This is a genomic window from Arthrobacter sp. CAN_A214 (assembly GCF_015751955.1).
In the GTDB taxonomy this organism is placed as follows: Bacteria; Actinomycetota; Actinomycetes; order Actinomycetales; family Micrococcaceae; genus Arthrobacter_D.
On the sequence record NZ_JADOUU010000001.1, the window covers coordinates 1 to 230,686 of the forward strand.

At 66.1% G+C, this 230,686-nt stretch carries 201 protein-coding genes, 1 tRNA gene and 1 pseudogene (1 of these 203 cut by a window edge); 73 read left to right on the top strand and 130 right to left on the bottom strand.

Features of this window, described 5'->3' with window-relative positions; genetic code table 11:
• Positions 1–92: 92 nt before the first annotated feature.
• From IWX65_RS00005 to IWX65_RS00020, 4 genes are read right to left on the bottom strand one after another with little or no spacing between them, the layout of a single operon-like run.
• A complete protein-coding gene (locus IWX65_RS00005) occupies positions 93–1,559 on the bottom strand; it encodes a lipopolysaccharide biosynthesis protein (RefSeq protein WP_196880449.1) in 1,467 nt (488 codons plus the stop codon).
• Between the two features lie 3 nt (positions 1,560–1,562).
• Positions 1,563–2,459, bottom strand: a complete 897-nt coding sequence (locus IWX65_RS00010; protein WP_196880450.1) for a glycosyltransferase family 2 protein — start codon at positions 2,457–2,459, stop codon at positions 1,563–1,565.
• Position 2,460: 1 nt separating this feature from the next.
• A complete protein-coding gene (locus IWX65_RS00015; RefSeq protein ID WP_196880451.1) occupies positions 2,461–2,868 on the bottom strand; it encodes a DUF2304 domain-containing protein in 408 nt (135 codons plus the stop codon).
• A complete protein-coding gene (locus tag IWX65_RS00020; RefSeq protein WP_334683550.1) occupies positions 2,865–3,638 on the bottom strand; it encodes a glycosyltransferase family 2 protein in 774 nt (257 codons plus the stop codon). Before IWX65_RS00020 ends, IWX65_RS00015 begins: the two co-directional genes overlap by 4 nt.
• A gap of 169 nt (positions 3,639–3,807) precedes the next feature.
• Here IWX65_RS00020 and IWX65_RS00025 point away from each other — a divergent pair, with 169 nt between their 5' ends.
• On the top strand, positions 3,808–5,886 hold the full coding sequence (locus IWX65_RS00025) for a DUF6541 family protein (RefSeq protein WP_196880452.1): 2,079 nt from the start codon (positions 3,808–3,810) through the stop codon (positions 5,884–5,886).
• 48 nt (positions 5,887–5,934) lie between these two features.
• On the opposite strand, the gene IWX65_RS00030 is transcribed toward IWX65_RS00025, so the two are convergent.
• The 6 genes from IWX65_RS00030 to IWX65_RS00055 form a co-directional block, all read right to left on the bottom strand.
• Entirely contained in the window at positions 5,935–6,984 is a 1,050-nt protein-coding gene (locus IWX65_RS00030; RefSeq protein ID WP_196880453.1) for an ABC transporter substrate-binding protein, read from the bottom strand.
• A gap of 90 nt (positions 6,985–7,074) precedes the next feature.
• Complete coding sequence (locus tag IWX65_RS00035) at positions 7,075–7,824, bottom strand: ABC transporter ATP-binding protein (protein ID WP_196880750.1); 750 nt, start codon at positions 7,822–7,824, stop codon at positions 7,075–7,077.
• Positions 7,825–7,832: 8 nt separating this feature from the next.
• A complete protein-coding gene (locus IWX65_RS00040; RefSeq protein WP_334683582.1) occupies positions 7,833–8,714 on the bottom strand; it encodes an ABC transporter permease in 882 nt (293 codons plus the stop codon).
• 10 nt (positions 8,715–8,724) lie between these two features.
• Positions 8,725–10,737 carry a glycosyltransferase gene (locus IWX65_RS00045; RefSeq protein WP_196880455.1) on the bottom strand — a complete coding sequence of 671 codons (2,013 nt, stop codon included), beginning with the start codon at positions 10,735–10,737 and terminating at the stop codon, positions 8,725–8,727.
• Complete coding sequence (gene glf / locus IWX65_RS00050) at positions 10,734–12,005, bottom strand: UDP-galactopyranose mutase (protein ID WP_334683551.1); 1,272 nt, start codon at positions 12,003–12,005, stop codon at positions 10,734–10,736. The genes IWX65_RS00045 and glf overlap by 4 nt, the downstream gene beginning before the upstream one ends.
• A 24-nt stretch (positions 12,006–12,029) precedes the next feature.
• Complete coding sequence (locus IWX65_RS00055) at positions 12,030–12,260, bottom strand: hypothetical protein (protein ID WP_196880457.1); 231 nt, start codon at positions 12,258–12,260, stop codon at positions 12,030–12,032.
• A gap of 179 nt (positions 12,261–12,439) precedes the next feature.
• On the opposite strand from IWX65_RS00055, the gene IWX65_RS00060 reads away from it, so the two are divergent.
• Positions 12,440–16,453: an FtsK/SpoIIIE domain-containing protein gene (locus IWX65_RS00060; protein ID WP_196880458.1), complete on the top strand. Its 4,014-nt coding sequence runs from the start codon at positions 12,440–12,442 to the stop codon at positions 16,451–16,453.
• Here IWX65_RS00060 and IWX65_RS00065 read toward each other — a convergent pair.
• Positions 16,450–16,869, bottom strand: coding sequence for a hypothetical protein (locus IWX65_RS00065; RefSeq protein WP_196880459.1), 420 nt, complete (start codon positions 16,867–16,869; stop codon positions 16,450–16,452). The two genes, IWX65_RS00060 and IWX65_RS00065, sit on opposite strands and share 4 nt — an antisense overlap.
• A 234-nt stretch (positions 16,870–17,103) precedes the next feature.
• On the opposite strand from IWX65_RS00065, the gene IWX65_RS00070 reads away from it, so the two are divergent.
• Positions 17,104–17,352 carry a WhiB family transcriptional regulator gene (locus tag IWX65_RS00070; RefSeq protein ID WP_026533500.1) on the top strand — a complete coding sequence of 83 codons (249 nt, stop codon included), beginning with the start codon at positions 17,104–17,106 and terminating at the stop codon, positions 17,350–17,352.
• Between the two features lie 164 nt (positions 17,353–17,516).
• On the opposite strand, the gene IWX65_RS00075 is transcribed toward IWX65_RS00070, so the two are convergent.
• From IWX65_RS00075 to IWX65_RS00090, 4 genes are read right to left on the bottom strand one after another with little or no spacing between them, the layout of a single operon-like run.
• The gene (locus IWX65_RS00075) at positions 17,517–18,995 is read right to left on the bottom strand and encodes a sensor histidine kinase (RefSeq protein ID WP_196880460.1); all 1,479 of its coding nucleotides are present in this window, start codon (positions 18,993–18,995) and stop codon (positions 17,517–17,519) included.
• A gap of 15 nt (positions 18,996–19,010) precedes the next feature.
• A complete protein-coding gene (locus tag IWX65_RS00080) occupies positions 19,011–23,846 on the bottom strand; it encodes an NAD-glutamate dehydrogenase (protein ID WP_196880461.1) in 4,836 nt (1,611 codons plus the stop codon).
• A gap of 47 nt (positions 23,847–23,893) precedes the next feature.
• Positions 23,894–25,219, bottom strand: a complete 1,326-nt coding sequence (locus tag IWX65_RS00085; protein ID WP_196880462.1) for an AAA family ATPase — start codon at positions 25,217–25,219, stop codon at positions 23,894–23,896.
• Positions 25,216–25,872 (bottom strand): hypothetical protein, encoded by a 657-nt coding sequence (locus IWX65_RS00090; protein ID WP_334683552.1) that lies wholly within the window; start codon positions 25,870–25,872, stop codon positions 25,216–25,218. Before IWX65_RS00090 ends, IWX65_RS00085 begins: the two co-directional genes overlap by 4 nt.
• A gap of 141 nt (positions 25,873–26,013) precedes the next feature.
• On the opposite strand from IWX65_RS00090, the gene IWX65_RS00095 reads away from it, so the two are divergent.
• The gene (locus IWX65_RS00095) at positions 26,014–26,238 is read left to right on the top strand and encodes a helix-turn-helix domain-containing protein (RefSeq protein ID WP_196821155.1); all 225 of its coding nucleotides are present in this window, start codon (positions 26,014–26,016) and stop codon (positions 26,236–26,238) included.
• A gap of 38 nt (positions 26,239–26,276) precedes the next feature.
• Here IWX65_RS00095 and IWX65_RS00100 read toward each other — a convergent pair whose 3' ends face one another.
• A complete protein-coding gene (locus IWX65_RS00100; RefSeq protein WP_196880464.1) occupies positions 26,277–26,828 on the bottom strand; it encodes a hypothetical protein in 552 nt (183 codons plus the stop codon).
• 126 nt (positions 26,829–26,954) lie between these two features.
• Here IWX65_RS00100 and IWX65_RS00105 point away from each other — a divergent pair, with 126 nt between their 5' ends.
• Positions 26,955–27,719, top strand: a complete 765-nt coding sequence (locus tag IWX65_RS00105) for a LysM peptidoglycan-binding domain-containing protein (protein ID WP_196880465.1) — start codon at positions 26,955–26,957, stop codon at positions 27,717–27,719.
• A 25-nt stretch (positions 27,720–27,744) separates the two neighbouring features.
• Positions 27,745–28,299: an Rv3235 family protein gene (locus IWX65_RS00110; protein WP_334683553.1), complete on the top strand. Its 555-nt coding sequence runs from the start codon at positions 27,745–27,747 to the stop codon at positions 28,297–28,299.
• A gap of 4 nt (positions 28,300–28,303) precedes the next feature.
• On the opposite strand, the gene secA is transcribed toward IWX65_RS00110, so the two are convergent.
• From secA to mtrA, 7 genes are all read right to left on the bottom strand, one after another.
• Positions 28,304–31,045: a preprotein translocase subunit SecA gene (gene secA, locus IWX65_RS00115; protein ID WP_196880466.1), complete on the bottom strand. Its 2,742-nt coding sequence runs from the start codon at positions 31,043–31,045 to the stop codon at positions 28,304–28,306.
• A gap of 92 nt (positions 31,046–31,137) precedes the next feature.
• Positions 31,138–32,349: a winged helix-turn-helix domain-containing protein gene (locus IWX65_RS00120; RefSeq protein ID WP_196880467.1), complete on the bottom strand. Its 1,212-nt coding sequence runs from the start codon at positions 32,347–32,349 to the stop codon at positions 31,138–31,140.
• A gap of 67 nt (positions 32,350–32,416) precedes the next feature.
• Complete coding sequence (gene hpf / locus IWX65_RS00125; protein ID WP_196880468.1) at positions 32,417–33,148, bottom strand: ribosome hibernation-promoting factor, HPF/YfiA family; 732 nt, start codon at positions 33,146–33,148, stop codon at positions 32,417–32,419.
• A gap of 107 nt (positions 33,149–33,255) precedes the next feature.
• Positions 33,256–34,251, bottom strand: a complete 996-nt coding sequence (locus IWX65_RS00130) for a ComF family protein (protein ID WP_196880469.1) — start codon at positions 34,249–34,251, stop codon at positions 33,256–33,258.
• Between the two features lie 142 nt (positions 34,252–34,393).
• Positions 34,394–36,025, bottom strand: a complete 1,632-nt coding sequence (locus tag IWX65_RS00135; protein WP_196880470.1) for an LpqB family beta-propeller domain-containing protein — start codon at positions 36,023–36,025, stop codon at positions 34,394–34,396.
• An 88-nt stretch (positions 36,026–36,113) separates the two neighbouring features.
• Positions 36,114–37,847, bottom strand: a complete 1,734-nt coding sequence (mtrB, locus tag IWX65_RS00140) for an MtrAB system histidine kinase MtrB (RefSeq protein ID WP_196880471.1) — start codon at positions 37,845–37,847, stop codon at positions 36,114–36,116.
• 1 nt (position 37,848) lies between these two features.
• Positions 37,849–38,526 (bottom strand): MtrAB system response regulator MtrA, encoded by a 678-nt coding sequence (mtrA, locus tag IWX65_RS00145; RefSeq protein WP_196880472.1) that lies wholly within the window; start codon positions 38,524–38,526, stop codon positions 37,849–37,851.
• A gap of 195 nt (positions 38,527–38,721) precedes the next feature.
• On the opposite strand from mtrA, the gene IWX65_RS00150 reads away from it, so the two are divergent.
• The 6 genes from IWX65_RS00150 (at position 38,722) to IWX65_RS00175 (ending at position 44,961) form a co-directional block, all read left to right on the top strand.
• Positions 38,722–40,002, top strand: coding sequence for a glycerophosphoryl diester phosphodiesterase membrane domain-containing protein (locus IWX65_RS00150; RefSeq protein WP_196880473.1), 1,281 nt, complete (start codon positions 38,722–38,724; stop codon positions 40,000–40,002).
• Complete coding sequence (locus IWX65_RS00155) at positions 40,002–40,661, top strand: DUF4129 domain-containing protein (protein ID WP_334683583.1); 660 nt, start codon at positions 40,002–40,004, stop codon at positions 40,659–40,661. Before IWX65_RS00150 ends, IWX65_RS00155 begins: the two co-directional genes overlap by 1 nt.
• Complete coding sequence (locus tag IWX65_RS00160; RefSeq protein ID WP_196880475.1) at positions 40,658–41,929, top strand: DUF4350 domain-containing protein; 1,272 nt, start codon at positions 40,658–40,660, stop codon at positions 41,927–41,929. The genes IWX65_RS00155 and IWX65_RS00160 overlap by 4 nt, the downstream gene beginning before the upstream one ends.
• Positions 41,926–42,924, top strand: coding sequence for an AAA family ATPase (locus tag IWX65_RS00165; protein ID WP_196880476.1), 999 nt, complete (start codon positions 41,926–41,928; stop codon positions 42,922–42,924). The genes IWX65_RS00160 and IWX65_RS00165 overlap by 4 nt, the downstream gene beginning before the upstream one ends.
• A 10-nt stretch (positions 42,925–42,934) precedes the next feature.
• A complete protein-coding gene (locus IWX65_RS00170) occupies positions 42,935–44,227 on the top strand; it encodes a DUF58 domain-containing protein (RefSeq protein ID WP_196880477.1) in 1,293 nt (430 codons plus the stop codon).
• A gap of 62 nt (positions 44,228–44,289) precedes the next feature.
• Entirely contained in the window at positions 44,290–44,961 is a 672-nt protein-coding gene (locus tag IWX65_RS00175; RefSeq protein WP_196880753.1) for a DUF4166 domain-containing protein, read from the top strand.
• Here the strand turns inward: IWX65_RS00175 and IWX65_RS00180 are convergent.
• From IWX65_RS00180 to IWX65_RS00195, 4 genes are read right to left on the bottom strand one after another with little or no spacing between them, the layout of a single operon-like run.
• Positions 44,958–45,962 carry a hypothetical protein gene (locus IWX65_RS00180; RefSeq protein WP_196880478.1) on the bottom strand — a complete coding sequence of 335 codons (1,005 nt, stop codon included), beginning with the start codon at positions 45,960–45,962 and terminating at the stop codon, positions 44,958–44,960. The two genes, IWX65_RS00175 and IWX65_RS00180, sit on opposite strands and share 4 nt — an antisense overlap.
• 16 nt (positions 45,963–45,978) lie before the next feature.
• Positions 45,979–46,428: a chorismate mutase gene (locus IWX65_RS00185; protein WP_196880479.1), complete on the bottom strand. Its 450-nt coding sequence runs from the start codon at positions 46,426–46,428 to the stop codon at positions 45,979–45,981.
• Between the two features lie 56 nt (positions 46,429–46,484).
• Positions 46,485–47,627, bottom strand: coding sequence for a tRNA 2-thiouridine(34) synthase MnmA (gene mnmA / locus IWX65_RS00190; protein WP_196880480.1), 1,143 nt, complete (start codon positions 47,625–47,627; stop codon positions 46,485–46,487).
• Entirely contained in the window at positions 47,624–48,847 is a 1,224-nt protein-coding gene (locus IWX65_RS00195) for a cysteine desulfurase family protein (RefSeq protein ID WP_196880481.1), read from the bottom strand. Before IWX65_RS00195 ends, mnmA begins: the two co-directional genes overlap by 4 nt.
• 66 nt (positions 48,848–48,913) lie before the next feature.
• Between IWX65_RS00195 and folP the strand changes: the two genes are divergently transcribed.
• From folP to IWX65_RS00230, 7 genes are all read left to right on the top strand, one after another.
• Positions 48,914–49,855, top strand: coding sequence for a dihydropteroate synthase (gene folP / locus IWX65_RS00200; RefSeq protein WP_334683555.1), 942 nt, complete (start codon positions 48,914–48,916; stop codon positions 49,853–49,855).
• The gene (locus tag IWX65_RS00205; RefSeq protein WP_196880482.1) at positions 49,852–50,625 is read left to right on the top strand and encodes a pyrimidine reductase family protein; all 774 of its coding nucleotides are present in this window, start codon (positions 49,852–49,854) and stop codon (positions 50,623–50,625) included. Before folP ends, IWX65_RS00205 begins: the two co-directional genes overlap by 4 nt.
• A gap of 52 nt (positions 50,626–50,677) precedes the next feature.
• Positions 50,678–51,616, top strand: a complete 939-nt coding sequence (locus IWX65_RS00210) for a J domain-containing protein (protein ID WP_196880483.1) — start codon at positions 50,678–50,680, stop codon at positions 51,614–51,616.
• 25 nt (positions 51,617–51,641) lie between these two features.
• Positions 51,642–52,109: a tRNA (cytidine(34)-2'-O)-methyltransferase gene (locus IWX65_RS00215; RefSeq protein WP_196880484.1), complete on the top strand. Its 468-nt coding sequence runs from the start codon at positions 51,642–51,644 to the stop codon at positions 52,107–52,109.
• A gap of 19 nt (positions 52,110–52,128) precedes the next feature.
• Positions 52,129–52,941 (top strand): class I SAM-dependent methyltransferase, encoded by an 813-nt coding sequence (locus IWX65_RS00220; protein WP_196880485.1) that lies wholly within the window; start codon positions 52,129–52,131, stop codon positions 52,939–52,941.
• Positions 52,942–53,121: 180 nt separating this feature from the next.
• Positions 53,122–53,739 carry an ECF RNA polymerase sigma factor SigK gene (gene sigK / locus IWX65_RS00225; RefSeq protein ID WP_196880486.1) on the top strand — a complete coding sequence of 206 codons (618 nt, stop codon included), beginning with the start codon at positions 53,122–53,124 and terminating at the stop codon, positions 53,737–53,739.
• Between the two features lies 1 nt (position 53,740).
• On the top strand, positions 53,741–54,580 hold the full coding sequence (locus tag IWX65_RS00230; protein ID WP_196880487.1) for an anti-sigma factor: 840 nt from the start codon (positions 53,741–53,743) through the stop codon (positions 54,578–54,580).
• A 59-nt stretch (positions 54,581–54,639) separates the two neighbouring features.
• Here the strand turns inward: IWX65_RS00230 and IWX65_RS00235 are convergent, their stop codons facing one another.
• The 4 genes from IWX65_RS00235 to IWX65_RS00250 all read right to left on the bottom strand — a co-directional run bounded on the left by IWX65_RS00235 (position 54,640) and on the right by IWX65_RS00250 (position 58,723).
• On the bottom strand, positions 54,640–55,389 hold the full coding sequence (locus IWX65_RS00235) for a PIG-L deacetylase family protein (RefSeq protein WP_196880488.1): 750 nt from the start codon (positions 55,387–55,389) through the stop codon (positions 54,640–54,642).
• Between the two features lie 6 nt (positions 55,390–55,395).
• Positions 55,396–56,343 (bottom strand): electron transfer flavoprotein subunit alpha/FixB family protein, encoded by a 948-nt coding sequence (locus IWX65_RS00240; RefSeq protein ID WP_196880489.1) that lies wholly within the window; start codon positions 56,341–56,343, stop codon positions 55,396–55,398.
• Positions 56,344–56,381: 38 nt separating this feature from the next.
• On the bottom strand, positions 56,382–57,209 hold the full coding sequence (locus tag IWX65_RS00245; protein WP_196880490.1) for an electron transfer flavoprotein subunit beta/FixA family protein: 828 nt from the start codon (positions 57,207–57,209) through the stop codon (positions 56,382–56,384).
• 80 nt (positions 57,210–57,289) lie between these two features.
• Positions 57,290–58,723: a S1C family serine protease gene (locus IWX65_RS00250; RefSeq protein WP_196880491.1), complete on the bottom strand. Its 1,434-nt coding sequence runs from the start codon at positions 58,721–58,723 to the stop codon at positions 57,290–57,292.
• A 287-nt stretch (positions 58,724–59,010) separates the two neighbouring features.
• Between IWX65_RS00250 and IWX65_RS00255 the strand changes: the two genes are divergently transcribed.
• From IWX65_RS00255 to IWX65_RS00265, 3 genes are all read left to right on the top strand, one after another.
• Positions 59,011–61,095: a TPM domain-containing protein gene (locus tag IWX65_RS00255; RefSeq protein ID WP_196880492.1), complete on the top strand. Its 2,085-nt coding sequence runs from the start codon at positions 59,011–59,013 to the stop codon at positions 61,093–61,095.
• Positions 61,096–61,164: 69 nt separating this feature from the next.
• On the top strand, positions 61,165–61,929 hold the full coding sequence (locus IWX65_RS00260) for a PspA/IM30 family protein (RefSeq protein ID WP_196880493.1): 765 nt from the start codon (positions 61,165–61,167) through the stop codon (positions 61,927–61,929).
• Positions 61,930–62,030: 101 nt separating this feature from the next.
• Entirely contained in the window at positions 62,031–63,425 is a 1,395-nt protein-coding gene (locus tag IWX65_RS00265) for a cryptochrome/photolyase family protein (RefSeq protein WP_196880494.1), read from the top strand.
• Positions 63,426–63,496: 71 nt separating this feature from the next.
• On the opposite strand, the gene IWX65_RS00270 is transcribed toward IWX65_RS00265, so the two are convergent.
• The 3 genes from IWX65_RS00270 to IWX65_RS00280 form a co-directional block, all read right to left on the bottom strand.
• A tRNA-Met gene (locus IWX65_RS00270) sits at positions 63,497–63,570 on the bottom strand.
• A 54-nt stretch (positions 63,571–63,624) separates the two neighbouring features.
• On the bottom strand, positions 63,625–66,639 hold the full coding sequence (locus IWX65_RS00275) for a UPF0182 family membrane protein (RefSeq protein WP_442859146.1): 3,015 nt from the start codon (positions 66,637–66,639) through the stop codon (positions 63,625–63,627).
• 202 nt (positions 66,640–66,841) lie between these two features.
• On the bottom strand, positions 66,842–68,002 hold the full coding sequence (locus IWX65_RS00280; RefSeq protein WP_334683556.1) for a YlbL family protein: 1,161 nt from the start codon (positions 68,000–68,002) through the stop codon (positions 66,842–66,844).
• A 298-nt stretch (positions 68,003–68,300) separates the two neighbouring features.
• Between IWX65_RS00280 and IWX65_RS00285 the strand changes: the two genes are divergently transcribed.
• Positions 68,301–69,707, top strand: a complete 1,407-nt coding sequence (locus IWX65_RS00285; RefSeq protein WP_196880757.1) for a zinc-dependent metalloprotease — start codon at positions 68,301–68,303, stop codon at positions 69,705–69,707.
• A 56-nt stretch (positions 69,708–69,763) separates the two neighbouring features.
• On the opposite strand, the gene IWX65_RS00290 is transcribed toward IWX65_RS00285, so the two are convergent.
• Genes IWX65_RS00290 through nudC form a run of 3 tightly spaced genes read right to left on the bottom strand, consistent with a single transcriptional unit; the run spans position 69,764 to position 73,426 of the window.
• A complete protein-coding gene (locus IWX65_RS00290; RefSeq protein ID WP_334683557.1) occupies positions 69,764–70,363 on the bottom strand; it encodes a M48 family metallopeptidase in 600 nt (199 codons plus the stop codon).
• Between the two features lies 1 nt (position 70,364).
• Positions 70,365–72,470 carry an ATP-dependent DNA helicase UvrD2 gene (locus IWX65_RS00295; protein WP_196880495.1) on the bottom strand — a complete coding sequence of 702 codons (2,106 nt, stop codon included), beginning with the start codon at positions 72,468–72,470 and terminating at the stop codon, positions 70,365–70,367.
• The gene (gene nudC / locus IWX65_RS00300; protein ID WP_196880496.1) at positions 72,470–73,426 is read right to left on the bottom strand and encodes an NAD(+) diphosphatase; all 957 of its coding nucleotides are present in this window, start codon (positions 73,424–73,426) and stop codon (positions 72,470–72,472) included. Before nudC ends, IWX65_RS00295 begins: the two co-directional genes overlap by 1 nt.
• 148 nt (positions 73,427–73,574) lie before the next feature.
• Here nudC and IWX65_RS00305 point away from each other — a divergent pair, with 148 nt between their 5' ends.
• Complete coding sequence (locus IWX65_RS00305) at positions 73,575–75,065, top strand: phosphotransferase (protein WP_334683558.1); 1,491 nt, start codon at positions 73,575–73,577, stop codon at positions 75,063–75,065.
• Here IWX65_RS00305 and IWX65_RS00310 read toward each other — a convergent pair.
• Genes IWX65_RS00310 through IWX65_RS00320 form a run of 3 tightly spaced genes read right to left on the bottom strand, consistent with a single transcriptional unit; the run spans position 75,046 to position 82,361 of the window.
• Complete coding sequence (locus tag IWX65_RS00310; protein ID WP_196880498.1) at positions 75,046–78,522, bottom strand: UvrD-helicase domain-containing protein; 3,477 nt, start codon at positions 78,520–78,522, stop codon at positions 75,046–75,048. The genes IWX65_RS00305 and IWX65_RS00310 overlap by 20 nt on opposite strands.
• The gene (locus tag IWX65_RS00315) at positions 78,519–81,839 is read right to left on the bottom strand and encodes an ATP-dependent helicase (RefSeq protein ID WP_196880499.1); all 3,321 of its coding nucleotides are present in this window, start codon (positions 81,837–81,839) and stop codon (positions 78,519–78,521) included. The genes IWX65_RS00310 and IWX65_RS00315 overlap by 4 nt, the downstream gene beginning before the upstream one ends.
• A 12-nt stretch (positions 81,840–81,851) precedes the next feature.
• Positions 81,852–82,361, bottom strand: coding sequence for an MGMT family protein (locus IWX65_RS00320; RefSeq protein ID WP_196880500.1), 510 nt, complete (start codon positions 82,359–82,361; stop codon positions 81,852–81,854).
• Positions 82,362–82,424: 63 nt separating this feature from the next.
• On the opposite strand from IWX65_RS00320, the gene IWX65_RS00325 reads away from it, so the two are divergent.
• On the top strand, positions 82,425–83,174 hold the full coding sequence (locus tag IWX65_RS00325) for a 3'-5' exonuclease (RefSeq protein WP_196880501.1): 750 nt from the start codon (positions 82,425–82,427) through the stop codon (positions 83,172–83,174).
• Between the two features lie 79 nt (positions 83,175–83,253).
• Here IWX65_RS00325 and hemL read toward each other — a convergent pair whose 3' ends face one another.
• From hemL to hemE, 8 genes are read right to left on the bottom strand one after another with little or no spacing between them, the layout of a single operon-like run.
• Positions 83,254–84,576 (bottom strand): glutamate-1-semialdehyde 2,1-aminomutase, encoded by a 1,323-nt coding sequence (gene hemL, locus IWX65_RS00330; protein WP_196880502.1) that lies wholly within the window; start codon positions 84,574–84,576, stop codon positions 83,254–83,256.
• A gap of 7 nt (positions 84,577–84,583) precedes the next feature.
• Positions 84,584–85,570 (bottom strand): porphobilinogen synthase, encoded by a 987-nt coding sequence (gene hemB, locus IWX65_RS00335; RefSeq protein WP_196880503.1) that lies wholly within the window; start codon positions 85,568–85,570, stop codon positions 84,584–84,586.
• Positions 85,567–86,457 carry a uroporphyrinogen-III synthase gene (locus IWX65_RS00340; RefSeq protein WP_196880504.1) on the bottom strand — a complete coding sequence of 297 codons (891 nt, stop codon included), beginning with the start codon at positions 86,455–86,457 and terminating at the stop codon, positions 85,567–85,569. Before IWX65_RS00340 ends, hemB begins: the two co-directional genes overlap by 4 nt.
• Positions 86,458–86,471: 14 nt before the next feature.
• The gene (gene hemC / locus IWX65_RS00345; RefSeq protein WP_196880505.1) at positions 86,472–87,419 is read right to left on the bottom strand and encodes a hydroxymethylbilane synthase; all 948 of its coding nucleotides are present in this window, start codon (positions 87,417–87,419) and stop codon (positions 86,472–86,474) included.
• Positions 87,419–88,573 (bottom strand): ferrochelatase, encoded by a 1,155-nt coding sequence (locus IWX65_RS00350; RefSeq protein WP_196880759.1) that lies wholly within the window; start codon positions 88,571–88,573, stop codon positions 87,419–87,421. The genes hemC and IWX65_RS00350 overlap by 1 nt, the downstream gene beginning before the upstream one ends.
• Before the next feature lie 47 nt (positions 88,574–88,620).
• The gene (hemQ, locus tag IWX65_RS00355; RefSeq protein ID WP_196880506.1) at positions 88,621–89,367 is read right to left on the bottom strand and encodes a hydrogen peroxide-dependent heme synthase; all 747 of its coding nucleotides are present in this window, start codon (positions 89,365–89,367) and stop codon (positions 88,621–88,623) included.
• Positions 89,368–89,413: 46 nt separating this feature from the next.
• Positions 89,414–90,952, bottom strand: a complete 1,539-nt coding sequence (gene hemG / locus IWX65_RS00360) for a protoporphyrinogen oxidase (protein WP_196880507.1) — start codon at positions 90,950–90,952, stop codon at positions 89,414–89,416.
• Positions 90,949–92,016 carry a uroporphyrinogen decarboxylase gene (hemE, locus tag IWX65_RS00365; protein WP_196880508.1) on the bottom strand — a complete coding sequence of 356 codons (1,068 nt, stop codon included), beginning with the start codon at positions 92,014–92,016 and terminating at the stop codon, positions 90,949–90,951. Before hemE ends, hemG begins: the two co-directional genes overlap by 4 nt.
• A gap of 182 nt (positions 92,017–92,198) precedes the next feature.
• Between hemE and IWX65_RS00370 the strand changes: the two genes are divergently transcribed.
• Positions 92,199–93,578, top strand: coding sequence for a glutamyl-tRNA reductase (locus tag IWX65_RS00370; protein WP_196880509.1), 1,380 nt, complete (start codon positions 92,199–92,201; stop codon positions 93,576–93,578).
• 30 nt (positions 93,579–93,608) lie between these two features.
• Here the strand turns inward: IWX65_RS00370 and moeB are convergent, their stop codons facing one another.
• Positions 93,609–94,802, bottom strand: coding sequence for a molybdopterin-synthase adenylyltransferase MoeB (gene moeB / locus IWX65_RS00375; protein WP_196880510.1), 1,194 nt, complete (start codon positions 94,800–94,802; stop codon positions 93,609–93,611).
• A 106-nt stretch (positions 94,803–94,908) separates the two neighbouring features.
• Between moeB and IWX65_RS00380 the strand changes: the two genes are divergently transcribed.
• Both IWX65_RS00380 and IWX65_RS00385 read left to right on the top strand, forming a co-directional pair.
• Complete coding sequence (locus IWX65_RS00380) at positions 94,909–95,529, top strand: TetR/AcrR family transcriptional regulator (RefSeq protein WP_334683559.1); 621 nt, start codon at positions 94,909–94,911, stop codon at positions 95,527–95,529.
• 49 nt (positions 95,530–95,578) lie between these two features.
• Complete coding sequence (locus IWX65_RS00385) at positions 95,579–95,803, top strand: DUF3107 domain-containing protein (protein WP_196821105.1); 225 nt, start codon at positions 95,579–95,581, stop codon at positions 95,801–95,803.
• A gap of 36 nt (positions 95,804–95,839) precedes the next feature.
• Here the strand turns inward: IWX65_RS00385 and IWX65_RS00390 are convergent, their stop codons facing one another.
• On the bottom strand, positions 95,840–96,475 hold the full coding sequence (locus IWX65_RS00390) for a ferritin-like fold-containing protein (RefSeq protein ID WP_334683584.1): 636 nt from the start codon (positions 96,473–96,475) through the stop codon (positions 95,840–95,842).
• A gap of 242 nt (positions 96,476–96,717) precedes the next feature.
• Between IWX65_RS00390 and IWX65_RS00395 the strand changes: the two genes are divergently transcribed.
• From IWX65_RS00395 to IWX65_RS00410, 4 genes are all read left to right on the top strand, one after another.
• On the top strand, positions 96,718–96,894 hold the full coding sequence (locus IWX65_RS00395; protein ID WP_196880512.1) for a DUF1905 domain-containing protein: 177 nt from the start codon (positions 96,718–96,720) through the stop codon (positions 96,892–96,894).
• Positions 96,895–96,912: 18 nt separating this feature from the next.
• Positions 96,913–98,592: an RNB domain-containing ribonuclease gene (locus tag IWX65_RS00400; protein ID WP_196880513.1), complete on the top strand. Its 1,680-nt coding sequence runs from the start codon at positions 96,913–96,915 to the stop codon at positions 98,590–98,592.
• A 232-nt stretch (positions 98,593–98,824) separates the two neighbouring features.
• Entirely contained in the window at positions 98,825–100,537 is a 1,713-nt protein-coding gene (locus IWX65_RS00405; RefSeq protein WP_196880514.1) for a DEAD/DEAH box helicase, read from the top strand.
• A gap of 6 nt (positions 100,538–100,543) precedes the next feature.
• Entirely contained in the window at positions 100,544–101,404 is an 861-nt protein-coding gene (locus tag IWX65_RS00410) for a DNA-methyltransferase (protein WP_196880515.1), read from the top strand.
• A gap of 293 nt (positions 101,405–101,697) precedes the next feature.
• Here IWX65_RS00410 and IWX65_RS00415 read toward each other — a convergent pair whose 3' ends face one another.
• On the bottom strand, positions 101,698–102,552 hold the full coding sequence (locus IWX65_RS00415; RefSeq protein ID WP_196880516.1) for a PHP domain-containing protein: 855 nt from the start codon (positions 102,550–102,552) through the stop codon (positions 101,698–101,700).
• 135 nt (positions 102,553–102,687) lie between these two features.
• On the opposite strand from IWX65_RS00415, the gene IWX65_RS00420 reads away from it, so the two are divergent.
• Positions 102,688–104,235 carry an aminopeptidase P family protein gene (locus IWX65_RS00420; RefSeq protein ID WP_334683585.1) on the top strand — a complete coding sequence of 516 codons (1,548 nt, stop codon included), beginning with the start codon at positions 102,688–102,690 and terminating at the stop codon, positions 104,233–104,235.
• 99 nt (positions 104,236–104,334) lie between these two features.
• On the opposite strand, the gene IWX65_RS00425 is transcribed toward IWX65_RS00420, so the two are convergent.
• A complete protein-coding gene (locus tag IWX65_RS00425; protein ID WP_196880518.1) occupies positions 104,335–105,210 on the bottom strand; it encodes a general stress protein in 876 nt (291 codons plus the stop codon).
• A 134-nt stretch (positions 105,211–105,344) separates the two neighbouring features.
• On the opposite strand from IWX65_RS00425, the gene IWX65_RS00430 reads away from it, so the two are divergent.
• The 4 genes from IWX65_RS00430 (at position 105,345) to IWX65_RS00445 (ending at position 109,967) form a co-directional block, all read left to right on the top strand.
• Positions 105,345–106,628: a magnesium transporter gene (locus IWX65_RS00430; protein ID WP_196880519.1), complete on the top strand. Its 1,284-nt coding sequence runs from the start codon at positions 105,345–105,347 to the stop codon at positions 106,626–106,628.
• On the top strand, positions 106,621–107,220 hold the full coding sequence (locus IWX65_RS00435) for a DUF1003 domain-containing protein (protein ID WP_196880520.1): 600 nt from the start codon (positions 106,621–106,623) through the stop codon (positions 107,218–107,220). Before IWX65_RS00430 ends, IWX65_RS00435 begins: the two co-directional genes overlap by 8 nt.
• Positions 107,217–108,338 (top strand): Mrp/NBP35 family ATP-binding protein, encoded by a 1,122-nt coding sequence (locus IWX65_RS00440; protein WP_334683560.1) that lies wholly within the window; start codon positions 107,217–107,219, stop codon positions 108,336–108,338. The genes IWX65_RS00435 and IWX65_RS00440 overlap by 4 nt, the downstream gene beginning before the upstream one ends.
• 156 nt (positions 108,339–108,494) lie before the next feature.
• Positions 108,495–109,967, top strand: a complete 1,473-nt coding sequence (locus IWX65_RS00445) for a glutamyl-tRNA reductase (RefSeq protein WP_334683561.1) — start codon at positions 108,495–108,497, stop codon at positions 109,965–109,967.
• Positions 109,968–110,076: 109 nt separating this feature from the next.
• Here IWX65_RS00445 and IWX65_RS00450 read toward each other — a convergent pair whose 3' ends face one another.
• From IWX65_RS00450 to sigE, 3 genes are all read right to left on the bottom strand, one after another.
• A complete protein-coding gene (locus IWX65_RS00450) occupies positions 110,077–110,487 on the bottom strand; it encodes a Sec-independent protein translocase subunit TatB (RefSeq protein ID WP_196880521.1) in 411 nt (136 codons plus the stop codon).
• A gap of 70 nt (positions 110,488–110,557) precedes the next feature.
• On the bottom strand, positions 110,558–111,520 hold the full coding sequence (locus IWX65_RS00455) for an anti-sigma factor family protein (RefSeq protein WP_196880522.1): 963 nt from the start codon (positions 111,518–111,520) through the stop codon (positions 110,558–110,560).
• A gap of 6 nt (positions 111,521–111,526) precedes the next feature.
• Entirely contained in the window at positions 111,527–112,171 is a 645-nt protein-coding gene (gene sigE, locus IWX65_RS00460; RefSeq protein ID WP_442859147.1) for an RNA polymerase sigma factor SigE, read from the bottom strand.
• Positions 112,172–112,427: 256 nt separating this feature from the next.
• Between sigE and IWX65_RS00465 the strand changes: the two genes are divergently transcribed.
• On the top strand, positions 112,428–113,066 hold the full coding sequence (locus IWX65_RS00465) for an O-methyltransferase (protein WP_196880524.1): 639 nt from the start codon (positions 112,428–112,430) through the stop codon (positions 113,064–113,066).
• Positions 113,067–113,118: 52 nt separating this feature from the next.
• On the opposite strand, the gene IWX65_RS00470 is transcribed toward IWX65_RS00465, so the two are convergent.
• The 5 genes from IWX65_RS00470 to IWX65_RS00490 form a co-directional block, all read right to left on the bottom strand.
• Positions 113,119–113,286, bottom strand: coding sequence for a DUF3117 domain-containing protein (locus IWX65_RS00470; RefSeq protein WP_081737717.1), 168 nt, complete (start codon positions 113,284–113,286; stop codon positions 113,119–113,121).
• A gap of 314 nt (positions 113,287–113,600) precedes the next feature.
• A complete protein-coding gene (locus IWX65_RS00475) occupies positions 113,601–114,824 on the bottom strand; it encodes a hypothetical protein (RefSeq protein ID WP_334683562.1) in 1,224 nt (407 codons plus the stop codon).
• Entirely contained in the window at positions 114,812–115,417 is a 606-nt protein-coding gene (locus IWX65_RS00480; RefSeq protein WP_196880525.1) for a DNA-3-methyladenine glycosylase I, read from the bottom strand. Before IWX65_RS00480 ends, IWX65_RS00475 begins: the two co-directional genes overlap by 13 nt.
• Positions 115,414–115,776, bottom strand: a complete 363-nt coding sequence (locus IWX65_RS00485) for a DivIVA domain-containing protein (RefSeq protein ID WP_196880526.1) — start codon at positions 115,774–115,776, stop codon at positions 115,414–115,416. The genes IWX65_RS00480 and IWX65_RS00485 overlap by 4 nt, the downstream gene beginning before the upstream one ends.
• Positions 115,777–115,801: 25 nt before the next feature.
• Complete coding sequence (locus IWX65_RS00490) at positions 115,802–116,593, bottom strand: TIGR00730 family Rossman fold protein (protein ID WP_196821090.1); 792 nt, start codon at positions 116,591–116,593, stop codon at positions 115,802–115,804.
• A 116-nt stretch (positions 116,594–116,709) separates the two neighbouring features.
• Here IWX65_RS00490 and IWX65_RS00495 point away from each other — a divergent pair, with 116 nt between their 5' ends.
• The 4 genes from IWX65_RS00495 to IWX65_RS00510 all read left to right on the top strand — a co-directional run bounded on the left by IWX65_RS00495 (position 116,710) and on the right by IWX65_RS00510 (position 120,029).
• Complete coding sequence (locus tag IWX65_RS00495; protein ID WP_442859148.1) at positions 116,710–117,486, top strand: amino acid ABC transporter ATP-binding protein; 777 nt, start codon at positions 116,710–116,712, stop codon at positions 117,484–117,486.
• 72 nt (positions 117,487–117,558) lie between these two features.
• Positions 117,559–118,407: a glutamate ABC transporter substrate-binding protein gene (locus tag IWX65_RS00500; protein ID WP_196880527.1), complete on the top strand. Its 849-nt coding sequence runs from the start codon at positions 117,559–117,561 to the stop codon at positions 118,405–118,407.
• A gap of 78 nt (positions 118,408–118,485) precedes the next feature.
• Positions 118,486–119,163, top strand: coding sequence for an ABC transporter permease subunit (locus tag IWX65_RS00505; RefSeq protein WP_196880528.1), 678 nt, complete (start codon positions 118,486–118,488; stop codon positions 119,161–119,163).
• Entirely contained in the window at positions 119,160–120,029 is an 870-nt protein-coding gene (locus IWX65_RS00510) for an amino acid ABC transporter permease (protein WP_196880529.1), read from the top strand. Before IWX65_RS00505 ends, IWX65_RS00510 begins: the two co-directional genes overlap by 4 nt.
• A 29-nt stretch (positions 120,030–120,058) precedes the next feature.
• Here the strand turns inward: IWX65_RS00510 and dapE are convergent, their stop codons facing one another.
• Positions 120,059–121,153: a succinyl-diaminopimelate desuccinylase gene (gene dapE, locus IWX65_RS00515; protein WP_196880530.1), complete on the bottom strand. Its 1,095-nt coding sequence runs from the start codon at positions 121,151–121,153 to the stop codon at positions 120,059–120,061.
• Between the two features lie 33 nt (positions 121,154–121,186).
• On the opposite strand from dapE, the gene dapD reads away from it, so the two are divergent.
• The 3 genes from dapD to galE are packed head-to-tail and all read left to right on the top strand — an operon-like array spanning position 121,187 to position 124,094.
• The gene (gene dapD, locus IWX65_RS00520) at positions 121,187–122,164 is read left to right on the top strand and encodes a 2,3,4,5-tetrahydropyridine-2,6-dicarboxylate N-succinyltransferase (RefSeq protein WP_196880531.1); all 978 of its coding nucleotides are present in this window, start codon (positions 121,187–121,189) and stop codon (positions 122,162–122,164) included.
• 3 nt (positions 122,165–122,167) lie between these two features.
• A complete protein-coding gene (locus IWX65_RS00525; protein ID WP_196880532.1) occupies positions 122,168–123,064 on the top strand; it encodes a hypothetical protein in 897 nt (298 codons plus the stop codon).
• A 10-nt stretch (positions 123,065–123,074) separates the two neighbouring features.
• A complete protein-coding gene (galE, locus tag IWX65_RS00530; RefSeq protein ID WP_196880533.1) occupies positions 123,075–124,094 on the top strand; it encodes a UDP-glucose 4-epimerase GalE in 1,020 nt (339 codons plus the stop codon).
• 131 nt (positions 124,095–124,225) lie between these two features.
• Here galE and IWX65_RS00535 read toward each other — a convergent pair whose 3' ends face one another.
• The 4 genes from IWX65_RS00535 to fdxA all read right to left on the bottom strand — a co-directional run bounded on the left by IWX65_RS00535 (position 124,226) and on the right by fdxA (position 127,346).
• On the bottom strand, positions 124,226–124,405 hold the full coding sequence (locus IWX65_RS00535) for a PspC domain-containing protein (RefSeq protein ID WP_196880534.1): 180 nt from the start codon (positions 124,403–124,405) through the stop codon (positions 124,226–124,228).
• Positions 124,406–124,431: 26 nt separating this feature from the next.
• Positions 124,432–125,715 (bottom strand): citrate synthase, encoded by a 1,284-nt coding sequence (locus IWX65_RS00540; RefSeq protein WP_196880535.1) that lies wholly within the window; start codon positions 125,713–125,715, stop codon positions 124,432–124,434.
• A 159-nt stretch (positions 125,716–125,874) separates the two neighbouring features.
• Positions 125,875–127,023, bottom strand: a complete 1,149-nt coding sequence (dapC, locus tag IWX65_RS00545; RefSeq protein WP_334683563.1) for a succinyldiaminopimelate transaminase — start codon at positions 127,021–127,023, stop codon at positions 125,875–125,877.
• Entirely contained in the window at positions 127,020–127,346 is a 327-nt protein-coding gene (gene fdxA, locus IWX65_RS00550) for a ferredoxin (RefSeq protein ID WP_196821080.1), read from the bottom strand. The genes dapC and fdxA overlap by 4 nt, the downstream gene beginning before the upstream one ends.
• Before the next feature lie 144 nt (positions 127,347–127,490).
• Between fdxA and IWX65_RS00555 the strand changes: the two genes are divergently transcribed.
• A complete protein-coding gene (locus tag IWX65_RS00555) occupies positions 127,491–127,715 on the top strand; it encodes a putative acetyltransferase (protein ID WP_196880536.1) in 225 nt (74 codons plus the stop codon).
• 69 nt (positions 127,716–127,784) lie between these two features.
• Positions 127,785–128,279 (top strand): helix-turn-helix domain-containing protein, encoded by a 495-nt coding sequence (locus IWX65_RS00560; RefSeq protein ID WP_196880537.1) that lies wholly within the window; start codon positions 127,785–127,787, stop codon positions 128,277–128,279.
• On the opposite strand, the gene IWX65_RS00565 is transcribed toward IWX65_RS00560, so the two are convergent.
• The 4 genes from IWX65_RS00565 to IWX65_RS00580 form a co-directional block, all read right to left on the bottom strand.
• Entirely contained in the window at positions 128,242–128,664 is a 423-nt protein-coding gene (locus tag IWX65_RS00565) for a hypothetical protein (protein ID WP_196880538.1), read from the bottom strand. The two genes, IWX65_RS00560 and IWX65_RS00565, sit on opposite strands and share 38 nt — an antisense overlap.
• Before the next feature lie 166 nt (positions 128,665–128,830).
• Positions 128,831–130,747 (bottom strand): translational GTPase TypA, encoded by a 1,917-nt coding sequence (typA, locus tag IWX65_RS00570; RefSeq protein WP_196880539.1) that lies wholly within the window; start codon positions 130,745–130,747, stop codon positions 128,831–128,833.
• A 251-nt stretch (positions 130,748–130,998) separates the two neighbouring features.
• The gene (locus tag IWX65_RS00575; protein ID WP_196880540.1) at positions 130,999–132,642 is read right to left on the bottom strand and encodes a BCCT family transporter; all 1,644 of its coding nucleotides are present in this window, start codon (positions 132,640–132,642) and stop codon (positions 130,999–131,001) included.
• A gap of 162 nt (positions 132,643–132,804) precedes the next feature.
• Positions 132,805–134,637 carry an ABC transporter ATP-binding protein gene (locus IWX65_RS00580; protein ID WP_196880541.1) on the bottom strand — a complete coding sequence of 611 codons (1,833 nt, stop codon included), beginning with the start codon at positions 134,635–134,637 and terminating at the stop codon, positions 132,805–132,807.
• Between the two features lie 89 nt (positions 134,638–134,726).
• On the opposite strand from IWX65_RS00580, the gene IWX65_RS00585 reads away from it, so the two are divergent.
• Complete coding sequence (locus IWX65_RS00585; RefSeq protein ID WP_196880542.1) at positions 134,727–135,350, top strand: PH domain-containing protein; 624 nt, start codon at positions 134,727–134,729, stop codon at positions 135,348–135,350.
• 20 nt (positions 135,351–135,370) lie between these two features.
• On the opposite strand, the gene IWX65_RS00590 is transcribed toward IWX65_RS00585, so the two are convergent.
• The 3 genes from IWX65_RS00590 to IWX65_RS00600 all read right to left on the bottom strand — a co-directional run bounded on the left by IWX65_RS00590 (position 135,371) and on the right by IWX65_RS00600 (position 139,933).
• A complete protein-coding gene (locus IWX65_RS00590; protein WP_196880543.1) occupies positions 135,371–136,390 on the bottom strand; it encodes an ABC transporter permease in 1,020 nt (339 codons plus the stop codon).
• On the bottom strand, positions 136,387–137,928 hold the full coding sequence (locus IWX65_RS00595) for an ABC transporter permease (protein ID WP_196880544.1): 1,542 nt from the start codon (positions 137,926–137,928) through the stop codon (positions 136,387–136,389). Before IWX65_RS00595 ends, IWX65_RS00590 begins: the two co-directional genes overlap by 4 nt.
• A gap of 211 nt (positions 137,929–138,139) precedes the next feature.
• A complete protein-coding gene (locus IWX65_RS00600; protein ID WP_196880545.1) occupies positions 138,140–139,933 on the bottom strand; it encodes an ABC transporter family substrate-binding protein in 1,794 nt (597 codons plus the stop codon).
• A 356-nt stretch (positions 139,934–140,289) separates the two neighbouring features.
• On the opposite strand from IWX65_RS00600, the gene IWX65_RS00605 reads away from it, so the two are divergent.
• Positions 140,290–140,502, top strand: coding sequence for a helix-turn-helix domain-containing protein (locus IWX65_RS00605; protein ID WP_196880546.1), 213 nt, complete (start codon positions 140,290–140,292; stop codon positions 140,500–140,502).
• Positions 140,503–140,705: 203 nt separating this feature from the next.
• On the opposite strand, the gene IWX65_RS00610 is transcribed toward IWX65_RS00605, so the two are convergent.
• The 4 genes from IWX65_RS00610 to ychF all read right to left on the bottom strand — a co-directional run bounded on the left by IWX65_RS00610 (position 140,706) and on the right by ychF (position 145,919).
• Positions 140,706–142,310 (bottom strand): cryptochrome/photolyase family protein, encoded by a 1,605-nt coding sequence (locus IWX65_RS00610; protein ID WP_196880547.1) that lies wholly within the window; start codon positions 142,308–142,310, stop codon positions 140,706–140,708.
• Positions 142,311–142,748: 438 nt separating this feature from the next.
• The gene (locus tag IWX65_RS00615; protein ID WP_196880548.1) at positions 142,749–144,092 is read right to left on the bottom strand and encodes a hypothetical protein; all 1,344 of its coding nucleotides are present in this window, start codon (positions 144,090–144,092) and stop codon (positions 142,749–142,751) included.
• A gap of 69 nt (positions 144,093–144,161) precedes the next feature.
• Entirely contained in the window at positions 144,162–144,734 is a 573-nt protein-coding gene (locus tag IWX65_RS00620) for an RNA polymerase sigma factor (RefSeq protein WP_334683564.1), read from the bottom strand.
• Positions 144,735–144,833: 99 nt separating this feature from the next.
• On the bottom strand, positions 144,834–145,919 hold the full coding sequence (ychF, locus tag IWX65_RS00625) for a redox-regulated ATPase YchF (protein WP_196880549.1): 1,086 nt from the start codon (positions 145,917–145,919) through the stop codon (positions 144,834–144,836).
• Positions 145,920–146,025: 106 nt separating this feature from the next.
• Between ychF and IWX65_RS00630 the strand changes: the two genes are divergently transcribed.
• A complete protein-coding gene (locus IWX65_RS00630; RefSeq protein WP_196880550.1) occupies positions 146,026–147,315 on the top strand; it encodes a DNA recombination protein RmuC in 1,290 nt (429 codons plus the stop codon).
• A 10-nt stretch (positions 147,316–147,325) separates the two neighbouring features.
• Here IWX65_RS00630 and IWX65_RS00635 read toward each other — a convergent pair whose 3' ends face one another.
• Both IWX65_RS00635 and IWX65_RS00640 read right to left on the bottom strand, forming a co-directional pair.
• Positions 147,326–148,423, bottom strand: a complete 1,098-nt coding sequence (locus tag IWX65_RS00635) for a 4-hydroxy-3-methylbut-2-enyl diphosphate reductase (protein WP_196880551.1) — start codon at positions 148,421–148,423, stop codon at positions 147,326–147,328.
• A 61-nt stretch (positions 148,424–148,484) separates the two neighbouring features.
• Entirely contained in the window at positions 148,485–149,330 is an 846-nt protein-coding gene (locus IWX65_RS00640) for a hypothetical protein (protein ID WP_196880552.1), read from the bottom strand.
• A gap of 182 nt (positions 149,331–149,512) precedes the next feature.
• Here IWX65_RS00640 and xseA point away from each other — a divergent pair, with 182 nt between their 5' ends.
• Positions 149,513–150,850 (top strand): exodeoxyribonuclease VII large subunit, encoded by a 1,338-nt coding sequence (gene xseA / locus IWX65_RS00645; protein WP_196880553.1) that lies wholly within the window; start codon positions 149,513–149,515, stop codon positions 150,848–150,850.
• A gap of 51 nt (positions 150,851–150,901) precedes the next feature.
• The gene (locus IWX65_RS00650; protein WP_196880554.1) at positions 150,902–151,138 is read left to right on the top strand and encodes an exodeoxyribonuclease VII small subunit; all 237 of its coding nucleotides are present in this window, start codon (positions 150,902–150,904) and stop codon (positions 151,136–151,138) included.
• Positions 151,139–151,213: 75 nt separating this feature from the next.
• Here the strand turns inward: IWX65_RS00650 and IWX65_RS00655 are convergent, their stop codons facing one another.
• The 8 genes from IWX65_RS00655 to IWX65_RS00690 form a co-directional block, all read right to left on the bottom strand.
• Positions 151,214–152,068: a PPK2 family polyphosphate kinase gene (locus IWX65_RS00655; protein ID WP_196880555.1), complete on the bottom strand. Its 855-nt coding sequence runs from the start codon at positions 152,066–152,068 to the stop codon at positions 151,214–151,216.
• A gap of 61 nt (positions 152,069–152,129) precedes the next feature.
• A complete protein-coding gene (locus IWX65_RS00660; RefSeq protein ID WP_196880556.1) occupies positions 152,130–153,347 on the bottom strand; it encodes a pyridoxal phosphate-dependent aminotransferase in 1,218 nt (405 codons plus the stop codon).
• Positions 153,348–153,449: 102 nt separating this feature from the next.
• Positions 153,450–154,415: an ABC transporter substrate-binding protein gene (locus IWX65_RS00665; RefSeq protein ID WP_196880557.1), complete on the bottom strand. Its 966-nt coding sequence runs from the start codon at positions 154,413–154,415 to the stop codon at positions 153,450–153,452.
• Positions 154,412–155,161: an ABC transporter permease gene (locus IWX65_RS00670; RefSeq protein ID WP_196880558.1), complete on the bottom strand. Its 750-nt coding sequence runs from the start codon at positions 155,159–155,161 to the stop codon at positions 154,412–154,414. Before IWX65_RS00670 ends, IWX65_RS00665 begins: the two co-directional genes overlap by 4 nt.
• Entirely contained in the window at positions 155,161–155,865 is a 705-nt protein-coding gene (locus IWX65_RS00675; RefSeq protein WP_196880559.1) for an ABC transporter permease, read from the bottom strand. Before IWX65_RS00675 ends, IWX65_RS00670 begins: the two co-directional genes overlap by 1 nt.
• Before the next feature lie 2 nt (positions 155,866–155,867).
• Positions 155,868–156,986 carry an ABC transporter ATP-binding protein gene (locus IWX65_RS00680; RefSeq protein WP_196880766.1) on the bottom strand — a complete coding sequence of 373 codons (1,119 nt, stop codon included), beginning with the start codon at positions 156,984–156,986 and terminating at the stop codon, positions 155,868–155,870.
• A gap of 300 nt (positions 156,987–157,286) precedes the next feature.
• On the bottom strand, positions 157,287–158,183 hold the full coding sequence (locus IWX65_RS00685; RefSeq protein WP_196880560.1) for an N-acetylglucosamine kinase: 897 nt from the start codon (positions 158,181–158,183) through the stop codon (positions 157,287–157,289).
• A 9-nt stretch (positions 158,184–158,192) separates the two neighbouring features.
• Entirely contained in the window at positions 158,193–159,440 is a 1,248-nt protein-coding gene (locus tag IWX65_RS00690; protein ID WP_196880561.1) for an MFS transporter, read from the bottom strand.
• Positions 159,441–159,641: 201 nt separating this feature from the next.
• Here IWX65_RS00690 and IWX65_RS00695 point away from each other — a divergent pair, with 201 nt between their 5' ends.
• The 5 genes from IWX65_RS00695 to IWX65_RS00715 are packed head-to-tail and all read left to right on the top strand — an operon-like array spanning position 159,642 to position 163,905.
• On the top strand, positions 159,642–160,124 hold the full coding sequence (locus IWX65_RS00695; protein WP_196880562.1) for an Lrp/AsnC family transcriptional regulator: 483 nt from the start codon (positions 159,642–159,644) through the stop codon (positions 160,122–160,124).
• Positions 160,121–160,990: a metal-dependent hydrolase gene (locus tag IWX65_RS00700; protein WP_196880563.1), complete on the top strand. Its 870-nt coding sequence runs from the start codon at positions 160,121–160,123 to the stop codon at positions 160,988–160,990. The genes IWX65_RS00695 and IWX65_RS00700 overlap by 4 nt, the downstream gene beginning before the upstream one ends.
• A gap of 41 nt (positions 160,991–161,031) precedes the next feature.
• Positions 161,032–161,463: a hypothetical protein gene (locus tag IWX65_RS00705; RefSeq protein WP_196880564.1), complete on the top strand. Its 432-nt coding sequence runs from the start codon at positions 161,032–161,034 to the stop codon at positions 161,461–161,463.
• Positions 161,456–163,234 (top strand): ATP-binding protein, encoded by a 1,779-nt coding sequence (locus IWX65_RS00710; RefSeq protein WP_196880565.1) that lies wholly within the window; start codon positions 161,456–161,458, stop codon positions 163,232–163,234. Before IWX65_RS00705 ends, IWX65_RS00710 begins: the two co-directional genes overlap by 8 nt.
• Positions 163,231–163,905, top strand: coding sequence for a response regulator transcription factor (locus tag IWX65_RS00715; protein ID WP_196880566.1), 675 nt, complete (start codon positions 163,231–163,233; stop codon positions 163,903–163,905). Before IWX65_RS00710 ends, IWX65_RS00715 begins: the two co-directional genes overlap by 4 nt.
• 12 nt (positions 163,906–163,917) lie before the next feature.
• Here the strand turns inward: IWX65_RS00715 and IWX65_RS17610 are convergent, their stop codons facing one another.
• From IWX65_RS17610 to galU, 5 genes are all read right to left on the bottom strand, one after another.
• Positions 163,918–164,355, bottom strand: coding sequence for a phosphotransferase (locus IWX65_RS17610; protein ID WP_442859150.1), 438 nt, complete (start codon positions 164,353–164,355; stop codon positions 163,918–163,920).
• Positions 164,265–165,206: a hypothetical protein gene (locus IWX65_RS17615; protein ID WP_334683566.1), complete on the bottom strand. Its 942-nt coding sequence runs from the start codon at positions 165,204–165,206 to the stop codon at positions 164,265–164,267. The genes IWX65_RS17610 and IWX65_RS17615 overlap by 91 nt, the downstream gene beginning before the upstream one ends.
• Positions 165,207–165,219: 13 nt before the next feature.
• On the bottom strand, positions 165,220–166,125 hold the full coding sequence (locus tag IWX65_RS00725) for a hypothetical protein (RefSeq protein ID WP_196880567.1): 906 nt from the start codon (positions 166,123–166,125) through the stop codon (positions 165,220–165,222).
• Positions 166,126–166,417: 292 nt separating this feature from the next.
• Complete coding sequence (locus tag IWX65_RS00730; protein WP_196880568.1) at positions 166,418–167,041, bottom strand: GNAT family N-acetyltransferase; 624 nt, start codon at positions 167,039–167,041, stop codon at positions 166,418–166,420.
• Positions 167,042–167,047: 6 nt separating this feature from the next.
• On the bottom strand, positions 167,048–167,950 hold the full coding sequence (gene galU / locus IWX65_RS00735) for a UTP--glucose-1-phosphate uridylyltransferase GalU (RefSeq protein ID WP_196880569.1): 903 nt from the start codon (positions 167,948–167,950) through the stop codon (positions 167,048–167,050).
• 57 nt (positions 167,951–168,007) lie between these two features.
• Between galU and IWX65_RS00740 the strand changes: the two genes are divergently transcribed.
• The 3 genes from IWX65_RS00740 (at position 168,008) to IWX65_RS00750 (ending at position 169,866) form a co-directional block, all read left to right on the top strand.
• Complete coding sequence (locus IWX65_RS00740) at positions 168,008–168,655, top strand: 5-formyltetrahydrofolate cyclo-ligase (RefSeq protein WP_196880570.1); 648 nt, start codon at positions 168,008–168,010, stop codon at positions 168,653–168,655.
• A 95-nt stretch (positions 168,656–168,750) separates the two neighbouring features.
• The gene (locus IWX65_RS00745; RefSeq protein WP_196880571.1) at positions 168,751–169,110 is read left to right on the top strand and encodes an FmdB family zinc ribbon protein; all 360 of its coding nucleotides are present in this window, start codon (positions 168,751–168,753) and stop codon (positions 169,108–169,110) included.
• Positions 169,111–169,191: 81 nt separating this feature from the next.
• On the top strand, positions 169,192–169,866 hold the full coding sequence (locus IWX65_RS00750) for an RcpC/CpaB family pilus assembly protein (RefSeq protein WP_196880572.1): 675 nt from the start codon (positions 169,192–169,194) through the stop codon (positions 169,864–169,866).
• A gap of 9 nt (positions 169,867–169,875) precedes the next feature.
• Here the strand turns inward: IWX65_RS00750 and IWX65_RS00755 are convergent, their stop codons facing one another.
• The 4 genes from IWX65_RS00755 to IWX65_RS00770 form a co-directional block, all read right to left on the bottom strand.
• Positions 169,876–173,688 (bottom strand): DUF4011 domain-containing protein, encoded by a 3,813-nt coding sequence (locus tag IWX65_RS00755; RefSeq protein ID WP_442859151.1) that lies wholly within the window; start codon positions 173,686–173,688, stop codon positions 169,876–169,878.
• A gap of 196 nt (positions 173,689–173,884) precedes the next feature.
• Positions 173,885–175,471, bottom strand: coding sequence for a glutamine-hydrolyzing GMP synthase (gene guaA / locus IWX65_RS00760; protein WP_196880574.1), 1,587 nt, complete (start codon positions 175,469–175,471; stop codon positions 173,885–173,887).
• A 66-nt stretch (positions 175,472–175,537) separates the two neighbouring features.
• Positions 175,538–176,035, bottom strand: coding sequence for a DUF3817 domain-containing protein (locus tag IWX65_RS00765; RefSeq protein WP_196880575.1), 498 nt, complete (start codon positions 176,033–176,035; stop codon positions 175,538–175,540).
• Positions 176,028–176,867, bottom strand: a complete 840-nt coding sequence (locus IWX65_RS00770; protein WP_334683567.1) for an SURF1 family protein — start codon at positions 176,865–176,867, stop codon at positions 176,028–176,030. The genes IWX65_RS00765 and IWX65_RS00770 overlap by 8 nt, the downstream gene beginning before the upstream one ends.
• Before the next feature lie 154 nt (positions 176,868–177,021).
• On the opposite strand from IWX65_RS00770, the gene IWX65_RS00775 reads away from it, so the two are divergent.
• Positions 177,022–178,740 carry an ABC transporter ATP-binding protein gene (locus IWX65_RS00775; RefSeq protein WP_196880577.1) on the top strand — a complete coding sequence of 573 codons (1,719 nt, stop codon included), beginning with the start codon at positions 177,022–177,024 and terminating at the stop codon, positions 178,738–178,740.
• Positions 178,741–178,783: 43 nt separating this feature from the next.
• Positions 178,784–180,547, top strand: coding sequence for an ABC transporter ATP-binding protein (locus IWX65_RS00780; RefSeq protein WP_196880767.1), 1,764 nt, complete (start codon positions 178,784–178,786; stop codon positions 180,545–180,547).
• Between the two features lie 65 nt (positions 180,548–180,612).
• Here the strand turns inward: IWX65_RS00780 and IWX65_RS00785 are convergent, their stop codons facing one another.
• The 6 genes from IWX65_RS00785 to IWX65_RS00810 all read right to left on the bottom strand — a co-directional run bounded on the left by IWX65_RS00785 (position 180,613) and on the right by IWX65_RS00810 (position 189,753).
• Entirely contained in the window at positions 180,613–181,104 is a 492-nt protein-coding gene (locus tag IWX65_RS00785) for a PTS sugar transporter subunit IIA (protein ID WP_196880578.1), read from the bottom strand.
• A 47-nt stretch (positions 181,105–181,151) separates the two neighbouring features.
• Positions 181,152–182,876 carry a glycerol-3-phosphate dehydrogenase/oxidase gene (locus tag IWX65_RS00790; RefSeq protein WP_196880579.1) on the bottom strand — a complete coding sequence of 575 codons (1,725 nt, stop codon included), beginning with the start codon at positions 182,874–182,876 and terminating at the stop codon, positions 181,152–181,154.
• Positions 182,877–182,950: 74 nt separating this feature from the next.
• Positions 182,951–184,090: a GuaB3 family IMP dehydrogenase-related protein gene (locus IWX65_RS00795; protein WP_196880580.1), complete on the bottom strand. Its 1,140-nt coding sequence runs from the start codon at positions 184,088–184,090 to the stop codon at positions 182,951–182,953.
• The gene (locus IWX65_RS00800) at positions 184,087–185,946 is read right to left on the bottom strand and encodes an ABC transporter ATP-binding protein (protein ID WP_196880581.1); all 1,860 of its coding nucleotides are present in this window, start codon (positions 185,944–185,946) and stop codon (positions 184,087–184,089) included. Before IWX65_RS00800 ends, IWX65_RS00795 begins: the two co-directional genes overlap by 4 nt.
• An 87-nt stretch (positions 185,947–186,033) precedes the next feature.
• A complete protein-coding gene (guaB, locus tag IWX65_RS00805; protein ID WP_196880582.1) occupies positions 186,034–187,560 on the bottom strand; it encodes an IMP dehydrogenase in 1,527 nt (508 codons plus the stop codon).
• A gap of 141 nt (positions 187,561–187,701) precedes the next feature.
• Positions 187,702–189,753 (bottom strand): acyltransferase family protein, encoded by a 2,052-nt coding sequence (locus tag IWX65_RS00810; protein WP_334683568.1) that lies wholly within the window; start codon positions 189,751–189,753, stop codon positions 187,702–187,704.
• 273 nt (positions 189,754–190,026) lie between these two features.
• On the opposite strand from IWX65_RS00810, the gene IWX65_RS00815 reads away from it, so the two are divergent.
• Together IWX65_RS00815 and IWX65_RS00820 are read left to right on the top strand one after the other, a co-directional pair.
• Complete coding sequence (locus IWX65_RS00815) at positions 190,027–191,661, top strand: ribonuclease J (protein ID WP_196880768.1); 1,635 nt, start codon at positions 190,027–190,029, stop codon at positions 191,659–191,661.
• A gap of 426 nt (positions 191,662–192,087) precedes the next feature.
• Positions 192,088–193,296: an IS110 family transposase gene (locus tag IWX65_RS00820; protein WP_442859152.1), complete on the top strand. Its 1,209-nt coding sequence runs from the start codon at positions 192,088–192,090 to the stop codon at positions 193,294–193,296.
• Between the two features lie 92 nt (positions 193,297–193,388).
• On the opposite strand, the gene groL is transcribed toward IWX65_RS00820, so the two are convergent.
• Positions 193,389–195,002 (bottom strand): chaperonin GroEL, encoded by a 1,614-nt coding sequence (gene groL / locus IWX65_RS00825; protein WP_196880584.1) that lies wholly within the window; start codon positions 195,000–195,002, stop codon positions 193,389–193,391.
• A gap of 72 nt (positions 195,003–195,074) precedes the next feature.
• Positions 195,075–195,371, bottom strand: a complete 297-nt coding sequence (gene groES, locus IWX65_RS00830; protein WP_026531894.1) for a co-chaperone GroES — start codon at positions 195,369–195,371, stop codon at positions 195,075–195,077.
• A 252-nt stretch (positions 195,372–195,623) separates the two neighbouring features.
• Here groES and IWX65_RS17620 point away from each other — a divergent pair.
• Positions 195,624–195,845 (top strand): annotated as a pseudogene (locus IWX65_RS17620) (GAF domain-containing protein); the annotation flags it as partial.
• Positions 195,846–195,902: 57 nt separating this feature from the next.
• Positions 195,903–196,100, top strand: coding sequence for an ANTAR domain-containing protein (locus IWX65_RS17625; protein WP_334683586.1), 198 nt, complete (start codon positions 195,903–195,905; stop codon positions 196,098–196,100).
• Between the two features lie 42 nt (positions 196,101–196,142).
• On the opposite strand, the gene IWX65_RS17630 is transcribed toward IWX65_RS17625, so the two are convergent.
• Both IWX65_RS17630 and IWX65_RS00845 read right to left on the bottom strand, forming a co-directional pair.
• Positions 196,143–196,541 (bottom strand): hypothetical protein, encoded by a 399-nt coding sequence (locus IWX65_RS17630; protein WP_334683569.1) that lies wholly within the window; start codon positions 196,539–196,541, stop codon positions 196,143–196,145.
• Positions 196,542–196,553: 12 nt separating this feature from the next.
• The gene (locus IWX65_RS00845) at positions 196,554–197,270 is read right to left on the bottom strand and encodes a GAF and ANTAR domain-containing protein (RefSeq protein WP_196880586.1); all 717 of its coding nucleotides are present in this window, start codon (positions 197,268–197,270) and stop codon (positions 196,554–196,556) included.
• A gap of 201 nt (positions 197,271–197,471) precedes the next feature.
• On the opposite strand from IWX65_RS00845, the gene IWX65_RS00850 reads away from it, so the two are divergent.
• Positions 197,472–198,683 (top strand): class I SAM-dependent methyltransferase, encoded by a 1,212-nt coding sequence (locus IWX65_RS00850; RefSeq protein WP_196880587.1) that lies wholly within the window; start codon positions 197,472–197,474, stop codon positions 198,681–198,683.
• A gap of 80 nt (positions 198,684–198,763) precedes the next feature.
• Positions 198,764–199,456, top strand: a complete 693-nt coding sequence (locus IWX65_RS00855) for an HAD family hydrolase (protein WP_196880588.1) — start codon at positions 198,764–198,766, stop codon at positions 199,454–199,456.
• A 60-nt stretch (positions 199,457–199,516) separates the two neighbouring features.
• Here IWX65_RS00855 and IWX65_RS00860 read toward each other — a convergent pair whose 3' ends face one another.
• Both IWX65_RS00860 and IWX65_RS00865 read right to left on the bottom strand, forming a co-directional pair.
• Positions 199,517–200,533, bottom strand: a complete 1,017-nt coding sequence (locus IWX65_RS00860) for a LacI family DNA-binding transcriptional regulator (RefSeq protein WP_196880589.1) — start codon at positions 200,531–200,533, stop codon at positions 199,517–199,519.
• Between the two features lie 178 nt (positions 200,534–200,711).
• Positions 200,712–201,377 (bottom strand): GAF domain-containing protein, encoded by a 666-nt coding sequence (locus IWX65_RS00865; RefSeq protein ID WP_334683570.1) that lies wholly within the window; start codon positions 201,375–201,377, stop codon positions 200,712–200,714.
• A gap of 378 nt (positions 201,378–201,755) precedes the next feature.
• Here IWX65_RS00865 and ybaK point away from each other — a divergent pair, with 378 nt between their 5' ends.
• Entirely contained in the window at positions 201,756–202,244 is a 489-nt protein-coding gene (gene ybaK, locus IWX65_RS00870; RefSeq protein WP_196880590.1) for a Cys-tRNA(Pro) deacylase, read from the top strand.
• A 15-nt stretch (positions 202,245–202,259) separates the two neighbouring features.
• Here the strand turns inward: ybaK and IWX65_RS00875 are convergent, their stop codons facing one another.
• Positions 202,260–203,078, bottom strand: coding sequence for a shikimate 5-dehydrogenase (locus IWX65_RS00875; RefSeq protein WP_334683571.1), 819 nt, complete (start codon positions 203,076–203,078; stop codon positions 202,260–202,262).
• Between the two features lie 138 nt (positions 203,079–203,216).
• On the opposite strand from IWX65_RS00875, the gene IWX65_RS00880 reads away from it, so the two are divergent.
• Complete coding sequence (locus tag IWX65_RS00880; protein WP_196880591.1) at positions 203,217–204,356, top strand: glutamate--cysteine ligase; 1,140 nt, start codon at positions 203,217–203,219, stop codon at positions 204,354–204,356.
• A gap of 7 nt (positions 204,357–204,363) precedes the next feature.
• Here IWX65_RS00880 and IWX65_RS00885 read toward each other — a convergent pair whose 3' ends face one another.
• Both IWX65_RS00885 and IWX65_RS00890 read right to left on the bottom strand, forming a co-directional pair.
• Complete coding sequence (locus IWX65_RS00885) at positions 204,364–204,594, bottom strand: hypothetical protein (RefSeq protein ID WP_196880592.1); 231 nt, start codon at positions 204,592–204,594, stop codon at positions 204,364–204,366.
• 17 nt (positions 204,595–204,611) lie between these two features.
• Positions 204,612–206,135 carry a SulP family inorganic anion transporter gene (locus tag IWX65_RS00890; protein ID WP_196880593.1) on the bottom strand — a complete coding sequence of 508 codons (1,524 nt, stop codon included), beginning with the start codon at positions 206,133–206,135 and terminating at the stop codon, positions 204,612–204,614.
• A gap of 171 nt (positions 206,136–206,306) precedes the next feature.
• Between IWX65_RS00890 and IWX65_RS00895 the strand changes: the two genes are divergently transcribed.
• Positions 206,307–206,705 (top strand): MerR family transcriptional regulator, encoded by a 399-nt coding sequence (locus IWX65_RS00895; RefSeq protein WP_196880594.1) that lies wholly within the window; start codon positions 206,307–206,309, stop codon positions 206,703–206,705.
• 135 nt (positions 206,706–206,840) lie between these two features.
• Here IWX65_RS00895 and IWX65_RS00900 read toward each other — a convergent pair whose 3' ends face one another.
• The 3 genes from IWX65_RS00900 to IWX65_RS00910 all read right to left on the bottom strand — a co-directional run bounded on the left by IWX65_RS00900 (position 206,841) and on the right by IWX65_RS00910 (position 210,770).
• Positions 206,841–208,004, bottom strand: coding sequence for a mannitol-1-phosphate 5-dehydrogenase (locus IWX65_RS00900; RefSeq protein ID WP_196880595.1), 1,164 nt, complete (start codon positions 208,002–208,004; stop codon positions 206,841–206,843).
• Positions 208,004–209,974: a PTS mannitol transporter subunit IICBA gene (locus tag IWX65_RS00905; protein WP_196880596.1), complete on the bottom strand. Its 1,971-nt coding sequence runs from the start codon at positions 209,972–209,974 to the stop codon at positions 208,004–208,006. Before IWX65_RS00905 ends, IWX65_RS00900 begins: the two co-directional genes overlap by 1 nt.
• Positions 209,975–210,041: 67 nt before the next feature.
• Positions 210,042–210,770, bottom strand: coding sequence for a TetR/AcrR family transcriptional regulator (locus IWX65_RS00910; RefSeq protein WP_196880597.1), 729 nt, complete (start codon positions 210,768–210,770; stop codon positions 210,042–210,044).
• Positions 210,771–210,907: 137 nt separating this feature from the next.
• Here IWX65_RS00910 and ptsP point away from each other — a divergent pair, with 137 nt between their 5' ends.
• A complete protein-coding gene (gene ptsP, locus IWX65_RS00915) occupies positions 210,908–212,593 on the top strand; it encodes a phosphoenolpyruvate--protein phosphotransferase (RefSeq protein WP_196880598.1) in 1,686 nt (561 codons plus the stop codon).
• 5 nt (positions 212,594–212,598) lie between these two features.
• Here the strand turns inward: ptsP and tsaD are convergent, their stop codons facing one another.
• The 6 genes from tsaD to IWX65_RS00945 are packed head-to-tail and all read right to left on the bottom strand — an operon-like array spanning position 212,599 to position 217,691.
• A complete protein-coding gene (tsaD, locus tag IWX65_RS00920) occupies positions 212,599–213,687 on the bottom strand; it encodes a tRNA (adenosine(37)-N6)-threonylcarbamoyltransferase complex transferase subunit TsaD (protein ID WP_196880599.1) in 1,089 nt (362 codons plus the stop codon).
• A complete protein-coding gene (rimI, locus tag IWX65_RS00925; protein WP_196880600.1) occupies positions 213,684–214,184 on the bottom strand; it encodes a ribosomal protein S18-alanine N-acetyltransferase in 501 nt (166 codons plus the stop codon). The genes tsaD and rimI overlap by 4 nt, the downstream gene beginning before the upstream one ends.
• Positions 214,181–214,846, bottom strand: coding sequence for a tRNA (adenosine(37)-N6)-threonylcarbamoyltransferase complex dimerization subunit type 1 TsaB (tsaB, locus tag IWX65_RS00930; RefSeq protein ID WP_196880601.1), 666 nt, complete (start codon positions 214,844–214,846; stop codon positions 214,181–214,183). The genes rimI and tsaB overlap by 4 nt, the downstream gene beginning before the upstream one ends.
• A 9-nt stretch (positions 214,847–214,855) precedes the next feature.
• Positions 214,856–215,407 carry a tRNA (adenosine(37)-N6)-threonylcarbamoyltransferase complex ATPase subunit type 1 TsaE gene (gene tsaE, locus IWX65_RS00935; RefSeq protein ID WP_196880602.1) on the bottom strand — a complete coding sequence of 184 codons (552 nt, stop codon included), beginning with the start codon at positions 215,405–215,407 and terminating at the stop codon, positions 214,856–214,858.
• Complete coding sequence (gene alr / locus IWX65_RS00940) at positions 215,400–216,563, bottom strand: alanine racemase (protein WP_196880603.1); 1,164 nt, start codon at positions 216,561–216,563, stop codon at positions 215,400–215,402. Before alr ends, tsaE begins: the two co-directional genes overlap by 8 nt.
• A 42-nt stretch (positions 216,564–216,605) precedes the next feature.
• Positions 216,606–217,691, bottom strand: a complete 1,086-nt coding sequence (locus tag IWX65_RS00945) for a PfkB family carbohydrate kinase (protein WP_196880604.1) — start codon at positions 217,689–217,691, stop codon at positions 216,606–216,608.
• A gap of 65 nt (positions 217,692–217,756) precedes the next feature.
• Between IWX65_RS00945 and IWX65_RS00950 the strand changes: the two genes are divergently transcribed.
• Complete coding sequence (locus IWX65_RS00950) at positions 217,757–219,175, top strand: family 4 glycosyl hydrolase (protein WP_196880605.1); 1,419 nt, start codon at positions 217,757–217,759, stop codon at positions 219,173–219,175.
• Here the strand turns inward: IWX65_RS00950 and IWX65_RS00955 are convergent.
• From IWX65_RS00955 to glgX, 11 genes are all read right to left on the bottom strand, one after another.
• Positions 219,152–219,601: a DUF7793 family protein gene (locus tag IWX65_RS00955; RefSeq protein ID WP_196880606.1), complete on the bottom strand. Its 450-nt coding sequence runs from the start codon at positions 219,599–219,601 to the stop codon at positions 219,152–219,154. The two genes, IWX65_RS00950 and IWX65_RS00955, sit on opposite strands and share 24 nt — an antisense overlap.
• Complete coding sequence (locus IWX65_RS00960; protein WP_196880607.1) at positions 219,598–219,981, bottom strand: DUF7793 family protein; 384 nt, start codon at positions 219,979–219,981, stop codon at positions 219,598–219,600. Before IWX65_RS00960 ends, IWX65_RS00955 begins: the two co-directional genes overlap by 4 nt.
• 463 nt (positions 219,982–220,444) lie before the next feature.
• A complete protein-coding gene (locus IWX65_RS00965) occupies positions 220,445–220,906 on the bottom strand; it encodes an Hsp20/alpha crystallin family protein (RefSeq protein ID WP_196880608.1) in 462 nt (153 codons plus the stop codon).
• Positions 220,907–221,373: 467 nt separating this feature from the next.
• Positions 221,374–221,874 carry a GNAT family N-acetyltransferase gene (locus IWX65_RS00970; RefSeq protein WP_196880609.1) on the bottom strand — a complete coding sequence of 167 codons (501 nt, stop codon included), beginning with the start codon at positions 221,872–221,874 and terminating at the stop codon, positions 221,374–221,376.
• Positions 221,874–222,920, bottom strand: a complete 1,047-nt coding sequence (gene mgrA / locus IWX65_RS00975; RefSeq protein ID WP_196880610.1) for an L-glyceraldehyde 3-phosphate reductase — start codon at positions 222,918–222,920, stop codon at positions 221,874–221,876. Before mgrA ends, IWX65_RS00970 begins: the two co-directional genes overlap by 1 nt.
• 47 nt (positions 222,921–222,967) lie before the next feature.
• Entirely contained in the window at positions 222,968–224,062 is a 1,095-nt protein-coding gene (locus IWX65_RS00980) for an alanine racemase (RefSeq protein ID WP_196880611.1), read from the bottom strand.
• Complete coding sequence (locus IWX65_RS00985) at positions 224,052–224,771, bottom strand: HpcH/HpaI aldolase family protein (RefSeq protein WP_196880612.1); 720 nt, start codon at positions 224,769–224,771, stop codon at positions 224,052–224,054. The genes IWX65_RS00980 and IWX65_RS00985 overlap by 11 nt, the downstream gene beginning before the upstream one ends.
• A gap of 88 nt (positions 224,772–224,859) precedes the next feature.
• Positions 224,860–226,383, bottom strand: coding sequence for an FAD-dependent monooxygenase (locus tag IWX65_RS00990; RefSeq protein ID WP_196880613.1), 1,524 nt, complete (start codon positions 226,381–226,383; stop codon positions 224,860–224,862).
• Between the two features lie 10 nt (positions 226,384–226,393).
• On the bottom strand, positions 226,394–228,148 hold the full coding sequence (gene treZ, locus IWX65_RS00995; protein WP_196880614.1) for a malto-oligosyltrehalose trehalohydrolase: 1,755 nt from the start codon (positions 228,146–228,148) through the stop codon (positions 226,394–226,396).
• Positions 228,145–230,463: a malto-oligosyltrehalose synthase gene (gene treY / locus IWX65_RS01000; protein WP_196880615.1), complete on the bottom strand. Its 2,319-nt coding sequence runs from the start codon at positions 230,461–230,463 to the stop codon at positions 228,145–228,147. The genes treZ and treY overlap by 4 nt, the downstream gene beginning before the upstream one ends.
• A gap of 34 nt (positions 230,464–230,497) precedes the next feature.
• Positions 230,498–230,686, bottom strand: partial view of a glycogen debranching protein GlgX gene (gene glgX, locus IWX65_RS01005; RefSeq protein WP_196880616.1) — the 3' portion only. Its footprint extends 1,998 nt past the window's final position; the window shows 189 of its 2,187 coding nt (coding positions 1,999–2,187); its start codon lies off the right edge, out of view; the stop codon is at positions 230,498–230,500.

Below are 230,686 nucleotides of genomic sequence, written 5' to 3' on the forward strand. Positions count from 1 at the left end.
CCGCTACGACAAATACGCCACCACATTCCTTGGCGGAGTGCTACTCACCGCAGTAGTCACATTCCACCGAGTACACAATTAACAGACACGACCTAGTCCCCCGCGGTTTCCGTGGTTCGTTCGGCGTCGCTTGCAGCCACCTGCTCCGCGGCGGAGCCGGAACGCCTGCGCCGGAGCCAGAGGAGGCCGGCAACGCCGAGGGCGACGACACCCGAGGCCAACTCCACCACTCCCCACAGGGAGGTGACCGGGGCGAACCAGAGAACGGCCGCGTAGAGCACGTGGGCTGCTCCGCAGTAGAGGAAGACCGACGAAGGCCACGCATCCGCCGGCGTATACCTGCGGACAGCGATCAGGTAGCTTGCACCGAGTAGGGCGAAGCCCGCGGCGTGGACCGCGGCCAACAGAGCCAAAGCGGGCGTCGTCGCGGGAAGGAGCGCAAGGAGAGTAGTCAGTAACAAGACTGCGGGAGTGACGAAGGCCATCAGACGCGTCCGGTGCACGACGTACAGCACGTTACCGGCAACCAGGAACAGCGCGTAGCCCAGGGACACCACGGGCAGGATCTGCGCAACCTGGACCAGTGACCCGGGGTCCGTCGTCAGCACATGGGCGCCGACATTGGCGGCGGAGGTGGCCAGCAGACCGACCACGAGTGCGATGACGGCGGCTTCACCGGCCACTTCCCGTATCCTCGCCTGTAGCTCAGCAGGATCCGCGGACATGATGCGGGTGGACCAGGAATTGTTGAGCGCATTGAGGATCGTCAACGGACCGAGTGCAAAAATCAGTACGGCACCATACTGGCCGGCCATCGAGGCTCCCGACAGCTGCGCCAGCAGCAGGACTGCGCCCTGTGTCAGGAGCATGAGGGCGCCGGTGTGCGGCAGCAGGGGGCCCGCTATCCTCATGGACGCGCGGGTCATGCCTGGCACCTTCCACGGCAGACGCGGCCGCACGAGGACCAGGGCGACGACGACGGACACCACCACGGCGGCTCCGTAGGCAACGATGTATACCAGAGCCGTCCTGCCCGCGACGAGGATCGCCCCGAGTCCCGCGAGGTTCGCGAGGACCGACGAACAGACGCTGAGAACCACGAAGGCCACCGGGCGGTCCTGTGCCCTCAACACCGCCTGCGCGCCGAGTACGGTGCCGAGCAACCCGATGATGACCATTGCCAGCACGATCGTCCAGGGAGTCCCGGTGACGTCGCTCCTTCCGAGGAAGCCGGCACCGACAGCGAGGACGCAACCCACCGCGAGGCATGCGATTGTCAGGAACCCGTACATGGCGAGTGACCGGTTGCGGCCGTTGTCCTGGTCGAACCACAACTGGCTGATCGCGAGCGGCAACCCTGCCGACAGGAGGACGACGACGACCTGGATGAGGACGATGGAGGTGGCTACCAGTCCCCACTGGAGTTCGCTGAGCAGCCGGATGGCGAACGGCTGGATCAGGATCAGGCCAAGACCCTGGAGAAGGGACCCGAACAGGTAGAGGAGGGCAGACCTCCTGCCCGCGATCCCGCGCCGGGGAGTCTCCTGCCGGTCAGTCACGCTCTACGGTTTGACGGCGTGGGTGGCAAGCTTCTGCAACCCGTTCCACATGCGCTTGTCGATGACTTTGGGCGCAAGAGTGAGTGCGTGAAGGCGAGACGAGACGTGGAGCCGCGCGGCCCGCGTCGCTTTCTGCCACCCCAGCCGCTGGAAGTCACGAACACACTCGTCGAAGAACGCGCGTTCCTCGGCGAACCTCCGCCCGTCGAGGGCCTTCACCGAGGAATCGGATTCGCGGTGCCGCCGGTACTGGAAGCACATGGTGTCCATGACCATCAGCTTGCCGCCGTCCATGACGATATCCATCGCCAGCGCGAGGTCCTGGACGACGTCGTACTGCTCGCGGAAGCTGTGCTTCCGGATAGCGTCCGAGCGCCAGGCGACTGACGGGAAGTAGAGCCAGTCCCCGGTGATGAGGCTCTTGGCGACAGCCTCTCCGGCAAGGACGGCGTCGCTGCTGTCTCCGACGGCGCGCCGCCTGAGGTAGTCCTTGACCTTGTCGCCGAGTGGCCGGTAGACAGCGCCGTTCTCGTCGATGACCTCGACGCCGGGCTGGACGATGCTGACCGTCGGGTCCGTGAACCCGCGGCGTACCGTCTCGAGGTAGTTCGGCAGCATGATGTCATCGGCGCCCATGATGACCACATACTCGTGTTCGATCAACGAAAGGCACTTGCGGTAGTTGCCGTTGGCACCCAGGTTCTGCTCGTTACGCGAGTAACTGATGCGGCTGTCGCCGGCGGTGAGGCCCGCGAAGTAGGCGGGGAGCGATTCGTCCGGATAGCCGTCGTCGACGATCGTCAGTTTGAAATCCCGGTCGGCCTGGGAGAGGACCGAATCAACCGCGGCCTTCATCATCGCCACATCACCGTAGTAGGGCAGCATTACATCAATCGTCACGTCATTCTTCCTTCGATGGGTGGCTCAGGTCTTGTGGGTGCGCGCGGCCGGCGGGAGGGGCTGTCACGGGGTAGCGCTGCAGTTGTTCGATGGCTGTGCGGAGGATGGAGACCTCTTCTGCGAGGATGCGTGTTTCGTCCTCGAGGATGGTCAGTTCACGTGAGACATGGAGGCTGACGCCTACCAGCAGCAGGATCGAGAGGGCGAACAGGAGGTTCGAGGGGACGATCACTCCGACGAGCGATGCCGCCCAGTCGAGCAGCCGAGGAAAGAAGCCGAGGATGATGGTCAGGGTTCCGATGACCAGCCAGAGGATGGCGTACTTTTCCCGTAGCTTGCCGTTGCGCAGCATCAGCAGAACCACCACGACCATCAGGATCGACGAGATGAGGGAGAAGGCGACGCTCATGCCTGGACACTTCCTTCGCCGGCAATGTCCCCCGACGACGGCACGAGGTGTTCACGGGGCGACTTCCTCCTTGCAAGCGCGAAGCACAGCACCAGTCCGGACCTCGCAAGATACAGCGTCGCTTTCCACGGGCTCTGGCTCGGGGTTCCTGCCTGTCGGGCTTTCATCTCCACCGGCACCTGCGTGACAGTACAGCCGGATTTGATGGCCACTACTAGTGAATCGATCGTGTCTCCGAGGTATTCAGTAGGGAAATGCTCAATGTACTGGTGCAGGGCCCGCTCGTTGGCTGCTCGGAAGCCCGATGTGACATCGGTCAACCGGGTGCCGGCGACCTTGGAGATCACCTGCGCAAGGAAGGCCATGGCCCAGCGCCGTGGACCTTTGGCATCGTAGCTGCCCCGGCCCGCGAAGCGTGCGCCGATCGAAATGTCCGCGTGGCGCAACCCTGCCACCACCCGGTCGATGTCATGCGGATCGTGCTGGCCGTCGGAGTCGACCTGCACCACGGCGGAGTAACCGTTGCGGATCGCGTACTTGAAGCCGGTCCGCATTGCACCGCCGACGCCGAGGTTGAACGGCAGCTTGAGTACTGTCGCTCCGGCCTGCCGTGCGATCCATGCTGTCTGATCCTTCGATCCGTCATCGACCACCAGAATGTCGTGGTGGGACGCGATTTTTCGAACCTCACGGATGGTGTTTCCGATGGCCTCAGCTTCGTTCCACGCTGGCATGACGATGAGAACGCCCGAACGCGTTGAGTTGCCCATGATGTGCAATCATAGCAATACACCGTCGACGTTCTTACTCTGACGTGGGGTGACGTGACCGGAAGCGAGCTCAAGTTCGCAGGAAGCTCCCGGCCCTGACCGGCCTCCCGGCTTCGACCCGGACTGGGCGCAGGGCACGGCAAGCGTGCGACTAGAGGAGATTGAATATATGAGCTGGTGGGCAACCATCCCTACCCTCGCGGCGACCCTGGTGGTTTTCTTCGTTCCGGGTCTCCTCATCCTGGCGGCGGCAGGTGTCCGCCGGCTCAACCTGGTAGCGCTGGCTGCGCCGGTGTCGACGTCGGTCGCGGCCTGCCTGGCCATCGTCCTGCCGTATGCCGGGCTTCCTTTCAACCCGGTCTCCTACTTCGCCTTCAGCGTCCTCGCAGCGGCAGGCACGCTCCTCGCCCGATTCCTCCTGATGCGACGCAGCGCATCCGATAAGAGCCGGACCGCCAAGAGCCGGACGGCGTCGTGGGGCGCATTGGGGGGCAACGGACGCCTCCTTGACAGTGATTACCCCCGCTGGATTGCCATACTCGCCGTGCCGATCGCCGTGATCTTCCCGGCGATCATCATCGCCGGGCGCTACATCGCGGCCTTCGGCTCTCCGGACAATTTCTCCCAGACGTTCGACAACGTCTACCACCTCAATGCGATCCGCCATATCGCCGAGACACAGAACGGGTCGACGTTGACCCTGGGCAACCTCACCGACGCATCACAGGCCCTATATCCGGCGGCAATGCACGATTCCATGGCGCTCGTGCTGATGTTGGGCGCCCCGTCGGTGATGGCCGTGGTCAATGTGGGAACCATCGTCACAGGGGCCCTCGTGTGGCCCCTCGCCTGCATCTTCCTCATCAGCCGGATCATCGGCTACCGACCGATCCCCCTCCTCTGTGCGGGGGTCCTCTGCGCAGGTTTCAGCGGGTTCCCCTACCTGATGGTCGCTTTCGGCGTGCTGTATCCCAACCATGCAGCCATCGCCCTGCTGCCCGTGGTGCTCGGCCTGCTTATCGAGGCCGTCGGGATGTCGAGGGCACGGCCGCTTTCCGGCTGGCCGGCTGCGATCGCCCTCGTTGCCACGCTTCCCGGTCTCGGTCTCTCACATCCGAGCACGGCGGTTGCCCTGCTGGGATTCGGTGGACCGGTCGTCGTTGCGCGGCTCATCCGGTCATGGCTGGGCGCCCGGGCCGGCACGGAAAGCAGGCGGGCTGCCTATTTATGGCTTGCCTTCACCGCCGGTTATATCGTCGTCGTCGTGCTCGCCTGGATAGCGGTCAGGCCCAGCCTCGCCTTCGCCCCCTGGACGCCCTTCCAGTCCAATGCACGGGCCATCGGGGAAATCCTCGGAAGTGCTCCCATGGGAGCGACAACGGCCTGGATCCTCCTTCTCCTCACGGGAATCGGCCTGTACGTCATTGCGCGGCAGCTGCGCACCTACTGGTGGGTTGCGGCCATGTACGGCGTCGGCGGCCTTCTCTACATGGTGGTGTCGAGCTGGAGCCTCGGTGCCTTCCGTACGTTCCTCACCGGCGTCTGGTACAACGACAGTTTCCGTCTCGCCGCACTCCTTCCCGTGGTGACCCTACCCGTCATCGTGCTCGGAGCGGAGTGGCTCGCCTGGCGCACGCGGGCACTCTACGTCCTGCTGAGCTCGCAGCACTCCGCGACCGCCGCCCACCGCCAGCCGTCCGTCGTCGGGCGCGCAGCCCGCCTGCTGCCGCAGAGCCTGCAGAACGTGGTGCCGGTGGCCCTGATCCTGCTGTTGGGCTTCGGAACCCAGGGCGGGACGCTCGCCGGCGTGCAGGACCGGATGCGCGAGGTGTTCGAAACGACCGAGGGCTCACCGTTGCTGACGGAGGACGAGATCGCGCTGCTGGAGAGGGTGGACGACTATGTTCCCGAGACCGACGTCATCGTCGCCAACCCCCGGACCGGTGCTTCGCTGGTCTATGCGTTCTCCTCGAGCGAGACGATCGCGCCGCACATCTTCGGTGAACGTACGCCTGAGGAGCAGACGCTCCTCGACCACTGGGGCGAAGCAGCCTACAACACGTCGGTGTGCTCGGCCGTCAGTGAATTGAATGCCTACTGGGCGCTGGATTTCGGGAACCAGGAGATCGTTCCAGGCGAGGAGCCGTTCATCGGGCTGCGGGACCTGGTCGACGAATCCGCGCCGGGAGTTGAACTCGTGGCTGAAGAGGGAGACGCCCGGCTGTTCCGCATGACTGCCTGCAGCTGATCGCCGGGGTAGCGCGTGAATTCCGCTCCCGCCCCGGCAGTACGAGCACTAGCTTCCCGCGTAGTAGGCGGCCTTCGCGAGTTCCGGAATGAAGTTCCGCCCGAGCCAGCGGATCCCGAGGGGTGATCCGGTCTCGAGGGCAGCGGTGTACACATCCCTCGTGGCGTAGGCGACGGATTCCCTGCCCGCAGCCGGAGCCTCGGCGAGCAGGTCGAGCTCGTCGAGTTCCTCCCGCTGGGATCGTTCGATCGAGGCGATGACGATATCGGTGTCCAGCTCGGCGCCCCTGTCCCTGGGCCACTGGAGAGTGACCGGCCCCGTGCCGTCCTCGACCAGGAGTGCCTGAGCCTCGGACGTGGCGATCAGAGGGCCGGCTACGAGGCCGAAATCCTCGAGGATGCGGACCGGGTTGCTTGCCTCACCGTAGACCTCGAAATCCGCTCCAAGAGCTGTGGAGAGGCCCACGAACAGGAAGGTCGTGCCGGGAAGGTCGGGATAATCGGACACCGATTCAGCCATGTATTCGGTGGTTTCCTCTTCCAGTTCAGCACCCGCCCGGCTCTGCCCCAGCGCCTGGGCCACCATCATCACGGATGTCCGCCAGTCCGTATTCAGTGCCGCCCCGGTACTGGCCACCACAGGCGCGATCTCCGTCAGTTCGTCGTACTGCGCCTGGGTCAGGTCCGAGTTGACGGCCAGGATGAGGTCCGGCTCGAGATTCTCGATCTGCGGTATCGAGAGGTCCACCTCATCGGGATAGAGGACCGGCATCGGGGACGACAGTTCCGCCAGCTCGACGACGAACCACGGCGTTGCGTTGGAGCCCGGCATTCCTATCGGGACAACCTTGAGCGAGAGGCAGACGTCGGCGCTCGAGGCTCCGATCGTGGCGATCCGCTGCGGAGCGGACCTGATGACTGTTTCACCGAATCCGTGCCTGATCGTCACCGGGAACTCCGTAGACGGCGGTACTGCCTGCGCTGAACCTTCATCCGGCGAACTGCACGCGGTAAGTGCTACGGGTAGGGCTGCAAGCCCCAGCAGCACGCTCCGCCGGCTGGGTCCGCTCCCCGCAGTACTTCTGAAATGGTGCGTCATGATCCAACCTTCAACTCAAACATGGGCATGGTGTGCGTCTTCGTCCTTCTGTCGGATCACGGGCGTCTCTTCCGGGAGCCGGGTGGGCGGCTAGTCATCGGCACGCGAGCGACGGCGCAGTTCGGCGACCACATCCCCCACAGGCCCGTCTGCAATCAGCTTTCCATGTTCGAGCAGGATCCCCCGCTCGCAGACCGTTGACACGAGGTCGAGGTCGTGGCTGACCACCAGCAGCGTCTTGCCTGCCGCCGCCAGTTCCTTGATCTTGGCCAGGCACTTCCGCTGGAACGGCTCATCACCGACGGCGAGGATCTCATCGACGAGGAAGATTTCCGGATCTGTGTGCACAGCGATGGAGAAAGCCAACCGAAGGTACATACCCGATGAGTAGAACTTCACTTCGGTATCGATGAACTCGCCGATCTCGGCGAAATCGACGATGGAATCGAACATCTCATTGATCTTGTGCTCGGACATGCCGAGGATAGCGCCGTTCAGGTAGACGTTGTCCCGGCCGCTGAGGTCATGATGGAATCCGGCCCCGACCTCGATCAGCCCGGCGATCCGGCCCTTTGTCAGTAGCGACCCCCTGTCCGGCTGCAAGACGCCGGAGATGAGCTTGAGGAGTGTCGATTTCCCGGAGCCGTTCAGGCCGAGGAGCGCCACGGTTTCACCACGGCTGACGGTGAACGAGACCTCCTGAAGCGCATCGAACTTCTTCGAGAGATCGCCCTTGCGGCCCTTGACGATCCACACGAGCGCTTCCTTCAGGGAACGCGTATGGCGCAGCACGAACTGCTTCTGGACACCGACACAGACGATCGCCGGATCGTCCACCATTGCCTCCATCACAGCTCCTGCGCGAAGTTGGCCGAGAGGCGCCGGAAGGTGATCTGCCCGAGGAACATGATCAGGACCGTGACCGCCAGCGCGATCGGAGCCCAGACGGTCAGCAGGTCGGGCGGCAGCGGAGCAGCCGCCAGTTCGACGTCCGTGAGCGTGGGGTACCAGAATGCCCAATGGAACAGCTCGACCGCGACGGTCATCGGGTTCAGCTGGTAAAGAAAGAACCAGCGGCCGAGAACGTCTTCGACCATGCTCCAGACATAGAGCACGGGTGAGGCCCAGGTGACGATCATCAGGATCATGTCGACGATATTCTCGGAGTCCCGAAAATAGACATTGGCGGCGCCGAACAGCAGGCCGAGCCCCGTTGCGAGGATCGCCACCAGAAGGAAGGCAATCACCAGTGCCGCGATTTGGACGACTGAAGGAATCCAGCCCACGATCAGGCAGGCGCCCATGAGGACAACCACCTGGGGAAAGAAGTGGACGGCCGAAACCCACACGGCGGCAACGGGGAAGAGTTCCCTGGGCAGGTAGATTTTCCTGATCAGGTCCCGGTTCTCGACGATCGAGCGGGTGGCGTTTCCGAGCGCTTCGGTGAAGAAGTTGATGAGGACGATGCCCGAGAAGAGGTAGATGGCATAGTTCGGTGTGGATCCCTGGAGATTCAGGAAGATTCCCAGTGCCACATAGTAGACAGCGAACTGCAGGAGGGGCTTGAGGTAGGACCACATCAGGCCGAGCACCGACCCGCGGTAACGGACCCGGATCTCCTTGCGAACGAGCAGCTTCAGGAGGAAACGGTCGCGGAGCACGTCGCGCAGTCCGCGTCCTCTTCCCGGGGGGAGCAGCGAATCCGAGGGTCCTGCACTGCTGGAAGTCAGCACTCCCAACTCACAACACCTTCGGCTCTTCACCGGGGACAGCCGCTGCTGTGAACGTCTCGGCCCAGGCCTCACGCCCGGTGAATCGGGGAAGTGCCTCATGGTAGTCCGCGCTGAGCGTGTTCCAGCGAAGAAGCAGCGAGCGGTGCAGTGCCATCGTCCGCAGCAGCATGCTCACGAATTGCTTCCGGTCGCGCCTGTACCAGGACGATCCGGATCCGTCCGACGATGAAACCAGTGCCGAGTCCAGTCCGGTCAGGCGCCACCACCGTGCGTCCATCGCCGGTACCTCGGCCTGGGGATGGGCCCGAGCCTCCGGGTCGACCGCCCGGAACTGGCGAAGCGCCCCGAGTCCGGCACGAAGAAGGGACTCCGCCACGACCACGGGTTCCTCGACCTCCTTACGGATCGACGGCGGCCGGACTTCGGGAAAGGCGCTCCGGTCCGGCTTGATCTGGGCGTCGCTGAAGGTAGCCCGTGTAGCGCGGATCCACGGCAGCCGTTCGCCGATCGTCCGGTGGAGGTGGTCGGGCCCGGACAGGACGTCCTCGAGAGCCTTCAACCGCACCTCCACTGCCGAATACTGCATCGACAGGAGGTGCCGCACGTCGATGGCGAAACTCTCGAACGGCATCCTGCCGCCCTTCGGCCGGGAGGAATGCGAGAGCGTGGCAACCCACCGGTTCCGCTGGTGGTAGTAAGCCTGCCAGTCGATAGTGTCATCCTTCTCGGTCCACGGCATGTGCCACACGGCGGCACCGGGCAGGGTGACCGTTCGATACCCGTGCTGCTGGGCGCGGAGCCCGTATTCGGCGTCGTCCCATTTGATGAAGACCGGGAGCGACAACCCGACCTCGCGGACGATGCTCGTGGGGATCATGCACATCCACCAGCCGTTGTAGTCGACATCCACCCGGCGGTGCATCCAGGGGCTGGTCCTGAGGTTGCTCGCCGCGAAGTCGTGGCCTTCCCTCGTGTTGGCTGCCGGCCCCCAGAAGAACCGTCTCTGATCAACCTGCTCCCCGAAGGTGTGGAGGACCGACCTCTCGTAAAGGTTGAACATATGGCCACCCACGATGGTGGGCTTGGTAGTGAAATCGGCGAAGTTGACCGCCCGCAGGATTCCCTCGGTCTCGATGCTGACGTCGTCGTCGAGGAGGAGCACATAGGTGCTGTCGCCCGCCTCGAGCGTCTCGTGCATGCCCCGGGCGAAACCACCCGATCCGCCGATGTTCGCCTGTTCGACGAGGAGGAACTTCTCGCCCAGCTGCGCCGCGGCGTCGGCATATCCTTCCTGGAGCCTCACCTTGTCGGTGCCCTGGTCGACGATGATCAGGCGGTCCAGCACTTCCATCACGCCGGCGTCGTCGGCCAGGGTGGAGATGTGGCGGAGTGCGTAATCGGGCCGGTTGAAGGTGGTGACCGCGACCGACAGGGAGCCGCGCTGCAGCTGCTTCGACTCCTCGACCGCCCAGGACGCGCCGACCAGGGTGACGTTGTCGACGTGTGCCACCAGATCGAACCAGTACCATCCGCCGTCGACGAAAGCCGTGACGGGAAGATCGAACGAGGCCTGCCCCTTGAGGACGTGCGCGCTGTCGACGCGGTTTGCGACACCGCGCGGGCTCGATCGGTAGACGATCACGGTTGCCTCGGCGTCGACCTCCACCGACAGCCGGACTGACCGGACCTCCGTGTGCTTGCGCCAGTAGCTCGCCGGAAAGGCGTTGAAATACGTGCCGAGCGAGATCCTCCGGAACGCAGGGAGCCGGAGGCTCTCCCGGCCGACGATGAAGTCCGAGCGCTGGTGCGTGCTTTCAGGAAGATGCTCAGGCGCTTTCGGTGCACCTCGCCGTATGGCGCGCTTGGTGTGCTCGACGACGCGCCGTGCGGAGTTGAAGTCGACGTAGAGCGGCAGCACATCGGTATCGCCGTCCAGCGGAAGAACTACGCGCTGCACCACCCGATAGGCGGGGCCGGCCTTTTCCTTGCCAGCGAGGGTGTCGGTCGCCGCAGCACTCACGCGTCCACTCCCCCGCTCTCAAGTGTTGCTCCACCGGTGAAATGCGGCGTGATCTTGTTGTCGAACATTCCCAGCGCCGATCCGATGGCCATATGCATATCGAGGTACTTGTAGGTTCCCAGCCGCCCGCCGAACAGCACCGACTTCTCACCCTTCGCCAGATCGCGGTAGGCGAGCAGCTTGGCCCGGTCGTCCGCGGTGTTGATCGGGTAGTAGGGCTCGTCGTCCTTCTCCGCGAAACGGGAGAACTCGCGCATGATGACGGTGGCGTCCTTGGTGTACGCACGCTCGGGGTGGAAGTGGCGGAACTCGTGGATCCGGGTGAATGCGGCATCCTCGTCCGGATAGTTCATGACGGAGCAGCCCTGGAAATCCTCCACGGGAAGGACCTCCTCCTCGAGGTCGATCGTCCGCCAGGACAGGTCACCCTCCGCGTAGTCGAAGTAACGGTCCACGGGTCCGGTGTACACCACGGGGACCTGCCCCAGGGTCGTCGACCGGGAGTACTCGTGTCCCTCGTCGAAGAAGTCGGTATTGAGCTGGACGGAGATGTTCGGGTGGTCTGCCATCCGCTCGATCCAGGCCGTGTAGCCGTCGACGGGGAGCCCCTCGTACTTGTCGTTGAAGTACCGATTGTCATAGGTGTAGCGGACCGGGAGCCGGGAAATGATCTCGGCGGGAAGGTTCTTGGGATCCGTCTGCCACTGCTTGCCGGTGTAGTACTTGATGAACGCCTCGTAGAGCGGGCGCCCGATCAGCTGGATGCCTTTGTCGTTCAGGTTCTGAGGGTCGGTTCCCGCCAACTCGCCGGCCTGCTTTTGGATCAGCGCGCGTGCTTCCTCGGGCCCGTAGGCCGAGCGGAAGAACTGGTTGATCGTTCCGAGGTTGATGGGCATGGGGTACACCTCACCCTTGTGGCGGGTATAAACCTTGTGCACGTAGTTAGTGAACTTCGTGAAGTTCCCCACATAGTCCCACACGCGCTCGTTGGAGGTGTGGAAGAGGTGGGCGCCGTAGCGGTGTACCTCGATGCCTGTCTGCGCCTCGTTCTCGCTGTAGGCGTTGCCGCCGATATGGTGGCGGCGGTCGAGTACTGCGACTTTGAGCCCCAGCTGGGTTGCAGCTCGTTCCGCGATGGTCAGTCCGAAAAAGCCCGAACCTACGACGACGAGATCAACGTTCACAAAGTCTCCTGGGTTGTTTTGGGCGGCCTGAGTAGCAACTGCCTGCCGGTCAAGGCTACCCGATGCGGTCAGGGATCCCGGCAATGCGCGGCCCGGGCGTCGCCCCCTTCACCAACCGGCGGCCGCCAGGAATTGGGCTCGGAAGGCGGGCACCATGGTTTCGACATAGCGCTTCGTCAGGTGGTTATCGTCGAGATACACGCGGACGTTGCCGACAACGGCGGGCCACGAAGCGGGGCGGCAGATCAGGTCGGTCAGATCCGTCAGGGAGATCGTCGGCGCGGAGGTTAGAAGTTCGCCGAACGGCAGGGCGTCCGTCAGTGCTGAGGTGAATGGCACCGAAGGGGCTTCTGCGGAGAGGCTATTCCGCTTGGCACACGTGCACTTGTCAATCCGGTCGGAATTATCCTGCCGGAAGCTACGGTCGCCCGACCTGTTATTCACATCCCCTGTACCCTCGTCCTTCCGAACTCAGCAGGGCCATACCCTGCAGGAACGGCCACGTCGAGGGAAGGCAGGTGGTTGTAACGCTGCACCTATCGCTGGTCATCGCTGCGCCCCTGGAGCAGCCAATTCGTGAACTCGTGGTCGACACTGCGCTCCTGGACAGCGGGACCAAGATCAGCGACAGCCTGGGGAAGCTCGCCGGAACCCCGCTTCTCACCGTGGCCGGGCTGCCCCTCGAAACGCTCACTCCCGGCGACTTCCCGCTGGTCGACGGAGCCGTAGTCATTGCTGGAGCAACGGCTCCCACCGGCAGGGCACCGGCCCCCTCCCTCGTCTTCGTCGTGCATACCGGTCCCGATGCAGGACGGCTCACCCCCCTGGCGCGCGGCACGCATACGATCGGTCGCGACCATGGCGACATCCCGATCAGTGATCCCGAGATGTCCCGACATCACGCCACCCTGGTCGTCGGCAAAGAACGGATCACCCTCTCGGACGCGGACTCGTCGAACGGCACCTGGGTGGATGGCACCCTGATCACTGAAAGTACGATTACCACCAGTTCCCTGATCGTGTGCGGCTCAAGTACCTGCAGGATCGCGCTGCCCGGTTTTCCCGCAGGCGCCCCTTCCACCCAGGGCCCTTTTGCGGACGGTCCCGCAACGGCCGCTGATCCCTCGGGTGCCGATGTGGATATTCCCCTCGACGTCGAAGCCCCTCCCCCGCCCGAGTTGTCACGGATGCAACTCGTCACCGCCTTTCTTCCCCTGATTCTCGGCGTAGCCCTGGCCCTTTCCACCGGCATGTGGTTCTTCCTGGCCTTCAGCGCACTGTCAGCGGTCACCGGCGTCGTGCCGTTCCTCGCGCGCCGCCGGCGCTCCAAAGCCTTCGATACCGCCGTCGGAAAAGCAGCGGAAAGAGACGGGGAACGACGACGGCGCACAGTAGCGGACGCCGGAGAACTCGCCCTCGCCGCAGAGACCCTGAGGGGGAGGAGATTTCCGCCGCGCTCCCCAACCCCGCCCTCCCGGATCCACCTGCGGATCGGGCTTGCGGACCAGCGCGCCAATGTCACGGTCCGGGGCAGCCTACCGGGATGGGAACCACCCCTTCTGGCGCAGGTGCCCTGCCTGATCCGGGTCGAACTGGATCGTTCCGAGGGAGTGGAGCTGCACTTCCAGGGTGAGCCGTCGGCGCTTCTGGGGCTCGCCCGAGTGCTGCTGTTGCAGATCAGCTTCGGACACGCGGGCGCGGTCTCCATCCTCTGTTGGGGCTCGCTCCCCGACCTTCCGTCGGCCGCCCGGTTCCTCCCCGGCGTGGAGCTCGTCACCCACCCGGGAAGACTGGGACACCTGCTTCGGAACAGTTCCCGGTATCTCGTCTTCGTCTTCGGCGGCCGGCAGCTTCCCGATCCGATCACCCGACCGGCCGCGGTCCTTCGATTCCAGCCGGGCCCCGGGACGGCAGCCGTCGCGGGGACAGCAACAGCCATCGTGGCCCTTCGGGCGGGAAAGGCCATCCTGACAGGGAAATGCGGCGAGTTTTTCCTGACTCCGGATCTGGTGGGGACGCAGTCCTTCGACAGGACCGCGCGTGCGATGGGCGGGATGGGCCGGAAGTCGTTGCAGCCGGCTCCGGGTCACCTTCCCGCGACGGCGGTCCTGCCGGACCAGGGCGACGGATTTCCCGCACCATCCACAGTGCTCGCTCGTTGGCGGGAGACGCAGCAGTCCTCGAGTCTGGGCTGCCCGATCGGTGTCAGCACCGAGGGCCTCCTCCATTTCGACCTGGCCCATCAAGGTCCGCACCTGCTGGTGGCAGGAACCACCGGGTCCGGCAAGTCCGAGTTCCTCCGCACACTCCTCCTGAGCATCGCAGCCAACCATTCACCTGCCAGAGTGAACTTCCTGCTGATCGATTTCAAGGGCGGCTCAGGACTCGGCAAGCTCGCGGGGCTTCCCCACGCCGTCGGGTTCCTTTCCGATCTCTCGACCGAATCCGTTACCCGCTCCCTCGTTTCCCTCCGGGCTGAGTTGGGCCGCCGTGAAGCGATACTGGCGGACCATGGCGTGCAGGACATTTCGGAGCTCTCCCTGCACGCAGGTCACGTCAGCATGCCTCGCCTGATCGTGGTGATCGACGAGTTCCGCATACTGACTGATGATGTTCCCGGTTCGGTCCAGAAGCTTCAGAAGATCGCCACCCTCGGCAGATCCCTGGGACTCCACCTGGTGATGGCAACCCAGCGACCCCAGGGTGCAATCACCCCTGATATCCGGGCCAACGTGACTACTGCTGTAGCTTTTCGGGTCCAGAGCCCGATGGATTCGCAGGACATCATCGGGTCTCCCGCGGCCGCGGTCATCCCGGTCTCCGTGCCCGGGCGCGCCATCATCCGGGTAGGTTCCGACACTCCCGTCCCCTTCCAGACTGCATCGCTTCGCCTTCCGACAGGGCGTCCGGCCGCCTCCGGCCTCGAGGACCTCGAGACCCACCTCAGTGGCCCGGCGCGCGAGTCGATTCCCGGCGGCGAAAGAGCACCAACGGCAGGAACGGCCGGTGACCCGTTGGCGGCAGCGGTCAGTGCAGTAGCTGCTGCCGCTGCAGCCGGCGGTCACCCTTCGCCCCGCCGACCGGTGATGCCGCCGTTGCCCGGATGTTCCGGCGGTGTGCCGGCACAGGAAAGACAGCCCGGAGAGCTCTACCTCGGCGTGCTCGATCTACCCGAACAGCAGGCGCAACGCGGACTGTTCTGGGCACCGGGGCACCACTCACACCTCGGACTCGTGGGTGTTCCCTCTGCGGGAGGGACGGATCTCCTGGCGCATGTCCTCATGGAATGCCTCGATTTCCTTCCCGAGACCCACCTGTACGTACTCGACGGCGATTCCACCCTGGGTTTCGTTTCTGCGCAAAGCCAAACGGGCGCCCATGTCGGAGGTCACGAGGTCAAGCGAGCCGCCCGCGTGCTGGAACGGCTTGCACACCTTCTTTCCTCGAGGCTCACCGCGGGCACGGGCACCGACCGTACCCCGATCCTTCTGGCTGTCTCGGCATGGGGCCGCTGGACCAGCCTCTTCCGAAACAGCCGCTTCTCCTGGGCAGAGGACTGCCTACATGATCTGGTCAGGGACGGAGAAGCAGCACGCATCAGCATCGTCATCACCGGGAACCGGGAACTGGTGTCCAGCCGGTTGTTCAGCCTCCTGCCCAACCGAATCTACTTCCCCGCGGGCGCCGCCGCTGAATCCCTCCTGACCTGGCCGAAACTTCCCGATCTGGAGCCCGTCCAGGGAAGAGGGCTGGTCCAGGGCCGGGTGAACCCGGGCCGGGACGCGGTGGCCCAACTCGTCGTCGAAGGCCGGCCGCCGGCAGGATCCGGACAGTCGCCCACTGTGCTCCCCTTTCCGGTTGCCGCCCTTCCGGTACTTGTCGACCTACCTGCCTCGGTAAAGGGAACGAGCCATGTCCAAGGACTTACAGTTCCTCTCGGGGTGTCGGGCGACAGTCTTGACGTCCTCTCCCTGCAACTGCCCGCCGGTAGCGTGTTCCTTGCGCTGGGAGCCCGTGGATCCGGGCGGAGCAACTTGCTCGACGTCATCGAGCAGGGCGCAAGAACCGGCCCGGGCACAACTGTCCTGCGGGCGGCGGCCACTGTTGACCCGTCGTCCTATTGGAGGCTCCTGGAACGTGGAAGCGGCAATCCGGATCCGCGGAGGTGCGTGCTCCTCGTGGACGATGCCGACGCACTGCCGACGGATGTACAGCCGGTCCTTGCATCCTGGGTCGCTCTGGGAGCCGCTGCAGTACTGACGGTAGTCCCCGGTGCATCGCTGCCGATTCGCGTTCCGCTCGCACTGCAGGCCCGTGCCACGGGAAGGGGCCTTTGTCTCGCACCCCGGAGCCCCCTGGACGGCGACTTCCTCGGTGTGCGGTTCGACCTCGACGGGCGCCCGGGACCTGGGCGGGCATTTCTGGTGGAGCGGGGCACTGTAGTCGAGCTACAGATTTTCCGGAGGCCTCCTGGCCCTTCTCCGTTACTCCGGGCGCCCAGAGCCGCCCCCTCTGCAGCGGAAGGAGACTAGTGGATTCTCGACTCCCCGGTGTTCCGCACCGTGAACGCGACAACCGGCTGGGTGAACAGCAGCACAAGTGCAGTACCGGCGGGGACAAACACCACGATTCCGGCAGCCACGGCCCCCGCGGACAGGAAGGAGACAGAGAAGATGACCAGGAAAATTTGGAGCACCAGCGACGGCGTTCTCGGCCACCGGTAACCGCCCAGAAGCCCGCGCGCGGCCGCCAGAACGCCGGCGGCGAGCAGCAGGAGAAAGACGATCATGAACACCGCTCCCCCCACCGACAGGGGATCAGGCCCCAGGAGGGACAGAATGTAGCCCAGCGCCAGTGCGGCAAGGGCAAGGGCCTCTCCAAGGAGGACGAGCGCCAGGACCACCACTGAGGCGGGACGTCGGGGCAGCGGATCCTGGGGTGTCGACACACGAGCACCCTATCGGAGATACGCGACAGGGACGGCGTTCTCCGGGCAGCGTTATGGACGCTGTGACGCATCGCTCACCAATAGCAGCAATTGGCGGTGCGCAACCCCTTGTTTACCAGTAGGTAACGTGTCAGCCTTAATAGCAGATAAAAGCGGGGGCCAAATTCGGCCCCTTTACTATGTGGCCCTTCGTGAATTTTTTCACAAGCCGGGTCGAAGGAGAATGTGATTAGCATGGATTGGCGTAGCCGCGCTGCGTGTCTGGACAAGGACCCGGAGCTTTTTTTCCCGGTCGGTAACACCGGGCCGGCGCTTCTTCAGATCGAAGAGGCCAAAAGCGTTTGCCGTCGCTGCCAGGTGATGGACACATGCCTCCAGTGGGCGATTGAATCGGGCCAGGATGCCGGCGTCTGGGGCGGTCTCAGCGAGGACGAACGCCGTGCTTTGAAGCGCCGCGCCGCCCGGGCGCGCAGAGCGTCCTGACGGAACCCCTGGTCAACATCACCAGGGAACGGAACGGCCCGGCGGAAACTGCCGGGCAACGACATAACAAGGAAGGACCGCCTCAGGGCGGTCCTTCCTTGTTATCGGGCCGTTCGCTGGGCCAATCCGGAACAGCCGGTCCTGAACTGCCTGGAGAGTCCGGCTCAGGAGCCCTGGTTATGGCTCAGGCCCATCTCGATACTCACGGACGTTCCTCCGCCCTGCCTTGCGCTCCAGGCGATACTCCCCCCGAGTTCGCTGGTGACCAGGGTACGGACGATCTGCAGCCCGAGCCCTTCGGCGTGCCCGCCGGGGGGAAGCCCCGCGCCGTCATCAGCGATGGTGACCTCAAGGATCTCCTCACCGTCATCCGCGGTCCGCCGGTTGGCCAGGAGCCACACCGTGCCTGCCCTTTCGGACAGCCCGTGCTCGACGGCGTTGGTGACCAACTCGTTGATGACGAGCGCAAGCGGCGTAGCGAAGTCGCTGGGAAGTTCACCGAAATCGCCCTGACGCTCGGTGCGCACCGTCTGCGACGGCGACGCGACCTCGGCCGAAAGGCGGAACTGACGCGCGATCAGCTCATCGAAATCCACAACCTGCGACAGACCCTGGGAGAGCGTCTCGTGAACCAGGGCAATGGTCGACACCCGCCGCATCGCCTGCTCGAGACCGAGTTTTCCCTCGTCGCTGACCATGCGGCGGGACTGCATCCGAAGGAGCGCGGCAACGGTCTGCAGGTTGTTCTTTACGCGGTGGTGGATCTCGCGGATGGTGGCGTCCTTGGAAACGAGTTCCATCTCGCGCCGCCGGAGTTCGGAAACATCACGGCAGAGTACCAGGGCTCCGAAACGTTCCTTCTCGTCACGCAGCGGGATGGCACGCAGCGATAGGCTTACGCCTTTCGATCCGATTTCCGTACGCCACGGCATCCGGCCGGTCACCACCAGCGGCAGCGTCTCGTCAACCATCCGCCCGTCCTTGAGCAGCGCGGTGGTGATCTCAGCCAAGGGGCGGCCCTCGAGCGTTTCGACATCGCCGAGCCGACGGAACGCCGACACCCCGTTGGGGCTGGCGTACTGAACGATTCCGTCGACGTCCAGCCGAATCAATCCGTCTCCCACTCGGGGCGCACCTCGGCGCGAGCCTGTGGGCGTTGCGAAATCGGGCCACAGACCAAGCGTCCCCATGCGCAGGAGGTCATAGGCACACTGCCGGTAGGTCAACTCCAGCCTGGACGGCATGCGAGAGCTCGACAGGTCCAGATGGGTCGTGACCACCGCGAGCGTCCGCCCGTTCCTCACCATGGGGACGGCCTCCACCCGCATGGCCATTTCCGTGGTCCAGTTGGTCTCGCCGGAACGCTCGATCTTCTGCGATTCCCACGCCAGTTCGACCAGCGGCTGAAGGTCGGCACGAATCCGCTCCCCCACGAAGTCACTGTGGAAGACGGTGTGCGACGTCGAAGGCCGGGCATGGGCCAGTGCCACGAAACCCCCGCCCTCGAGCGGGAACCATAGCGCAAGGTCCGCGAACGCGAGGTCCGCAACCATCTGCCAGTCCCCGACCAGCAGGTGCAGCCACTCCGCATCGCCGGGACCGAACCCCGGGTACTCCCGTATCGGGTCAGCGAACATTGCCATGATGTCCTCCCCGGCTCAACGCACGATCGAACGCAGCAGGCGAAGTGCTACCGAAAGCGACGAGATGTCGTCACGTTCCAGGCGGTTCACCTCGGCGAACATATTGCTGGCTCGTTTGAGCTGGTCGGCATTCTGGGCCTCCCACTCCTTGAGCCGCAGGCTGGCATCGCCCCCGCACAACTCCCTGGACGCCCGGAGCACCGCTACGGAGATGTCGGCGACGGTCGAATACAGGTCATCACGCAGTGCTGCACGGGCAAGTGCTTGCCACCGGTCGCTACGGGGCAGCTTCGTGATCCGTTCGAGGAGGTTGTCCACCTCGAAACGGTCATAGACGGCGTAGTAGACCCTGGCGATTTCCTCCACCGGTTCATCGACACGCCGGGTGCTGATCGCAATGTCCAGGAGCGCGAACGATTCGAATTGCTCCGCCCAGTGCTGGCCGATTCCTTCGGGAAGCCCCCACTCCTCCGCACGGGCGCTCCACTGTTCCACACGGGCCAGGTCGCAGCCGCGGACGTAGCTTGCCAGCTTCGACCGAAGCGGAGCGATGAGGGGCTTGAACGCCGCAACGTCCTGCTCCACTGTGCTTCCCTGCTCCACGTGGTTCACGAACCAGCGCACCGCCCTGTCAAGAAGGCGTCGCAGGTCGAGGTGGACGGTGGACCAGTGGTCGGTCGGGAAGTCCGCCGGCAGTTCCGCCAGTGCGCGCACCGTCTCATCGAGGTCGTAGATTTCCCGAAGCGCCACGAAAGCCTTCGCAATTCCGACCTCCGGCACCGAGGTTTCCTCCATGACACGGAAGACGAAGGTGATGCCACCGAGGTTGATCATGTCGTTGGCGACCACTGTCGCGATGATTTCGCGCCGCAGCGGGTGCGTATCCAGCACGTCGTCGAACCGCTCCACCAGTTGCTGCGGGAAATACCGCCGCAGCGTTCCGGAGAACCACGGGTCATCGGCAAGATTGCTTCTGGTGAGCGCTTTCGTCAGCTCGATCTTGGCGTAGGCGGCAAGCACCGACAATTCCGGTGAGGTAAGGCCCTGACCCGTCTCGAGCCGGGCACGCAGCTCCGCAGTTGTGGGCAGTGCCTCCAGCGACCGATCGAGGTCGGCCTTTTGTTCGAGCCAGTCCATCAACCGCTCGAAGCTAGGGCTCCACTCCACCACCCGCTGCCGGTCGTTGAGCAACAGGACGTTCTGGTCCACGTTGTCCTGCAGGACGAGGCCGGCAACTTCGTCAGTCATCGAGGCGAGGAAACCCGGCCTCTCGGCTGCTGAGAGCCGGCCGACCTTCACCATACGGTCGACGAAGATCTTGATGTTCACTTCGTGGTCCGAGCAGTCCACGCCTGCGGAGTTGTCGATCGCATCGGTGTTGAGGACAACTCCGGCCAGCGCGGCCTCGATCCGGCCCCGCTGGGTCATTCCGAGGTTCCCGCCCTCGCCGATTACCTTCACCCGCAGCTCGCTGCCGTTCACCCGGATGGCATCATTCGCACGATCCCCGACCTCCGCATGGGTTTCCGACTCCGCCTTGACGTAGGTTCCGATTCCACCGTTGTACAGCAGGTCCACGGGCGCCCGAAGAATCGCCCGCAGCAACTCGGGAGGACTCATGGATGCGGCCGTTCCTTTGATCCCCAGGACCGCGCGTACCTCCTCGGATACCGGTACCGATTTCGCCTGACGTGAATAGATTCCGCCGCCGGTGCTGAGGAGCGTGGCACTGTAATCCTCCCAGCTGGACCGTGGCAGGGCGAAGAGGCGGCGCCGTTCAGCGAACGAAACCGCGGAGTTCGGGTTCGGGTCGAGGAAAATGTGGCGGTGGTCGAAGGCTGCAACGAGCCGGAGATGTTCGGACAACAGCATGCCGTTGCCGAACACGTCACCACTCATGTCGCCCACTCCCACGACAGTGAATGGTTGCGTCTGCGTATCGAGGTCGAACTCGCTGAAATGCCGCTTCACCGATTCCCATGCGCCTCGGGCCGTGATCCCCATGGCCTTATGGTCGTAGCCGACCGATCCACCCGATGCGAAAGCATCGCCGAGCCAGAAGCCGTACTCGCGGGAAAGGTCATTTGCGATGTCGGAGAAGGACGCCGTTCCCTTGTCGGCGGCGACGACGAGGTAGGTATCATCGCCGTCGTGCCTGACTACCCGCTCCGGGGGAACAACGGCTTCCGAACCGTCGGTCGTCGCAAGATTATCGGTGATGTCCAGTAGACCGCGGATGAACGTACGGTAGCTGGACTGTCCTTCCGCCAGCCACGCCGCCCGGTCGACCGACGGGTCCGGCAGCTGTTTCGCGAAAAAACCGCCCTTGGCTCCGGTAGGAACGATGACGGCGTTCTTGACGGTCTGCGCCTTGACGAGTCCCAGCACCTCGGTGCGGAAATCCTCCCGTCTGTCCGACCAGCGAAGGCCACCACGCGCAATCGCCCCGAAACGCAGGTGAACACCCTCCACCTGCGGTGAGTAAACCCAGATCTCGAATTTCGGCCGGGGGAATGGCGCCCCCTCGACCATCGGAGTATTGAGCTTGAAGCTGAGATGCCGTTTGCCCTGGAAGTAATTGGTGCGCGAGGTTGCCTCGATCAGGTTCGCGAAGGTGCGCAACACGCGGTCGGCGTCGAGCGTGGGTACCTGTTCGAGGCCTGCATCGAGCGCCTGACGCGCGCCGTCCGCCGACTCCTCACGGTCACCCTGCGCATCCGGGTCGAACCGTGCCTCGAACAGGGCGACGAGCGCGCGCCCGACGACGGCATTGCGCAGCAGAGTGTCAGCCACGAAGCCGTAGGAATTGGTATTGCCCATCTGGCGCATGTACTTGGCGTAACTGCGAAGGATGAGCACCCGGCGCCAGCTGAGCTTTTCCCGCAGGACGAGCCGATCGAATGTGTCCGACTCGCTGTTCCCCACGACGGCGGCAGCGAAGGCATCCTTCAGGAGGGAGGCGGTGCCCTCGGGATCGACTCCCTGCGGGTACTTCAGGCCCAGGTCATAGAGGAAATATGACTCTCCGTCGGCGCGCTCGATCTCGAAGGGACGCTCGTCGAGCACCTCGAGGCCGAGATTATGGAGGAAGGGCAGAATCTGGGTGAGGCTCTTGGACTCCGTCAGGTAGAGCTTGAGCCGTGCGTCCTCCTCACGCTGGTTCCCGGCGCGCGTCGGTACGTAGATATGCATTCCCGGAGCTCCGACGGCGGACCGGTCCAGGGACTCGAAACGCTCGATGTCCTCAAGAGCGTCCTCCACCTCGTAGTCGACACGGTAGCTCGGCGGGAAGGCTTCGGCCCACAACCCGGCCAACCGCTCGGCGGACTCCCGCGGAAACCGTCCGTGGGCCACCTCGGTGATCCCCTCGGACCAGGAACGCGCGGCCCGGACGAGCCGCTCCTCGAGAGCGGCGGCGTCGACGTCCGCCACTTCGTCGCCGCGGGTCAGCCGAATCCGGAAGAACAACCGCGCCAGGGCGGATTCGCTCATGCGCGCTTCGAAGTCGATCGAGTCAGCATGGAAAGTGCTGCGCAGCTCCTCCTCGAACCGCAGCCGGACGCTGGTGGTATACCGGTCACGGGGAAGGTAGACGAGCGCGGACATGAAGCGGCCGTAGACGTCGGGGCGCAGGAACAGGCGGGTGCGACGACGTTCCTGCAGCCGGAGTATACCCAGTGCCGTGGCTACGAGGTCCTGGACGTCGATCTGGAACAGTTCGTCGCGCGGGTAGGTTTCGAGAATGGACAGGAGGTCCTTCCCGGAGTGGGAATCCGACGGGAATCCGCACCGGTGGAGCACCTCCGTGACCTTGTCCCGGACGATCGGCACGTTCCGCACTGAGCCGGTGTAGGCGCTGGTGGCGAAAAGCCCGATGAACCTGCGCTCTCCGGTGACGTTCCCCTGATCATCGAAGTTCTTGATACCGATGTAGTCGAGGTACGCGGCACGGTGGACGGTGGAGCGTGAATTGGCCTTGGTGATCACCAGCATCCGCTTCTCCCGTGCCTTTGCCCGCCCTGCGCGGGTGAGCTGCTGCAGCTGGCCGCTGGCACCTCCGCCCCGCAGGAGGCCGAGTCCGCTCGAGTCCCGCATGCGGAGTGCATCGATCCCGTTCTCACTGACGAGGTCGTACTCCCGGTACCCGAGGAACGTGAAGTTCCCGTCGTCGAGCCACTGGAGCAATTCCCGGGCCTGATGCAGGTCCGGAATGCCGGCTGCACCCTCTGTCGACGCAAGGGAAGCCTTGATGCTCCGGACCTTGCTGCGCATCGCTGGCCAGTCCTCAACGGCGGCACGGACATCCGAGAGGACGCCGAGCAACCCCTGCACGACGGCGGACCGCTCGGTGTCGTCGGCGACCTTCCCGATTTCCACCGATATCCAGGACTCGATGGACGCGCTCTGGTCAGCAAGGGCCACATAGCCGGAAATATCGGGCAGGGCCGCGGTATCCCCGCTCGACACTCCCGCGACGGAGGGGACGCGTTGCAGGCTGCTGAGCGCATGCGTTCCCCTGCTGCGCGTGGCAACGAAGGTGGGGTGGACGACCAGCCGGATCGCGGCATTGAGCCGCACCAGTTCTGCCGTGACCGAGTCCACGAGGAACGGCATGTCGTCGGTGACAATCAGGACCACACTCGAACCGGACTGGTCGAAGACATCCACGACGGCCTGCCCTGGCGCACGCTTTCCCGCGAGTTCGCGGTGCCTCACCGCCCGATCCTGGAGCACCTGCCCGCTGTAGCTTCCGGCGTCCTCCGCCGCGAGGTGTTCATAGTAATGCCCGATGAAATCCTCGGGGGTTGTGGCTGAAGTGGACTGGTCCGTGGTGCTGGATCCAGACGACATGGAAAACGCCTCCAAAACGAAATTAAAGACCGCACCCTTGCGGCCTCTTACCTTGGAAGACTAACGGGCTTCCTCCAAAACTTCACTTCGTTGTCCCCTGCTCCAACCCGGCGGCGCCGCCGTTGTTCAACAGGCACATCAGCGAGTTCCGCGATGGCTGCACGCAGAGGCGACGACGGCGAGGTTTCCACCAGCGCTGAGCCTCCCAACAGCGCCTTGTCCGCAGCGGCGAAGTCAGCGGGAAGGAAAGCGGCTATCCGGTGTAGCGAACCGAAGCGGTCCCAAGCCTCTCGCAACTGGTGCTCAGGGGATCGCCCGATGGAGCTGGCACGGACCTTGTTGAAAACCACTCTGGGAACTGCCGAGGGTACTGCTTCACGCAGTTCTGCGAGCGCCCGGACCAGCCGCGGCACCCCGAGCGCGTCCGCCGCACCGACAGCAAGGATGGTGTCAGCGAGTTCGAGGCTGCGCAGGGCTGCCCCGTTCCTTCTCGGAGCAGCGGTATCGAAGCTCAGCTCTTCGTCGGACTCCAGGCAGAATCCACAGTCGATGATGGTGACCGCGGCTCTGGAGCGCGCATTGTCCAGCACCCTGGCCAGTGCCGCGGGCCGGAGTTCGGGCCAGCGGTCCGGCCTGGTGATACCGGTCAGCACGCCGAGCCGACCTCCCTGCACTGCCACGGTGGTGATGACACGGGCGAGTTCCGTCGCACCGAATGCGCCCTGGTCAGCAAGTCTGCAGGCCTGGGCGAGGCCCGCGGACTCGTCGAAGAGACCGAGCGAGGCAGCAACGCTTGCACCGTACGTATCCGCGTCGATGAGCAACACCTCCGTGCCGGCCGCAGCGAGCTCGGCCGTCATGTTCACGGCGACGGTGGTTCGGCCCGGAGATCCCGCCGGACCCCATACAGCGATGACCGTTCCTCCACCACGCGTGTCAGGTTGGGCACCTTCCTCGGTGCGCACTGGCTGCAGCGCGGCGGCCGGGTCCGAATACCCTGCGGCGGGACCCTGTCCCACCGGTTGGGCGGCGAGGTTTTCGACCGCTGAAGACACGACGGCGGCAAGCTCCTCCGGCGGAATAGAGGATGGAGCGGTACGTACTCCCAATTGGTCGAGGTGGGGCTGGGGCGAGCCGTCGGTGAGCACCACGACCGCCACACCCGCTCCGCGAAGCCTTTCGAGCATCGTCAGGGTCAACTCGCCTGCACCGGGAGCAAAGATAGCGGCACGGGCGAGGCCGCTTTGACACGCAGCCATCAGCTCCGACAGTTCCTCGCACCGGCGCACGACGGTCACCGGACCCCGTAGCTTTTCGAGACCCGCCACATGGTCACCGGCGGCGGCTCCGACGGTGACGACGGGTATGTTCATGAATTTCCGCCGGGGTTCAGTACCAGGGCGATCGCGGCCTCGTTCGACAGTGCGCCAAGGAGGGCCGGCATGGCCTGATCGTCGACGAGGACGTGCACCAGCGTCGAGGAGTTCGCGCCAAGTGCCGACTCGTTCACGGTGATCTCCGACACCTCGGCGGCTTCAAGGAGAAGGACCGGTTCTTCGAAAGCGGTCCCTTGTCCACGGAGCGAAACCCATACATCCACCCTCGCTCCGGCTGCAGTGCCGGTGGGCAGCGGATCAGTGACGCTCAAACCGACGGGTTTGCGGTCGAGCTCATCCGCTGTGCCGACCGTGCCTCTCGGTACGAGCTCACCCTGCTTGATAAGGCGGGTGGCTATGGGGCTCTCCGGAAGACCATCCGCTGCCAGGACGTAGGACGATTCAAGTTCGCCGAGACGCACGGGGACCACGTCGAAATCATCGGGCACCAGAATTGATCCCACTGCGATGTCGCTCTTCGCGGCGTAGACCCCGGTGGTCCGGTCCGCGCTGCCGATCAGGGCGATGACCCCGGCAGTCGAAGCAAGGACAAGGAGAAGGCCTACCAGAAGGCGTGGATCACGCCACGAGGGCTTCTTCAGCCTCTCCGCGTCGCCGGTCCTGCTGCCGCGTGCACTGTTCGTAGACACTGCGCCCCCTGTTCTCTCCGCCGCGTACAAAACTAGCCCATTGGGGTCGAATACACCCGAGTTGTGGATAAGTAGGTGCGATGACGGTTTGGAATGACATCATTGGGACGAAGTTTCATCCGGCAAAGGAAGGCGGCTGTCGTGGCTGAGAAACGGTTCCTCACCCTCGCAGACGTGGGAGAAGTCCTCAACATCAGTTCGTCCCAGACCTATGCGCTGGTGCGTTCCGGCGATCTGCCCGCCATTCAGGTAGGAGGGCGCGGCCAGTGGAGGGTGGAGACCACTGTGCTCGAGGATTACATCAAGCAGGCCTACGAAAAGACCGCGTCCTCCCTGCGGGACCCGGAGAGCATTACCAACAGCTAGTCCGAAGCGGCGGAAAGGCCCGGCAGCAGCCGGTCCTGTCAGACGAGCGTGACTACTGCTGAGACTGCGGAAAAGGGCATGGTCAGCACGCCCAGAACGTTGGTGGAACGACGCTCCTCACCCGTCGGAACCAGCGCCAGTTCGAGGAAGTCCCGACCGATCCTGTCCAGGACGCCGTCGTACCGGGAATCTGCGCTGCCTGCATACACGCTCACGGACTGCCGGTCCCGGCTCAGAGTGCGGAGTGCCGAGGCAAGTCCGAGCCTCGCGTGTACACGCGTGGGCGCCGCTCCGACGGCCCGGCTCAAGCCCTGGACAACCTGGACTGCGGCGAGCGGTATCAGAACGGAACGGGCGCCCGAGCGCATCACGAGCCATTCCGACCCTACGTGTGAGATGCGGCCCACGAAATCCTGTCCCCCGGCCACCCTCACCGTCACGTCGCTATTACCCTGCCCTGCGAGCCGGGCTGTCAAGGCAAGGCGTCCCTGCTCACTCCGGTAAAGGCTGGCTGTTTCCTCCTCGGACGCCGCCTGAAGGGCAGCCGAGAACTGTAACTCCATGTCATCGAACAGGGCGGCCCAGCGCATGCGGGAAGCCTATGCCGACCGGGGGACTCAGTCAACGCAATCGTTTCACAACAAACACGCTCAATGTAGACAAATGAAGTCAAACAGTATCAAACTGGTTAATAACAGGGGCAATGGAGGTCGGGCATGAAAGCAGTTTCAGTGGATACGGCATGCGGCGCTGCGGGGCTGATGGTAGGCACGCTCCTGTGGTGGTCCGGGACACGCCTCGCCGGCAGTGCGTCGCCTGATCCGGCAGCAGGGATTGAGGAGATACTTGGCATCGGCTGTTCAGTGGCCGGCCTCGGCATCATCACCTGGTGGATGTTCGCGGCGGCCGCGGCAGTGATGGCGCAACTCCTTGCCACCAGCGGGCACCGAGACGCAGCTTCGATTGCCGCCCGTTTCTCACCAGCCTTCATGAGGCGCCTGGCGGCAGCCGCACTGGGAGTGAACCTGCTGGCCGTTCCGGCGTTGGCAAATGCAGCACCGCTTTTCGAGTCAGCCAGCACCCTGCAGAGGTGGGAGACCGTTCATTCCGGAGGAAGCACCTCCGGGAGCCCGACCGGGAACGAAGCCGCGGAAGCGGACGCCTCCGCAGGGGACGAATCAGCGGGACCGGATGTCACCCCTTCCTGGAAGCCCCTACCGTTCCCGTCCGGCGGCGGACTGGTGCTCCGCACCGACACTGCACGAAGTCCGGACAGCATGGCTGGAGGGGCCGGCGAGGTCATCGTGAAACCGGGCGACTCCCTGTGGACCATCGCTGCGGCCCACCTCGGTGCGTTCGCCACCGACCTCGAGGTGGCAGGGGCCTGGCCTTCCTGGTACGTCGCGAACAGGGAGGTTATCGGGGGAAATCCCTCGTTGCTCTTCCCAGGTCAAATCCTTCGAATTCCCCCAACACCCTGAGTCGCCAGCGAAAGGAACGAAAATAATGTCGGTCATCACCCGCCTGCAACCCATCGAAGCCGTGGATTCGGCCGCCGTGAGCGGCGGGCCGAGGCCAGTACTTCTGGGCCAGGCCCGGCAACCCCGCCAGCACGCAGTGTCCGTCGTTGTTCCCCCTGCGGCGTCTTCGGTTCCGGTGGCTGGGAATGCAACTACAGATGATGAGGATCCCCTGGATGCACGCGTTTGCGGAATCGCGCGCTCGGTCGCCCAAGGATCTCTCGAGGTCCTCGGAGGAACGCGGCCCCTGCAGCAACTGGCGAAGTGGCTGGACCCGGACAGCTACGAACGCCTTCAACTCCGGGCCAACCTCATCCGCTGCATCGCCGCAGAACGAAGTGGGACGGGACTACCGGGACAGCACCCGGCATTCCGGGTGCACCGGAATGTCGTCGTCCGTTCTGTTCGGGTATGTTGCGTCAAACCCGCCGCCTACGAGGCTGCGGTAGTGGTTTTTGACCAGAAACGGGTCCGCGCCGTTGCCCTTCGCATTGAGCAACGACGCGGATCGTGGAGGGTCACTGCCCTCGAGATCGGTTGAGGAGTCAGCTCTTCCTCCGCTTGGCCGCGGAGCGCTGGTCGCCCCTGGCCTCACCCTTCGCCCCGGGACCCGGCTTTTCAGTCCCTGAACGCTCGACGTGGGTTTCAACCTCACCCTGCGCATTCGGGGCGGAGAAGTTCAGGCTTGCCGGCTTTTCAGGAGCATCGAGCCCGGCAGCCTTGATCGTGGGCGACTGGATAAGTCCCCGGGCATCCTTCACGCCCGGCAGGCCCGTGGTCGCGGGCGCCGTCACCTCGACGTCGAGATTGAACAGGTACCCGACGCTTTCTTCCCGAATGGCTTCCATCATCGCCTGGAAGAGCACGAAGCCCTCTCGTTGGTACTCGACGAGCGGATCCCTCTGGGCCATGGCGCGCAGCCCGATACCCTCCTTGAGGTAGTCCATCTCGTAGAGATGCTCCTGCCACTTCCGCCCGATCACGGAGAGCACCACCCTGCGCTCGAGTTCGCGCATGGTCTGTTCGCCGAGCGCCTGCTCCCTCGCCCCATAGGCCAGCTTCGCATCGGAGAGTATCTCGGCGTGCAGGAAGTCGCGGGTGATCTTCGACTTGCCGCCGGCTTCCTCGACAACCTCATCGATGGTCAGGGTGATCGGGTACAGGGTCTTGAGGTTGGTCCAGAGCAGCTCGTAGTCCCAGTCGTCCCCGTGACCCTGCGCCGTCGCTTCATCGACCATCGCTGTCACCACGTCCTCAAGGAAGTAGCCGACCTTTTCCTGGAGGTCGCCGCCCTCGAGGATCCTCCGGCGGTCACCGTAAATGGCCTCGCGCTGACGGTTGAGGACGTCGTCGTACTTCAGGACGTTCTTGCGCTGTTCCGCGTTCCTGCCTTCGACCTGCCCCTGGGCGTTCTCGATGGCCTTCGACACGAGCTTCGACTCGAGCGCGACGTCGTCGGGCATGGTCGAACTGTTCATGATGCGCTGGGCGCCGCCGGAGTTGAAAAGCCGCATCAGGTCATCCGTCAGCGACAGGTAGAACCGCGACCGCCCCGGGTCGCCCTGCCTGCCCGAACGCCCACGCAGCTGGTTGTCGATGCGGCGTGACTCATGCCGTTCGGTGCCCAGGACGTAGAGTCCGCCCAGCTCGCGGACCTCCTCCTGCTCGGCCTCCACTGCGTGCTTGGCAGCCTGGATCGCGACGGTCCACTGAGCCTCGTACTCCTCGGCGTTCTCGGCGGGGTCAAGGCCCCGCTTCTCGAGTTCCGCCACTGCATTGAATTCCGCGTTGCCGCCCAGCATGATGTCGGTTCCGCGGCCGGCCATGTTGGTGGCTACCGTGACGGCTCCCTTGCGCCCGGCCTGGGCCACGATAGCGGCTTCCCGTGCATGGTTCTTGGCGTTGAGCACCTCATGGCGCACACCGGCTTTGGCAAGCTGCTTCGACAGGTACTCGCTCTTTTCGACGCTGGTCGTACCCACCAGGACAGGCTGCCCGCTCTCGTGCCGCTCGACGATGTCCTTGACGACGGCGTCGAACTTCGCGACCTCGTTCTTGTAGATGAGGTCGGACAGATCCTTGCGCGCCATTTCGCGGTTGGTGGGGATGGGTACGACGCCGAGCTTGTAGGTGGACATGAACTCCGCGGCTTCGGTCTCCGCGGTGCCGGTCATTCCGGAAAGCTTGTCGTACAGGCGGAAGTAGTTCTGCAGCGTGACAGTGGCCAGGGTCTGGTTCTCGGCCTTGATCTCGACGCCTTCCTTGGCCTCGATCGCCTGGTGCATTCCCTCGTTGTAGCGCCGACCGGCGAGGATGCGCCCGGTGTGCTCGTCGACGATCATCACTTCGCCGTTGAGGACCACATAATCCTTGTCGCGCTTGAAGAGTTCCTTGGCCTTGATGGCGTTGTTCAGGAATCCGATGAGCGGCGTGTTGGCGGACTCGTAGAGGTTGTTGATGCCGAGATAGTCCTCGACCTTCTCGATGCCGTCCTCCAGCACACCGACGGTGCGCTTTTTCTCATCCACCTCGTAGTCATGGTCGATCGTGAGGCGTTTGACGACCTTGGCGAACTCGTTGTACCAGCGGTTCACGTCCCCGGAGGCCTGCCCGCTGATGATGAGGGGTGTCCGTGCCTCGTCGATCAGGATGGAATCGACCTCGTCGACGATCGCGAAACTATGACCGCGCTGCACCAGCTCGCTCGCGCTCCAGGCCATGTTGTCCCGGAGGTAGTCGAATCCGAACTCATTGTTCGTGCCGTAGGTGATGTCCGCGGCGTATTGCTCGCGGCGCGTCGCAGGGTCCTGTTTGGAAAGGATGCAGCCGCTCGTCAGGCCGAGGAAACGAAAGACGCGTCCCATGAGGTCCGACTGGTATTCGGCCAGATAGTCATTGACGGTGACGATGTGGACGCCCTTGCCCGCCAGCGCGTTGAGGTAGGCCGGGGCCGTCGCGACGAGCGTCTTGCCTTCACCGGTCTTCATTTCGGCGATATTGCCCAGGTGCAGCGCTGCCCCGCCCATCAGCTGGACGTCGAAGTGCCGCAACCCGAGGGTTCTGCTGGAGGCTTCGCGAACAGCGGCGAACGCTTCGGGAAGCAGTGCATCGAGCGACTCCCCCTCCTCATGGCGTTTCTTCAGCCGGTCTGTTTCTCCGCGCAGCTCCGCGTCGGAGAGTTCGCGGAACTCGTTCTCGAGGACATTGATCGCATCAGCGTAGTTCCGGAGTTTCTTCAGTGTCTTCTTATCGCCGGTACGGAGAACACGTTCAAGAAGTGATGGCACTGGTTTTCGCTCCCAATCTAAGGCTGCCCAAATATGGCGTGTTCAGTCTACGTGCTAGACGCTCACTCTCTCGTTTCAGTTCCGCGCAGTCCTCAGGCCGTGTCGATCGCAGCCCGCAAAGCGGCGGAAAGATTGCCGGATTCCCCGACCACCACACTGCCCAGGCCCATCCAGGCCGCCATCAGCAACAGCTCCGTGGCCAGTTCGACGGCGGTGTCGGCGGGTGCTTCGGGCTCGGCATGGCTTGCCCGCACCAGCAGCCTTCCGGAGCTGCGGTCGGCTTTGAGATCCACCCGAGCGGCCATGGTCTCGCGGAGGAGGAAGGGCAACACGTAGTAGCCATAGCGGCGCTTCGGGGCCGGTGTGTAAATCTCTATGCGGTAGTGGAAACCGAAGAGCGCCTGTAGCCGTGAACGCTCGAACACCATCGAATCGAAGGGACTGAGCAGTGCCCTGCCCGCCGCGCGCCGCGGCAGGACCGCCGATGATGAGACGAACACGGGCTTGTTCCACCCGTCCACCTCCACTGCCCGGACGATGCCCCGGGCCTCGAGGAAGCGGATCGCCTCGGTCGTCTCCCGGACGGGGGTCCGGAAGTAGTCGGCTATGCAACGCGCGGTCCCGATGCCGAGGGCACCGGAGGCTCGTTCGGCGAGGACCTGCAGTGCCTCCTGCGCGGGGATGCTGGAGTCGGCAAGAGCCGGATGAGGCAGCACCGATCGTACCGGCCCGTATTGCCGCTCGAACTGTGCACTTCGCCCCGCTGCACCGATTTCGCCCCGGCCGAAGAGGTCCTCCAGCACTCGTTTCACGGCGCTCCAGTTCCACCCCCAGCCGTCGGTCGAACGGACCTCCTCATGGCCCAGTTGGTGCTGGATCTGGGTTGCGGTGAGTGCAGGGCCGGATCCGAGAAGATCGAGGACTTTGGGCTCGAGGTGGTTGCGGAGTTCCTGGTCCATTTTCGACGCGCCCATCCAGGTGCGCCGCTGCCACGGGCGGAGGTAGGGAAACAGTTCCGGATCGATGAAACTTGCTTCGTGGGCCCAGTACTCCACCAGCCGGCGCGGGTGCCTGGTGGACAGCCGATCGAGCACTCCGGTGTCGTAACTGCCGGCACGGGAGAACACCGGCAGGTAGTGGGATCTCGAAAGGACATTCACCGAATCGATCTGGAGCAGTTGAAGCCGGCGTGTGATTCGGGAAACTGCTGCCGGCGAGACCGGCCCTTCCGGTCGAACCCTTGCGAGCCCCTGGGCATTCAGGGCGATCCGTCTCGCCTGCGAGAGACTCAGGCGCGCGGTCACCGGGTCGAACCTTTCTCCGCACACGTCGTGTGCGGAGAAAGGTTCGAAGCGGTTTCAGGCCGGTCCATCAGGCTGAGGCAACTGCTTCCGTTGCGCGGTAGGCGAGCACTTCCTCACGGGGCTCTTCTGTCCCTTCGGCGCATTTCGCGTCGAGCGTGATGACGCCGTACGTCCACGCCTGCCGGCGGTATACGACCGAAGGCGCGCCCGTGGCCGAATCGACGAAGAGGTAGAAGTCGTGGCCCACGAGTTCCATGTTGTCCACCGCATCATCGAGCGTCATCGACGCCCCGGAGAACACCTTCCGGCGGATCAGTACCGGCGAATCCCCGGCTGGGAGATCATTCGGCGACTCGTAGGCGTCAGCCGGGGCCGAAGCGGCAGCAGTCGGCTCGACTTCATCGGCCCGGGTCTCCAGGTAGAGCGGCTGTCCCGTGCTTGCGGGCTCCAGATCCGCAGTCGCCTCGCGAACGGCGACGGGAGTGTGGCGTCCGTGGTGGATCTTCCTGCGGTCGCGCGCCCTGCGCAAGCGCTCGAGGAGCTTGTTGTAGGCGAGGTCGAAAGCGGCGAACTTGTCAGCTGCGGATGCCTCGGCGCGGACTACCGGCCCCCTGCACAACACCGTGAGTTCGACGGTCAGGGAGGTATCCGCCATGCGGGCGCTCAACTCCTTGGTGATCTTCGCATCCACCCTCTGGACCTTGTCTCCGAGCTGCTCGATCTTGTCGAGCTTTTCCGTCGCGTACTCGCGGAACCGGTCGGATATTTCCAGGTTTCGACCATTGATCACAAATTCCATGGTGCCCTCCACTTCGCTAAGGTGATGCAACACCGGCCGGGAACGGAGTTGCTGGCCGGTGTCGATGAGTAACGCTCGTCATCGTGCTACCCATACTTCACGGTAGTTCACCCGGGTTCTTTATTCATCCCTGCGTGGCCCGATTTTTCTTGTGGTGCGGAAGGAGTTTGCTTCATAGCAGCGGGTGGACGCGCAGCCGCGATGACGACGGCGCCTGCCACATCCGCGCCCGCCGCGCGTAGCGCCCGTGTCACTTCCGCCACTGTCGCACCGGTGGTGAGGACATCATCGATCACAAGGCAGGCCCTACCCCCCAAGCGGCCACGAATTCCGGGCGAGACAACCATCGAACCTGCTACCTGACGCTGCCTGCCCCGCCGCCCGAGGCCTTTCTGGCCGCCGCCGGCAGCTCTGTTGCGCACGAAGGCAGCAAAAAGAAGCACTGTCCTGACCGGCAGCGGGCGGTCGCCCACGCGCTGCCAGGCGGACGCCGGTCTGACGGCGACGACGACGCGGGTGCCTGCCGGAAGCTCGCCGCGTTTCACCAGGCCCTGCAGCACGAGGCGGAGTGGGTCGTAGCCGCGCCGCCGAATGGAGGCTGACCTCCCGGGAACAGGCACGAGGAAGTAGTTGCAGGCGGCCGGCTCTCCTTGCACCGTTGCGCACGCGGCATGCAGCGCGCCCGCCAACGCAACGGCGAGGGGTCGTTCGAGGTCGGTGTGGCCGTGGTTCTTGAAAGCGAGCACCGTGCCGGCAACGGACCCCGCGTAGACCCCGGCCGCTGTGACCGGCAGGGGAACGAATTCCTGAAGTTCACCGGTCCGGGTGGAATCCGAGTGTCGACCCGCGCGCCGGGGCTCAAGATACCCCGGAAGGGACTCCGCGCCGGCTTCGGCTCGGAACGGCCGAACGGTAGCTCGCCGGAAATCGGCGAGGCAGGCACTGCACAGGGACTGGTCCCAGGCACCGCATCGAATACAAGCCGTGGGAAAGATCAGTGACCAGAAGCTCCCCGTAGCCTCAGCGCACACTTGCCAGGCAGGTGCCAGCACAAGCCGGTCCGCTGCTTTGAGGATCCATGCCTTGAGGACCACCGGAACCATGGCTCAAGGATCGCAGGCCGGTCGGTGAGTCAGGACGTCGATTCGCCCATGGGGACAAGCGCGCCACCCGACGAGGCCGCACTCGGGCCGCCCGTGACGAATCCGTCAGGCGGTCCGCGCGGCGAATCAGGCGTCCGCCGTGTCAACCGGGGAAGGCAGGGTCCTGGATATTCTGCGCGTCCTCGGTCCACGCACTTCCCAGCCGCCGCAGCAGCAAGTCACCGACCTGGGCGTAGAAGGCATCATCGACGTTGCTGCCCGCACTGATGTTGACGACGCCGGTGAGTGGGTTCATCAGTTCGCTCGACCCGCTGAGTTCGTGGATGACGGGGACGGATGTGGCTGCTGCGGAGGCGCCGGATGCAACGATCGTCGTGTCGCCGGCCCATTTGGCTGTGTCGATGTCTCCCTCGACCGTCAACGTGAGCGGGGCGTTGAAGGACTGCGGCACGAACTCGGCGGAACGGGTGATACCGGCCAGGAGCACTTCCGTAACACCTGCCCGCTCGGCAACGAGCAGGGCACGGGCGCCATCCCGCGAGATCCTCAGTTCCCGCACGATGCGATCGGCGAGCCACGGCGCAGAAACGATGACGGCGTTCGCGCCCGTTCCGCCCGGAGGGACGGCGACTACCTCGGTCCCCTGATCGGAGGCACCACCCGTGACGGACCGTGCCGTCCACACCCAGTTGCCCGGATCGAAACTCGGCGCAGTCAGGCCCGTACCTTCGGCGGCAAGACGCACCTCACTGCCAGGGGCAGTGGCGAGCAGCCTGGTCCCATCCCCTGACAGGAACGCATAGTTGCTGCCCGACACCGACGTGGCCGGGTCTTTCGGCCCATAGGAAGCGACGGAGGGGAGATTATCGATGGGCACCACTGCTCCGTTGCGGAGGGTCACGAGTTCGTTCGCGGAAACTGCCACCTGCTCATTGCCTACCGGAGGATTGAGCACCGGCACCACGAGGTCCTCCTCGGGCTCATCCAGCGGAATGGGCTGCCCCGCAGTCATTTCCACGCTCGTGACGTCGTTGAGTCCGACGAGATTGGTCTGTAGTTGCTGCTGCATCTGTTCCAGACGGAGCTCGGTGGCGTCCTCGAGTACCTCCTCCGAAAGTTCAACTGATGCCACCCCGGACCGGATCGGCACTGATTCGCGTGCGAGGGTCACTCCCTCGGGAAACGCGCTCGTGACGGAACCCTGGAGGTACGGCGCAGGGCCGGCGAGCATGGCCTGGACAATGCGCGCCGTCACTCCTGTCCGACGGACGAACCAGCGGACATCCGGTACCCAGTACAGGTAGTTGCTGCTGTAGAAATACAGTGTGTGGGAGATCGTCAGGGCGCGCGCGTTGCTCTCGGTGATCAGGATGCCGTCGGGGATCTCGCTGATCCTCCACTGCCCATCGACCTGGACCATCTCGGCAGTGATGGTTTCGCTCGAGGGCAGGAGCGAGTTCGTCCGGACGCCCTGTTCGTCGATGGTGCCGGTGGTTTCGAGCTGGATCAGGTAGGGACCCTCCTCCTCGTCGCCGCGCTGCACGATACGCGGATCCGCGCGGAAGATGACGATCCGGTTCTCCGGTTGCCAGGAAGCGGCAAGGGCGGGGGTCAAGTACTGTCGGGCGACGCTGTAACCATCCCCCGCGCCGGTACCCGCAGTGATGAAATCCTGCAGTATCCGCTCGGGGGCCGCACCTTCGGACGGACCCTCGGGCGAGAATTCCTGGGCGGAAATTCCTTCGTCCTCTGCGGCGGCGGTTATGGTGCTCACCGGGCCGCTCCTCGGAATGGCCGAGCAACCGGCGATGGAGAGTACGACAGCAAGTACCATGGCCGGCGCACCCTGCCGGGAGAACCTGTCAGGGGATCTCATTGGTCTCCTCCTCAGGGACACTGCGACCTGCAAGAACCTCCACCGGGGCGTCCGGAGGCACCCCACCTGACGGCACCCCGCCCGGCGTGGCGGCCCGGCGCGGCGGCAGCGACAAGGGTGATACGTTCACATCGCTGCCCTGACGCCTCGGAAGGGTCAGCCGAAAACAGGAGCCATCGCCCGGCGCGCCCCAGGCCTGCAGCCAGGCTCCGTGAAGCCGTGCATCCTCGGCGGCGATGGAGAGCCCGAGTCCGCTCCCACCGGTAGTCCGGGCCCGGGCGGGGTCGGCCCGCCAGAATCGATCGAACACCCGGGACGCCTCCGTCGGCGTCATCCCGATGCCGTGGTCCCGAACTGCCACGGCCACCGCATCGGGCCCTGACGCTATGTGGATGTCGATCGGTTTCCCTTCGCCGTGCTCCAGTGCGTTGACCAGGAGGTTTCGCAGGATGCGGTCGATCCTCCGCGAATCCACTTCCACCACGCAGCTGGTTTCCTCGGACACGATGGCAACCACGGACCCGGAGTTGTCGGCGAGCGGCTCCGCACCGGCGATCACATACCGGACGATCTGGAAGATATCAGCCGGCTCGGGCTCGAGGACTGCAGCGCCGGCGTCGAACCGGGATATCTCCAGCAGATCCGCGAGCAGGGACTGGAACCGCTCCACCTGGTCGAACAGGATCTCGGCGGACCGCTTGTTGACTGGATCGAAATCACGGCGCGCATCGAAGAGAACCTCGGCAGCCATCCGCACCGTCGTGAGGGGAGTCCGCAGCTCATGTGACACGTCCGAGACGAAACGCTGCTGCATCTGGGACAGCTGGGCCAGCTGGGTGATCTGGTCCTGCAGGTTGGCAGCCATTCGGTTGAAGGAAGCACCGAGCCGCGCTACCTCGTCCTCTCCGCGCACGTCCATCCGCTCCTGCAGTTGACCCGCTGCAAGCTTCTCCGACACGAAGGCCGCGTGGCTGACCGGACGCACCACACTGCGGGTCACGAACCAGGCCACCGCACCGACGATCGCCAGCAGGGCAGTGCCTGCCGCCCACAGCACCCGGTGGATGTCGTCGAGCGTTCCCTGCATGGAGGAGAGGTCGTAGTAGATGTACAGGGCATACACGGTGCGGTCGGGCGGCAGCGTGACCTTCGTTCCGAACGCCACTCCCGGCGCATTCCGCCGGCCCGACTGTTCTGACACCGGAATCTCGATCGGCGCCCAATACTGGTCGTTCCCCGCGATGATGGCGTCGGTCATCTCCTGAGGGATGAGCGCTGAGGCGGCAGCGCCTTCAACGCTCGCGCGCGGCGGCACGAAGTAGCCCTGCTGGCCGGGCAGCGGCGTCAGGATCCACTGCCGGGGAGCGTCTGCACCTGTGCCGGTGAGACCGGTCAACGTGTCGAGGGCGAGCCGGTCGGTGGTTTCCCGGTCGGTCGCCGGTGTCTCGCTGAAAACAGTCTTGACGTCCGCCAGCGCGTTCGTCGATTCCTCCTGGAACTGTCCGAACCGTTCCACGTAGAGGGCGCTGGCAACCCGGTTGGAGAGGAATCCCCCGACGACGGCGAACGCGACGGAGGTCAGCAGGATCGTCGCGACGACGGTACGGAATTGCAGCGACCTCCGCCAGCGGCGTGCGACGGAGGCGCCGCCGGTCCGGAGCGGCTCGTACCAACGCCGGGTCCGGGCAGGGCGTTGCGCTGGATCCGCCGACGTGCTCAAACTATCCTTGACCCGCCTTGTACCCGACTCCGCGTACGGTCAGCACAATCTCAGGCGCTTCCGGGTCCCGCTCGATCTTGGAGCGCAACCTCTGGACATGGACATTGACGAGCCGGGTATCCGCAGCGTGCCGGTAGCCCCACACCTGCTCGAGCAGCAGCTCTCGGGTGAAGACCTGCCAGGGCTTCCGTGCGAGCGCCACCAGGAGGTCGAATTCGAGCGGCGTCAGGGAAACGCGGACACCTGCCCGGGTCACGGAATGCCCGGCGACGTCGATGCTGACGTCTCCGATCTTCAGCGTCTCGGGTGCCCGCAGGTCCCCCGGGCGCAGCCGCGCACGAACGCGGGCCACGAGCTCGGCCGGTTTGAACGGCTTGGGAACGTAGTCGTCAGCACCCGATTCAAGGCCGCGCACGACGTCGGACGTGTCGGACTTCGCGGTCAGCATCACGATGGGCAGATCGGACTCGTTGCGGATCTGCCGGCAGACCTCGATGCCGTCCAGTCCCGGCAGCATCAGGTCGAGCAGGACCAGGTCGGGTTGGGTGGCCTGGAAGATACCGAGTGCCGCGGCCCCATCAGCGCAGAACACGGGATCAAAACCGTCGTTGCGCAGCACGATCCCTATCATCTCGGACAGGGCTTCGTCGTCATCAATCACCAGAATTCGAGCCTTCATAGCTCAATAGTCTCCCATCGGGGCCGCAATGTCCCATTGGCTCGACACCCAGCGCGCCGCGGACCCGGGAGGGGCGGGCGGAGGACAGTCACCGGCGGCCTGCAGTGATCCGCGGCCCATCCCCGCAGGATGCGGGGGCTGAAACTATAGTTCAAGATGACAGAGGTAGGCGGCGCTCGCTTCCAGGGGGACATCATGGGCAATTATCCGCAGGACGGCCCTCCCGAGGACGCCGCCTGGCAAGCTCCGAACGCCCTGCCGTCCCCTCCTGCAGGGCCGGATCCGAACCGGAACTCCTCCCCCGGCGGAAACGCCGGTCCCGCGAACCAGCCCTATGGCCATCCGTCTCCCCCTGCAGACCAGTGGGGGCAACCGCCGCAGTGGCCCGGCTACGGGCTCCCGCAGAGCGGGCAGAACTGGCAGAACGGGCAGAACGGGATGTACCTCGCTCCCCCGAAGCCGGGAGTGATTCCGCTGCGTCCCCTCGGTCTGGGGGAGATGCTCGACGGCGCTTTCCAGGCCTGCCGGCGAAACCCCCTGGCCACCTTCGGCAGCGCGATCCTCTTCCAGGCGATCGTGACCGTGGTGACGGTGCTCATGACCTCGGGATTGTTCGCGGCACTCGACCAGCTGGACCCCGAGACCGCCTCCACCGAGGAGCTCGGCGGGTTGTTCGCGACACTCGCATCCTTCACCTCGGTCATCACGGTGGTATCCGCGGCCGGGCTGCTGATCCTTCAGGGGGTCCTCGTGATCCCCGTGGCGCGAGCGGTCCTCAACCAGAGGACCGGCTTCAGCCGGATGTGGAAGCTGGCGGGCAGGAGAATACTGCCGCTGATCCTGCTCGGGCTGCTGCTCGCTGTCCTGACGGCCGTCGTACTCGGCGTTTTCGTCCTGATCTCCGTGGGTCTCGCCGTCGCTCTGGAAGCTATCTCGCTGTGGATCATCATTCCGCTGTTCTTCGGCGTCGTTGCCCTGGGAATCTGGCTCGGCATCAAACTGGTGGTGGCACCGGCGGTCCTCATGCTCGAAGGCACAGGCCCGTTCGCCTCCCTCAAACGCTCGTGGGTACTGACGCGCCGCAACTGGTGGAGGACGTTCGGCATCGTCGTCCTGACCAGCATCATCGTGACGATCATCGCCTCGGTCATCTCCGCTCCGCTCGCGTTCCTTCTTCCGCTCCTCTTCAGCTTCGGCGATTCCCCGCTGGCCATGGGTTCGGACTTCTCCAGTTCGCTGCCCCTCCTGCTGGTCACCCAGGGCATTACCGCGTTCTTCACCGCCATCGGGTACGCCTTCCAGGCCGGCGTGACCGCGCTGCTCTACATCGACCTGCGGATCCGTCGCGAAGGGTTCGACGTCGTCCTGATGAAGGAGCATGAGCAGGCCGGAAACGCACCCGGCGATGCCCTCCCGGGCGCATCGGCGCATTTCGGCCATGGATCCTCCGGCGGGCCCGGGAAGGAAGGATCGTGATGGTCGACCCGACCCATTCGGACCTCCTCCCCGACGCCGACGAAGCGCGTGGACTTCTTGACGAAGAACTCGCGAAGTCCGTCTATCAGGAAGCCCAGCCGACCCTGCTGGAGCGGCTGATCACCAGCGTGCTGGACTGGCTGGAGACAAGCTTCTCGTCCCTGCAGGGGCTCGACGCCGGCGCCGGCACGATCGTGCTGGCGGTAGGCGCGGCCGTGCTGATCCTCATCGCCGTTGTGCTGGTCCGGCCGCGACTCAACGCACGCGGCGCCCCCGCCGGGTCCGGCGTCTTTTCTGGAAGCCAGGTCCGGACCGCGGCAGGGCACCGAGCCCGCGCGGAGGCGGCCGCGGCCTCCGGGCACTGGGACGAGGCCCTGACGGAGAGGCTACGGGCCATCATCCGGTCGGCCGAGGAACGGGTCGTCCTCGACAGTCGGCCCGGGCGGACCGCCTCCGAAGCGGCGCTGCAACTCGGGGAGGCCTTCCCCCGCCCCTCCCCGGAGATCGAGTGGTTGGCCAACCGCTTCAACGAGGTGCACTACGGTCACCTCCGGGCGTCAGCCGACGACCAGCAGCGTGCAGCGACGCTGGATGGCCTGCTCGAAGATATGCGTCCTTCGCCGGCACTCTCTCCGACCGTTCCGGTAGCTCCTCGATGAGCAGCGCGGCACGACCTCCCGCTGCTGCGGCCCATGCGTCTCCCGCTCCGGTGGCCGCTCCCCGGCCGGATGCCGATGACCGTCCCGGCGGAGCGGCCTCCGCAGCGGAGGTGATGGGGAACGGCGCCACCGTCCTCGACACGGCCCGCAGGCGGTTCCGGTGCTCGCTGCCGTTCCTCCTGCTCACGCTGGTGGTCGCCGCCGTCGTAGTGCTGACCACACTGACACGATCCGAGGAGGACACCCGCCCACTGTCCCCGGGCAATGCGTCACCCGGCGGGTCGCGCGCCCTGGTCCAGGTACTCCAGGACCAGGGCGTCCGGGTGGTTCGCCCGGGATCGTACGCGGAAGCGCTCGAGAGCCTGTCGGAGGGCACCACGCTCTTCCTTTCCGACCCCGACCGTTGGCTCAACGACGAGCAGCTCGCCGGGTTCACCGGCGCCTCGGCCCGCATCGTGCTCGCCGCACCGACGGAGGACCAGCTGGACGTCCTCGCTCCCGCCATCAGCACCGTAGGTCCCCTGTCGGACGAACCGGACACGGTCCGGGCGCAGTGCGAGGACGACGACGCCCGCGCCGCCGGCAGCATCACCAGCGGCGGAAGCGGCTATTCAGGACCATCCGAATGCTTCCCGGCGGCGTCGATGACCGACGGAAGCGCCGGCAGCTCCTACGTCACCACGGCGAACCAGGACACTGCAGTGATCGGAAATGCGGACGTTCTCACCAATGAGGGAATCTCCGATGCGGGCAACGCCGCACTGGCGCTACGGGTGCTCGGCAGCGAACCGGTCCTGGTCTGGTACCTGCCCACCACCGCGGACCTGGCGACCACCGGAACCCCCGTCGATGCCCGGAACCTGCTTCCGGACTGGGTCAATCCGCTCATGGTGTGGCTCCTGATCTGCTCGGGAATAGCGATTCTCTGGCGTGGACGGCGCCTCGGTCCGCTCGCGACCGAGCCGCTCCCCGTCGTCGTCCGCGCCGCTGAAACGGCAGAGGGCCGTGCGAGGCTGTACCAGGATTCGAAGTCGGTGCAGCATGCGGCGGCGAACCTGCAGGCTGCAACCCTGAGTCGACTGGCAAGACGCCTGAGGTTGCCGCATTCGAGCACGCGCAGCGAGGTCATCGACGCCGCGGCGGTTCGCACCGGGCGTCCACGGCCCGACCTGGCACGGATCATCGACCGCATTCCAAACGGCAACCGGGAACTCGTGCAGTTCTCGCAGGAACTTCTCGATCTTGAAAAGGAGATCAACCAGCAATGAATCCGAACAACGGCCTCCAACAGGAACACGCCCCTCTTCTGGACATCGAGCCCGCGCGCCGTTCCCTGCTCGACGTCCGGACCGAGGTGGGAAAGGCCATCGTGGGCCAGGATGCCGCCGTCACGGGCCTCCTGATCGCACTCCTCTCGGATGGGCATGTCCTCCTCGAGGGGGTGCCCGGCGTCGCGAAGACCCTGCTGGTAAGGACGCTTTCCACGGCGCTGAGCCTTGAAACGAAACGCGTCCAGTTCACACCCGACCTCATGCCGGGGGACATCACGGGATCGCTGATCTACGAGGCGCGGACATCCGAATTCACTTTCCGGGAGGGGCCCGTCTTCACCAACATCCTGCTCGCGGACGAAATCAACCGGACGCCGCCCAAGACGCAGGCCGCGCTGCTCGAAGCCATGGAGGAGCGGCAGGTATCGGTGGACGGGGTGTCACGGGCGCTTCCTACGCCGTTCATCGTTGCCGCAACGCAGAACCCCGTGGAATACGAGGGCACCTATCCCCTGCCCGAAGCGCAACTGGACCGCTTCCTGCTCAAGCTGACGCTTCCCCTGCCCGGGCGGGACGACGAGATCGAGGTGATCCGCCGGCACAGTGAGGGCTTCGATCCCCGGAACCTGTCGGCCGCCGGTGTGCGGCCGGTGGCCGGCGCGGAAGACCTCGACGCCGCCCGCCGTGCCGTGAGCCGGGTGGCGATCGCTCCTGAGGTCGTGGCGTACATCGTGGACCTCGTGCGGGCGACCCGCGTGTCGCCGTCGTTCCAGCTCGGAGTGTCCCCGCGCGGCGCGACAGCCCTGCTGAGCACGTCGCGATCGTGGGCATGGCTGTCGGGCCGATCCTTCGTGACCCCGGACGATGTGAAGGCCCTGACGCTTCCCGCACTGCGGCACCGCGTCGCACTGAGGCCCGAGGCCGAGATGGACGGCGGAAGCGTGGATGACGTGCTGTCGGGGATCCTCGCCACCGTTCCGGTACCGCGCTGACGGTCAGGCCATGGTCATCACCGGGAGGCTCCTGCTGCTCGCGCTGCTCGGCGTCGTGCCCGTTATCGTGTACCCGGGAAGCACCGCGATCCTCCTCTGGCTCCTGCTGCTGGCTGCCGGGGTGGCAGTGGACCTTGCACTCGCCGCTTCTCCCCGGAAGGTGGGAATACGCCGTGACCTGCCGGGCAGCGTGCGCCTCGGTGAGCAATGTGCCAGCACCCTCCTCGTCCGTAATGACAGCTCCAGGATGTTGAGGTCAACGCTCCGCGAGGCGTGGCAGCCTTCGGCCGGCGCCGTCGATCCTGAGCAGCAGCTTTCCGTGCCGGCCGGTGAAACGCGGCGGATGGATATCACGTTGGTGCCCGAGCGCCGGGGCATCCTCGGCGTAACCGCAGTGACCATCCGCAGCAGCGGCCCGCTGGGCCTGGCCGCCCGGCAGGTCACCGTACCGGCGCCGGGAAGCCTCCGGGTCCTGCCACCGTTCCACTCCAAACGTCATCTTCCGTCGAAGCTCCGCCGGTTGCGCGAGCTGGACGGCCGCGCTGCCGTACAGATCCGGGGTGGCGGGACCGAGTTCGATTCGCTGCGCGACTACGTCCGCGGAGACGACGTACGCTCCATCGACTGGCGGGCGACCGCGCGGAAACGGGACACCGTGGTGCGCACCTGGCGTCCGGAGCGTGACCGGCGCGTGGTGATCGTGCTTGACACCTCCCGGACCTCAGCGGCCCGTATCGGCGATGAGCCGCGGCTGGACACCGGGATCGAAGCCGCACTGCTACTGGCAGTCCTCGCGCAGCGCGGCGGCGACAAAGTGGACTTCCTGGCGTTCGACCGGCGGCGGAGGGCCCGCGTCGATTCGGCGGCGAAAGGCAACCTGATCAACGCCCTGGTCACGACAATGGCCCCCCTCGAGGCCGAACTCATCGAGGCCGACTGGTCCCGCATCCCCTCCCAGATCCGTTCGATATCCGCGCACCGGTCACTGGTCGTGCTGTTGACCTCCCTCGACTCCGGCTCGGTGGAAGAAGGCCTTCTGCCGGTCCTTTCGAGCCTGACGGCGCAGCATGTGGTGGTGATCGCCTCCGTGCGGGATCCCCACCTCGAGGAGATGCGGTCCCAACGGGCCACGGCATCGGATGCCTTCCGCGCGGCCGCCGCCGAGCGCGCACTGCTGGACCGGGAGGCCGTCACCGCTCATCTCCGGCTCCTCGGCGCGGAGGTGGTGGATGAGAGTCCCGGCGATCTTCCGCCGAAACTCGCCGACGCGTACATCCGGCTCAAGGCTGCAGGGCGGCTCTGATCCCGTCCGGCCACTGGGGTCGACGGGCGTGGCAGACTGATTTTCGAGAAGAGGGAGCTGGAATCGTGCGATCTATTTATCAACATGTCCTGGGTAGGGAATTCGCGAAGCTGCAGCCGGAGCTCCAGGAGTACTTCGGGCTGCACGCCGGCAGCGGCGCGTTCGGGATCGGGGAAGGCACGTTCGACGTCGCCGGGTGCCCTGCCTGGTTCGCGCGGCCCGTTTTCCGACTGACCGCTCTGGAGAACGCCTTCTTCCCCGAATATTCCAGCCGCGTGCCGTTCACCATCCGGAACTACGCGCACCTCGACCCCTTCGGCCGGCCCGCACTGACGGCACGGCGGGAAATCGATTTCGGCACGGTCCGGCGGCTCTTCGAGGACACCACCTCCCTCAGCGGCAACCGGTTGACCGATTACGTGGGCCGCCACCGCCGTATTGCCACGGCGCTCACCTGCTCGGTCACCGAGGACGGCCGCATGCGCATGGTGTCCTCGGCCACGCGCCTCTATGCCGGGGTCCGCATCCCGGTACCCGACGCCGTCGGGGCCCTTGCCTACATGGAGCAGTGGTGGGACGCGGACAGCGGACGGTTCCGGATCAGCACCCGCGTGGTTCACCGGCAGCTGGGCACGCTCCTGGTCTACGCGGGTCCTTTCGACTACCGCCTCGAGCAATCCGACGGCACCCTGCCTCTTGGTGCCCAGCCACTCAGGTGGGAGGAGCGGACCTAGCCTTCCGCACGCACCTGGTTCAGGGCGTCGGCCGCCTGGGCGAGCCGGGTCAGGGCAAGCCGGGCCGTCGCGGGGCTCAGTGCGGCCAGACCGCCGACGGGTACGAGCGTCAGCGCGTCGAGCGCCGACAGCGGCAGGCCGATCCGCTGCCACGGATCCAGGATGGTCCGGACGACGGCGCTCACCTGCGACAGGGAACCCGCTACCGGAAGCACGCCGGTCCATAGTTCCCGGCCCGCCTCCACTGCCTCCGCCAGTCGCTCCCATTGCCGGTCGCTGATGCCCGGAACCCCAAGAGCGAGGGCTTCGGCCGGGCTGGACAGTGCGGCATCGAGGACGACGTCGTCCGCTGGTATGGCAAGGACCGTCCTGGGGGAACCTGCTGACCGGAGCGCCGCGTGGAGGAGGCCCCAGGCGTCGGTTGCCTCGCGCCGGTCGATGGCCCGGAGCGTCCGGTACCCGCTCGCGGTGGGAATCCGGCCGGCGAGGACGGCATCGACGTCGGGCTCGTCCAGTTGCACGACGGGTGCGGCACCGCGCGAGACCGCCGCGATACGCTGCACCAGCCGCGCGGCTCCCACGGCCAGCGACTCATAGATCTCACGCCGCGCACCGGCATCGAGCAGTGCGCGTTCACCGGAGTGCAGGTGCACGTCGGCTGCCAGCGAGAGGGGACCCCTCAGGTGGATCTTGATCCGCCCGGCCGGTGCCTCCTCGGCCCCCGCGATATCGCCGAGGGCGTTGATGTCGGAGGACAGCGCGGACTCTGCCCGTCGCTGGTCCCGGCCGGGGTGTGCAACGAGGCGCCAGCCGTGCGGCTGGAGGTCGAACGGCAGCTCGACCAGCATCGCCAGCGTCCGCCCCAGTGCGTCGCTGCCCGGGCCGCGGTCCGGCAGCGCCGCCAGGAAGGGTAGGTGCGGGTCGCCGAGCTCACCCCGGATGATCCGCTGAGCTTCGAAGGGATCGGATCCCGGCCATTCGCCGAGGGCGGTCGCTGTCACTCCATGCGTCGAGGAATCAGCTTTCAAGGTGCCCCCCGGAGTGGTCAGCGGAGTGGCCAGCGGCGGTTTCGTCGGTGTCGCTGTCCGACGAGCCAGGATCTGCCGGGGCATCCCGTGCGTTCCGGGTGTCGGAGATGGCCTGATGGTGCCGGATGACTTCGGAGATGATGAAGTTCAGGAACTTCTCAGCGAAGGCCGGGTCAAGGTGGGCTTCCTCGGCGAGCGCGCGAAGCCGGGCGATCTGGGCCGCCTCGCGGTCGGGGTCTCCCGGGGGCAGGCGGTGCTCGGCTTTGAGGTGGCCCACGCGCTGGGTGGCCTTGAATCGCTCGGCCAGCAGATAGACCAGCGTCGCGTCGATGTTGTCGATGCTGCTGCGCACGGAGAAGAGTTCAGCCAGGACCTCGGGGGCCACATCCCCCGCCAGGGAGCTCGCCGTCGGATCGAAGCCACTGTTGGTATCAGACATGCACCCAGTCAAGCAGATGGGGACCGGCGCCAACCAACTGCGACGCCGGCCGGGCCTCAGTTTCCGGCTGCCGCCAGTTCAGGCCGAAGAGCGGACCGTGCCGAGTCGATAGTGGCCTGGCCGAGGACCCGCGACCCCTGGTACAGGACCACGGTCTGTCCCGGCGCCACACCGCGCATCGGTTCGATCAACCGGACCACGAGCTCCTGCGCGCCGTCAGTCGCGGCTTCCACGAAGGCCCGTGCGTCAACCGGGTCACCATGGGCCCGGACCTGCGCCATGCAGGGGAATTCCGCGCCGGAGAAGACCTCAGGGATCGGCACTCCGGCCCATGACACCTTGATGCCCCGCATCTCGTCGATTGCCAGCAGATGTTCCGGACCCACCACCACCGTGTTGTCCTTCGGCCGGATCTCCAGCACGAAGCGCGGTTTGCCGTCCGCAGCGGGAGTGCCGAGTTTCAGGCCCCTGCGCTGCCCCACGGTGAAGGCGTTCGCTCCCGGATGGCTCCCGATCGTAGCTCCATCGACGTCGAGGATGCTGCCCTCGCTCATGTCGATGCGCTCCTCGAGCCAGCCGCGGGTGTCGCCGTCGGGGATGAAGCAGATGTCGTGGCTGTCCGGCTTGTTGGCGACCGACAATCCGCGGCGCTCGGCCTCGGCCCGCACCTCGGCCTTCGACGGCGTCTCGGCGAGCGGGAACATCGAGTGCTTCAGCTGCTCGGAGGTGAGGACGCCGAGGACGTAGGACTGGTCCTTCGCCCAGTCGGCTGCCCGGTGCAGCTCGGGGTTGCCGTCCGCGTCCTCGATGACCTTCGCATAGTGTCCGGTGCACACGGCGTCGAAGCCGAGTGCAAGCGCCTTCTCGAGCAACGCGGCGAACTTGATGCGCTCGTTGCACCGCATACACGGGTTCGGGGTGCGGCCCGCTGCGTATTCGGCGACGAAATCGTCCACCACATCGGCCTTGAAGCGTTCCGAGAAGTCCCAGACGTAGTAGGGAATCCCAAGGATGTCGCAGGCACGCCAGGCGTCACGGGAGTCCTCGATCGTGCAGCAGCCGCGGCTCCCGGTGCGCAGCGTCCCCGGCATGCGGGAAAGCGCGAGGTGGACTCCGACGACGTCGTGCCCTGCCTCCACGGCTCGCGCCGCAGCGACCGCTGAATCGACTCCGCCGCTCATGGCTGCCAATACCCTCATGAGAAACCAGTTCCTGCCGTTCGAATGGATGATGCGGTGCCGGCCATGCCAGCGGCGCGGGCGCGCCCGTACGCCCCCGGCAGCGCCGCCACCACTGCGTCAACGTCACCGGGGGTCGATGTATGCCCGAGGCTGAACCGCTGGGCGCCCCGTGCCTCCTCCTCGGAAAGCCCCATGGCCAGGAGGACATGGGATGGGCGGGGCACTCCCGCGGTGCAGGCGGACCCCGTGGAGGACTCGATGCCCGCCAGGTCCAGGAGGAACAGCAGTGAGTCACCCTCGCACCCCGGGAACGTGAAGTGGGCGTTCCCCGGGAGCCTCGCGCCTACCGGCGCGGGGTGGCTCACGCCCCTGAGTACCGCGTCGGGCACTGCCCGCAGGACGCCCTCGATGAGGCGGTCGCGCAACGCCGCGAGGCGTGCCGCCTCAACCGGCAGGTGGGCGACGACGTCGTCCGCGGCCGCCGCGAACGAGGCGATGCCCGCGCCGTCGAGCGTTCCCGACCGGACATCGCGCTCCTGACCGCCGCCGTGCTGCACGGGGGTGAGCGCGACCGACCGTCCGACGAACAGCGCTCCCACACCCACCGGACCACCGATCTTGTGGGCGCTGACGGCCATGGTCGCCAGCCCGGAGTCCGCGAAGGACAGCGGGAGGGAACCGAACGCCTGGACGGCGTCGGAGTGGACGGGAACATTGTGGGCCGCCGCCATACCGGTGATTTCCGGAATTCTCTGGACCGTGCCTACCTCGTTGTTGGCCCACATCACCGTCACCAGGGCCACCGACCCGGAATCCGCCTGCAGCTCGGCCCGCAGCGCCTCGAGCGACACCACGCCCTGGGCATCCACGGGAAGCCATGTCACCCGGGCGCCTTCGTGGCGCTCGAGCCATTCGACGGTGTCCTGGACGGCGGGGTGCTCGATCGTTGAGCACAGGATGCGCGTCCGCCGCGGGTCCTCGTCCCGCCGTGCCCAGAACAGGCCTTTCACCGCGAGATTGTCGGCCTCGGTACCTCCGGAGGTGAAGATGACCTCGGACGGATGGGCGCCTGCTGTCCGGGCGAGAATCTCCCGGGCATCCTCCACGGTGCGCCGGGCGCGGCGGCCGGAGCCGTGCAGCGACGACGGATTGCCGCTGCGGGAAAGTTCGAGCGTGAGGGCGGCGAGCGCTGGCGCCGAGATAGGCGTGGTCGCCGCGTGGTCAAGGTACACGGGCATCCTGCAATTCTACCGGTGCGGCCGGTGCACGCGGAGTCGTCCGGTCCCTCTGGTAGAAATACCCCTGTGGACAGCGAAGCAGGAACTCCCCCGACAGGCAGGTTCGTTCCGGTGCTGCGGCATCCGGTGCAGGCTTTCGGCGCGAAGGTCCTGGACTTCGACCGGCAGGTAGCGCTGATGGCGGTGATCAACCGCACTCCCGATTCGTTCTACGATTCCGGCGCCACCTTCGGGCTGGACGCCGCGATCGAGGCGTCCCGAACAGCGGTCCGGGACGGCGCGGACTGGATCGATATCGGCGGCGCCCCGTTCTCGCCCGGCTCCCCGGTGTCTGCGGCGGAGGAGTCAGCGCGAATTGTCCCGGTCATCGCCGCGGTGCGGGAGGTCTCCGATGTGATCATCTCCGCCGACACCTTCCTCCCCGAGGTCGCCGAAGCTGCACTCGCCGCCGGCGCGAACGTCATCAATGACACCACGGGGCTCCGGAACCCGGATCTGGCCGCGGTGGTGGCCGCAGCGGGTGCACACCTCGTCATCACCCACAGCCTCGCCGAGCCCCGGACTGTGTACCCCCGGCCGACGTACGACGACGTCGCCCGCGACGTCGCAGAGTTCCTGCTGCGGAAGGTGGATACCGCCGTGGACCTCGGCATCCGGGAAGACCGCATCCTCCTCGATCCGGGGCACGACCTGAACAAGAACACCCTGCATTCGCTGGAGATCACCCGGCGGTTCTCCGAGATCGCAGCGCTGGGCTTCCCGACGCTAGCGGCGGTCTCGAACAAGGACTTCATCGGGGAGACCCTGGACAAGCCGAAGCGCGAGCGGGCCGAAGGGTCGCTGGCCGCCGCCGTCATCTGCATCCTCGGCGGCGCACGGGTGGTGCGGATGCACGATGTCGCGGCATCCCGTGCTGCCATCGACCTCACCGAAGCAGTGTTCGGTTGGCGGCAGCCTGCCTATCTGCGCCATAACATGGGCAACTTCAATGAACCGGCAGCTCCATGATCACTTCCCTCCTAGCCGGTGGATCCGCCGGGCTGACCGACGCCGACCTGATGCGCCTCTACGCCTATCCCGACGCGCAACCGGACCCAGCGTTTCCCGGAACCGGTCACCCCTACGTTCGGTTCAACTTCGTGGCTGCGGCGGATGGCTCGGTCACGAGCAACGGACTCTCTGCCGGTCTCGGGAACGACGGCGACAAACGCATCTTCCGCCTGCTGCGCCGGCTTCCCGACATCATTCTGGTCGGTGCCGGCACCATCCGAGCCGAAGGCTATGAGGGTGCCCTGGTCGACGACGAGGGCCAGGCTTGGCGACGGAGGCAGGGGCTTCCGGCTCACCCCGCACTCGGCATCATCTCCGGTTCACTGAACCTCGACCCGTCCAGTGGGTTCTTCTCGAAGGCACCCGTCCGGCCCGTGATCTTCACAAGCGGCTCGGCGCCTGCCCCGCAGCGGAACGCACTGTCCCGCGTGGCCGACGTCGTGATCTGCGGTGCCGCATCCGTCGAGACGGCGGCGCTCCTTCATTCGCTTGCCGACCGGGCCGTCCCCAAGGTCCTGTGCGAGGGCGGGCCCTCCGTGCTGGGTGCCCTGACGGCATCCGGCGCCGTCGACGACCTGTGCCTTTCCATCAGCCCACTCCTCGCCGGTGGTGAGGGGCCCCGGATTTCCGTAGGAGAGGCACCGGCCAGCCCCGTGGCACTTTCCCTCGCGTCGCTCCTGACCGAGGATTCAGCCCTGTACATTCGATATGTGAAGGCGCGGACCTAGCGCTGGATTCGTTGGGAAGCGGACGCCGTCGCGACATTCGAAAGGGAGCACCATGCCGGACGCCTCGGGCGCGTCTCCGTACGACATCCTGGGCCTGGCTTCCGATGCAACGGACAAGCAGATCAAGGACGCATACCGCAGGGCGGCGCGGACCTCGCACCCGGACCTCGGCGGAAGCGAGGAACTGTTCCACGCCGTGGCCGTGGCCTACGAGACGCTGGGCAACCCCGCGCGCAGGCAGAAATACGACGCCGGCAACGGCACGCGCCGCACTGGGGCACCGGGGGCAGGTGCACGGTCATCCCAGCCCCGCGCTGCGGCAAGGAGCGAAAACACCGAGGCAGCGAAAGCGCCCCCGGACTACCTCCCGCCGTTCTCTCCGACAGAGCCTCCGGTGGTGCCGCTCATCCTTGCCGGGCGGCAATTGCACGGAGCGCCCCGGCAACCCGGGATCTTCGGCAGGATGGCAGGTGCTGCCCGCGCGAGGGTTGAGGGGGAACTGCGGACGGCGGCGATTCTCGAGCAGTCCCTGCTGCCGACGTATCCCGCAGCTCGGCTGATCAACGGACTGAAGTTTCCGAACAGTGCAGGGACAACCGCCGGCCATGCGGTCCTCGGCGGCTACCGGATCGCCGTGCTCGATTCCTTCGCTGCCACCCCGGGTAATTTCGACTGGGACGGCCGGACGCTCCGGCATCAGGGCAGAGCGGTCCAGGGACTCGGTATAACGAACACCGTCCGGGAAATGCAGGATCTGTTTCCCGAATGCAACGTCAGCGGCTGGCTGGTCGTCCACGGCGCGCGGGGCAACCCTTTCGACCCGGTGATCGACAGTCCGCCGTCGTTCGACAGGTCCGCGCCGTCAGCCATCCAGGTGGTGAACGCGGGAACCATGGTCCGGACGATCCGGACGTTCCTCGCCGCGGGCCCGCAACCGAATGTGGTCCAACTCCCGGTTCTTGCGAGGCTGCTGGGCGCCGCGGAAGATTAGTGCCGCCGGAAGCTAGGATGGAGCGGTGTTCCGCATCCTCTTCCATTCCCCCGAGATCCCCGGAAATACCGGCAATGCAATCCGCCTTGCCGCGGTGGCGGGTGCCGAACTGCACCTGGTCGAGCCGCTCGGGTTCAGCCTCGAGGATTCCAAGCTGCGCCGGGCGGGGCTCGACTACCACGACCTCGCCGTCCTCTCGGTGCATGGGAGCCTTGCTGCGGCGTGGGAAAGCCTTGCTCCGGAGCGCGTCTTCGCCTTCACGTCCGACGGCGAGGTGTCCTACACCGACATCCGATACCGTGCCTCGGACATTCTCCTGTTCGGACCGGAGTCCGTGGGGCTTTCCTCGGATGTCAAGAACGACCCACGCGTGAGTGCGAGGGTGAGGGTGCCCATGCTGGCATCCCGCCGGTCCCTCAACCTCGCGAACACGGCCTCGATCGTGCTCTATGAAGCCTGGCGCCAGCACGGGTTCGAAGGGGCAGTCCTCTGATGCACCAAGGAGACCACCGATGACTGCACGCCACGCCTCGATTGCGCCCGACGACGGCGCGGAGGACTTCGACCGGTTGGCACCGGCCCTGTGGAACACGGTAGGTAATGCGGTGGTTGCCGCAGCGGATGTCCTGGTCGGGGAACGGGTGCTGGACGTCTACGCCGGAACCGGGAGCGCCACCATTCCCGCAGCCCAGCTTGCCGGACCGGACGGCAGGGTGGACGCAGTGGACCCTGCCGTCCCCCTGCTGGACCTCACCCGCGACAAGGCCGGGGCCATGGGATTGGAGAACATCGGGTTCAATGCGCAGGATCCGCGGGAATGGCACACCGATGCACCCTATGACGCCGCCCTGAGCTGCTACGGCCTCTGCCTTTCACCCGATATGTCGGCGGTGACGCTGCGGGTGTTGTCGCTACTGCGGCCGGGTGGGAGATTCGCGCTGAGCGTCTGGGACGAGGGCGCGCTCGAGCCGTTCGAGACGAAGCTCCTGGGAGCGTGCGAAGCCGAATCCCCTGACCATGCGCCGGCAGCCCCAGGGTCCTTCCTGGCGAATCGTCGGGAGTTGACCGGTGAAGGGCGCCTGACCGCCTGGCTGGAACGCCATGGATTCGCTTCGGTCACGGTGGAGAAACTTGCCCTGGCCGTGCCGCTCGACGCTGACATGGCCTGGTCGCTGGTGCTCGGCAGCGGATTCCGCAGCGTCATCCCCGAGGATCCGGCAGTCCTCGACCGCGTTCGCACACGGTTCCTCCGGGAACTCGGCACCGGTTTCATCCTCAACGCCGACACCCTCATCGCTGTGGCCGGACACCCGGAGATCGGCTGACCCCCGTTCCCATCCGCTCCGCCTCCGGCTCCGAATAATAGCTGACATCAAAGATGTCAATGGTAGCTATACAGTCGAGGCAGGAGGGTGGATCAGTTGGTGATTGCCACTGCCCCCGCACGCCGCCCCGGCAGCCCCAGTGTTCGAAGACTGCGCCATAGAGCTTTATGCTTGGAACCTATGGACACGCCACGAGTTAGCCGGGTAACCCCCGTGGACGCCAGGGCACGCGAATCGGGTGGCGAGTCCGGCGCAGGTTCAACTTTGACGGACCTCCTGCTCCGGATCGCCCAACAGGACACCGACGCGTTCGCTGCCTTCTACGAGCAGACGTCCCGCCGTGTGTACGGCCTTGCCCGGCGGGTGCTCATCGATCCGGAACTCAGCGAGGATGCTACCCAGGAGGTCTACCTCCAGGTATGGAACAGTGCCGACCGCTTCAATCCGGCGGCCGGCAGCCCGATGGCGTGGCTGATGACACTGGCCCACCGGAGGGCAGTGGACCGGGTGAGGTCGGAGCAGAGCTCCACCGACCGGGAGGCCCGGTACGGAGCCGCCACCCTGGTGCCGGACCACGACGACGTCGTCGACACCGTGACGCAGCGTCTTGAAGCCGAGACGGTAGTGAAGTGCCTCGACACGCTCACGGCTACCCAGCAGGAATCGGTGAAGCTTGCGTACTACGGCGGGCTCACCTACCGCGAAGTCGCGGAAAAGCTCGGGGTAGCCGTACCGACCATCAAATCAAGAATCCGCGACGGATTACTTCGACTCAAAACATGCCTGGGGGTGAACTGAGATGCAGGACAGGGATAGGAATCGGCAGTTCGCCGAGGACCTCGAGACGGACCTGAGCCGTGGCCACGTTGTGGAGTGGGCCGAACTGTATGCCCTCGACGCGCTCAGTGACGACGAACGTACAACCATCGACGGGTTCCTCCTCACCGCGGAACCAGCGGTGAGCCTCACCTTCGACGAGCGGCTCCGCACGGCCCGCGAGACCATCACCAGCGCCTATGCGATCGACGAGGCAGAACCTCCCGCCGGCCTGTTCAACAAGATCCTGATCCAGCTCCCGGGGGTCTCCGAAGGGGACGAGCGTCCGTCGCCATCCTCGGAATCATCGGGACCGGTGCAGGAGCCCGGCTTGGATGACCTGACCCGGCGCCGTGAAGCACGGGCGGAGCGCCGTCGTCCCGGTTCGGTCACCCAGTGGTTGGTGGCCGGAGCCGCCGCGGTGGTTCTCGCGGTCGGTGCAGTGACGATTGCGCAGAACCTGCAGCCCTCTCTCGAGGAGGAAGTGCTCCAGGCCTCCGATCTCCGCACCAACGAGTTCGTCCTAGCGCCGGGCGGCACGGCCGACCTGGCGGTGTCCCGTGAGGAGAATGCCGCAGTGCTGACCCTGACCGGTGTGCCTGCCCCGCCTGAGGGATCGGTGTACCAGATGTGGCGTTTACCCACGGATGGCTCGGCCCCGGTTTCGGTAGGAACCATGACGGCCGAGGATGTGGCCGGGTCCAAGGTGACTGCGGTCCAGGGCATCGACCAGTTCACCGGACTCGCCCTGACCGTTGAACCCGCAGGCGGCTCTCCAGCGCCGACCCTCCCTCTGGTCGCCGAGATACCTTTCCAGGTGTAGGTAACGGTCTTTCGGGGTTCTCCGGCGTCAGATCGATCCGGGGCCGTCGCAGCGTTCTCCTAGAACCCCGCGATGGTGTCCTTGGTGTTGATCCCCACTGCGTGGAACGCTTCGGCGCTGGAACCCTCGGGAAGGCCGGCGCGGCGGGCATTGCCGGCGAGCATGCGGCGGACTGTGGCGTCCATCCCCTCGATGTCCGGGTGTTGGCTGGCATGGACCCGGATCGCTGCGAGTTTCCGGTCCTCGAACCCGGTGATATCGACGAAGTGGTTCTCAAGGTGACCTGGTCCCCCGAAGAACCAAACCCAGGGAACGCGGTATGCGGGGAGTCCTGCCGCCGCCAGTTCGGGGAAGGCGTAGGGATTTTCCGACGCCGGGTACACCGCCCGCGTCACCGCCTCGCCGCAGGCCAGGTGGTCGGGGTGGCTTTTCTGGATGCGGTCCCAGTTGCGTTCCGGGTGCATGGACATCACGACGTCGGGACGCACTTCGCGGATTCGCTTCACGATACCGCCAACCACCTCGGAAGAGGGCTCGAGGAAGCCGTCCGGGTGTCCAAGGAAGGAAACGTCCTCCACCCCCACGAAGCGCGCGGCGGCACGCTGCTCTTCGCGGCGGATCTCGATGATCCCGGAGCGGTGCTGCTCGGCGAAGCCGCCGGCGTCGCCATCGGTCAGCATGCAGTAGCTGACCTCTACTCCGGCATCGGTCCAGGAGGCGATCGTGCCGGCTGCTCCGAAGTCGATGTCATCCGGGTGGGCTGCGAAGCACAGGACGCGCCGAACGGGTGCGGAGTCGGGGAACGGCATGACCGGCTAGACCCTGCGCTTCCGGATTTCCTCAGTGGCCTGCGGAAGTACGGTGAACAGGTCGCCGATGATGCCGAAGTCGGCGATTTCGAAGACCGGTGAGTCGGCGTCCTTGTTCACAGCGACAATCACCTTCGACGTCTGCATCCCGGCTTTCTGCTGAACCGCCCCCGAGATACCCGCTGAGATGTACAGCTGCGGCGAGACCGTTTTGCCCGTCTGGCCGACCTGCGCCGAATGCTCGATCCAACCGGCATCCGTTGCCGCACGGGAGGCTCCGACGGCGCCGCCGAGTGCGTCCGCGAGCTCCTCAAGGGGCTTGAAATTTCCTTCGACTCCCCGGCCGCCTGCCACGATCACCCGTGCCTCGCTCAGCCCGGGCCGGCCGCTCGACGGCTTATCCACCCGGCCGGTGATGCGCGCAGCCGCAGCCGGAACGGCCGTTTCCACCGGGATGATGCGGGGGCCCTCGGGAGTACCCGCTTCGGCGGCCTCGTAGCTGTTCGGCTTGACCGTGAACACTGCTATCCCGGTCGTCGCCCTGCACGTGACCGTGTAGGACCCTGCGAAGTCGGACTTCGTCGCGGTGAGGTCAGGATCCAGGCCGACGACGTCGGTGATCACTCCCGCGTTGAGGCGGACGCCGACCCGGGCGGCGATCTCCTTCTCCTCGTAGGAGTTTCCGAGCAGCACCACCCGCGCCCCGGACAGGCGGACGGCCTCGGCAAGGAACGCCGCTTCTCCTGCAACGAGGTAGCTGCCGAGGTCTGCATCGGCCGGAACATGGCAGGCAGCCACGCCATAGGACCCGACGCCGTCAAGATAGGCCTGACCCGCGTCCGAGGCCAGGGCTGCGGTTGCCTCACCGAGGCTCGCCGCGAGCGAGAGCAGTTCCCGCTCGCTCTTGTTCAGGGTCGCCCCCGGATTATCCAGAAAGACCAGTACCGTGGCCATGCCGCGGCCTCCTTGCGTGGGGTGTGGAATGGATCGGGTCAGAGCAGCTTTTGGCCGGCGAGGAAATCCACGAGCCGGATGCCGGCATCACCCTCGTCGGTGATCACTGTCCCCTGGGCCCGCGGAGGCCTCGGCTCGGCGTCCTGGACGCGGGTCCAGGATCCTGTCAACCCCACCTGGTCGCCGATAACGCCGATGTCTCCGAGGGACAGCGTCTGAACCGGTTTCTTCTTCGCCGCCATGATCCCCTTGAAATTGGGGTACCGGGGCTCGTTGATCTGGTCCGTTACGGAAACGATTGCGGGCAGGGGCGACTCCAGCGTCTCCGAGTAGGTGTCACCGTCGCGCCGCGCCGTCACCAACCACCCGCCGGACTCTTCTGTCACATCGAGGGTTGCCGCGAACGTGACCTGCGGAAGCTGCAGCCGCTCGGCGATCTGCGCCGGAACGAGGGAAGTTTCGCCGTCAGTCGACGCCATGCCGGTGAGCACCAGGTCAAAACCGCCAAGGTGGCTCAGGAGCGCCGACAGCGCAAAGGAGGTGGCCGACGCATCGGATCCGAGGAGGGCGTCATCCGTCAGGTGCACGCCCTGATGGGCGCCGATCTGAAGGGCTTTCTTCACCGCGCTCACGGCCGCGGGGGGTCCCATGGTCACTGCCGTGATCCGGTGTCCTGCGGCGTCGCCTCCAAGCTTCTCAGTGAGCTGGAGCGCGGCTTCGAGCGCGTATTCATCGAGCTCCGAGAGGATACTCTCGCTGCGCTGGGTGGTCTTGTGCTCACCATTGATATGCCGGTCGAACTGCGCGTCGGGCACGTGCTTGACCAGCACCGCAATGTTCAGTCCCGTCGCTGGGGCTTCGTCCATTGGTGACCTTCCTTGAGTGGGGATCTTCCCGAAACCAAGCTAACCATACTGGCGCTTCGCGAAGCTCCCCACTTCGAGGGTCAGGGCGCTGGAACCGCGGCGAGGGCCACGTCGATGGTGATGGAGCGGCCGTCCCGGGTCAGCTCGACCGGAACCTCCCGGCCGACGGGCTGCATCCGTACCGCCGCGGTCAGCTCCGTCGGATCGTTGATCTCGTAGTCGCCGAGCTTCGTGATGACGTCGCCCTCCCGCAGCTCAGCCTCCGCCGCCGGTGATCCGGGCTCCACGGTGGCCACCCGGGCGCCGATGGAGAACGTCGAGCCCTGGCCGGAATCGCCGGGGGGCGTTTCCTGTACGCTCACGCCGAGGAAGCCGTGGGTCGCAGCCCCGTCCTCGATGATTTCCCTGGCAACCCGCTCCGCATAGTTGATGGGTATCGAGAACCCGACGCCGATGTTTCCCGAGCTCTCCCCCGAGCCGGCCGAGGCGATGGCGACATTGACGCCGATGATGCGTCCCTGTGCGTCGATCAACGCACCGCCGGAGTTGCCCTGGTTGATGGCCGCGTCCGTCTGGATCACGTTCAGGTAGATGGAACCCTGGGACTGCGGCTGCTGCTCGGGGGACCCCTCGGGCGGCAGGAAGTTGAAGCCGTCCCCGCTGTCCTCAGGTGAGTCGGCCTGATCTTCAGGCACAGCGGAGGAGGCGACGCTGATGGTTCGGTTGAGCGTGGAGACGATGCCGTCCGTCACGGTTCCGCTGAGGCCGAGCGGGGCGCCGATGGCGATTGCGGTGTCCCCCACGTTCAGTTCATCCGAGTTCCCGAGAGTGGCAGGAGTGAGATCCGGAGCGTCGACCTTGATCACCGCAAGGTCGGAGAGCGGATCGGTACCTACAACCTCGGCGGGGAAGACCCGCCCGTCATCCAACTGCACCTCCACCCGCGGATCGGCAACCTGGCCGCCGAGCGTGACGACATGGGTATTCGTCAGGATGTGCCCTTCGTCGTCGAGGATGATTCCCGAACCGGATCCGCCCGACCCGGGGCCGCTCACGGCGATCTCCACCACGCTGGGGGACGCGGTGACCGCTGCGCCGGTGATCTCGTTGACGCTGTCGGTGTTGTTGACCACGATCGACTCGCTGGCCCCGGCCGGCGCGTTCGAGGCCGGGGCGCCATCGTCGAGCAGTTCGCTTCCCACTGTCGCAACGCCGCCACCGATCAGGCCGGCGACCAGGACCCCGGCGGCGAACGTTCCCATGCCCACACGTCTCCGGCTCTTCCTATCGGCTGGAGATTCCTCGGAAGGCACCTGCTGCCCGAACGTCCCGGAGTGGGCCTGGAAGGCATTCTGCTGGGCGTCATACGGCTGATGGCCGTTGTACGCGGCGTGCTGGCCGTAGTCACCGCCGCCAGTCCCCGGTGTCTCCTGCGTCCCCCATGCCGGAGGGTTTCCGGGGCGCGGGGGCATCGGTCGTTCCGGCCCCGCGGGTCCGCCATACTGCTCAGTCATGCGACTTCCTCTCGTCTAAGTTCTCCTCCACTGTGCCAACATTCCCTGACGGCGCCGGGTAAGACAGCTGAGTGTCGGCTGGGAGTTCACTGGATGTCGAACTGCAGTTCTGCTCTGTTTCCAGTATGGCGTCCACCGGCCGGGCACCCGGTTTCGCTAGGGGCATATGGCCGTCAGTGGACGGCTACCGGTACCCGCCATAGAATCGGAAACCAGGGACCCCCGGCGTCGTCCGCTCTCATTCCTGGTTTCGGTTGTGATCGGGGGAACATGCTGAAGGGTTATGAATGCGATCACTTCCCAGGCGGATGGGTGCCGCCGCGGCCCTGTGCGCGCTGATGACACTGCCAGTCCTCGGGCTGACTCCGGCCTTCGCCGCCGGACCCGTCGATTTTCCCGCGGGTGATCCTGTGTTCGATGACGCGGGAGTGCTGACGGCAGCTGATGAAGCTGACATCGAGAGCGCGGTGGCCGATCTTGAGAGCGAGTACGGCTTCACCGTCAACGTGGTCTTCGTCGACAGCTTCACCAGCCCGTCGGATCCACTGGCGTGGGCCCAGCAGACAGCAGAGGTCAGCAATATCGCCGGGGACCAGGCCTTGCTGGCCGTTGCCGTCGATTCACAGCAGGCCCGGTTCATCGGCGGTGTCGATATCGAAGCCAGCACCCAGGACATCTTCGCGCAGCAGATCGAGCCGCAACTCGCGCAGCAGAACTGGGCCGAGGCCGGCATTGCCGCCGTCGAAGGCACCGAGACAGTCCTCGCCGATGCGGGCACAGGTGCTGGAAGCGGCGCGGCCGCCGATCCCGGCGGCCTGGGCGCGATAGCCCTCGTGGGCGGCGCCCTGGCTCTTGCGGGAGCCGGCGGGTACGCCTACCTCCGCTCGCGGAAGAAGCAGAAAAGGAGTGCTGACGGTGTCGACGAGTACGGGTACCCCACCGGTGACGGCCGGAACCAGCCTGCTGAACTCGTCGATCCCCTCGCTGCGCTCAGCGTCGAGGAGCTGAGGAAACGGGCGGGAAGCCTGCTGATCGCCGCCGACGACGCCATCAAGTCGAGCGAGCAGGAAGTCGGTTTCGCCGAGGCGCAATACGGTGCCGCGTCCGTGAGTACCTTCACCGCTGATATTGCCGCGGCGAAGGCCCACATGGGCGAATCGTTCAAGCTCCAGCAGCAGCTTGACGACCACATCCCGGACACTGAGCAGGAACAGCGCTCCTGGCTCGGGGACATCATCCGGCGCTGCGAGGCGGTCAACGAATCGCTCCAGCAGCACAAAGCCGATTTCGATTCGCTTCGGGAACTCGAGCGGAATGCTCCCCAGGCCCTGCAATCGGCGCGCGAGGCAGGGAACGCGGCGGGAACGCGCTTCGCCGAGGCGGAACGCAAGCTGTCGCACCTCCGCCAGCGGTACGCGGACTCGGCAACAAGCCAGGTGCAGGACAACGTGGAGCAGGCCCGGGAGCGCCTTGCCTTCGTCGAGAGCGCATCAGCCGAGGCCCGGCAGAAGCTCGACGCCGGGGACACCGGGCCCGCGGTCGTGGCGGTCCGGGCTACCGAGGAGGGAGTGCACCAGGCGAACCTCCTGCTCGACGCGATCGACAAGCGTGCATCCGAGCTCGAGGCAGCCCAGCTGGAACTGGAACGCGCAGCGTCCGATACCGCCGAGGATCTCGCACAGGCGAAGGCCATGGTCGGCACCGGGATGCACCAGGATCTTGCCGGACCGGTTGCAGCAGCGGAAGCCGCACTGCAGACAGTCCGGTCCAAGCGGCAAGCTGGACCGATCGATCCGGTGTCGCTGCTGGAGCGCGTTGAGGCAGCCCATCTGCAGCTCGACAACGCGCTGGGTGGGGTCCGGGACCAGGCGGAACAGTCCCGCCGTGCGAAGGACTCGCTGCATCACGCCCTGATGGCTGCCCAGTCACGCATCTCGGGTACCGAGGACTATATTCGGGCACGTCGTGGCGGAGTGGGCAGCGAAGCCCGCACGCGGCTGGCCGAGGCCGAGCGGAATCTCGAGTACGCCATCGAGATCCAGGGCTCGGACCCTGTGTCCGCACTCACCCACGCCCAGCAGGCCGCGCAGCTCGCCGACCAGGCCGCGCAGCTCGCCGAGCAGGACGTCAATGGTTTCGGCGGACGCGGGATGGCCGGGTACGGCGGGTATGGCGGCGGACGCGGCGACGGCATGGGAGGCGCACTCCTCGGCGGAATCCTCCTCGGCGGACTCCTCAACGGCGGGGGCGGAGGCTTCTTCGGCGGGGGTGGCGGTGGCGGTGGTGACGTCTTCGGCGGCGGCGGTTTCGGCGGCTTCGACGGGGGCGGCGGCGGCTTCGGCGGCTTCGACGGCGGCGGCGGCGGTTTCTAGGCACTTCCCGAGCGCTTCTGCGCTTCCGGCATGCAGTCCATATTCAGGCAGACGATGAAAGGAAAAAACATGGTAAAGCAGTCAATTTTCGGACGGATCGCGCAACTGGCCAAGGCCAACATCAACTCGGTGATCGATCAGGCGGAAGACCCGCAGAAGATGCTGGACCAGATGGTCCGGGACTACACGAACAGCATCGCCGAGGCGGAGAGCGCCGTCGCCCAGACCATCGGTAACCTCCGGATGATCCAGGACGACTACCAGGAGGACCTCGACAACGCACGCAGCTGGGGGAACAAGGCGCTCGCCGCGTCGAGAAAAGCCGACGATTACCGTGCCGCAGGTGATCCGGTGGACGCCGAGAAGTTCGACAACCTCGCAAAGGTGGCGATCCAGCGCCAGATCACCGCCGAGACCGAGGCGAAGGGCGCAGAGCCCACAATCGCGTCGCAAGAGGAGATCGTCGGCAAGCTCAAGAACGGCCTGACCCAGATGAAGGGCAAGCTCAACGAGCTCACGAGCAAGCGTGATCAGTTGATCGCGCGCTCGCGCACAGCCCAGGCGCAGCAGCAGGTCCACGACGCCGTCAAGAGCATCGACTTCCTCGACCCAACCAGTGAGGTGGGACGCTTCGAAGAGAAGATCCGCCGGGAAGAGGCAAAGGTCCGCGGCCAGCAGGAGTTGGCCAGCTCCAGCCTGGACGCCCAGTTCGAGAGCCTTGAGGATCTCGGCGAGCAGACGGAGATCGAGGCCCGCCTCGCAGCACTGAAGTCCGGCGGTGCGTCATCCTCGCCCTCGGCACTCGAGCAGGGAACGGAAACACCCAAGTACTAGCATCACTGTCCACCTCAGACACTACGCCGCAGCGGCAACGCTGCGGCGTAGTGCGTTCAATTGCCGCGTCAACGTGCCCCTCAGACGGGTAAGTTGGTCGCATGGCTGGAACTGTGGTGTGGCTTCGCGATGACCTTCGCCTTTCCGACAACCCCGCCCTCTCCGAGGCGGCACAGAGCGGGGACGACGTCGTCGTGTGTTACCTCCTGGACGAGGAGAGCCCCGGCATCCGACCGCTCGGCGGCGCGTCCCGCTGGTGGCTTCACCACTCGCTCGCCTCGCTGGGCAGGGACCTCGCCGAACTCGGCGTGCACCTGACACTGCGGCGCGGTGCTGCAGCGTCGGTGATACCCGCGCTGCTCGAAGAAACCGGGGCCGACACCCTGCTATGGAACCGCCGCTACGGGTTGGCCGAGCGCAACGTCGACGCCGGCATCAAGGTCTGGTGCGGTAAGCACGGGACCAGGGCCAACAGCTTCCAGGCGAACCTGCTTTTTGAGCCCTGGGCCGTGACCTCCGGATCCGGAGAGCCCTACCGGGTGTTCACCCCCTTCTGGCGGGCCTGCATGGATCGGCAGTCCCCGAGAGCCCCGCTGGAAGCTCCCCTTTCGCTTCGGGGCGGCCCTCCCCCGATTTCGGACGAGCTCGAGTACTGGGCGCTTCTGCCGACGACGCCCGACTGGGCACAGGGCCTGCGGGACACCTGGACCCCCGGAGAGGACGGCGCCCACCAGCGGCTCGGTGATTTCCTGGACACCCGGGTCGAGGGCTACCGGACTAACCGGGACCTCCCTGCCACGGAAGGCACGAGCAGGCTCTCCCCGCACCTGCGCTTCGGGGAGATCAGTCCCTTCCAGGTCTGGCATGCGGCCCGGGAGCGCCGGGATGCTGCCGTCAGCGAGGATATCCGGGTGTTCGGTTCGGAGCTCGGGTGGCGGGAGTTCTGCTGGCAGCTCCTGTATTTCAACCCCGAACTGGCGACGAAGAACTACCGCCCCGAGTTCGACGCCTTCGCCTGGGAAAGCTCAACCGGATCGGAGCTGCAGGCGTGGCAGAAGGGCCGGACCGGTTATCCGCTCGTGGATGCCGGCATGCGGCAGATGGAGGAGACGGGATGGATGCACAATCGCGTCCGCATGGTCACAGGCTCCTTCCTGATCAAGAACCTTCTGGTTGACTGGAGGGTAGGCGAGCAATGGTTCTGGGACCGCCTCGTTGATGCCGATACCGCCAGCAACGCAGCGAACTGGCAGTGGATTGCTGGATCAGGCGCCGATGCGAGCCCGTACTTCCGTGTCTTCAATCCAGTGACCCAAAGCAGGAAATTCGACCCTGAGGGGAAGTACCTGCTGCGCTACGTACCGGAGCTCGCCGACGCCGAGAACATCCACGAACCATGGAAAGGTCGCTCGGAGGGTTACCCGGCCCCGGTCGTCGACCTGAAAGAAAGCCGGGAGCGGGCACTCGCGGCGTACCAGGCACTGCGCGGGACCTGACCCCGTTCCCGCCCGAATCAGGCAACAAAAAAAGTCTGGCCGACATTTCTGTCGGCCAGACTTTATCTCCGTTGCGGGGACAGGATTTGAACCTGTGACCTCTGGGTTATGAGCCCAGCGAGCTACCGAACTGCTCCACCCCGCGGCGTATAACTAACGTTACCGGCCGCGGGGCAAACTAGCAAATCGGGGCGGTTCCTCAGCCGCCGGCGCCTGCTGAGACCCGCTCCTCAGCTGCAAGCGCCCGCTGGAGTGCCTCGTTCAACCTGTCCTGGGCGTCGCCGTAAGCGGCGAAGTCGCCCTCGGCCAGGGCTGCGTTGCCTTCCTGGATCGCGGCGCTCGCATCATTGAGTGCCGACCTCAGGTCAGCGGACGGATCGTCGGTGGTGCCTCCGGGAGCCACAGGCGGCACGCCGGCGTCGCCCTCGACCTCTGTGCCGCCGTCGCCCTCGGCGGGCGGCGCTGCCGGATCATCGGGAGTCTCGCCGACATTCTCGCTGTCGCCCGTGATCGCCCCGGAGTCTCCCCCGAACACCTGATCGAGGGCCTCATCGAGCGTCGGTGCGAAACCGACGTTATCCCCGAAGCTCACCAGCACCCTCCGCAGGACCGGGAAGGATGAGCTTCCCGAGGACTGCACGTAGACCGGCTGGACGTACGCGATTCCGCCACCGATCGGCAGGGTCAGCAGGTTGCCGTTGATGACCTCCGACGCGCCCTGTCGCAGGAGATTGAGGTCCTGCGACACCGTGGTATCGGAGTTGAACAGGTTCTGTGCCTGCCCGGGGCCCACGGTGGAATCCTGGCCCGAGGAATCGAGCAGGGTGAGCCTGCCGTAGTCCTCACTCTTGACGCCGTCCTCGCCTGTGCCGGCATCGCCATTGGCCGCAAGGAACCCGTAGAGGACGTTTCGTGGCTCCTGGCCGACCGGAACGAACGGGATGAAGGGCGTCGTCAGGGAGAACGCCGCGGCGTCCTGGTCAGGCATCTGCAGCGTCAGGTAGAACGGCGGCTGCCGGACGGTCGATTCGGAGCCCAGGGTCGGATCGCCGGGGACGCTCCAGGCCTCGTTGTTGCTGTAGAAGGGCTCGGTCTCGGTGACGTGGTACCGGGCCAGGAGTTCGCGCTGGACCTTGAACAGGTCCTCCGGGTAACGGATATGGGCCATGAGGTCCGCTGACATCTCGCTGTAGGGCGTGATGGAGGACGGGTAGACGTTCTGCCAGGCCTTCAGAATGGGATCCTGGTCATCCCACGCATACAGCTCGACAGAGCCGTCATAGGCGTCGACCGTGGCCTTGACCGCGTTGCGGATGTAGTTGACCCGCTCCGCCGGAAGCGCCGTGGAAAATCCCTCTGCCGTCTGTGAATCCTCCGTGGCCGATTCCAGCTCCTGCTGCGTCGAGTAGGGGAAGTCGGCGCTGGTCGTGTAGCCGTCGATGATCCACTTCACACGGCCGTCCACGATCGCCGGATAGCTGTTGCCGTCCAGGGTGAGGTAGGGAGCGACCTTCTCCACGCGCTCCACGGGATCGCGGTCGTAAAGGATCTGCGACTCGCTGTTGACCTGGTCGGAGAGCAGGAGATCGGTGGACTGGAACTTGAGGGCGTAGACCAACCGGTTGAAGGCATTGCCGACCATCGGTCCGCCGTTCCCCTCGAAGGTGCTGCGTGACTCGTTGTCGGATTCCTCGCTCTGGGGCCGGTCGATCTCACTGGGAGCTGTCCCTTCGGGGGCTCCCACCACCGAGTACAGCGGGGATTCCTCGCCGAAGTAGATGCGTGGCTCGTAGGTCGATTCGTCGCCCAGCACGCCCGTGGAGGGAATTCCCGACTGCAGGAATTCCGGCCGCCCGTCCGGCTGCACGGTGGACCCGGCCGCAGCGACGACGCCGTAGCCGTGCGTATAGAAGACGTGTTCATTGACCCAACCGGCCGGGACGCCGCTGGTGTTGAGTTCCCGGACCGCAATGACGGTGTCCTGGATCTCGCCGTCGATCTCGTACCGGTCGACGTTGAGGGTCTCGGGGAACTGGTAGTACTGCCGGAACTGCTGCAGCTGACTGAACGCATCCGACACGAGGTTCGGATCGAGAAGGCGGATATTCGCCGTCGTCTCCCCGTCGTCGCCCAGTGCTCCGGCCTGCGGCACATCCGTGGGGTTGTACGCCGACACCTCAACCTCGTCGAGGCCGTAGGCCTCGCGGGTCAGGGCGATATTGCGGTCGATATATTCGCTTTCGAGGGTCAGCTCCGAGGGAACCACCTGGAAGCGCTGGACAACCCACGGGTACACCCCGCCGGCGAGCAAAGCGGTGATGATGAGCATCGCGGTACCGATCACCGGCAGCCGCCACCTGCCCAGAATGACCGAGACGATGAACAGGACGGCAACGATGACGGCGGCCACGGCGAGGATCGCCTTGGTGGGAATGACCGCATTGACGTCGGTGTAGAGCGCGCCCGCCCACTTTCCCTGGTTTTGCAGGGTGGCATAGCGGTCAAGCCAGTAATTCACGCCCTGCAGAAGGAGGAACAGGGCGGCGACGACGGCGATCTGGACCCGGGCAGCCTTGGTGGTGAATACGCCCTTTTCCTCCAAACGGATGCCGCCGTAGAGGTAGTGGGTCAGGGTCGACGCGATGGCGCTGATGATGACGACGCTGAGCAGGAATCCCGTGACGAAACCGAAGAACGGCAGCGAGAACATGTAGAACGCGTAGTCGATCCCGAACTCCGGATCTTCCCTGCCGAACGGTTCCTGGTTGATGAAGAGCAGGACCTGCTGCCACTGGGAGGACGCCGCGGTGCCGGCAAACGCTCCGAGCACCAGCGGTATGCCGAGCATGAGGAGCCGTCGAATCGGCTCGAGCTGAGCCTGGTACCGGTTGAGGTTGTCCTGGATCGCGCTGTCAGGAGCGTAGATGGGCCGGCTGCGGTAGGCGATCCGGAGGCTGAAGTACACAGCGCTTGCCATGACCAGGAACGCCGCCAGGAAGAGCGCGATGCGCGAGAGGTTCTCCGTGATGAACACTTCGAGGAAGCCCAGCTGGTCATACCAGAGGACATCGGCGTACACCTGCGAAAGGTAGACGAAGGCGATTACGATGACAGCGACCACGATGATCGTGGGGATCAGCGGACTGCGTCGTCGGGTGGTGGAACTTGCTGGGCTCGGCCTGCTGCCGAATGGCCGGTCTGGTCCGGATGTCACATCTACCTCATCGTTGGCTGCTGCGGATCACGACGACCTTGACTGGACCACCATCAGTGAGCCCGGTAGGAGCGGACCTGAAACAGCGTGCAGCCACCGTCTTCGTGTTTTCATTCTGCCCTGTCCACGCATGGGCCGCCCAATCCAGTTCCCCGCGAATGGAAATCGCCGCCGACCTTAATCGAACCGTGTCCTTTGGTGTTCAGCTGCACGACGGCAGGGATGCCGCGTCTCCGCCGTTCCCCAGTACCTCGACCGCCTCGACGGCGTCGTCGAGCGTCTCGATACTCACCACCGCCAGTCCGTCCGGGATGTTCTCGATCACCTCGTTGCAGTTCTCCGCGGGAGCGAGGAAGACTTCTGCACCGTCCGAGCGCGCACCGACCAGCTTCTGGGCGATACCGCCGATGGGACCGACATTTCCAGCGGAGTCGATGGTCCCGGTACCGGCGAAGGAACGCCCCCCGGTGAGGCTGCCATCGGTCAGGGTGTCGACGATGCCGAGTGCGAACATCATCCCCGCGGACGGCCCCCCGACGTTATCGAGCTGGATGGTGACATTGAAGGGGAACTGGAACGTGGAGTTGAGGAGCACGCCCAGCTGGTAGTCACCTTCCTCGGACTGCTTCGGCGCCACCGTCTCCTGCGCTGGCGCTCCGTCCCGCTGCACCGTGAGCGTGACAGGATCCCCTGCGGCGTCGTTGAGCGCAGTGCGGACAGTGCCGATGTTGACCACGTCGGTGCCGTCGATGGTTTCGAGGATGTCTCCCTCCTGCAGGATGTCCGCCGAGGCCGAGTCCGGAGCCAGGCCTGCCACCGTCAGGGACTCGTCGAAACCGATGTCGAGCTGTGCGAGAGCCGCTGCGATAGCGGATTCCTGCGACGACGTCATCGCGACCGAATTCTGCTCGCGGAGCTCGGACTGCGTGGTGCCCGGCGGGTAGACGACTTCCTCCGGAAGGACATCGCGGTCCGGGTCGACCCAACCGCCCAACGCATCGAAAATGCTCACCTGCCCATTCGGTCCGCCCTGGACGAAGACCGTTGTCAGGCTCAACTCGCCCTCCGCCGGATAGCTCTGCGCGCCGGACACTTCAATCAGGGGCTGGTCATCGACCTCACCGATCGTGTTGAACGTGGGGCCCGGTGATTCGACGACGTAGGGCGCGGGAACCAGGAGGGCGATGCCACCGAGCACCACTGCCAGCGCTCCGGACACCACCATCGCCGAAAAACGGGGGTCCCTCGGCCGCCCCCCGGCGGCGTCGGGCATGTTGAACTGCGGTGGGTGTGTCAATGGTGGTTCTTCCTTCTCCTCGGACCGGCCCTGAACAGCAGTAACCGCCGACACGACATGCTTCAACTATGAGCCTTCCATTATCAGCCTAAGCGTTGCTTCCAGCGCATGCGCACTGCTGCCGCTGTCCCTGCCCGCGGTCGGCCGCCTTTCTCGGGCGGAGCTCTTTGCCGACAGCGAACGGGTACCCCCTTTCCGGGACAACGCCACGGAACGCCCGGTACCGTGGGGCGAACAACCGCGCCGGCTGATTCTTCGCCGGGTTGCGCGGGCAACACACGCTATCCCAGGACCGGTGGTATCAGTGACCAACCCTTCCAATCCCTCCAGCGACGACGACGCGCCAAAGGACCCGCTCTCCGAGATGATCGCGCGAATGATGGGTGGGGACGCACAGGGCTTCGACCCGCAGGAGATTGCGCGGGCCGCGGGCCTCCCCTCCGACCCGCAGGCGATGATGATGATGATGCAGCAGGTCCAGGCGATGTTCTCCACGCCCAGCGAGGGGCCGGTCAACTGGCAGCTCGCCCACGACCACGCCCGGCGCGTTGCTGCGACCGACGGCGACCCAACGGTCTCGACCGCGCAGCGCCGCGGCGTCGACGAGGCGCTGAGACTGGCCGAGATGTGGCTGGATCCGGTCACGGATTTTCCTAGTACCGGACAGCTCGGCCGCGCGTGGTCCCGCGCTGAATGGGTTGAGGCGACCATGGGCACTTGGCGCCGCCTCACGGAACCGGTGGCGACGAGCATCGCGAAAGCACTGTCGGAGACCATCAGCGAACAGCTTCCCGAGGAAATGAAGTCGATGATGGGCATGATGGGCGGACCCTCCTCCATGCTGCAGAACATCGGTGGCGCCATGTTCGGGATGCAACTGGGCCAGGCGGTGGGCGCCCTGTCCAAGGACGTCGTAGGATCCACCGACATCGGTGTCCCGCTGTCCGACGAACACATGGCGTTGCTGCCCTCGAACGTTGCGGCTTTCGGCAAGGGCCTCGATGTCCCCGAACAGGAGGTCCTGCTGTTCCTGGCCGTCCGCGAGGCAGCGCACGCGCGTCTTTTCACGCAGGTGCCCTGGCTGTCCGGACATCTCCTGGGGGCGATCGAGCGCTACGCGCGCGGCATCCACATCGATATGTCCAAGATCGAGGAGGCCGCCCGGGACATCGATCCGACGAACCCGGAGAGCATGCAGTCCGCTCTGTCCCAGGGCGTCTTCATGCCGGAACGCACGCCGGAGCAGGACGCGGCGCTCGAGCGCCTCGAAACCGTGCTGGCCCTCGTCGAGGGGTGGGTCGATGAGCTGACGGCTGCGGCCACGGCCAACCTGCCGTCGTCGTCCGCCCTGCGCGAGATGGTGAGGCGACGCCGGGCGACAGGCGGACCTGCTGAACACGCTTTCGCATCCCTTGTGGGACTCGAGCTCCGGCCGCGCCGGCTCCGTGACGCTGCCTCGCTATGGTCGCGCTTGTTCGAAGAACGGGGCATCCAGGGCCGTGACGCGATCTGGGAGCACCCTGATCTCCTGCCGACTGCCGAAGATCTCGATGACCCCGCGGGCTTTTCCCAGCGGCGCAGACTGGTCGAGTCATCGGAGGCTGACGTCGATGCCGCGCTCGAGAGGCTGCTTTCGGGCGGCTTCGATGCGCCGGCGGCAGGTGCACCCGGCACTCCGGCGTCCGGGTCAATCGGAGATGCTGACAGTGATGAAGGCGACGACGACGGCGCGGCAGGCAGCGGCGACGGCAAGCCGGAGAATCCCTCCTAGCGGATCCGGGGAAGCCGACGGCGGCTTCCCCGGCCAGGAGTTACTTGACCGAGGGGTCATTCTCCGTCGAGTCCGCGTCCTAGCGCGAATGACACCCCGGAGAGGAACGCCTTCGCGGTCTCAGTGCGTGGGTAGGCCGTGAGAAGGTTCCAGAACCGAGCGTTGTGGGACGGTTCAATCAGATGGGCCATCTCGTGGAGAATTACGTAATCCACCACCCAGACCGGCATGCCCTGCAGTTTCGTGGACAGCCGGATCGATTTCCGGGCAGGGGTTGCCGACGCCCATCGTGAATTCTGGTTTGTTACCCAGCCAATCGTGTCAGGTATCCCCCTGCCTCCGAGGAACTTCCCGGCGAGGTCCCGTGCCCGAGCGAGGAGCTCCTCGGGCGGAGCATCGGAGCCGGGTGAAGGCCGGGGCGGGTACTTCTCCCCCATGCGCCGCACCATCCGCGCGACCCACTCGTCCTCCTGGAGCCGCGAAAAATGGGCGGGGATCGACACGATGATGCTCCCGTCCCGAAGGTCGGCGCTGACGGTGCGCTTCCGCCGGGTTGAACGGCGGACGACGACGGCGCGCCCTGCCGCTGCAGAATGCATCCCCGGACCCGTTCCTTCGGTGACGGCAACCAGGTCCTGTGTTCCGTCGATCGTCATGTCAACTGTCCCCGATGATACTGAGGACCGACTCGCCGTACCTTTCGAGCTTGGCGGAGCCGACCCCGGCAAGGTCTCCCAGTTCGTCGAGAGTTTGGGGCCGGGCCTCAGCGATAGCGATGAGGGTTGCGTCAGTGAACACGACGAAGGCCGGGACGTCCTTCTCCCTTGCCTCTTCAAGGCGCCAGCTGCGCAGTGCCTCGAACGTGTGTTCCTCGTACGTTGCCGGACACTCTCCGCACCGGCCCATCTTCCGCTCCGAGCCGGTACTGAGTGGACGGCGGCACACCCGGCATAGCGCAGGCGCCGCGGCTTTCCTCGGTTGCCGTACCTTGGGCTGGCGGAAAGCCTGGGCACCGGATCCCGCAGGACGAAGGACGTCCAGGAAACGTGAGGGCTTCCTGCTGGCGCGTCCCCCAGGGGAACGGGAGGTCGACCACGACAGGAAGAGGTGGGCACGCGCTCTTGTGATCCCGACGTACAGCAGCCGGCGTTCTTCGTCGATGCCCTCCTGCGTATCGGCAAAGGAAATGGGCATGAGTCCTTCGCTGAGGCCCACAAGGAACACGGCGTCCCACTCAAGGCCCTTCGCGGAGTGGAGCGAGGCAAGGGTGACGCCCTGGACCGTGGGTGCATGCTGGGCCGCTGCCCGTTCTTCGAGCTCGGCGACGAAACTTTGGAGGGTGAAACCGTCGGCTCCCCGCGCAGCGCTGATCTCGTCAGCGAGGCCCACAAGGGCTGCGAGGGACTCCCACTTCTCGCGGACGGCTCCGGAGTTCTGCGGCGCGGTGGAGGTGTAGCCGAGGGACGCGAGGACGTCCCTCACCTGCTGGGGAACGTCGTCGTCGCCCTGGGCCCTGGCGGCGGCACGCAGCTGGAGCAGGGCGTCACGGACCTCACGTCGGGCGAAGAAGCGCTCACCTCCCCGCAGTTGGTACCCGATGCCGGCACTGGCCAGCGCCTGCTCATAAGCCTCGGACTGACCGTTGGTCCTGTACAGGATGGCAATCTCGCTGGCCGGCACCCCGGATTCCCGGAGCTGACCGATCCGGCGGGCCACCTCGGCGGCCTCCGCTTCGTCGTCGCTGCACTCGGTGAACACGGGCTCCGGCCCGGCAGCCCGCTGAGCGATCAGTTCCAGCGGCTTGGACCAGAACGTGTCGACGGCCCGCTTGTCCGCTTCCGAGTTACGGGCGGCGAGCAAAGCATTGGCGATCCGCACCACCTGCGGCGTGGAACGGTAATCGCGGACCAGCTTCACGACCTGGGCGCCCTCGTACCGTTTGGTGAACTCAAGGAGGTGGCGCGAGGTTGCCCCTGTGAAGGAATAGATGGTCTGGCTGGCGTCACCGACCACGCACAGTTCACGGCGCTCGCCCAGCCACAGGTCAAGCAGTCTCTGCTGCAACGGGGAAACGTCCTGGTACTCGTCCACGACGAAGTGCCTGTACTGGCTCCGCACGGTGGCGGCAACCTTCTCGTCCTCCTGGAGGATGCCCACGGTCGTGAGCAGCACGTCCTCGAAATCAATCAGGTTGCGGTCGATTTTCAGGTCCTCATAGGCAGTGAAGATCCGGGCCACAGTAGTCAGGTCCATCCCGGCGGGCCCGGCCCGGCCGGCTGCTGCCGCAGTGTAGTTTTCCGGCGTCAGCATCGACACCTTCGCCCACTCGATCTCTGCTGCGACATCACGGATCGCTGCCCGGTCCGTCGATAGCCTGAGGCGCCTCGCGGACTCCGCGATGAGTTGCGCCTTGTGGTCCACGAGCGCCGGCATCGGACCGCCGACGGCGGAGGGCCAGAAATACTGGAGTTGCCGCAGCGCGGCGGCGTGGAAGGTCCGGGCCTGCACTCCTCCGGCGCCGAGGTCGCGGAGGCGTGTCCGCATTTCCGCCGCAGCCCGCGCGGTGAAGGTTACAGCAAGCACCTGCTGGGGTTTGTACACACCGGTGTGCACGCCGTAGGCGATGCGGTGCGTGATGGCCCGCGTCTTTCCGGTTCCGGCCCCGGCCAGCACGCACAATGGTCCGGAGAGCGAGCTCGCGACGCTCCGCTGCTCGTTGTCCAGGCCGTCGAGAATTCGTTCTTCGAAAGGCTGTTCGGACACTACGGGCGTACCTCGGCGGGTTCCTCGTCGAGGGGCCCCCCGTACCAGCGTTCGATCAGCGCTCGCGCTATGGACACGCTCCCTGCAATGGTGATGTCACCGTCACGCACTGCCTCGAAAAGTTCGCGGCGGGTGAACCACCGAACAGTCTTGATTTCGACGCCATCGGGCACCAATTCGGTTCCCGACGCCACCGCCGTGAAACCGAGCATGATGGAGGCGGGGAAGGGCCAGGGCTGCGAACCGAGGTACTGGGGTGAGTGGACTTCGATACCCGACTCTTCGGCAATCTCCCGCACCACTGCAGCTTCGAGTGATTCTCCGGGCTCGACGAAACCGGCGAGGGTCGAGAATCGGTTTTCCGGCCAGGTGACTGCTGATCCGAGCAGCAGCCTGTCATCCTCATCCACCACGGAGACGATGATTGCCGGGTCGGTGCGCGGAAAGTGCTGGGAGCCGTCCCGCGGGCATCGCCGCACCCATCCGCCGTCGACCGGAATGGTGGGGCTTCCGCAGCGCGGGCAGTGGGTGTGGGTAGCGTGCCAGTTGGCAACTGCGGCACCAGCGACGAAAAGGCCTGCGTCGCGGGGGTCGAGCGAGGCCGCGACCTCGCGCAGGCCGACCCATTCTCCTTCTGCAGCAAGATCGAAGTCGGGTTCGTCAAGGACGACGAGGACTACCTGCTTTCCTGCATCGACGGCCCCCGGGAGTACCCGCCCGAGGTAGACGGGATGGGCCGGTTGCGGGATATCGCCCGCCGGGAAAAGCTTCAGCCTGGTGCCCGTGACGGGAGCTAGCCCCCCGGCCAGCATCAGGACCAACGTTTCCGGGGACGCCCACAGCGTGTCGAACAGGTCGGGAGCTAGCCGGAAGACTCCGTCCCGGTCGGTCTCGGACCGCGACAGCGGTAACGACCCCAGCGGTGGGAGAACCAGGGTTCGGAGGGGTTCAGTCATAACTCAAAGGTACTTTCTCGCACCCCCAAAAGACATTTCGAACGAGCCTCCGTGGAGGAAGAGTGCTACCCATCTCACGACTCGCCGCATACCGATTACTCCTGAACCTCCGCAAGCCCCTACCGTTGAACTTGTGAAACGGACCCCCATGGAACTCGCTGCAATCGCCAGCGCCGCTGTGCCGGGGCTTGCCCCGACAGGAGTAGCGGGCGCTCCGGACGACATCGCGGACTTCGACTCGGCGCTCCTGGTCGACGACTCCGGGAAGCAATGGCGCGTCCGTTCACCCAAACACGTGGAAGCAAGCATGAGGCTGGAAACCGAGCTGAAGGCACTTCGGGCGTTCACTCCTGCAGTCAAGGCGGAACTGCCGTTCCTGATACCGCACATCGCGGGCAGCGTGCGGCAGGGAAACATCAGCACTTTCGTCTACTCACATCTCGAAGGCAACACCAGGACCTTGGATGCCCTGACGTCCGCCGGGGCTGGAATGGCAGCAGAGCTCGGGAAGACCATCGCAGCGATCCATCAGCTCCCCCACCTGCTCGTCGAAGATGCCGACCTGCCGAGCTACGGAGCCAACGAATTTCGGCAGCGCAAGCTCAATGAACTGGATCAGGCGGCCACCACGGGCCGCATTCCTGCGGTTCTGCTGCGCCGTTGGGAGCATGCCCTCGAAGATGTGGCCCTGTGGCGGTTCAGCCCGTCTGTGGTCCACGGTGACCTGCACGAGGACCACCTCCTGATCTCGGCAGGCAGGGTAGCGGCGGTTACCGGTTGGACCGACCTTCGCATCGGCGACCCGGCGGACGACTTCGCATGGCTTGCCGCCGCGACGGACCACTCCTTTGTCGACGGTGTCTATGCGGCCTATGCCTCAGCTTCCGAAGTGCCGGTCGATCCGCACATCGAACGCAGGGCGTCGCTGGCCGCGGAGTTCGCACTGGCACAGTGGCTGGTGCGCGGAATCTCGCTCGAGGACCCCTCCATGGTGTTGGAGGCTGAAGAAATGCTGGCAACCCTGCAGGCCGATGTGGAAGCCACCGAGCTGGCAGCGCCCTTTTCCGGTCGCACTGCGTCGACGAGCCTTCATTCCATCGGCTTCGAGCAGTCCGAAGCGGACGCCGCGCATGCGGACGGATCGAACGTCTCCCACGACGACCTCGACACCGGGCACGGGCACGACGACGACGACGACGACATAAGCCAGCACGGGCACGACGACGACCTCGACACCCAGCACGGGCACGACGACGACCCGGCGGCACCGGTTACGGCCGAGGGACCCCAGGACTGCTCCGAACCCGAGGACCGGGCACCGGTCACGGCCGAGGGACCCGAAGACCGCTCCGAACCCGAAGATTCGGCGGCACCGGTCACGTCCGCTGTTGAGCCCGCAGGCAGGCCTCAATATTCTCCGGCTAACGGTAGTTCCGCGTACCCTGGGAACCGGCCGGGCCAGTTCCACAACGAGGCACATTCCGAGAGCGACCCGTACGGGCGTACTCGGCTGAATCATTACGCGGGCGCGGCGCCCGCCAAGGTGACGCGGCTTTGGCCGGACAATGGTTCCGCGGTTTCGATGGATAGGAACGACGTCGAGACCTCGGCTTTGCCCATCATTTCCTCCCGCCGCTAGGCTCCTCAACCGAGGCCACGATCCTTTCCAGGTCTTCCTCGTCGGCAAGGTCGTGCGGGCGCACCAGCTTGTTGTCCGCAATGTAGAAAAAGGCAGCACGAACCTGCTCCAGCGGCACCTCGTTCAACCGTGACCACGCCAGCCTGTACAGCGCGAGCTGCACCGCCTTCGTGCCGCGCTGTGTCCCGCTCGGTGGACGCCCGGTTTTCCAGTCGATCAGGTCCCAGCCTCCGTCGGCGTCCCGGAAGACCGCGTCGATGCGGCCGCGCACCACTACCCCGCCTACCCTTGTTTCGATGGGCACCTCGATTCCGGCCGGCGTCCTGGCTGACCATTCGGAGCGCTTGAAGATCTCCGCCATGTCGGAAAGACCCAGCGCCTGATCAATGTGCTCATCCGCGGCACCAGGGTATTCGCCGAGATCGAGCATGCCGCTGGTTCCGTAGAATTCCTCGATCCAGGCATGGAAGGCCGTCCCTTTTCGCGCTGCGGAACCTGGCTTGCGCGGTACGGGCCGACGAAGTTGCGTCATTACCGCCGCCGGATCCTCGACGAGTTCCACAAGAGTCGAGGCAGAGATGTGGGCGGGCAGCTTCACCGGAAGCGGACGAAGGTCCTCGGACTGGCGGGCGAGTGCGAGATCGACCTCCCGCACCCACCGTCCTTCGGTGAGTGGAGCGTGCCCCGCGCCGGAGCCGGAATCCTCGGCGATTTTCGTGACCGCCGCCGCTGCCGATTCAAGGGCCGGCCTTCGGAGCCCGAGCGGATCGAAGGGCCAGAGCGCCCTTTGCGGCACCGCATTGGCGGGGTTGCTGGTTCCCTCGTCCTCCTCGGCGAGCCACCGGATCAGCGAAAAGCCGGGCTGGGACTCTCCTGCAAGTTCCAACAGGTCAAGGATGTAGCCGGACGGAGGGGATGCGTTGGTCCTGCCCCCGCCCCAGGCGGACGAGGTACACACCAGAACATGTTTGGCGCGGGTGAAGGCAACATAGGCGAGACGCCTCTCCTCACGTTCCGTGTGTGCCTTGGCCTCACCCGCAAAATCCTTCTCGCTCTCCAGCCATCCCTTTTGGTCCGGCTGCTCCCAGTCCCAGTGCGGAAGCTCCGCCGCGTCACCACGAAGGCCCCAGGGTATAGCGGAGTCACCTGAACTCCACCGCGAATCCGTGCCGCTGGGGAAAGCGCCTCCGTTCAGCCCCGGAACCATCACGACGTCCCATTCAAGACCCTTGGACGCGTGAACTGTCAGAAGTTGGACGGCTTCCCTGCTGGCCTCCAGCTGTGTTACGGGAAGACCGTCCTCCTCGGCGTCGGCGGCTTCGAGCCATGCCAGGAAAGCGGGAAGGTCCACGCGCTCAGCCGAGGCAGTGAAAGCGGCGACCGCTTCCGAGAATGCGTCGAGGTTCCGGCGCGCGTCGTGGATCCCCATTTCCGGCTTCGCCGCCACTTCGATGTCCAGCAGGATGGTCCGCTCCACCTCTCCGACGATGGTTCCTAGGTCATCTCCGACGAAATGCCTCAGGTTGCGGAGCTCATTTTTCAACACCCCGAGCCGCGTGCGTCCTTCGACGCCGAGTTCGCGGCCCGAGGCCGATACCCAACCCGACGGCGGGAGGTGGTCGACCGCCTCGACGAGGCTTCCGGCCTCCGCAAGGTCATACTGGACGACCGTTTCCGACCCCGTTCCAGCGACAGGCGCTTCGGTTTCCGCGCCGGCCTTCGAGCGTCCTCCTGCCTCGCGGGACCGGGCCAGCTGTCGCGACCAGTCGGCCAGACCCATGAGATCCGCCGGACCGATACGCCATCGGGCACCGGAGAGCAGCCGAAGCATGGAATCGGAACGGTCAGGGTCACCGAGGACCCGGAGCACCGCCAACATCTCGACGATCTCCGGCATCCGGAGCAACCCGCCGAGACCTACGATCTGCACAGGGATTCCCTGGCGCTCCAGCTCGCTGCGGATGGGTTCGAACTGTTTCCGGCTCCGGCAAAGAACCGCGAGCGTCGGGCGGAGCCGCGTTCCCTGTTCGTCCCGTTCGAAGGTCCGCCGCGAGTGGTGGACGATCTGCGCCGCGAGAGCTTCGGCTTCACTCGGTTCGGGAGTCCTGTCGTCCGGGCCGCCGGCGAACAGGGGCTCCTTGACCCCGCCCCGAGTGACGCGCGCGTCCGAGAGGAAGCGCCCGAGGATGACTTCCCCTACCGGAGCCCCCGGCTTCGGCTCGAGGTCCGGTACCGAAAGGGATCGGGTGGTCCGCAACCAGGGGGCGGGTACCCCGAGCGGTGAGGAAATCGTGTTCGCCGCAGCAAGGATTGCCGTCGCGTTCCGCCATGCGACCGACAGGTTGGCCACAGGAGCGGGCGCCCAGCCACCGCTTGGAACAGCGGTCGGAAAAGCTGTCCGGAAGGTACCGAGCTGACCCGCCGAGGCACCGCGGAAGCCGTAGATCGACTGGTGGGGATCTCCGACTGCCGTTACTGCCCGGCCGTCGGCGAACAGCCTGGAAAACAGGACCATCTGTGCGTGCGACGTGTCCTGGAACTCATCCAACAGGACAACTTTGTACTTCTCCCGTTCGAGTGCGACAGCTTCGGGAATTTCCTCGGCGATACGCGCCGCCAGGGCAACGAGGTCACCGAAATCGAGTTGGCGGCGCGTCAACTTCGCCTGCGCGTACTGCTCGACCAGCTCGGTGACACTCACGCGGGTACGCAGCTTGTTGAGGAGTGCCTCGACGCCCTGCGCCGGTTTGCGGGGAGTCCCGGCGATACACTCCCATCGTTGTACAGCGTCGATCTGGTGGCGCAGCGCGGCGCGCACCTGGAACGGCGCCACCAGATGCTCCGCGCATTCGCCGGCCATGTCCAGAACGCCCTTGACGAGCGTGGATTTAGCAGCGGTGAAGTGGGACCACTCACCCTGGTACGCTTCCACGACGGAGTGGGCGAGTTGCCAGGCCTGGGCGGTTCCGAGCAGAACGGAATCGCGTTCGACGCCGATCCTCAGGCCGTAGTCCTGCACGATCGAGTTGGCGAACGAGTGGTAGGTGGACACGGCCGGATCCAGGTCGCCCAGTCCGCCAGTACCTGTGCCGCCTGTTTCCTGCCCCAGTGCCCGGTGAAGTGCCACCAAACGCTGGCGGATGCGGGTTCCGAGCTCCCCCGCGGCCTTGCGCGTGAACGTGACACCCAGGATCTGCTCGGGCTGCACCAGGGAATTGGCAACGAGCCACACTACGCGGTCGGCCATGGTCTTGGTCTTGCCCGAACCTGCGCCGGCAACAACCAGTTGCGGCTGCAGCGGCGCCTCGATGACCAGCACCTGGTCATCAGTGGGGTATTGCACAGGCGAGTTCGGGTCGGAATGAAGCAACTCCGCAAGGTCGCGTGCCGAATAGCGGCGGACAGCCTGCTTCGAGTCCCGCTCAGCGGTGGTTTCTGGTGGCGGCGGAATCGTCACTGGGTCACCTGGCGGCCTTCTGCGCAGAGGGGGCACACTTCGGGAAGGCGGCAACCGCTTCCTCCGAACCCCGAGCGCCGGGGGTCGTGCACCGTTTCGAAGGACGCGGCCGACATCAGGCGCGCGGCTTCCTGGATCATAGTGCGCGCCCAATCCTCGGACGGATTTAGAGGGTGCTGCTCCTGGACGGATGCCTCCTTGTTCCTCGTTCCCAGATGAACGAGGGCCGCGCCTCCCGATTCCCGGGCCATTGCCCGGTCCGAGAGTCCTCCCTCGTTGACGGCAACCTGGTAGGAGGCGAGCTGCGGATGACCCTCGATTTCCTTCTTTGCGGGCGCGGACTTGCCCGTCTTGAGGTCGACGATGACGGGCCGTCCTTTCGCATCCTCTTCGAGCCTGTCGACCTGTCCTCGCAGGCGCGCAGTCCGCTGACGGCCTTCTTCCTCGAACGGAAGATTCAGTTCGAAGTCGACCTCGGTTGCCAGCAGCCTGCGGCCCGATTGCCGCATTGATATGACGTACGCGGCGAGTTTCCTGACCATACCCTCCGCCCTGCGGAGGTCCGCTTTCCCTTCCCAGGTGTCCTTCATGCCGAGCGTTGGCCATCGCCGTTCGAGTTCGGCTACATACTCGTTGCCGGTCGCTTCGGGCATGTCCTGTGCTATCGAGTGGACGAGGGTTCCGAGTGAGCGGGCGAAGTCGGTGGTTCTCTCACCGCCGGCCGCCGAGACGAACCAGCTCAGCGGGGACGTCAGTACTGAGTCGACTTTCGAGGGGGACACCGGAACCGGTGCGTCGGCGGGCAGAATGGGCTGCGTGGTGCTGAGGTTCAGCAGGCCCCACCACTGCGCGGGGTCAGCCCCCGGTATTTCCGGCGACCTGGCCGCCATCCGCCCCAGATGCGCCACTGCTTCGGTCGCCAAAGCCGGGTCGCCCGGGTCCTGGGCGAATTTCCTCAGTTCGGCGACGAGCGCGCGAAGCGTGAGCGGCCGCAGCACTTCCGTTCTCGGCCGTTCGGTCGTGCCCGGGGGCAATGGGTCAACGAGGTCGAGGAACTGCGACGGCTGATCGTCCTGCGAGGACACGGCACAGCAGATGAGCTCTTCGGTTGCTCGGGATATAGCCGTCGAAAACGTTCTCAGCTCATCGAACCGTATGTCCTGGAGAAGGCTGAGCGGTTGGCGATGCTGCCGGAACGATGCTCCGTGGTCAAGGAGCGCCTGGAGCTCACCCGAGCCGAGGAGTTCACCGCGCAGGCGCAGGTTCGGCCAGATGCCCTCCTGGAGTCCGGCAACGATCACGAATGGCCAGTGGCGTCCCGCGGCACTGGCCGGGGTGAGTACCGAGACCGACGCGTGCCGTCGCGCCCGTGCCGCAAGTGTATCCATGGGGAGTTCCTGGCTCAGCAGATATTCGAGGAACAGTCCCGGTGCGGCACCGGGCATCTGGTCGACGAACCGTTCAGCGGTCTGGAAGAGGGCCAGCATGGCATCGAGGTCGCGGTCGGCCCGCACCGAGCCCTGGCCTTCGCTCAGGGCCGCAGTAGACCACTTGTCGGAAAGACCGCTGGCGGACCAAAGCTCCCACAGTACGGTTTCCGGATCGGCGGAAGGTGCGGTGAGGGCGTCCTTCCCGGCCCGGATCATCCTCTCGATGCGGCGCGCAGGACCGGCCTCACTGCCGAGTCCCTCGATTGCGAGGGGCGAGGTCAGCAGGTCCACCAGCAACTCATCACTCGTGCGCCCGCCGCCGTCCTGCAACTCCCGCCTGCGAAGGACCTGGCGGAGCCGGCGGAGCTCGAGAGTTCCTGCGCCCCCGATGCGGGAGGTCAGTAGCGATACACACAGCTCAGGGTCGATACCCCGTTCTCCCACCACTACGGAGAAGATGTCCAGCAGCGGTCGGACAGCCGGTTCGTCCCGGAGGGCAGTCTCGGAGGCGGGCACATTGACCGGAATTCCCTGGGCGGCAAGGAACCGCTGAACCGTGGCGACCTGCGCCCCGTTCCGGACGATCACGGCAATGTCGTCGAAGGTCCGGCCGGCGAACAGGTGTGCCTCGAGGATGCGCTGCACGATGTAGCGCTGCTCGTGGAAGACCGAGTCGACAAGGTGGGAGGCAACGGAAGGTGTGGTGCTAACGGGAGCCGAGGGCATTGACGGTTCGCCGGTACCGGACCGGTTCTCGTGAGGTTTCACTGCAGGCGCAGCCGTTGGAGGAGCTCCGAGTGGATCCTCAGCCCGCGGGGCCACCGCTCTGTAGCCGGAGGATACTCCGGCGGTGGAGATACGGGAGACGACGTTGCGCCATGCCTCGGCCAACGGTGGCGTCAGTGTACGGGATTCAGCAAGCACGACCGAGGTGAGACCGGTCTCCGATGACAGCAGTTGTTCGAGTTGCCCGGTGAGTTCAGGCCTGGCGCCGCGAAAACCCTGGACCGCGGTATCCGGGCAGGAAGCGACGACGGCGTCCCTGCCGCCGGCGAGGAGACCGAGGAGCGCATGGATTGCCGGGTTGGCTTCCTGGTAGTCGTCCACCAGGACCAGCTTCACACGCTCACGTTCCTGCGCCAGGAATTCCTCATCCAGTTCCAGCAGGGAACGGGCTGCAGTGAGTATTCCGGCAGGGTCGAAGGCCTCGGGCATCCGGAGGTCCAGGACGTCCCGGTACTCGCCGTAGAGCGCTGCAGCGGCAACCCAGTCAGGGCGGTCGAAGCGGTAGCCCCACTGGTGAAGCTGCCCGGACGAAGCCCCGTATTCGCTGACGCGGTCGAAGAGCTGACGGATCTCCTGTCGGAATCCCCGTGTGGGAAGGGCAAGTGCGAGGTTTTGCGGCCAGTCGATAACAGGTGCGCCGTCCTCGCCATGGCCTGCAAGCAACTCCTTGATGATCAGGTCCTGCTCGGCACCCGAAAGGAGCCGCGGCGCGCGGCGGAGTTCAGGCATCCGTCCCTCCGCCTTTGCACGCCGAATCAGATCGAAGGCATAGGCGGCCCAGGTCCTTGCCGGTGCGGTGCTGAGGCTGCGGTCGAGTTTTTCCGTCAGTTCATCCCGAAGGCGCGCCGCCGCCGCCCGGGTGGGCGCGAGCAGGAGGACTTCGGAGGCCTCGATCGTGCCGGCGCGGATCCGATGGACAGCGACGTCGACCAGGAGCGTCGACTTGCCGGTACCCGGACCGCCAAGGACAAGCACGGGGCCGGACAGCGCAGCGATTTCCTCAGCAGTGGCAGGAGCAACATCCGCTCCGGCTGGCCCCCGGGTCTCCTGACCGGCGGGCGGCGGGCCCAGCGTGTCAGCGCCGTCAAGGATCGTCGTCATGAATCAAGCCCATCACTTCGCACTGACATTTCCGGTCCGATCACCGGCGGGGTTCGGGATCGGACACCCCCTCAAACTTGCACGCACACCCTCCACCGACTCGTATTGGACCTTTCCCGGCACCCATCGGGCGATGGTCAGGTCCACGCTGAACGTCCGGCCCGGCCGTTCCGGATTCCGGGACGGAGACCCGACCGGAGACCGGAGCGGCGTCCCTTCACGCAGGTAGTGTTCCAGGGCACGCTCCGCGAATCCGCGCGGAGGCAGTCCACCTGCCCGCAGGACACGCCACCAGGGAATGTCGTCGCCGCCGCGGCTCATTGCTGCTCCTACCTGGCGCGGCCCGCCTGCTTCAAGGAGCTCCGCGACATCTCCGTAGGTCACGACACAGCCTGCCGGCACCAGCTGCGCGACCTCGAGGACGGCGTCGCTGTAATCGAGGCGGCGGCACCCACAGCCGTCGCTGACGTCGCGCTGCTCGGCATCATCGCAGGAGAAAGCGCCGGCGGTTTCCCTACTCATGCACTCCAGCGTAATCGCAGCGCCCTGCCCGGAAAGGTCGGTTGGTCGCGCTAGCCTTGGCGCATGACCAGCTGGCAAGAATTACCACGGGCCGCTTTCGATCTCGAGACCACGGGACGGGACCCCCGGGAAGCCCGCGTCGTCACAGCGTCGATCCTGCTGGTGGATAGCGAGGGCTCGCCGCTGGAGCACCACGAGTGGCTCGCGGACCCGGGTATGCCCATCCCCGACGAGGCTGCCGCCATCCACGGGATGTCCACCGAGCACGCTCGCACCCATGGACAGCCCGCGGCGAAGGTGGTGCTGGAAGTGGCTGCTGTCCTGGCACGCTTGTTCGATGACGGAGTTCCCGTCCTTGCCTTCAACGCCCGGTACGATTTCACCGTTCTGGAGCGCGAGGGCGAGCGCCACGGCGTTTCCACACCCAACCCGCGCCCGGTCCTCGACCCGTTCATCATGGACAAGCAAGTCGATCGGTACCGCAGGGGCAAGAGGACGCTCACCGCGATGTGCGCGCACTACGGGATCGAATTCGAGAACGCGCACACATCCGCGGCGGATGTGCTTGCCACACTCCGCGTGGCCGCGGTTCTCGCGCACCGCTTCACGATGCTGGCCCGCCCTGCCGAGGAGCTCCACGATGCCCAGCTCGTCTGGGCTGAACGACAGGCCGCAAACTTCCAGGAGTACCTGAGGCGCACCGATCCGACCGCCGTGATCGAATGCGCCTGGCCCGTTCTTCCGGCGGGATCACCGGAGAAGGCGCAACCGCCGACCGTGGCCGTCGCCGCGCCGGCACTTCTCAATGCCTGACTCCAGTGCCACGGATGGCGACGGGTGCAGGTGCGAATGCAGGGCGCACCAGGTTCATCGAACCCAAGGAGCGAGGGCGTCAGAGCGGCTGGGCCTCGGCAGCCGCCGTCGCCGCCGCAGGAAGGGCCGCGAAGATCTTTTCCATGGCGGCGTCGTCGTGGGCCGCCGAAAGGAACCAGGCCTCGAAGACCGACGGCGGGAGGTAGACGCCTGAATTCAGCATCGAATGGAAGAAGGGCCCGTAGCGATACGTTTCCTGCCCTTGGGCATCCGCGTAGTTGTGCACACCCTTGGCGGAGGTACCGAAGGCAACACTGAAGAGGCTGCCGGCTCGCTGGATGGAGTGGTCAACCCCCGCACGCCCGAGCTCGTCGGAGAGCGCAGTGGAAAGCTCGAGTGAGCGGGCATCGACGTGGCGATACACGTCGTCGGTGGCGGCGGTGAGCGTCGCAACGCCGGCCGCCATCGCGAGGGGGTTCCCGGAGAGGGTGCCGGCCTGGTAAACGGGCCCGATCGGGGCAAGATAGTTCATGACATCCGCGCGGCCGCCGAGAGCCGCGGCGGGAATACCGCCACCGATCACCTTCCCGAACGTGAGGAGGTCGGGAGTCCACGGATCCAAAGAATCCGGTGCCCCTCCGGTCAGGCCCCAGTAGCCTCCCGGAGCAGTCCGGAACCCCGTCATGACCTCGTCCACGATGAAGAGGGCACCATGCTCGGTGGTCACGCGGGAGAGGAAGGCGTTGAAGCCCTCCTGCGGCGTGACGACACCCATGTTGGCCGGTGCTGCCTCAGTGATGACTGCCGCGATGCGCGGGCCGTGCTCGGCGAAGGCCTGCTCAACCGCTGCGACATCGTTGTACGGCAGCACGAGGGTCTCCGCCGTCGTCGCCTCGGTCACTCCAGCGGAACCGGGAAGTGCCAGCGTCGCGACGCCGGAGCCGGCGGCTGCCAGAAGGCTGTCGACATGGCCGTGGTAGCAGCCTGCGAACTTGATGATCAGGTTGCGGTTGGTGAAGCCGCGGGCCAGCCGTACCGCGGTCATGGTGGCCTCGGTACCGGTTGACACCATCCTCAGGAGCTCGACTGCGGGGACCCTGTTCCTGACGATCTCGGCGAGGTCGGCTTCCGCCGGCGTCGACGCTCCGAAGGTCAGTCCATGGTCGACGGCGCGGTGCACCGCGGCGAGAACGTCGGGATGCGAGTGCCCGAGCAACGCCGGCCCCCACGATCCGACGAGGTCCACGTAGGTCGTTCCGTCGGCATCGGTCACATACGCGCCCCGGGCATCGACGAGGAATCTCGGGGTGCCCCCCACCGAGCCGAAGGCCCGGACGGGTGAATTCACCCCGCCTGGCATCAGGGAACGCGCGCGCTCGTACAGTTCTTCGGAAGTGGCCATGGTGTCCTCAGCTGTGGTTGTCGTCGAGCCAGAGCGCAAGCTCCGCGGCCCAGTAGGTCAAAATCATCTGCGCGCCGGCCCGTTTGATGCTGAGGACCGATTCCTCGATCGCCCCGCGGCGGTCTATCCAGCCGTTCGCCGCGGCGGCCTCGATCATCGCGTACTCCCCCGAGATCTGGTAGGCAGCCACCGGGACCGGGGACATCGCCGCGACGTCGGCCAGGACATCGAGGTAGCTCATGGCGGGCTTCACCATGACCAGGTCGGCGCCCTCCTCGATGTCGAGTTCCACCTCGAGCAGTGCCTCCCGCCGGTTCGCCGCATCCATCTGGTAGGTCCGGCGGTCCCCCTTCAGCTGCGAATCGACGGCCTCACGGAACGGTCCGTAGAAAGCTGAGGCATACTTCGCGGCATAGGCGAGCACTACGGTGTCCTGATGGCCGGCGTCGTCGAGCGCCTGCCGGATCACGGCGACCTGCCCGTCCATCATGCCCGACGGGCCCAGCACGTGGGCTCCCGCGTTCGCCTGTTCGACGGCCATCTGCGCGTAGAGCGCCAGCGTGGTGTCGTTGTCGACGCTGCCGTCCTCGGCGAGCACTCCGCAGTGGCCGTGGTCGGTGAACTCGTCGAGGCACACATCACTCATCACGACGAGCGCGTCCCCCACTTCGGAGCGCACATCGGCGATGGCCCGGTTCAGCACGCCGTCGGGATCGATGCCGGCGCTGCCGGTCGCATCCCTGGACAGGGGGATACCGAACAGCATGATTCCGCCGACGCCCCGCTCCACGGCTTCCGCGGCAGCTCTCCTGAGGGAGTCAGTACTGTGTTGCACCACTCCGGGCATCGAGCTGATGGGCGCGGGCTCGGTCAGTCCCTCCCGGATGAAGGCGGGCAGGATCAGCTCCGAGGGGCGGACGCGGTGCTCGGCCGTCAGCCGCCGGAGGGCGGGTGTGGACCTCAACCGGCGGGGCCGGTGCTGGGGGAAACTCATTGGAAAACTCCATTCCTCGGTGCTGTACTTCTGCCGGTGACGGCGCGGACGGCGGCCTCGGCGATCCCCTCCGGGGTAGGCCGGGAGGCGACGGCGTCGACGCGAACCCCTGCGCCTGCCGCGGCAGTTGCGGTGCTTGGTCCGATCGCGACGACCAACGGGGCGGAACCGGAGCCCATCGGTGCCTCCTTCTCCAGCATGGCATGGAACCGGAACACGTTGCTCGGGGAAGTAAGGACCGCCACCACCGGGGCCTTCCCTGCGGCGAGCCGGCGGAACTGCCGGGGATTGATCGATCCGGGAATCCTTCCGTCACCGGCGGGTACCGGGACCACGAGGCGGCGCGTGGCAGCTGCCGGATAGTCGACCGTGCGGTACGCCGTCACGCGGTCGACGGACCATTCCGCGGCGGTGAGGCCCTCGGCGAGGGCGGGGTCGGCGATGTCGGCCTGCGGCAGGAGGATCGACCCCGGCCCGGTCGGCATCTCAAGGAGGAGTCCCCGCGCGGACTGGCTGCCCTCCGGGACCAGGTGGGCCACCACGCCGCTGCTCGCCAGGTACTTCCCGGTGATGCTGCCCACCGCCGCGATGCGCGGTCCGGAGTGGAGCATCCCCGCTAGATCCCGGCCGGCGGTGCCTGCATGCAGCTGGAGTGAAGCTACGGCGGTGACGCTCGGAAACACGACCCACTGGTAACGGCCCTCGGCCAGGCGGACCAGCGCCCGCCGCAGGTCTTCGGACTCAGGGGCCTGCTCGAAATCGATGAGGGGCATCACAAGAGGCTCTCCTCCGAGCCGCTGCACCTCACGGGCCATGGCGGCAGACCGCTCGGGGCTGCGCAGGAGCACCACGGACACCCCTGCAAGCGGAAGGGGACCAGCCTCCATCAGAGCGGCTTCCGTCAGCTCGTCAGGGGAGCTATCCCGGCAGCTCCCGCGGCGAGGAGTTCCTCAGCGAGCGCCATGCCCAGCTCGGCAGCGCCGACATTGTCGACGGCACCGGCGGACTGCGTCCTGCGGATCATCGTTCGCCCGTCGAGGCTGCATACCACCGCCTCCAGGGTCAGACGGTCACCCGCCACCGAAGCGAACGCCCCGATGGGGGCGGCGCAGCCCGCCTCGAGCTGGAGCAGGACGGCGCGTTCCGCAGTCACGGCCAGGCGCGTCTCCGCGTCGTCGTATGACTCAAGGGCTTTCCGGAGGGAGGTATCGGCGTCGTCGATCCGGCATTCCACGGCGAGCGCGCCCTGCCCCGGCGCGGGCAGCATGACAGCGGGATCGATGTACTCGGTGATTGCGGCTTGGCGTCCGAGCCGGAGCAGCCCTGCCGCGGCGAGGACGACGGCGTCGAGGTCCCCCGGTGCCCCGTCCACGAGTCCGGTTACCCGGCCGAGCCGCGTATCCACGTTGCCGCGGATATCCACGACGTTCAAGCCGGGGCGGGCCGATCGCAGCTGCGCGGCGCGGCGCGGCGACCCGGTGCCCACGGTCGCACCGTCGGGAAGTGTCGCGAGGGTGAGACCGTCCCTGGCACACAGCGCATCACGGACATCGGCCCGTGCCGGCACCGAGGCGACGGTCAGTCCGGGCGCCGGGAGCGTCGGGAGGTCCTTGAGCGAGTGCACCGCCAGTTCACAGCGGCTCTCCAGCAGCGCATCGCGCAGGGCGGCGACGAAGACCCCCGTGCCGCCGATCTGCGACAGCGATCCCTTCAGGATGTCGCCCTCGGTTCGAACGCGCACCAGCTCGTATGGCCGCCCTGAGAGCCCGGCGATGTTCTCGGCAACGGTGGTGGTCTGGGTCAGGGCGAGGGCGCTGCCCCGGGTTCCGACGCGGATTGCCTGCGGCATCAGGACCCGGGATTCGGAAGCGAAGTCCCGACCGTCGCGTCGACCGCCGCAATGGTGGGTTTTTCGCCCCGCCGGTTGGCGCAACAGTTGGGACGGCAGACGTCGTACCAGGGGCCGAGGTCGGTGGTGGACGGCCGCTCACCGATGTTGTTCTCGACGGTGCGCTCGGAGATGAGGTCGACCAGTCCCGCCACGAATTTCTCATGGGTGGCTGGGGTAGGCACGCGGTCCGCGACGATATCGAGCTCGGCACAGGTCTCAAGGGCCTCCGTATCAAGATCCCAGACGACTTCCATGTGGTCACTCACGAAGCCGAGCGGCACGATCACCACTCCCCTGATCCCAGTACCGGCTCGTTCCCGCAGTGCATCGCTGATATCGGGCTCGAGCCAGGGGATGTGCGGCGCGCCCGAGCGGGACTGGTAGACGAGCGACCACTCGACGCCCGCGGCCTCGGGCACACGGTCCAGCACGGCCTGCGCCGTGGCAAGGTGCTGTGCAACGTAGGCCCCCTCATCATGGACCGGCCCACCCTCGACGTTGCGGGGACCGGACGCCTCGGCGTCACCGATGGGAATCGAGTGGGTGGCGAACAGAACGTGCACGGGGGCGCCATCCTCACCTCGCTCCTTCAGTCCGGCCCGCACCCTGGCAAGTCCGTCGGTGACCCCCTCGACGAAGGGCTCCACGAATCCCGGGTGGTCGAAATACTGGCGAACCTTGTCGACCTCGAGTTTGCCTTCCAGCCCGGTCTCGACGAGGGCCATCCCGAGGTCCTCGCGGTACTGCCGACAGCTCGAGTAGCTCGAGTACGCGCTGGTGGTCAGGGCAAGGACGCGGCGGTGTCCGGCGTCGTACGCCTCCTGCAGCGTGTCCGCGATGAACGGCGCCCAGTTCCGGTTGCCCCAGTACACAGGAAGGTCGATGCCGCGGCGCCGGAGTTCGGCCTCGAGAGCTGCACGGAGTGCGCGGTTCTGGCCGTTGATGGGGCTGATGCCTCCGAAGGCACGGTAGTGGTGGGAGACTTCCTCAAGCCGTTCGTCGGGGATGCCCCGGCCGCGTGTCACATTGCGCAGGAACGGGATGACGTCGTCCTGCCCCTCGGGGCCGCCGAAGGACGCAAGGACGACGGCGTCGTAGTTCTTGGGCGCCATGCGCCCTGCGTCGTCGACTCCGTCAAGGGGGTTGAAGGCCTGTGTGGTCACTGGAGCACCTCTGCAATCTCGTCGGGGCTGATCCTGCGGCCCGTGTAGAAGGGTATTTCCTCGCGCACGTGGCGCCGGGCTTCGGTCTCCCGGAGATGCCGCATGAGGTCGACGAGGTCCACCAGTTCGGGAGCCTCGAGGGCGAGGATCCATTCCCAGTCGCCGAGCGCGAAGGAGGACACGGTGTTGGACAGGACCTGCGGGTACTCGCGGCCCTTCATCCCGTGGTCGTACAGCATCCCGCGGCGTTCCTCGCTGGGAAGGATGTACCACTCATAGGAGCGCACGAAGGGGTAGACACACACCCATTCGGCGGGAGCAACGCCCCGGGAGAACGCCGGGCTGTGGCTCTTCGAGAACTCGGCGTTGCGGTGTACGCCCATGGCGGACCAGGCAATGCTGGTTCCGGAGAACATGGCGGTGCGCCGGAGGCGACGGATCGCCATCTGGAGGTCCTCGGCGCGCGGGCCATGGAGCCAGACCATCACGTCCGCGTCCTCGCGCATCGCCGAGACATCGTAGAAACCCCGGACGACGACGCCGGTCCCCTCGATCGAACCCAGCACGTCCCCGAGGCTGTCGGACGAAGCCACGGATCCCGCGAATTTCACGTCGCGCTTGAAAACGGTCCACAGCGTGAAGAACAGCTCTCCCTCGGCATCGGCAGCGACGTCCGGGGATAGTTCATTCGAGGGCTCGGTGGAAGGACTGTGGACAGCGTTCTTGCCGGTTAGCTCACTCATGGTATTAGTTTGCCCCTGCGCCGAAGCAATCCGAAATCCTATTCTTCTACAAGTCGTAGAAGTAATTGACGTCACGCTGGAAGAGTCCCTGATCCACGGTATCGAGCCGGTCGGCGAGTGCAGTAGCCCGCGCCCGCGCGTCATCGATCACCGCGACGAGTCCCGTACCGGCGAGCCACGCCCCGGTGACGTCGAGTGTCCCGACCGCCGACGTGACGGTCCGGATCCTCGCTACCCTGTCACGATGCCCCACCGCAGCATGTGGCAGGGCGCCGGCCCAGCGGACCACGTCCCAATCGAGTACGGCGGCGGCGTCGATGCGCACCCCGAGCAGGGCCGACGCATCAGCGAGGGCGACAGCGAACAGCCTGTCGTCCCCGGTCGACGGCCCGAGGTCCCGTGCGGTGTCGTCCCCCACCCGTCCGAACGACAGCCGCAGCACATGCACGCCCGGCGCAGCCTGGTTCCGCAGCCACTTCCATTTGGCAGTGGAATGGGTCAGCGCCTTGGCCGATACTCCCTCGACCCCCCGTGCCACCAGCACTCCCGTCCCGCGCGGCTGCGCATCAAGGCCGGGCGCCTCGACCACGAGGGTGACGAGGGCAACCCCGGGCACCGGCGCAGGGCGCTCGACTGCCAGTTCCGGGAGGACAGGGGCAAGGAGGTCGACGGCGGCGGGCCCCCCGGTGGCCACGAGGACGGCGCGGGCCGGCAGCCTCCGCTCCAGGGTGGCGCGCTCGGTCGCTACCCGCCAGCCGCTCCCCGAACGATGGATTCCACGAACCGTCTCCCCGGTTCGCAGATCCACACCCGCGGCCGTCAACTCCGCCACGAGTGCATCCCGGAGCCGGGCCATGCCGCCGCGGAGCCCGCCGACAGCCGACCCGGCCGGGGCGGCTTTCCTCAGCGAACCGGCCGCGGCACCGAGCGAGCCCAGCCGGGCCATGGCCGCCCGCAGGCCGGGCGCCACCGCATCGACGTCGAGGGTGTCCGGGTCGGCCGAGAACACGCCGCCCGCAACAGGGGCGACAAGACGGTCCAGGACCTCCTCCCCCATCCGCGTCCGGACGAGCTCCCCGAGGCTGACGCCGGGGCGGGTGGCGAGGGACCCAAGTGGCAGCACCCGGTCCAGGGATGCGCGGAGCACACCCGTTCGGCCGATCGCGGCCGCCGTTCCCGCATCGGTCGGGTCCGCCGGAATGCCGAGCACGCCCGAATTGGGCAGGGGCTGAGCACTGCGCTGCAGGTCCTTCCCCGGAAGCTGGACCCACGCGCCCGCCGCTTCGGGTACCACGAGTTCGGCATCGAGGCCGAGCTCGGCGGCGAGCCCGGGAACCGTGGCGGAGCGGGTGGAGAAGGATTCAGCGCCGCTGTCGAGCCGGAGCCCGCCGAGCTCGCGCGAATCCACACTGCCGCCGAAACGTCCCGATTCCTCGAGGACCGTCACTCGCAGCCCGCGCCGGGCAAGGGTCCGGGCGGCGACGAGTCCGGCCATCCCCCCGCCCACGACGACGACCGGCGCACGACCGCCAAGACCGCCTGTGCCGGGAATCGGCCCGGTGTCGCTACTGGCTGACCCGCTCATGCGGGTGGGGCCACCGAATGGATCAGCTCCACCACCCGGGTCAGTACTTCCGGGTCGGTTTCCGGTGGCACCCCATGACCCAGATTGACCACGTGCCCGGGCGCCGCCGATCCCGAGTCGAGTACTTCCCGGACGTGCTTCTCCAGCACCGCCCAGGGCGCGCTGAGCAGGGCCGGGTCGATGTTGCCCTGCAGTGGGACCCTGCCGCCCAGGCGCCGGTTGGCCTCCGCCAGCGGAAGGCGGTAGTCCACGCCCACCACGTCCACGCCGACGTCGTACATGGCCACGAGCAGCTCCGAGGTGCCGGTGCCGAAGTGGACCAACGGGGCGCCCGATCCGCGGACGTGGTCAAGGGCACGGGAGGAGGCCGGCGCGACGTGCCGCACGTAATCGTCGAGGCCGAGCGAACCCGCCCAGGAGTCGAAGAGCTGCGCGGCTGATGCTCCAGCTTCCAGTTGAGCGCGAAGGAAACGGCCCGATGCGTCCGCGGCCCACTCGGTCAGGGCCCGCCAGGTGTCGGGATCGGAGTGCATCATCGTGCGGGGGCCGAGATGGTCGCGGGACGGCTTGCCCTCGACCATGTACGCCGCGAGGGTGAAGGGGGCGCCCGCGAATCCGATCAGCGGCGTCGAACCCAGCTGGGCAACTGTCCGGGCGACAGCCTGCCTGATCGGCTCCAGGGCGGCGTCGGTAAGAACCGGCAGGGCGGCTACGTCGGCAGCGCTGCGGATGGGCGTGCCGAGCACGGGCCCGACGCCGGGCACGATGTCGACGTCCACACCTGCCAGCTTGAGCGGGATGACGATATCGGAGAAGAAGATGGCGGCATCGACATCGTGCCGGCGCACCGGCTGGAGGGTGATCTCGGAGGCCAACTCCGGATCGAGGCACGATTCGAGCATGTTGGTGCCCTCACGGAGAGCCCGGTACTCGGGCAGGGACCGCCCGGCCTGACGCATGAACCACACCGGACGACGGCGTGGCGGAAGCCCGCGGTAGGCGGAGATGAGGGCTGATTCAGCCGTACGGCCGTCCATCAGCGGGTGTGCTGCTCCAAGGTTCATACCCTGATTCTGCCGCTGATCGCCGGAGATCACTAACCTCCGTGCCACATCCGAAGCGGCTGGTGTCCAAACTCACGTGCACGCCGCACCGCCATTCTCCGCGAAAGTACGGGGAAGGCAAGCGTCGGGTAAGGCGATCCTATTACTGCCCGCGGACGCCCCCTCGGTATGCTTGAGGGGTTGTGGTTCTACTATCCCTTGTTGCGACGCACTCGAATGTAGACCTGGAGACCGTTGCCCGGCTCAGCGTCGGGGCGCCCCAGGTCCCCTCGGCCGTGCTCGCCGATGGACGCGCAGTATCAGGCGCCGTCGTCCTGGCCACCTGCAACCGCTTCGAAATCTACAGCGAAGCCCCCTCCGAAGCTGACATCGAAGCTGCCCGCTCGGCCATCGTCTCCACCATCAGCGACTACTCCGGCATTCCCGCTGCCTCGGTTTCCTCCTCCTTCGTCACCAACACCGGCGAAGCGGTAGCGCAGCACCTCTTCGCCGTCAGCGCGGGCCTGGACTCCGCCGTGGTGGGTGAGCGGGAAATTGCCGGCCAGGTTCGTCGGGCCCTGATCGACGCCCAGGCAACCGGAGCTGCCAGTCCCGGCCTGGTCCGTCTGTTCCAGACCGCTTCGCGCACCGCGAAGGATGTCGGCGCGCAAACCGTCCTCGGCAGCCAGGGCCGCTCGATCGTCTCGGTTGCCCTCGAGCTCGCGGGGGACGTGTCCGGGGACGCGGACTGGACCACCAAGTCAGTGGTTCTTTTCGGAACCGGCGCCTACGCCGGCGCCACCATGGCGCTGCTGAAGGAGAAGAAGTGCAGCCGCATCTCGGTCTTCTCCTCCTCCGGCCGCGCGCAAACCTTCGTCTCGACGCGGGGAGGCACTGCGCTCACGGCGGAGGAGCTGCCTGCCGCCCTTCGGGAGGCCGACGTCGTCATCGGCTGCAGCGGAAGCGACGCAAGGATCGAAGCGGCTGACCTCGAACGGGTTCGGCGAGGTTCGGCAGAGTCGCTCGTCATCATCGATCTCGCCCTGAGTCATGACTTCGATCCCGCGGTGGCGAACCTGGACGACGTCGAACTCATCACCCTCGAGTCGGTGCGGCTCGCGGCGCCCGAGGAACAGGCTGATGCCCTGCAGCAGGCGGGACGCCTGGTGAAGGACGCCGCGCGCAGTTTCGAGGAGCAGCAGAACAGCCGTGCCATGAACTCCGCCATCGTCGCCCTCCGGAAGCACACCCAGGAAGCGCTGGACGCGGAGATGGAACGCGTACGTGCGCAGCACGGCTGTACTGCAGCGGCCGAAGAGGTGGAATTCGCCCTCCGCCGCATGGTGCGGCAGTTGCTCCACGTTCCCACTGTCCGCGCACGCGAGCTTGCAGCCGAAGGCCGCCAGGACGACTACCTGGCTGGGCTGGAGGCACTGTACGGCATCGACGTAGCACCTTCGGCCAGCACGACGGCGCGGGCCGCCGGAGCGGACGCCGACAGCGCCGCCACCGCATCGGACGCTCCCGAACGGAACGCCGCCCGCTGCCCCGTCCACGAACTGCCTGCCGCGGAGTCGGCGTAGGCACCGATTCCACCGCTCACCCCGGCCCGCTCAATACACGGGCTTGTGCGGTTCGATCCGGCGAACCCACTCCAGGACGCCGCCCTCCACCGAGTACGCCTGTTCGTAGCCCTGCTGTGCCAGGTATCGGACCACATCGGCTGACCGGCTGCCGGCCTTGCAGTGCACATACACCGGGCGGTCTCCCGGCGGAAGATACTCCCCTCCGAGGATGCGATCCTTGGGGACCAGCTCCGCACCCTCGATCCTCACGACGTCGTACTCACCCGGCTCCCGTACGTCGAGCAGGCTGAAGTCTGCTTCCCCGGCTGCGCGCTTCCTGAGCAGCCCGGCGAGTTCGTCCACCGTGACGGTCGGGACCGCCTCTGCTGTTCCGCCCGCAGCGGGCAGGCCGCAAAAGGCTTCATAGTCCACCAGTTCGGTGATGGGCAGCGCCTCCGGGTCCCTCCGCACCCGAACCTCGCGCCAGGTCATCTCGAGTGCGTTGAACACCAGTACCCGACCCAGCAGCGTCCGCCCGATCCCCGTGATGAGCTTGATGGCCTCGTTGGCCATCACCGACCCAATCTGTGCGCACAGCACGCCCAGCACCCCGCCTTCGGCGCACGAGGGAACCGACCCGGGAGGCGGGGCTTCCGGATACAGGTCGCGGTAGCCCGGCCCATACTTCTCCCAGAACACGCTTACCTGGCCGTCGAAGCGCAGGATCGACCCCCAGACGTAGGGCATACCGAGAATCGCAGCGGCGTCATTGACGAGGTAGCGGGTAGCGAAATTGTCGGTGCCATCCACCACGAGGTCATAGCCGGCGAAGATATCCAGCGCGTTGTCCGCGGTAAGGCGGACCGGAGAAAGGTGCACCTGCACGAGCGGATTGACCTCCGCGATGCTCTGGCGCGCAGACTCCGCCTTCGCCTCACCGAGGTTGCCGACCCCATGGATCACCTGGCGCTGCAGGTTCGACACCTCGACGACGTCGTCGTCAACGATCCCGAGTGTCCCCACTCCGGCTGCCGCCAGATACAGCAGCACCGGCGAGCCGAGTCCGCCCGCCCCGATCACGAGCACCCGGGCGTTCTTCAGGCGCTTCTGGGCCGTCATCCCGAATTCGGGGATGATGAGGTGGCGGGAATAGCGGAGCGCCTCCTCACGGCTGAGCTCGTCAGCCGGCTCGGCCAGCGGGGGTAGCGCGGGGGTTCGCTCGGAGGGGCTGAAAACGCTCATGCCCCAATCTATTCCTCCGGACAACTTCCGGCCCACCCGGACGTAGCCGTCGCTGCCTGATGGGTAAACTGGGGCAGACAACTACTGCGAGCAAAGGGTGCGGCACGTGGGCGCAGAAGCAGCACCGGGAGGAAAGGCTCTCCGGCTTCCCAGGGACGAACGCCGGCGCCAGTTGCTGAACGCGGCACACGAGGTATTCGTGGTGCATGGATATCACGGAGCGGCCATGGACGACATCGCCGAGGCAGCCAAGGTCAGCAAACCCGTTCTGTACCAGCATTTTCCCGGCAAACGCGAACTCTACCTGGCACTTCTCGAAAGCCACCTCGCAGCACTGACTGCCCTGCTCGTCGACGCGATGCGCTCCACCGAAGACAACAAACTGCGTGTGCACGCGACGATGCGCGCCTACTTCCAATTCATTGCGCAGGACAGCCAGGCGCACCGCCTCGTCTTCGAATCGGATGTCAACAACGACCCCGACGTCAGCAGCAGGCTCGAGGAGTTCAACGCCCATTTCGCCAACTCGATTGCCGGAATCATCGCCGAGGATACCCAGCTGTCCCTGGTCGAGGCCACCCTGCTGGGACGGGGCCTCGCCGGGATGGCGCAGGTCAGCGCTCGCTACTGGCTCGAGACGGACGGCAGCCTCGACATCGACTCCGCCAGCGAACTTATCTACCGTTTAGCTTGGCGCGGAATTAGTCGTTTCCCCAAAGAAATCTAGAGTAGGTTTCCAAGAGGTTCATAGGTTCACTACACAGGAGGCACCCGCCGTGGAAGTAAAAATCGGTATCCAGAACGTCAACCGGGAAATCGTTCTGGAATCCTCGGAAACGGCGGAGGCACTCGCCGAGGTCGTGTCGAAGGCCATCACGGGGGGCGCCGAGCTACGGCTCACCGACAGCAAGGGACGGCAGGTCATCGTGCCGGCGTCGGTCCTCGGCTACGTGGAGATCGGTGCCGAGGAGCAGCGCCGGGTCGGTTTCGGAGCCCTCTAGGTTCATCGGGCGGGTTGGGAGCACCGGCACTTCCGCCTATGCGGTGAGGCCGAGCGCCCCCATCCGCCGTGAGTGGTTGCGCGTGAGCTGCGAGAACAACGCCGTCGTATGCTCCGCGTGGTCCGACGCGTCGGCGAACAGCAGTCCTCCGAGGAACTCCCGTTCGATGCCGATGCGCTGCGCCTGGGTCAGTGCCTCCCCCACGAGTCGCCTCCCCCACAGTGCCAGGCGCGAGGCCAGCCGGGGATCGTCCGCCAGTGCTTCCTTCAGCCTCCGGTACAGCAGGGGAGACCCTTCCCCGGACTCTATCCTGCCGATCAGGGACCGGGTATCCGGGTCCAGCCGGTCGGCAAGCGCCCGGTAGAAGTCTCCCGAGATGGCATCGATCACATAGGCCTTCATCAGCGACTCGTACCAGTCCCCCGGGCGGGTGCGCTCATGGAACGAGTCCACGGACGCCTGGAACGGCGCCATCGCTTCCTCGACGTCGACGCCCAACCCGGAAAGATGGCTGCTGACCATCTCGAAGTGTTCGAATTCGAGGACCGCGAGCCGCCCGAGCCCCGCCCTGTCCGCCAGGCTCGGCGAGAACCGTGCGTCCGAGGAAAGCCGCTCGAACCCGGACAGCTCGCCGTAGGCGATGACACCGAACAGGTCCACGATGAAGCGCAGATACCGTGGGTCGCTGTGGCCCGGAGAAACCGGGAGCGGGTCGCTTCCGCCGACGTCGGGGGCTTCTCCTGCTGAATCCAACTCCCGGTGCAGATGATCGTTCCTCGGCGGGACGCTGTCAGGTAGGCGGTTTTCCATTCTGCTAAGAGTACGCAATGCAGGGCGGTCGGCAACTTCCGCTGAGGCGCCCCGCGGTCCTATGCTTCTAGCCTCCAGGCCCTCGCGAAAGACCGAGATATGGTGTGCTATTCGATGCGACGCCTGAGTTCGGCGGCAGGACCGCCACTGGAATCGAGGTGCCGGAACCGGTCCTTGAGAAGCTCGGTGGAGGCAGGAGGCCTGCGGTGACCGTTACCGTCAACGGTTACGGGCACCGCACCACAGGGGGCTCAATGGACGGGCGGGCCATGCTCCGGTGAGCGCCGCGCACCGGGAGCATGGAAGGCTCACAGCGGGCGACGACGTCGTTGTGGAGTTGGAACTCGACACCGGGGATCGCGTGGAGGTTCCGGGCGACCTCGCCGTCGACCTGGCTGCGGATCCTGCACTCCTGGCGGGAACGCGTGTACTACGGTGAGCTTGTGCCGTCGAAGCAGCTGGATGCCAGGAACCGGGAGTCACAGGATCTGCTCGCAGCGGCCCTGCATGCGCTCCGGCAGGAACTTGCTCTCGTCGAAACCTTCCCGGCAGCTGTCATCGCCGAAGCCGAGCAGGCAATCTCAGCGCATGTTCCTCCGCAGGAGAACCTCACACATCTCGACTTCCTCACGATCGATCCGCCGGATTCCACCGACCTCGACCAGGCCATCTGCCTGGAGCGCTGTGGGTCCGGGTACCGCGTGTGGTACGCAATCGCCGATGTTCCCGGCTTTGTCGAGCCGGGTGGCGCAGCGGACTCCGAAGCACGTCGCAGGGGCCAGACCATCTACGCTCCCGACGGCCGGGTGTCCCTCTATCCCGAGTGCATTTCCGACGCCGCCGCGAGTCTCCTCCCGGGCGTCGAACGCCCGGCATTCGTCTGGGAATTCACTCTCGCGCCCGATGCTTCGGTGAGTTCGGCCACTGTGCGGCGCGCCAGGATACGCAGCAGGATCCAGCTCACCTACCAGCAGGTCGAGCGAATTCTTGATGAGGTGCAGCCGTCCGGCCTTCCCTGGCTGCACGAAAGCCTTCGCCTGCTTCGCGAGGTGGGGACCAGACGCGTCCAGCAGGAGGTGCTGCGCGGAGGATCGAGTCTCGACCTGCCGCGCCAGGAGATTTTCCATGACGGCAGGCAGTACCTCATCCAGACCGGGCCGTCGCTCCCCTCCGAGGACTGGAACGCCCAAATTTCGCTGATGACCGGCATGGCCGCCGGCCGGATGATGATCGATGGAGGAATCGGCATCCTGCGGACCATGCCGGGTCCCGATGAGGGCGCGCTCGCCAAATTCCGCCGCCAGGCAGAGGTGTTGGGGACACCGTGGCCGGACAACCTTTCATACGGTGCCTTCCTTCGGACGCTCGACACGGCGTCGCCCCGCCAGCTCGCCCTGATGCATGCGGCCGCGTTCCTGTTCCGCGGTGCGGGATACACGGCGTTCGACGGCAAGGTTCCCGACGACGTCGAGCAGTCCGCCATCGCCGCGCCGTACGCCCACACAACGGCGCCGCTGCGCAGGCTGGTCGACCGCTTCGTCCTGGTCATCTGCGAGGCGCTCTGTGCCGGCAGGGAAGTACCGCAGTGGGTTCGCGATGCGTTGCCCACGCTGAACGGCCTGATGAACGCATCGAACCAGCTGGCGTCCCGGATGGAGTCCGGCGCTCTGGAGGCGGTTCAGGCCGCCCTGCTGAGCAGCCGCGTGGGTGAAGAATTCGAGGCTGTCGTCCTCCAGGGTTCCCCCCGGAGCGACGGCTCCGAACCCCCGCAGCGTCCGTCGGGAACAGTGCAGCTCTTCGATCCGCCGGTCGAAGCCCAGTGCGACGGCGAACTTGTCGCCGGCTCAACCGTGAGGGTCACGCTCGTGGAGGCCGACATCGAACACCGCAGGGTGCGCTTCGAGGTACCTCACACCATCGATTCCACCGCCCGCCACTCCAGTACGGCGAATGCCGGAACCCCTGGCGCCGCGGGGTAGACTTGCATGGTAGTAATGGATGCCCGGTCGTTATCGACAATCCCGATGACCCGCAGTACTTACTCGATCCCGAGTTTTCCGCGCTGAACTCCTAGGTTCCAGCCTCCGCAGTTGCAAGCCCGCGATCGGCTTCCACTGGACGCTTTGCGCCTCCGATGTGCTCCGAGCCGGATTTCTCCCCGGCCACCCGTTGAGCCTCGGCGGCCGCCTTGCCTAACTGAACGGTACTTAATTGAACACTGAGAATACGACCGCAGACCTGCACCACCTCAAGGCGGACAACAGCGACGACGCCATCGACGTCGAGACGACCCTCGTCACCACCGAAGAGCCCCACGCAGAGGTTCCGGAGACGTTCGCCGACTTCAAGGTTCGGCCCGACATCGTCGAGTCCCTGGCCGACGCCGGGATCATCCACCCCTTCCCCATCCAGGCCATGACGCTGTCGATCGCCCTCGGCGGTCACGACATCATCGGCCAGGCGAAGACCGGCACCGGCAAGACCCTCGGGTTCGGCATCCCAGCCATCCAGCGTGTGGTCGGCCCCGATGACTCGGGGTATGACAAGCTGCCCGTCCCCGGCGCCCCTCAGGCCCTCGTGATCGTCCCGACCCGCGAGCTCGCCGTCCAGGTGGCCGGCGACCTCACGACGGCGGCCAAGAAGCGCAACGCGCGGATCGTCACCATCTACGGCGGCCGGGCCTACGAGCCGCAGATCGAAGCCCTGCAGCGCGGTGTCGAGATCGTGGTCGGCACGCCCGGACGCCTCATCGACCTGTACCGCCAGAAGCTCCTCGTCCTCAAGAACGTCAAGATCGTGGTCCTCGACGAGGCTGACGAGATGCTCGACCTCGGGTTCCTCCCCGACGTCGAAACCCTGATCGCGGCGACACCCCCGGTTCGCCAGACGCTGCTGTTCTCCGCCACCATGCCCGGTCCGGTTATCGCCATGGCGCGGCGCTACATGACGCAGCCCACGCACATCCGGGCAGCGGATCCCGAGGACGAGGGCATCACGAAAAAAGACATCCGCCAGGTGATCTACCGCGCCCACAACCTCGACAAGGCGGAGGTCGTCGCACGGATCCTGCAGTCGAGGAACCGCGGCCGCACCATCATCTTCTGCAAGACCAAGCGCACTGCCGCGAAGCTGTCCGAGGAGCTGATCGACCGCGGTTTCGCGGCTGGAGCGATCCACGGCGACCTCGGCCAGGGCGCCCGCGAGCAGGCGCTGCGTGCCTTCCGTGGCGACAAGATCGACGTCCTCGTAGCGACGGAGGTCGCCGCGCGCGGCATCGACGTCGAGGACATCACGCACGTCATCAACTATCAGTGCCCCGAAGACGAAAAAGCCTACCTGCACCGTGTGGGCCGCACCGGCCGCGCCGGCAAAAAGGGTACTGCCGTCACGTTCGTGGACTGGGACGACGTACCGCGCTGGGGCCTCATCAACAAGGCTCTTGGCCTCGATTCCCCCGAGCCGGTGGAGACGTACTCCTCGTCGCCCCACCTGTTCACAGAACTCGACATTCCCGAGGGCACCAAGGGCCGCCTCCCCCGCAACGCCCGTAAACTCGCGGGAATCGGCGCGGAAACCCTTGAGGACCTCGGCGAGACCGGCAAGAAGGGCCGCGGAGGGTCGGACGACGCCGGACGGGGCCGCAATGCCGGTGGACGGACCCAGACCGGCCCCTCGAGCGGAGGGCGGAGCAGCCGCGGCGGGCGGTCGGACAGGCCAGCTGCAGGCAGCACCGGCCCGGACACCGGAACGCGTGAGAGCTCCAGCCAGTCCGACAGCGCCCCCAGCCGCCGTCGCCGTCCAGCCGCCGACTCATCCGCTGACGCCGGAGCCGGGACCCCGGCGTCGGACCGCCCACGCCGGAGCCGCACGCGACGCCGGAACGGCGAAGTCATTGCGAAGCCTGCCGGTGGCTCCGAGGACTAGGATTCCGTGAGTTTCCCTGCCTGGACCCCGAGTGGCCCCAATCTCGTGGTCCACGCGGAGAATGCCCAGTACCTGGCCACCCTGCCGGATGGATCGTTCACGATGATCTATGTGGACCCGCCCTTCAACACGGGGCGGGTTCAACGCCGGCAGCAGACCACCATGGTGCGCAGCGCCGTCGGAGCAGGTGATCGTGTCGGCTTCAAGGGGATGAGCTACTCGACAGTCAAGGGCATGCTGGCCAGCTACGACGACGCCTTCGAGGACTATTGGGATTTCCTGGCCCCCCGGCTCACCGAGGCATGGCGTCTCCTCACCGACGACGGCACCCTGTACCTGCACCTCGACTACCGCGAGGTGCACTACGCCAAGGTGATGCTCGACGCCCTGTTCGGCCGTGAATGCTTCCTCAACGAAATCATCTGGGCGTACGACTACGGCGCCCGTTCCAAGCGGAAGTGGCCGGCCAAGCACGACAACATCCTCGTGTACGTCAAGAATCCCTCGCGCTACTACTTCAACAGCGCGGAGGTGGACCGTGAGCCGTATATGGCACCGGGGCTCGTCACTCCCGAGAAGGTTGCACTCGGGAAACTGCCTACCGACGTCTGGTGGCACACCATCGTGTCACCGACCGGGAAGGAAAAAACCGGCTATCCCACGCAGAAGCCGGAGGGCCTGCTCCGGCGAGCCGTCGCCGCCAGCAGCCGCGAGGGCGACTGGGTACTCGATTTCTTCGCCGGATCCGGAACGCTGGGAGCGGTGGCCGGGAAACTCGGGCGAAGGTTCGTCTGCGTCGACGAGAACCCTCAAGCCATCGACGTCATGTCGAAACGCCTTGCCCCCTTCTGCGACGTGCGAGTGTGAGTAAGCCCGGACGCTACCGCCCGGAAAGCTCGTCACCGTCCGCTCCTGCGCAGTCCAGGTTCCGGGCTTGTACAGCCCGAGCGCCATGTTGAGGAGTGCGTCCCGGCGTAGACGACGGGAGACACGACAGCGACCGCTTTCGCCCCGCTGGTCGTGAAGTGCCGTGCATCGCCGGGCCACTCCTACCGGGCCTCGGAATCGGGGATGCCCGGTTCTTGGCTATCCCTGGACCGCCGTCGAACGCGATTGCCTCGGCGTTCGCCGTCACTCAGCGCGCGGCGACCACCTCCAGATCAGGACAGGGCGCCTCGGACCCGGGTTCCTGTCGCCGACTGCATGATGCGCTCCAGAGTCTCCTGCGACGTCACGTTCTCCCCCAGGAGGTTCGGTTTACCGCTTCCGTGATAATCGCTGGATCCCGTGACGAGGAGGTCGTGCTCGCGTGCCAGCCGGCGGAGGTCCTCCCGCGCCTCCTCGGGATTGTCGCGGTGGTCGACCTCCAGCCCCAGGAGACCGGCGTCGATCATCTCGTTGATGACAGCGCCCCCGACCACGCGTCCACGGTTGAATGCCGAAGGGTGCGCGAACACGGGCACCCCACCGGCCTCGCGGATCAGCCCGACGGCGGCTGCCGGATGCGGCGCATAATGGCTCACCCAGTAGGGAGAACGGGCCGTGAGGATCCGTTCGAAAGCCTCGCTGCGCGTTCCGACGATTCCCAGAGCTACCAGCGCATCGGCGATGTGCGGCCGACCGACAGTTGCACCCTCGGTGACGAACTGCTGAACCAGTGGCCAGGAAATGGGGAAATCGTCCGACATCAACTCCACCATGCGCTGCGCGCGCGACAACCTCGCGCTCCGCGACTTCTCGATCTCCTCAAGCAGCCCCGGGTGGGTCGGATCATGGAGATAGGACAGGACATGCACGCTGATGCCGGCATCGGTTCGGCACGAAACCTCCATGCCGGGGATGAATACCACTCCGAGCCGGGTCGCGGCGTGTTCCGCCCTCTTCCAGCCCGCCGTCGAATCGTGGTCCGTGAGCGCAACGGCGTCGAGTCCCGCTACCGCAGCGGACTCTACGAGCACCTCCGGGGTCTCTGTGCCGTCCGATACGTTCGAGTGCGCGTGCAGGTCGATTCTCACTCCACCAAATCTACGCCCCGCGCCGTCCACACGGATTCCCACCTCGAGCTGATGTTTGGCTGTCCGGAATGCCGGTGAGACGATAAACACGTGAGTACTGATGATCTGATCTCCGCGTCCCTTCCCGAATCCGGGATTTCTCCGGCCACCAACGACGGCCAGCCCCTGTCCGACCGCAACGAGAACCGGTCCCAGCGTCCGGATTCCGACGCATTCAAGGCATTCATGGCCAGCAGCTGGGCCCCCGAGGATGCCGAGTTGCCGGAGAAGGCTGAAGTTGCTTCCTTCGCCGCGCAACGGCGCAGGGTTGTGTCCGAACGGTTCCCCGGCGAGCGCCTGGTAATCCCGGCCGGTCCGTTCAAGGTCCGCTCGAACGACACCGACTACCGCTTCCGGCCCCACTCCGGCTTCGCGCACCTCACGGGTCTCGGGCTCGACCACGAGCCCGACGCCGTCCTGGTCCTGGAGCCCGTGGAAAAGGGAACCGGCGACGACGGCGGGAACCACACCGCCACGCTCTACTTCCGTGAACTCGCCGGCAGGGACAGCGCCGAGTTCTACGCGAACGCACGCTATGGCGAGTTCTGGATCGGGTCCCGCCTTTCCAGGGCGCAACTGAAAGCCCTGCTGGACCTCGAGACGGCGGACCTCGGTGAACTGGAAGTAGCGATCACCAAGGATGCCGGCGTACGCGAGATCGGCGGCATGGGCATCCGGCTGCTGCGGGAAGTCGACCTGAACGCCGATGCACTCGTCGATACATCCCGAATGAACACCGGAGTCGACCTCGAGAAGGCCGATGCCCTCGACGCCGTCCTTGCGGAAATCCTCTCCGAACTGCGCCTCCTGAAAGATCCATGGGAAGTCAAACAGCTCGAGGCAGCTGTAGCGGCCACGGTCAACGGCTTTCATGAGGTGGTACGCCAGCTTCCCCGGGCAATTTCCCACCCCCGCGGCGAGCGCGTCGTCGAGGGTGCGTTCTTCACACGTGCGCGTGAGGAGGGAAACGACCTCGGCTACGACACCATTGCGGCTTCCGGCAGCAATGCGACGGTGCTCCACTGGATCCGCAACAACGGCACGGTTTCAGCCGGTGACCTCCTGCTCCTCGACGCCGGCGTCGAAGCCGACAGCCTCTACACCGCCGACATCACACGGACCCTTCCGGTGAACGGGGCCTTCACCCCGATCCAGCGGCGTATCTATGAAGCCGTCCTTGACGCCGCCGACGCCGGCTTCGCCGCAGCCCAGCCGGGCCGGAAGTTCCGGGACGTCCATCTTGCTGCCGTCACCGTGCTCGCCGAACGCCTGGGGGAATGGGGACTTCTTCCCGCTCCGCTCGACGACGTACTCTCGCCCGAGGGCCAGCACCACCGCCGCTGGATGCCGCACGGCACGAGTCATCATCTCGGCATGGACGTCCACGACTGCGCGCAGGCCCGCCGTGATCTCTACCTCGACGGCATTCTGACCGAGGGCATGGTCTTCACCATCGAACCGGGCCTCTACTTCAAGAAAGAGGACCTCGCCGTTCCCGAAGAGTACCGGGGCATCGGGGTGCGGATCGAGGATGACATCCTGATGACCGCGGACGGCCCGGTGAACCTGAGCGCTGCACTGCCCCGCGCGGCGGACGACGTCGAAACCTGGATGGCCGGGATCTACAGCACCACCGGCCAATAGGTACACATCGCCCGTGACAGCAAAAGACCCGGGCCCCTTGAAAGGTGCCCGGGTCTTCCGCTGTCACGGGTATACCCCGCCCGGGAGGAAAGTGGTCTCCTACCGCGGATGCGGTGGCGTTCCGGAGTCCGGAACCTGCGTCGAGCCGTTGCCGTGCGCGGGGCTCTCGCTCTGGTCAGGAACAGCGTCCGCAGGGGTGTCGAGCCGTTCGCCGTACTGCGGGCGTCCGTCCGGGAGGTCGGGGAACTGGCCCCGCCGTGGCCCCTCGTAGCCGGGAACGGCGGCTCCGTCGTTTCCGGGCGCCGTTTGCGGGGCTTCACCCGCCGGAGCGTCCTGAACGCCCGTCGGGACGCCCTGGCCTCCCTGACCGACGTAGGGATCGTTCCAGGCCTGCGGTCGCGCTGGCGGTCCCTGTGGCCCGCCGTTCGATCCACCACCCGGCTGGCCCCACCCTGCTGAAGGGGAACCCGGGTGCTGACTCTGCCCGTTCATGGGCAGCTGCTGGAGCTGACGTCGGGCATCGGAGGAAACCTCCGAGTCGACGATGACGTCGTAGCTGGTGGCGATCACCTGGCTGGTCGAGGTGAAGTCCCTCTTCCCCCGCTGGAATGCGTAGGTGATGACACCGAAGAGCAGCCAGAAGACCGCACCGAGTGCCATCGACGAAACGACGGTGCTGACCGCCTCACTCCCGCCGAAAAGGGTGAGGATGAGGCCGACGAAGAAACCGAACCAGGCACCGGTGGCTGCGCTGGCCAGGGCAACCCTCGGATAACTGAGCCGACCTGTCACCCGCTCCACCGTCTTCAGGTCGTTCCCGATGATCGAAACCTTCTCGACGGGGAACTTGTTGTCGGCCAGGTAGTCGACCGCCTTCTGTGCCTCGAGATAGGCGGTGTACCGCCCCACCGCCTCGCCTTTGGGGAGGGTACGGCTTTCATCGCGGGAGGCTGTGCGGCCCAGTTGTGTCGGCATAGTGCCCATTGTTCCCCAGATCAGCGATGGTGGCGCGGTGTATCGCTGGCAGTGAAACGTAATCCCCCTCGGGTTCGGCTACAGGGAGGGCCGCGGATGCGTCGATAGCCGAGCTGCCGAAGTAGCCTAGGCAGGTGAGTACCAATCCAACACGCGTCTTCGTCGCGCGCCTTCTGGGCCTTGACGTGTTCGACCCTTTGGGCGACCGCCTGGGGCGGCTGCGCGACGTCGTCGTGCTTGACCGCGGGCCCGCCCGCGTCCCCCAGGTAGTGGGCCTCGTAGTGGAGGTGCCAGGCAAGAAACGGATCTTCGTCCCCATGACGCGCGTCACCTCCATGGACCCATCGCAGATCATCTGCACCGGCCTCGTGAATCTCCGCCGGTTCGACCAGCGCGGTGCGGAGACGCTCGTCGTCGCGGAACTGTTCGACCGGCGCGTGACCCTCCGCGACGGCAGCGGCAGCGCGACCATCGAGGATATCGCCATGGAGAAGAACCGGGCGGGCGACTGGCACGTCTCGCAGCTGTTCATCCGTCGCGGAGGACAAAGCTCTCCGCTGCGCGGACTGCGGCGCGGGGGCGAGCGCCTCATCATCGACTGGCTGGACGCCTTTCACGGCGAGATGGACGGGCCGCAGGGCGCCACCCAGTTCGTGGCTCAGCATGAGGACCTCAAGGCAGCCGACTTCGCCGAAGCCCTCCACGAGATGAACGACAAACGCCGCATCGAGGTGGCCCTCGAACTGCAGGATGACCGCCTGGCGGACGTGCTGCAGGAACTGCCCGACGACGACCAGGTCCAGATCCTCTCCTCCCTCTCACGGGAGCGTGCTGCCGATGTCCTTGAAGAAATGGACCCGGATGACGCCGCGGACCTCCTCAATGAACTGCCCGAGGATCAGAAGGAGGAGCTCCTGCAGCTGATGGAGCCCGACGACGCCGAGGACGTCCGCCGCCTGCTCGAGTATGAGGAGGATACAGCCGGTTCACTGATGACGACGGTTCCCGTCATCCTTCCCCCCGAGGCGACCGTTGCCGAAGCGTTGGCGCATGTCCGGCGCGAGGAGCTGACGCCGGCCCTTGCATCGTCGATCTTCGTCTGCCGCCCACCGCTTGAGACCCCCACGGGGAAGTACCTGGGCGTCGTCCACATCCAGCAGCTGCTCAGGTATCCTCCTCCGGAGCCGCTGGGAAATATCATTGATACGGATCTCGAGGCAGTGGGTGACCAGGCGAACGTGAGCGAGGTATCCCGGATCCTCGCCACCTACAACCTGAACTCGCTGCCGGTCGTGAATACCGAGGGCCGCCTGGTGGGGGCGGTCACTGTCGACGACGTCCTCGACCACCTGCTCCCGGACGATTGGCGGGCACAGGACGACACACGGGGACCGAAGCGAGGTGAGCGCCGTGGTTGAAAAGATCAGGTCGAGTTCAAGTGGACTCGATACGCCGCGCGAGGCGCGCAACCGCATCCTCCCGCGCCTGCGACCGAACCCGGACCGCTTCGGCAGCGGCACGGAGAATATCGCCCGTTTCATGGGTACCCCGCAGTTCCTCTTCTACATGACGGTCTTCGTCGTGGTCTGGCTGACGTGGAACACCATCGCTCCGGACAACCTGCGGTTCGATAGCGCGGCGCTGGGATTCACCGCGCTGACTCTCATGCTGTCCCTGCAGGCCTCCTATGCGGCTCCCCTGCTGCTGCTCGCGCAGAACCGGCAGGACGACCGCGACCGCGTCTCCATGCGGGAGGATCGCCATCGCGCCGAGCGGAACCTTTCCGACACCGAATACCTGACACGCGAGATCGCCGAGCTGCGCATCGCCATTCGTGAGGTGGCCACCCGCGACTACGTGCGCTCCGAGCTACGCTCGGTCCTCGAGGAGCTCCTCGAAGCCTCGGACGGACAGGACCCGGCTCAGCAGAAGAAGACCCGCAAGAAGGCACCTGAAAATACGGCTTCCCTGCCCCGGGCCCAACAGGGCGGAAGGAACACCGGTCCGTGATCCTCGAGGAGAGGGTCCGCGCCGCATTGGCCGCCGTCATCGATCCCGAGCTTCGGCGGCCGATCACCGAGCTGGGCATGGTGGAATCCATCGTCGTCGGGGCGAACGGTGTGGTTGAGGTTGGCGTCCTCCTTACTATCCAGGGTTGCCCCCTGCGCGAGACCATCACCGCCGACGTCGAGCATTCGGTGGGAGCGCTCGACGGCGTAGGCGCGGTGGAGGTGCAGCTTGGCGTCATGAACGAGCAGCAGCGGAACGCGCTGAAGAATCTGCTGCGCGGTGGTGCAGGGCAGCGCGGCAACCCCTTCACCACGGAAGATTCCCTCACCCGGGTCTACGCGGTCGCCAGTGGCAAGGGTGGCGTCGGTAAATCGAGTGTCACAGTGAATCTGGCAACTGCGATGGCAGCCGAGGGGCTGCGGGTGGGCATAGTGGACGCCGATGTGTACGGCTTCTCGGTGCCCGCCCTGATGGGCATCACCCAGGCTCCCACGCGCGTTGACGAGATGATCCTTCCTCCCGTCGCCTTCGGCGTGAAGGTCATCTCGATCGGGATGTTCGTCAAGACGAATCAACCCGTCGCGTGGCGGGGCCCGATGCTGCACCGTGCCCTCGAGCAGTTCCTGACGGACGTGTATTTCGGCGATCTTGACGCACTGTTCCTCGACCTTCCGCCCGGCACCGGGGATATCGCGATCTCCGTGGCCCAACTCCTTCCTCATTCCGAACTTCTGGTGGTCACCACTCCGCAGAGCGCAGCCGCCGACGTCGCCGAGCGGGCGGGCGCCATGGCCGTGCAGACGGGCCAACGGGTGGTAGGCGTTGTCGAAAACATGTCCTGGCTGGAGCTCCCTGACGGGGAACGGCTCGAGCTGTTCGGCGCGGGCGGTGGTCAGATACTGGCCGAGCGCCTGACGCACACCCTCGGCACCTCCGTCCCTCTCCTGGGAAGCGTCCCGGTGGACGTCGCGTTGCGGCAGGGCGGCGACGCGGGAACTCCCCTGGTCCTCAGCAATTCCACGTCCCCGGCTGCTGAGGAACTTCGTTCGATCGCGCGCGGACTCGCCCGGCGACCACGCGGCCTTGATGGGAGAAAACTTCCCGTTTCGGTGCGGTAGCACCGGGACTTCAGGAAAACCTCCGGGCGGGCGTTGCACACCATCACCAGGAGCACGGTCCGGCCCAAGGATTCCCAAAGGTGTCTGTAGAACTCTTAGCCGTAGACGCAAAGGCTGCGGCTCGAACTCGACGATACGCCCACTGGGGGAATCGAAATGGCTCACATGCTGCGTGTGGCGGAACCCGATATCCAGCAGGCGGAGGACCCGGTATTGCTGGTGCTCGTCGCGAGATACCGGGAGCTGGACCTCGAATCCGCAGCCCGTCTCTCCGCTGTTGCGTCCCGGATAGCTCCGCATCTCTCCGCGAACAGTTCTGCTGTTGCAGGATCGGTGGTCCTGTCCACGTGCAACCGCTTTGAGATCTATTGTGAGATCGGACCCACCTGGGATGTTGACGCTGTCCGCGCCGCCGCACTCGAGGCTGTCAGTCACTGTTCCGGTGTGCCCCTGCTCCAACTGACCACACTCTTCGAGCACATCGATGGACCGTCGGTCGCGGAGCATCTCTTCTCCGTCGGGACCGGCCTCGAATCGATCGTCACTGGTGAGCGGGAGATTGCGGGTCAGGTTCGCCGCGCTCTTTCCGAAGCGCAGCGTGCGGGCACTGCCAGCGGACGCCTGATCCGCCTCTTCGAGGGCGCCTCCCGCACTGCGAAGGAGGTGGGAGTGCGCACGACGCTCAGCACTGCCGGCAGGTCGATTGCCGCTGTAGCCCTCGATCTCGCCACCGCTGGATACGATTCACCGTCCCTATCGGGCACATCAGTCATTATCTTCGGCACGGGGGCCTATGCCGGTTGCGTCCTGGACATCCTCAAGAGCAGGGGATGTTCGAACGTCCTGATTTTCTCCCGGTCGGGCCGGGCACAGGCGTTCGTCACCGCCAGGCAAGGAAACGTGGTGGCCCTGGAAGACCTGCCGGCAGCTGCCGCCGGGGCGGACCTCCTGATCGGTTGCAGCGGCACGGGAGCCCGCGTCAGTGCATCGGAGATCATTCCGGCCGAACGGGAGGAGCACCATCCCCTCACCGTCATTGATCTCGTGCCCAGCCGTGATTTCGACTCCTCCGTCGCGGAACTACCCGGCATCGAACTCATCACCCTGGAGTCGGTCCGTCGCGCTGCTCCGGAAGCGGACGCAGAGACCCTGTGCCACGCCCAGACCCTTGTCCGGCGGGCAGCGCACCGTTTCGCCGAGCAGGAAAGAATCCGCGTTGTCGACGCCGCCATCGTCGCGCTGCGCCGGCACGTCCACCAGATTCTCGACACCGAGATGGAGCGGGCCACCCAACAGCACGGCTGTACGGCCTCGACCGAGGAAGTGAATGCCGCACTGCGAAGGATGATCCGGCAACTGCTTCATGTGCCGACCGTCCGCGCCCGGCAACTGGCGACGGCGGGGCGCCAGGACGAATACACCGCAGCCCTGGAAACCCTGTTCGGAATCCGCCTTTCTTCTGGCAGCGATGAGGAGAGCGGCCGCGAGCCCCACCCCGAACTGGAACCAGTCGTCCCACGGGCGTGCGGGCCGGTACGGGGATCTTGCAGCCGGGCAGGTACGAGTGCATCCGGCGTATGCCCGAGACTGTGCACGGTTCCGGCTCCTGGCGCGAACAACATGGCCTGAGTAGCAGGAAGTTTTTTGACCCGGAGAGCTCGGCGGGGCCGGCACTGAAAGGATCGATGACCCGATTGCAGTTCGCCGCGTGAGACCGTGCCCCGGAGAGATTGAGCCGCTAGGTCGCTTCGACGTCGTAGGGCGCCGGCTGCCCCACGGCGAGCCGCGCGGAGACCGCGCCTGCAGGGGACAGCGAGAGGGCGGCAGGGCCGGTCCGGGGTGAAGGAGCTCCGGCAACGGGAGCTCCACTGCTCACCGGCTTGAAAACATCTTCGATGTCGTCAAGAAGGGCTTCCTTGATGATGCGCCGCGGATCGTACTGGCGCGGATCCAGCTTTCGCCAATCCACTTCATCGAGTTCCGGGCCTACCTCCTCGCGGAGCTGCTCCCGTGCGCCGGAGGCCATGCGGCGGAGCCCCTTGACGAGCCGGGCAAGCTGGGAGGCATACTCCGGAAGGCGCTCGGGTCCAAGAATGAAAACCGCGAGGATCGCCAGGACAACAAACTCGATACCGTTGATTCCCACCACGGGGACAGCCTACCTTTCACCCGAGCACCCGGCTATTTCCTGCGAAAGCCGGGACCGCCTCCGCGGTTCCCTACTGCGCTTGACCAGGGTCGGCCAGAACGCTCAATCCGCGGAGGATTCGAGTCATTGTCGAGTTGTCAGGGCCGTGGGGCGGGGGCGCCAATTGTGCATGCTCCGTTGCAACCAGCTGATTCAGAGTCTGCGGCATCGCCGCTGCCGCCATGGTCGAGACGACCGTGTAGGTCACTGACGGTGAATCGAGCACCACCTGCCATGGCTCCCCCGGATGGACCCACATATCCCGCTCGGTTCCACCGATGTGCTCGAACCCGTCCACCGTCACCGGATTGCCGGTCACCGCGTTGACCGGCGGCGTGTCCCTATCCCCTGCAGAATCCATGCGGCGTTGTTCATAGACGGTGACCATGTCCGTACCCTTGCTCAACACCAGCTCCAGCGTGGGGCGCCCACCCACGGTTCTTCCCTCAGCACTCGTGAGCGCGAATCCCATCGCTTCAAGTTCGGGGCAGTACCAGCCGTTCTCCCTCAGTCGATTCAGCTGCACGGCGTTCAGGACGGCGGGTGTTTCCGGAGCGACGGATTCCCAACCGGTTCGGAGGGCACTCGCCGCATCGGTTCCCGCCACGGGCGCCGCGCCGCCCTCCACCCCCACCACGTAGGCACCCGTGAGTATTGCTGCGCTAGCAGCCGCGACTCCACCGACAGCCACCAGTGGGGTCCGGCGGGCCGAAGGCACTGTCCTCCGCGCCCCACGGTGCAGTTCCGTGGCCGACGCGCCCACGGCTGATGACCCGCTGGAGTGACTGCTTGTCCTGTCGAATATGCGGCCGGAGAGATCCCCGGGAAGCTCCGGGGCATCGGTGCGGGCAAGAAGCGAACGGAGACGTCGGTGCTCGTCGATCAACTTGGCGCAATGGGAGCAGCGTAGAAGGTGTTCAGCAACGGCGGCCCGCTTCCGCGGCTCGAGCTCCTCATCAGCAAAGTCCTGCAGGAATCGCTTGGGGTGACGCATCGCGGCCTAGCCCACACCTGCCACTCGCGGCATCGAAAGGGCCGGTCCATTGCTACTGGGCTTACGTGGATCCCGATGGGCCAGCTTTTCCCGCAACATGGTCCTGCCGCGGTGGATCCGCGACCTTACGGTTCCGAGTTTGACGTCCAGGACCCGGGCCACCTCGTCATAGGCGAGACCCTCGAGATCGCACAGGACAACAGCGGCCCGGAAATCCGGGGGGAGCTCTTCCAACGCTGATTGCACGTCGATGTCCAGGTTGTTGAACTCGAAGCTCCGCTCGGGGCCGGGATGTTTGCTCGGGAGACGGCTTTCGGCTTCATCAGTAAGGCCGTCGAAGCGGATGCGTGTCTTCCTGCGTGCCTGGTCCAGGAAAAGGTTGGTGGTGATGCGGTGCAGCCAGCCGTCGAGCGTGCCGGGCTTGAAGTTCGCCAGTGACCGGAAGACACGGACGAAGACTTCCTGGGTGAGGTCCTCGGCATCGTACTTGTTGCCGGTGAGCCGATAGGCAAGCCGGTACACCTTCGGTGAATAGTCGACCACCACTTCTTCCCACGATGGCGCCACCCAAGGGGTCTCCTCGCCGCTGACGGGCAATGCCGAATCGGGTGCTGGGACCGTCGTTGCTGCTGCCGTGTTCACGGTAGACATCATCTTCCCCTTCTCGCCAGGAATCCTGGGCTGCCGCGGCGGTCGAACGGCCCGCGACCAACAACTTATGTGGTTACCAAGGATTCGTGGCCGCCTTCGACACGGATGTCCCAATGAAAAATTCTTTCGCAGGAAGCTGTGAAGTAGCTGGAAAGATCCGGGGGACCCGCCCACCCAGTAGTCTTATCAGCGGGCTTGCGCCCGGGATACCAGATTCCGCCGGTATTTCCTCCAGGACATCGACAGAATGGACGCCATGGCCGCCGACAAACTAAGCAGCTGGTCCTATACCGAAGGCCTGCCGGCTGAGGATGAGGTGCTCCTCCGGGCCAGGGACAGGTCCCACGAACTGGGAGTCACCCCTGTTTCGCAGGGAGTCGGGGCTGCCCTGACCGTCCTCGCAGCGGGCTCGAAGGCACAGACGGCCGTTGAGGTCGGTGCAGGAGCAGGAGTTTCCGGCGTATGCCTTCTCCGAGGACTCGGGCCGCAGTCGGTGCTGACCACGATCGATTCCGACGTCGACCACCTCCGCACGGCCCGCGAAGCCTATGCAGAAGCGGGTGTGCCGAGCAACCGCACGCGCACGATCTCCGGCCGCGCCGCGGACGTTCTCCCCAGGTTGACCGACGCCGCATATGACCTCGTCTTTCTTGACGCGGACAAATCCGGGCTGCCCCTGTACGTCGACCAGGCCGTCCGCCTGCTCAAGCCGGGCGGGATGCTGATTGTCAACGACGCACTCGACGAGGACCGCGTTTCCGACCCCGCAGTCCGCGAGTCCTCAACGAACGTGCTTCGTCAGGTAGGACGGGTGGTACGGGACAACGATCAACTGCTGTCCACGGTGCTGCCGACCGGAACGGGTCTACTCCTTGCAGTGAAGCGGCGATCCTAGCCAGTTGTCGGGCCAGCGGCCCGTGGCGCGACCAGCCGGGTAATCCGTCCGGTCAGCCGGTCACCGTCAGGAGGCAGTCCTTCAGTTTTCCTGCCTCTTCGGCGTTCAGTTCCACGACGAGTCGGCCTCCGCCGTCGATCGGAACCCGCATGATCAGGCTGCGGCCCTCTTTGGTGACTTCCATCGGCCCATCGCCGGTTCGCGGTTTCATGGCAGCCATAAGGAGTGTCCCTTTCAACAATGCGTGTCGGGTATCCGGCAACGCGACGGTAAGCGGTGCACCTGATACGGAGAAAAACAATTCATCTCCGCGGTGCGCGTCATTCAAAACATTATTCAGCACAATCTGCCGCCGGACTAATTCCCTGGGGCGTGGGTCACACCAGATGCGTGCCGACGGGTCGGTCACCAGGCCGCCTTGTGGCGTGGGCGCTGGCATGCGCCGACGGGTCGGTCACCAGGCCGCCTTGTGGCGTGGGCGCTGGCATGCGCCGACGGATCGGTCACCAGGCCGCCTTGTGGCGTGGGCGCTGGCTAGGGCGGGTAGTCCCCCTCTGGCGTGATCGGTGACCAGGTCCACAGCCAGGCGACCCACACCACCTGCAGGAGCACCGAGACGACGGCCAGGGCCCATCGATACCGCCGGTTCCGGGAGATGAGAATTGCGGAAAGCGCCAGGGGAAACAACGGAAGCAGAATGCGAAAGGTGCTGGTCTGCGGATTCCAGAAGGCGGCAAGGTACAGCAGGTAGGCCGCACACCAGAACTGCATCGCCGCGCCTAGTTGCCGGACGGCAGGGGCCCGCAGCAGGAGTATGCATCCAACGGCCAGAACGGCCACCGCGACGGTTCCCAGCACTGACCCGAAATACGACGACGCGACGGCCAGCCAGGGCGTGAAGGGTGACAGCTCCTCTTCACGCCACGCCGTCTCGGTGTCGACGTACGCCGAGAATTGGCCGGTGGACACCCATGCGGCAATGGGCCAGGCGAGCGCACCGATTCCGGTACTCGCCGTGAGTACCGCCAACCGGATGGTGCCCGGCATCGTCGCGACACCCCAGAACCCCCCCGTCCCTTCCCCTCGTCCTCGCAGGAACTCGGAAACGAGCAAACCTGTGAGAAGGACGGCAAAGGGAACTCCTGCCGGACGTGAGAAGCACATGGCCAGCACCACTGGTATTGCGGTGAGGTAGCGCCGTCCCGCTACAAGGTAGAGCGACGACGCGAGCAGGAGAAGGTGAAGGGACTCGGCGTAGGGGATCTGGAGGATCGGGGAGACCGGGGAGACCGCGACCAGCCCCACGCCCCAGAGCGCGTCCTGGTGATCCGCCCGAAGCCGAAAGAGCCGATAGACCACAAGCGAGGCTGCGAACCCCGAGACGACGGCGACAAAGGGGGCCGCCGCTCCCCAGCCGATCCCCGGAATCTGGTCGATCAGCCGCACCAGCCCGGGGAAGAGCGGATAGAAGGCCCACTGGTTCGGCACCACCACCCCATCCGCGTTCCGGGGAAGCACTTCCGGGTAGCCGTCGTCGAAGACCTGCTGGTACCACCCGCTGTCCCAGTAATTGATGAAGGCGCCATAGCCGGGGGCGGCTCCTCCCCACGGACTCGGGCCTTGCGCTCCCGCCGCCCAGACGAGGATTCCCAGGGAGATCGCGCGGCCCAGTGCGAAGATGGTCAGCACCTGGACCGCCCAGTGCCAGCGGGCGGGTCCGGCCCGGCTGACCGACCGGCTGCCGCTCAGGGCCGGCACTGGCCCGGATCCTGCAGTCCGTCAGTCCGCACCCAGCAATCCGCTACATGGTCATTCACGAATCCGGTGGCCTGCATCATGGCGTAGGCCGTGGTGGGCCCCACGAATCGGAAGCCGCGCGCACGGAGCTCCCTCGCCAACGCGGTGCTCTCGGGCGTGATTGCCGGCACCGCGTCCATGGTGGCCGGCGCGAGACCATCGACTTTCCGGTGAGCAGCGAGGATGCCTGCCAAGGTGACGCCGTCGGGCAGCGCCAGCAATGCCCGCGCATTCGCGACCGTGGCGACTATTTTGGCGCGGTTCCGGACGATCCCTGCGTCGGCCATGAGCCTCGCGACGTCGTCGTCACCGAACTGCGCCACTGCCGCCGGATCGAACCCGGCGAACGCCGTGCGGAAGGATTCCCGCTTACGCAGGATGGTGATCCAGCTCAATCCGGACTGGAAGGCCTCAAGGCTGAGCCGTTCGAACAGCGCGGCCTCCCCCACCACCGGCCGGCCCCACTCGAGGTCATGGTAAAGCTCGTAGTCACTACTCGCTACGGCCCACGCGCACCTCAACCGTCCGTCCGATCCACGCACGGCTCCGCTCATGGACGGGAATCCTCCGTTTCGCTGATGCCCGACTTCAGCTGCTCGATGACGGCATCACGCTCCGCGAGGGCGGCCGCCAGCCGGTCAAGGACCTGGTCCACCTGGTCCATCCGGTAGCCGCGCAGACCGAGGCTGAACACCACGCGGTCGACGTCGGCGGACGTCGGCTGGTCGGGCAGGAGGACAGGAGGCAGGGACGCCACCGGTTCCACCAGCCCCATCTCCGCGAGTCGCACGCCACTGCCCGCTTCATCGACGTCATCCCTGCCCGTCCACCGGGAGAACGGCCGGTAACCGGAGGCCAGCACGGCGGTCAATCCCAGCAGTGCCACGGACAGGAAGACGAGGAAGGTGGTCACGGGGTAATCGTGCCAGAGGGCCGGCTCACCGCGCTGCCGCCCCTCCCGTGTCCGCGACCACGAAGCGCACGGCCTCCTCCGCGCTGTCGACGAGGTGAACCAGGTCGATGTCGGCCTGCGACACCGTCCCCTCTACCAGGAGCGTGTCCCGGACCCAGTCAAGCAGCGGCGTCCAGTAGGCGACCCCGACCAGGACGATGGGGAAGGACGTGACCTTCTTGGTCTGCACGAGCGTCATGGCCTCGAACAGTTCGTCCAGCGTCCCGAATCCGCCGGGCAGCACGACGAACCCCCGCGCATACTTCACGAACATGGTCTTCCTCGCGAAGAAGTACCGGAAATTGATCCCGAGATCGACCCACTCGTTCATCCCCTGTTCGAACGGCAGCTCGATACCGAGCCCCACCGACATCCCGCCGGCTTGGCACGCACCCTTGTTGGCGGCCTCCATGGCACCCGGGCCTCCCCCGGTGATGACCGCATATCCGGCCCCCACGAGCCGCCGCCCCACTTCCTCTCCGATGGCGTAGAACGGCGAATCCCGCGAGGTGCGGGCCGAACCGAACACGCTGATTGCGGGTCCCAGTTCGGAGAGGGTTCCGAATCCCTCGACGAATTCGCTCTGGATGCGGAGCACCCGCCACGGATCGGTCTTGGTAAAGGGAGCCGAGTCGTCGGCGTCGAGCAGGTAGCTGTCCGATTGGGGCACCGCCGCCTGGCTCCGCCGCAACTCGACCTGCCCGCGCCGTCGGGGCTCGTCCGCCCGGGCGGCCCGGCCTGCGTTCTCGTCGTCGTTCGAAGTATGAATGTGAGGCATTCCCCAAGGCTATGCGATTCCAATTGCGCCACCGGCTTTGGTTGCTCTTGAATCACGATTACCCGCTTTGGGCGCAGGTGGATTGCCAACGGGCGATAGTTCGCTAGATTCTATCCATGACAAGTGAACCGCAACCGTCTACATCCGTGCCCTCGGGAGAGCCGCTGGTCTCGCTGAAGCACGTCAACAAACACTTCGGCGACCTCCATGTCCTGCAGGACATCAACCTCGAAGTTGCCCGCGGTGAAGTAGTTGTGGTGATCGGACCGTCAGGTTCCGGAAAATCAACGTTGTGCCGTGCCATCAACCGGCTCGAAACGATCGACGACGGCGAAATCCGGGTGGACGGCAAGGTGCTCCCCGCCGAGGGCAAAGCCCTGGCGAAACTGCGTGCCGACGTCGGAATGGTGTTCCAGTCCTTCAACCTGTTCGCCCACAAGTCGATTCTCGAGAACGTGACGCTCGGACCCGTCAAGGTCAAGGGGATGAAGAGCGGAGAGGCCAAGGACCTGGCGATGTCCCTCCTGAAGCGGGTGGGTGTCGACAATCAGGCTCAGAAGCTGCCTGCCCAGCTTTCGGGCGGCCAGCAGCAGCGCGTGGCCATTGCCCGGGCCCTCGCCATGCAGCCGAAGGTCATGCTGTTCGACGAGCCCACCTCGGCACTTGACCCTGAAATGATCAACGAGGTCCTCGACGCGATGGTGTCGCTTGCAAAGGAAGGGATGACCATGATCGTGGTCACCCACGAGATGGGGTTCGCCCGGAAGGCCGCAGATCGCGTGATCTTCATGGCCGACGGCCGGATCGTCGAGCAGGCGACGCCGGAGGAGTTCTTCACCAATCCGAAGAGCGACCGGGCGAAGGACTTCCTGGGGAAAATCCTCGCCCACTGATTTTTCCACCGTAGGACCAGAAGCTCTCATCACCCGTCCAGGCCCTCAGGGCCACAATTCAAGGAGAAATCAATGCGCAAGACCCGTTACGCTGCGGCCGCCATCGCTGCCGCAGCAGCACTCACCCTGTCCGCCTGTGGCGGAGGCGACAGTGGTGGTGCTGAAGCCACCGGCGAAGCCGAGGGTTCCGGAGAGACCATCCGCATCGGCATCAAGTTCGACCAGCCGGGTCTGGGCTTCGACGAGGGCGGCTCGTACTCGGGCTTCGACGTCGACGTCGCCAAGTACGTCGCCAACGAACTCGGCTACTCCGAGGACCAGATCGAATTCAGCGAGGCACCCTCTGCCAACCGCGAAAACCTGCTGAGCAACGGCCAGGTGGACATGATCTTCGCGACCTACTCCATCACCGACACCCGCAAGGAGACCGTCGCGTTCGCGGGCCCCTACTTCGTCGCCGGCCAGGACCTTCTCGTCCGTGCCGATGACGATTCAATCAGCGGCCCCGAGGACCTCGAGGGCAAGAACCTCTGCTCCGTCACGGGTTCCACCTCGGCGCAGAAGATCAAGGACACCTACCCCGGGGTCAACCTCGTGGAGCAGCCCGGCTACGCAGAGTGCGTGAGCCTGATGGCCGGGGGCGGAATCGACGCCGCCACCACCGATGACATCATCCTCGCCGGGCTTGCCGCGCAGGAAGCCAATGCCGGACAGTTCAAGGTGGTCGGCGCACCGTTCTCGGAGGAGAACTACGGAGTGGGCCTTCCCCAGGACAACACCACGTGTGAAGCCATCAATGAAGCCATCACCAAGATGATCGAAGAAGGCGCGTGGGAGGAAGCGATCACGGCCAACACCGAGGGCGCTGACTACACGTTCAACGCCGAGCTGAACCCGCCGACGCCGGACGCCTGCGCGTAGCACCCAACTCTGTCGGTGGGGTGGTCCTTTCGGGACCACCCCACCGACGCATGTTCAACACTCGAGAAGAGGTGGAGCGTGGAGAACTATCTCACGCTGTTCGAAACCTATGACGTGCCCGCGGCTTTCTGGGCCAACATCCAGCTGACCTTCTGGGCGGCCATCTGGGCGACGCTGCTCGGCACCCTCCTGGCCCTGTTCCGGATCTCACCTATCGCCAGCCTGCAGTTCGTCGGTGCAACCTACGTCAACATCTTTCGTAACACACCGCTCACCATCATCATCGCCTTCGGAGTTCTCGGCCTGTTCGGCCAGCTCCAGGTTTCACTCACCGAGGACTTCAACCTCAATTTCTTCCGGCTCGCCATCCTCGGCCTGTCCCTCTACCATGCAGCGTTCGTCTGCGAGGCGATCCGAAGTGGCGTGAACACTGTCCCGCTCGGACAGGCGGAAGCGGCGCGCGCCATCGGCCTGAGCTTCCTGCCGGCCGCCCGGCTCGTCATCCTTCCCCAGGCGTTCCGGGGTGCCATCGCACCGCTGGGCAATGTGCTCATCGCCCTCATCAAGAACTCCACGGTGGCCGCGGCAGGCTCGGTGGCCATTGAAGCGTCGAGCCTGATGAAAACGATGATCGAATTCCGTGGAGACCTCGTGATTCCGATCTTCCTCACCTTCGCCCTCGGATTCGTGATCATCGTGATTCCCGTCGGCCTTCTCACAACCTGGGCATCCAGAAAATTGGCGGTGGCTCGATGAGCGTTCAGCAGGTCCTCTTCGACGCTCCCGGGCCGAAAGCCCGGCGCAATATTCTCCTGGGCAATATCCTCGGGACCGCCCTGATCCTGGCACTCGTTGCATACGTCGTCTTTCTCCTGGGAGGGAAAGGCCAACTGGCAGCCGACAAATGGACGCCATTCCTTGAAGGTCGAACATGGGAGTTCTTCATCCTGCCGGGGTTGCTGAACACCCTGAAGGCCGCGGCCATCGCGGTGGTGACCTCGATACTCTTCGGCCTGGTCTTCGGCATGGGACGGCTCACGCACTTCCTGCCGATCCGGGCGGTGGCCGGCGTGATCGTCGAGTTCCTGCGCGCCATTCCCGTGCTGCTCATGATGATCTTCCTCTGGCTCGGCTTCGGCCGGATCGATGCCGTCACCGACCCCGCGTTCCTCGCCGTCGTCGTGGCGCTGACGCTCTACAACGGCTCCGTGATCGCCGAACTCATCCGGTCGGGCGTGCAGGGTCTTCCCAAGGGCCAGCGCGAAGCGGGCATGGCCATTGGTATGACGCCGCTCCAGTCGCTGCGCAGTATCGAGGTTCCCCAGGCCCTGATCGCGATGCTTCCCGCACTGGTCAGCCAGTTCGTCGTCATATTGAAGGACTCGGCGCTGGGCTACATCATCGGCTACTCCGAACTGCTGCAGAACGCCCGGCGGCTCGGGGTCGGTGAAGGGAACCTCCTGCAGGCCCTGCTCATCTCGGCGGTGATCTTCATCCTCATCAACTTCGCCGTCTCCTCGATCGCCTCACGGCTCTCCACGCTGCTGAGTTTCAGGACCAAGGGCAAAGCGAAGACGACGAAGCAGGATGGCGTGATAGCCATGGATGCGGCGAGTACCTGAGTTTCACCGCCCGGGTCGGAGGCCCCGACTCAGGGCGAGAGCCACGTCCGAAGGGCCCGCAGGCACTCCCGGATCGCCTCGGCATGCACATGTTCGTCGTCGGTGTGCGCAAGGAGGGCATCGCCGGGTCCGAAGTTGACTGCCGGGACGCCCAGGGCGCTGAACCTCGCCACGTCGGTCCAGCCGTACTTGGGCTTCGGCTCGGCGCCCACCGCGGCGACGAAGTCGGCGGCCGCCGGGTGCTGCAGTCCCGGGCGGGCTCCGGCAGCGGCATCCGTGCGCTCGACGTCGAACCCTACGAGGAGTTCCCGAACGTACTGCTCGGCCTGATCCGGCGTCTTGTCCGGCGCGAAGCGGTAATTCACCTCGACGACCGTGGCGTCGGGAATCACGTTTCCCGCAGTCCCGCCGACGATCTTCACGGCGTTGAGGCTTTCGCGGTAGTCCAGTCCATCCACCGTCACCGTGGCCGGGGAGTGGTCGCGGAGCCGTACCAGCACCTCGGCGGCCGCGTGGATGGCGTTCTCGCCCATCCACGCCCGGGCGGAGTGCGCGGCCCTACCTGTCGTGGTGACAGCGAAGCGCGCGGTGCCGTTGCATCCGCCCTCGACGGTTCCGTCGGTCGGTTCGAGGAGGACGGCGAAGTCCGCGTCCAGCCAGGAGGGATAGGCGTCCGCCAGCCGGCCGAGGCCGCTCAGCGATGCCTCGACCTCCTCGTGGTCGTAGAAGATAAAGGTGATGTCCCGTGCGGGGTCGGTCAGGGCAGCAGCCAGGGCGAGCTGCACCGCAACCCCGCCTTTCATATCGGTGGCCCCCCGTCCGTACAGCACGCCACCGTCCCAGGAAGCGGGGACGGTTCCCCGCGCGCCAGGTGCCGAGGGAAGCGGAACCGTGTCCAGATGCCCGGCGAGGATGACCCGCTCGTCGCGTCCAAGAGTGGTGCGCGCCATGACCGAGTCACCGTCCCGGACGACTTCAAGGTGGTCCAGCGCCCGCAGCGCGGCTTCCACGCCGTCAGCGAGGGCACGCTCATTCCCGGAAACACTTTCGAGGTCGATCAGCCGGGCTGTCAGGAGCGCCACATCCGACGTGAGGTCAAGGGCAGGGGCGTGCGGCTCAGTCATGGTCCAACATTATCCCTCGGTAGACTGGTGGCCATGACCCAGATCGCACCGACCGCCTCCCGCACTGCCGACAGCCCGAGGACGGCCAGCGGCCTGGGCCTCGCCACCCTCGACGACGACGGCAACGTCCTCGACGTCTGGTATCCCGCTCCCCGCCTCGGCGCAGCGGATGCGTCGGACGATGCCGCACTGCGCGAGAACCTGGCAGGCCTTGCCGCCGCAGGCCAGGATGCGCTGCGGCGGACCACACCCACGGTAGTGGAGACGACGTCGGACCTCGACGCCGCTCCGGCCGATGCCGCTGACGCCTATCTTCGCCTCCACCTGCTGTCCTCCCGGCTCGCGGCACCCAACAGCATCAACCTGGACGGCGTGTTCGGGCTGCTCTCCAACGTGGTGTGGACGAACTACGGGCCGTGCGCCGTCAAGGGCTTCGATGCAGTGCGCCTCGCGCTCCGTGCCCGTGGGCCGGTCACCGTCTTCGCCGTGGACAAATTCCCGCGGATGGTCGACTACGTGCTGCCCGCCGGTGTGCGGATCGCCGACGCCGACCGCGTACGGCTCGGCGCCCACCTGGCCGAGGGAACCACGGTCATGCACGAGGGCTTCGTGAACTTCAACGCCGGAACACTCGGCCACTCCATGGTCGAGGGCCGTATCTCGGCCGGAGTCGTGGTGGGTGACGGGTCCGACATCGGTGGAGGCGCCTCGATCATGGGAACCCTCTCGGGCGGTGGAAAGGAAACGATCACCATCGGTGAGCGGTGCCTCCTCGGCGCCGAGGCCGGCGTGGGGATTTCCCTCGGCGACGACTGCGTGGTGGAGGCCGGTCTTTACATCACTGCAGGGACGAAACTTACCCTGCAGGACGGCACCGTGGTCAAGGCATCCGAGTTCTCCGGCGAATCAGGGGTGCTCTACCTGCGGAACTCCTCCACGGGAGTAGTCGAAGCCCGCCAGCGCCGGGGCAACGGGATCGCACTCAACCCTGCACTGCACGCGAACCAATAGCGCGTGCAAGCTCCCTACCGTTCCAGCGGTGCCGCCGCGCGACGACGACGCCGGGCGCGCGCCGCCGTCGTGCTGGTGGTGCTCCTCAGCCTCGTGGCGGGTGCCGTCCACCTTGCTGTGACTCGGGTGAATGACACCCAGGTGCTGGTCCGCGAGCGGTGCTCGGCGGCCGTCGGTCCGGACAGCTACGAGCTCCGGCCGTCCCAGGCGCGGAATGCCGCACTGATCGCAGGGGTGGCAGTGGCACGGGGGTTACCCGCCCGGGCGGCTTCCATCGCGATCGCTGCGGCCATCCAGGAGTCCGGGCTCGAGAATATCGACTACGGAGACGACGCCGGCCCTGACTCCCGCGGCTTGTTCCAGCAGCGGCCGTCCCAGGGCTGGGGCACCGAGGAACAGATCATGGATCCGCTGTATGCCACCAACGCCTTCTATGACGCCCTGGTGCGGGTTCCGGGATACGAGAGCCTTCCCATCACCGAGGCGGCACAAACCGTGCAGCGCAGTGCGCTCCCCGACGCCTACGCGGACCACGAACCGGAGGGCCGGGCCTTCGCCTCCGCCCTGACCGGTGAGTCCGCTGCATCCCTTACCTGCGTGCTGCGGGACTCCCAGCAACCCGGAACAGTCGAAGCGGTGGCGTCCCAGCTGGCGAACCTGTTCGGCGAGCGTACCGGATTCATCGATGGGGGTTCGCTCATCCGGGAGGTCGAGGGAGCGCAGGGTTGGGCCGAGGCGCACTGGGCGGTCGCCAACGCGAATGCCCTCTCCCTCGATTCGGTGTCGTTCTCCGGCTCGCAGTGGACACGCGATCAGGGCGAGTGGCTGCCGGCGGAGACCGGGAACGGGCTCACCGTCTCCATCGCTGCGGTGCCTTCGGCTTCCGCTATGGACAACTAGACTGGACAGCATGAAAATTCTCGTTACCGGAGGCAGCGGCTACATCGGTTCACACACCTCGCTGGCACTGCTGGAAGCCGGACACGACGTCGTCGTGGTCGACAATCTCACGAATTCCACGAGAACGTCCCTGGAACGCGTCGAGGAGCTCGCGGGCCGTCGATTGGCCTTCCATCAGGTCGACCTTCTCGACGAGAAGGGCATGAGCACGGTCTTCGAGCAGGAGCAGGTGGACGCCGTGATCCACTTCGCGGGGTTGAAGGCCGTCGGCGAGTCGGTCGACAAGCCGCTGTACTATTACCACAACAATGTGGGCGGCACGATCAGCCTCCTGCGGGTGATGGACGCGCACGACGTGCGGACGATGGTCTTCAGCTCCTCCGCCACCGTGTACGGCGCTTCCGAGGAAGTGCCCCTCATCGAGAAAATGCCGTTGGACGCCGTCAATCCGTACGGCCGCACCAAGGAGCAGATCGAGGACATCCTTTCCGACGTGGGAGCTGCCGACCCACGCTGGAATGTTGCCCTGCTGAGGTACTTCAATCCTGTGGGAGCACACCCGTCAGGGAGGATCGGCGAGGACCCCACCGGCACGCCCAACAACCTCCTGCCGTTCGTCGCGCAGGTCGCGGTGGGACGTCGCGAAAAGGTGATGGTCTTCGGAAACGACTATCCCACGCCCGACGGGACCGGCATCCGCGACTACATCCATGTGGTGGACCTCGCCGCAGGCCACCTCGCCGCACTCGGATACCTTTCCCAACATAGCGGTGTGCACCGCTGGAACCTGGGAACCGGAAACGGATCGTCGGTGCTCGAGGTCCTCGCCGCGTTCTCAGCCGCGGCAGGTTCCGACGTACCCTACGAATTCGCGCCCCGGCGCCCGGGCGATGCCGCCGTCAGCTACGCGGACCCGTCATCGGCACTGGCAGACCTCGGATGGTCGGCCGTCCGCACGCTCGACGAGATGTGCGAGGACCACTGGCGCTGGCAGAAGAACAACCCGCAGGGCTACGCACCGCAGGCCTGACTACGGCCTGGCCGGAATGCGGGGTGGCGCCGAGGTCACTCGACACGAGCGTCCGGCAGGAGCCACGGTGGAGAACGACGGGCGCACGGGGATGAAATCCGTGCGCCCGTCGTTCAAGGGTGCGGCCGGTATCAGGCTTTGGGGATGGTGATCCACAACACGATGTAGACCAGCTCCCCGATTCCTACCAGGCCGAAAATCACGAAACCGAGGCGGACGAGTGTCTTCGAGATGCCGAAGCGGGTAGCGAGGGCGGCGCAGACACCACCGATGATCTTGCCGTTGCGGGGACGCACCAAGAAAGAAGCCATACCGGCAACCTATCACTGGACGCGGATCAGCGCGCGGGGTAGTTCCGCTCGGGCTCTCCCGTGTAGAGCTGGCGCGGGCGCCCGATCTTCGTCTGTGGGTCCTGCATCATCTCGCGCCACTGGGCGATCCAGCCCGGGAGGCGACCGATGGCGAAGAGCACGGTGAACATCTTTTCCGGGAATCCCATCGCCTTGTAGATGAGGCCCGTGTAGAAGTCGACGTTCGGGTACAGCTTGCGCTCGATGAAGTAGTCGTCGGCCAGCGCCTTTTCCTCGATCCGCATGGCGATGTCCAGCAGTTCGTCGTTACCGCCGAGCTTGCTCAGGATGTCATGCGCAGTGGCCTTGACGATCTTGGCCCGCGGGTCGTAGTTCTTGTAGACGCGGTGCCCGAAGCCCATGAGCTTCACGCCGTCTTCCTTGTTCTTGACCTTCTCCATGAAGTCCTCGGGCTGCATACCCTTGGCCTTGATGTCCCGCAGCATGTTGAGAACTGCCTCGTTCGCGCCGCCGTGCAGCGGGCCGAAGAGCGCGTTGATGCCCGCGGAGACCGAGGCGAACATGTTGGCGTTGGAGCTACCCACGAGGCGGACGGTCGACGTAGAGCAGTTCTGCTCGTGGTCCGCGTGGAGGATGAGCAGCAGGTCGAGCGCCTTGACCATCATCGGGTCGACATCATAGGGCTCGGCCGGCAGCCCGAAGGAAAGCCGCAGGAAGTTCTCCACCAGGTTCATGGAGTTGTCCGGGTAGAGCATGGGCTGTCCGATGGACTTCTTGTGCGCATACGCGGCGATGACCGGAAGCTTCGCCATCAGGCGGAAGGTGGAGAGTTCCACCTGTTCGTCGTCGAACGGGTCCAGGGAGTCCTGGTAGAACGTGGAGAGCGCGGAGACCGCTGAGGACAGCACCGGCATGGGGTGGGCGTCGCGCGGGAAGCCGCCGAAGAATCCCTTGAGTTCCTCGTGCAGCAGCGTGTGGCGCCGAATCCGGCCATCGAACGCAGAAAGCTCCTCGGGAGTGGGCAGGTTCCCGTAGATCAGCAGATAGGAAACCTCAAGGAAACTCGAATTCTGCGCCAACTGCTCAATGGGGTAGCCGCGGTAGCGCAGGATCCCGGCGTCGCCGTCGATGTAGGTGATTGCCGACGTCGTCGCTGCCGTGTTCATGAAGCCGGGGTCGAAAGTGACGTTCCCTGTCTGCTTCAACAGTTTCGAGACGTCGTAACCGTTGTTGCCCTCGACTGCCGGCACTGTCGGAAGGTTCAGTTCGCCACCGTTGTAGTGCAGCGAGGCATTGTTCTGCTCAGTCATTGACTCTCCTTCAGGAGCTGGAGTGAAATTCTCGCAACGCTTGCCCGACTGCATCCGCAGGTTGGCATATTCACCTGAAACGCTACCGGTATCAGCACTCCGATCACTAATCGGGTCCGGGTCGTTATGCCGTCACCACGGTGGTGGAAGCGCTGCTGCTCACCGGGCGAGCCTCGCGACAGCGGCATCGATACGCTCGTCGGTGCCGGTGAGTGCCACCCGCACGAAACCGCTACCCGCCTCACCATAGAAGGTGCCGGGCCCGACGACAATGCCCTCGCTTGCGAACCTCTCAACGGTGTCCCAGGTTGCACCGCCGTCGGAAGCCCACAGATACAGGCCCGCATCGGAACTGCTGATCGTCATACCGAAGGACCTGAGCGCGGGCACGAGCCGCTCGCGCCGGCCCCGGTAGAGGTCCTTCTGCCGCTGGACGTGTCCGTCATCGCCGAGCGCAACCCGCATGGCCTCCTGGACGGGAAAAGGCACGATCATACCGGCGTGCTTTCGCGAGTTCACGAGGTTCGCGACGATCGCCCCGTCACCGGCCACGAAGGCGGCGCGGTAACCGGCGACGTTCGACTGCTTGCTCAGGGAGTAGATGGAGAGCAGGAGATCGGAACTGCTGCCGGCGATGCGCGGATCGAGCACACTCGGCACCGGTTCCCCTCCCCGCTCCGGATCCCAGCGCCCCCAGCCCAGCTCGGCGTAGCACTCGTCCGAGGCGACCACGGCACCGAGGCTGCGTGCCTCATCGACCACGGCCCTCATCGCTCCGGCATCGAGGACCTCCCCCGTGGGGTTCGCCGGGCTGTTGAGCCACACCAGACGGACCCTCTGCCTCACTTCGGGCGCAAGCTCCGCCAGGGAACCAGCGGCAACGGGAGTAGCCCCGGCGAGCAGGGCGCCGACGTCGTAGGAGGGATACGCGACGCGGGGACGCACGACGACATCCCCCTCCCCCAACCCCAAGAGGGTGGGCAGCCAGGCAACGAGCTCCTTCGAACCGATGGTGGGGAGAATGTTTTCGGGATCGAGCCCAGGAACACCTCGGCGGCGTGCGAACCAGGCGCTGATCGCTTCGCGCAGGGCCGGAGTGCCATGGGTGGTCGGGTAGCCGGGAGCATCCGACGCCGCTGTGAGCGCGTCCCGGATGACTTCCGGGGTGGGGTCGACGGGCGTGCCGATCGACAGGTTGACGGCTCCGTCCGGGTGCTGCGCGGCTTTCTCGACGTAGGGCCGCATCGCGTCCCAGGGGTAGTCGGGCAGACGGAGTCCGAAGATGCGTGCCTCCCCGGGATGCGTCACGCGGGCTGGTTCTGAGGCGGAAGGACGGAAATGATCGGATGGTCCCTACCCGTGTTCCCGAGCTTGGCCGCGCCGCCGGGCGAACCGAGGTCGTCGAAGAACTCGACGTTCGCCTTGTAGTACTCGGCCCACTGGTCCGGGGTGTCGTCCTCGTAGTAGATGGCTTCGACGGGGCAGACCGGCTCACAGGCCCCGCAGTCGACACACTCGTCCGGATGGATGTACAGCGACCGCTCGCCTTCATAGATGCAGTCGACGGGGCATTCTTCAATGCAGGCCTTGTCCTTGACATCCACGCAGGGCTGCGCGATTACGTAGGTCACGTCCCACGCCTTTCCTCGAAGCTGGTGTGCTGCGGTGAGCACCTTGGTCCTTTCCCCAGCTTAACGCAACCCGGACCGCCGCTCCGCATCCCCGCGCGCTGTCAGCCCTCATCGAAGAACGGACCCGCCGCTAGCATTACTGATATGGATCCGGCCGTTGCACTGCTCCGCTCCCTTGCTCCCGGCACCCGGGTTGTGGTGCGGCATCGCCTCGGCGAGGGATTCACCGACTCCCTCGGCGATCTTCTTGGCGTCGACGATCACGAATGCACTGTTCGTACCCGGCGCGGGGACGACGTGGTCCGCCTGTCAGCCGTTTTCGCGGCGAAAACCGTGCCGCCTCCCCCGCCGCGCCGCCCCCGCCGTTGACGGGTAGTTCGGTCGGGTCACCGATTGGCTAAGATCAATCGGTCAGGTCTTTTCGCGTATGATTCAGGCATGGAAAACGACGACGAGTTCCAGGCACGGGCAAGGGCACTCAGCTCCCCCCTCCGGCTCCGGATCCTCCGCCTGTGCCTTCACAAGGGCAGGACCAACAAGGAAATAGCCGAGGCACTGGAGCTGAACCCCGCAACGGCGCTCCACCATGTGCGCACCCTGCTCTCGACCGGTTACCTTCGCGCGGAGGAGCCACGGACCGGCAATCGCGGCGCGAAAGAAATTCCCTACCGTGCCACGGGCTTGTCCTGGCGAACCAGTATGCCGAACGCGGCGCCGGTCCTGGTCGAGACCTTCCTTCAGGAGATCGAGGGCCTCCGCCCTTCCGAAATCGATGTCTGGCGGCTCGGGATCCGCCTCAACGAGGAGAACCGGACGAAAATGATGGGCCGGGTGCGCGAGATCTTCGAGGAGTACGCGTCGGGCGATGCCGACGAAGACGGCACTGCCACGTCGATCATGCTGGCGCACCACCTGGACCGGAGCGCGGACTGACCCGGGCCCCGGCCGCTGAAGCGGACTTCCGGAGCACGACGGCGCACACCGCCACACCGAGAACGCTCACCAGCGCGAGCCCGAACAGCCAGAGGTTCCCCGCGAACGCAGCCGGAAGAGCCGGACCGCCGCCGGTGCCGGTGAGGATGAGGGTCTCCGACGAGCTGGAGAGGGCCGCCACGACGACATAGGCTGTTCCTCCGCACAGTGCGGCGGCGATGATGTTCCGGGCCCACAGGCCGCACCAGACCAGAACCGCCCCGGTCAGGAGCAGCGCAGCCGCGGCGCCGACCGGCAGCGCGGCGTTTCCGGCATGGATGACATGCCCGTGCAGTGCGGTGCCGAGGACAGCCGAAAGCAGGCCGCCGAGCAGAGCCGCCCCCATCCCTTCCCACCGCGACCCCGGCTGCGTTGTTCCGGGGCGTCCCTGGGACGCAGTCGGGAGGCGCCGCGATGGACTGCGTGGACGGGAGGGTACTCGCGTTAACGGCCGACGCCGGCCCTCCACTGAGATCGGGGGGCCGGCGTCGTCGAGCTGCATGGCGGTGTTGTTATGCCCGTGCGCGTGAGCGTGAGGCGCGCATGCGCTCATTGGCGTCGAGGATCACCTTGCGGATCCGGATCGACTCCGGGGTGACCTCTACGCATTCATCCTCGCGGGCAAACTCGAGGGATTCCTCGAGTGTCAGGTTGCGGGGCGGCGTGAGGTTCTCGAAGGTGTCGGATGACGCCGCACGCATGTTGGTGAGCTTCTTCTCCTTGGTGATGTTCACGTCCATGTCATCGGCGCGTGAGTTCTCCCCGACGATCATGCCCTCGTACACCTCGGAGGTCGCCTGGACGAAGAAGGAGCCGCGTTCCTGCAGGTTGATCATCGCGAACGGGGTGACGACGCCCGAGCGGTCGGCGATCATGGAACCGTTGGTGCGGTACTCGATGTCCCCTGCCCACGGCTCGTAGCCCTCGGAGATGGAGGCTGCGATTCCCGCACCGCGGGTGTCGGTGAGGAACCGGGTGCGGAAACCGATGAGGCCGCGTGCAGGAACGATGAATTCCATGCGGACCCAGCCCGTTCCGTGGTTGGCCATGTTGGTCATGCGGCCCTTGCGGGCGGCCATGAGCTGGGTGACGCCGCCGAGGTACTCCTCGGGGACGTCGATGGTCATGTGCTCCATGGGCTCGTGGATCTTGCCGTCGACGGTCTTGGTGACCACCTGCGGCTTGCCCACGGTGAGCTCGAACCCTTCGCGGCGCATCTGCTCGACCAGGATGGCGAGGGCAAGCTCGCCGCGGCCCTGGACCTCCCAGGCGTCGGGACGCGCGGTCGGCAGGACACGCAGGGAGACGTTGCCGACGAGCTCCTTGTCCAGGCGGTCCTTCACCTGGCGCGCCGTGACCTTCGCGCCCTTGACCCGGCCGGCCAGGGGCGAGGTGTTGATACCGATCGTCACCGAGATGGCGGGATCGTCGACGGTGATCAGCGGAAGCGGCTGGGGGTTGTCGACGTCGGTCAGGGTCTCGCCGATCGTGATGCCCTCGATACCGGCGACGGCGACGATCTCGCCCGGGCCTGCGGAGTCGGTGGGAACACGGTCCAGTGCCTTGGTGGCAAGGAGTTCGGTGATCTTCACTGTCTTCAGTTCGCCGTTCTGGCGCGCCCACGCGACTGTCTGGCCCTTGCGGAGCGTTCCGTTGAAGATACGCAGCAGTGCGAGGCGCCCGAGGAACGGCGACGCGTCGAGGTTGGTCACGTGTGCCTGGAGGACGCCGTCGGGGTTGTAGCGGGGAGCGGGGATGTGCTCGATGATGGTCTGGAACAGCGGCTCCAGGTTGTCGTTCGAGGGGATGGTCCCATCGGCGGGCTGCTCGAGCGAGGCGGCTCCCGCACGGGCAGCAGCGTAGACCACCGGGACGTTGAGGATCGAATCCAGGTCGAGATCGGGAACCTCGTCCGCGAGGTCGGAGGCGAGGCCGAGGAGTAGGTCCATCGACTCGCTGACGACCTCTTCGATGCGGGAGTCGGGGCGGTCGGTCTTGTTGACCAGGAGGATGACGGGAAGCTTGGCGGCAAGCGCCTTGCGCAGCACGAAGCGGGTCTGGGGAAGCGGTCCCTCGGAGGCGTCCACGAGGAGGACGACGCCGTCGACCATGGAGAGCCCGCGCTCTACTTCGCCGCCGAAGTCGGCGTGGCCCGGGGTGTCGATCACGTTGATGGTGATCGTCTCGCCCTTGGCGGAGGGGCCGTCGTAGAACACCGTGGTGTTCTTGGCCAGGATGGTGATGCCCTTCTCGCGCTCGAGGTCGCCGGAGTCCATGACCCGGTCCGCCACGTCGCCGTGGGCAGCGAAGGAGTTGGTCTGCTTGAGCATGGCGTCGACCAGTGTGGTTTTTCCGTGGTCAACGTGAGCCACGATGGCTACATTGCGGAGATCGCTGCGGACAGCGGTGTTGCCTGTGGTTTCAGACATGCGTAAGGACTCAATTCAGTATCTTCTGCGGGGAAATGACGGCGGCTACAATGCACACCCGCTACCAGTCTAAGCGCTAGGCAAAAACAGACCTAATGCACCGCCGGAACAGGAGCGAGCGTCCGCGCACCGGCCACTCGTCCGCACCAGCCGGCCGTCCCCTGGGAAGACGCGAGAAAGGGAACCCCGACGGAGTTCCCTTTCGCGCGATGTTGCTCGATCAGTGATGGCCCAGGACGGCGCCGCGGGAGCTACTGACCGGCCTCGATGCCTACCGGTTCATCCCTCCGGGATGCCTTCCGGGACCGAGTGCCGGCCACTGCCGGATCACGAGCCAGGTCGATCATCAGGGCGATGCACAGCCCGATCATGATCAGGACGAACGGGGCCGCAGCGATGATCGTTACGGTCTGGAGCGCGCCGAGGCTACCTACCGACAGCAGCACAGCTGCTACTGCACCAGTCAGGGTCCCCCACAGGATGGTCAGCCACCTCTTCGGAACGGCCGCTCCGAACGAGGACAGCGAGCCGAGCACGATCGATGCGGCATCCGCGCCCGAAATGAAGAACACGGCAACAAGGATTACCACCAGGACCGAGGTGACTGCGGCCAGCGGATGCTCTGCAAGGAGTGCGAACATGGCGGATTCCTGGCTTTCGGCGTTCGCTGCCGCGATATCGGTCCCCGAGTTCTGTGCGGTCAGGGCCGAGCCTCCCCATACGCTGAACCAGATGACGCTGATGACGCTGGGGACGGCGACGACGCCGATCACGAACTCGCGAATAGTTCTTCCGCGGGAGATCTTCGCGAGGAAGGATCCGACGAACGGGGTCCAGGAGACCCACCAGGCCCAGTAGAAGATTGTCCAGGCGGCGAGCCATTCATGTCCGCCGAAGGCCCCGGTCCTCGTTGCCATCTGGGGGAGGTTGACGAGGTAACTACCGGCCGATGCCGGGATCAGCTCGAGGATGAAGACCGTAGGGCCGACGACGAAGAGGAAGAACAGGAGCGCGAGGGCCAGGATCATGTTGCCGTTGGACAACCATTTGATGCCCCGGCTGATGCCGCTCACTGCGGAAATCACGAAGCAGAAGGTCAGGACGGCGATGATCCCGATCTGGATCCCGAGGCTGTTGCCCATCCCGAAGACCTCGGTAAGTCCTCCGTTGATCTGGAGCACTCCCAGACCAAGCGAGGTCGCCGAACCGAAGAGTGTGGCGAAGATTGCGAAGACATCGATCGCGCGCAATCCCTTGGGTGTCGGGCGCCCCCGGAACAGGGGCGTGAACGCCTCACTGAATCCCGCTCCCCGGCCCTTGCGGTAGGCCGAATAGGCCAGGGCAAGACCGACGACGGCATAGATCGCCCAGGGATGAATGGCCCAGTGGAAAAGCGTGTAGTTCATGGACTCGCGAGCGGCCGCTTCCGATCCCGGCTCGATTCCCGCGATCGGCGGGGTCAGGTAGTGCGTGATCGGCTCGGTGACCCCGTAGAACATGAGTCCGATGCCCATGCCGGCGCTGAACATCATCGCGATCCAGGAAATCGTCGAGTATTCGGGCTTCTCGCCATCCTTCCCGAGCGTGATCCTGCCGTACTTGCTGAAGGCGAGGAACAGCGCGAAGATGACGAATCCGGTGGCCGACAGGACGAACGCCCAGCCGAAGTTGGTCACCAGTCCGCCCAGGATGCCGGTCGTCACCGTGGAGAAGCCGGTGGGGAAGAGAACCCCGATCAGCAGCAGCGCCAGCACGACCACCAGGGAGATGAAAAGCACCGGCTTATCGACGGAGTTGCGGTCCGTCCGGTCGGTTGCATCCGGCACAGGTGAAGAAGGAGGATGCCGTATGCTGCCCCCGGGTGGCTCTTCGGAACGTTCGATGGAAGTAGACATGCCTTTCACCCTACGCCCGGAGGCGCGGCATCTCATCCATTCCTCCGCCTACGAGTTCCCTGTTAACATCTGGCGATGCCCTTGGCGAAGTGTACAATTCCTGATCGGTCGCATCCCTGCCCCCGGTTTCCAGACCGGACTCGACATGGCGCCTGCGCAGGCCTAGTCGGAGGACGCGAGGAGCTTTGCCCTCAGTTCACGCCGTTCACGCTGCTTCTCCGGGTCGGGCAACGGAACCGCGGCCAGGAGCCGCTGGGTGTAGGGGTTCTGGGGGCTGCGGAGAATCTGGTCACGGGTACCCTGTTCAACGATCCTGCCGCGTTTCATGACGCAGATATGGTCGGCCAGCACGTCCACGACGGCGAGGTCATGGGTGACGAAGAGGCACGCGAAGCCCAACTCCCGCTGCAGGTTCTGGAAAAGCTCGAGCACCCGCGCCTGCACCGAAACATCGAGGGCCGACGTCGGCTCATCGGCCACCATCAGCTTCGGCTTGAGCGAGAGGGCCCGGGCGATGCCGACGCGCTGCTTCTGGCCGCCGGACAGCTCGTGGGGGTAGCGGTTCCGGTAGGACCGCGGCAGTTCCACCTGGTCGAGGAGCGTTTCGATCCGCTTCTGCAGGGCGGCACCCTTCGCCTCTCCTGCAAGGAACATCGGCTCGCCGATGCTCTCGCCGATCGGCAGTCGCGGGTTCAGGGACGACGCCGGGTCCTGGAACACCATTCCGACGTGCCGACGGACCGCTGCAAGCTCCCTCGAGGTCGGTTTGAAGCCGGAGATATCGGTTCCAACCACTTTGAGGGATCCTTCGGCGACCGGCAGCAACCCGACGGCAGCGCGACCGATGGTCGTCTTGCCCGAGCCCGATTCCCCCACGAGCCCGATGACCTGGCCCGGGTAGATCGTGAGGTTGGCGCCCTCCACCGCACGGAAGGCAGGAACCCTTCCCTGTTTCGGATAGTCGATGGCGACGTCGACGAGCTCGAGGATCGGATCCGCGGTGATCGGGTCGGCGGATGGATCCTCCCCCAGGCCTGCCAGTACGTTCCGCTCGCGGCGTTCCAGCTCGTCGGCGTCGACACCGGTCAGTTCGGTGTGGGTGGCTGCGGCCAGCGCGGCGTCGACGTCGACGTCGTCGCCTTGTCCCCCGCCCTGGCCAAGGTGCGGAACCGCAGCCAGCAGAGCCCGCGTGTACTCATGCTGGGGATTGCCGAAGATCTCCGAGACGGATCCCGTCTCGACGATCTCCCCCCGTCGCATGACGGCGATCCGGTCCGCGAGATCCGCCACTACTCCCATGTCATGGGTGATGAGCACGATCGCACTGTTGAGCTTGCTGCGCAGGTTCCTCATGAGATCGAGGATTTCCGCCTGGACCGTCACATCGAGGGCCGTGGTCGGTTCGTCGGCGATCAGGAGTTTCGGGTCACAGGAGAGGGACTGCGCAATCATCGCCCGCTGCCGTTGACCACCCGAGAGCTGGTGGGGGTAGGACTTGTAGGCCTTCTCGGGGTCGGGGAGTTCGACGAGCGCGAGCAGGCGCAGGGCCCGCTGCTTGGCTTCGTCCGGCGAGATCTCGTTGTGGAGCCGAAGTGTCTCGACGATCTGGAACCCCACCGTGTACACGGGATTCAGGGCGGTCATGGGCTCCTGGAAGATCACCGCGACGTCGTTGCCTCGCACCTGGCGCAGCTTGGCGGGAGACAGGTCGAGAACCGATCTGCCGTTGAGCAGGACCTGGCCCGTCACTCGGCTGTTGGACGGCAGCAGGCCCAGCAGGGACATGGAGCTGGCGCTTTTGCCCGATCCCGACTCACCGACGATCGCGAGCACTTCGCCGGCGTTGACGTGATAGTTGAGGTTGACCGCTGCCGGTACCCATTTCTTCTCTACGCCGAAATGCACTGACAGGTTCCGGACCTCAAGGACCGGCCCCTGTCCGCTCGAAGGGACAACTCGTGAGTCGTCGGCACTGCCGATGAGGTCCGGAGTCATGGTTTGCTTCCTTCCGCTGGTGGCCGGCCAGAGTGCGCGGGAACGGCATGCTGCCCCCGGTCGGCCGAAAATCCTGAAACTATAGGGCTATGAGCACACCCGCCACCGGTACCACGGTGTTCAAACCGCGGACCAGCAAATGGTTCACCCTTATCGCTTTCGTCCTGGTCGGGACGGGTCTGGTGTCGCTGGTCGCGACCGACGGTCCGGCAGGGCTGCTGGGAGCGTGGCCCCTGCTCGCGGTGGCCTATGGGGCGTGGTGGCTGTTCTGGTACCCTACCGTCGTCGTGGACCGCACCGCCGTCACCCTGCGGAATCCGCTGGTGACGATCAGCGTTCCCTGGGCCGCGCTTGTCCATGTGGACACGAAGTACGCCCTGAAGCTGGTCACTCCCCGCCGGGCCTACTCCGCCTGGGCGGCACCCGCACCCGGAGTGTGGGGAACGCATGCCGGCAAGGTGGAGCACCTGACCAACCTGCCGGCATCGAGTTACGGTCCCGGGGCGTCGGTTCGGCCGGGCGACCTCAAACATACCGACTCCGGCTACGCGGCGTTCCTGGTGCGGTCCCGCTGGGAAACGATGATCGACAACGGCGAGCTCGACGTCGACCAGACGGATACCGCGCCCGTCAACCGCCGTGTGAACTGGATCCTCATGCTTCCGGCCCTGGTCTTTCTCGCCGCCAGCGTCGGCACACAGGGCGCCGCCTGAGGCAGGACCGTCGAACGGGCTCACGTTGCGGTTCCCGCCTTGCGGGCGTTGAACTTCTTCTGCCGCGGGTCGAAGGCGTCCCGGAGCCCGTCACCGATGAAGTTGATGGTGAGGCAGATCAGCACGATGAACAGTCCCGGGAACCAGAACAGCCACGGCCGCGTCTGGAAAGCCTGCTCATTCTGGCTGATGTTCAGTCCCAAGGACACATCGGGCGCCTGCACACCGAACCCGATGTAGCTCAGGCCGGTCTCAAGGAGGATCGCGGCAGCCATCAGGAGGGTGGTGTTGACGATGATCACGCCTACCGCATTCGGCAGGATGTGCTTGAAGATGATCCGTCGGTTCGAAGCGCCGGCGATTTTCGCCGCGTCGACGAACTCGCGTTCGCGCAGGGACAGGAACTCTCCCCGCACCAGGCGCGCCATGCCGGTCCAGGCGATGAGCCCGAGGAAGATCCCGAGGAAGTACACGCGGACACCCTCGCCGAGTGATGCGCCGACGTTGCGTCCCAGAACCGCCGCGAGCACGATGAGGGGGATGATGATGATGATGTCGGTGAACCGCATGAGCACGGCCTCCGTCATTCCGCGGAAGTAGCCGGAGCACGCGCCGATGACCACGCCGACGATTCCCGAGATCGCCCCGATCAGGAACATGATGATGATCGAATTCTGCGCTCCCCGCATCGTCATCGCGAAGTAGTCGCGTCCGATGGCGTCCTGCCCGAAGGGGTGGTCACCCCAGTCGAAGATATTGCTGAAGGTGGGTGAGCCGCCGTTGACGACGGGCAGGAATTCCGTGTGGTTGTACTTCCACCAACCCGGAATGCCCGCGAAACCCAGCGACGAGAAGGAAAGGATCAGGACGAGCGCAAAAACCACGAGGCTGATGATTGCTGCTGTGTTGTCGAAGAACCGCTTGCGGACGATCTGGCCCTGGGAGAGGCCGACCGGATCCGCCTCGGGTGCCGCCCCTCCTGCTATGGGCGAGGGCCCGGGCTCGTCACCCGGGGACTTCGAGGAGCGCTGAATGGTCATGCTTTCACCCTTACGCGTGGGTCGAGGAACGAATAGACGAGGTCGGCGATGAGGTTGAAGACAAGGGCAAGGATGCCGACTACGAGGAAGAACCCCATGATCGGATTCGGATCGGTCCGCGCCAGTGCCGAGATGAAGAGCTGGCCCATGCCTGCGAAAGCGAACACCTGCTCCGTGATGACAGCACCACCGATCAGCGCTCCGATATCGAAGGCGACCAGCGTAGCGAGCGGAATCAGGGCGTTCCGGAATGCATGCCTCATGACAACGGTCCGCTCCGAGAGCCCTTTCGCCCGTGCCGTGCGGATGTAGTCCATGCTCATGATTTCGAGCATCGAGGCACGGGAGTACCGGCTGTAGCTCGCCAGGGATGCAAGCAGCAGTGCGAGGGTCGGCAGCAGGAGGTGCGTAAAGGAATCGAGGCCTGAAATCCAGAAATCGCCCTCCAGTCCCGGGGTCGATGCTCCGATCGTGGCAATGGGCCTGCCCCGGACACGGGAGTTGCCGGTGTACAGCGGCCAGGTGACCATGAATCGATCGAGGACGATCAGTCCGCCCATGAGGAGCCCGGTGAGCGCGGCGGAGCGCATGCTCTGGCCGCGGTCGTAGCCGCCCATGAAGTACCCCACGACGAGGCCGACCAGCATGGTGATCGCTGCGAGGAGGATGATCAGCCAGATGGTCGCTCCGGCAAGCAGGGGGTTCACCACGTAGTAGGCCACCAGGCCCAGCGCAACCATGATGAGGGCGGAACCGAGGGCACGGCGGTTCTTCAGGCCTGCGGTGAGCAGGGTGACACCATAGGCGATGGCCACTCCCGATACGAGGATGACGACGGGACCGAGGCCCGGCTCGACGAACCAGCCGACCGCGTCGAGCAGGGCCAGCAGTCCGCCCGCCAGGACAGCGCCCAGAAGGAAGGCCACACCTTTCCGTTTTGGTGAGCCGCCGGCGAAGACCGCCCAGATGACGCCGCTGGCGAAGGCGACCACCAGGAGTGTGGTCAACGGTATTTCCGGGTCCGCCAGGAAGTTGTTGAAGCCGATTGCCCCGAATTCCTTGAGGAGCACCGCCAGCCAGAAGATCGGCAGGGAGAAGAAAAGGAATGCCATGAAGGTGACACCGTAGTCCAGCCCACTGTACTGACGCAGGGCGGTGATGATCCCGAGCGATACGCCGATGATGATGGCAAGGATCGTGGCCGTGGTGACGAGGAGGATCGTATTGCCCATTGCGCGGGCAAGAGCATCGACCACCGCCTCCCCCTGGATGCTCCGGCCGAGGTCGCAGGAGCCGATGAACGGCACCACGCACTTGACTGCGCCCGACAGCCAGCCGAAGTAGCGCAGCGGCGCTGGTGTGTCCAGATCCAGGAGCTCCGAACGGGCCTGGATGAGCTGGTCGCGGTTCGGCGCGCTGCTTGCCCGCAGGTCTTCCAGGGGATCACCCGACGCCGCTGTCAGGAGGTACACGAGGAACGACGCACCGAACAGGATCAGGACGGCAGTCACCAGACGCCGCACGATGTAAGTCACCATATTTTCTTTGCCTCAAAGTAGGTCCCCATGGGATTCAGCGTCCCACCGCGTCAGTGTAATGCAGGTCACCGAAGGGTGGAATTCGACGCTTCCCGATCACTTGATTCACTCTGGTAGACGCGTTCACCAGATCGGCTCACGCCGAAAGGCGCCGGAACCAGTGACTACTGGTCCGGCGCCTCCCGGTTGACCGACTAATTCGTGCTGATTGTTACTGGACTACTTCCCAGTCCCAGAAGTTCCACCACACGCCTGTCTGGTTCGGCATGTAGGCGACACCGGTGACGGTGTCACTGTAGGCATCGACACCAGGAACCTGGAACAGCGGCAATCCGTAGTTCGAATCCCAGATGTACTTGTCGATTTCGATCTGGAGGCGCTTCTGCTCCTCCGGATCGGTTTCGACGATCAGCTGATCCATGAGCGCGTCGGCTTCGGGGCTCGAGAACCCGTTGAAGTTCGAGCCGTTCGCGGACTTGAAGATCTGCGGAACACCGGAGACTCCGACGCCCGAGTTGATCCAGCCGAAGATGCTTGCGTCATAGGTACCGTTACCGAGCGCTGCGCCCCAGTCGGATGCTCCGAGGCCTCCGTCGATGACATTGAAACCGGCCTGCGATGCGGACTCCGCGATCAGCGTGTACGCGTCGAGGCGGTTCGGATTGTCCCGGTTGTACATGATGCGGACATCGGGAGTGGCTCCGGCGAGGAGTTCCCGTGCACCTTCGATGTCGACCTCGGCGTATTCCGCGGAACCGTTGTTCTCCACGGTTTCCTCGTAGCCTTCCTGGTCGGACAGGAAGAGCTGCGAATCGAGCGGCGCGGCGTCAGGGTTGAGCTTCTTGATGATCGAGTCGACGATCTGCTGGCGGGGAACAGTCTTCATGAACGCCTCCCGCACGCTTTCCTCAGCGAAGACGCCGGAGAAGTTGAGGTCCAGGTGGTCATAGGACAGCTGGTTTCCGCGCTCTACGGTGATGCCCTCGAGTGCTTCGAGCTGCTCGACGGTGTCTGCGGACGCCTGCGGGGCGATGATGTCCACTTCGCCGTTCTGCAGTGCCTGTACCTGGGCCGGTGCCTCACCGATGTAGCGGATGGTGATTTCGTCGACGCTGGGCATGGGTCCCCAGTCGTAATCCTCGTTGCGCGTAAGCGTCATCGACTGGTCGGGCGTGATGGCGGATACGATGTACGGGCCGTTGGAGAGGTACAGCGACGGATCGGTCGGCAGCGACTTGGTGTCGAACCCGGCGTTCCAGAAATCCGCAACTGCCTGAAGTTCCGGGCGTTCCTCGGGAGCAGCGGGGTCGCCCTCAGGGGCTGTTTGGATGAGTTCGACCAGCGCGTCCTCGTCGGCCAGGCCACCGTTGGTGGCGACGACGTGCGCCGGCATGCCGATGCCGCCCTCGGTCATCGTGCCGAACGCGACTTCGTAGTCGGCGAACGGTTCGGAGTATTCCAGGGTGATCGAGCGGCCGTCATCACCCACCTCGGGAAGCTCGGTCAGGCCGAGACCGCTGGTGTCGCCCGCGTAGTCGAAGTAGGTGGTGCCGGAGGTCACTTCCCCGGCGTCGTCGGTGGTCGAGTCGTTGAAGTTACCGGAACCGATTGCCCACGCAAGGAGGAGATCGCCCGCGTCAACCGGTTCGCCGTCGGACCAGTTCACGCCTTCGTTCACTGTGTACTTCACACTCAGGGGATCTTCCGAAAGAACCTCATAGGTGCCGAAGTCTTCGTTCGGTACTACTTCGAGGTCATTGTTGATGTAGTTGAACCCCGAGTGGGTCGCATAGGCGATCTTGCCGTTGATATCAACGTTGCCCTCCGAGGTACCCGAGTTGAATGAACTGAATGCGTTCACCTCGACCACACGGACTTCTCCGCCGGTCGCTTCAGCCTCGTCGCCTTCGGTAGTTTCAGTACCGGTATTGGCAGCGCAGGCGCTCAGTGCGAGTGCTGCAACAGCAGCAACCCCCACAGCTTTGGAAGTACGTCCGAAACGCATTCCGCCTCCTATTCCTTGTTCCGTGGTGTGGAACCAGCTTCACTTCATGTCGTGTTACATGACGGTGGACACGCACTTCATGGAAGTGGCGTGCCTCACATGAGCAGAATCCTAACCGCGCCGTGTTACTCGCAGGTAACGAATCGGGAGGCCGGGCATTGTTGTTATCGAAAAGCAACCAAACCCGTCTGATCCGCCAAAGCCCGGCCCCGCGGATTGATGCAGTGTGAGCAGGGACACGAAATGATAATAAGCTGGCTTCCTATTAGCTAGGATAGAGGGCTGGTAATGCCTTCCCGGCCCGGTGAGACCGACCGGGTCCCTGACGACGCCCTGAGAGATCGGATAGATGAGAAATGCCGAATACTGAACTTCCGAGAGACCTCCTTACAGTCGCGGAGGTGGCAGAGGTGATGCGGGTATCAAAGATGACCGTGTACCGGTTGCTGCAGTCCGGGGCGCTCGACGGGATTCGTTTCGGTCGCTCGTACCGCGTCAGCGAAAGCGCCGTCCAGCAGTACCTGGCGACGTTCAACCCGCAGTACGGTGCAGCGGAAAAGGCCGGATGACGGCTGAGCTACCTGCATAGGGAGACTTAATACAGGTAGCACCTTCGCGTGACTGCCCGATCACCTGCTTCCAGGCTCGACTCATGGCGAGTCGCCGCCCTCCAGGGCCGGAAACGGCGAAGGTTACCCCCTAGCGAGTTGCGGCATCCGGCACAAGGACCACGGTCCGGCGAATTCCACGGGCGTGGCCGTCCCGGGCACGTTCACGATTGACGGGTGTTTCCGCGCGTCGTCATTTTCAACAGCGCCGTTTCGTGCCCGCCGTCGAGGAACGCCCCGGCACGGCGTCGATGCTCGTTCAAGGTATTCAGGTCCATGTTCTCAAGCAGGGAGACGACCATCCGCATGCGGGGGTTCGTTCCCAGGAGCGCGCGGTGATCCTCGATGAACATCCAGTACAGACCATCCCAATCGGCCCTCCACTCCCCTGCGGGGAGGTCCGACATCTTTCGCAGGTAGTTGCTGCCCGACACATAGGGTTTCGTGGTGATCTCCTCCCCCGCAGCGAACTGGCTCATCGCATAGACATTGGGGACCATCACCCAGTCGTACGCGTCGATGAACAGCTCCATGAACCACTCGTATACCCGATCAGGATGGATCCGCAGCAGGGACATCGCGTTGCCGAGCACCATCAGCCGCTCGATGTGGTGGGCATACCCGGTGGCGAGCACGCGGGAGATGACCATGTCCACGGGGGCCAGTCCGGTGCTCGCGTCCCACCACCCAGCCCCGAGCGCGTTCTGGTGGTTGAGGTGATTCGAGGTACGCATTTGACGGCCGCTGATCCGGTAAGTGGCTCGCATGTATTCCCGCCAGCCGATCACCTGCCGCACGAACCCCTCCACGGAGGCGAGTGGGGTATTGGAATCGGCTCCTTCGAGTACCGTCCGTACGAGGTCCCGCGGGTCCAGCAACCCGATGTTCAGCGCTGCCGTCAGCAGGCCGTGGGCGATGAATGGATGAGCAGTGGAAATCGCGTCCTCGTAGGGCCCGAACTCGTCGAGCCGTTCGCGGACGAACTCCTGCAGGTGCTGACGCGCTTCGTCGCCGCTGGTGGGCCAGGCGAACAGGTGGGGGTCACCCGGAGCGTTCGGGAACTCCGCACTGACCCAGGCGATCGCGAGGTCCACCTCGTGATGCCTCCCGTCATCGACCTCGTCCCCCATCAGCGCTTCGATGTCGAGAGTCCCTTCGCGCCGGAGGACGGGGTGGCGCGCGAAACGGCCCACGACCTGGGGGGTGTAACCGCGGGGAAGCTTCCTGCGGTTTTCAGCATCGAAGGACCACCTCCCGCCGAGGGGTTCTCCGTCGTCGAGCAGAATGCCGAGTCGACGGCGTTGCCACTCGTAGAAGTCCTGCATTCGGGAGTCATTGTGGGAGAACCAGTCATCGATCTGCTTCCGGTCGGTGAGGAAGTTCGGTGTCTCGAACACATCTTTCCGGCGCATCTGGTAGCCGCCGTCGGCGAGCGCCGCGAACAGATCCCGCTCGAGCCAGTCATCGACCACGTCGAACCAGGTCACCTGCACCGGGTTGCGATCCCGGACGAACCCGGCGAGCTGATCGGAGGAGCTATGGTCGGAATCGCTTCTGAGGACTTCGACCCCGTAGCCGTGCTCGCTCAGGCGACGGGCGAAGCGGGTCATCGACGCGCGGTGCAGCACCAGCTTGTGGGAATGGAACGCGTACTGGCGGAAAAGAAGGTCATGCTCGATGAGTAGGAACACGGTGTCGCCAGCGGCTTCGAAATGCTGGTCGAAGAGCTGGTGCGGCAGCACGAGGCGAACACGCGGGCCGGAGTTCATGCCCTAACGATAGAGGGATTACCTTGCGCCGAGAGTATCGCTGCACCGGGTATCGAAACGGAACTGGACGACTGTCGCTTCCTGCCTTCGACCCGTACTCACCTACACGTTGAAGCGGAACTCCACCGCGTTCCGCAACGGATCAATCTCTTGCCACAGCCGACCAGGCGGGACTTTGCGCCCTAGAAGACTAAGGACTTCCGCCGCTGCATTCTTCGCGGCTCGGCGTTTGCGGTCAGTTTCTCTCCTCCGGGCCTTCCCCTCAGTCTTGGCCGCTACCGCTTCCTCCTGCGCTTTGCGCTCGGTTTGAAGGCCACTCGCCACTTTCCCAGTGCCGAGCTCCAGCTTCCTCGACCTGTTGCTCGCGCCAGGCCGCGGGTGTGCCTTGAGGCTCTTTCTGAACTGTGGCAACGCCCCGAAGTTGAAAATAAAGTCCAGCTAGTCAATCGCGAAGTCGAGCTTGGGCTCGGCGACGGCGACAACCGACCACGTGCCGCTGTCAGCATCCGTGAACTCATAGGCGGGAACAACGAGCACGCTCCCGTCGGCCTGCCACTGGCTCGCTAGTCCGAGCCGAGCGCTCACGATATCGACCGTGTTGACGGGCCAGGAGAGAGATGTACCCGCCGCGGGAGTCGACGGCGGCTCGGTCGGAGGCACCCACTCGGAGGTTCCGATGTCGGTCTGCTCACGCAGGGCGATGGGGAGGCTCGTCATCTGGGCGCCGAACCGCGGGTCCGAGAGGCGCTCGAATCCTTCCTGTTCGCTGACGACGGGGTACTCGCCGAGCGGGACGATGCCAGCGAGAACGCCTGAAGCGCTGTGCACACCGGCAACTGTGAGTTCCAGGGACCAACCCTGGTCGATGCGCTGCCCGTCGACGACGGGCCATGCCTGGGCGTTCCGCGTGTGCGAGCCCTCCCCCGTCTCAGAAGCAAACTCAAACGCCCCGGGGTCGCGCCCGGCCGCGTCGATGATCGAGCGCATGGCATCGATCGCGGCATCCTCACCGGGTAGATCAGTGGGCGGATCGCACGGTTCGACTAATGTGTCCGGCGCGACCGGCTGCTCGCTCATACCGCACGCCCACGGATTGATCAGCGGGTCTGTGAAATAAAAGCGGAGCACCCCATCGAGGCTCACCGAGAGAGACGACGCTGTGCCGTCCTGGGATCCCACCATCCAGGCTCCATCCTTAAGTTCGACCACCGTTCCCTCGATACCGAGCGCGGCGGCGAGAGCGGCGACCTCCTCAGCGTTCGACGCCGCACGCGCGTCGAAGGTGTATGCCGATGCCGAGCCCGCTGCCGTGGACAAGCCCTCCGAGCTGAAGCTATTGCGGCCGAATCCGTAGGGGTACATCATGTCGGCCCCCATTTTCGACTGCGCATTCGCGGCGCCCCCGAGGCCACCGTGCACTGCGTCGTCCCGCGACCCGCCCATTTCCGGTGCAATGCCGCCTGTTCCGGCGCCGGTCTGCAACGAGATGGCCGGTGCTGCGCGATCAGCGAGGTTCATGCCCCCACCGGTCGAGGCACCGATGCCGAATCCGGCACTGCCGACAATCGCGAGCGACGCAGCGACCGCGACGTACGGAAACCACCGGGGGCGCCTGCGCGCACGCTCGGAGCTCAGATCGGCCACCGCGGCCGGTTCGGCCAGAGGCTCCTCCAGGGTTCGGGCCACGACGTCGTCGGCGAACCCTGCACGGGCTTCGACATCGGCGGAGGGGTCGGCGGCGCTCAGTCGCGCGACCGGGTCGAGCTCATTGTCGTGATTCATGTCGTTCACCCTCCGTGAGTGCGGTTAACATACGGATATGTGCGCTACTGCCAGAACCTTGCACGCGCATCAGAACGAGAGGCGTTCCTGCCAGGCGCTCCGCAGCCGCGTGCGAGCCCGGGAGAGGGCGGCATCCGCCCCGGAGCGGGAAATGCCGAGCACCTCCGCGAGTTCCGCACCGTCAAGACCCTCCCACGCGTGCAGGAGCAGGATCTGACGGTCGCGTTCCCCGACGCTCGCGAGCGCACCTCGGAGTTCGGCGTCGAACAGCAGGCTCAGTTCGGGATCCTCGCTGACGCGCGCCCTGCCCGACTCCGGCACCACGTCGATGGGGAGGTCGATGTGTTTGCGGCGGTGGTTAGCGAGCGTGAATCCCGCGGTGCGGTACAGCCAAGGCAAGACAGCCTCGGGAGGAACGTCATCGCGTCGACGCCAGGCGATCGCAAAGACCTCGGCGGCGAGATCCTCGGCGTCCTGACACGGGCCGCGGCGGGCGAAGTAACGCACGAGCGCGGTCGCATGCTCGTGGACCACGGTGGTGAACCATGCCGCGTCCGCGCGTGTCACGGGCGCGGCGGTGCCATCGGGCAGCGCCTCCCCGTCGGTCGCATCGGCGGCTGCGGCTGCGCCATCAATCTCCACGACATGAATGTGTCACATCTGGCTCATACCTTGCACGGAAGGCCGCAAATGCCAAACGTCGATGCGGACGGGAGCGGCCGACCTCGACAAACCAAGGAACTAGACGTTGAAGCGGAACTCCACCACGTCGCCGTCGGACATCACGTATTCCTTGCCTTCGATACGCACCTTGCCGCGGGACTTGGCTTCACCCATGGTCCGGGCGTCCATGAGGTCCGCGAAGTGGACGACCTCGGCCTTGATGAATCCCCGCTGGAAGTCGGAATGGATAACCCCTGCAGCCTCTGGCGCGGTGGCACCCTTCTTGATGGTCCACGCACGGGTTTCCTTGGGGCCTGCGGTGAGGTAGGTCTGTAGTCCGAGGGTATGGAAGCCGACGCGCGCCAGCTGATCCAGCCCTGATTCCTCCTGGCCGTTCATTTCGAGCATCTCGCGGGCTTCGGCCTCGTCGAGCTCAACGAGGTCGGCCTCGAGCTTGGCGTCGAGGAAGATGGAGTCGGCGGGGGCGACGAGGGCACGCAGCTCCTCCTGGCGCTCCGGGTTCCCGAGGACGGCGTCGTCCACGTTGAACACATAGATGAAGGGCTTTGCGGTGAGCAGGCTCAGCTCGCGCAGGTGCTCCATTTCCAGCTTGTCGCTCCTCACCGAGGAGAAGATGGTGTCGCCGCGTTCCAGGACGGCCTGGGCCGCCTGCATCGCGGTGAGCTGCGCTACCTCGCGCTTCTTGATCTTGACTTCCTTCTCGACGCGCGGGATCGCCTTTTCGAGGGTCTGCAGGTCGGCCAGGATCAGCTCGGTGTTGATGGTCTCCATGTCCGACCGGGGATCGACCTTGCCGTCCACGTGAACCACGTCGGGGTCGTCGAACACGCGGATGACCTGAGCGATCGCCTCCGCCTCGCGGATGTTCGCAAGGAACTGGTTCCCGAGTCCCTCACCCTCCGAGGCGCCCTTGACGATACCCGCGATGTCCACGAAAGAAACGGTCGCCGGCAGGATCTGCTTGGACCCGAAGACCTCGGCGAGCTGTGCAAGACGCGGATCAGGAAGGCTGACCATGCCGACATTCGGTTCGATGGTGGCGAACGGATAGTTCGCGGCGAGAACGTTATTGCGGGTCAGCGCGTTGAAAAGGGTTGATTTGCCGACGTTGGGCAGGCCGACGATGCCGATAGTAAGAGCCACGGGAGTACAGTCTACCGGGCCTCGGAGCCCGTGCCGGGTGGGAGCCCTTGCGCCTTCGCCGGAGCGGCCCGGCAGAAATGTCGCAGGTTGCTGGGACAGTGGAGACATGGATGGTTTCGCGGTTGTTCTGGTTTTCCTTGCGTTCGTGCTGGGCTGCGGAGGAGGAGGAATCGTTGTCGCCCTGCTGATGCGTCGGCGTGCTGATGCATTGAGGACCGAGCTCGACGACGCCGTGAACCGGGTAGGGAGCGCAACCTCGGCCCTCGCCGCAGCCACCGCGGAACGGGATCTGCTGGCACGCCATAACCGCGAGCTGTCGGGGCGGTCCTCGGAGGAAACGGAGGTCCTGAGGGCCCTTGCTCCGGTGGCGGAGAAACTCACGCAGGTCCAGCAGCAGGTGGGACTGCTGGAGCGTGACCGCGTGGAACAGTACGGGCAGCTGACCAGGCAGCTGCAGGAGGCACGCGAGGCTGATGCGCGTCTGCTGAGCACCACGCATTCGCTGGCTGCCGCCCTGCGGAGCAACAGTGCCCGGGGGCAGTGGGGCGAGGTCCAGTTGCGCCGTGTGGTCGAGGCCGCGGGAATGCTGGACCGGGTCGATTTCATCGAGCAGGCGTCATTCCCGACAGGCTCCGGAGGCCTGCACGCGGTCGACGGCCCCGCGGGCCTCGCGCGGCCCGACATGGTGGTGAAGCTTCCGGGGAACAAGCAACTGGTGATCGACGCGAAGGTTCCGCTGTCGGCATTCCTCCGCGCGCAGGAACTCCCGGGCGGCAACGAGTCCTCGCCCGAGACGTCCGAGCGGAGCGAGCTGCTGAAGCAGCACGCCAAAGCGCTGCGAGCGCACGTCGACGCACTCGCGAAGAAGAAGTACTGGGAGGGCACCAGCAACTCGCCGGAGTTGGTCATCTGCTTCATTCCGGTGGAATCGGTGTTGTCCGCGGCGCTTCGAGCCGACCCCGAACTGCTGGACTATGCCTTCAGCCGCAATGTGGCGCTTGCCTCGCCGGTCTCCCTCCTCGGTATCCTCAAGGGCGCCGCATTCAGTTGGCGGCAGGACGTGCTGACGGAGAACGCCCGGGAGCTCTTCGATCTTTCACGCCAGCTGTATGAGCGGCTGGGGACCATGGGAAACCACGTGGCACGCCTCGGGTCGTCTCTGAAGACGTCCGTGGAGAAATACAACTCGTTCGTCGGAACCCTTGAGGCGCGCGTCCTGCCCACGGCACGCCGCATCGGTGCCTTTGATGCGGCGTCCCTCGCGTCGACGGGGAGCGACGGACTCGGCGGGGCTACCGCGATCGACGCGACCCCCCGTGCGCTGAGTGCGCCCGAACTTGTGGACATCCTCGACGAGGCCGTCGAAGCGCCTGAAAGGCAGTACGGAACGGCCTGAGCTACCTGAGCTAGTTGAGGTTGGCCTGCACGTTGCGCTTGAGGTTTCCTCCACGGTTCGAGGAGGTGTCCCCCATCGCCTTCAGCGCCGACCGGATTTCCTTCGGCAGCGAGAAGATGATGTCCTCCTGCGCTGTGACGACTTCCTCGACGTCGCCGTAGCCGTAGTCCGCGAGGAGCCGCAGCACATCCTGGACCAGGTTTTCCGGCACCGATGCGCCGGACGAGACCCCGATCGTGGAGACGCCCTCGAACCAGGACTCATCCACCTGGTTCGCAAAGTCGACGCGGTAGGAAGCCTTCGCACCGTACTCGAGCGCGACCTCCACGAGTCGGACCGAGTTCGACGAGTTGGCCGATCCGACAACGATCACGAGGTCCGACTCGGGTGCTATCTTCTTGATGGCCGCCTGTCGGTTCGAGGTTGCATAGCAGATGTCGTCGCTCGGCGGGTCCTGGAGGGTCGGGAACCGCTCCTTCAGAAGATTCACGGTGAGCATCGTCTCGTCAACGCTCAGCGTGGTCTGCGACAGCCAGATGAGCCGTTCAGGATCGCGCACCTGGATCTTGTCGACGTCCTCGGGCCCATTCACGATCTGGATGTGCTCAGGTGCCTCGCCTGCTGTTCCCTCAACCTCCTCGTGGCCCTCGTGGCCGATGAGGAGGATGTCGAAATCATCCCGGGCGAAACGCTGCGCCTCGCGGTGCACCTTGGTCACCAGCGGGCAGGTGGCATCGATCGTGCGCAGTCCGCGGTCGGCGGCTGACTGCACGACGGCAGGAGAAACCCCGTGCGCGGAGAACACCACGAGCGCCCCCTCCGGAACCTCGTCGGTTTCATCGACGAAGATGGCGCCCTTGGATTCGAGCGTCGAGACCACATGCAGGTTGTGGACGATCTGCTTGCGCACGTACACGGGGGGGCCGTAGTGCTCGATCGCCTTTTCCACTGCGATTACGGCACGATCAACACCCGCGCAGTAACCCCGCGGTGCGGCAAGGAGCACCCGCCGGCTCGCTTCAACCGGCGAAGCGGCCTGCACTTCCTCAGGCGAACGGCGACGCCGTGGAATGGTGGGCATGGGGACCTGGACTGCAGTGCTGGTCATGCTTCAATGCTAACGGTTCGCTGCCGGCCACTGCCTGCCCCGGCCCGTTCTTCGCGCAGGGCTAACTCCGCACCCGTCGGTCGAGCGTGAGCCCGAGCACCACGCCGATTCCCACTGCGATTCCGCCTGCCACGATGACCGGCAGAGAGAATCCGGCAAGGTTGCGCCCGATCCTGCCGGCCAGGCCCTCGGCAAAGACCTGCGCAACGGCATTTGAGCCGGCCGCTGCGACGGCCGCATCGGGCACGAATCCGGCCACCACCCATCCAGCGAGACCGATGAGCATCGCACCGCACCCCAGGAGGGCGAGCGTGGTGCCTCGCCGCCGTGCTGTCAGCAAGGACAGCACGGCGCAGATCCCGGCCGCCAGGGCGATGAGCTGCCAGTTCCCGGCCGTTTCCGCAACTGCCCGGACGAGGCCCCCGCCCTCGAAGGACCCGATATCCACTGTGGTGTCCGGCGGAACCGGCACGTCGATGCCGAGGCTCGAGCCCGCGGTATCGGCAACGAGGCGCGCCACAGGCCCGAGGTCGAGGGACAGCACGGCGGGTATCGGGTCGCCGGGGTTCTCCGGCACTCCCGCGAAGGTGATGGCATGGGAAAGGCGAAGCGTTTCATCCCATGCCATCGGGTAGCCTGACGACCGGGTGACCGCCAACGCCGCGTCGGTGATGGTCGGCTCGACGGCATCAGCAATCTGTTCCGGCAAGCCGGCGTTTCCCACCACCTCGGAAGCCAGTGATTCCGACAGAGCGGCCTGGAACCGGGGGTCGTCGCCGAGGGGTGCAGCCAGGGCCACGAAACCCTGCTCCTGTACAAGGTTCTTGTCGACCCACACCGCCGAGAGCGCGCCGGCAGTGAGTACGAGTGCGAGCAGGGCAAAAATGGCTGAGGCAAGGGTACGCATGCAGTCCTTGGATCGGGAACTAGCTGGGCCTACGATTATGCCTGTTCGAGGGGCTGGAGCCCCTCAAAGGACTACGCCGGACCGTTCCGCACATAGCGAACCGATGCACAGGATTGTCGGCGCAGGCTGATAGACATGGATTCGACGATTCGCTGCCATGACCACGGAAGGAGCAGACGCGGATGACGAACGAGACCCCGACCGAGGGAAGCCTCCGCCTCTCACCTTCCGGGCCGGACGGAAGCGTTGCCCAGGCAAAGGCCCAGCCATCGACCCTGCCCTTGACGGCCGCGGAGACGTCCGCCGAGTCGCCGTGGCCCCTGCACGTACTCTCCGAAAAGCTGAAGGCCCATATCGAGCGGGCGCCCGCGGCATGGATCGAAGGGCAGGTGATCGAACTCAACCGGCGCTCGAACATGTGCTTTCTCACGCTGCGGGATGTGAACGCCGAAGTTTCGCTGTCACTGACAGTTTTCTCCACGGTGCTCGACCGGCTCTCGATGCCGCTGGAGCGCGGCTCGCGGGTGGTGGCGCAGCTGAAACCGGATTTCTGGGTCAAAACCGGCCGGTTGTCCATGCAGACACGCGATATCCGGCCTGTGGGTCTCGGCGACCTGCTCGCCCGGATTGAACGCCTGCGCCACCTCCTCGCCGGGGAAGGGCTCTTCTCTCCCCAACGCAAACGGGGGCTGCCACTCCTGCCCCACCGCATCGGCCTCATCACCGGCCGCGATTCCGACGCCATGAAGGACGTCCTGCAGAACGCCTCCCGCCGATGGCCCGCCGTTGAGTTCGAGATCCGGGAGGTGGCGGTGCAGGGTGAAAGCTGCGTAGCGCAGGTCTCGGCCGCCCTCGCCGAGCTCGATGCTCTCGAGGAGGTGGACGTCATCATCATCGCCCGCGGCGGTGGGGCGCTCGAGGACCTGCTGCCGTTCAGCAGCGAGGAACTGGTGCGCGCCGTGGCCGCAGCTACCACGCCGGTGGTGAGCGCCATCGGCCACGAGGCTGATCGGCCGTTGCTCGACGAGGTGGCAGACCTCCGTGCATCCACCCCCACCGATGCGGCGAAACGTGTGGTACCCGATGTCGCCGAAGAACTCCAGCGCATCCGCCAGGCGCGGTCGTCCCTGGAGCGGGCGGTCAGCACACTGGTGGGCCGGGAGGCGGAACGCCTGACCCAGCTGCGGTCACGGCCTTCCCTCGCTCGACCGGAGGGCATGATCGATGTGCGGGAGGCCGACGTCGAACGGCTCAGGGAGCGTGCGCACCGGTCCGCTGGCTCTGCGGTAAGCCGCCAGTCGGACGGCATCCGCCACCTGCGTGCCCAGGTGCGGGCGCTCTCCCCACAGAAGACCCTCGACCGCGGCTATGCGGTGATCCAGCTTCATGACGGCACCGTGGTGCGTGAAGCCACGTCGGTCGAACCGGGAGACCAGGTCCAGATCCGGGTCGCCGAGGGCGCGTTCTCTGCCGAAGTCACCATGGGCGGTGACGATCTCGGCGATGACTACTTCAACTAGCCCCATCAGCGGGATCCCGCGTACCGAATCACCAGCGAAGGAAAGATCCGAATGAGCCAGAACGCTCCCTCACCGGCCAAGGGGACGGTCGCTGCCCTCTCCTACGAGCAGGCCCGCGAAGAATTGCTGTCCGTCGTCACCCAGCTCGAAGCCGGCGGAGTCAGCCTCGAACAGTCACTGACGCTCTGGGAGCGGGGCGAAGCCCTCGCGGATCACTGCGAGTCCTGGCTGGAAGGCGCGAATAAGCGGCTCGCGGCAGCGCGGACCAGAGCCGAAAACGAGGGCTGAGGCCGAAGCAGCTCACCCGGGCGGAGCGGCTCGATCCCAACGGCAGCCCGGGGCCAGCACGCCGGTGCTGGAGGTTCAGGACACGGCGAGGCGCTGCTTCTCGGCCTTTCGGTCGAAGTGGGCCGGCGGCCAGCCGAGCTGCATGTCCTCAAGGGCTCCAATGAGCACCTGCTGGACGGCAAGCCGCGCATACCACTTGCGGTCTGCCGGGACCACGTACCAGGGGGCGTCCGGCGTCGTCGTCCGTTCGATGGCCGTTTCGTAGGCTGCCTGGTACTCATTCCACAGCGCGCGCTCCTCGATGTCCTGAGGAGCGTACTTCCAGAACTTGTTCCTGCGGTCCAACCGTTCTGCGAGGCGAAGCTTCTGCTCTCCCTTGCTGATATGCAGCATCACCTTCACGACGCGGGTTCCTGCGGCTACGGCGTCCGCTTCGAAGGCGGTGATCGCTCCATAGCGCCGTTCGATCTCGCTCATCGCCGACAACCTCCGCACCTTGTGGATCAGCACATCCTCGTAGTGCGAACGGTCGAACACGCCGATCATGCCCGGTCCTGGAAGCTGCTTCGCGATTCGCCACAGGAAATCGTGCCGCTGCTCCGCAGCAGAGGGAGCCTTGAACGCGAAATGCTGGACCCCCTGCGGATCGACAGCACCCACGACGTGGCGGACGATGCCGCCCTTCCCCGCCGTATCCATCGCCTGGAGGATCAACAGGAGCGAGATCCCGCTGCCGTGGCGGCTTTCGGCGAACAGTTTTTCCTGCAGTTCGGACAACACCCGGGAACCCTCGGCCAACGCCGCCTTGCCTGCAGCCTTTCCGGAACCGAACCCGGGAGTGGACTTCGGATCGATCGCGTCGAGCCGGAAATCGGGACCCGCAAGCAGCAGCTTGCGGGGATCAGCATCGAATTCTCTTCGGTGTGCCATAAATCCTCCTGGGGTACCTGGAACCGGCGGGACAGTCCGCCCGGACCGGACGCGCTGGGGGTCAGGGTTTGTAGGAGGACAGGAAGTCGGCCAACCGCCCGATCGCGTCCTCGATCACCTCGACACTCGGCAGCGTCACCATCCGGAAGTGGTCCGTCGCGATCCAATTGAAGGCGCTTCCATGGGACACGAGAATCCGTTGCTGCTTGAGGAGGTCGAGCGCAAACTTCTCGTCGTCCTTGATCGGGTATACCTCGGGATCAAGTCGGGGAAAGAGGTACAGCGCACCCTTGGCGATCTCGCAGCTCACGCCGTCGATCCCGTTCAGCAACTGGGCGGCCTTGTCCCGCTGCTGTTTCAGGCGCCCTCCCGGCAGGATGAGGTCGTTGATGCTCTGATGGCCGCCCAGCGCCGTCTGGATGGCATGTTGCGCCGGAACGTTGGCGCACAACCGCATGTTGGCGAGGAGGTTGATGCCCTCGATGTAGTCCGCGGCGTCGTGCTTCGGGCCGGAAATGGCCATCCATCCGCTGCGGAACCCGGCGATCCGGTACGCCTTGGAAAGTCCGCTGAACGTCAGGCAGAGGACGTCGTCCCCGCAGACGGACGCGGCGTTGATGTGGACGGCGTCATCATAGAGAATTTTTTCGTAGATCTCGTCGGCGAAAATGATCAACCCGTGCTCCCGCGCGAGCTTGACCACGCCCTCGAGGATGGGGCGGGGATAGACCGAGCCGGTGGGATTGTTGGGATTGATGAGAACAATTCCCTTGGTACGCGGGGTGATCTTCTCCGCCATGTCCTCAAGGTCGGGGTACCAGTGGTTCTCCTCGTCGCAGAGGTAATGCACGGCGGTTCCGCCAGCAAGGCTCGCGGACGCCGTCCACAGCGGATAGTCCGGCGTGGGCACCAGGATCTCGTCGCCGTTGTTCAGGAGCGCCTGGAGGGAGAGCGTGATCAGTTCGCTGACCCCGTTGCCGAGATAGACATCGTCGACATCGATGGAGTTGATTCCCCGGCCCTGGTAGTACTGCACGACGGCGGTGCGCGCGGAGAAGATTCCGCGGGAGTCGCTGTATCCCTGCGATTTGGGCAGGTTCCGGATCATGTCGACGAGGATGGCGTCGGGAGCTTCGAAGCCGAATGGGGCGGGGTTGCCGATGTTGAGTTTGAGGATGCGGTGGCCCTGGGCCTCCATGCGCATCGCCTCTTCCAGCAGCGGACCCCGGATGTCGTAGAGGACGTTATGGAGTTTATCCGACTGCTTGAATTTGACCATCTGATCAGGATGCCACAGCGAAGCCCCGGTGCGCGGGATTGTGATGCATGCCACGCGCCGGGGCTTCCCGCCCCTCCGAAGGAGGGGATCGTCGGGTCCTGCCTAGCCGGCGAGGCCCTTCTCTGCCAGCCAATCGGCGGCAGCGTCGGCGGGATTGCGCTTCTCATCGCCGCTGACCTCGCGGTTCAGGCTCAGCAGATCCTCGGTGGTCAGTTCGGCCGAGACATTATTGAGTACTTCCCTTGCCTCGTCCCCCACGGTGTCGAGGTTCACCAGGGGAAGTACCTGCTGTGCGATGAAGTTGTTCTCCGGATCCTCGAGCACCACGAGGTCGTTGTCCTGGATGGACGGCGTGGTGGTGTAGATATCGGCCGCCTGGACATTGTCATTGAGCAGCGCCTGCAGCGTCAGCTCACCGCCGCCGTCATTGATGGCCTCGAAGCTGCCGGGCACGCAGTCGTACTTCTCGGCGAGGCCGGGCAGTCCGTACGCGCGTTCCTGGAACGTGCTCGGGGCACCGATCGTGATTTCGCCGCACACCTCGGCGAGGTCGGCGATCGACTCGAGACCGTACTGTTCAGCCGTGGCGGCAGTGACGACGAGTGAATCCTTGTTCTCCGCCTCCGAGGGCTCGAGCACCCCGAGATCGCTTTCCGGTGACCTCGCTGCGAGCGCCTCGGGCAGAGCACTGATGATGTCCCCGGCGGAGGCGGCGGTGGCGGCGGGATCCGCGAACAGCAGCAGGTTTCCGCTGTAGTCGGGAATGATGTCGATCGAGCCCTCTTCGACAGCGGTGTAGTAGATCTCGCGGGATCCGATTCCCAGCCGCGTGGTGGCCTCGACGCCGGCGGCATCGAGGGCACCCGCGTAGATCTCGGCGATGACCTGGCTCTCGGGGAAATCAGCTGAACCGACAACAACCGAGCCGCTTGCGGCGGCCGTGTCTTCCGGTTCCCCCTGGGGGTCGCTGTTGGCACCGCAGGCAGTCAACGCCAGCGCGGCCGTCAAGCCGCCAGCCAGTCCCATCAAGGCGCGCCGTCGGGCGCGGTTTGGTGACAGGTTTGTCATGTTGTTCCTCCTTGTGCACTGGCGACGGCCTGTTGCCGGCCAGATTCTTGGGGTCGTACCGGAGTCGGCGACGTGCGCAGGCCCGGTGAGACGGCAAATCTTTGCAATAGTGCCATGACGGCGTCGACGGCGATGGCGACGACGCCGATGACCACCGCGCCACCGAACAGCCGGCCGTAGTCGGCGAGCTGGGTTCCCTCCACCAGGAACACGCCGAGCCCCACGGCCTTGACGAAAGCCACCACCGTGGCGGTTGCCACCACCTGGAGCGCCGCCGCCCGCACACCACCCAAAATGACCAGCATTCCGTTGGGCACCTCCACCCGGGTGAGGATCTGCCACTCGGTCATGCCCATACTCCGCGCGGCGTCGACCACTGAGCGGCTGACCGAGGAGATCCCTGCGTAGACGCCGCCGAGCAGCGGAGGAACAGCGAGGAGCACGAGGGCCCAGATGGGAGGCATCAGTCCCCGGCCGGCGAGCAGCACGAAGAGGAAGACGATGCCGAGCGTCGGAAGCGCACGGAGGATGCCGACGCCGGAGACGATCAGCACCCGTCCCCGGCCGGTATGCCCGACGAACAGACCGATCGGCACGGCGATGGCCAGTGCGATCAGCAGGGTCAGGGCGGTGTAGCCGAGATGCTCGGCGATCCGGGTGGGGATGCCGGCGGGGCCCGACCAGTTGTCCGGCGACGTCAGCCACTCCCCCATCTGGACGAAGAGGTTGTCGCTCGAGTAGTCCATCAGGCACCGGCCCCGTGGATACCGGAAGTGGCCGGCTCGGGAGCCGGTTCAGTCACCGGACCGCCGGCCTTCGCCCTTCGGGCCCAGGGCGTCAGCAACCGCTCGAGTCCCACGAGCACCAGGTCCATGATCAGCGCGAGGAGCAGCGTGATGAGGATTCCGACCGCTATCTCGGTGGGGAACGAGCGGAACAGCCCATCGGTGAAGAGCGTGCCGAGGCTTTGGACACCGATCAGTGCGCCCACGCTGACCAGTGAGATGTTGGTGACCGAGATGACCCGGACGCCGGCGATCAGCACCGGGATCGACAGGGGAAGGTCGACGCTGAGGAACCGCCGGAGGGGCGTGAAGCCCATGGCGACTGCGGCCTGCCGGACGCCGTCGTCGATGGAATTGAGGGCGTCGAGGGTGGAGCGGATGAGCAGGGCGAACGCGTAGATGGTCAGCGCCACCACCACGTTGACCATGCTGATGGACCGCGTCCCGAGGATCACGGGAAGGAACACGAACATGGCAAGTGACGGGATGGTGTAGAGGATCGAGGACACCGTCAGCAGCACGGCTCCCGCGGTGCGATTGAGGCGGACCAGCTGCGCCAGCGGCACGGCGAAGAGCACTCCGAGCACGATCGGCAGGATCGCCTGGAACAGGTGCAGGCCGGTCAGACGCCAGAGAAAGTCGAGATTCGCGAGGAACCAGTCCATGGCTACACCGCCGTGTTGTGGTCGGCGCGGCCGCGGTCGAGCCGGGCCTGCTCGATGAGCTCGAACACCTCGCCCGCTCGGACGACGCCGACCACGCGGCCGTCGTCGTCGACCGTCACGCCGAGGCCCGACGGCGACGACAACGCGGCATCGAGGGCGCGCCGCAGCGTGTCCCCGCGCGAGTAGAGGGATCCGCCGGGAACCGCCTCGGCCTGGGATGTGACGTCGGCACGCCGCGCCTGGGGAACCCAGCCGTGCGGGCGTCCTTCGCTGTCCACGGCAAGGGTCCACGGCGAGCGCACGCTGACGGTGGGATCGCCGAGCCGCTCCACCTCGATCGTTTCGATGGGGTGGATCGGAACGCCGGTGCCGTCCTGGAAGGAGAGGTGGCGGAAGCCCCTGTCGCGACCGACGAAGCCCGCCACGAAGTTGTCGACGGGCGCCCGGAGGATTTCCTCGGGGGTTGCGTACTGGGCGAGGCGCCCGCCTACCGCGAAGACAGCCACCTTGTCCCCGAGGACCGTTGCCTCGTCGATGTCGTGGGTGACGAAGACGATGGTCTTGGCGAGGTCGCGCTGCAGCCGCAGGAGCTCCTGCTGCAGCTCTCCGCGCACCACCGGATCGACGGCGCTGAACGGCTCGTCCATGAGTAGTACGGGTGGATCCGCGGCAAGGGCCCGCGCGACGCCGACCCGTTGCTGCTGCCCACCGGAAAGCTCTCCGGGGTAACGTTTTCCGAGAACCGGGGCGAGCCCGACGACGTCGAGCAGTTCCGCAGCCCGTGCCCGCGCCTCGGGTCGAGGGACGCCGTTCAGCCGCGGAACGGTGGCGATGTTGTCGAGGACGGAGCGGTGCGGCAGCAGGCCGGAGGACTGCATCACGTACCCCATGGACCTGCGGAGCTCGGCGGCCTTCCGCCCCTGCACATCTGCACCGTCCAGCAGGATGGTGCCCGAGGTGGGCTCGACCATGCGGTTGATCATCCTCAGCGAGGTGGTCTTGCCGCAGCCGGACGGGCCGACGAAGACGGTGATGGCTCCCCGGTCGATGGCAATGCTGAGGTTGTCGACGGCGGGCTGTGTGCCTGCGTAGGTCTTGGTGACGCCGCGGAACTGGATCATCGGATCAGATACCGGATCCCGTGGTGCATCCCGTGGTGGATCGGTCCGTGGAGCGCCAGGATCACCGGTACGGGAGGAGGAAGTCATGACAGCCTTGCCTTTCGTGGCAGGAGCTTGACGGGCGAGCCCGCGGCCGGTTCCCGCACGGGGAGGGTCGGCCTGATGGTCAGCGGTGCCGGCTTTCGCGGCAGCGGTCAGTGGAACCGATCAGTTGTTCGAGTCTAACCCCCAGTTCGGCGCGATGGAGGCCGGGTATTGGTGACATGCCCGGGTATTCCGCCGATCCGTGTGGAGGCCCACTCACCGTCGGAGCAGGAATTCAACCCCCATCACCGGGTCCTGGGTCAGGAACACGACGTCGTCGAAGCCGTGCCCGCGGAGCGTCCCGCGTAGTGCCTCCTGCAGGAGTGGCTGATTCACGGCGAGGCCGCCTCCGATGATGACGGGCCCCTTGCTCCCGATCACCGATGCGACATCGAGGACGAGCGAGGCGAGCGCATCGGCCGCGCGCCCGATGATGCCGACGGCCGCCGGCGTGCCGAGGTCCGCGGCCTGGAACACCAGTGAGGACTGTGAGGCCCAATGGCCGCGCCCGGCGCTCGAGTGGAAGAGCCCGATCAGTCCCGTGGGGGACGCGAGTGCATTGCGTTCCAGGACGAGGCGCCCGAGTTCGTCCGGCTCCAGGCCCAGGTCGGCGCGGTGCAGCGTGGCGCGGGCCGCTTCACGTGCCACCCAGTATCCGCTGCCTTCGTCCCCCAGGAGGTAACCCCAGCCGCCGGAGCGGGCTTCCTTCCCTTCCGCTACACCCCACGCAACCGATCCGGTTCCGGCGATCACGGCGATTCCTTCGACCGCACGTCCCGCAGCCAGGATCAGGCGGGTGTCATGGAGGATCTCGATGCTCGCCCCCGGCGCGTGCGGCGCGATCAGGGCGCGGAGCCGTTCGACGTCGTCGGGGGTGTCCACTCCACCGGAGCCGGCGACAACCCGGGAAACCGCCGGGCTCCCGAGTGCGGTGAACAGCGACAGCAGATTCGCGGCAGCCTCGACCGGCGTGACGTTCTGGACGTTCGCACTGCCCGATGTTGCCTCCGCCGCCTTCCCGCCATCCCGCCACAGCACGCCGTGGGTCTTGGACCCGCCGATGTCGAGCCCGACGACGACGCCCGTGTGCGACGGGCCTGAAGGTGAGGTCATGGCACCAGCCTACGGTTCCGTTGCCTTGCGGGTGCGCGCGAACAGGGAGGCTCCGGCCAGGCCCGCGCTCGCCACGGCTATGAGAGCGGCGAACCCACCCATGGATGCGTCGAGCCCCCACACCCCCACTGCGGCTCCGAGTCCGAGGACGGGCACTGCGCTCCCGAGGTAGGAGAGAACGTACACGGCGCTGATGACCTGCGCGTGGAGCGAGGGCTCCACCTTGAGCGCCACCTCGTTGAAGACCACGCGGAAGGCCATGCCCTGTCCCGCGCCGGCCACTCCGCAGCAGGCGACCAGGAGGGAAAGGCTTCCGAGCGCCTCGGCGACCGGCAACAGCGCAACTCCCCCTGCCATCGCGGCCAGTCCGAGGGGCACCACGAACCGGCCCCGCGGCGACACCAGCTGGATCGCTGCGGACGAGGCGAGCACCAGGGCCGCCAGGAGTCCGAGAACGGGCCGTGAAGTTGTGCCGGCGATCCCCGCGAACCACGTCGGTGCAAGGCTCAGGGTGAAACCGAACACGGCGAAGCTCAGGAATCCCACCGACGACGCCGTCCAGAAGGCCCGTCGGGCCGCCCGGGAGACGGCCGGCCGCATCGGGCGCAGTGCCGTCAGTGGCCGGGCCTCCGCGGCGGCCTTGATGGCGGGCCGTGCGCGCAGGAACAACAGGGGCACCAGGAGGCAGGCAAGGACAACGAGATAGAGAAGGAAGGGCGTGCGTGTCGGCGCCGGCAGGAGGGACATCAACCCGCCGATGACCGGGCCCGCCGCCACTCCCCCGCTGGAGGCCAGCAGGGTGAAGCGCGATGCCCAGTCGGGGCGGTGCGGCAGCAGGTCCCGCAGCGCGGCGGAACTGGCCCCGGTGGCGAGGGCAACGGCCGCGCCCTGCAGCGCACGCCCGAGCGCGAGCGCTCCGAGGGACGAAGCCCCGGCGAAGACCGCAGCACCTGCCAAACCCAGCAGGACGGCGAGGACCAGCGCTGCCCGGCGTCCGATATGGTCCGACCAGTGGCCCGCGAGCAGAAGCCCGACCACCAGGGTCACGACATACGAGGAGAAGGCCACGGTCACGGCGAACGGGGAGAGACCGAGATCGGCCTGGATGAGGGGATACAGCGGCGTGGCGAGGTTGGCGCCGATGAGCAGGGTGGAAATGACGACGACGGCGAGCGCGAGGCGGGCGGCGAGGGAGGCGTCCCAGCTCCATCGTCCGGCGACGGAGGGCTGCATTCTCAGTTCGTTCAGGACGCTCATCCGTTTTCCTTCGAACTCGTTCTGGAGGGCCTGCCCGGTTCAGGCTCAGACGCCGGGCATGCTGGAGGACCGCCGTCTCGGGCAGGCGGCTGCACCTGCCTTCCCAGCATGGGGCTTACGGCCGTTCCACGGCGCACCCCTATGATTGGAATGAGCATTTCCCGCAACTTAAGAGCAGGCACTTCCCGGAAAGTGAGCTTCATGAGCAATCTGGACCACCTCGACACCCGGCTGCTGCTGGAGCTCGTCCGGGACCCCAGGATCCAGATCAGCGAACTCGCCGACCTCCTCGGTATTGCGCGGAACACCGCTCAAAGCCGTGTGCGGCGCCTCATGCGGACCGGAATCCTTCGGGACAACGGCCGGGAGCTGGACCTCGAGGCCCTCGGCTACGACGTGGTGGCCTTCGTGACCATCGAGGTCCTGCACCGCGAGCTCGACGGGGTGATCGGCTCGTTGCGGAAGCTCGACCAGGTGCTCGAGGTCCACGAGATCTCCGGACGGGGCGACCTCTGGTGCAGGCTCGCAGCCTCCGATACCCATCACCTGCAGTCCGCGCTGCGCTCGGTCCTGCGCATCAAGGGTGTGATTCGCACGGAGACGGTGCTCGCCCTGCATGAACACATCCCCTACCGTACCCAGCCGCTCCTCGAGAAACTCGTACTCACCCAAGGAACGCCATGACACTTCCCGCGATCGACACCACGGTGACCTACGCGGCAGGAGCCGTGGCGTCGTCGTCGACCGTCCTCCATGTCGAGGAACTCGCGGACGGCAGGTCGGCCGTGCTGCTGGCGGAAACGGCCTGTCACCCGGTCGACGCCGCCTGGCCCGACCAGGGTGCGGACCGCGCCGTGATGGTATCCGGGGGGCGCCGGATGGCCATCGAGGATTGTGTGGTCGGCGCAACCGACGGGACGGCGCTGTTCCTGGGATCCGACGTGCCGGTCCGGAAGGGAACGGACGGCTGGTCCTTCGTGGTGGCGCACCTGATCGCCGGCGAACCACCCCACGAGGGCGCTCCGGCCTCGGTGGAAGTGGATGAAACCTACCGCCGCGCTGTGTCCGCGGGGCACACCGCATGCCATCTCGCCTCACTCGCCCTCAACGCAGCCGTCGCGGACCGATGGAGGAAGGACATTCCCGCCGACCCGCTCGGTTCCCCCAACTTCGACGCCGTCGCCATCGACGGTTCACGCATCGGAGAGCACTCCTCGACCGACACCTACCGTCTGGGCCGCTCCCTTCGGCGCAAGGGATTCGTCAGTGAGGGCCTCGACCCGGGTGCAGTCTGTGCGTCGGTCAACCGGCTCCTCGAACAGTGGGTGGAGTCCGGTGGCCCGATCACCGTTCGGCACGACGGCAGTCTGCTCACTGACCGCCGGCACTGGGAATGCAGCCTGCCGGGCGGAGTAGTGAGCATCCCGTGCGGTGGCACGCATGCCGGATCCCTCGCGGAATTCGCCCGGATCCAGGTGGATCTCAGTATCGACGACGCCGACGACACACCGGTCCTGAGGATGGACACCACGGCCACCGCCTCGCCGTAATTCTCATCTCCGTCTCATGAAGGACGGCCATACTGGACGTCATGAAGTCATTCCCGGGAAACAAGTGGCTCATCGGAGCTCTCGCCGTCGGCCTGCCCGTGGCGTGTGGGGCAACAGTTCTCAGTGCCGCCGGCGAGCCGCCGGTGCAGGACCTCGGCCCCGCCGTCGTAATGACCGGCACGGGTCCCGAGCCGGCACTGCCGTCTGCCGCCCCGCCCGCCCTTTCGCCGTCCGTTCCCGGCGCACCGGCACCTCAGGCGTCTCCGGTGCCCACTGTGCCTCCCGAATCCGCTGTGCCTCCGACCCCTCCGGAACCATCGCAGCTGCCGGAACCCCTGCCGGAGCCCGCTCCCACAGTTGCGCCGACGCCGGCGCCGCCCGTCGTCGTCCCGGCACAGCCTCCCTTGCTCGACGACGACGACGAGGATGACGACTTCGGCGACTCGGGCAGCGACTCCGACGACGATGACTGAAAAGACGCAACCCCTCCCCCTTGTCGATGCGGGCCTGCCGTACCGGCAGGGGGCTCCTCCGGCAGCACCGCCGTTCCGACCACCAGTGCCACCCCCGCTCACCAGGACCACGCCGTCCTTCCCGCCGCAGGCCTCGACGACGCAGTCGGACGGCTCCCCGTCCGCCGCACCGCAAAGCCACGCACCGCAACCCGCCGCACTGCAACCCCCCGCAGCGCAGAGCCCCGCAGCGCAAAGCCCGGCTCCGCACATCCCCGTTTCCCCGCGGTCCTCCGCCCCGGGTTCCGAATCCGCCGGCGACGGCCCCCGCCGTGGAATCGGCCGGTCGATTCTTCGCCTGGCCGGCCAGTGGACGGTACGTTCACGTGTTCTCGGCGCCGTCCTGGTGCTGTCGACGCTCGGCCTCCTCGTGGCAGGAACCGCCGCCTACGCCCTCGAAAGGGCAAATCTGGACGCCGAGATGGACGGCTCCCTGTCGCGCAGCTTCGGCGAACTCGAGACACTCCTCGATACCGGGATCGACCCCGATACCGGCACCGGATTCGTCGAGGCGGAACAGCTGGTGTACCTCGTGATGCAGCGGACCCTACCCGCACCGAACGAGGGCATGATGGGCGTGCGGGACGGCCAGGCCATCCTCCTGGCGAACGAATCGGTGAACGTCCGCCTCGAGAACGACCCCGAACTGGTCAGTGCCGTCGCCGGCGAGGCGGACTCACCCACGGTGCGGATCAGCACCTTCACGACGTCGAGCGCCACCTACCGCGCAGTCACCGTTCCTGTGCAACTGGGACAGGATCCGCAACCCACGGTGTTTGTGCTGGCCTTCGACACGCAGGCCGAGAGATCCCAGCTCGACCAGACGTTCGGCACCTTCGCCCTCATCAGCCTCGGCACGCTGCTGCTCATCGGCGTCGTCGGGTGGCTCCTGGTGGGAAACCTGCTGCAGCCGGTCCGGCGCCTGCGGGACACCGCGCGCCAGATCAGCGACTCGGACCTGTCCCAGCGGATCGCCGTCACCGGCAACGACGACCTCTCCGACCTCACCCGCACCATCAATGCCATGCTCGACCGCCTGGAAGGATCCTTCACCTCCCAAAGGCAACTGTTCGACGACGTCGGCCACGAACTGCGAACCCCCATCACCATCGTCCAGGGCCACCTCGAACTGCAGGATTCGTCCGATCGCGCGGACGTCGACGCGGTCCGGGGAGTGGCGCTCGACGAGCTTGGACGCATGCGCTTCCTCGTCGACGACCTCGTGACCCTTGCGGGAAGCTCCCGCCCGGATTTCGTCCGCGCTGAGTCCTCCGACATCGGGCGATTGACGGACGAGGTCCTCGACAAGGTCCGGGGGCTCGGACCCCGCAGGTGGGCGGTCGATTCCCGTGCCGAAGGATTCTTCCGGATCGACGAGCGCCGGATCACCCAGGCCTGGTTGCAGCTCGCCGCGAATGCCGTGAAGTTCTCCGCCGAAGGCTCCACGGTGACCCTCGGTTCCCGCCTCGAGCCCGAAGGCCTCCGCTTGTGGCTACGCGATGAAGGGGTCGGCATCCCGAAGGCCGACCAGCAGCGGATCTTCGAACGGTTCACCCGCGGAGCGAACAGCAAGCGCGCAGAGGGGTCGGGACTCGGACTCACGATCGTCGACGCGATCGTCCGCGCCCATGGTGGCACCGTGGAGCTGGAGTCGGCCCCCGGCAGTGGATCGACCTTCACCCTGAGCTTTCCCCATACCCCGGTAGCAGCACAACCGAAAGAGGACGCATGAGCCGGATTCTGATCATCGAGGACGAGGACCGCATCAGTTCCTTCGTTGCCAAGGGACTGAAAGCCGCGGGATATGCGCCCACCGTGGCCATCAGCGGCAGGGACGGCTACCACCTGGGGCAGACCGGCGAATTCGAGCTCATCATCCTTGACCTCGGTCTTCCGGACCAGGACGGTTTCACCGTCCTGCGCCGGCTCCGGGAGTCGAAGAACGACATCCCCGTCATCATCCTCTCGGCGCGCAGTTCGGTGGACGATACCGTGGCGGGACTCGAGGGCGGGGCGGACGACTACATGGCCAAACCTTTCCGCTTCGAGGAACTGTTGGCCAGGGTGCGCCTGCGCTTGCGCCAGGACAACGGCTCGTCTCCCACCGGTGTGCTCTCGCACCACGACCTGCAGTTGGATCTCCGCACCCGCCGCGCCCTCGTGGACGGCCGGGAGATAGACCTGTCCGCACGGGAATTCGCGCTCGCGGAAGCGTTCCTGAGGAATCCGGGGCAGGTTCTCAGCAGGGAACAGCTACTTTCACGAGTATGGGGCTATGACTTCGATCCCGGCTCCAACGTGGTCGACGTGTACGTCCGGTACCTGCGAAACAAACTCGGTGCTGAACGCTTCGCGACGGTCCGGGGCATGGGCTACCGGCTGGCCTCCCAGCCCCAGGTGTAGTGATTCGTGAATTCAGCGCAGCAGCCGGCGGGCCCTCGCCTCAAGTGCTGCCGCGGCATCGAGCCGTGCACGCGCATCTTCGGCCCATCCGGGCGCCTCACTCCCGTCGGCGGTTCGGCGCTTCGCCCCCGCGACAAGGGTGAGGGCCACACCGGCGGCCCGGGCATGCAGCGCTGCCGGCTCCACGCAGCGTTCGAAGGCATCCCCGAAGTGCTCGAGCGCGGCCGGTGCGTGCACATACCGTCGATTGACTGCAGGGAGCACCGCGAGGTGCCCCAGGAAGCAGGCAAGGTCATCCACCAGATGTCCGGGACCCAGCGCGTCGACGTCGAGCAGTCCCGAGACCCGCCCTCCCGCCATCAACAGGTTCGCCTCATAGAAATCCCCATGCGAGGGCACCATCGGCCCGGGGTCGGTCCGACGGACCAGATCGTCGATGGCCGCCGACAGGTCATGGACTCGTCCCGCGGCGGACGGAAGCACTGCGGCCGCGCCCTCGCCGTAGCTGCGCACCCGCGCGCTCCACGGAGGCGTCGAGGCAGATCCAGGACCGACTCCGGCAGTTCCTGGAGGAGGTTCACCAGCACCTGCGGAGCCACTTCCGCCGCACCATCCCTCATCAGCAACTCAGCAAGCGGCCGGCCGGCCGCTGCATGCATCGCCACCACGTCTTCGCCGGGCACGTCGACCAACTCGGGAGCGGGCACGCCGGCGTCGCGCAGGAGTCGGTGTCTGTTCCCCATGGCCCCGGCCTGTCCGCGGCGCAGCACCTTGAGGTACCGCCGTTCACCGTCGTGCTCTGCAACAAGAACCGCCCGGCGTAATGGCCGGTAGCTCGCGGTTCGAAGGCTCACCGGGCGGCGGTCGATCCTGCAGCCGTCCGGCGGCGGAAAAAGCGCTGGGGAAACCGCTTTGGGGTCCGTTGCCCAGGCAAGACCGGGCAGGAGCGGATCCCCAGGGTGAGCCCAGGCGAACAGCGTCTGCCGTTGGGGGCCGGACAGCGATACGACCCCGGGTGCCCCGACCGGCACCACCGCCGTCGTAATGCAGAGAAACTCGGGGGCAGGAGCAGGAGCAGGGGCGGGGGTGCCTGATCCGGCCTCGACCGAGTAGACCCCCGTTACTCCTGCGCCGGGACGGTGGGAAACCTGCAGGAGGGACCAGCTGTGCAGGACATATCCCATGGACGCCAGCGCAGCGGTCAGGAGTGCCTGCGCCGCCGACGTCTCCAGCAGTTCACGATCGTCCCGCTCACGGGTCTGCCGCCCACCCTCCGGAAATTCCTGCTGTCGCCGTGCCACATGGTCCGGATTGTCAGGCCCGGCGCCGCTGAAGGATGTCGTCCAGGTTGATCTTGCCCACCGGAGAAGGGTTCGCCGGTTCATCGGCTGTGCTGGAGGGCTTCCCCGGCGCCAGTGCTGCTGCACTTTCCTTGAAGGAGGTCCGTCCGGTCGGTTTCGGGGCATCCGGGAGTTCCAGCGGCACCGGGGCGGAGCGCTCGGCCTTGGCGGCATCAACATAAGTGGGACGGGGAACATCGATCGGTTGCCAGGTGGAACTCCGCATGCCGGCGAAGGTGCCGCTGTTCCGCTCCGGACCCGCTTCCGGTCCATTGCGCAGCGGTTCCTCTTCGTGCCGGTCTCGGGGAGAGCCCGTACCGGTGTCGGGATGGATCGGACCGGCGAGCGAGGGTTCGGTTTCGGGCGGTGCGGACGGTGCGGGCGGCGTGGGCTGTTCTCCGTCGAAGAGCGCAACGTCGGGCTTGCGGCCAACCCGGGGAAGTTCCCGCGGGGGCCCGGCCGCTATGGTCTCGTAGGTCGTATTCCTGGCGGGTTCCGGCCACATCGCTTCGGCGAATGCCCGGTTCACGCGGGCATGCCTGTTCCTCACCGCCAGTATCCGAAGAAGGGCGATCGCCGACACCGCAAGCACTCCCAGGAGCACGGGCCAGGCTGCTGAGACAACGCCGAACGCTGCGAAGGGGAAAGTGATGACGGCGCCCAGCAGACCGAGGATTCCTGCAAGCGCCAGGGCAACCCTTCCGTAGCGGACGTTGAATGCCGGGAGTGTCGGCCGGGTTCCTGGAGGTTTCGTCGCAGGACGTTCGTGTGCGGTCGCCGTCTCTGCAGCCGGCGAATTCCCGGGAAGGGCGGTGCTGCCCTTCGGGGAGCGGTGCCCGAAGGATTCGCTGCTGCTCTGGTCTGTGCCCGTCATTTCCATGGTGCTCTCCTGGCTGCGCCCTCGGTCAGTGTTGTTCCCGGCGAGAGGGTCGGAATGGGCAGGCCGTCCTGACCTGCGGCGAACTGCGACAAGGCCTCCTGCGGATCTGGCACGTCGCAGGAGAAAAGGCGCAACCCAGATCAGCCAGAGACCGACGACCGCCGCCAGTACAACCGAGCTATCCAGAGAGAAGTCCACCTATAGAACGCTAGGAGAAGAACGGAAATCCTGCCAGCATTACGCCGGGCGTGTCGGCAGGACATTGGAGGGGCTGTCCTGCCCGGAGGGCGGCTCAGGACCGACGGGCCTGCCGCTCCAACCATGGCTTCAACAGGCCCTGCGGAATGTCCTCGGTCGTCAGCGCGAAGCTTCGGTGATCGGCCCACTGGCCGGCGATGTGAAGATAGCGTGGCCGGAGTCCTTCGTCCCGAAAACCCAGCTTTTCCACGACGCGGAGGCTTGCCGCATTCTCCGGCCGGATATTGATTTCCATGCGGTGCAGTCCGAGGTTCCAGAAACAATAGTCGGTCGCCAGCGCCACGGCGGTCGGTACTATTCCCCGGCCTGCACAGCGGGAATCGACCCAGTATCCGAGTGTCGCCGTCCTGGCCGAACCGTAGAGGATTCCGGAGACGGTCAGCTGCCCTACAAGCTGCGGGGCGGAATCCTGCACTTTCCGCGTGATCACGAAGGGAAGTGCCACCCCGGTCCGCGCCTGCCGGGAAAGTGCACGGACCATCTCGTGGTAGGTGGGGAGATAGCCTCCGGGATCGGGGTTCGATGCCTCCCAGGGCGCTAGCCACTGCACGTTCTGTTGCCGGACTGCTGTCCACTCGCTGCGGTCACGATGCCGGATGGGCCGCAGTCCGATGTCCCCTGCGGCCAGCGTCACCGGCCAGCTCCCTGCCGACCACATCGCTGGCTACTTGGAGATGCCTGCGCTGAATTCCTTGATCCATGCACGGAGGTCAGGTCCCAGGTCCTCGCGTTCAGAGGCAAGGGTCACCACTGCCTTCAGATAGCTCAGCTTGTCTCCGGTGTCGTACCGGCGGCCCCGGAAAACGACGCCGTATACTCCTGAACCCTCACCGTCAGCGGCTGCCAGCGTCTGGAGCGCATCCGTCAGTTGGATCTCCCCACCCCGGCCGGGACCGGTGGTCTCGAGGACGTCGAAGACGCGCGGGTGCAGCACATAACGACCGATCACAGCGAGGTTCGACGGCGCTTCATCCACTGCGGGCTTCTCGACCAGCTGATTGACCCGGACGTACTCCTCACCCTCCAGCTCGGTGATATCGGCACATCCGTAGGCGCTGATCTGCGCGGGATCGACCTCGATGAGCGCGATCACCGATCCGCCGGTCCTCGCCTGGACCGCGATCATCGTCTCAAGGAGCGGATCACGTTCATCGATGAGGTCGTCGCCAAGGAGCACAGCGAAGGGTTCGTTGCCCACGTGAAGCTTGGAACGCAGCACTGCATGCCCCAGTCCCTTGGGATCGCCCTGCCGGAGGTAGTGGATGTCCCCCAGCTCGGAGGGCCGACGGACGGCAGCAAGCTTTTCGTGATCGCCTTTGGCTTCCAGAGTCTGCTCGATGAACGGAACGCGGTCGAAATGATCCTCAAGAGCGCGCTTGTTCCGTCCGGTGATCATCAGGACGTCCGACAGCCCGGCGTCGACGGCTTCCTGCACCACATACTGGATGGCCGGCTTGTCGACGACTGGAAGCATCTCCTTGGGCATCGCCTTCGTTGCCGGGAGGAAGCGGGTGCCAAGACCTGCCGCTGGAATGACGGCCTTGGTTACTGGAGTTCGCGAGGTCATGGCATCCACACTACATAACGGTGCGGTAAATTCATCAGCGGCGCACACAATGGAGAAATGAGCTTCAAGAACGAGATTTGGGACAACAAACCCGCAGCCCGCACCGCCCTCCGCGCCCGCCGTCTGGCACTGCCCGCCTCGGAGCGTGCAACAGTCGCCCGCAATCTTGCCGCCACGGTCCTCGAGCAACTCGAGGGTACTGCCGCCTCGACAGGGAAGGTGCTGGTGGCGGGTTACCTCGACCTTCCGCCCGAGCCTCCGGTGACGGACCTGCTGTTCCAGCTGCATGCGGCGGGCCATCCGATCGTGGTTCCGGTGTGCGAGGCGGAGCGCCGGCTCACCTGGGTGGACTGGTTCCCCGGCGTGCCCCTGGCGAAATCGCGCTTCGGCCCCCTCCTGGAGCCTCTCGGACCGCGCCGGCCGATGGAAGCCCTGCCGGAACTGCGGTTTGTGCTGGTCCCCGCCCTGGCCATCGACCGACGCGGCAACCGGATCGGTCAGGGCGGGGGGTATTACGACCGCATGCTCGCGGGACTGCGTGCCGCCAACCCCGCGGCCGAACTAGTGGGAGTGGTTCACGACCACGAACTACTGCCTGAGGGCTCCTTTCCGGTGGAACCGTTCGATGTACCCCTTCCTGCGGTGTTCACCCCGTCAGGCTTCACTGATCTCCGACCGCCGGGGAGTGCAGCCCGGGAGGTGTAGACTTAGCACTCACCCGTGCAGAGTGCTAAACTGCTTTCCGATCCAGCGGATCCGGGAGACGCACAGGCCACCCGAAAGAATGCCCAGGAGGACCCATGCCCACATATGCCTACGCCTGCAAGGATTGCATCCACGCCTTCGACATCCAGCAGTCCTTCTCCGACAACTCGCTGACGGTATGCCCGGAGTGCTCGGGAACCCTGCGGAAGAAGTTCAACAGTGTCGGCGTCGTCTTCAAGGGCTCCGGGTTCTACCGCAATGATTCCCGGGACACGAAGTCGTCCTCTGAAGCAGGAACCGCACCGGGTTCCGCCAGTTCTGCCGACGCGAAGGGAGCGGGGAAGGATACGACCGCGTCCTCGCCTGCAACGGGGGATGGCACCAAGCCCGCTCCGGCGCCTGCCGCCCGCCCGGATTCGAAGACGTCCGTTCCTGCAGGACAGCAAGCCTCCTAGGCGTTCCGAAATCTTTTCCGCTCTGTCCACATAGCCGGGACGGAAACTCCCTTCGATGCCGGGCGGTCCTAGCGTTGGCTCATGCGCACCGCCGGAGCATCAGATCGCCGCACCACCAGAGGCCTGCCGTTACGGCGCCTGGCCCTTCGGCACCGGCGCCTGGTTGCCGCGCTGCTGCTGTGCGCGGCGGCCGGGGTATGCGTCGAGGCGCTCCTGCAGGACTCGAACGGCACGACGCCGGTCATGGCAGCAGCGACGGACGTTCCCGTCGGCACCGTCCTGACGAAGGACCATCTGGTCACGCGGCATCTGCCTCCCGAGGTAATTCCCGGCACGGCTTTCGTTGCCGCCGAGCCCCTGCTCGGCCAGCGGGTCGCCGCTCCACTACGCAAGGGAGACATCCTGACCGATACGGTGCTCCTGGGTGTCGGGCTCCTCGCGGGAACCCCTCCGGGAACGGTTGCGGTACCGCTCCGTCCGGCTGACGAATCGACGGTCCAGCTATTGGCGCCGGGACAGCTGGTCGACGTAGTGCTCACCACCGGCAACGGCTACGACGTGGCTGCCGACACCACCGTCCTCGCCAGCGGGCTGCCTGTGCTGTGGAAGTCGGTGGCGGGCGCGGAGCAGGCCTGGCCCGGCGCCGACCCGCAGGCCGGGCTGGTGGTGGTGGCTGCGCCGCCGGAGGATGCCGCGGCCCTTGCAGGTTCGGCAAGCTCCGGCGAGGTCTATCTGGTGCTCACCGGCGGAGGCTAGGCACTGGCCCTAGTCCCAGTGCGGCGGACGCTGCTCCCTCAACCAGCTGTCCCGATCTTCCGTGCGGTCGCCCCACTGCCGCGCGTCGTCCTCGGCGGCAAGAGCGGGCAGGAGTCCTTCCTCCGGTGCTTCGGGCCGCGGAGGACGGCCGTTCCGCGGGGAGTCCAGGGCCTCGACAGGCTCGAGGGCGAGGACCTCGGCTGCCCGCTGGGCACAACCGTCCGGATCGGTGAAGACCTCGATGGTCCACAGCGGCATGTAGCTCCACCCCATGCGCTCCAGCAGTTGGGGCCGCAACCGGTTCCGTTCACGCACCGTCCTGGTGCCGTACCGCGAGGTGCCGTCCGATTCGACGGCGAGGGGAACCCTGGCCGTCCGGGTACTGGACCGGCCGCCCGGCCGGCTTCCCCCGGCCGGCTTCACCGCTGCAATATCGAGGACGCCGTCGTAGTGGTCCCACACCGCGGCCCCCCGGGAGCGCAACCGGTCCACGAGGTCGGCGACCAATGGGTCCGCGTTGGAGGGGCTCGACGCCGTTGGCCGGTGTTCTACCGGCTCCCCCAGCTCGCGCTGGAGAAGCTCGAAGAAGTCCAGGGCGCCGGCCGCCAGCCGTGTGGGATCGAGGTCGGAGGGCTGGAAGCAGGTAAGGACATGCAGCCGGCGTCGGGCTCGGGTCATGGCCATCACGAAGTGCTGCCGGCCATCAGGAGCCGAGAGCGGGCCGAAGCCGTGCAGCGCCCGGCCGTGCGGAGTGCGCCCGAATCCCAGGGAGAAGATGATGTCGTCACGGACCAGGCCTGCCGCGCGGTCCACCGGAACCACCCTGAAGGACTCCCGTCCGGGAGTGAAGAAGCCGGCAGCCCAGGGGTAGTCCGCCATCTGGAGGCGGATCGCCTCCCCGACGCGTGCGGCGTGGCGTGTGCTTGCCGTCACCACGGCGAGCGTGGACTCCGGGCGCTGCCGGATGTGCTCGAAGACCAGGTCCACCGCACGGTTCACTTCCACCGCCACGCTTTCCACGCCGTCGTCGTCGGACCTCGGCATGCCGGTCCCGTTCGGCAAGTACTCGACGACGAGCCCGCGGCCGAGTCCGGAGATCTCGGAGGCCTGCGGCAACCGGGAGAGCTGTCCCTCGTAGAACGACTCGCTCAGGGAATCACTGAGGCTCCGGTCCACGGCCCGATACACCTCCGTGAGGGCCCGGGCCGGCAGGATGTCGCGCAAGGCACCGAACGCGCTGGGCAGCGGCTCGGATGCTCCCGGCCGGCTCGACGACTCGATCTCGATGCTGAACCGGCTTGGTGCTGCGACCTGCTCGTCACCGAAGACGACCACCTGGCGGGCACGTGCGATGGATGACACAGCGCTCTGCAGCGAAACCGACTCACCGTCGAGCACCAGGACGGCGTCGAAGATCATCCCCGCAGGCAGGACGGCGGGAGCCAACAGCGGACTCACGGCCCAGACCGGCAGCAGGGCCGACACCAGCGTCGGGGGAAGATCGGCGAGGGTCCGAAGGGTGAGGAACTCTTCCCGGAGCGAACTGCGAAGCCGCCCGGCGTCCTCCGGGTAGGCCGCGATGCCGTCCTTCCAGAGCTGTGCCTGGTTCCAGCGCAGCCGGGACGCCCCCGACGCGATATGCGCGCTGTCCGCCAACCGGTACTCGCGCTCAAGCCTGCGGAGGCTGTCGCCGTCGGACATCGCGAGGTAATCGTCTCCGCTGATCATCGCCTCGAGCGCGGACTGCCACCAGGCCAGCTCGAGCTCGGGCCCGACCTCCGCTCCGTCCACTTCCCGTTCCGCGAGGTCGTCGAGCAGGTCCCCCAGCCCTCGCTCACGCATCTCCTTCAGCAACAGCGTGCGTTCCGGGAGGGTCTGGAGCGTTCCCTTGTCCGCGACCAGTTCCGCGAGGATACGCTCGAGGTCGTCGAGCCCGCAGGCAGGAAGGTCGGGGCTGGTCTGCGTGGTCCTCAGGATCCCGGTCAGCTCCGAAAGACGCGACCGCACGGCCTGATAGGAACTGTTGAGTTCCGCGAGGCCGGTGGGCACCGAGGGGTGCTGCTCCGTCGTCGCATACTGCGTCCAGAGGGTGTGCTGCTGCTGCACGTCGACCAGGGATGAGTGGAGGTCAGCGATGTGCACACCTGGCCGGATGTATTCCTTGGCCACCCGGCGTAGCCGCGAGCGGGTCATCGAACTCATCTCGATGCTGTGCTCGCGCCGCCAGGACGACGGCGCGGTGGCCGAGATGAGGTCCGTCACCGGGCGGTCGAAGATGTCGGGCGTGAACTTGTCGAGGCTGGCCCGGACCGCGACCAGGAGATCGAGCTGCTCCCCCCACGCCGTGAAGGTCTTCCCGAGGGCGATATGGGAGTACTCCGCGACGTGCAGCACCCTCGCCCGAAGCTCCGGGATGTCCTTCGCGAGCCCTGCCGAGAGCTCGTAGGCATGCTCGGTCTCGCTGCGGTTGAACAACTGGGCGCCATACCAGGGACTTCTGGTGGCGGCTTCACTGAAACTGCCCAGCTCCGCGGCCCGCTGCAGTCTCGAGGTCAGTTCGGCCCGGTCGGGGATGCTGTCGAGAACACTGCGTTTGAGGCGGACCGTGGTGGACGGCGCGGGGTCGAGCGCCGTCAGTCCGGCGAGGGACTGCATCGCCTGGTACGGCGAGCAAGCCCATCGGCTGCGGATGTTATGCAGGGACTGCACGTGCTCGAGGAGTTGGTGGCGGTGCCCCACGAGTGTCTGGTGCAGGCTGTCCAGCGACGGCTCCGTCGCCTTCTCGTTGCGGACGATCGAGCGGACCACGGCGTCCTTCAGCTGCCCGGTAGGCATGTTCTCGCCGACCTGGAGCGCCAGGGAACCGAGCCCGAGGGCGTCGAGGTCCTGAACGAATTCGTTGAGCGTTCCGCGCCGCTCGGCCACGACCAGCACCTGCTTGCCCTGCGAGGCCAGGAGTGCGGCGGCGTTCAGTGCCGTCTGGGTCTGGCCCGTCCCGGGCGGCGTCGAGACCACGAGTGAGGTGCCGGCGCCGATCTGGTCGAGCACTTCCTGCTGGGCGCTGTCGGCGTCGAGGATGAGCAGTTCGTCCCCGGGGGACCGCTCGTCGAAGGGAGGGAAGCTCTCCGCCGCACGGAAAGCGGGTGTCGTCCCGCTTGTCCTGTCGCCCTCCCTCGCCGCGGCTACGAGAGCGGCAAGGACCGGGTGGCCGGGGTGCACCGCCGGGTCGTCGGCGGTCTTCGCCAGGTCCGCGAAGGTGGACACGAGAATCCGGTGCTCCACCGACATTCCTCGCACGCCGTCGGCCAGCTGGCGGAGACGCTCCAGTACGGGGTAGGGGTCGAGCCGGGCCGTGCCGTAGGCGAGCCTGGCCAGCCCTTCTGCGTCGACGTCGATGTGCTGGACGGTCCGCAGGTGCCGGACGAGGGCCGGATTGAGCCGTGCCTGTTCGGTGATCTGCAGTTCATAGTCGTCCTGGGACGAGTGCACGGTGAGTGAGACACCGGTCAGCAGCACCGGGGCGTTGAGCGTTTCGGACCGTCCGGCGCCGTCGACGGAGCGCCAGGACGCCGTTCCGGCAGCGAGGTTCCCGACGTCGATGCCCCGCTCGGTGCCGAGCTCGAAGATCTTGGCGCGGAGGGCGCGGGCAGCGGCCTTCGCTGCGTTGTACTGCACCGGATCACGGAGCAGTGTCGAAAGGCGGGTGCGCCGCCCTGCGAGCAATTGGGCGAGCCCGGAGGGATGCGCGTGCGTGAGGTCGATGCTCGTGCCGGCCGACGGACGGAAATGCAGCAGCGTGTCACCGGTTGCCTGCGGGCCCATCGAATTAAGCCACGGCAGCAGGAAATCCTCCGCCGCATCCCCACGGTCCTGCTCCGGCACAGCTGTCCTCTTCCCTGCATGGTTACGCACTGATTTCGGCCGGATCGGCCATCCTCCAAGTTATCCGATCAAGGGACGGCGGCGTCGGATAGCAACGCGTGGTACCGCCACCGGTTTTGCCCCGGTCAGGAGCAGATCATTCCCACTCGATGGTTCCCGGAGGCTTGCTCGTGACATCGAGCACCACCCGGTTGACGCCGTCGACCTCATTGGTGATCCGGTTGGAGATCCTGGCGAGGAGGTCGTAGGGCAACCGTGACCAGTCGGCGGTCATCGCGTCCTCACTGGAGACGGGACGCAGCACGATCGGATGGCCGTAGGTCCGTCCGTCGCCCTGCACGCCGACGCTGCGGACGTCGGCAAGGAGCACCACTGGCATCTGCCAGACCTCGGAATCGAGCCCCGCGGCGGTCAGTTCCGCCCTGGCGATGGCGTCGGCCTTCCGGAGGAGCTCCAGGCGTTCCCGCGTCACGTCGCCGACAATCCGGATGCCGAGCCCCGGCCCCGGGAACGGCTGGCGCCCCACGATCTCCGGAGGCAGTCCGAGCTGCGCTCCGACAGCCCGCACCTCATCCTTGAACAGGGTGCGCAGCGGCTCGACGAGTTCGAACTGCAGGTCCTCCGGAAGCCCTCCCACGTTGTGGTGGCTCTTGATGTTCGCTGCTCCCTCGCCGCCGCCTGACTCGACGACGTCGGGGTAGAGGGTCCCCTGGACGAGGAACCGGATCTTCTCGCCGTGGGCTTCGGCCTCGGAGATGATGGCCCGCTCGGCCTCTTCGAAGGCGCGGATGAATTCACGACCGATGATCTTCCGCTTGGTCTCCGGGTCGGAGACGCCCGCGAGCGCGTCGAGGAAGCGTTCCTGCTCGTTCGCGACGTACAGCTTAACTCCGGTGGCGGCGACGAAGTCGCGCTCCACCTGCTCGGCTTCGCCCTCGCGCAGCAGTCCGTGGTCCACGAAGACGCAGGTGAGCTGGTCCCCCACCGCACGCTGCACGAGTGCGGCGGCTACGGCGGAATCCACTCCGCCTGACAGGCCGCAGATGACCCGCGCGTCCCCGATCTGCTCGCGGATGCGGTCGACCTGCTCCTCGAGGATGTCGCGGGTGGTCCAGTTCGGATGGAGCCGGGCTCCCTTGAACAGGAAGTTCTCGAGGACCTGCTGGCCATGCCGGGAATGCTTCACCTCGGGGTGCCACTGGACCCCGTACAGGCCCCTGCCCTCATGCGCGAAGGCCGCTACCGGGGCACCTGCCGTGCTGGCCAGGACGTCGAATCCCTCAGGGGCGGCCTGAACGCTGTCCCCATGGCTCATCCAGGCGTTCTGATGCTCGGGAGTTCCCTCGAGGATGGAGCGGGCGTTCCCGGAGGAGGAGACATCGGTGGAGCCGTACTCGCGCAGGCCAGTCTTCGCCACAGTGCCGCCGAGGGCGGCGGCCATGGCCTGGAAGCCGTAGCAGATGCCGAGGACGGGCACACCGGCGTCGAACAGTTCAGGCTCCACGCGGGGCGCACCGTCGGCGTACACGCTCGACGGTCCACCGGACAGGATGATCGCCACCGGATTCTTGGCGAGGATCTGTTCCGCGCTCAGGGTATGGGGCACGATCTCGGAGTAGACATCGGCCTCGCGCACCCTCCGCGCGATCAGCTGGGCGTACTGAGCACCATAGTCGACGACGAGGACCGGGCGGTGTTCAGGGGTGGGGGCGGGGGTAGTCACCCGTCAACAATAGTCGGAAGGGCGCACGCGCCGCACCTTGTTCCGCGCTGGAACCGGCGCGCTGGGTCAGTACCGCTGGGCCGCTTCAGGGTGGGCGGCGAGGTCTGCTTCCGCCTGCCGGTGGATTCGCTTCTCGACGATGAACGAGAGCAGGGGCACCACCCCGCCGAGCGCGATGAGCAGGAAGCGGGTGAACGGCCACCGCAGGAACTGCCACAGACGAAAATCAGCGATCAGGTACACCACGTAGAGCCAGCCGTGCACGATCAGGACCGCGGTGGAGAGGTTGAACCCCGATGACAGGTTCGCCTCTGCCTCCGGAAGAAGCTGCAGTGCCGCGCCTCCCCCGGCAACGATTTCCGAGCCGAATCCGTACTTCGCGATCATTTCGACGACCACCAGGAGCAACATAACGCCTGTGGCATAGGCCAGCACACGATAGAAGCTCAGGGCGGACCGGATCTGGGCGTGCGTTCCTCCGAATCGGCGCTTCTTCGCGGCCTCGGTCGCGGGCCCGCCTGCTTGCCGGCGGTCGGCTCTTCCTTCGGTAACCGGGTCACTCACTCTTGATTCCACTTCCTGATGTCGATGTGCTCGGGTCCGCTGCGGTCAGTGCCGGCTGGTCCGGCTCCGCATCGTTCGGGATTTCGTCTCCCTCGTCCTCGAGGCTCCTGCGGTAGTCGTCCGCCACCAGGCGCCACCAGAGGAAGAAGGCAAAGCCCGCGAAGACGAACCACTCGATGGCGTAGAAGATGTTCAGCCAGTTGACGGGTGTGTCCTGCGGCTGCGGGCCGACTTCCACGGTTTCGAGCGGCGCCTGGACGGGCACGACGTCGTCGGCCTGTCGAATCTCGTTGGACGCCACGAATCCCGAATAGGTCGGGCGGTCCCAGATATTCGTCAGTTCGGCCGACGCGAGCGTGGGAACCTGGTTCTCCACCGTGCGCTGGGCCACCGGCCCTTCTCCGGGAAGGAGCCTTCCTTCCACCCGCGCCGGCCCGTCAGGGACGCTCACGGCGTCGAAGGCGTCGGCGGCCGGGACCCAGCCGAGCACCACGGGGATCACGGGTGCCGCATCGTCCCCTGCATCTGCGGACTCGTCCTCCATCCGTGCACCCTCGACCTCGAAGGCGCTCACCACCCACAGTCCGGTGTCCTCCCCGCGGACCCGGTCCTGGACGAGAATCTGTGTGCCCGGCACGAAGCTCCCGTCGAAGGACACGAGCTGGTCGGCTGCGGCAGCTGTCAACGGCGCTCCGGGCTGGAGGACGTCGGTCAGGGGCTGAACGGACTCGGTGACGGAGGGAGCCGGCGGGCCGTCACTGCGTGACGAGGACAGCTGCCACTGACTGAGCAACACGAAGACCGAGGCGATCACCATCGCGAGGATCAACAAGAGGATCCATCGGGGTTTGAGCGCGGTCTTCAACACCTGTTAAAGGTACTTCGTGCGCGTGTAGAAAAACGAATGATTCAGCCGTGGGCAGCTGTTCTCGAGTGATTGGGAAACCTCTATCGCTTTGGCGGGATCGCGTCTAGGATTGGCTCTCGTGCGCGTCTTCCCCTACCCCGATCCCGGCCCTCCCAACATCGCCTCGCCCACCAGGTACCTCGCATGGCTTGCCTCGAAGCAGAAAGGGACCCTGTGCGCAGGGATCTTCTTCGGCGCCGTGCTGATGGCGGCACAGGCCGCCATGCCCTTTTTCCTGGGTCGGGCCATCGACGGGGGGATCATCGCCGGAGATCCGACCGCGCTCGCCCAGTGGGTCTCCGGGCTGCTCGTGCTCATGGTGGTCCAGGCAGCGGCGGATACGGCGAGCCACCGGGCGGCCGTCAGCAACTGGATGCAGGCCGCCTTCCGCTCCGCGCAGCTTGTCGGCCACAAGATCACGAGGACCGGTGAAGCCCTGCCCAGTTCGCTGTCGACGGGCGAGGTGGTGTCCACCGCAGCGTCGGATGCCTTCCGGCTGGGCGAGGTCTTCGAAGTACTGTCGCGCCTCGCCGGAGCCGTCGCTGCCTGGTTGGTGGTCACCGTCCTGATCTGGCAGACCTCGGAGATGCTGGGCGTGCTGGTGCTCGTCGGCGTGCCTGTCTGCTGCGCCCTGCTGCTGTTCGTGGTGAAGCCCATGCAGGCCCGGCAGCGGGAGCAGCGCGAGGCATCGGGCAGGATGACGGCGGTTGGCGCCGACACCGTGGCCGGCCTGCGGGTTCTGCGCGGGATCGGCGGGGAGCATATCTTCGTCGACCGCTACCGTGCGAAGTCGGCCGCAACCCGCGATGCGGGAATGCGGGTGGCCCGCTCACTGGCGGACCTCGAGGCATCCCAGGTGTTCATTGCCGGTGCGTTCAGCGTGGTCTTCACCTGGGTCGGAGCGAACCTCGTTCTCGACGGCGTCATCAGCCCCGGCGAACTGGTGGCGCTCTATGGGTTCTCGGTGTTCCTCATGACCCCCATCCGCGCGGCGGCCGACGCGGTCGCCCGCTTCATCCGGGCCTCCGTGGGAGCCAGGAAGATCATCACGGTCCTGCGGGTCGAGCCGAATGTCTCCGACGACGGGACTCCGGCCCCCGCTCCGCCGTCGGGCTCCGCCCTGTTCGACGAGCGCACCGGCCTGACCGTCCAGCCCGGGCGTCTTACCGCTCTGGTATCGGAGTTTGGGGCAGCGGCGGAGGTGGCGAGCCGTCTTGGCCGATTTGAGGACCATGTCCTCGAGGAAGCACGGGTGCGGTGGGGTGCCGCCGACCTGCGCCGCGTGGCGCTGCAGGAGATCCGGGGCAGGATCGTGGTCAGTGAGGCCGGTCCGCAGCTCTTCACCGGTTCGCTGCGCTCCCAGCTCGACCCTCACGAAAGGCACGACGACGCCGCCGTGCTCCGCGCCCTCGATGCAGCGAGCGCGCTCGACATCCTCGAGGGAATCGATGACGGCCTCGACCATGAGGTCACCGAACGTGGCCGCGGCTTCTCGGGAGGCCAGCGACAAAGGCTGGTGCTGGCCCGGGCGTTCCTGACCGAGGCGGAGACCCTGATACTGGTCGAGCCCACGAGTGCCGTCGACGCCCACACCGAAGCGCGCATCGCCGCGCGGCTCCGGGACGCGAGGGGGCGGAAGGACCGGACCACGGTGGTGGTCACGGCCAGCCCGCTTCTGCTCGGGGTCATGGATTCCGTCGTGTTCCTCGACGAGGGCCGTGTCCAGGCCGAGGGCACACATGCAGAACTTGTGGCAGGCAACGGCGCGTACCGGAATGTGGTGATCCGCAGTGAGTGAAGCAGCGACGGAGACAGCGACAACAGCGGAGGCAACAGCCCCAGTGACCAGGGGCAGGGCGGCACCGGGCGAGGGCAAGCTGCCGATCGCCGCGCCGGCCACGGTACGCGCTGAAGCCAGGCGCCTGATCCGCCGGCACCGCAGGAGCCTGACGGGCGTGATCGCACTGTACATCGGATCCGCCGTGGCGGGACTGGCTGGACCGCTGCTTCTCGGGGCACTGGTGGACGCCGTCGCCGGCGGCACCACCAGCGACTACGTGGCTACGGTGTCGCTGGCCATGCTGGGCTTCCTCACGGTGCAGTCGGTGCTGCGGCGCTTCGCCGTACGCTCCGGCATGGTCTTCGGCGAACGGGTGTTCGCCGAACTCCGCGAGGATTTTCTGGAGCAGGTCACTGCCCTGCCGCTGTCCACCGTCGAGAAGGCGGGCACGGGTGACCTGGTGGCCCGCACCACCAACGACATCGACGCGGTGTCGCACACCGTGCGCTTCGGCGTGCCGCAGGTGGTGGTCTCGGTGGTCACGATCGTACTGACCCTGGCCGTCGCGGTTCTCACCTCCCCGGTGCTGTCGGCGGCCCTCCTGGTCGGCATCCCGCTGCTCTACCCGGTGACCCGCTGGTATCTCAGGCGCAGTTCGGACGGCTACCAGCGGGAACGGGAATCGTACGCCGTGGTGAATGGCACGATCACCGAGAGCATCGAGGGCGCGCGGACCGTCGACGCCCTCAGCCTCGGAGGAATCCGGCGCCGGGGCATGGACAATGCGCTGGGAGTCAGTTACGGCGTGGAGCGCTACACCCTGTGGCTGCGCTCGGTGCTGTTTCCCGCAGCCGACCTGGCCTTCTGGCTCCCCGTCGCGGCGGTCCTGCTGTGGGGCGGCTGGCTTGCCTCCAACGACGTCGTCACCCCCGGCGCGGTAGCCGCCGTCGCGCTCTTTGCCGTGCGGTTGATCGACCCCGTGGACCTGCTGATCATGTGGACCGATGAGATCCAGGTCGGTGCGGCGTCGCTCGCGCGCATCATCGGGGTTCAGGACGTGGCTCCGGACCGCGAGGCGACGGACGCCGCGCCGACCAATGAGGACATCCTCGTCTCCAACGTGACCTACGCCTACCGTCCGGGCCAGGACGTCCTGCACGGCATCGACCTGTCCCTGCGGCGCGGCGAACGTCTCGCCGTGGTGGGACCGTCGGGAGCCGGGAAGTCGACCCTCGGCCGGCTGATCGCGGGCATCCACCCGCCCACCACCGGCTCGGTCACCGTGGGAGGCGTGCCACTCGTGGACCGTCCGCTGGACCAGCTGCGCCGCGAAGTCGCCCTGGTGACGCAGGAGCACCACGTCTTCGTGGGATCGCTTGCCGACAACGTCCGCCTCGGCCGTGCGTCAGCCACCGAAGCGGAACTGGCGGAGGCACTGGACGACGTCGGCGCACTCGCCTGGGCCCTGGCCCTGCCCGAGGGACTGGAGACCGAGGTTGGATCGGGCGCGCTCGAACTCACTCCCGCACAGGCCCAGGAAGTCGCGCTCGCACGCCTGGTGCTCGCCGATCCGCACACGCTCGTCCTCGATGAGGCGACCTCGCTGATCGATCCGCAGGCCGCCCGGGACCTCGAGCGCTCCCTGAGCGCCGTGCTGGAGGGCCGCACCGTGATCGCCATCGCTCACCGCCTGCACACCGCGCACGACGCCGACCGCGTGGCTGTCGTGGAGGGGGGCCGCATCACCGAGCTCGGCTCCCACGACGAGTTGATCGCGCTCGACGGCGCCTACGCGTCGCTGTGGCGTTCCTGGCGCAGCGAATAGGAACTGGGTCCGCCGGGTCGGTGACCGAAACAGGAGTCACGTCAGTGGTCTTGACAGTGACCGTGTCAGTGGTCGTGGAACACGAGCGAGGAATTGATGAGTTCCGCGATCACTTCGGCGTCGTGCGCCCTCCTCAGCGACTCACGGAAGTTCTCCTTGAACAGGCTCCGCGCGATGGTCGCGAGGACCTCGAGGTGCTCGGAGAAGGATTGGGCCGGCGTCGCCATCAGGAGGACGAGGGTAGCGGGGCCGTCCATCGCACCGAAGTCCAGGCTGTGGCCGTATTTCGCGACGCCCACGGCAATGGAGGTGCGGTTGACGTACTCGCTGCGCGCGTGCGGCAGGCCGACGCCTCCGGGGAGGCCGGTGGCCATCTGGTGTTCGCGGGAAGAGACCTGGTCGAGAAAGGCATCGAGGTCGGAGATCCGACCGCCGGCGTGCATGCGGGCGGCCAGCTGCGCCGAAGCGTCCTGTCTGCTGGCCGCCACCATCTCGAGGATCACCATGTCTGGCGTGGTCAGTTCGGCGTTGTGCAAGTCCAGGGACAGCTCACTCACGTTTGGCCTCTCGGTACGGCGGGTTTTCAGGAGGAACCTGGAGTGTCCTACCTTAGCGGGACGATGTCGGCCACTCCGAGGCGCACACTGTCGGCGGACTCGTCATCGGGCTGTTCCTGGCTGAGGCGCTCGGCCTCGACCCGCGCGATATAGTGCTTCACCTCACGCTCGATCTGCTGCTCGCTCCATTCCAGGATCGGCGCCATGAGGCCTGCGACCACCGGCGCCGCCGAGACGCCGCGATCCCAGGCTTCGATGGAGATCCGGGTCCGCCGCGTCAGCACGTCATCGACGTGCCGCGCTCCCTCATGGGTGACGGCGAAGACCACCTCGGCGCCGAGGTAGTCGTCCGCGCCGGGCAGCGGCTCCCCCAGTGCGGGATCCGCCTTGATGAGGGCCAGGACGTCGGTGGCCTGCGTTCCGTAGCGCTGCAGCAGGTGCTCCACCCGCGCGACATGCACCCCAGCGTCGTCGGCCATATTGCCGCGCGCATTCCATGCCGCCTTGTAGCCCTCCGCGCCGAGCAGCGGAACCGACTCGGTGACGCTGTCGGGAACGCGCTCGTCGAGGGCACGCGTCGCCTCGTCGACGGCGTCCTTGGCCATGACACGGTAGGTGGTCCACTTTCCTCCGGCAACCACCACCAGCCCCGGGACAGGATGGGCGACGACGTGTTCGCGTGAGAGCTTCGCGGTGGAGTCGTTCTCGCCGGCAAGCAGCGGCCGGAGTCCCGCGTAGACGCCCTCGACATCCTCGCGGGTGAGGGGCCGTTTGAGGACGCGGTTCACGTGTTCGAGCACGTAGTCGATGTCCTTCGAGGTGGCTGCCGGGTGCGCCTTGTCGAGGTGCCAGTCGGTGTCCGTGGTGCCGATGATCCAGTGGCGACCCCACGGGATCACGAAAAGTACCGATTTCTCGGTCCGGAGGATCAGGCCCACGGTCGACTGGAAGCGGTCCCGCGGTACGACCAGGTGGATGCCCTTCGATGCCCGGACCTTCAGCTGGCCCCGGTCCGTGACCATGGCCTGCGTCTCGTCGGTCCAGACCCCGGTGGCATTGACCACCTGCTTCGCGCGGATGCTGAACTCCTCGCCGCTCTCGTGGTCCTTGACCCGCGCACCCACAACCCGCTCCCCTTCACGGAGGAAATCCACCACGCTCACCCGGTTGGCGGCCTTCGCTCCGTAGTGCGACGCCGTCCGCACCATATTGACGACGTACCGGGCGTCGTCCACCTGGGCGTCGTAGTAGCGGATGGAGCCCACCATGGCGTTGTCCTTGAGGCTCGGCGCCGCGCGGAGGGTTCCCTTCCGGCTCAGGTGCTTGTGGAACGGCACACCGCGCGAGTTCCCGCCGGACATGCTCATGGCGTCGTACAGGGCGATCCCGGCCCCCACGTAGGGGCGTTCGACGAAGCGTCTGGTCAGGGGATAGAGGAACGGGACGGGCCGCACGAGGTGCGGGGCGATCCGCTGGATCAGGAGCCCGCGTTCCTTCAGTGCTTCCTGGACCAGGGCGAAATCGAGCATTTCCAGGTAGCGCAGACCGCCGTGGATCAGCTTCGACGAGCGCGACGACGTTCCCGAAGACCAGTCGCGGGCCTCCACGATTCCCGTGGTCAGGCCGCGCGTCGCGGCGTCGAGCGCGGATCCCACGCCCACCACTCCGCCGCCGACGATCAGGATGTCGAGTTCCCGGCCCTGCCCGCTCGTGGCTTTCAGCGCCGCGATTGCCTCTTCGCGGTTCTGTGGACTGAGTGCGCCAGATGCCATGGTCGTAACCCTTCAGTGGGTGGATCCTGCTGTCCCTGCCTATCCCCCAACTCTAGGCCAAACGGCCGTTCGAGTCAGTCGTTCGAGGCATAGGGCGAGAGGACTACCTCGACGCGCTGGAACTCCTTGAGGTCCGAGTATCCGGTGGTCGCCATGGCGCGCCGCAGGGCACCGATGACGTTGGAGGTTCCGTCGGTGTGGTGCGAGGGTCCCCACAGCACCTCCTTGAGCGAGCCGACGGTGCCGATCCTCACCCGGTCGCCGCGGGGAAGCTCCGCATGGTGTGCTTCCTGCCCCCAGTGCCACCCCTTGCCGGGCGCTTCCTCGGCGCGGGCGAGGGCCGAGCCGAGCATGACGGCGTCGGCGCCCATGGCGATCGCCTTGACGATGTCGCCGCTGGCCCCCATGCCGCCATCGGCGATGACATGGACGTAGCGGCCGCCGGATTCGTCCATGTAGTCGCGGCGTGCCGCAGCGACGTCGGAAATGGCCGAGGCGAGGGGCGAGTGGATGCCGAGTGCGCGACGCGTCGTCGTCGTCGCACCCCCGCCGAAACCGACCAGGACGCCGGCGGCGCCCGTGCGCATGAGGTGGAGCGCGGGGGTGTAGCCGGCGGCGCCTCCGACGATCACCGGGACGTCGAGCTCGTAGATGAACTTCTTGAGGTCGAGTGGCTCCTCGTTCTTCGAGACGTGCTCGGCGGAAACGGTGGTGCCGCGGATCACGAAGATGTCGACGCCGGCGGCCAGCACCGTCTTGTAGAACTGCTGGGTGCGCTGCGGTGTCAGCGAGCCTGCCACCGTGACACCGGCCTCCCGGATCTCGGCGAGGCGGCTCGTGATGAGTCCCGCCTGGATGGGTGCGTCGTAGATCTCCTGCATGCGCTTCGTGGCCGCTGGGCTGAAGTTCTCGGTGCTGAGGCCGGCGATCTCGTCGAGCGCTGCCTGCGGATCCTCGTACCTCGTCCACAGCCCCTCGAGGTTGAGCACTCCCAGTCCGCCGAGCCGGCCCATCTGGATGGCCGTGGCGGGCGACATCGCCGAATCCATGGGGGCTGCGACCACGGGCATCTCGAACTGGTAGGCGTCGATCTGCCAGCTGACCGATACGTCCAATGGGTCGCGGGTGCGCCGCGAAGGCACCACCGCCACGTCGTCCAGGGAGTATGCCCTGCGTCCTCGCTTGCCTCGGCCGATCTCGATCTCGTAAGTCACTGCTCTAGGTTATCCCAGCGTTCCTGGCGCCCGCCCCCGGACAGCTGGCTCTCGAACATCCGGAAGTACCTGCCGCGCAGCGCGACGAGCTCACGGTGGGTTCCGGCTTCCACGATGCGGCCGTCCTCGAGCATGTAGACGACGTCGGCCTTCTCGATGGTGGCAAGGCGGTGGCTGATGGCCACGATGGTGCGCGAGCGGTCGGCGAAGAGGCGCGAGAAGATCCGGTGCTCGGCGAGCGCGTCGATTGCCGACGTCGGCTCGTCCAGCACCACGAAGGGTGCGTTCCGGTAGAAGTTGCGGGCCATGGCAAGGCGTTGCCACTGCCCTCCGGAGAGGCCGCTGCCCTTCCGTCCCCGGGGGTCCTCCATCCAGTTGCTGACGTAGTTGTCGAACCCGTTCGGCATTTTCGCGATGAAGTCGGTTGCCTCGGCGTCGTCCGCGGCACGTCGGATGCGCTCGTCGTCGCGCGGCTGGTCCACATCACCGAAGTAGATGTTGTTGGCGGCGGTGGCGAACTCGTACTTGAGGAAGTCCTGCGACATGACGGCGAGGTGGCGGTGCCACGATGCGGTCCCGAGGGAACGGAGGTCCTGGCCGTCGAGGAGCACCCGGCCCGCGCTCGGCTCGTAGAGCCCTGCCAGGACCCGGATCAGTGTCGATTTCCCTGCGCCGTTCTCCCCTACGATGGCGATGTGGCTCCCCGACCCGATGGTGAGGGAGATGCCCTTCAGGACCTCGGAGTTCCCGCCCTCGTACGTGAAGTGGAGATCCTGCAGCTCCACCGACGACGGCGCCGCGGCCAGCTCGCGATGTGGCGGGGTGGCCGCCGGGAAATCCAGGAACTGCTCGTAGTCCTTGAGGTTCGCGAGGTCCTCGTCGATCGAACTGAGCGAGGTCACCAGCGAATTGGCGGTGCTGAGCGCCCGGCTCACGATCTGCTGTACGTAAAGGAACTGGCCCACCGGTTCCGCCCTGGCGATGATCTGGCCCACTACCCAGATGAGCGCCACCACTTCCGCCCCGTACTGGAGGGTATCGGCCAGCAGCTGCTTGGGGATGTAGCGACGCTGGAATTCGAGCCGACGCTTCTCGTCGGCGTCGCGCAGCCTGGATCGCAGGTCCATCAGGTACCCCACGATGCCGTACAGGCGCATCTCGGCGATGTGCTGCGGCCGCATGAGATTGGTTTCGATCATGCGCCGCTGCCTGCGGGAGTCCACCTGCGTATTCCAGTGCGCCATCTGCTCCCGAGAGAGCCGGAACTGCAGGTAGACGCTCGGAACGATCGCCACCAGGACGATCAGTGCCACCCACCAGCTCACGAACAGCAGTGCGCCGATGGCGAGCACCACCGACGTGAGCTGCGTGAAGATCGCGGCGATCCGGTCGAGGACCCGGGCGTAGGAGTCCGAGAACCGCTTCGCGCGGTCGTAGAGGTCGACCGTCTCCTTGTCGTCGTAACGCCAGAACTCGAGGGCGAGGAATTTCTCGTACATCTGGTCACCCACCACTGCGCCGACCCGGAAACTCAGGACCTGCTGGATATAGCGGTCGACACTCGTGAAGCCGCCCCAGAGCAGGCCGAGCGCTGCCGTGACCAGGACGTAGAGAACGGCTTGCCGCCCGGCGTCGGGATTGCCGGTGTACGCCTCGGCGAGGGCCGTCGTCGTCAGCGCCGCGAAGTAGGTGGTGACCAGCGGAAGGACGGCGGAGATGAGTGATCCGAGGACCTTCATGACGACGGCGCCCGGCGAGGCCTTCGCGCTGACCTTCAGGACCTGGCCCACGGCACTGGCATAGGGCCGCAGGGCGATGCCCCGCCGCGGAGCCGGCGACGCTGCGGGAAAGGTCATCCGGACGCCGGACCGGGGCGGCCGGCCATCCTGCCGGGACCGCCGATCCTGCGGGGACTGCCGAAACCGCGTTCACCGCGCATCGTGCTATTTCGAGCTGTAGTTGGGCGCCTCGACCGTCATCTGGATGTCGTGCGGGTGTGATTCCTTCAGACCGGCGGAGGTGATCCGGACGAACTTCCCCCGGGCTTTGAGCTCCGGAATGGTGCGCGCGCCCGTGTAGAACATGGTCTGGCGGAGCCCACCCACCAGCTGGTGCGCCACGGAGGCGAGCGGCCCGCGGTAGGCGACGCGGCCCTCGATGCCCTCGGGGATGAGTTTGTCATCGCCGCTCACATCGCCCTGGGAGTAACGGTCCTTCGAGTACGACGTGTTCTTTCCGCGGGTCTGCATCGCGCCGAGCGACCCCATGCCGCGGTAGGTCTTGTACTGCTTGCCGTTGACGAAGACCAGTTCACCGGGCGCCTCCGCGGAACCGGCGAGCAGCGACCCGAGCATCACGGTGTCGGCGCCGGCCACGAGCGCCTTGCCGATGTCGCCCGAGTACTGCAGGCCGCCGTCGGCGATGACGGGGACACCCGCGGGGATGGCAGCCTTCGCGGATTCGTAGATGGCGGTGATCTGCGGCACGCCGACGCCGGCGACCACGCGCGTCGTGCAGATGGAGCCGGGCCCGACTCCCACCTTGATGCCGTCGGCGCCGGCGTCGATCAGTGCCTGCGCCCCCTCGCGGGTCGCCGCCTGGCCGCCGATGATGTCCACGTGCGCCAGTGACTTCTCGGCCTTGAGCTTCCCGATCATTTCGAGGACGCCGGCACTGTGGCCGTTGGCGGTGTCCACGAACAGGGCGTCGACGCCGGCGTCGACGAGGGCCATGGCGCGGTCCCAGCCGTCCCCGAAGAAGCCGATGGCCGCACCTACCCGCAGGCGCCCGTCGTCGTCCTTGGTGGAGAGCGGGTACTGCTCGGCCTTGGTGAAATCCTTGACCGTGATGAGGCCACGGAGCACGCCTTCGGCGTCGACCAGCGGCAGTTTCTCGATCTTGTTGACGGCGAGGAGGTTGATGGCGTCGTCGCCGCTGATCCCCACCCGACCGGTGATGAGGGGCATCTTGGTCATCACTTCCTGCACCCGTCGATGCGGGAAATCACGCTCCAGGACGAAGCGTGTGTCCCGGTTCGTGACGATTCCGAGCAGGCGTCCCTGCTCATCGACCACGGGAAGGCCCGAGACGCGGTAATGGCCGCACAGCTCGTCGAGTTCCTGCAGGGTGGCCCCGGGACCGATGGTGAGCGGGTTGGTGATCATGCCCGATTCGCTGCGCTTGACGCGGTCCACCTGCTCGGCCTGGTCGGCGATGGACAGGTTGCGGTGGATGACGCCGAGCCCGCCCTGGCGCGCCATCGCGATCGCCATGCGCGCCTCGGTGACGGTGTCCATGGCGGAGGACAGCAGCGGAGTCCGCACCGAGATACGCCGGGAGATGCGCGACGACGTGTCGGCCTCCGATGGAATGACGTCGGTGTATCCGGGAAGCAGCAGGACATCGTCATAGGTGAGGCCGATGAAGCCGAAGGGGTCGTGGGCTTCGTTCTGCGCGGACAGCTGGGTCACTACTTGAGCCTCTTTCGGTGTCACCGGGGAGATGGAGTGCCTGCGGGTGGCCGGCGGGCAGTTACTCAAGTCTAGAACGGATCAAAGTTGCGCTCTATTCCGGCACCGGTGCCGTTGGACACACCTGGAACCTTGTGCTCCTCACCAGCCGGTCAGGGCCCGGAACCTTGCCTCGAACACCGGCACTGTGGTCGCCACGTACGTCCTGCTCAGGTGGTCCCGGTCGATGTACACGCGGACATTGCCGATGACGCCGGGGCAGGAGGATTCGATACACAGCTGATCGGTCATATCCAGCACCCCGATCCGTGGCTCGGTTTCCGCCAGCGCGGCCAGCGGCGATTCCGCGGCCATCAGCTGATCCCGCGGCAGCGCGCACGCGGTGTGGTCGAGGGCGTTCTCAGCCGTGCATTCGGCCATGTCGAATTCGAAGCGGGGAGAATCCCGCAGCGCCACGACGGCGATTCCCTGATCGAGCAGCGGCTGGACGCCCTCCGCGAAGCCTGCCGCCAGCGTCTCCTCCGGCGAGCTCCATTCGGTCTTCGACCCGACGGTGACCACGGCGTCGGGTGCCAGGGTGAGTGCGTACCCGAGCACCGCGGCATTGAACGCGTTGCACTCCGGGTCCTCCTCCTCCGATTCCACCGCGAACCTGCAGTTGGGTTTGTGCAGCGACACGGCGTTCCAGTTGTTGTTCTTCGCGATGGCTCCCACCGCCGTCATCCACATCTGGGAATGGGAGTCGCCGATCACCAGGACGGTGCGCTCCGGGGTCTCCGCATTCCCGGAGTAGGCGCACGAGTCGAGCAGCGGGTCCGACGGCGCGCGCCCGCCCTCGCATTCGCCGTCGACGGCGGCCCACTCGGCGCCCAGGCGGCTGGTCGTCGGTTTTATGAGCGCGTCAGGGGCCCCGAGGAAGGAGAAGTCCGGCGCCAGCGCGAGGGCACCGGGATTGTCGAGGATGGTCTGCTGCTCCACCGCTTTTTCCTGCGCCTGCACCCTGTACTCCCAGCCCGAGAGCGGCACGACGACGACGGCGAGCGCCGCGGCCACCACCAGCCCCGTGCGACGGCGTCGGGCCAGGGGCCACCGCCACGACCGCACCGGCGTCTCGATGAAGCGCGTGGTCGCGGAGGCAAGGAGCAGTGACGCCGCGATGACGGCCGTACCGTCGAGCGGTCCGGCGGCGGGCTTTTCCGCGACGACCAGCCAGATCACCAGGACGGGCCAGTGCCACAGGTAGAGCGCGTAGGAGTTGTTGCCCATCCTGACGAGGGGCGCGGAGGCGAGGAGCCGATCCACTCCGTAGCGGCTGCCCGTCCGTCCGGCTCCGATGATGCAGGCAGCCGCCAGCAGCGGCCAGAGGGCGATGTACCCGGGGAACTGCTGCTGGACCTGCAGCACCAGGCCGCAGGACAGCATCGCGGCGAGGCCGATCCAGCCGAGCATCACGCGCACCGGAACACTGGCGCGGAGGTACGGCAGCAGGAGGGCCACCAGCGAGCCGAGGGCGAACTCCCACAGCCGCGCCCGGGTGTCGAAGTAGGCGGCGGCCTGATTCGTGGCGGTCTGCCAGATCGAGAACGCGAGCGAGGAGGCGAATACCGCGCCGAACGGAACGACGAGTATCGTGCGGACGGAGCGTCCGAGGGCTGTCGCAGCGAGGGCCGAGGCGGCGAAGATCAGCGGCCACAGCAGGAAGACCTGCCCCTGGATCGACAGGGACCAGAAGTGCTGCAGCGGGCTTGCCGCACTGTTGTCGAGGGCGTAGTAGTCGACGGCGTTGCCCGCGAGCTGCCAGTTCTGCACGTACAGCAGCGACGCCCAGGTCTGGTCGAGGAGGCTCGCCCACCGCGAGCTCGGCACCACCAGCGCCGTGGCGGCGAGTACTGCCAACAGGACGACGACGACGCCGGGCAGGAGCCTCTTGAACAGGCCCAGCCAGTACGCCAGCAACTGCAGGGGCTTGCCGGACTCGATCTTCCGGGTGAAGGAGATGGTCAGCAGGAAGGCGGAGATGAGGAGGAATACGTCCACTCCCCCGGACACTCGTCCGAGCCAGACGTGGTAGATCACGACCATGAACACAGCGAGTGCACGGAGGCCCTGGACTTCGGGGCGGAAGCGGCTGTCCACGGGGGTCGACGGTGCTCGAGCGACGCGATCGTGCGTGTCAATCCCGGCAATCGTCACGCCTGAGAATCCCTTCGATGATCCGGGTGCAAACTGCCAGTTTACCTGCCGGCGGTACCCGTCCGCGGCGTATCCCTCCGCCCGGGTAGGCCCGGAGGCCGGATCGGCGTTATTCTCGATACCAAGACCTTTGGCAGTGGCGCACCGCCGCACAGTCCCTTTCGAAGCATGGGGACCGCCTCGCATTCCCGAACAAACACCACGAAAGAATCCACCTCTGTGAATAAAGCACCTGCCAATCTAAAAGCCCCCCGCGACCTTGCCAAGGGCGCGATGCGCATTGTTGCCCTCGGCGGTATCGGCGAGATCGGCAGGAATATGACGGTCTTCGAGTTCGACGGCAAGCTCCTCATCGTCGACTGCGGCGTCCTCTTCCCCGAGGACCACCACCCCGGCGTGAACGTGATCCTGCCGGACTTCACTGCCATCCGGGACCGGCTCGACGACGTCGTCGCGGTTGTGCTCACACACGGCCACGAGGACCACATCGGCGCTGTCCCCTACCTGCTGAAGGAGCGGGCGGACATTCCGCTGGTGGGCTCGCAGCTGACGCTCGCCTTCATCGAAGCGAAGCTCAAGGAACACCGGATCACTCCCAAGACCGTGCAGGTCAAGGAAGGCGACCGCCGGACCATGGGCGGATTCGATCTCGAGTTCGTTGCCGTCAACCACTCCATCCCGGACAGCCTCGCTGTCGCGATCCGCACGGCAGCCGGCATGGTCCTCCACACCGGTGACTTCAAGATGGACCAGTTCCCCCTGGACCGGCGCATCACCGACCTCGGGGCCTTCGCCCGGCTCGGAGCCGAAGGAGTGGACCTCTTCCTCACCGATTCGACCAACGCCGACGTCCCGGGCTTCACCACCTCCGAGAAGGACCTCGCCCCCGCGATCGATGAGGTGTTCCGGACCGCGCCGCGGAGGATCATCGTCTCCAGCTTCGCGAGCCACATCCACCGGATCCAGCAGATCATCGACACGGCGCAGCGCCACCAGCGGAAAGTCGCCTTCGTGGGCCGCTCCATGGTGCGCAACATGACCATCGCCAATGACCTCGGCTACCTGAAGATTCCGCAGGGCACCCTCGTCGACTTCCGGAAGCTCGAAAAAACCGACGACCACAAGGTTGTTCTCATCTGCACGGGTTCGCAGGGCGAGCCGATGGCGGCGCTGTCCCGGATGGCGAACAAGGACCACGCCATCCGCATTCACGAGGGCGATACAGTGCTCCTCGCGAGCTCGCTCATTCCCGGGAACGAAAGCGCGATCTACAGCATCATCAACGCACTGACCGAGATCGGCGCCAACGTGGTGCACAAGGGAAACGCGAAGGTGCATGTCTCGGGACACGCCAGCGCGGGCGAACTTGCCTACTGCTACAACATCGTGAAGCCCCGCAACGTGATGCCGGTCCATGGCGAGTGGCGCCACCTTCGCGCGAATGCCGCCATCGCCGTCAGCACGGGCGTTGACCAGCGCGACGTCGTGATCGCCGAGGACGGCGTCACGGTTGACCTCCACCGGGGCCGCGCGACGATCTCGGGCAAGGTTCCCGCAGGCCTGATCTTCGTGGACGGCGACAGCGTGGGCGGCATCACCGAGGACACGCTGCGCGAACGCCGCCGGCTGGCCGAGGAAGGTTCGGTGACGGTTCTCGCGATCATCGACGCCGAGACCGGACAGACCGCGGAACTCCCCGAATTCTTCACCAAGGGATTCTCCTGCTCGGACGAGGACCTCGACAAGGCGGGTGCCGCCGTCGAGAAGGCCCTGAAGGATGCGGCGTCGAACCGGCAGGGCGGGCGGTCACTCAGCCTCGAAACCATCATCGAGCGGGCGACGGCGAACTGGATGCGCCGCTTCTACAACAGGACGCCGGTCATCACGGCCATCGTGGTCGACGCCTAGCAGGTTCCGGAGCGAGCGCAATGCAGGCTTCCGGGGTTGCAGCAGCCGTTGTGCTTCAACGGGCCGATCCGCGCCCGCGCGTAGTGTTCTGCCCAGCTTTCAGCGACTGACATGCGTGTCGCCGCACGACGCGCCGGTTATCAGCAGGGCCGCCCCTGAAAGGTGGGCAGTTCCCCCCCGTTACCTTTTTCGTAGCCTTGGTCCTGTTGCAGGATAAGGGTGTGTTGGCCGGTCGGTCCCGGCATGGTTTTTGCCCCCAGTCGTTCATGATCCGGGGGGTGTTGTCACCGGGACCGACTTGGCGGCAGTTGATCGCTGATAGAGGCACGACGACGGGTCCTTCGTAACGTGGATGCCGACTCCTGCCGCCGTTGACCAGCCAGCACAGAACGGTGACTGTTGAACAAGGGAGCGGGTGTGGCGGTGATTCTGGATCAGCAGGACATAGACGTATTCATCGGATTGGACGTCGGGAAATCCGGCCATCATGCAGTGGCTTTGAATCGATCAGGGAAAAAGCTCTTCGATAAGGCCCTGCCCAACGACGAGACCAGGCTGCGGGAAATCCTCGCCGGTCTGTCTGGGCACGGAAGAATCCTGCTCGTCGTGGACCAGCCGGCCACCATCGGCGCACTGCCGGTCGCGGTGGCCCGGGCCGCCGGTGCAGCGGTCGGCTACCTTCCAGGCCTGGCGATGCGCAGGATCGCGGATCTGCACCCTGGCCAGGCCAAAACCGACGCCCGGGACGCGGCAATCATCGCCGAAGCCGCACGGAGCATGCCTCACACGCTGCGCTCCATCGCCCTGGATGATGAGATGCTGGCCGAACTCGGCGTGCTCTGCGGCTTCGATGACGATCTCGCCGCACAGATCACCGCGACGTCCAACCGGATCCGCGGGCTACTGACCCAGATCCACCCGGCTCTGGAACGGGCCCTTGGCCCGCATCTCGATCACCCCGCCGTGGCCGATCTGCTGACGCGGTATCCTACACCGGCTGCGTTGAAGACCGCCGGCCGAGGGCACGTCCGTGCTCGACTGAAGAAGCAGGCACCGCGGGCCGCGGAACGTCTAACGGACGCGGTCTTCGCGGCCCTGAACGAGCAAACCGTTGTGGTGATCGGCACCAGCGCGGCCGGGATTGTGCTGCCGAAACTGGCCGAACAACTCCTGTCGCTGCGGCACCAGCGCGACGACATTGCCGCCCAGGTTGAAGCCCTCGTGGAGGCCCACCCTCTTTACCGGGTCCTGACCTCGATGCCCGGCGTCGGCGTCAGGACCTGCGCCCGCATCCTGACCGAAGTGACCAGCAAACACTTCGCCAGCGCCGCCCACTTGGCGTCCTACGCCGGCATTGCCCCCGTCACCCGGCGCTCCGGGACGTCGATCCGGGGTGAACACACGAGCCGGCGCGGGAACAAGAAACTCAAACGCGCCCTGTTCCTCTCCGCCTTCGCGGCCCTGCACCACCCGCCGTCGCGCGCCTACTACGACCGGAAACGGGCCGAGGGCAAACGTCACAACCAAGCCCTCATCGCCCTCGCACGCCGACGCTCTGACGTACTCTTCGCCATGCTCCGCGACGGAACCCTCTACCAGGACCCCGAACCACGGAACCTGCCATCAGCAGCTTGACGAAAACCATAGAGGCACCCTCCCACCCAAAAACGCCCGGCCGGGGATTCCCCGGCCGGGCGTTTCGCGTTCTTTTGCGCTAGAGGTTTGCCCTAGTGGCTGTGGCCGTGACCGTCTTTGTCGCTCTCCTCGGGCTTTTCGACCACCAGTGTTTCGGTGGTCAGCACGAGGGCAGCGATCGAGGCTGCATTGCGCAGCGCCGAACGGGTGACCTTCACGGGGTCGATGATGCCCGCGTCCACCAGGTTCTCGTACTCGCCGGTGGCAGCGTTGAAACCGAAGCCGACTTCGAGGTCCGTGACACGCGCAACCACCACGTAGCCCTCGTGTCCGGCATTCTCCGCGATCCAGCGCAGGGGCTGGGCGAGTGCCCGGCGCACGAGACCGACGGCCGTGGCGGCGTCGCCCTCGAGTGCAAGGACGTTGGGGTCGGTGTCGAGCGCCTTGCCGGCGTGAACCAGCGCGGAACCGCCACCTGCAACGATGCCCTCTTCGAGAGCTGCTCGGGTGGAGGAGACAGCATCCTCGATACGGTGCTTCTTCTCCTTGAGCTCCACCTCGGTGGCTGCGCCGACCTTGATGACTCCCACTCCGCCGGCGAGCTTCGCCAGACGTTCCTGGAGCTTCTCGCGGTCCCAATCGGAATCGGTGCGCTCAACCTCGGCGCGGATCTGGGCGACGCGGTCGGCGACGTCGGATTCGCTGCCGATGCCGTCCACAATGGTCGTCGTGTCCTTGGTGACCGTGATGCGGCGAGCGGAGCCCAGCACCTCAAGGCCCACCTGATCGAGCTTCAGGCCGAGATCCGGAGATACGACCTGCGCGCCCGTCAGTGTCGCAATGTCCTGCAGCATCGCCTTGCGGCGGTCGCCGAAGCCGGGTGCCTTGACGGCAACCACGTTCAGCGTGCCGCGGATCTTGTTCACCACGAGGGTCGAGAGCGCTTCGCCATCGATGTCCTCGGCGATGATGAACAGCGGCTTTCCTGCCTGCAGCGCCTTCTCGAGCAACGGCAGGAACTCCTGCAGCGACGAGATCTTGCCCGAGTTGATCAGGATCAGCGCATCTTCGAGCACTGCTTCCTGGCGCTCGGCGTCGGTGACGAAGTACGGCGAGAGGTAGCCCTTGTCGAACTGCATCCCTTCGGTGAGGACGAGCTCGGTCTGCGTCGAGGATGACTCCTCGATGGTGATGACGCCGTCCTTGCCGACCTTCTCGAAGGCCTCGGCGAGCAGGTCGCCCACCTCGGTGCTCTGCGCGGAGATCGAGGCGACGTTGGCGGTCTGCTGGCCGACGACTTCCCGGGCGTTCTCGAGGAGGCGCGCGGCTACTGCCTCGACTGCCACCTCGATACCGTGCTTGAGCTGGCCGGGAGCTGCGCCCGCAGCAACGTTCCGCAGACCCTCCTTGACCAGGGCCTGAGCCAGCACGGTTGCCGTGGTGGTTCCGTCACCGGCAACGTCATTCGTCTTGGTCGCTACTTCCTTGGCCAGCTGCGCACCAAGGTTCTCGTAGGGATCGTCCAGTTCGATCTCGCGGGCGATCGTCACACCGTCGTTGGTGATCGTGGGAGCACCCCACTTCTTGTCCAGCACGACGTTGCGGCCGCGCGGACCGAGCGTCACCTTGACGGTGTTCGCCAGCTTGTCCACGCCGGCCTCGAGGGCACGGCGGGCGGCATCGTTGAATTCCAACTGCTTTGCCATTGTTGATTCCTTTCAGGCTTGTGCAGCGAGAAAAACCCCGGCCAGTCGAGGCCGGGGTTCCTCTCAGATGGACTACTTAACGACGATCGCCAGAACGTCGCGAGCGGAAAGGACCAGGTATTCCTGGCCTGCATGCTTGACTTCGGTTCCGCCGTACTTCGAGTAGATGACGATGTCACCCTCGGCGACGTCGACGGGGACGCGGTTGCCGTTGTCGTCAACGCGTCCCGGCCCAACTGCTACGACTTCGCCCTCCTGGGGCTTTTCCTTGGCGGTATCCGGGATGACCAGACCGGAAGCAGTGGTCTGCTCGGCTTCCAGTGGGCGGACAACAATACGATCCTCGAGAGGCTTAATAGAGACCGACACTCGGGCTCTCCTTTGCATTCGTTACTAATGGAATGTGGCCGTCGGGATGGCGCTGACCGTCGTCGCGGTGCCAGCTGGCGCTTCCCTCGGGGTTAGCACCCTCCTACTGAGAGTGCTAACCCCGACTTTATGCATTCGTTAGCACTCGGTCAAGGCGAGTGCCAGAGAACGAGCGCCGGGGCCGGCAGGACAGGCCCGCCGAACGCGGTGAAATGCCATTGATACAGTCGCTCAGCAGTCGGACAGCAGAGGGCGGCGCTGGAAGGCAGGGCCTACCTCGTCCAGGACTTCCAGGAAGACGATTGGTTTCCCGGCTACAGCCAGGCCATCGCCGAGCATGGAATCCGGTCGGCCCTGGCGCTACCCATTCACCTGCAAGGTGACACCCGGTCGGCATTGACCATCTACTCACCGAATGCGTCCGCTTTCGACTCCTCAGCGGTTGCCGCTGCGCAGGGAGTCGCGAGCGAGGCGTCAGCCTCCCTGCGCCTGACCATCCGCATCACCCGCCTGACCGATTCAGGAGAGAACCTGAGGGCGGCGATGGAATCGCGAACCGCCATCGACCTGGCGGCAGGAGTGTTCATGGCACAGAGCCGGTGCAGCCAGGACGCTGCGATGGCCATTCTCAAAGCCGCTTCGAATACCCGCAATACCAAACTCCGCGATGTCGAGGCGGCGGTCCTTGCCTCAGTCGGACAGGACTCAGTGACCACGCACTTCAGTTGACGGACCCCGGCAGGTCGCGGACGGGCGGGAAGACCCGGATCGTCAGCGGCCGTCCGTATTTCCGCGCTCCGCGTTGCTGTCAGTGGACTCCAGTCCCTGCGGGCCTGCTTCTCCGGAACCGTTCAGCTGATCCCCGGAAAATGTACTGTGGGTACCGCGGTCATCGACGTCCGATTCGATGCCATTCTCCTGGTCGTCGCTGTAGGGTGCGCGCAGGGGCGGCGGAAGTTCGTCGATCAGCTCGTTCGCCGCATGGGCGAGGAGGTCCCGCTGCAACGGGGGCAGGAGAATCAGTCCGCTGAGGTAGGCCTCCACCTCGTATTCACCGACCCTGCCGCCGATCGCGAAGAACCGGAGCCACAGTTCGCCGACCGTGTACCCCGCCTGTTTCACGGCCGCTGCAAGCAACAGGTGCTGATCTTCCTCCCCAGTGGAGCCCATCGAACCTACTCCTTACGATTCCGGACCGGTCAGGTGGTCCACCAGCTGTTGGGCGGCTTCATCCATCGTAATCTTCAGGCGCTTGGCCCTTTCGATGATTTCCGTGTGCGCCTGTTCCTCCGCCATACCCCGTCCGCCCATGAGTATTCCCTTGGCCAGACCGATCACGTCCCTTGTCCGAAGGGCCGCAAGGAGCTCATCGGTGATCTGCTGCGGCGTTTCAGTGGTCTGCACGTGACCCAGGAGGGCTGCAGCGGGAACGGCAAAACGGAGGAGCAGGGCCTCGGTGGCGGCATCGAAGGCGGAAGGCTCAGCTGAATACACTTTGATCGCCCCAAGATGATCCTGCCCGCGCAAGAGGGGGACACTGACGCAGGACCGCACCGGCCCCTGGGAAACTGCAGCGTTCCACTTCCGCCAACGGGGCTCCGTACGGGTATCGTCGATGCGCATGGGCTCGCCGGTCGCCCAGGCGCTCAGGCACGGGCCCTCACCCAGCTCGTACTGCATGTCGTCAGCCTGACTGACCAGGGCATCGGTGGAACCGGTGCTGATCCGCTGACCGTTCCGGACCAGGGTGACCCCGGCACCGATTGCTCCCGGAATTCCCTCCTTCGCGGCCTCGGCGAGGAGATCAACGGCATGGTTGACGGTCTCCGCGGTGAGGAGGAGACCCTTGACCCGCCCGAAGACGACTTCGATCTCGTTGAGGGATGAATTGGTTGCCACGGACGGCCTTACAATTTGAAGAGCCGCGCGCTCTTGCCCGGCAGGTGGAGGCCCTCTGCTGGACCCTGCTGATCCGAACGAATCCGCCAGGTTCAGTATTACCAGTCTAGCCTCTGCGAAGGTTCACGGGTGAAAAAGCGCCCCGATCCGACAGGTATCCGAAAGGGGTCCGGACCGTCTCTGTCGCCTAGGCTGGAGCCCATGGCCACCGACAACATCGCCCCGATCCTGACGCCTGAGGGGTGGGAGCTGCTGAACTCGCTCGGCCCGTATTCCGAAGAGGAAAGCCTCCGCCTGAGTGAGCAGCTGCGGAAGGCAGGGCACCCCCCCGATGTCGTCTCCGCAGCCCTCACGCAGTCACGGCTGCGGGCGAAGGCGCGGGCGAAGTTCGGCCCCTTCGCCGAGCGCATGCTCTTCACTACCGCCGGGCTGGAACAGGCCACGCGCCTGAGTGTGGCAGCCCGGCATGCCCAGCGCTTCGTCGAAGCCTCCCTGGTGCGCGTGGCCGACCTCGGGTGCGGACTCGGAGCAGACAGCATGGCCCTGGCCACGCTCGACCGCGAGGTCACCGCCGTCGAACTCGATGAGACCACGGCCGCTGCCGCCACCATGAACCTGCTGCCCTGGGCGAACGCGAAAGTGGTCAACGCGGACGCCGAGTCGATCGACGCGTCGGCGTACGACGGCGTCTGGCTGGACCCCGCGCGCCGCAGCACCTCGTCCTCAGGCACCACCCGCATCTTCGATCCGGAGGCGTTCTCTCCACCGCTGTCCTTCGTGGAGAAACTCGCCGACGGCGGCACCCCGGTGGGAGTCAAGATGGGTCCCGGTATTCCCCACGAGGCGGTGCCGGCCGGGTGTGAGGCCCAGTGGGTGTCGGTGGACGGCGACGTGACCGAAGTGTCCCTCTGGTTCAATGCGCTGCGGCGTCCGGGTATCCGCCGGGCTGCGCTGGTTATCAGCGTCCACGGTGCAGCCGAGCTGACGAGCGCCGCCGACTTCGGGGAGGGACCGGACGCGCCCCTGGGGCCGGTGGAGGGCTATCTCTACGAGCCCGACGGCGCCGTGATCCGGGCGGGGCTCGTGGCCGACGTCGCACTCCAACTGCGCGGCCACCTGCTGGATCCGAGAATCGCGTACGTGTGCGCGCCCACACTGGTCGGAACCCCGTTTGCACGGGCCTATCGAATTCTTGAGGTGCGTCCCTATAACATCCGGAGCCTCAAGGCCTGGGTGCGCTCGGAAGGAATCGGCGTGCTGGACATCAAGAAGCGGGGCACCGCCGTCACGCCTGAGGAGGTGCGTCGCCAGCTGCTCGCAGGCTCCGGCAAGGGGAAGAAGAAGGCCACCCTGGTGCTGACGCGGATCGACGAGGATCGTGTGGCTATCGTGGTGGAGCCGGTCCTACCATGAGTACGTGATTTCGGGAATCCTGGTCACTTCGCGAGGGACTTCGTAGAGTCGGATCAAAATCCCCCAACGGAAGAAGGACCATGACTGACAGCCCCGAACGCGGCGTCCTGTTCGACGTCGACGGCACCCTTGTCGACACCAACTACCTGCACACCATCGCCTGGTGGCAGGCGTTCCGCCGTTTCGGCCACGATGCCCCGATGGCGGAGATCCACCGGGCGATCGGCATGGGCGGGGACAAGCTCATCGGGCATCTCCTCGGCTCCGACAGGGACGCGTCCCAGGACGGCGAGCTGGAGTCGACCCACGGTGCGATCTACTCGAGCTACTGGCCATCGATACGTCGCTTCGAGGGCGCACGCGAACTGCTGCAGCGCTGCGCCGGGAAGGGACTGGGTATCGTCCTGGCATCGTCCGCATCGAAGCAGGAACTGGCCGTCATGCGGACGATCATCGACGCGGACGACGTGCTTGCGGGAGCGACGTCGTCATCCGACGCCGAGAACAGCAAGCCCTCGCCCGACATCCTGCGCGCAGCGCTCGACACCGCCGGACTCCTGGCCGAAAACGCGGTCTTCGTGGGCGACGCCGTGTGGGACGTCCTTGCAGCCAAGGAGCTCGGCATCCCCACCATCGCGGTGGAGTCCGGCGGCACGAGTGAGGCGGAACTGCGGAACGCCGGCGCTGTCGAGGTGTATGCGGATGTTGCCGAGCTGCTCGCCGCCTTCGACGACAGCGCGCTGCACCGCCTTGGCGAAGAGCGGGAGAAATGAAGCGTTTCCAGGTTCCGCGGAACCAATCCGGCGCTGAGCGCCGCGGATTCGCCGACTCTCCTAGGCGGAATCGCGCCACACCACCGTGGTATCGAGCACGCGCACAGGGCTGGGGAGCCCCCTGATCTGGGCAAGGACAAGCTGGGCGGCAGTACGCCCCAGAAGGTCCGCCGGCCGTCGGATCGTTGACAATTGCGGCCTGCATCGTAGCGCCCAGCTGCTGTCGTCGAAGCCCACGATCCCGACGTCGTCGGGCACTCTGCGCCCGCTCTCCTGCAGCGCTGTCATGGCCCCGGCGGCCACCGCGTCGGAGGCTGCGAACACGCCGTCGATCTCGGGGCAGCGACGCAGCAGTTCCTGCATGCCCTCGAGCCCGTAGCCGTAAGTGTAAAGGGGAAACCGAACAACGAGCTCGGGGTCGAAGCGGGTCCCGAGGGCAGTCCTGAAGCCCGAAAGACGGTCCTGTCCCGAGTCCCTGTCCAGGGCGCTCGCGATCATGCCGACACGCTTCCGGCCTGTCCCGACGAGTCTTTCGGTGATTTCCCGGGCAGCGGCCGCGTTGTCGATGGCCACGTACGGAAAATCGGGCGTTCCCGGCGGACGGCCGACGAACGCCGCAGGCAGCCCGAGGTCGTGGACGGCCGAGGCGATAGGATCCGAGGCCCGCGTCGAGACGATGACTGCACCGTCGACCAGCCCTCCGCTCAGGTACTCCGTCACCCTGCGGCTGTCACGGTCGGAATCGATGATCAGGGAGACCAGCTGGTAGTCCGCCTTGGACAGCACCTCATGGGCGCCGAGCAGGATCGATCCGATGTTGGGATCCTCGAACAACAGGGAATGCGGCTCGTGGATGATGAGCGCGATGGCACGGGATTCCTGCAGCACGAGGTTACGGGCTGCGGTATTGCGCACATACCCCACCTGAGCGATCGCATTCTCGACGGCGGAACGCGCCTCCGGCGACACATACCGCTCACCGTTGACCACCCGGGAGACCGTTCCCCGGGATAGCCCCGCTGCTGTGGCGACGTCGTTGATGGTCGCCCGACGTATGCGGGCGCGGGAGGGCGGCATGTCCGTATTTTAGCCGAACACGGCCGGCCGATCGGCGTGTGTCGGCGGACCCGGGGCCTCCCGGACGAGGGAAAGCGTATGGATCAGCCTCACCTCGTCGGTGAGGCCCCGGGCAGGAACCAGGACCGATCAGGGACGACCGATGGGGCTGGATTTGAGTGAGCCCTGGACAACGATGTCAGGAGTCGTCATCCTGAACCCACCTTGCGCCAAGGTCCAGTTCGCACTGTGCGGCTTCGGCCAGGAGCCGCAGGGCCGCCTCGTCATCGGCCGAGAAATCCCGGGGTTTCTGGTCGATGATGCATAGGGTTCCGATGGTCCAGCCGTTGGGCCCTCGGAGCGGATAACCGGCGTAGAACCGGATATGCGGCTCCCCCCGCACGAGCGGATTGTTCTTGAACCGCTCATCCGCCTGTGCGTCATTGACGATGAGGGGCCCTGCGTTGCGGATGGTGATATTGCAGAACGAGAGCTCGCGCGGCGTGTTCTGTCCCACCGGCCCCACCACCGACTTCAGGTACTGCCGGTAGCTGTCGATCAGGGAGACGGTCGATGAGCTTACACCGAACTGTTCCCTGGCTTGGCGGGTGATGCGGTCGAATCTCTCCTCTGCAGGAGTGTCCAGCAGCTTTGTCCGCCGAAGGGCGTCCACCCGTTCCTCCTCCGCTTCCCCGGGCGTCAGCAGGAAAGCGCCGGCGGCCCCCAGCGCCCTGCGCGCCCGGCTTGGCGTATCCTGCTCATCGCGCCTTTCGCCGTAGGGTACCCGCACGCTTGACGATGTTTCCTCCAGGATTTCATTGACGGCACTGGCGAGGGTATCCCGTTCCGCGGCCGGCAGGTCCAACAGCCCGCGAAGGTAGGCCTCGATCTCGATCTGCGCGAGGGCCCCCCCAATCCGAAATACTGGATCCAGATTTGCTCGGGGTCCAGCCGCGCGTCGGTGGCCGCAGCAAGAGTGAGTTGCTGCTGCGTCTGACCATCCACGCAAGGCACTCCAAATACATTGTTCCCAGTTGGAGCAGCAGTCCTGCCGAGAGCCCGCGGGCCGTGATGAAGTCGACAGGCAGGGCCATTGTGTGTTCCGCCCCTATCCAGCACGCGGGCACGGGTGGCCCGCGGCCCCGCCGGAGCGCATACTTCCGATCATGCCCAACTATCCGGTCCACGGCCCTGCGTCCCCCGATCAACCGGAACCCACCCGCCTCGAAGAGGTCCGTGCGGAGTGAGGGACAAGAAAGCCGCCCCTACCCCGGCAGCATCGGCAGCGTCAGCCGCGGGGATCGAATTCCTTCTCCGCACCTACGCGCATGACTCCGCCGGCGTCGCGTTCGGGCCCGAGGCGGCCGCTGCCCTTGGTGAAGATCCGCGGCGCGTCTTCAAGACGCTCATGGCCATGGCCGACGGCGTCATGGTGGCCGCCGTCGTGCCGGTGAACCGCCAGTTGGACCCCAAGGCTCTAGCCGCGTTCCTGGGAGCAAGGAGGGCCGCCATGGCAGACCCGATCGCGGCCCAACGGCGAACCGGGTATGTACTCGGCGGGATATCCCCCCTCGGCCAGCGGCACCCGTGCCCGGTGGTGATCGATGAGTCAGCTCTCGGATTCGATACCGTCCTGGTTTCGGGAGGAAGACGCGGACTCGAGATCGAGCTCAGCCCGGCTGACCTCGTGAGAATCACTTCAGCGCAGGTCGCGCGGATCGCAGCCCCCTAGCTTTCCGGCCCCCTGTCAGAGCTCCTGCCGCGAGAATTCTCCTGCAGCCACCACCTGGTCGGGCGTGGGACGCCGTCCGGTATAGAGCACGAACTGCTCCTCGGCCTGCAGCGCCACCACCTCCGCTCCGGTGATGACCGGTTTTCCGGCAGCCCGCGCGGCCCGGATGAGCGGAGTCTCCGAGGGCAGGGCGACGACGTCGAACACCACCTGGGCGGCATCGATGGTCGCAGCGGGGAAGGACACCGTGGAGGCGTCAGCGCCTGTCATGCCCAGCGGCGTGACATTGATGAGAAGGTCGGCCGTGGAGCCGTCCACGTCCGCCTGCCAGCCGAAGCCGTACAGACCGGCGAGCGCCCGTCCTGCCCTCTCGTTGCGTGCCACCACCGTGACGGCGGCGAAGCCCGCGTCCCGGAGGGCCGCGACGACCGCCTTCGCCATTCCGCCCGAGCCGCGCACGAGCACCGTGGAACTGGCGGGCACCCCGTGGGACTCAATGAGCCGTGCGACGGCAAGGTAGTCGGTGTTGTAGGCGGTGAGGACGCCGTCGTCATTCACGATGGTGTTCACCGAGTCTATGGCACGCGCGGAGCCGTCCAGCCGGTCCACGAGCGCGATGACCTCCTCCTTGAAGGGCATGGAGATCGCGCAACCGCGGATCCCGAGCGCCCGCACACCCCCGATGGCTGCGGGCAGGTCCGTGGTGGTGAAGGCCTTGTAGACGTAGTTCAGGCCCAGCTCGTCATACAGGTAGTTGTGGAAGCGCGTGCCGATGTTGCTGGGCCGCGCGGCCAGTGAGATACACAGGGTCATGTCCTTGTTCAGTATTGGCACCCTGCCATTGTCCCCTGTCTTCGGGCCGTGTCGCCGGGAACCGGGCGGACCAGACTAATATTGGGTCAGTTCTCTTCCGCGATGGCGCTACCGAGGCATTCATCCACCTGCAGTCCGGTACGGTCAGGAGCCACCCCCTTGAAGATCGATTTTGCGAAGTCCTCCCAGTCGACGCTCGGCGTCGAATGGGAACTGGCACTGGTTGACCGGTACAACGGCGAGCTGGTGTCGGTTGCCGATGAAGTGCTCCGCGGGGTCAGCGACCGTCATCCGGAGCTGCAGGATGACGAGGAGCACCCACACATCAAGCAGGAACTGCTGCTCAACACCGTTGAACTCGTGACGGGCGTCTGCACTACCGTGTCCGAGGCGAAAGCGGACCTCGCACGCTCGCTCGCCGCGGTGCGGGAGGTCACCGACCCGATGGGAGTGGAGCTTTTCTGCGCCGGCTCGCACCCCTTCAGCGCACCGCGCTCCCAGCAGGTCACCGACAAGGAACGCTACTTCAAGCTGATCGACCGGACCCAGTGGTGGGGCCGCCAGATGGTGATCTACGGGGTGCACGTCCATGTGGGGCTCGACTCACGCGACAAGGCGTTGCCGGTGGTTGACGGGCTGGTCAACTACTTTCCGCATTTCCAGGCGCTCTCCGCATCCTCGCCCTTCTGGGGCGGTGAGGACACCGGCTACGCATCGCAGCGGGCACTCATGTTCCAGCAGCTTCCCACCGCGGGACTGCCGTTCCAGTTTCCGGACTGGACCGCCTACGAGGCCTATGTCCAGGACATGTTCACCACCGGTGTGATCGACACGGTCAGTGAGATCCGGTGGGACATCCGGCCCGTCGGGAACCTCGGCACCGTGGAGATGCGGGTGTGCGACGGCCTGTCCACCCTCCAGGACGTGGGGGCGGTGGCCGCCCTCACGCAGTGCCTCGTGGACGAGTTCTCCTCCACGCTCGACGACGGCGGGACCATTCCCACCATGCCGCCCTGGCATGTCCAGGAGAACAAGTGGCGAGCCGCCCGTTACGGCCTCGACGCCATCATCATCCTCGACGCCGCGGGCAGGGAGCAACTGGTCACCGAGCACCTCACCGAGGTCCTCAATCGGCTCGAGCCGGTAGCGGCGAAGCTGGGCTGCAGCGCGGAGCTCGCCGACGTCGAAACCATCCTCACGCGCGGCGCCGGCTACCAGCGCCAGCGACGCGTGGCGGCGGAGAACGGCGGCGACCTGCGCGCCGTCGTTCTTGACATGGTGCAGCAGCTGCGGCCCTGAGAGCCGTTCAGCGTCCGCGCAGCTGGTCCCCGGAAGGGTGGTCCGAGGGCGAGTCCTCGAGCCCTAGATTCCCGGCGACCGTTTCGACGGCCGGCGAGTCATCCGGCACCGCCTGGTTGGCGATGTAGTCCACCTGATCCGCCTGGCTGAGGGAGTCGTCCTCCTGGATCTCCTCGATGCCGGAGCTGTCCGGAGTGACGTCGTCGCCGGTTGAATTGTTGTTCGGATCGCTCGTCATGCACCGAGCGTACGCCACTAGTGGCCGCTTCCGAGTTTCCCGCCGAGCCGTTCCCGCATCAGCGTGGAGGCCTCGTTGAGGCCGACGATTTCCACGTCGGTCCCGTGGTGCCGGTACTTCTCCTGAATGGCATCGAGTGATGCGATGGTGGAGGCATCCCAGAGGTGCGAGCCGTGCAGATCGATGGTCACCGAGGAGGGGTCGGTGGCGTATTCGAACTGGGTGTAGAGGTCGTTGGAGGATGCGAAGAAGAGCTCACCGTTGACGGTATAGGTTGCGTGCTGTTGCCCGTTGACGGTGTCCTCGGTGCGCTCGACGGTGACGAAGTGGGCGACCCGGCGGGCGAACGCCACCATGGCCGCGAGCACGCCGACGCCCACGCCGATCGCGAGGTTATGGGTCCAGACGGTCACGATCACGGTGGCGAGCATGACCGTGGTCTCGCTCTTGGGCATCCGCTTCAGCGTGGAGGGCTGGATGCTGTGCCAGTCGAAGGTGGCGATCGCGACGAAGATCATCACCGCGACCAGTGCCGCCATGGGGATCAGCGCGACGATGTCGCCGAGGGCGACGACGAGGATGAGCAGGAACATGCCGGCCAGAAAGGTGGAGATCCGGGTGCGGGCGCCGGAAGCCTTGACGTTGATCATGGTCTGGCCGATCATCGCGCAGCCGCCCATCCCACCGAAGAACCCGGTGATGATATTGGCGGCTCCCTGTCCCCAGGATTCGCGGGTCTTGTGGGAGCGGGTGTCGGTGATGTCGTCGACGAGCTTGGCGGTCATGAGGGATTCAAGCAGACCCACAGCGGCCAGCGCCAGGGAGAACGGCGCGATGATCTGCAGGGTTTCGAGGTTCAGCGGGACGTCGGGAAAGAAGAGCGAGGGAAGACTGTCAGGAAGTTCTCCCTTGTCGCCCACGGTCGGAACGAGGACGTTCGCGAGGACTGCGAAGACGGTGAGGACGACGATCGCCACCAGGGGTGCGGGCACGGCGCGGGTGAGGCGTGGAAGCCCGAAGACGATGAGCAGTCCGACGGCGGCCATGGGATACACGAGGAACGGGACGCCGATGAGTTCGGGAACCTGGGACAGGAAGATCAGGATGGCCAGGGCATTGACGAAGCCCACCATCACCGAGCGGGGGATGAACCGCATGACCTTCGCCACGCCGGCCACTCCCAGGAGAACCTGGATGGCGCCACCGAGTATGACGGCGGCCAGAAAGTAGTCGACGCCGTGGCTGGCCACCAACGGGGCGATCACGAGCGCGACGGCACCGGTCGCGGCGGAGATCATGGCGGGCCGTCCACCGAGGAAGGCGATGCTGACGGCCATGGTGAAGGAGGCGAACAGGCCGAGGCGAGGGTCCACACCGGCGATGATGGAAAACGCGATCGCCTCCGGAATCAGCGCCAGCGCCACGACGAGGCCGGCAAGGACCTCGGTTTTCAGCAGGCGTGGTGACCGCAGGGTCCGCATGACGGACTGCCGTTCGAGGGGCGTCAGTTCAGGGGACGTGGAAAGAGTTGATGAAGACATACGTCAGGTTCCTTCGAGCAGTCGTACAGGGTTCAGTGTCATCGCCACGGCGGGCGGAAAAAATGGCCACACGCCGCTGAGCAGGAAGGGTCTGGTTCCTGTGCCTGACCGAAGCTGAAACCTACTCTAACGTAATGTTAGTGTTGGACGAAACCTGAGGAGCTGGCGGTCATGAGCAATACCCCTGTAAGTACTGAAGGGCGGACCATGCATATCGGTGAGCTCGCGGAGCGGACGGGGCTCTCGTTGCGGACCATCCGTCATTACGACGAGGTGGGGATCCTGCCGGCAACCGCACGCACCGAGGGCGGTTTCCGGGTCTACACCGAGGACGACCTCGAGCGCCTGATGGTGATTCGACGAATGAAACCTCTCGGATTCACGCTCGAGGAGATGACGGACCTCCTGACGGTCCTTGACGCCCTTCAGGAGGAAAAGGATCAAGCACGCGCCCTGGAACTGCGCCGAACACTCGCGGCGTTCCGGGACGCGGCGACGGATCGGCGGGCAAAAATGGTCGAGACCCTTGCCCGCGCCGACGAATTCATCGATATCCTGGCGAAGTACTAGTTGGCGAAGTATCAGGCCGTGCTTCCTTGCCCGGAATCTTCCTCACCGGGTGGGCGCGTCATCACTCGAGCAGGGCTCCACCATTCGCCAGGCGAAGGGTGCGGTGCCGGCTGATCGCCCGCACCGCGCCGCCCTCTATGCCGAGGCCGCGCCGGAATCCGCCTGCGCCCGGCGTACCAGCTCGAGGACGTGCCGGTACAGCGGATGCCCTGGCTCCAGCCCGCTGACCGACGTCGTCGCCTCCTCGGGCGTTTCGCTTCGGAGGATCCCGGCAAGCGCCTCGACCTCAGGATCAGCGGGATCCCGGAAAGCGAGCGCTGCCAGCATGGCCGACAGCAATCCCGACGGAACCACTCCCCGCTCCGCCAGCTCGGCGGCTGGACCGACGAACCGCTCGTTGCGGCCCAGCTTGCGCAGCGGCGCCCTGCCTACCCTCTGCACGGTGTCCGGTAGATGCGGGTTCGAGAACCGGTGCAGGATCTTCTGCACGTAGGCTTCCTGCTCCTCGGGGTCGAACCCGTGCTTGTCCACGAGCAGCTGTTTCGTCTCGTCGAGCACAGCACGGACCTGCCCCGCCACCTCCAGGTCGGCCATCGCGTCGGACACTTTCTCCAACCCTGCCGCGTAGCCGAAGTAGGCGCAGGAAGCGTGGCCCGTGTTCACGGTGAAGAGCTTGCGCTCGATGTACGGAGCCAGGTCGTCGACATAGGTGGCGCCGGGAATGGCCGGCTCGGCGCCGGCGAACGGCGTCCGATCGATGACCCACTCGAAAAAGGTCTCCACCGTGACGTCCAGCCCCTGGCCGGGGGCCTGGTTCGGCACGATGCGGTCGACTGCCGTGTTGGCGAAGACCGCCCGTTGCGCCAGGTCCCCCTCGGAACCCGGATCGGCGTTGACGATCTCCTTCCGCAGCAGGTCCGTCGCGTTGATGGCGTTCTCGCAGGCCATCACCTGGAGCGGATCCTGCCCGCCCGACCGCCCGGCGATCCCCGCAGCAATGACGGGAGCGAGGAACTTCAGGACGTTGGGCCCCACGGCGGTGGTCACCATGTCCGCCGATGCGATCTCGGCGACCACCGCTGCTTCCTGTGTTCGTGAATTCAGCGCACGGTAGTTGTCCACCCGCTTGACCGCCGGCGCCTCTCCCACCTCGTGCACGTCATAAGCTGGTGTCGAGGCGAGCTGGTCGATCAGGGCGTCGGCCACGTCGGCGAAAACCACCTCGTAGCCCGCCTCGTGGAGGAGCAGTCCCACGAATCCGCGGCCGATGTTCCCGGCTCCGAAATGGACGGCCTTCACTAGGCGTTGACCTTCCCGAAGAGCGCAAGCACTTCATCAACCGTGGTCGCGTTCTCGAGTTGCGCCACCTGTTCCTTGTCGGAGAAGACGCGGGCGATCGCCGAGAGGATGGACTGGTGCTCGTTGTTCCGGCCTGCCACTCCCACCACGAACTTGACCTGCTTGCCGTTCCAGTCGATGCCTTCGGGGTAGCGGATGATGGACACTGCCGAACGCTTGATGAGGTCCTTGGCGTCATTGGTGCCGTGCGGAATCGCCAGGAAATTGCCCATGTAGGTCGGGACGGACTTCTCCCGCTCGTGCATGGCTGCAACGTACCCGGAGTCCACCGCACCGCGTTCGACCAGCAGGCGGCCGGCCTCGTTGATGGCGTCCTCCTGCGTGGTTGCCCTGCCGTCCAGAACGACGCTCTCCTCAGCGAGGACATCGTGGGCGGCACTCCCGGAGTCGGCCTCGGACGCTACCGCGGCAGGCGTCGGGTTCTTCGGATCGACCCCACCCCCGGCTGCCGCGCTGGCACGGACCAGTTCCACGATCTCGTCATAGCGCGGGCTGTTCATGAAATTGTCGACTGCGACGTGCGTTGCGCCCTGCGTCAGGGGCTCGGCGCGGGCGGCAAGATCCTGGTGCGTCACGACGACATCGTAGTCGTCCTTCAGGTTGGCGATGGCGAGGTTCGTGACCTTGACGTCCGGGAACCCGGCTGCCCTGATCTTGTTGCGGAGCACCGAGGCGCCCATCGCGGAGGAGCCCATCCCGGCGTCGCAGGCGAACACGATGTTGCGGATTGGTCCGTCGGTGGCTGCCGAGGAGCGGAAGTTGCCCGCCACGGAGCTCTTCTTCCCCTTGAGGCCTTCCATCTTCGTGGCGGCAGCCGCGATGTCGCCGTCGTCCTGGTTCTTGCCCGTCTTGAGGATGACGGAAGCGACGAGGAAGGACACGGCCGTTGCGAGCACGACAGACAGAGCCACACCGAAGTAGCTGTCACGGGCGGTCTGGGCGAGCACTGCGATAATGGATCCCGGAGCGGCGGGTGCCACCAGGCCGGCATTCGTGATGCTCAGGGTTGCGATGCCCGTCATGCCGCCGGCGATAGCGGCGAGGATGAGCAGCGGGCGCATCAGCACGTACGGGAAATAGATCTCGTGGATGCCACCGACGAAGTGGATGATGGCGGCACCGGAAGCGGATGCCTTGGCGGCGCCGCGACCGAAGATCATGTAGGCGAGCAGGATTCCGAGGCCTGGACCAGGATTGGCCTCGAGCAGGAACAGGATCGACTTGCCCTGGTCCAGCGACTGCTGGACGCCCAGCGGGGTCAGGACGCCGTGATTGATGGCGTTGTTGAGGAACAGGACCTTCGCCGGCTCGATGAAGATGCTGGTGAGCGGCAGCAGGCCGTTGTTGACCAGGAACTGGACCACGTTGCCCGCCCCCGTGCTGAAGGCCTGCACCAGCGGGGAGACGCCGTAGAAGCCGATCAGCGCCAGCAGCGCACCCCAGATCCCGGCGGAGAAGTTGTTCACCAGCATCTCGAAGCCCGGCCGGATCTTGCCGTCCCAGATCGCGTCGATCTTCTTCATGGTCCAGCCACCGAGCGGGCCCATGATCATGGCTCCGATGAACATCGGGATGCCGGCACCCACGATGACGCCCATGGTGGCGATCGAACCCACCACGCCACCGCGGACGTCGTAGACCATCCGGCCGCCGGTGTAGGCGATCAGGAGAGGCAGCAGATAGGTGATCATCGGTCCCACGAGGCCAACGTTCGCCACGCCGTCGGTCTCGCCGAATCCGCCGAGCTGCGGAACAGGGAGCCACCCCGCTTCGATGAAGAGGGCCGTGACGAGGCCCCAGGCGATGAAGGCCCCGATGTTGGGCATGATCATTCCGGACAGGAATGTCCCGAATTTCTGAACGCGGACCCGGGCGCTGGTGCCGGATCTCGCTTCGGTCTGTGTTGCCACTTTATGTCCTAACCGCTACCCCTGCAGCATCGCAGGGTGGAATGGATATCTGGATCGATCTGGTGAATCAGGTGCCGGTCCTCGACGAGATGCGTTGCAGCCATTCGAGGAACAGCTTGAGTTCCGAGCTGGAGAGCTGGTCCGGATGGGACGACTGCAGCGCGGCGTTGAGTGCGATGGCCGCCACCACCACCGAGGGGCTGCCCTCGGTGTCGGTCACCGGATCAGCTTCCGAATCGGTGGCGACGGCGGAAAGAACTGCCTCCCGCGTCATCGCCGACAGGTCGAGGTTCCGCTTGGCCGCGGGCTCCGCGATCAGCATGAGCGTGACGCCGATATTGGCGGCGAGCATGCTGCGTGCTGCCTCATGCGGAGAGACGACCAGCCGTGCGGCAGCCGCCGCCTTGTCGAGCACCTCCTCGAGGAACGCCTCCGCACTGGCGACCATCGAGGGGCGGCGCTCCGGGCGGATGTTCCCGAACATCACGAGGTAGAGGTGCGGATGGTCGAGGCCGAACTGCACGTGGTTGTCCCAGTGCCGCCGGAGGTCCTCGACCGGTTGGCCTGACGACGCCAGGTTGCGCTCCCGTTCGAGATATTCACTGAAGCCCTCGGCGACCACGGCGTCGAAGAGGCCCTCCTTGTCCCCGAAGTGGTGGTACAGGGTGGGAGCGGTGACACGGGCAAGCTGGGTGACCTGCCGGGTGGATACCGGCGCCCCGTTGGACTCCGCCAGCAGCGAGGCAGCAGCCCTCAGGAGCCTCGTCTTAGGAGGAGGTTCGCCGGCGAATTTCATGCCTGCTACCGTAGCATCTATAACGCTGATATATGAAGTGCATCACAAAACTTTCTTCGCCGAACCCCTGCACTAGCCGCTTCACCCTGCAGAATGGTTCTGGATGACAAGCACCAGCAAGGAAACGAGGACGTTCAATGCAGAATTTTTCAGGGGTGGGCGTAAGTCCCGGCCGCGTGATCGGAACCATCCGCCATATGCCGGAGTCGATCAGCGAACCACCCGTCGGTGAGCGCCTTGCGGACCCTGACGCGGCGGAGGAGGCCATCGAACTGCTGCGCGCGGCGTCGAAGTCGGTCCAGGAGAAGCTGAAATCCCGTGCGGCGGCCGCGAAGGGTGACGGCAAGGCGGTCCTCCAGGCCACCTCACTCATGGCCGCCGACCCCATGCTCCTCAAGGCGGCGGGCAAGCTGATCCGTGGCGGGTCCTCTCCCGAGCGCGCTGTGTGGGAAGCCGGTGCGTCTGTTGCGGAGATGCTCCACAATCTCGGCGGCTACATGGCCGAGCGCACGGCCGACGTCCTCGACGTCCGCGCCCGCATCGTGGCCCAGCTACGCGGCCTGCCTGCGCCCGGCATTCCGGCGTCGGACACCCCCTTCATCCTCGTGGCGGAAGACCTGGCGCCCGCCGACACGGCGACCCTCGACCCCGAGCTTGTGCTGGCACTCGTCACCTCGGGCGGCGGACCCCAGTCCCACACCGCCATCATCGCGCGTTCCCTCGGCCTTCCCGCAGTGGTGGCGGCGAACGGCGTCGGAACGCTCGACGAGGGCAGCACCGTCTTCGTGGACGGCGCCGCAGGCCGGATCATGCTGGATCCCGGCGACGACGAAGCGGCGGCCGCTGAAGCGTATGCGGCAGCGGCGTCGGCGCTCGCGGTGTTCGACGGCACCGGAGTCACGGCCGACGGGCATGAGGTACCGCTCCTCGCGAACGTGGGCGGCGCGAAGGATGCAAGGGCTGCCGCCGACGCCGGGGCACAGGGCGTCGGCCTGCTTCGGACCGAGTTCTGCTTCCTCGAGCGGGACACCGAGCCCACCGGGGATGAGCAGATCGCCGCCTACAAGGGCGTTTTCGATGCCTTCCCCGGCAAGAAGGTGGTGGTGCGCACTCTTGACGCCGGCGCCGACAAGCCACTCCCGTTCCTGACCGATTCCACCGAGCCGAACCCCGCGCTCGGGGTGCGGGGCTACCGCACCGATCTGACCTCGCCCGGTGTCCTCGAGCGGCAACTCACCGCGATCGCCGACGCCGCCGCACAGTCCTCCGCGGAGGTCTGGGTGATGGCGCCCATGATCGCCACCGCGGAGGAGGCCGCGGCCTTCGCGGCGATGTGTGCCGCCGCCGGCCTGAAGACGCCGGGAGTGATGGTCGAGGTGCCCTCGGCGGCACTGACCGCAGCAGCGATCCTGTCGGAGGTCGAGTTCGCAAGCCTCGGCACCAACGACCTCACCCAGTACACAATGGCCGCCGACCGCCAGCTCGGGTCCCTCGCCGCGCTCAACAACTCATGGCAGCCGGCCCTGCTTCGCCTCGTTCAGCTGACCGTCGAAGGCTCAGCGGCCGAGGGTTCCAACAAGCCCGTCGGGGTGTGCGGAGAGGCTGCCGCCGACCCGGCCCTCGCCGTCGTGCTGGTGGGTCTCGGCGTCTCGACGCTGTCGATGACGTCACGCGCACTGGCGGGGGTAGGTGCCGTGCTGGGCAGCGTCAGCCTCGAGGACGCCCGGAAACTCGCGGCGATCGCGGTCGGCTCCCCGACCGCTGACGAGGCGCGGGCTCGGGTGAGGGCCGAACTTCCGGTGCTGGAGAGCCTGGGACTGTAACTGCCCTAGCTCAGCGGTGGGAGCAGGATGCTCGTGACCGGCAGGGAGGAATCGGTGGCGAAACCGATACCGCTCGGCGTGGCGCCGGCCAGAACGAGCTGCGCGCCGAGGGCGGCCACCATGGCGCCGTTGTCGGTGCACAAGGACGGCGGGGGCACGGTGAGCTCGATGCCCGCCGCCGCGCAGCGCTCGGCGGCGAGCCCGCGCAGGCGTGCGTTCGCCGCGACTCCCCCACCCAGCAACAGGTGGCTGATGCCGTTCTCGGTACAGGCGAGGACGGCCTTGGCGGTGATGACGTCCGCCACGGCCTCCTGGAAGGACGCCGCGATGTCGGCTACCGGGACCGGTTGCCCGGTGGCTTCGAAGTGTTCGACGCTGCGCGCCACCGCGGTCTTCAGTCCGCTGAAGGACCAGTCGTAACGGTGCGGCCCGGGCTGTTCCGGGGAGCCCATGTACTTGGGCTGGGTGAGCCCGCGGGGGTAACGGATGGCGGTGGGGTTCCCCTCTGCGGCCAGCCGGTCGATCGCGGGACCGCCGGGGTAGCCGAGGCCCAGGATCCGGGCCGTCTTGTCGTAGGCCTCGCCCGCGGCGTCGTCGATGGTCGACCCGAGCAGCTCCACGTCGGTGGCGATGCTGCCCACCCGCAGGATCTCGGTGTGTCCGCCGGAAACCAGGAGCGCGCCGAGTCGAAGGGGAAGCCCCTGCGGGAAAGTGCCGCCCAGCATTCCGACGCCCACGTGCGCCACCAGGTGGTTGATCGCGAAGAGCGGCTTGCCGGTGGCCACGGCGAGCGCCTTCGCCGCCGAGACTCCCACCATGAGGGCGCCGGAGAGCCCAGGCCCGGCGGTCACGGCAATGGCGTCGACGTCCTCGAGGGTGACGCCGGCGTCGCCGAGGGCCTGCCGGAGCGTCGGGACGAAGGCATCAAGGTGTGCACGTGATGCGATCTCGGGGATGACACCACCGAAGCGCACGTGCTCCTCCATGGACGAGGACACCGTGTTGGCGAGTAGCCGGGTGCCTGCCACCAGCCCCACGCCTGTTTCGTCGCACGAGGATTCGATGCCGAGTACGAGGGGTTCGGTGCGGTTCATCGGCCGTCCTCCGGGATGGTTCCGGACGGATTCCGGGGGCGTGCATTCGGGAAAGGAAGTGCCAGCCGCATGATCCAGGCGTCGACGCCGTCGCGGTAGTACCTCCGACGGGTGTGGATGCGCTCGAAGCCGAAGCGGGTGTAGAGCTGCTGGGCGCGCGGGTTATCGGCGCGCACCTCCAGCATCACATTGTCAGCACCCCGCCGGGCCGACTCGGCGAGGAGTTCGGTGAGCAGTGCCCGTCCGATACCCCTGCCTTCGAACGCGGGCAGCACACCGATGGTCTGGATGTCCGCGGTGGTGTCCACGCACATCAGACCCGCGTAGGCGACCATCGCGCCGTCGACCTCGGCCACGACGTACCGCCGGGTGTCGGGCTGGAAGAACTCGTCGTAGAACATCTGGAGCGGCCAGGCATCGACCGGGAAGAGCTCGTTCTCAAGCCGCCCGACAGTAGCGATGTCCTCGAAGGTCAGGTCCCGCAGGGTGAAACTCACGGGATTGCCCTCTTTCGCGGCCCGGGGACTTTCGCGTCGGATTCCCGCAGGTACAGCGGCGTCGTGTCGCGGAGGAGAAGTCCCTGCCGGAGGCTTCGCTCCGCAACGAGTCCCACGGAGGCGGCGTCGGGGTTTACGGCGGCGAACCCGGGCACGGCCGCCAGGACGCTCGAGTACAGGCCTGCTCCGCGCCCGTACGCCGGCAGGTCCGGCAGGGTCGCAGCGGCTCCCACGTGCGGGCCGTCCAGCAGGGAGGGAAGCCCTTCCCCTCCCCAGGCGTACCGGGCCCAGTACACCTCCGTGCGGCGCGCGTCGGTGGCGACCAGGAATTCGGAGCCCTCGGGGCCGTCCGCGCGCGCATCATAAGCAATCGCGTCGAGGCTCATCACGCCGTGCAGCGGCACCTCCCACACGAAAGCCAGGGTGCGCGCCGTCACCAGGCCGGCACGGAGACCGGTGAACGGTCCCGGCCCCACCCCGGCGACGACGGCGTCGAGGTCCCGGCCAGCAACCCCTTCCGCATCAAGGAGGTCCTGCAGGGCGGGGGCCAGCACCTCGGCGTGGGCGCGGGTGTCGGTGCCGAAGAACCGCTGTGCCACTCCGCCGTCCCTCAGGAGCGCGGCACTGGCCGCGGCGGAGGTGTCGAGGGCAAGGATGAGCACCAGTACAGCCTAATCGAGCAGCAGCGACGCCGGTTGCCCGGCTGACCAGCGGGGCCCGTAGGCGGTGATGCTGATGTGCCGGAGTTCGTCGGCGTCGTCGTCGAACGTCACCGGAGTTTCCGGATCGGGTCCGGGGCCCGGGACGAGCCCGCCGCCCACCGGCCGGGTGATGGCGATATCGAGCCGGCTCGCCGTGAGGTGCTCAACGCGGCCCGCACCCCACTCGATGACTGTGACGCTGGTGTCCAGCGTCGCTTCGAGGTCGAGGTCGTCGATTTCGGCGGCGGATTCCAGCCGGTAGGCGTCCACGTGGACCAGGCCCGGCCCGTCGCCGAGGTTCGGGTGCTGGCGGACGAGGACGAAAGTGGGAGAGATGATTCCCTCCCGGACGCCGAGCCCGCGTCCGAGGCCCTGCGTGAAGGTGGTCTTGCCGGCGCCGAGTTCACCGGACAGGACGAGCAGATCGCCGGCCAGGAGGTCGACCGCAAGCTGCCGGGCGAGCTCCTTGAGTTCCTCCGCCGACCGCACCTGACGCTCAACGGTCCATGCCGGCCTATTCATCGGTTGGCGTTTCGTTGAGGTAGATCCGGGGTACCCGGCTGCTGATCCTCGTGACCACCTCGTAGTTGATCGAGTGCGACGCCGCCGCCCAGGCCTGGACTGACGGTGCGTCGTTCCCTCCGAAGAGAACGGCCCGGTGGCCCAGCGGGCTCTCGTCAGAGTCGGCAAGGCCGTCCGCGCCGAAATCGATCACCAACTGGTCCATCGCAATCCTGCCGACCACGGGGTAGCAGCGTCCATCCACCATCACCGGCGCACCGGTGGCGATCCGCGGAACGCCGTCGCCGTAACCCACCGGGATCAGGCCGAGGGTGGTCCGTTCCGCTGTCCGGTACGTGAATCCGTAGGACACTCCCTGCCCCGCAGGAACCTCCTTGCAGTTGGCAACCGACGTCGCGAGGGTCATCGCGGGGCGCAGGCCGAGATTCTCCGGAGTCTGGTCGGCGAACGGGGACAGCCCGTAGATCCCCAGGCCGACCCTCACCAGGTCGAAGTGGCAATCCGGGCGGGAGAGCGTTGCCGGGGTATTGGCAAGGTGGCGCACCTCCACGTCCACCCCGCAGTTTTCCGCGACCGCCACCGCTTCGCGGAAACGCCGCAACTGGTCGTCGGTCTCCGGCCGCTCGGGTTCGTCGGCAACCGCGAGATGCGAGAAGATGCCCACCACCCTCAGGAGGCCCTCCTCCTGGTACTCGAGGGCTTTGCCGAGCAGGGCGTCCCACTGCTCCGGCGGACAGCCGTTCCGGCCGAGTCCGGTGTCGATCTTCAGATGGACCCGCGCAGGGCGTTCGAGGGACCGTGCGGCGGCCACCACGTGCTCGAGCTCCCAGCCGGAGACGCCGAGGTCCACGGAGGTCTCGATACCGGCGGCGAAGTCGGAGCCGGGAGTATGGAGCCAGGCGAGCAGCGGCGCTTCGATTCCTGCTTCCCGGAGCGCGACGGCCTCCGCGATGTGCGCCACCCCCAGCCACGCTGCACCTGCTTCGATCGCCGCCCTGGCCACGGGCACCGCACCGTGGCCGTAGGCATCGGCCTTCACTACTGCCATGACCCTCGCGGGACCCACCAACCGAGCGATATGGCGGACATTCGACCGGACGGCGTCGAGGTCTATTTCTGCGCGGCGGTCAGCCTGGACCGGACTTGGAAAACTCACTGGCCCATTCTGTCACTGCGCCTGCTTCCTTGACACTCTCGGCTACGCGTCCGAATGCCGCGCGATGGTGGCCGACGCGCGGCGGACGGCCTCGAGGGGCACATCCGACACCAGGTCCTCCAGAAAGGCATAGCGACGCAGCCACTGCTTGCGGACGCCGTCGCGCTCGGCGCTCATGCGGTGCCACCAGTCGGCGATGTCCCCCCAGCCCGGCGCGGCCAGCGATCCCCCCACATGCTGGATGGAGAGCGAGGCACACAGGTTGGCGAAGCTCAACCGGTCAGCGAGCGGCAGCCCCAGGAGATCGGTCACCACGAAGCCTGCACTGAAGCAGTCACCGGCGCCGGTGGGATCGTACGCAGCGACGGGAAGCGCCGGCACCCACTCCTCTTCGCCCGTCAATGAGTCGATGGCCATGGCGCCGTGCTGCCCCACCGTCACCACCGCCACGGGGACGCGGTCCGCGAGCGCGTACAGCGCGGCCCAGGGGTCGTCCGTCTGCGTGTAGGCCATCGCCTCGGCTCCATTGGGCATGAAGGCGTGGAAATACTCGAGTGAGCACAGGGTTTCCGGAGCCCACTTTCCGGCAGGATCCCACCCCACATCGCCGAAAAGCTTGGTTCCGTTGGCGCTCGCCGCACGCGCCCAGCGTTCGACCTCCAGCTCGACCCCGACGACGGCGGCGCGGCAGCGCGGCGGGTCGCCGATCAGCGTGGAGGCGGAGAGGGGCGACGGGTGGCCGTGGGTCACCATGGAGCGGTCGCGGTGCACCGACAACGAGACGGTGACGGGCGAGTGCCAGTTCTCGAAGACCCGGGACCGCGACAGGTCGACGTATTCCTGATCCTGGAGGATGTTCCAGTTGGACTGCCCGTACCCGTCGTCCCCGAAGGCGGCCGCCAGCGTGGTCCGAAGCCCCAGTCTGCTCGCAGCGATGGCCTGGTTCGCGATCCCTCCCGGGCTCGAACCCATGCCGTCGGTCCACACTTCGGTGCCGGGTGACGGCAGTTGCTCGAGTCCGGTGAAAATGATGTCGAAGAACACCTGGCCCGCGAGCAGCAGGTCGAATTCGGGTTCCTCACTGGTCCGCCGGCCGGCCAGGGGGTCGAAGCGGTGCTGATGAACCATGTACGGCACAATACTCGTAGGCTGCACCGCCGGCCTGCGACGTGCTGAAAGGGAGCTGAACGCCGATGAAACTGGTGATTGTAGGCGGCGGCGGGTTCCGTGTCCCTTTGGTCTACCGCGCGCTGTCCCAGGGTCGCTTTGCCGGCCTGATCGACTCACTGGTCCTCGTGGATGCCGATGCCGGCCGCGCGGAGGCCATCCGGCGGGTGCTCGACGACATGCCGCTTTCCGGGGATGCGGGGCCGGCGGCGAGGCCGCCTCCGGGTGCCGGTTCAGAGTCCGCCGGCGGCTCCGCGCCCGATGCCGGACACCGACCTGAGGTGGAGGTCCGATCGGACCTCCGTACTGCGCTGGTGGGGGCCGACGTCGTCTTCGCGGCCGTCCGCAGCGGCGGGCTGGAGGGCCGCATCCTTGACGAACGTGTCGCGCTCGGTGCGGGCCTGCTGGGTCAGGAAACCGTCGGCGCGGGTGGAATCTCCTACGCTCTCAGATCCATTCCCGACATGATGCACGTGGCGCGCCTGCTGCAGGAGCATGCGCCCGACGCGTGGCTCATCAACTTCACCAATCCCGCGGGAATGGTGACCGAGGCACTTCAGACTGTCCTCGGCGGACGGGTGATCGGCATCTGCGATTCGGCGTCGGGCCTCGTCACGCGTGCCTGCGCTGCCGCAGGCGTCCCGCTGGCCCCCGGGTCCCTCACCGGCGTCGACTATGTAGGCCTGAACCACCTCGGGTGGCTGCGGGGGTTGATGCACGACGGCGAGGACCGGCTTCCGGCCCTGCTGCGGGATCCTGCACGGTTACTGTCCTTCGAGGAGGGCAGGGTGTTCGGCCCTGACCTGCTTCGGCTTCTCGGTGCCCTGCCCAACGAGTACCTGTTCTACTACTACTTCCATCGTGAGGCACTGCGTGCGGTGTCATCCGCCGGGCAGACTCGCGGCGAGATCCTCGCGAGCCAGCAGCACGGGCTGTACCCGCAACTGCTCGAGGCGACGCAGCCGTTCGCGGTATGGGAGGAAGCGCGGTTGGCCCGGGAGTCCGGCTACCTCGTGGAGGCGCGCCGCCCTGACGAGCAACGGGAGCTGAGCGACCTCGCCGGAGGCGGTTACGAAAGGATGGCACTGCAGGTGATGCACGCGCTGCTGACGGACACTCCCGCCGAACTGATCCTGAACGTCCGCAACGGCACAACCTTCGGTGGGCTGCCGGAGGACGCCGTCGTCGAGGTCCCCGCACGGGTGTCCGGCAGCGGGGCTGTTCCGCTCCCCGTCGCGCCCCTGACCGTTTCCCAACTCGGTCTGATGGCCTCGGTCAAGGCGGCTGAGCAGCAAACCGTGCAGGCGGCTTTGCGTGCGGACCGGGACGCGGCACTGAAGGCCTTCACTCTCCACCCGCTCATCGATTCGGCGCACGCTGCAGTCCGCGTGCTGCAGGGGTATGAGAAGGTTTTTCCCGGCCTACGGAGCTCCTGGCGGGAGTGAGAGCTCGACCGGCTCGAATGTCGAGGGCTCGAGGACGCAGTCCCGGTCGAGATGACGGCGTCCGAGCAGCCACTCTTCGCCTGCCTCCTCGGAGTCGAAGTAGCAGGTGGGGTACGGCGGGCGATGCACTCCAATGAAGAATCCCGCCAGGAGCCGGTCCACGGCCGAGTGCCCGACGAGCGCCATCGCTGAGATATCCAGGTTACCGGCGAAGGCGCTGAGGGATCCTCGGCTGAGGGACACCATACCGTTGAGGTTGACAAGCATCGGCCCGCACACGAGCGGGGAGAGCTCAGCAAGCCGGGCGATCAGCTGCCGGGCGTCGTCGTCGGAGATGGTGATGCCCCTATCCCAGTCGACGCGGATGAGATCGTTGTCCTCCCGGGCCGCGACAAACCTGACCGTGCGATTTCGCGGATTGCTCATGGGTTCTTTCCCCCGGGGCTCATCTTCCCAAGCCAGCTGACCGCATCGGCCTCCGAGGTGAAGAATCCCGTTGGATGGCCGGCGTTCCCCGAAGGTGCAGCCAGGACCCGGTCCATGGGACCCCGTCCCACCATTGCCGCGGCGAGGACATCGCTGCACGCATTGAAGACGTCCCGGGCCTCGGTACTGATGGAGATGAGCATCGTCAGGTCGACCAGGAGAACGTACGGTTTTCCGCCGGCCAGGAAGGTACTCGTTTCCAGGACCGACCGGACGTCGTCGGCTTCCACCTGGGAGGAAGGCTCCCATTCGAGGCGGAGTCCGTTTCCTCCAGTGGTGCTGATCCACGCTTTACCCCTGGCGGCTGATACGCGGCCCATTCGAATCTCCCCCGGTAACTGAGCTTCGTAGCGATGCACTGTAGCGAAGCGTAGTCCGAAGTTCTCGACCGAACCTCGTGACACGGCGGAGGGCTTGCGGGTGCGTTTGAGAAGCCTTGTTACGGCGGGCAGCAGGCCGCCGAAGGGAGAATCCAAGCTTTTCCCAAGAACGGCCCGTGATGATTGCGTCAAGGCAGCAGTTCAAGGGAAGCCGGCGGCAGAACTGCCGGTGATTGGGCAGCTGCCCTCGAATGGGACCGGGGGCCGCAAGCCCTCTTGAGACCGGGGCTTCACCCCCAGCAACGCCCCCGGTCCCTTTCTCGACCTTGCTGCGAGTTGCTCCGAGTTGCCCCGGTTGCCCTAGGGATCTCCACGGGAAGTCGTCCCGAATCGTTTCCACGAGAAACGCCGGACCCAACCGTTGGTCGGGTCCGGCGCCCTGCGGTGCTCTCGAACAGGCGTCCTATGACTCCACTGACTGCTGCTTGTTGCGTGAATTCGTGCCCTCTTCGACGACGTCGGATTCGTGGTTGGTGGTCACTGCGATCTTGCGGGACTTCGCCTTCTCGACCACAGGGATGGTGACGCTCAGGACACCGTTCTCGTAGTGTGCGGAGATGTTCTCGGTGTCGATTCCCTGTCCCAGGTTGAGCTGGCGCAGGAACGAGCCGCTGTCACGCTCACGGGTCAGCCACTGGACACCGTCAGCACCCTGCAGTGTCCGCTCCGCACGAATGGTCAGCAATTGCCCGTCAACATCGATGTCGACCGATCCTGGATCCAATCCTGGAAGATCCGCGTTCAGTACGTAATGATCTCCCTGGCGGTACAGGTCCATCGGCATCCCGCGCAGGCCCGGCCCACTGTTCAGAAGCGCACCGGCAACACGGTCGATCTCGCGGAACGGGTCAAACCTCATAGCCATTGTTGTCAACTCCTTCAGGTATGCCGCTTCCCTCGGAAGCAACGATCGATTTATTGTTCGGATAGTTGAGCGCCCTCCGCTCAACTACGGAAATGGATTAGCACTCCTGTAGGGAGAGTGCCAGATCTGCCGGGAGAATTTTCCTTTCCGCATTCGACCTCGCCACCGGTGTCCTTCGAGCCGTCAACGGCCGGTGCCGACCGCTCAGGATGGCCGGAAGGACCGGACACAAGGCAGGTCCTTCCGGGGTCCTCCCGCGATAGCCCCTGCACGGGCTTACGATCGCCCCCGGCGCGAAGGACCTCCTCGCCCGTCTGGGGAGGCATCGGACCGGCACCGCGTGCCTGTACATCCCGTCGCTGGCAGAGGTCGACCCCGAAGTGCTTCGGGAGTTGATCCGGCTGGGTCACGCACAGATGACGACGGCGGACTTCACCTTCGGCTAGCACTCGCGCGGGAGCGCGTCCCTAGAGTGCCCGATACATGATGTGGAGGCCGGTCAGTCCCCGTACAGGATGCCGGAAGGCGTTCGGAACAGTGCCGATCACCTCGAATCCCAGGGACTGCCACAACGCCACCGCCCGCTCATTCGTCTGCACCACGGCGTTGAACTGCATGGATTCATAGCCCTGACCCCGGGCCTCCTCCATCACCCGCGCGGCGAGCAACCGCGCGAACCCTTTCCCGCCGGCGTCAGCCGCCACCAGGAAAGAGGCGTTGGCAACGTGGCTGCCGTTGCCCCCACGGTTGGCGTGCAATTGAGCAGTGCCCACCACGACGTCGTCGTCGACCACCACATAGACGCACAACGTTGCATCGAGGAGCACCTCGGGGAACCACTCCCGCCGCGCCGCATCCTCCTCCATGGCGGGATCCCAGCAGTAGGTGTCCCCGGCCCTGACCACCGGCTCCATAATGCGCCAGATGGCGGCCCAGTCACTGCGAACCGCCGTCCGGACGGCGCGCATCAGGCCTTCAGCGCTCCCGCCCACAGGTTGATGTCCGATTCGACGGCGAACTCATCGATCGCGTGCAGCTCCTCAGCGGTGAAGTCGAGGTTGTTGACGGCCGCGAGGCTGTTCTCGAGCTGCTTCACGCTGGACGCCCCGATGAGCGCCGAGGTGATCGGGGTCCCCTTGGCCTGCGGCCGCAGGATCCAGGCGATCGCCATCTGAGCCAGCGTCTGGCCACGCCCGCCTGCGATCTCGTTGAGGCCCCGCACGCGTAACAGGTTGTCCTCGGACAGGTGGCCTTCCGAGAGTGACTTGTCCGCGGCGGCCCGGGAATTCGCAGGAACGCCGTCGAGGTACCGGTCGGTGAGGAGGCCCTGGGCCAGCGGTGAGAACGCTATGGACCCGGCACCCACCTTCTCGAGCGCCTGGGGCAGGTTCGGCTCGCCATTCTCGACCCACCGGTTGAGCATCGAGTAGGACGGCTGGTGAATGAGCAGCGGAGTGCCCATCTCGCGGAGGATGGCTGCGGCTTCGATGGTCTTCCCGGGCGAGTAGGACGAGATGCCGGCGTAGAGTGCGCGCCCGGACCGGACGGCGGTGTCGAGTGCGCCCATGGTCTCCTCGAGGGGAGTTTCGGGGTCGGGCCGGTGGCTGTAGAAGATGTCCACATAGTCGAGGCCCATGCGGTTCAGCGACTGGTCGAGGCTGGCCAGGAGGTACTTGCGGGAGCCGAAGTTGCCGTAGGGGCCGGGCCACATGTCGTAGCCGGCCTTGCTCGAAATAACGAGCTCGTCGCGGAAGGGCCGGAAGTCGTCGGCGAAGTGGCGCCCGAAGTTCGTCTCGGCGCTGCCGTAAGGCGGTCCGTAGTTGTTCGCCAGGTCGAAGTGCGTGACGCCGAGGTCGAAGGCACGGCGCAGGATGGCGCGCTGGGTATCGAAGGATTTGTCGTCGCCGAAGTTGTGCCAGAGGCCGAGGGACACAGCGGGCAGCTGCAGCCCACTCTTGCCGACACGGCGGTACTTCATCTTTTCGTAACGGTCTTCTGCGGGGCGGTAGGTCATCCACCCATCCTATTCGGGACATTGCCGCGCCGACTCTCCGGAACCGTTCAGCTGTTCTGTCCCCGCGCGGCAATTTCCCACTCATCCTCGACCGATCCATCCCGCACCACGCTCACCCGATCGACGAGGTTCATCGTGAGGCACACATGGTTGGGGACAACCCGGAGCCGCTGCCCGTGCGCCGGCAGCGCGGTGCCGTCGGGCCATTCGATGGTGGCGTGATGCTCGGACAGGGCGACGATGCGCGCGGCGGGCTCGTCGAGAAGCCTCCCGTAGCCGGTAGCCCAGGCGGGACGGTCGCTCCCCAGGATCTTGCTTCCGGAGTCGACGACGACGCGGCGGCCCCTGCCGCTTGCCGGAGCAGATCGGCTCACGACCGTTGCGGCGACCGTCAGCGCAATGTCCTCCAGTGCGCAGCGCTGCAGCTCGTACTGCTGCGCGTCCCCGAGAACGTAGACACCCGGACGCAGCTCGGTGGCCGCGCCTCCTCCGCCGAGAAGGGCTGTGGGTGTGGAACCGCCGCTCAGCTCAGCGACGTCGAATCCTGCTGCTCGAAGGCGCGAGGACGCTTCCGTGAGCGCGGCATCCTCGTCCTGCAGGGCGCGCTGGGGCATTCCGGGTGCATAGCTGTGGCCGGGGAAGGTGAAGGCTCCGTCGACGACGAGTCCTGCATCCGCGGCCGCGCGGGCGACGTCCACGACGTCGGCGGGCACGGCACCGCTGCGGTGGTGCCCGCTGTCCACCTCCACCAGCACTTTGATGTTTCGGGCTCCCGCGCCGAGATTCCGGCCCATCTCCGCGGCGCTCTCCACCGAGTCGACGCCGACCCGGATGGCCGCCGCTTCGCTGAGGACCCGCAGTCGCCGTGCGCGACGTGCGTCGACCCACAGCGGGTAGGCGATGAAGAGATCCGCCGCCCCGCCCGCCGCGAAGGTCTCGGCCTCCCCCATCGTGGCCACGGTCAGTCCCACAGCGCCCGCTGCGAGCTGCCTGGCGCCGATTTCGAGGACCTTGTGCGTCTTCGCGTGGGGCCGCAGTCTCACTCCCCGCGTGCGCATCGCCGACGCCATCCGGGCGATGTTCGCATCGAGCACACCGACGTCGATCATCACCGACGGCGTGTCGATCTGGTCAGGAATCATCGGCCGACAGACCGGCGCGGGCGGCGGCGCTTCCCTGGTGGAGGACGCCGGTGTCGGTGGCCACCGCGATCCACGCGAAGCCCTGTTCCTGAAGCGCCCTCGTGCGGTCCGGCGAGCCTGCGTAGGCGCCCGCCGGTATCCCTGCTGTGCGGCAGGCCCGCACGATCGTGGGAAGCGGCGCGTGCTCCGAGCGGTCGGACAGAAGGTCATCGACGTCGAGCCCGAGCGCGAGGGACAGATCGAAGGGGCCCACGAACAGCATGTCGAGGCCGGGCGTCGCGGCGATCGCGTCGAGGTTCTCCACGGCGAGCGCAGTCTCCACCATCACTGCACAGAAGGGCACGGGTACCACCGTCCCACTGCCCGCGGGAGTGCCTGGCAGCGGACCCCAGCTGCGCCTGCCCCGGGGCGGATAGTGGGCAGCTGCGACAGCCGACTCGGCGTGCTCCGCGGTGTCGACCAGGGGCACGATGACGCCGTCGGCTCCGGCGTCGAGCGCTCGTCCGATGAGGGTGGGATCATTCGCTGCCACCCTCACCAGCACGGTGGCCTCCCGATCACGGCGCAGGGCGAAGGAATCCCGAAGGGCGCGGTCGTCGAAGTGGCCATGCTGCGCGTCGAGGCCCAGCCAGTCGAAGCCGGCGTGCTCGAGCTCTGCGGCCGTGCGGGGCTCCCCGAGGGTCACCCACACTCCGGGTTTCGTCGTCATGCAGCCATTCTCGCCGAAACGGCACAGGAAGTCGTGCACTCGTGGTGGGGAGCGGCCTGGACACCCGCCATGGATGGGCGTTCCGGCGTCAGGGCACGACGGGGAGCGCGCGGTGCAGCTCCGACACCGCGGTAGCGGCGGGAGCTCCCGCCGCTACGAAGCCGTCCGGCCGCACGAGGTAGAAGAAGCCCTCCTGCAGGCCCTTGTCGGGTACCGCAGGAAACCGGTGGACGGGAAGGCCGAGGGAGCGCCCGACGGCGTCGGCCACGGCGTCGTCCATCGCGCCGTACGCATGGACCTGCCACACCGCCTCCCGCAGCACGTCGAAATTGACGCCGGTCCATGGCAGCCGCCGCCCCACCACCCGCCCGCGGCGGCCGTTGGCCGCGGCCTTCGCACCGGGGCTCATCCAGTAGTGGATGCGGATCTGGCCCAGGTAGCCGGCAAGCCGACCGGCGAGAGGTAGTCGCGGCACCACCCTCACGACGACGGGCAACACCAGTCGCGGCACCAACCTGCGGGCGATCCGGGCGGGAACGGCGTTCGAGGTGAGAAACCCGAAAACCCGATCGGTGGAGCGGACCAGGCGCCGGGCGACGGGGCGGCGTTCGGCGTCGTACCGGTCGAGATAGTCGGGCGACACCGAATGCCGAAGGACATCGGCGAGCTTGAACGCCAGATTGTGGGCATCCTGCAGGCCGGTGTTCATGCCCTGGGCGCCGACGGGCGAGTGGAGGTGTCCGGCGTCCCCGGCGAGGAACACGGCGCCGTCGCGGAACCGGGCCGCAAGCCGGTGATGCACCCGGTAGGTCGAGAACCATCGCGACGTGCCGTAGGAGACGCCGAAAATGGATGAAAGCCGGTCCCGTGCAACCTCTTCCGAAACGTCGGCATCCCCGGCTGTGGGGACGACTCCGATCAGCCGGAAGGCGTTGTCGCTGCCGGACGGGGACTTCATCGGGAACGCGAGGAGGAAGTCGGAGGCGCCCTGACGGATGTTGACCGACGCGTCGGCGAGCCCGCCCACAGCGAGCGCGTCCAGCACGTAGAACGTGTGCTGGTTCGTCACTCCTTCAAAGGGAATCCCTCTGAGGCGGCGGACCTCCGAGGATCCACCGTCGCACGCCACGCAGTACCGCGCCTCGATGACGGAGGGGCCGTCCGTCCCCTCCACCGATGCCGAGACGGTACCCGAATCCTTCAGTCCTACCAACCGCGTACCCCACAGCACCTCACCACCTGAAGCGACGAGATTCGAGGCAAGGAGCTGCTCGTTGCGGCTCTGCTCCAGGAAGTACAGCCCGGGGAACGGCGTGAGGCCACGCCCCAGCTCGCCGAGCGGAACCGGCGCATAGGAACGTTTCCCGTAACCCTGCCGTACCAGGCCTGCGTGCTGTGCCTCCTCGAGCACGCGGTCGGCGATGCCGAGCTGGTCGAAGATCTCGAGGGTGCGGGACTGCACCCCGATGGCCCGCGATTCCCGCGTGGGCCCGGCCTTCGCATCGATGAGGACGGCGTCGACGCCGAGCTTTCGAAGCCAATTCGCCAGCATCAGCCCGGTGGGTCCCGCACCGACCACCAGGACGTCGGTGGTGCGGTGCGGGGTGTCCACGGGGGTGCTCCTACAGGGCCAGGATCAGTGACGCATGCGGCGGCAGCTGGACGGTGTCCTCCAGCAGGCCGACGCCGTCGACGGTCGAGAGCAGCACCTCTGCATCGACCGCCCGCAGCGGCACGGTGCGGAGCTGGTCGCTGAGGTTGAGGACGACGGCGGTCCGTCCCCGGTGAAGGACGAGCCACCGTTCGTCGTCGCTGTACTCCACGGAGATGCCGGCGAAGTCCGGTTCCCGCAGTTCCGGGCGGTCCCGGCGCAGCCGGATCAGCGTCCGGTATGTTTCCAGCAGCCGGCCCTGCTCCTGGTTGCCGAGCTCGGACCAGTCGAGTTTCGCCGACTCGAACGTCGAAGGTTCCTGCGGATTCGGCACGTCCTCGGGCTTCCACCCCATGCGTTCGAACTCCCGCAGCCTGCCCTCGGCGGTGGCCTTGCCCAGTTCGGGCTCGGGGTGTGAAGTGAAGAACGGCCACGGCGTCCGGGCTCCGTACTCCTCACCCATGAAGAGCATGGGGGTGAACGGCCCTGCGAGGTTCAGCACCGCGGCCTGGGCCAGCTGCGCGGTGTTCAGCGTGGCGCTGATGCGGTCGCCGGCGGCGCGGTTGCCGATCTGGTCGTGGTTCTGCGTGCACACCACCAGTTGCAGCGGCGTCACCCGCTCGACATCGATCTCGCGGCCATGGTGGCGCTCGCGGAATGACGAGTAGGTGCCGTTGTGGAAGAACCCCTTCTCGAGGACCTTGGCCAGTGCGCCCACCGAATCGAAGTCGGCGTAGTACCCCTCGGTTTCCCCCGTGAGGTTGACGTGCACGGCGTGGTGGAAGTCGTCGCTCCACTGCCCGGCCAGTCCGTAGCCATTGACACCGCGCGCCTGGATCAGCCGCGGGTTGTTGAGGTCGGATTCGGCGATCAGGAACAGCGGCTTTCCGAGTTCGGCTGCCAGGGCATCCGTTTCGGCGGCGAACTCCTCGAGGATGTGCACGGCACGCTCGTCGTGGAGGGCATGGACGGCATCGAGCCGCAGGCCGTCCACATGGTAGTCACGCAGCCACATCAGCACATTCTCGATCACGTAGCGCCGCACCTCGTCGGAGAGCGGTCCGTCGAGGTTCAGCGAGTCACCCCAGGTGTTCGACTTGCCCTCGGTGAGGTACGGCCCGAACTGGCCGAGGTAGTTGCCGCTCGGCCCCAGGTGGTTGTAGACCACGTCCTGGATGACGCCGAGGCCTTTCTGGTGCGCGGCGTCGACGAAGCGCTGGTAGGCGGCAGGGCCCCCGTAGTTCTCCTGCACCGCGTACCACAGCACGCCGTCGTAACCCCAGTTGTGCGTTCCGTTGAACGCGTTCACGGGGAGGAGCTCCACGTACTGGATCCCCAGCTCCACCAGGTAGTCAAGGCGTCCGATGGCGGCGTCGAGAGTGCCCTCGGGAGTGAAGGTGCCGAGGTGCATCTCGTAGATCACGCCCCCGTTCGGGCCGGGCGAGACCCAGCCCTGATCCTGCCATTTGTGCGCGGCCGGATCGAAGGTGCGTGAAAGACCGTGGACTCCTCCCGGCTGCCGGCGGGACCGCGGGTCCGGTACCGGCGAGTCCGATCCGTTGACCAGGTAGCCGTAGTCGACGTCGTCGGTGGCAGTGGTGGCGGAGACGCCGTCGGGGGCGGTCCACCAGCCGCCGTCGCCCTGGGTCATCTTCTGGGCGGTTCCGTCGACGAGGAGGGAAAGGGTCTCGGCGCGTGGCGCCCAGACATCGAACCTGCTGCTCATGATGCGTCCTCCTGGACGAGTAGTGCTGCGGGGAAAGTCGGGAAGAGGTCGGCTGCCCGCACGATGCCGCCGGTCACCGCTGTGCCCGTGATCGCGCAGGTGTAGGAACCGTCAGGAAGGTGCACCGTGGTGTCGCCCCAGCCGCCACGGTTCTCGAGGCCGTAGGGCAGGCGGGTCACCAGCACGACGACGCCGCCCCGGTTGAACGCGAAGATGTGGTTCGCGGCGGAACCGGCGGCCTGCACGGCCTGGTAGCCGGAGAAGAGTTCCGGCCGGTCGCGGCGCAGCTTGAGTGCCCGCGACACGACGAGCAGTTTCGCTGCGGCGTCCTCTCCCACGGCGGGAACAGCCCCGAAGTTGAGATCGGTCAGGGCCTGCCGGCGCGCGGCGTAGTCCACCTCGCGGCGGTTGTCCGGATCCACGAGGGAGAAGTCCCAGAACTCGGTTCCCTGGTACACGTCGGGGACCCCCGGCATGGTGAGCTGGAGCAGTTTGGCCGCAATCGAATTGGACCAGCCGTGCCCTTCGAGCCGCCGGGCCATTCCGCTGACGAGGTCGTTCACTCGGGCGTCGTCGAACGCGGCATCGACGGCGCTGTGCATGGCCGCCTCGAACTCCTTGTCGGGCGCGGTCCAGTGGGTGCTCAGGTCGGCTTCGCGCGAGGCCTTCTCCACGTACGCATGAGCACGTTCGCGGCTCAGCGGCCACGCACCGAGAAGCGACTGCCACATCAGCGGCGCGAAGGAGGGGTCCGAGATCGGCGCGAGGGTTTCGAGTTCGGTGAGGAGCCGCGCCCACACGTCGGGCATCTCGGACAGCACTGCGATCCGCGCGCGGGTGTCCTCGCTGCGCTTGGTGTCGTGGGTGCTCAGCGTGGTCATCGACAGCGGGTTGTTGGTCTCCCGCTCCAGGAGGCGGCGGTGCATCTCCAGCGGATCGATCGCGAAGATCGCGGGATCCGCTCCAACCTCGTTGAGCGAGACCAGCCGGTTGAACCGGTAGAACGCGGTGTCCTCGACGCCCTTGGCCATCACCATGCCGGAGGTCTGCTGGAAGCGCCGCGCGAGGGCGTTCAGCTCGGCGTCGGGCTCCCCCTCGAGGAACGGGTTGAGCAGCGGGTGGACGACCTCGAGAGTAGCGCCGAGGTCCGGACGGCGCACCTGGGCGTCGCGAACGGCGTCGGCGAGGTATCCGGCACCCTCGGGCAGGTAGCTTCGGTAGACGGGGAAACAGGTCAGGAGTTCGGCGAGTGCATCGGCCGCCTCAGCCGGGTCGAGGCCCGCGCTCTCGGGCACCAGCCGGGTCAGGCGGAGCACTTCCGAGCGGAGGATGCCATCCGCGATGCCCCGCTTGGTGCCGTGGATCATCTCGTGGAACGGCTCCACGGGAACGAGAGCCGTGAGTTCGTGCTCGCCCGCGGGGTCGGTGAGGAGTCGGTCGACGTCGGCGAGCGCGTCATAACCCGTCGTCCCCTCGCACTCCCAGTTGCCCGGCAGTTCCTCGCCGGGCTCCAAAATCTTCTCCACCAGGACGTAGGCGCCGCCGGTCAGCTCGCGGAGATCCTCGAGGTAACCCACCGGGTCGGCGAGGCCGTCGGGGTGGTCGATGCGCAGGCCGTCGACGACTTCGTCGTCGAACCAGCTCCGCACCTCGCTGTGGCTCTCCTCGAACACCCACGGCACCTCGACGCGCAGGCCCGCCAGGGTGTTGACCCCGAAGAATCGCCGGTAGTTCAGCTCGCTGTCGGCGCGGCGCCAGTTCACGAGCTCGTAGTGCTGCTTCGCGTGCACGTCGGCAGCGGTGTCCCCCGGCTGGAAGGTGCCCTCCGCGATGGGGTAGCGGTTGTCGTAGTAGCGGAGTTCGCCGTCCACCACCTCGAGTGCTTCTTCCTCGGAGTCCCCGTCCCCCAGCACCGGAATGCGGATCCGCCCATCGGCTGCGTCCCAGTCGACGTCGAAGGCTTCGGCCATCCGGGAACCGCGGCCCTCCTTCAGGAGCTGCCACCACCAGGCGTTGCGGGCGGGCGTCTCGATGCCCATGTGGTTGGGCACGATGTCCACCAGGACCCCCAGTCCCGCCCCGCGGGCGGCGGTGCTCAGCTCGAGAAGGGCTTCGCGGCCGCCGCGCGCGGGGTCGACGGTGGAGGGGTCGGTCACGTCGTAGCCGTGGCCGGACCCCTCCTCCGCGGTCAGGATGGGCGACAGGTACACCCAGTCCACCCCGAGGTCATGCAGGTACGGCACCAGGGCCGCGGCTTCCCGCAGGTCGAATTCACTTCGAATCTGCAGCCGGTAGGTCGATTTCGGTGTCTTCACGCATGTCCTCCTGGGAACTGGGATGCAGGGGTGGTTAGGCGGTGCCGGTCTTGGCCGTGACCTCGTTGGCGAGGATCGCCAGCGACGCCGCTACCGAGTGGTCGAGATCCTCGGCTTCGGAGTGGGCGCGCAGCACCACCATCGATTTACCTTCGATGGAGATCGTCTTCCCGGCGGGGATCGCGGCGGTATCGGCGAATTTACCGGCGGTGTCGATGACCTC

What these genes read in the sequence shown, in the direction of transcription:
- IWX65_RS00015 (WP_196880451.1), bottom strand. Translation starts at nt 2,868, where the DNA reads ATGAGCGTCGCCTTCTCCCTCATCTCGTCGATCCTGATGGTCGTGGTG.
- IWX65_RS00020 (WP_334683550.1), bottom strand. Translation starts at nt 3,638, where the DNA reads ATGGGCAACTCAACGCGTTCGGGCGTTCTCATCGTCATGCCAGCGTGG.
- IWX65_RS00025 (WP_196880452.1), top strand. Translation starts at nt 3,808, where the DNA reads ATGAGCTGGTGGGCAACCATCCCTACCCTCGCGGCGACCCTGGTGGTT.
- IWX65_RS00030 (WP_196880453.1), bottom strand. Translation starts at nt 6,984, where the DNA reads ATGACGCACCATTTCAGAAGTACTGCGGGGAGCGGACCCAGCCGGCGG.
- IWX65_RS00035 (WP_196880750.1), bottom strand. Translation starts at nt 7,824, where the DNA reads ATGGTGGACGATCCGGCGATCGTCTGTGTCGGTGTCCAGAAGCAGTTC.
- IWX65_RS00070 (WP_026533500.1), top strand. Translation starts at nt 17,104, where the DNA reads ATGGATTGGCGTAGCCGCGCTGCGTGTCTGGACAAGGACCCGGAGCTT.
- IWX65_RS00075 (WP_196880460.1), bottom strand. Translation starts at nt 18,995, where the DNA reads ATGGCAATGTTCGCTGACCCGATACGGGAGTACCCGGGGTTCGGTCCC.
- IWX65_RS00080 (WP_196880461.1), bottom strand. Translation starts at nt 23,846, where the DNA reads ATGTCGTCTGGATCCAGCACCACGGACCAGTCCACTTCAGCCACAACC.
- IWX65_RS00085 (WP_196880462.1), bottom strand. Translation starts at nt 25,219, where the DNA reads ATGAACATACCCGTCGTCACCGTCGGAGCCGCCGCCGGTGACCATGTG.
- IWX65_RS00100 (WP_196880464.1), bottom strand. Translation starts at nt 26,828, where the DNA reads ATGCGCTGGGCCGCCCTGTTCGATGACATGGAGTTACAGTTCTCGGCT.
- IWX65_RS00105 (WP_196880465.1), top strand. Translation starts at nt 26,955, where the DNA reads ATGAAAGCAGTTTCAGTGGATACGGCATGCGGCGCTGCGGGGCTGATG.
- IWX65_RS00110 (WP_334683553.1), top strand. Translation starts at nt 27,745, where the DNA reads ATGTCGGTCATCACCCGCCTGCAACCCATCGAAGCCGTGGATTCGGCC.
- hpf (WP_196880468.1), bottom strand. Translation starts at nt 33,148, where the DNA reads ATGGAATTTGTGATCAATGGTCGAAACCTGGAAATATCCGACCGGTTC.
- IWX65_RS00130 (WP_196880469.1), bottom strand. Translation starts at nt 34,251, where the DNA reads ATGGTTCCGGTGGTCCTCAAGGCATGGATCCTCAAAGCAGCGGACCGG.
- mtrA (WP_196880472.1), bottom strand. Translation starts at nt 38,526, where the DNA reads ATGAAGGCTCGAATTCTGGTGATTGATGACGACGAAGCCCTGTCCGAG.
- IWX65_RS00150 (WP_196880473.1), top strand. Translation starts at nt 38,722, where the DNA reads ATGGGCAATTATCCGCAGGACGGCCCTCCCGAGGACGCCGCCTGGCAA.
- IWX65_RS00155 (WP_334683583.1), top strand. Translation starts at nt 40,002, where the DNA reads ATGGTCGACCCGACCCATTCGGACCTCCTCCCCGACGCCGACGAAGCG.
- IWX65_RS00160 (WP_196880475.1), top strand. Translation starts at nt 40,658, where the DNA reads ATGAGCAGCGCGGCACGACCTCCCGCTGCTGCGGCCCATGCGTCTCCC.
- IWX65_RS00165 (WP_196880476.1), top strand. Translation starts at nt 41,926, where the DNA reads ATGAATCCGAACAACGGCCTCCAACAGGAACACGCCCCTCTTCTGGAC.
- IWX65_RS00170 (WP_196880477.1), top strand. Translation starts at nt 42,935, where the DNA reads ATGGTCATCACCGGGAGGCTCCTGCTGCTCGCGCTGCTCGGCGTCGTG.
- IWX65_RS00185 (WP_196880479.1), bottom strand. Translation starts at nt 46,428, where the DNA reads ATGTCTGATACCAACAGTGGCTTCGATCCGACGGCGAGCTCCCTGGCG.
- mnmA (WP_196880480.1), bottom strand. Translation starts at nt 47,627, where the DNA reads ATGAGGGTATTGGCAGCCATGAGCGGCGGAGTCGATTCAGCGGTCGCT.
- IWX65_RS00195 (WP_196880481.1), bottom strand. Translation starts at nt 48,847, where the DNA reads ATGCCCGTGTACCTTGACCACGCGGCGACCACGCCTATCTCGGCGCCA.
- IWX65_RS00205 (WP_196880482.1), top strand. Translation starts at nt 49,852, where the DNA reads ATGATCACTTCCCTCCTAGCCGGTGGATCCGCCGGGCTGACCGACGCC.
- IWX65_RS00210 (WP_196880483.1), top strand. Translation starts at nt 50,678, where the DNA reads ATGCCGGACGCCTCGGGCGCGTCTCCGTACGACATCCTGGGCCTGGCT.
- IWX65_RS00220 (WP_196880485.1), top strand. Translation starts at nt 52,129, where the DNA reads ATGACTGCACGCCACGCCTCGATTGCGCCCGACGACGGCGCGGAGGAC.
- sigK (WP_196880486.1), top strand. Translation starts at nt 53,122, where the DNA reads ATGGACACGCCACGAGTTAGCCGGGTAACCCCCGTGGACGCCAGGGCA.
- IWX65_RS00230 (WP_196880487.1), top strand. Translation starts at nt 53,741, where the DNA reads ATGCAGGACAGGGATAGGAATCGGCAGTTCGCCGAGGACCTCGAGACG.
- IWX65_RS00235 (WP_196880488.1), bottom strand. Translation starts at nt 55,389, where the DNA reads ATGCCGTTCCCCGACTCCGCACCCGTTCGGCGCGTCCTGTGCTTCGCA.
- IWX65_RS00240 (WP_196880489.1), bottom strand. Translation starts at nt 56,343, where the DNA reads ATGGCCACGGTACTGGTCTTTCTGGATAATCCGGGGGCGACCCTGAAC.
- IWX65_RS00245 (WP_196880490.1), bottom strand. Translation starts at nt 57,209, where the DNA reads ATGGACGAAGCCCCAGCGACGGGACTGAACATTGCGGTGCTGGTCAAG.
- IWX65_RS00250 (WP_196880491.1), bottom strand. Translation starts at nt 58,723, where the DNA reads ATGACTGAGCAGTATGGCGGACCCGCGGGGCCGGAACGACCGATGCCC.
- IWX65_RS00255 (WP_196880492.1), top strand. Translation starts at nt 59,011, where the DNA reads ATGCGATCACTTCCCAGGCGGATGGGTGCCGCCGCGGCCCTGTGCGCG.
- IWX65_RS00260 (WP_196880493.1), top strand. Translation starts at nt 61,165, where the DNA reads ATGGTAAAGCAGTCAATTTTCGGACGGATCGCGCAACTGGCCAAGGCC.
- IWX65_RS00265 (WP_196880494.1), top strand. Translation starts at nt 62,031, where the DNA reads ATGGCTGGAACTGTGGTGTGGCTTCGCGATGACCTTCGCCTTTCCGAC.
- IWX65_RS00285 (WP_196880757.1), top strand. Translation starts at nt 68,301, where the DNA reads ATGATCGCGCGAATGATGGGTGGGGACGCACAGGGCTTCGACCCGCAG.
- IWX65_RS00290 (WP_334683557.1), bottom strand. Translation starts at nt 70,363, where the DNA reads ATGACGATCGACGGAACACAGGACCTGGTTGCCGTCACCGAAGGAACG.
- nudC (WP_196880496.1), bottom strand. Translation starts at nt 73,426, where the DNA reads ATGACTGAACCCCTCCGAACCCTGGTTCTCCCACCGCTGGGGTCGTTA.
- IWX65_RS00305 (WP_334683558.1), top strand. Translation starts at nt 73,575, where the DNA reads ATGGAACTCGCTGCAATCGCCAGCGCCGCTGTGCCGGGGCTTGCCCCG.
- IWX65_RS00315 (WP_196880499.1), bottom strand. Translation starts at nt 81,839, where the DNA reads ATGACGACGATCCTTGACGGCGCTGACACGCTGGGCCCGCCGCCCGCC.
- IWX65_RS00320 (WP_196880500.1), bottom strand. Translation starts at nt 82,361, where the DNA reads ATGAGTAGGGAAACCGCCGGCGCTTTCTCCTGCGATGATGCCGAGCAG.
- IWX65_RS00325 (WP_196880501.1), top strand. Translation starts at nt 82,425, where the DNA reads ATGACCAGCTGGCAAGAATTACCACGGGCCGCTTTCGATCTCGAGACC.
- hemL (WP_196880502.1), bottom strand. Translation starts at nt 84,576, where the DNA reads ATGGCCACTTCCGAAGAACTGTACGAGCGCGCGCGTTCCCTGATGCCA.
- hemB (WP_196880503.1), bottom strand. Translation starts at nt 85,570, where the DNA reads ATGAGTTTCCCCCAGCACCGGCCCCGCCGGTTGAGGTCCACACCCGCC.
- IWX65_RS00340 (WP_196880504.1), bottom strand. Translation starts at nt 86,457, where the DNA reads ATGGAGGCTGGTCCCCTTCCGCTTGCAGGGGTGTCCGTGGTGCTCCTG.
- hemC (WP_196880505.1), bottom strand. Translation starts at nt 87,419, where the DNA reads ATGCCGCAGGCAATCCGCGTCGGAACCCGGGGCAGCGCCCTCGCCCTG.
- IWX65_RS00350 (WP_196880759.1), bottom strand. Translation starts at nt 88,573, where the DNA reads ATGGCGCCCAAGAACTACGACGCCGTCGTCCTTGCGTCCTTCGGCGGC.
- hemQ (WP_196880506.1), bottom strand. Translation starts at nt 89,367, where the DNA reads ATGAGTGAGCTAACCGGCAAGAACGCTGTCCACAGTCCTTCCACCGAG.
- hemG (WP_196880507.1), bottom strand. Translation starts at nt 90,952, where the DNA reads ATGAGCGGGTCAGCCAGTAGCGACACCGGGCCGATTCCCGGCACAGGC.
- hemE (WP_196880508.1), bottom strand. Translation starts at nt 92,016, where the DNA reads ATGAACCTTGGAGCAGCACACCCGCTGATGGACGGCCGTACGGCTGAA.
- moeB (WP_196880510.1), bottom strand. Translation starts at nt 94,802, where the DNA reads ATGAGCGTTTTCAGCCCCTCCGAGCGAACCCCCGCGCTACCCCCGCTG.
- IWX65_RS00400 (WP_196880513.1), top strand. Translation starts at nt 96,913, where the DNA reads ATGGAAGGCTCACAGCGGGCGACGACGTCGTTGTGGAGTTGGAACTCG.
- IWX65_RS00425 (WP_196880518.1), bottom strand. Translation starts at nt 105,210, where the DNA reads ATGCCGACACAACTGGGCCGCACAGCCTCCCGCGATGAAAGCCGTACC.
- IWX65_RS00445 (WP_334683561.1), top strand. Translation starts at nt 108,495, where the DNA reads ATGGCTCACATGCTGCGTGTGGCGGAACCCGATATCCAGCAGGCGGAG.
- IWX65_RS00455 (WP_196880522.1), bottom strand. Translation starts at nt 111,520, where the DNA reads ATGCGTCACCCCAAGCGATTCCTGCAGGACTTTGCTGATGAGGAGCTC.
- sigE (WP_442859147.1), bottom strand. Translation starts at nt 112,171, where the DNA reads ATGTCTACCGTGAACACGGCAGCAGCAACGACGGTCCCAGCACCCGAT.
- IWX65_RS00465 (WP_196880524.1), top strand. Translation starts at nt 112,428, where the DNA reads ATGGCCGCCGACAAACTAAGCAGCTGGTCCTATACCGAAGGCCTGCCG.
- IWX65_RS00470 (WP_081737717.1), bottom strand. Translation starts at nt 113,286, where the DNA reads ATGGCTGCCATGAAACCGCGAACCGGCGATGGGCCGATGGAAGTCACC.
- IWX65_RS00480 (WP_196880525.1), bottom strand. Translation starts at nt 115,417, where the DNA reads ATGAGCGGAGCCGTGCGTGGATCGGACGGACGGTTGAGGTGCGCGTGG.
- IWX65_RS00490 (WP_196821090.1), bottom strand. Translation starts at nt 116,593, where the DNA reads ATGCCTCACATTCATACTTCGAACGACGACGAGAACGCAGGCCGGGCC.
- IWX65_RS00495 (WP_442859148.1), top strand. Translation starts at nt 116,710, where the DNA reads ATGACAAGTGAACCGCAACCGTCTACATCCGTGCCCTCGGGAGAGCCG.
- IWX65_RS00500 (WP_196880527.1), top strand. Translation starts at nt 117,559, where the DNA reads ATGCGCAAGACCCGTTACGCTGCGGCCGCCATCGCTGCCGCAGCAGCA.
- IWX65_RS00510 (WP_196880529.1), top strand. Translation starts at nt 119,160, where the DNA reads ATGAGCGTTCAGCAGGTCCTCTTCGACGCTCCCGGGCCGAAAGCCCGG.
- dapE (WP_196880530.1), bottom strand. Translation starts at nt 121,153, where the DNA reads ATGACTGAGCCGCACGCCCCTGCCCTTGACCTCACGTCGGATGTGGCG.
- dapD (WP_196880531.1), top strand. Translation starts at nt 121,187, where the DNA reads ATGACCCAGATCGCACCGACCGCCTCCCGCACTGCCGACAGCCCGAGG.
- galE (WP_196880533.1), top strand. Translation starts at nt 123,075, where the DNA reads ATGAAAATTCTCGTTACCGGAGGCAGCGGCTACATCGGTTCACACACC.
- IWX65_RS00535 (WP_196880534.1), bottom strand. Translation starts at nt 124,405, where the DNA reads ATGGCTTCTTTCTTGGTGCGTCCCCGCAACGGCAAGATCATCGGTGGT.
- IWX65_RS00540 (WP_196880535.1), bottom strand. Translation starts at nt 125,715, where the DNA reads ATGACTGAGCAGAACAATGCCTCGCTGCACTACAACGGTGGCGAACTG.
- IWX65_RS00555 (WP_196880536.1), top strand. Translation starts at nt 127,491, where the DNA reads ATGGATCCGGCCGTTGCACTGCTCCGCTCCCTTGCTCCCGGCACCCGG.
- IWX65_RS00560 (WP_196880537.1), top strand. Translation starts at nt 127,785, where the DNA reads ATGGAAAACGACGACGAGTTCCAGGCACGGGCAAGGGCACTCAGCTCC.
- IWX65_RS00565 (WP_196880538.1), bottom strand. Translation starts at nt 128,664, where the DNA reads ATGGGGGCGGCTCTGCTCGGCGGCCTGCTTTCGGCTGTCCTCGGCACC.
- typA (WP_196880539.1), bottom strand. Translation starts at nt 130,747, where the DNA reads ATGTCTGAAACCACAGGCAACACCGCTGTCCGCAGCGATCTCCGCAAT.
- IWX65_RS00575 (WP_196880540.1), bottom strand. Translation starts at nt 132,642, where the DNA reads ATGTCTACTTCCATCGAACGTTCCGAAGAGCCACCCGGGGGCAGCATA.
- IWX65_RS00580 (WP_196880541.1), bottom strand. Translation starts at nt 134,637, where the DNA reads ATGACTCCGGACCTCATCGGCAGTGCCGACGACTCACGAGTTGTCCCT.
- IWX65_RS00585 (WP_196880542.1), top strand. Translation starts at nt 134,727, where the DNA reads ATGAGCACACCCGCCACCGGTACCACGGTGTTCAAACCGCGGACCAGC.
- IWX65_RS00590 (WP_196880543.1), bottom strand. Translation starts at nt 136,390, where the DNA reads ATGACCATTCAGCGCTCCTCGAAGTCCCCGGGTGACGAGCCCGGGCCC.
- IWX65_RS00595 (WP_196880544.1), bottom strand. Translation starts at nt 137,928, where the DNA reads ATGGTGACTTACATCGTGCGGCGTCTGGTGACTGCCGTCCTGATCCTG.
- IWX65_RS00600 (WP_196880545.1), bottom strand. Translation starts at nt 139,933, where the DNA reads ATGCGTTTCGGACGTACTTCCAAAGCTGTGGGGGTTGCTGCTGTTGCA.
- IWX65_RS00605 (WP_196880546.1), top strand. Translation starts at nt 140,290, where the DNA reads ATGCCGAATACTGAACTTCCGAGAGACCTCCTTACAGTCGCGGAGGTG.
- IWX65_RS00610 (WP_196880547.1), bottom strand. Translation starts at nt 142,310, where the DNA reads ATGAACTCCGGCCCGCGTGTTCGCCTCGTGCTGCCGCACCAGCTCTTC.
- IWX65_RS00615 (WP_196880548.1), bottom strand. Translation starts at nt 144,092, where the DNA reads ATGAATCACGACAATGAGCTCGACCCGGTCGCGCGACTGAGCGCCGCC.
- IWX65_RS00630 (WP_196880550.1), top strand. Translation starts at nt 146,026, where the DNA reads ATGGATGGTTTCGCGGTTGTTCTGGTTTTCCTTGCGTTCGTGCTGGGC.
- IWX65_RS00635 (WP_196880551.1), bottom strand. Translation starts at nt 148,423, where the DNA reads ATGACCAGCACTGCAGTCCAGGTCCCCATGCCCACCATTCCACGGCGT.
- IWX65_RS00640 (WP_196880552.1), bottom strand. Translation starts at nt 149,330, where the DNA reads ATGCGTACCCTTGCCTCAGCCATTTTTGCCCTGCTCGCACTCGTACTC.
- xseA (WP_196880553.1), top strand. Translation starts at nt 149,513, where the DNA reads ATGACGAACGAGACCCCGACCGAGGGAAGCCTCCGCCTCTCACCTTCC.
- IWX65_RS00650 (WP_196880554.1), top strand. Translation starts at nt 150,902, where the DNA reads ATGAGCCAGAACGCTCCCTCACCGGCCAAGGGGACGGTCGCTGCCCTC.
- IWX65_RS00655 (WP_196880555.1), bottom strand. Translation starts at nt 152,068, where the DNA reads ATGGCACACCGAAGAGAATTCGATGCTGATCCCCGCAAGCTGCTGCTT.
- IWX65_RS00660 (WP_196880556.1), bottom strand. Translation starts at nt 153,347, where the DNA reads ATGGTCAAATTCAAGCAGTCGGATAAACTCCATAACGTCCTCTACGAC.
- IWX65_RS00665 (WP_196880557.1), bottom strand. Translation starts at nt 154,415, where the DNA reads ATGACAAACCTGTCACCAAACCGCGCCCGACGGCGCGCCTTGATGGGA.
- IWX65_RS00670 (WP_196880558.1), bottom strand. Translation starts at nt 155,161, where the DNA reads ATGGACTACTCGAGCGACAACCTCTTCGTCCAGATGGGGGAGTGGCTG.
- IWX65_RS00675 (WP_196880559.1), bottom strand. Translation starts at nt 155,865, where the DNA reads ATGGACTGGTTCCTCGCGAATCTCGACTTTCTCTGGCGTCTGACCGGC.
- IWX65_RS00680 (WP_196880766.1), bottom strand. Translation starts at nt 156,986, where the DNA reads ATGATCCAGTTCCGCGGCGTCACCAAGACCTACGCAGGCACACAGCCC.
- IWX65_RS00685 (WP_196880560.1), bottom strand. Translation starts at nt 158,183, where the DNA reads ATGACCTCACCTTCAGGCCCGTCGCACACGGGCGTCGTCGTCGGGCTC.
- IWX65_RS00690 (WP_196880561.1), bottom strand. Translation starts at nt 159,440, where the DNA reads ATGAGCGTCCTGAACGAACTGAGAATGCAGCCCTCCGTCGCCGGACGA.
- IWX65_RS00695 (WP_196880562.1), top strand. Translation starts at nt 159,642, where the DNA reads ATGAGCAATCTGGACCACCTCGACACCCGGCTGCTGCTGGAGCTCGTC.
- IWX65_RS00700 (WP_196880563.1), top strand. Translation starts at nt 160,121, where the DNA reads ATGACACTTCCCGCGATCGACACCACGGTGACCTACGCGGCAGGAGCC.
- IWX65_RS00705 (WP_196880564.1), top strand. Translation starts at nt 161,032, where the DNA reads ATGAAGTCATTCCCGGGAAACAAGTGGCTCATCGGAGCTCTCGCCGTC.
- IWX65_RS00710 (WP_196880565.1), top strand. Translation starts at nt 161,456, where the DNA reads ATGACTGAAAAGACGCAACCCCTCCCCCTTGTCGATGCGGGCCTGCCG.
- IWX65_RS00715 (WP_196880566.1), top strand. Translation starts at nt 163,231, where the DNA reads ATGAGCCGGATTCTGATCATCGAGGACGAGGACCGCATCAGTTCCTTC.
- IWX65_RS00725 (WP_196880567.1), bottom strand. Translation starts at nt 166,125, where the DNA reads ATGGAAATGACGGGCACAGACCAGAGCAGCAGCGAATCCTTCGGGCAC.
- IWX65_RS00730 (WP_196880568.1), bottom strand. Translation starts at nt 167,041, where the DNA reads ATGTGGTCGGCAGGGAGCTGGCCGGTGACGCTGGCCGCAGGGGACATC.
- galU (WP_196880569.1), bottom strand. Translation starts at nt 167,950, where the DNA reads ATGACCTCGCGAACTCCAGTAACCAAGGCCGTCATTCCAGCGGCAGGT.
- IWX65_RS00740 (WP_196880570.1), top strand. Translation starts at nt 168,008, where the DNA reads ATGAGCTTCAAGAACGAGATTTGGGACAACAAACCCGCAGCCCGCACC.
- IWX65_RS00745 (WP_196880571.1), top strand. Translation starts at nt 168,751, where the DNA reads ATGCCCACATATGCCTACGCCTGCAAGGATTGCATCCACGCCTTCGAC.
- IWX65_RS00750 (WP_196880572.1), top strand. Translation starts at nt 169,192, where the DNA reads ATGCGCACCGCCGGAGCATCAGATCGCCGCACCACCAGAGGCCTGCCG.
- IWX65_RS00755 (WP_442859151.1), bottom strand. Translation starts at nt 173,688, where the DNA reads ATGGGCCCGCAGGCAACCGGTGACACGCTGCTGCATTTCCGTCCGTCG.
- IWX65_RS00790 (WP_196880579.1), bottom strand. Translation starts at nt 182,876, where the DNA reads ATGGCATCTGGCGCACTCAGTCCACAGAACCGCGAAGAGGCAATCGCG.
- IWX65_RS00800 (WP_196880581.1), bottom strand. Translation starts at nt 185,946, where the DNA reads ATGACCTTTCCCGCAGCGTCGCCGGCTCCGCGGCGGGGCATCGCCCTG.
- IWX65_RS00815 (WP_196880768.1), top strand. Translation starts at nt 190,027, where the DNA reads ATGCGCATTGTTGCCCTCGGCGGTATCGGCGAGATCGGCAGGAATATG.
- groL (WP_196880584.1), bottom strand. Translation starts at nt 195,002, where the DNA reads ATGGCAAAGCAGTTGGAATTCAACGATGCCGCCCGCCGTGCCCTCGAG.
- IWX65_RS17630 (WP_334683569.1), bottom strand. Translation starts at nt 196,541, where the DNA reads ATGGGCTCCACTGGGGAGGAAGATCAGCACCTGTTGCTTGCAGCGGCC.
- IWX65_RS00850 (WP_196880587.1), top strand. Translation starts at nt 197,472, where the DNA reads ATGGCCACCGACAACATCGCCCCGATCCTGACGCCTGAGGGGTGGGAG.
- IWX65_RS00855 (WP_196880588.1), top strand. Translation starts at nt 198,764, where the DNA reads ATGACTGACAGCCCCGAACGCGGCGTCCTGTTCGACGTCGACGGCACC.
- IWX65_RS00860 (WP_196880589.1), bottom strand. Translation starts at nt 200,533, where the DNA reads ATGCCGCCCTCCCGCGCCCGCATACGTCGGGCGACCATCAACGACGTC.
- IWX65_RS00885 (WP_196880592.1), bottom strand. Translation starts at nt 204,594, where the DNA reads ATGACGAGCGATCCGAACAACAATTCAACCGGCGACGACGTCACTCCG.
- IWX65_RS00890 (WP_196880593.1), bottom strand. Translation starts at nt 206,135, where the DNA reads ATGTCTTCATCAACTCTTTCCACGTCCCCTGAACTGACGCCCCTCGAA.
- IWX65_RS00895 (WP_196880594.1), top strand. Translation starts at nt 206,307, where the DNA reads ATGAGCAATACCCCTGTAAGTACTGAAGGGCGGACCATGCATATCGGT.
- IWX65_RS00910 (WP_196880597.1), bottom strand. Translation starts at nt 210,770, where the DNA reads ATGAAATTCGCCGGCGAACCTCCTCCTAAGACGAGGCTCCTGAGGGCT.
- ptsP (WP_196880598.1), top strand. Translation starts at nt 210,908, where the DNA reads ATGCAGAATTTTTCAGGGGTGGGCGTAAGTCCCGGCCGCGTGATCGGA.
- tsaD (WP_196880599.1), bottom strand. Translation starts at nt 213,687, where the DNA reads ATGAACCGCACCGAACCCCTCGTACTCGGCATCGAATCCTCGTGCGAC.
- tsaE (WP_196880602.1), bottom strand. Translation starts at nt 215,407, where the DNA reads ATGAATAGGCCGGCATGGACCGTTGAGCGTCAGGTGCGGTCGGCGGAG.
- IWX65_RS00945 (WP_196880604.1), bottom strand. Translation starts at nt 217,691, where the DNA reads ATGGTTCATCAGCACCGCTTCGACCCCCTGGCCGGCCGGCGGACCAGT.
- IWX65_RS00950 (WP_196880605.1), top strand. Translation starts at nt 217,757, where the DNA reads ATGAAACTGGTGATTGTAGGCGGCGGCGGGTTCCGTGTCCCTTTGGTC.
- IWX65_RS00955 (WP_196880606.1), bottom strand. Translation starts at nt 219,601, where the DNA reads ATGAGCAATCCGCGAAATCGCACGGTCAGGTTTGTCGCGGCCCGGGAG.
- IWX65_RS00960 (WP_196880607.1), bottom strand. Translation starts at nt 219,981, where the DNA reads ATGGGCCGCGTATCAGCCGCCAGGGGTAAAGCGTGGATCAGCACCACT.
- IWX65_RS00965 (WP_196880608.1), bottom strand. Translation starts at nt 220,906, where the DNA reads ATGGCTATGAGGTTTGACCCGTTCCGCGAGATCGACCGTGTTGCCGGT.
- IWX65_RS00970 (WP_196880609.1), bottom strand. Translation starts at nt 221,874, where the DNA reads ATGCGCGCCGTCCGGACGGCGGTTCGCAGTGACTGGGCCGCCATCTGG.
- mgrA (WP_196880610.1), bottom strand. Translation starts at nt 222,920, where the DNA reads ATGACCTACCGCCCCGCAGAAGACCGTTACGAAAAGATGAAGTACCGC.
- IWX65_RS00980 (WP_196880611.1), bottom strand. Translation starts at nt 224,062, where the DNA reads ATGATTCCTGACCAGATCGACACGCCGTCGGTGATGATCGACGTCGGT.
- IWX65_RS00985 (WP_196880612.1), bottom strand. Translation starts at nt 224,771, where the DNA reads ATGACGACGAAACCCGGAGTGTGGGTGACCCTCGGGGAGCCCCGCACG.
- treZ (WP_196880614.1), bottom strand. Translation starts at nt 228,148, where the DNA reads ATGAGCAGCAGGTTCGATGTCTGGGCGCCACGCGCCGAGACCCTTTCC.